This window comes from Proteus sp. fly-1013 (assembly GCF_040140245.1).
Taxonomy (GTDB): domain Bacteria; phylum Pseudomonadota; class Gammaproteobacteria; order Enterobacterales; family Enterobacteriaceae; genus Proteus; species Proteus mirabilis_B.
This window is the reverse complement of sequence record NZ_JBEEWD010000001.1, coordinates 372520-578232: the sequence shown is the minus strand read 5'-3', so window position 1 is coordinate 578232 and position 205713 is coordinate 372520. Positions and strand designations below refer to the sequence as shown.

Genomic DNA, 205713 nt, shown 5'->3' with positions numbered 1-205713 from the left:
CAGCCTGATACTTCTAAACAGCCTGATACCTCTAAACAGCCTGATACCTCTAAACAGCCTGATACCTCTAAACAGCCAAGTGTGAGTCAGCCTATATTAAGTAATAGTGCTCAAGCCGTTATTAATATGGCTTCAGCACCACAGCATATATTGAGTATTGAAACGAGTACTTTGCGCCAAAGAATGGGGTTATTACGTGAAAATACGAATGTTCTAGGTGTATGGGTTCGATACTTAAATGATAATTCTCATTTGAACGATAAAGGCTATAGTCAATTCCATTCTAATTTAAATGGAATGCAAATTGGTATAGATAAGAAAATAGCCATAAATAATGATCAATTGCTATTTGGTTTAATGACTTCTTATACTAAGAGTAAGATCAAATCCGAAAATATTAATAATGGTGATATTAATAGCTATGGCGGTGGTATCTATTTAACTTGGCTTAATTACTCAGGTTTTTATGTGGATTCTTTATTTAAGATGAATCACCTTAATAATGAAATCAACACTAATATGAATGAAGGAAATAGAGTTAAAGGAAGTTACAATCAAAATACGGTTACAGCATCGACAGAAATAGGCTACCCTATTGAAATTTCAAATGAATTGCTACTTACACCATATAATCAGATCCTTTATTCTCATATTGGTAAGTCACATTATGTATTAGACAATGGTATGAAAGCAAATATCCACGATGCTGATAGCTTAAAAGGTGAATTTGGAGCCACATTAGAGAGTAATTTACTGATTGCAAACCACAATGTTAAGCCTTACATAAAAGCAGCAATATCTCGTGAATTTATTAAAAATAATACAGTAGAGATTAATAACATATCATTTGATAGTCATTATGCTGGGAATGTGGGTAAGTACGGCGTTGGTTTGACAACAAATATAGGTAATGATGCTCTTTTTTATACTGAAATAAACTATCAAAACGGTAATAAAATAGAAACTCCAATATATGCAACAGTAGGATTTAGAATGAACTTTTAATAATTTTATTTTCTATTTTATAAAATAAACAAATAGAAACCGCATTCTTTAATGCGGTTTCTATTTCGGATTTATATTAGTATGTTTTTGCTGATATTAACTCAAAACCTAAAGCATTTGTTTTCTTCAAAATTATGGCATTTCCAGTTTCATAAATATTACCGTGAACAATTTTAGCACAAACCTTCATTTTCATCATTTACTTTTATACCAGAACATGACCTGCTTCCTTCTACGTATAAGTAACTGGATTTGTAACTACTCATCTCTCCATCAGTAAAATAAACGATACTAGAAAGTATGAAGTATTCACTAATAAATATAATAATAAATAATGCTAAAGGAAACATTAATAAATTCTTTACTGTCTTATTAAAAGTTGCTTTCTTATATATGAAAAAAAAGCAGACTAGCAAGCCAATAGCAGAAATTCCCAATGCTATTTTAATCGATATATTTGAAATTATAACGTACTCTTTAATCTCAAATTTCCAATAGAAGAATACAGTTATAATAAATAAAATTGCAAATGTGTAACTGAATAACTGAAAATAAGAATATTTTTTCATGCCAGTCCCAATCTATTTATTTTGAAGAAACAACAATTATATTATATAATAGTCATATCACCCTAAAATATTCAATTTAAAAACCATCAACAACACACTATTAATAACACCAAAAGTTAATTTTACACGATTTTATTCTACTGAGTTAGTGGTAACACTATATAACATAGCTTTATTAGTATCATTTTTTAATTATACTGCTACTATTACAATAATTTTTTACTTGGAGATACAAAATCAATAAGGATCTTACTATGTATAATCCCCCCTCTCCACGTTATGAAACGGCTGTTGCAATCGAACAATTAGCCACAGATTTGAATTTACCCAATGAACGTTGGATGCAAGATTGGGCTTATATTGTCTCGATCCCTCAGCATATAGATAAATATATTTCACATTATAAGAAACTATCTGATGATGACCAAAAATTTGCATTGATGATGCTCATATTACAGGCACTAGAAGAACAAGATAATCAAATTGATAAATATAAGTCAGAAGTTAGTGCATTATTACAGCAAGAATACCCTCTACATGCGTATACTATTTTTCATTGGTGTAGCTTTGATAATGAAGATCTAAGTGATTGCTGGGAAATTGCACCAATGATGCGGGAAATATTTTTATCAAATAATGTACTTAAAGAGCCAGGTGAGGATCAATTATCAATAGAGTACAGAGATAATTATGAAGATAACTACTGAATTTGTTGAAAGAGATAAACATACTCGTTTTCCTTTTTTACCTACTATTGAAATCGATCAGCTATCTAATAGTGTTTATTTAAGTTGTAGTGTGCTAGTTTCTTTGGATAATAAGCCATCACTTATCCTTAACATATATTCGGTATGTGACGATGATGGATGCATTCTTGAGCAGTGCTTCAAAGAAATTAAAACAAATAAGAATGTAGTGGCTATCCTCCATGGTCAACATATCCATCTCTATGATGTGAATACAGATCGTGTATCAAGTATTGCTTTGAATGACTATGTTGGCCACTTATATTCAATACCAAATATCCATTCAGATAAGCTTACTTCTGATTTTATCGTAACCACCTTTGCGTACACTTTTTTAGTAAACATTTACCAAGGAATTAAGTGGCGCTCAGAGCGATGTGCAATTGATGGTGTTATTATTGATAGCATAGAAAATGGTATTATTAATGGCATTGGTGAATGGGATCCTCCGGGGGGATGGGAGCCTTTCCAATTAGACTTTGATACAGGTAAGTTTTTACATCCATCAAATAGTTCATAATACTTGAAACATCTCTCCTTATTTAAATTACGAAGATTCGTTTTAACATCTACATCGTAACCGAAAGATATTTTCTTGGTATAAACCTGAATGCCACACGCATGTTTAAGGCGCTGACACGACTTAAACTGACTAAAACATCGATTTGTTATTGTGTTTAAAATCATTTTATAATAATGTCTTTGCCTGTATGTTCGTAACAATCTATTAAAATCCCCGAGTTATCATCATAGTATTTTTATATTATTCTTTCTAAATAACTAATATAAGTTAAGGGATGATTACGATACTGGAGCTACTTAGTAAAAAGTATTTTTTACTTTAATTTAACTCAAGATGATTTTTCATTAAAAAATATAATTTCATAAATATAATTAATCATTATAATTCAGCTTGATGTTTAAATGTGTTATCATTTAAAAAAAGATAATCTAAGATAGAGATAAAAAATAATGAAAAAGTTCGATATAGATAAAATAATGAGAAATTTATCGGACAAAGATGTAAGAAAAATAAATCAAACTTATAATAACCAAACTAATAAAGAAGAAAGTTTTAAGAAATGGTTTTTTGATACATTTATTTTTGATCGAATATTATTTGAAGGGTTATTTATTTCACTTACTATAGTTTTAATTTGTATAATCACATCTGAATCCACACCTCATCTATTCTATGCTTTCTTAATTTTAGTTTTTATTTACTTCGCTATGAGTTTTGTAATTACCACCTATAATTGTATTAATAATAAAATATCATTAATATTGTTTTTTAGAGTGAAAATAATTTTCTTAATAACTTATTTGATTAAGAGATAATTACTAGATAGTGATTATTTATTGATTAGAGATCATCTAAATCAGATTAAGTATTATTATATAATGCAATTCTGCTACCATTTAATTATTTGCTTTAACTCTGTAATTCGCTCTCGAAGTAACCAATAATTTCTGTATAGGTGTTAGTAGGTCGGGCGGTGGTTGCATAAGCCAATCTGGTGGAGGGAGTGGTTTTGCTTTTTGGGCACTCGGCTTTGATATACACCCGCTTAGGATGACGCTCACTAATATCACGCAAGCGATTAATTTCATTCTTAGCATTCGCTAACTCCTGCGTATATTGAATATCTAGTTGATTTAACCGCATTATGCGTGCTTGATAGTCAGTATTAATAGACTTCTGTTCTTCGAGAGCAATCGTTAGTTCTTTGTTTGTTTCTACTAATAGATTAATTCTGTTAGTTTGCCAATTAATCATCCAATAGCCACCCACTATGATACCTACCATCGCAATGACGGCATAGAGTTTCCCGTATTTCATGATTAGTACCGATGATGTGAGAGTGCAATCTGACAGCGTTTTTCTAAACTCACTTGGTCTTTAGTACATGAGTTATCAATTGAGAGATAAATGCCACCAGCGACTGTGATGAGTAATGCGAGGATAAAGCTGATAATGATGATTAAAGATTTCCATGACATAGTGCTGACTCCGCATCTCTACGACTGACTAGCCCTCGCCATACCTTTCCACCTGCATAAACCCATCGTTTCATTTCTTCACAAGCGCCATACTGATCGCCTGCGTTTAATTTCTTTAGCAACGTAGAACGTGCAAAAGCTGTGGTACCCACATTAAAGGCAAAAGAATATAGAGACGCTTTTGTTTTATCATCCAGCGGTACTTTAATCAGGGTATCAACTTGCTGCTGCGTTCTAATAAAGTCTTTCTGCAGTAATTCGTCACACTCTTGCTGTGTATATGTCTTACCTTGAATGATGTCATTTCCAGTGTGGCCATAACAAACCGTCAGAATTCCAGCAACATCATGGTATGGCTCATAACGCACTCCCTCAAAATAACCAATCACGGTTAGCGCGATGCTTACCGCACCAGCACTCGTGACTACTGTCACTTTCTGTTTTAGGTTCATTAAATATCCTTTTTAGCTTTAGTCAGCATCTCGCCAACTATCTTTTCTATGCTTTGCGGATCACTAGAACAATTACGGTGAACTAATTCAGCAAATAACGCTGTTCGTTTTCGTTGTTCTCGCTGTGTCATAAAATAAGTTGCTAATCCAAGGAGCATGCTGAATCCCATCCCTATTACAAATCCCCATTCATAAAGTGAGAGACTTGCAAAAAAGGCAGTTAAGCCAGCTGTTCCGTAGGTAGCATTGGTCAATTTTTCCATGCGCATAGTCACCCCCTACGGAGTGTCCGAGTTTAGTTAAAGAGATACAGATACACAGTTTTTATGTGAAGTAATCAGTATGTGATTGATACTATGATCTATGTATATAAAAAAGGCCGCACATGGCGACCTTTTAAATGAGATACTTTAGCTTATTCTGGCTTCAATCTTTCTGCATTAGCAATATACAATGCAATAACTAGAATAAGGATTGTTCCTGAATATACGATAAGTAATTGCGGATTTTTATGTTCAACAACAATAAGTCTAATTACAGCTGTGATAGCGATGTAAATAAAATATTGTAATGGAAAGTGATAATTTGATTGAAAGTATTTAATAATTAAGGCAATAAACTCAAAATACAGAAAGTAAATGATAAGTCCATCAACTAATAAATAAATTGAAACTGGATCACTAACTGTAAACAACAAATTAGCAAGAATAATAGTTTCTTTAACTAAAAAAATTATTAAAATAATTGCAAGCAATATCAGGCCAACACTACTAATCCATTGTAAAACTCGACTAATTACTTTTGTTTGATTTAGTCCTGTCATAATAACTCCTAAGAGTTTATGCCCCTAATATCAAGTTTTCTATAGATTAAAATAAAAAATAGATGAGAAGCTTTATATTTAATTGGGCCGCCATCAAGGTATCGAACCTCGACTTTTAGTTTAAATAAAACTAAATACTCTCCCAGTTAAGCTAATGGCGGAATGAATTTACCTGAACCAACGAACTATCATAAATGCAACTAAGAGCAATAAAGCAATGATAATTACATTCCGTAAAAAAGCGGGGATTAGATGTAATAGCGCAGACCAATTCATAGGCATCTCCTTAGGAAATCATTCCTTTAGATACCACATCTATTTTCGATAAAAACTTGCAAATGCAAGGTTTGCTGTTGATAGCAATGAGGTATGTTTACTCTTCTAAGTTTACCACACACTAATGAATATGTACGTTTTAAAATATAAAGGGATCATCTTTAAATTTAAGCAACAAAAAAACCCCGCCAAAACGAGGTTTTATATATTCAACTATTAACGCTTAACTCATTTGAGCAGCCATCACAGTCTTACAAAAAATACATTTTGCGCCGTGTGGATTGTTCACTGTAACATCAAATTGTGATGTTCTATATTGTGAACCGCTACAACAAGGACATTTAAAATAGAGGCGAATAGTAATAGCGCCTTTAGAGAGCCACCACGTTGCCTGCTGCTGGACCTTTCATACCATTTTCAATGGTAAATGAAACTTCTTGGCCTTCCATCAGAGATTTGAAGTCATCACTCTGAATTGCAGAGTAATGTACAAATACATCTTTACTTCCATCTTTAGGAGTGATGAAACCAAAACCTTTATCATCGTTAAACCATTTTACTGAACCAGTCATTGTATTAGACATAGAATTTCCTTTAATTTCTTTAATTTGCCATAAGGCATATGAGGGTTTGTTTTTTATTTTTACTTATGGGAATTAATTAGAAGGAATTCGCAATGAAGTGGTATCGAGGATAACGCTAAACGGTGAACAACTTTAAACTGACTAACATAAATAGGCCTGTACTTCCAAACCAGTGATGTCATTAAGCCATAGATAAACTCAGATAGCAAACTTTATTTTATATATAAAAACCCCGCAAAAGCGGGTTTATAAGTTGGCTGACCTTGATGTCACTCTTATCACAATATCATCATTTTTACGATCGTAAAGCGCGTTATGTGACTTTTTCTATGTATCGATCCATTTCTAAGGAGACATCTAACATCATTAACATACCTTCTATTATCCCTTCTGCTTTTTGCAGTTTTTTTCCTATGTGAGTATCAGAACAATTGTGCTTGTTAGCCAGTTGCATAAATGTCATTCCGAATAAATAGTAATCAAGCAATAGGTCATGCATCTCACTATTCTTTTTATTCAGTTGCGCCATACAACTAGAAATAATTATTGCATCGTCTTCACAACATTGAGGGCGTGCCTTAACCTTACTTGGTATTAATCCACTAAACCCCGCAGCAACCGAATACCATTGAACCGACTCTGTATTATCTGCCGACCATGCTCCCCAACGTGATAAAAATTCCTGTATATCTCTCATGCCTATACTCCTCGTGCCGTACACACGTTAAATAAATGCACCGATACCTAATGAACGGTTTAAAAAATGAAATAACAATTCGAGTTGATTGCCGTGAGTAACTTCCCATTGTTTTGGGTCTCGATGTAACTCGTCATGATGAATGCGACATAATGGAATAGTGAATAAGTCATGAACCTTAGTACCCATCCCTCCCATGCCATGACCAATGATGTGATGCGGATCATCAGCCTGTTTCCCACACACGCAACACGGTTGAGTCTTCACCCATTGGAGCCATTGGGTATTTTCCCAACGTTGCATTTTAGGTTTAAGAAGAAATGACGCTGGTGGCTCCGGATCAACAGCAACTTTAATAACCGGCTTTATGGTATCTAACCGCTCATTCATTGCAGATAATGCGGTTACGTTACTTGGGATAATGTCAGCTTCAGGAAAACCACCGTGAACTCTGCGTTCTTCTTGTTTATCTGACCAATTTAAAATCTGGCGCAATATCGCTTCGGGTAATTCATCAACCAAGCTATGCATTACTGCAAATGAGAAAAAATCAGGTATCGTTAGCTGGTGGCCACTATCTAATCTCAACCGAAAACGAATAGTGTCTAACATCCAATTGATTCGATTTTTATGAGCTAATTCAGCAATCCACCCTGCTGATGAATGACGAATATGATTATCGTGATACCAGCAAGTGCGGATCACGCCAGCCTCATTAAATGTCGTTACTAACTCATGGTGATGATAATTATCTTCATCGTTATCAATCTGACAGTATTTGATATTACTAATAACCCAAGAGTCCATCGGTGATACTTTATCGATGGTGTGGATTACTTTTTTGTTATTGAGAAATTGAATGATGTGCTTATTGTTTAAAATTGGCTGTTCATCACCCGTTAATGCGCCTGAGGGCAACACATCTAAACTTTTTGGAACATCGCTAATAATCACGCGGTGATGCTTTTTAAATTGCTCGAGTAATTCAGCACCCGGTTTAAGTAATACAACGCCCAGTTCAGGTTGAATGTAGGGAGTTAATAATAATTTCATGCGCTCACCTGCTTATTCAACATCACCATGCGGATCAATTCATCCGTTTTACTCTCAAAGAAATGCGGTTGGGTTTCGCGCGGATTATTAGGACTCGTCATATTCTTCCCAAACTGACAACCTCTAGCCGTAACAGACCAAAACTCTTTCGTTTTGCTAGCAGTTTTCGTGCTTGGGCGTGATAGACGTTCAACAATGCCTAGTTCGGCTAATCGCTTATAGGCTTGCTGTGCTGAAATAGGTAAATTGTGTTTTTTAATCAGTGTTGATAATGCAACTGTTGGACGACTGGAGCTATCCATAGATCCACTTGGTGCATCAATCGCATAAACAGGGGCTAATTCAGGTAATCCCGCCATGGCCTGTAATTTTTGATAAGCGCCTAACTTTGATGAATTCGAAAAGTTTAAACTTTTAGACATTGACTCAAGCAGTATTACACCCGCTTGAACCTTATCACTGAGTTTCTCTTGGTGCTGTTGTGACATTAAAGCATCGAAGGTACGGATCACTTTTAAATGAAAAGAAGCACTGATCCACATTGCGTAGGCATACACTAATTCTTTGCAAACATAGGTGCCTTGGTTATATCCACCAGCCACAGTAACAATGGGCGCTCCTGTGATCTCAGGAGCGGTCGAAATTTCATCAATTAACTCTTTAGTTTGAGCTAATGAACTCCAATTCGATGGTTGATGCCGTTTTTCACCACCCGATACTCGATGTAAATCATTTAAACAATAACGACCGGCTACATCTCTACGAACCTGAAAGCCATCAATAACAATTAATCCATTCATGCTATTTCTCTCCACGTTTTACTCGTGACCGTACATCACGCTTTTACTATGCTGACGAATGATTATTTCAAGCTTCCCGCCTTTAATAACGTCCATCCATTCAACATCCATTTTTTTAATCTGCTTATCATCCACCCATACACCGGCATGAGTAAGGGCATCAAAAGGTGCTTTTAAGAAATTATCAATATCTCTAGCCTGCTTAGTTGGGGGATATAATTTCACAGAAACAAACACATCACTCTCAATAGCCTTAGGTCTACGCTTTAATTGTTCATAGACTGCTGCAATCGCATTTGCTCTAAATACTCGCCCTTTTACACTGACTAGGGTTCCTCTTTGGGTATTTCTCCAATAAGTATTTACACTAGGTGGAAATGGTAGTGTTAGGGTTAATTCAGGCATAAGTACCCCACAACCCAATCAGTAATGTCACAACGAACCAAAAACCAACGAACAACATGTATTTAGTTAGCATCGTTTACACTCCTTTTATCCCAAGCCTTCAAAGCACCTTCGAAGTCATTAGCGATAGGCCCTCGTGCCCCACATTTTCTGCAACGAGTAAATGTATTGATCATCACTTGCATGACTTCTAGTTTTTTAGAGTTACAGAATGGACAGCTTTTATTGTTCATTAGTGATTACCTCTTACAGCTCTCACTAATGAGTCATACGGCTCGGTTGGCAATTTACCCATGAGAGCAAAATTAGAGGTGGCGTGTTTTACCCATTTGATTGTGGGTAATGCGCATTTTTTAGCTTTCTGAGTATTCAGCTTTTCAATGTAGACTGACTCACCTGATTTACGTGATTCTGTTATTACTGAATGAACTCTTTCTGCCTCTTTAGTTACTCTGTAGCGTAATGGACGTTCTTCGCTAATTCTGACTAATGCACCTAAAGTCCAAAGGTGTGCCAACGCTCTTGATGCGCCAGCTAAATTAGTGTCTAAATCACGAATAACAATGTCGCGATTAACTTCTTCACCCACTTTGTACAACGCTAAGATTTGCTCTGTGATTTTCATGCAACACCTCTCGATACAAGCCATTTAGCCTGTTCAACAAATGTTTTACCGATTTGCTCCAACTCACTACGTTGAATGTAATCAATAGCTTTACCATTCCACGTTTTATCAAACACCACGATAGCACCCGCAAAAAACGCACCCGTTGGCACTTGGGTTTCATCTGCAGGAACAAACCATTCAGGAACATCAAAACCAACACGACCGCGAATAAAACAAATATGATCCGCTTCTTCACACCACCATGTTTCGCTTGTCGCCACTTTCAACAGGAAGACATATCGACCACCTTTTTCACGCATCGCTAACGCATGATTCATAATGTGGCGAACACCAGTAACAGCTTGTTTTTCATGATATGAACTACGTGAATAGGGTGGATTAGCGAAAGCTGCACCGCCAATTTCTTTGAGTTTTTCTGACCAATCTTGGGTAAGCGCATTATCCTCAACGGTGTAGAAATGAGGGCATTTGCTGTTTTGCGCATCAGTAAATAGATCTAGCGTGAACGGCCCATAGAGTGAATTGATACCCCAATACAGATTTTCAGGTGTTCGCCATTGATCACCAATTTCTTTTAATTTGTGAGCAGATTGGCTTTTTAATGCCTGTAATTTCAGTGCGTAATCAATCATTGCTGAACCTCCTGTGACATTTCAGTCGCTTGTTTCCAAATGCTGTTCCATGCTTGACGACCAGAAAACTCACTCATACGACGAATACCTGTCTTACCTGCTAATTCAAGTGCGATCTCTTCAATACGGTTTTGAGGTTTAGAACGAGAACCAATCAAGCGAGAGAAGGCGCTGTCACGTTCAACGGTATCAACTTGAACCTTCGGCTCATCCTTTGGCTTTTGGCTACGAACGATCAGCTCATCAAAGTGTTTACGTAATTTACGAGGGCTTAAAATGTTTTGGTGCCAGAATGAATCTTTGTTGGCCCAATCGAACAAGGCACAAATTTGTTCATGGGTACGTCCATCGATTTGGCGCATCAAACGAATATCGTTCGCCCAGTCATACCAAGTAGGCTCTAGTGCAGATGAATTCAGTTTTTTAACACGACCAAACATCCATTTTGCCGTTTTCAAATCACCTTCATCACCCCATTTCTGGAAATTAGTGCTGTAAATCACGGCTTCTGGATAGCAAGTTAAAAAATCATTTTTCGGCTGGTCGCTGGATTCGCCAGAATTCTGCGACGAATGATCTGTTTCTGTTGTACTCTCTGAAGTAATCTCTGTTGTATTCTCTGTAAGAACAGGCCATTTTGACCCGTTCAGAACAGCGCATTTTGAACTGTTTGAAGGTTTCAATTTGCGCTTATCGATAAGGTCATTTTGAACTGTTCGATGAGATGAGTTATCGCTATTCGATTGGGTCATATTGACCTCATCGGTCAGCAGATGATGACCGTAGTTAATCGCATAATAATTAGTACGGTCATGGTTCGATTTATTGATTTGCTCGATGCGTAAAACGCCCTGCTTTTTTAAATTAGTAAAAGCACGTTTAATCGTTGATTCAGAGAAAAAAGGAAATTGATTCTTCCACTCTTCGACGGTGTTATAAATCCAGCGCGAGCCGTCATATTCAACACCTGAAGTAGTTTCAGTTAGCCAATATTGAATTTGCTGTAACAGCATCGCCTCATTTAAACCAAGACGTACCGCTAATTCAGGAATAACGACTAAAGGGCGACTTTTTAGTAATAATAAACTCATCTTGCCACCTCATTACTTAATACGAGTGTACTTCTCTTTAAATCGCTGTACCGGTTCACATTGTGGATCGTCACAACCATCCAGCATAAAAATGACTCGCTGTTTTTCTCTGTCATAACGAACAACATGAACAACGATACCTCTGTGATTTTTGTAGTAGCGATCAAGTTGGTTTGGGTTCTCATTGTTCATTGCCCGCCCTTAAACCATGTTTTGAATTGAAATCATCTACAAGCCAACGCATAAATTGGTAGTTTGTTTCTTCATAGCCTTCTGGTACTTTAATTTCATAGACAAAACGACCATCACGCATTGAAGCCCGTACTTGCGTACAGCATGCTAAGTTTGATAATCTACTCATGCTAATTTCTCTTCACACAATTGAAATTTGCAAACCGAAGCCAGAGGCCGTACACCTTTGGCTTCACCCTTTCTGGATATAGCCATCTTTAATTTCTCTTTTGATGTAACGAAACAAACGCATTCATAAAGGTGCGGATTTGCGAAATTAATCCATCCAACATCATTTTTATCTTTTGCTCTTCTTCGTTATCAATAACGCCATCAGCCAAGCTATCTTTCATGAATAAAGCTAAACGCCCCTGCATTTCGTCAACACCACTACGCAGTACAAACAATTCCGTTTCATCCAGTTCCGCAGGACTGATCCGGTCCACAAGTAAGCGATTTGATTCCCGAGCGACAAATTCAGCAAATAAAACGGTCTTAGAAATATCTTGCATAGCTAACAGCTCGTTTAAATCAAACGAACGACAACCGTTTTTCTCATAAAGCTTGTTGTTGAATGATGTTAAAGACAGACCTAGTGCTCCAGCCATTGCCTCTCGCCCACCAGCTGTCGCTTCACACATTTCTTTCACTACCTGTTTTATTGATTGGTTACTCATTTCCTACCACCATTGATAAATTCTTGTAGTTAACTGCTTTAAACGGTTTTGTTATTGTTTTGGTAGACCATCGGTTTTATTTGGGTAGAGATCAGGTCGTAGTTGATGCGGTGATACAACCCAACCACCTAACTCACATAGTTGGATCACTCGCTCTGCTGGTACTTTGTTATTTTTAATCCAGTTAAAAACTGACTGAGGGGAATTAAAGCCAAACATTCGAGATACAGCAGATGGCACCCCGACTGTTCTAATTGCTTTTTCTGTATAATTTTCTTGGTGCATAGATGCCTCTCCTTAAGTAATACATCAATACTACTTAAAGTAGACAAATAAAACAACTTAAAATAGAAATGACAAGGGTGAGATTGGTGGATAGAATTCTACTTATGGTAGAAAATAACAAATACGATAGTTTCGCTAAACGACTAACCCAGCGAATGAAAGAGGTTAATGTAGATATTCGGCAATTGTCCGAACAAGTTGGTGTGTCTTATGAAATGGCACGTCGATATACATTAGGCACAGCCAAACCTAGAGATGATAAGATGGAATTAGTTGCTAAAACCGTTTTTTCAACCCCCGCATATCTTGACTATGGTGTAGGTCTACAAGCTGATCCGCAAAACGAATTTAATAAAAATACAGCCACAGTTAGACAAATCGAGGCTTTTGCGTCAGCAGGAAATGGCTATATTAATAATCCATTCCCAGAAGTAGTTAGATCAATAGAAATACCACAAGAACGTATTTATGAGTTATTTGGCCGTAGTAATCTAGATGGCGTAATGATCATCAATGTGGATGGTGATAGCATGACTCCCACACTGAACCCTAAAGACTTACTTTTTATAGATACCAAAATAAATCAGTTCAATGGTGATGGTATTTATATCTTTAACTTTGAAGATTCTACCTTTATTAAACGATTGCAACGCGTTAAAGGTAGAAAGTTAGCTGTAATATCAGATAATGATTTTTACCCTCCATTTTTTATTGATGATCATGAAATACATGAAGTTTATTTTCATGGAAAGCTTATAAGAAGCCTACCAATGTCATTTAAACAATTCGCATAAACATTAAAACCAACTAAAAGTTGGTTTTTTTACGCCCTTACTTTCTACTTTTAGTTGTTGACAATATCTACTTTTAGTTGCATTCTATTTCTAAAGCGAAATAAACTGTGTGAAGAGGAACAATGGCTGGCTGAGTCTTAAACCATTAACGGGGGTGTGGTGATAATGTTCTGCTCAGTCAGCCATTTTATCAAATCTAACAATAAGTAAGGGTGCTGGCATTCATCCATGACAGTCCATATCAGGTATCTACTGTAGCTAGTGCCCTTTCTTATTGTGTGAAGTGTAAATCCATTTTTATTTTTTATTAGCAACACCAGGGAAATGTAATCTCGATTAATTCGAGAGGGATTTTTATTACCTAAAAATTGTGTGGAGAGAATAATGTCTTATATTGCAACAGCAACAAATAAACATTTCTATTATCTCGATGTACGGATCGAAGATATAGATATTCAAGATATTGCTAGTGGCCTTGCTAATGAATGTCGCTTTAATGGACAGATTGATAATTTCTATTCTGTTGCTCAGCATTCTGTATATGCAAGTTATTTAGTTGCACCTGAATTTGCTTTAGAGGCCCTACTTCATGATGCCAGTGAAGCTTATGTCAAAGACCTACCATCACCACTTAAAAAGCTATTGCCTGAATATAAATTAATTGAATTACGTGTAGAAAAGATGATCCGCAAAAAGTTTGGGCTACCTGAATCTAAATCTGATGCAGTTCATTTTGCTGACTTAATGATGTTAGCCACAGAAAAGCGTGATTTAGAAATTGATGTAGGTAGTAATTGGTTAATGCTTGAAGGTATTCCAGCAAGTGATTTTGTTGTTAACCCACTAACACCACCACAAGCAAAAGCTTTATTCCTCCGCCGTTTTAATGAACTTTATAAAGAGAAAAAGGGCTAATAACCACCAGCATCAACTAATATCTATTTAAACTGTGTACGGACAGTGTGGAGAGAAAAATATGCAAATGTTGACTTTAGAGGAGTGGGCGCAAGAAAGATATAAAAGTCGTCCACCAAAGTTAGGAACGCTACAACGATATGCTCGTGGTGGCCTGTTCTACCCACCAGCAAGGAAAGAAGGTGGCATTTGGCGCGTGAGAGAAGATGCCGACCTTGTCGGTAATTTGACATCACTGGTTATCAATAACAACGATAACCCTATTTTACAAAGGATCCTCAAAGATGGCTGCCAGACCTCGTAAAAATAACGTCAATATCCCTAATCTTTACCCATTATTTAGTCGTAAAGCTAACAAGGTTTATTGGCGTTACCGCCATCCTGTAACAGGTAAATATCATGCCCTCGGTGATAATGAAGCCGAGGCGAAAGCAATAGCCATTGAAGCTAACACAAGGTTAGCGGAACAACGTAGCCGACAAGTTATGGCTATTGGTGATCGGGTGGCAAAAATAAAAGGTAAAGAAATCACGGTTAATACTTGGTTGGATAAATACTGGATTATTCAAGAAGAGCGTTTAAAAGAAGGTGATATAAAGCCGAATACTTATAAACAAAAAAGGAAGCCGGTAGATTTAATGAGGCAAGCCTTATCCATGAAACCATTACCCGCTGTTGATGCCAGAGATATTGCTGAAATTCTGGATGAATATAAATCTAATGGTCAGCACAGAATGGCACAAGTTATTCGCTCTGTTTTAATTGATGTATTTAAAGAAGCGCAACATGCAGGTGAAGTTCCTCCTGGTTATAACCCTGCCCTCGCCACTAAACAACCGAAACGAAAAGTAACTCGCCAACGTCTTAATTTTGATGAATGGAAAAAGATATTTGAGATTGCTGATAAACAACATCGTTATGTTGGGAATGCCATGTTGCTTGCACTTATTACAGGCCAACGATTAGGTGATATTTCCGCAATGAAGTTTAATGATATTTGGGATGATCATTTACATATTACTCAAGAAAAAACGGGTACTAAATTAGCTATTCCATTATCACTACGTTCTGAACAATTAAATATGTCATTACGTGATGTCGTTGCTCGTTGTCGTGATCGCGTTATTAGCCCTTATCTTATTCATTATTTTCATACCACTTCACAATCTAAACGTGGTGATCAAGTTACTGCAAATACACTAACGACTAACTTTAAAAAGGCGAGAAATAAAACAGATATTGATTGGGGAGAAGGAACACCTGCAACATTTCATGAACAGCGTTCTTTATCTGAAAGGTTATATAGAGCACAAGGTATAAATACTAAAGATTTACTCGGTCATAAGAACCAAATTCAAACAGATAAATACCATGATGATCGAGGGAAAGATTGGATAAAAATCGTGATTTAATAATAATATTAATCAAAAATCAGACTACTAAGGTAATAATATAAAAAGATTACCTTATTATTACCTCATCCAAACTCCACATAAAAATACAATATAATTATTTGTATATAAAACGTTCATCAATAGTTTTATATTAATATAAATTGAGTTCAGTACAAACTTTTCGAATTAATATCTCACCAAGAGTTGGTGGAACAGCATTACCGATTTGTCTTGCTTGTTCTGATGCATTCCCACAAAATATAAAATCATCATTAAATGATTGTAATCTAGCAGCATGACGTAATGTAATTCCATGATTATTCCATGGGTGTACAAAACGCCCTTTAGATGGATTATTACATCCCGCGGTTATAGTATTGCTTGGCTGATGTATAAATATTCTTCCATATACATCTTTATGTCCTTTATAACCATCGGAATGGCATTTTAGTTGCCCATCCACACCAAGATCTTCTCTGCTTCCATTTAGTCCTATTTTTATGAACCTATTTATCATCATTTCACTCGGATTCATATGTATATTTGATGTGTCATTCCGAAGAATGGGTGAACCCGATTCTAAACTAGATAAAAGTGAAAAAGCTTCAACTTTTGTTAATGATGTTTTTCGTGAGAAATAATCTTTCCAATATTTTTCATACAACTCCCTGGGAATTTTTTCAAAAACGGATGAAGCTGGTCGCCAAATTGGGTATTTACCAGAAGATGGTGAAAAATGAGTCTGTTTGGGAGGAAATTCCACCGTTTTAATATTTAAATCAGCTCTTATACCTAAAATAAATACTCTTTTTCGATTTTGGGGTACACCATAATCTTTAGCATTAATCGTTCCCTGAAAATGGATGTTATACCCTTCTTTTTTGGCTAATTCTAAAAATTTATCAAGATATGATTTATGTCGTTCCCACAAAAGCCCGGACACATTTTCCACAAGAAATACTTTTGGTTGAAACTCATGGACAAATTCAAAGTAACGCAATAAAAGCTTATTACGAGGATCATTAACTCCTGAATTTTTAATTCTATGAGACGAAAATCCTTGGCATGGAGGTCCCCCTAAAATTAAGTCCAACTCACCTCTAGATAAAGCCAATTCATTTCGTAATTTTTTTGTATTAATTTTATTAATATCTTCATTTAAAATGCGTATACCAATCCCTTTGATATCATTAAAGTTTTTATTATAGGTTTCTGCAGCCACTTTATCTAATTCAATAGCAGCAAGGACACGTACTCCTGCATTTATAGCAGATAAAGAAAAACCACCAGCGCCAGAGAATAGATCAATTGCTTTAATTGACATTAAAAACACCTATTAAACTACGATAAAATCATTTTAAATAAGATCCCTTAATATGACATAAAAACAAATCAAAGTCAAAAAAAACAAAAGGTTAGATATGAAAATATGATATCATAAATTTGAATAAAGCCTATTTTATTATTCTTTTTTGTATTTATTTATGAGAAAGTTCAAATAAATATATTCTTAATACTGTTGTAGTGTAATTATTTGCTATCATAAGAATTTTTACAGATAGAAGAATATAATATGGAACCTAGTAAACTAAACTCACTACATAAAATTTTCAATTCACCAAAGATCGAGCCTTTTATTAGAAAATTAGTTTTTACTAACTTTAAAAACATAAAGTCAGGACAACAACTTAGTTTTGATTACCCTATAACTGTATTAGTTGGACAAAATGGTACAAATAAAACTTCGGCTTTGGTAGCATTATTAGGTTCTGTTGCTGGCGTTTCACCTGCTGGATATTGGTTTACAACTCCTATTGATAGCGTTAAAAAAAATAAAGAAACTGGGGATTTATACCAGTCATACTTTTATACATATAATGAAGGTAAACATACTGCAGAGGTATTTTTAGTTAACAATCAGAGAACTGATAAAAATAGAACTGTTGACTATTGGGAAACTGCTCGTCCTCAAAAACAATATGGTATGAATACTAATCTTGAAAATATAGAATCTGCATCTCTATCCAAAACAAGATGGAGTAAAATAAGAAAAAATGCCATTTACATAAACTTTAGATCTGAGTTAAGTGCTTTTGATAGATGTTTATATCATGCCAATAAACCATCTAAACATTATAAAACAAAGCAAGAATTTATAAGAAGTAGAAGCGAAAATTTAAAAAAAGCCATAAATGAACATCTAAAATCATTTAATTATTATCAAAAAGATAGGATTACAAAAAATATAACCTTATCTCAAATTGAGGTTGATTCAATATCACAAATATTAAATAAAAGATATACTAATATTCAATATATTGAACACACTTTCTTTAATGTACGAGGTGGCACCGCATATATTACAACAGAACATTATAATTATTCTGAAGCTTATGCTGGTAGTGGTGAATTTGCGGTTATTTCTTTAGTCTCTAAAATTCATTCTGCCCCCCAAAATTCCCTAATCTTATTAGATGAACCTGAAGTTTCTTTACATCCATATGCACAGAAAGAATTAATTAACTATCTTATAGAACAAGCTAAAATAAAAAAGCATCAAATAGTTATCTCATCTCACTCACCTGAAATTATAGAAAACCTTCCTGATGAAGCTATCAAATTATTCCATGAAGATCCTAATACTGGATATGTACATGTACACAATGATGTAGGTAAATTAAGCGTATTTCATGTTATAGGAAAAAAATTTAATAAAATTCCTATTTTTTGTGAGGATATTTTAGCAAAAAAAGTAATAATGAAAGCTATAGAGAATGATGAGAATTTAAAACATAGTTTTCAAGTAGAATTTTACCCAGGTGGTTCTAGCTCTATCGTTTCTCGATTTAACACTCTAATTGAAACTAACCACAGTTTATTAGTTTTATTAGATGGCGACCAACAAAGCACATTATATTCCGAACATAATTCATTTCCTGATGATACCGATATCCCAGATAAAAATCTGCACAATATTATCGAACAATTAGGTTTCGATGTCTCTTTTTCAAAAAATAGCAATTCTAGTTCTGTTCCTCAAATGAGAAATTTTTTACAAGGCGCTAAGAAATATATCACTTACTTACCTTTTGATTCTCCTGAGTATTTTATACTACAAAAAAATTCATTATGTAACGAATTTCTTTCTAATAACGAGGCAAAAGAATGTTTTAAGCAGTTATCAATTAGCTTATATGGAGAGGATGATTCGGATGCTAAAGCAATATTGTTAACTCAGTTAAAATATCTTAATAGAATTGATTATAATTGCCAAGAATTCATGGAAATAAGAAAACTATTAAAATTTTACTTAGCTCACTCAACTATAAATAATTGGAATAAATAATATAAACCTAAATATAGGTGAATAAAGAATACAATAGATTTGATAGCAAATTTCAGGTGGTTTTGATAACTCGTTTTGATAACTTTTTGATAACCATTTCAAAATTGGCAATAAAAAACGGGAACTAATAAGCTCCCGTTAACTATTTATCAAATCAACAATTACATATGTTTGATAATCGCGTCACCAAACTCGCTACATTTCAGCAGTTTAGCGCCTTCTAACTGACGTTCGAAATCATAAGTTACGGTCTTAGCGGCAATCGCACCTTCCATACCTTTAATGATTAAGTCAGCAGCTTCTGTCCAACCCATGTGGCGTAACATTATACCCATAATAATTTGGTAACTTATTAAATAAGCTATAATTATTAGGATGATAATTTGTTTTTTATGTGATCTTGTTTTGTATGTAACTGGTTGATTTTTAGTTTGGGTTGGGGTGGTTTTGGGGAAGATATTTTAAATGATTGAGAACTTATGAAACTTGCCGCCAAACACTCAAACCTATTATTTATATTAAATAATAGGTTTAGTTATAATAATTAAAGCTAGTAATAAATTAGAGTACTTATTTAAACTGAAAATAAAAAATAACAATTTATTATGTAACCATTCGAACTTGATTATCAGCTTTGAGCAAGAAAGAGACATCTAATCTTCTTAACGAATGATTCGTGGTAGCACTACGAAAGTGCCTAGATGAGCCGCAGTAATCCAAGAAGAATAAATCTCACTCCCATTTTTTATCAAAAAAATCCATGATGCAAAACAGCGCTTGTATCTTTTTTAATAGATGGTAGCATTATTTTTTCCCTAAAAATCATCAATCTAAAATGAATATTAGAAAAATAAAGCAGTCCAGATTTGATTCTCTAGCGGCGTATGCAAGGAACCCTCAGGTAAAATACCTTGGCAGGGAGATCGCTTGGTATGAAACTGAAGACAAAAGTATTGTTTCATGCATCATACAAGATTACACAGATAAAGATTTTTTTGGGATATTAATGGCTCGTGATGAATCTGAACGATACCGTTTTATTGATAATTCCGAATGGAATGAAAATTTTGCTCTTTCTGAATCCGCCTTGTTGACCAAAATACTAGAAATACATGAAAATATTGATAAGGCAAGATTACAAGGGGATACTCATAAGGCCCCGGTTGATTTTTTTATCCCACTAATAAAAACAAAAAACAAACTATCCCCTCTTTTCAATGAGTTGATATCTAATCCATTATTTGCTTCTGCAAAGAATATTATTGAACCCATGATGCGTTGGTATGAAGATGCCGATGGTAATTTTGTAGAGCAATTTCAGACAACAGGTTTTAATCAACGAATATGGGAGCTGTATCTATTCGCTCTGTTGACTGAAAATGATATAACATTCAATCAGAAAGAAGCTATTCCTGACTTTATTTGTGACAGCTTCCAAGGTGAATTTTGCATAGAAGCTACAACTATCAACCCTTCTATAATAGAGGGTAAAGTTGAAGAATTGCCACAATATCACAACTTAAAAGATTTGGAAGATATAAAGAATAACTATTATCCTATAAAATATGGAAGTGCTCTTTTTTCAAAACTTAAAAAAAAATATTGGGAAAAGCCAGTTTGCAAAGATAAGCCTTTAGTTTTTGCTATCACAGATTGTCTCAGTCCTGCTTCCGGTAAAGATTCTAGGGAGTCATTACCATATTATCTTTATGGATACAGACATGAGGTCAAAGTAGATGATAATGGGAGTTTGACAATAGTTCCTGTTAAGATAGAAGAGCATACTTGGGGGAAAAAAGTAATACCTTCAGGTTTTTTTAATCTTCCAGAAGCGAAAAATATTAGCGCGGTGATTTTCTCTAATGATGCATCATTTGGAAAGTTTAATCGTATGGGACTTCTAAATGAATTTGCACCTGAAGGTTCAGAGATGATTAGGACGGGACTTAGAATTAATCATGATGTCAATGCAATAAGGGGTCAATCATTTAGCCTAGAAGTCGGTTCTCCTTCCTACCATGAACGGTGGAGTGAAGGTCTTGAGGTTTACCATAACCCTAACGCTTTACATCCTCTATCTAGGAATGTATTTCAAGAGGCCGCGAATCATTATTTATCCGCTGATGGGCAAATTAAAACATATTTACCAGACTTTCATCCGATTAGCTCAATTACTAAAGTAAAACATTTAGAGTAAGCGTTAGTATTTATTTTAAAAAAGCTAAAATATACTATTTGGTTACAGAAGGTGGGGCACCCCACCTTCGATATATGTCAGCAACGTCCGCTTCTGGCACAAAGCAGACCACAAACAAATATATTCTTTTATTTAATGGCCTTTCGTACTCATCAACTAAACCAACTATCTAAACTCTTTTATCACCCACCATATTCCCTTACATCAATATAAAAATACTGCTTTCCTAGTGAGGTTGTTGACATTTGTCCGGCCACTATCATGGAATGAGGAATAATACGGTTACCTCGGCCACAAAGAGTTACTCTAATCGTTTTTCCTCCCATTGAATCCATCATACCAATCTGCCCTATTGTTGTGATTAATACCGCACAAGGGAAACCAACATCCACGCCACTCCAATTATTTCCTGTGAGTACAAAGTTATTTCCCTCTAATAAATTAAGCGGTCTTTGGCTTGAAGCGTGTGTAATAACACCTTTATGATAAATTTGAATTCCCCATTTTTGAGGATGAAGTGAAATATGATAAGAAGACTTCACAAATACATAGAGCTCATATTCTGCTGAATTACCTTGAATCGTATCAATTAAATTCACACACCACGCATTGTTCTCATAAATTACTTCAGATAATCCACTTAATGATGGATTCGAGGAATTAAGAACTCGAATAAAAATAAGTGGCACTGCGTTATTATTACCTTCGATAACTTTAATTAGTCCCGGCTTAGTTTTTATCTTTTTTAAAAATACAGCTGATTCATAAGGTGTTAATTCTTCGGTAATACCCTGATTAAAAAATAATGCACCATATTTACTCATTTAATTAGTACCATAATAATTCCATTAATCGATTGGCTACCGCGTAGAGAATTCCACGAGATTTTATTATTCTCGACTCTAACAGTGAAATAAGATCCTCGATTTCTAGCGACAATATAGGCGGCCAATGACCGCCCTTTAGGAATATTATTATAAGTTTTACTGCCATTTTGAGTGACCGCTATTTGGTCAAAAATAAACGAACGCCCTGTGATTTTTATTGGCTTTCCTTTTTCATATATCTCTATTCCCCACGACATGAGAAATCCTCTACGGCATCAGGAGATACCCATCCTCCTAAGAATTTAAATCCTAATTGAGGTACAGCATGATAAAGAGGCCCTTTAATGGTTTCTCGTTTTTTATCAAACTTCACCAATACAGGTTGTTGATAGTGAAAAGTTTTTATTTGGTAAACACCTTGGCAATCGACTTTTTTATATCCAGAGGTACACCCTGACAATAATAATGCTGTAATTAAAACAATAAACTTCATACGCTACCCTAAATAACCTATTTTTGCCGCTAACTGATTGTTTTCATCGTAAACATAAATAGTATTATTCGTTATCACTAACCGCCCTTTTGTTCCTCCTGAGTTAATATCTAACCGTCCACGAAATACTGCATCATTTAATTCCACATTCCCTGTTGTGGCATCAATATTAAATCCTTTCTTGCCCGCTGAATAATTAGTGGATGTGATTTTTTTACCTACCGATAATTTATCAATAGTTGCCTTGCTAAATAACGCATCATTGAAAAAAGCTTGTCCATTTTGGATCACAAAAGGCGTCACCACTTTACCGTTTAATGACGATATCACTGCAAAGTTTTGGGCATTAACCAGAAATTGGCTATTTCCTTGTGCATTAAATCCTAAGCCAATGCCAGTAATGACTTTATTCCCTTTGCTATCTTGCTGAACTTTCATTGTCCATGATGCGGAAATTTTGCCATTTATGTCTGTGACCACTTTCGAAGTTTGTTCGATTTTGGCTGAACTTGTACCCACTTGGCTTTCTAAACGAGTGACTTGCTGAGAGGTCGAGGTCACTTTACCTGAAACCTCAGTCACTTTGGTTTCAAGTTGGCTTACCGCATTCGCCGTTGCGTTGGCTTTCTGTTCACTCGATTTAGGCACATCATTCGCCAAAAACCCCTTTGGGGCCACCGATTGCTTGTTGTTGGTATAAGTGCTGGTGATAATTTGATGGTTAACACTTTTATGCTTAGTGAGTTGGTATTTAGCCCCTCCTCGTAAATAGATATATTCCACAGAGCCATTCGTTAATTGAGTTGGCCCCATCACAGGGGATTGATTTGTCCATTTCCAATCAAAGTTATCAATGATGCGGTTTTCAGACTGAGTTCCCCATCCAGAACCACTCACTTGCCATTCCACAATCATGGCAAAACCTTTGGTGCGGTGAGTTGCATAGCTGGGTTTATTGTCTGAATATTGCCCTAAGGTTCTAAAAACCTTAAAGGCATAACGTCGAGAGGTTACTAAAGGCAAAATAACCGGATAATAGGTGTTTTCATTGAGTTTAGATAAATCTAAATCCACCACCACAGATTCCGTTAAATCGGCTTTCACTTTATCTAATTTGCTGGATAACGTTTGTACCTGAGAGGTTGCGGATGTCACTTTGCCATCAAGATTAGATACTCGAGTATTTAACGCATTAACCACACTGCTATCGGCTTTCCCTTTCAGATTTGAATTGAGCGTTGAAATCTCTTGTGTTTGCGCTTGCTGTTTCGAGGTGAGTGTTTCTAGTGATTTATTAATCGCGGAAACATTCCCATTCATCCGTGTTTCCAGTGATTGTCGGGCTTTCGCTTCTGCTTGGTCGCCTGTGACTCGCGCTTGTTTCTCTGTGGAGATGAGTCCTGCGGTGACTTTCGATAAATCATTGCCGGTATAATCACCACGAAGTTGAGTGGCTAAGGATTGTCGTTGTTGTGCTTCAGTTTTATCAGCCTCAATACGTGCTTGTTGCTCTTGTTTAATTGCGGCGGCCTGTGCTTCTGTTGCCGTTGCAACTTGGTTCATTCGCTCAGCTAATAATTTTCCTGCCTCCTCCAGTTTTTTTTCACTTTCTTCAATCGTTGCTCCATGCCTCACCAACTCAGATAAAATCTTGTCGTGATTTATCCTCATCAACTCATGTAATTCAGTAATATCGAGTTGGTTAGCCTTGCTGTTGATCTCACCTAATAGGTCTTGCGCTAATTGGTCTCGGCTAATTTGCCCCGCTAATTCCTCAAGAATTAAATCGGTTTGAGAAGAGCAAGTCCCCGAAGCTTCCACAAACGGTGATTTGCCATAGCTGTTGATTGTTCGAACATAAAAATAATAGGTATGCCCTGCTTTTAAATTCTCTTGCGTCCAGAAATTCCCTTGGCCAACTTTATTTGTTTTGGTGATCACTTCATTTTCAGAAAGATCAACGAGCTTTTCCTCACTAAACCAAAATTCAAAGGTATAACCAAAGACAGTGCTATCGCCTTGTTTCGGTGCAACGGTCAGATTAAATAAGCCAGAGGTAACATCAATATGCTCAGGAGGTGGTGGTGCTTGAATGGCAAAGTCACTGATAGCGGGTGCCGACATTGCACCGGCCACATTTGTTGCTCTAACTTCAACACGATAAGTCCCTCGCGCTAATCCGTTAATATCAACACGTTCAGCCGGTACCTGAATAGATTGAATAACGTTGCCTTCTTGAAGAATAGTGACAGTGTTATAACGCACATCAGAAGCGATATTCTGCCAAGAAAGCGTACCTTGTACTATGTCACTGACTGCAAGTGGAACAAAGGTAAGATTAATCGGTGAAGCAACACCACCAGTGGGCAAACTCACAAACGGCGGACGCTCAAAAGGCTTGCCAATCACATCTTCATATAAATAAGCACCATCTTCTTCTAATGTCAGAGAGACACCTTCTAAAGCATGGAAGGTCCATTCAGCAATACGGAATTCCAGTCCACTAATCCCCAAAGCCGGTAATTCTAAAAGCACAACTTCCCCCGGACGATAAGCATAGCCGTCTAAGTTCATGGTCAATTGAACTCGTCTTCCCGCTTTCTTTTTGCGGAGATATTGGCGGGCTAATCGTTGTGCTTGATAAGGGCTGGTGACAAAACGATAGTCAATATTCTCTCGAATTTCTAAGCCATCCTCTTTCACCCATTCGTCCACAATCACAGGCGTGAAGTCGGTTTTTGTGTACAACTGTTCGGCATCAATAAACGTGCCATACACCGCATTGGTCGCATCTTTTAAGCCTGTTTCAGGGGTACAAGTGACGGTGCCAATCAATTGTGATTCAGAGATGGTTTTTATTGCAGGCCCATAATAAGCGCCGATTTGAATACCGTGTTTTCCTGCGGTGAATGTCGGTTCCGCATTAATGCATTTGTGCATCGCTTCCAAGACACTCGATGGACTTTCATTTAAGTCATAGGCGCCATTAAGGGTATATCGCGACTCAAATCCGCCTTCTGGTAGACTCACTTTTTCATCACATAAATCGGCAGCCTGTTTAAAGCTGTCGAAATCAATATCCGTATCAGGCACTTTTAAATAATGGCGGTAATAATCCAAAATCACTAAGGCCCCATTGTTACTCCATGCAGTTTGCCCAGTGCGAGGATCAAACAGATGTTTTCCCCAGACTTCACATTTCACATTGGGTAATCCATAAGGGAATTTTTCTTGGTCAAACGTGAGTGTCACACGTAACCACGCCAGACCTCGACCAATCATATCCTCTTTCCATGATGGGCAATTTTTAAGCATAAAGGGATCGGCATTTTCTCTATCGTTATGTAATTCCCATGAAGCTTTATCACCAAACGTCTCAATGAGATCATCCCCCAACCAAATCTTCCCGATTTTCTCTATGGAGTGCCCTGCTAACGCTAATGCCAGTGTGATTTTTTCATTTTCATCTTGTTCGCCAGTTTCTTCCTCTGCGAAGAAAAGCAAACCCGATATCACCGTTTTTCCGATGATTACGGTTTCAGGGGCAGACGATGAACGTAACATCTGTTTGCGTTCACCAGTATCTCGATAATTCATGGAAGGCAGTTTTGGCTTAAAGATAAGCGAACTCGCGACTTGAACCGCAACGCCAGCCGCCATCAGCGCCATGCCCATCGCCGATGTCACGCCTCCAGTAAATAGCCCCGCAATCATTAAGCCAGCACCCACGACTTTTGAAATTAATCCACCACTCCCACCCATTATTCCACTCTCCACGCTTTGATTGGGTTAATCTGCACCGGCTTCACACCTTGTGAGGTTACGCCCCAATAATGCCCCGCCCAGACCACGGCTAAACTGTCACCGTCCTCACCTTTAAACAGTACGAGATCGCCACGCTGAACGCGCTCAATCTCAATGGATTTGAAATAGCGTGAAACGGCTTTCTCTAAGGAGCCAAATTTAGATTTGATCAGGTTGAAGGCTTCAGCTTTGGTTTTATAGTGATTGAGATAAGGCTTTATTGGCGAGAAACCACATTGTGCGTCAATACATTCCGAGGCAAAAATACAACAATCAAATTCACCCCATGAAAAAGGGCGACTCATCGCCGCCCTTATGGTTTCAGGTAATTTAAGTGTCCAGTTGGGTTGTTTCATGTACTGACCTTAAATAGCAAAAAACCCACAAAAGTGGGTTAAAATAACGAACGTATTATATAGTTATATACCTAAGATATCCTTGTTAAGGATATCTAGTGCTGCTTGTTCTGCATTAAATGCTCTTGTTCTCAACTCATTGGCAGATAAAGCTAACTCATTGATTTTCATCATTACATTTTCATCTACTAACGGAACTTCTACCTGTGAAAGTTGGTGCTGGTCTATTTCAAAAACAACAGCACCGTAAGTATGCCTTCTTATTAGAGGTAATGCCCATTCTGAACTTAACCAAGTATACAAATACCCAGCCCATTTAGAACTTGCAGGAATTACTCTTAATAAGTGCTGACTAGCTGCCCACCCTTCCCAATGTTCTGGTACTAAAGTTACTTTACCGATTGTTCCGCTACAAGTAATTAGTATATAATTATTTTTCAAAGCTAACTGAGTGCTTATCAAATCATTGTGTTGTTTAAAAGATAAATATTTCTCACCTCTAGGATCTAATTCTAAAATTTCTTTACCACCGATAAAAGGCACTCCAAATTCAGGCTCAACATAATAACGTTTAAACCTACTAGGGAGAATGATACTGTTAACTATATTTTTATCTGCTAATTTTGTCATATGCATAGCATGAATGTTTAAGTGCTGGATTATTTTTTGTGCCGTTGGATGGTGATAATTTGCCTCTAATCGGCCATTTAAATCAGACGAATTAACACTAAATGCATATGCTTCGCTACTGTTTTCTTTACCTGAAAAATCATCAAAATCAGGTAGATTTAGCGATTTTCTTAACAATGCTTGTGCATCTTTAAGCAATTCATTTGATCTATCTCGTAAACCAAATGAATCTATTATTAAATCATTTATTTTCTGCTTCAATATCAAAGGGGCATTAGGAATTGGAACTCGATACAAGTGCTCAGGCTCAATATGCTTGATTACGGCTCCGTAATTATTCGCTTGAATAATCAATCTTCCTATCTCACTTAAGAAATAAGTGTATAAATAGCCCAAATCAGACTCATTTTTGACATTAATACGTAATAAATCATGGCTAAATATGTAATTTTCCATTGTATTAGATACAATTATAACCTTACCTACAGTGCCTGAGCAGGTCATAAGTATTTGTCCCTTTTTCACTCTTAACTTATTTATATCCGTATTAGTTTTTTCTGAGATATACGCAGCAGGTGTAGGATTTAGCTCTTTGATTTGAGATGGTTGATAGATTGGTAAGTTTGATTTATGAACAAAAATACGTTTAAATCTAGGACAATGATTAGTTTGAACAAACTCAGATAACAGTGCAAATCCGAATTGACCATCCAAGACTAATAATCTAGCTTTTTCAGCCTTTGTAGCGTAAACCTCTGCCTCTAAACGCAGATCATTCTCAAATATTTCCTGTAATGGTACACTAATCCATTCAAAGTCTTGATTTAAAGTTTGAGATTTATCATTTGAATGTTCTATTTTATAGGCTGAAGAACTTACCATGACATCCCCTCATCTCTTTTCCACTTTTCAAATACTGAAGGTACATAAAGAGTTTGGTCATCAGGCACTTTTTCTAATCTCTTACTAGATTTAATCGTTTTTATATCATCTGCAACAACAGAGATTTCTGTGACGTTATCATCCACCTCAACTAAAATTTCATCTCCATTTTCATCACGCTGATATGTATTAACGCCCCTCTTATCATGTCCAACTTTATCAATTACGGCCATAAATATGTTATATGGCTGCATTTTTCCTATTAAGTCAGCCCTCTTTTCTTCCTCAGTTTTTTTCTGAAGAATTAATATTGATGTCTGTACACCTGTATGTGGCTGGAAAGCATCACCATCTAGATCTAAGCTTGCTATAACTTTGGCTTCACATAATAGCCATTGTCTGATGTATCCTAGTCCAGGAGAACCTAAAATAGAATCTGGTAAAACAATTGCCATTCGACCACCAGGTTTTAAAAATTGTAAACAGCGTTCAATAAATAATTGTTCCGGTGGTGTCGGTGAAACTACTTTTTTCTTTTCCCAAGTTTCACTTTCTGTCTTTTTAGGATTCTCCCAACCATGACCAATGTCAAACTGTTCAAGCATATATTCTTGTTGAATTGTAATTTTACTACCAAAAGGTGGATTGGTTATGATTACATCAAAAAATTCAATATCTTCATGGTGTTTTATTTCTTCAGGTTGAATCTTTAAAGCTTTCGCCAGTGAAACTTTAAATTCACTTTCCCATAAATGAGGTGGCAACAAAGAATCAGTTCTTAAAATATTTCCACTACCATCATTATTCATGACCATATTCATTTTGGTCGCTTTTACTAACTCTGGAGCAATATCAAAGCCAAAAAATGATGTTGCGGCTATTTCTGAAATCCTTTGTTGTAATGCTTTTTTCTCATCGTCCCCCCACTGATTTTCTGGAATATCTAAATCTTTGGCAAAGTCAATTTTCAATTGTTCGATCACCATATTCATAGCAGTAACCAAAAAGCCACCTGTGCCACATGATGGGTCCAAAACCTTTTCTCCTAATTTTGGATTAATCATTTTCACTGCCATATGCATAATATTTCGTGGTGTAAAAAACTGTCCTCGATCTCCTTTTAAGTTAGAGCCAACGATTTCCTCATATGCTCTTCCTTTTAAATCAATATCTGTTGCTAAAAAACTATACCCCTGAAGCTCAGAAACAATTTGAGCTAAACTCCTAGGTGTTAACTTTATTTCGTCATTTGAATCAAATATCTGTGAAAACTTTATTTTTACGTTGTCAAATATAGTTTCTATTCTCTTTTTACAAACACTTTGTCCATCTAAATTCCCTCTTTCCTTAGATGCAACATAAAAATTTAAAGGTTTGGGGATATTCCTTTCATCTTCAATTTTACAAAATATAATTTTTAAAAATTCAAAAAAAGCATTTTCTTTATTAAAACCATCGTAAGTGTGAATAGCTTCATGACAACGTCTAAAAGCTAGAAATAAATTATCTCCATCAGCCTTAATCAGTTTATTTCGCTTAGGCCTATCTATATCATCAGTATTACCAGTTACATCAGGGATGTCATTAAACTCAATAAACTCACCAGTAGATACAATCTTCCTAATGACAACTCTTTCCTTTTTATTTGTCCAAAGCCCCCATTCACAATTAATACCGCAGGCGTGCATATAGCTTTTTAATTGTTCGATACCATCATTCTTATCTTTAGAAGATACACTCTCTTTTTTACATTCCACAATTATATATGCGTACTCTGGCAGATGTGGCATACCATCTTGGTATACTACGATATCAGCTCGTGGCTTTCTGCTCCCCATAGGAATAGTAACTTCAACACCAATTCTATTTTTAGGATATTTAAGTTCGTTAACAAGACGTTTTTCAATGTTCTGTCTTACATATTCTTCTGGAGTATCCGCTCTAAATGTACCAGTGATAAAATCAGCAATCTTACCTTCGGGAATCGTTAGGTACGTTTTGGATATCATAATTATACCTTAAAAACAAATAATTAGTGGAATTAACATTAGTTTGAATCTACCATTATTGCAGAAGCTTATCCAATGAAAAAATCTAATTTGCTCTCATAAAATACTATTTAAAAGAGGTAATTATTAAATTAAAGGTATGAATGCTCTTATTTATGCAATAAAAACCCACAAAAGTGGGTTTAACAAAGCAATAAGATTATTTATAAATAAATGCAGGTGCATCTTTCTTACTGCCCCAATAAATAGCTCGTTCAGCCATTTGAGCAACATAACGAAAGATGCGATCACCTTGTCTTCGAGATGACCACGACTCATCGGTAAATCTATCGGGTAACCCGATTGACCATCGCTCGAATCGATTAGAAACATTAACACATACGGCATTTTCTTCGCCAGACACCACATTAATCGAGGTAATTTGTCCGACAAATAAGACTTCGGCAAGAAGCGGTTTCCCCTCTTCGCCGATGGCGACCATCATCAACCTCACTTCTCGCCCTCGACTTTGCTCATTCATCACCATTCCCACCAGCGATTTATCAAAACCGGCTAATTTAAGCTGTAATTGTGGGGGACTGGTTGTCTTATTTTCTTTTAGCTGAGTGATTTCGCCTAAACTTCCCACGCCCAAATAGGTTTCCCCCGCAATAATCAGTTGCCCAACACCGGTATGCGCACAGGTGACGCCTGATTTCAAATCGAGTCTGGCGGCTAAAACGATATAAGCCCCTTCATTAATCGCGTTGACCATAGCATCAGAAAATGGATGATATTGCATTAGTACAACACCTCCTCAAAAGATAACGTGATATGGGTATACCCCAAACGACGATGCTGAAATTTACCCTGTTCATTATCAACGAGCCGAAATACTCCAAAAGGACGCTCAACCTCGAGCATTTCATTGACGGTAGGTGACGTTCTTAACATCGGTGAAATAGGAATATTTGCACGCCCTTGATGATCACTGACCACATCCGCCACCACCATTTTGAGTTCATTGCCCACAGTTAAGCGATCCCCTTGTTGTAACACGCGCATATTGCGCTTCCAGTCCTTTGTTTCTAGCTGATTACCTAATTGGCTCGGTATTGCAATACGAGGCGAACCATACCCATAACGCCCTTTTCTTATCCAACTGGCTATTTTGACTCGCCCCGACATCCCATCCAATGAAGCCACCAGCGCTTCTAACTGGCGCGATTTCTCTTCATTTAAATTATTAAATGTCAGTTCACAACGCCAACGGCTTCCCGGAAAGCGTACCGTCTGGCTACTTCCATTAAATGGCGAGGTAAAGGTTTTGCTGTTACTCAATAATTGCCAGTTTTCCTGTGTGGGGATCACCTCTTTTGGCCATTCAAGAATAGACATTTAAACTCCTAATGTTCTACGTGCTGCACCATTACTTTGAAAGTCTTGTAACATCATCGCGTGAGCTTTCTGTGCGCCTGCTTCTGTCCCTTGTTGTGCGGCTTCCTTCATTGCCTGCGCAAGTACAGCGTCACCATTTCCTGTCACCGTAATATGATTGACGATGGTCATTTGCACACCGCCTGCACGAGCTAACGTCGGTTGTGGTGTAATCGGTATTCGTCCTGCGACCGCGCCCACAAAGCCCCCTGAAGCATAACCTTGCGCCGCATGCATTAAGCGATAGAGATTGCCGACACCCAATTTAGCCGTCGCTTCTTTGGTAAAAACAAACTCACCACCATGTACAATCCCTTTAGGCTCAAATTTGCCGCCATGCCCCGTATAACCACCGTAAGCATGCCCTTTGCTCATCCATCCCATATCAAAGCCCATCGCCTGCCCGCCTGCTTCAATGGCTTTGAAAACCAGCATTTTCATCACCATTCGAGTGATATCGGAGATCACCGCATTGGCAAAATCTTTAAAGCTTCCTTTGCCCGTTAAAGCAAAATCGGCTAATGCATCAGACATATTATTAAGCGCATTGGTGGTGACATTTCTGACGTTCTCCATCACATCCATGGCCGACTCACTGAAATCTGATAAGCCTTGTTTTAATCCCGCCATCGGATCACCTTTCATGGCCTCTCGCTTCCTCAGCTCTTCCTCAATCTGCTGCTTAGTGAGTTCGACATTGCGTTGTAAATTCGCTAACTCTTTTTCGCCTAAATCCACACTGGCTTGCTGATACAGCACATCAATCTGACGAAGGGCATTGAGTTTTTCTTGCTCTGCGCGCGACTTTCCTATCAAGGTGGTTTCAAATTGCATCTGCTCAATTTCTTTACCGCGATCATAAGCAAATTGCGCAACCGAGTTGGCACGCGCTAAGTCATCAATGGCTTTCGCTTTTTCTTTTATCGTCTCAATCGCTTTGGGATCGATTTTTAAGATGGTATCAAACTTGTCTTTATTCTGTTTGATATCAGCTAAGGTGGATGTGTATTCATTAAAGGAAGAGGTAGTGCCATACAGCTGAATACTTTGTCCATCCGCAATCAGTGAGGCTTGTTTTTCCTCTAATTCCGTCAAGATTTTGGTGTACTGTTTAGCGTAATCAATGGTTGATTTATGGCTAGGCTTATACGTCCGTTTGGCTTGCAGTGCCAGTTGTGCCTCAATTTCAGCTTGTAAGGCCTTATCGTAGCCTTGCATATCTGGCGTAATTTTGCGTGAAGCCAATACATCTTCTGCATTTAATTTCGCTAATGCCTTCCCTGTGGCTTGCGCTTTTGCCACTGAACGTTGCGATTTTTCAATCGATTCATCAATCTGTTTAGCAATCGCCGTGGCGGCATTCACTTGGCTCTTTGTCGCCTGAAGCGTGATATCAATGAGTGATTCATATTCAATGCCTAAACTCTTTAAACTCGCCTTAAGTGAATTGATAACGGCATCAACATTTTGTAACTCAGTGGCATAGCGTTTATATTCAGGGGCTTGATCGCCCACTTTGTCTTTGAGTGTCGCCAACATATTTTGCATATTGGCTCGCTGGCGCTCTAAGTTATTAACTTGCTCTGCATATGTCCCCATCGCAGCATCAAGCTCTTTTTGCTTTTCAGCCACTCGTTTAAGGTATAAATCCCCCACTCCTTGTTCAGTAAACGCCTTTTCACTCTCAACGCTGTATTTCGATAGATCTTGTAAGGAAATAACCTGTTGTTTAAGTTCCTCGATTTTCTCCAATTGCGCGTTAATGCCCGATGAAACTTTGCTTAAATTCGCCACTAACGTGGCATTGCTCATTTTGTTTAACGCTTCTGTTGATGTATCAAGGGAATGAGCAAATTCAATCGATTCTAACTTGGCTTGTTTGACATTTTCGCTGTATTCATACAATCCCATGCCCAATGCCGCAACACCCGTCAACACTAATCCAATAGGGCCACCCGCTAATCCCATAACACTGTTGAGTGCTCGCCCCGCCACTGTTGATTGACGCCGAGCGGTCGTTAATGCACGTTGAGCAACATTTTCGGCGGTTAATGCCTGTGTATAATTTAGAGAGGCTGTTCTTGCGAGTGACTTTGTAGCGATAAGGTTATCGAGTGCGATTTTTTCCGCGTTAGTGCCTCTAGCAACTTGATATTCCATTTTGGCTCTATTGAGCGCCGATGTGGCGGCTTCTTTATCCGCCCATGCCTTCCTCACGGCACTGGTTGCTGCCACACTGTTTGCCTGCGCACTCTGTAATGTGGCTTTGGCTTCATTCAACGTTGCCTGATTTTTCAGATAAGTGGCTTTCGTCCATTGAGAGAGTTTTGCTACCAATGCCGTGACGGCGATCCCTTCAACTACTTTAGCGACTAACGATAGATTATCGGCAAGAGTGGTCATCCCTGTGGTAAAAAGCTGAGTCGCACCTGTACCTTGATTCGCTTCACCGATAAATTTTGTCATCGCCGATTGAAGATTAGTGAAACCTTGGCTAACCGTTGTCATGCTGGTAGCAAATTTTTTATCCACACTGTCGGCTGCACGTTCTAAAGCTTGAATGACTTTCTCAATCGTCATTTCACCGTCTTGGGCTTTCTTCCTTAATTCGCCCACACTGACACCCATTCCGTCAGCGATAGCTTTTGCTAACGCAGGGGTTTGCTCCATCACTGAATTTAGCTCTTCGCCACGTAACTGACCCGAGGCTAATGCTTGACCAAATTGAGTTAATGCCGCTTGGGCTGCGGTTGCACTCGCTCCTGAAATCGCCACGGCTTTTGAGACGGTTTCAGTGAGTTCGGCCACTTTTTGCTGACTTAAGCCTAAGCGGTCGGCATTATCCGCAAAACGTTGGTAAACTTGTGCCGTGGCATCCAATGATTGATAGTTTTTTTGGGCAATATCATAGACGGCTTGTGTGGCTTTATTTAACTCGACAGAACTTTCCGTCACCAGTTTTAAGCGGTTCTGTAATTCCGTCCAACTATCGGCATAATTAATGACTTGATGAATGGATAATGCGCTTGCGGTGACACTCGCAAAACGGGCAAAAAGCGCCGAGGATTTTGCGGTTTGCGATACCATTCGCTCTTGTTGTACGGTGATAGCTTGAAGGCTGACGCGAATACTTTGCCCAAATTGTTCTGTTTGGCGCTGACTACGGTTGATCGCATTTGTGAAATTTGCCGTATTCAGCGTCAAATCAATATTTAATCTACCTAATGCTCCCGCCATAAATTCAATCCTTGGTATGAACACTACAAAAGCAAACTTTCACCCTGAATAAATGCAATATTCCTTGTTATTTGCTATTGATTTAATTATTGATAAACTGAAATTTCGAATAATAGAGGGGGTTTTATGAGACTTATTCTGGCGTTATTACTACCTTGGTTACAATTTTTCACGATTGGTCGCCCATTTGCTGGCATCTTCTGCCTTATCCTACAAATCACCTTAATCGGATGGATCCCTGCGGCTATCTGGTCGGTTTATGCCCTTTCTCAATACAATACGGATAAAAAAATTGAGAAAATGTCTCGCGGTGGTTAACGATTAAGCCCCACAGATGTGGGGCTATCGATTAGCTAATACACTCTCAGTGACGTTGTCCCACAGCTCTTCTTCCGTGATTTTCTTCTTCCACATCGGCATAAAATCCATCAATTCAGGCGGAGATGTTTTCGGATCACGATTTATCATCGCAAGAAGATGCGCCACTTGTGCCATCCGATAATCCTCTCGCCATAAACCAAAGGGTTGTTTGCGATAAAAGGCTTCATATTCACACAAGTGGCTTTCGGGCATTTGCTCGATTTCCGCGAGCGTTTTTCCCAGTGCCAACGACAATATCAATTGGAATTGTCGTCGGTCTCCGAGTTTTTTTCACTGTTCCCCGCTTCGGCTGTAAACACTGCATTAGAGAACCCTTGCCCTAGACGATTAAGACCTTTTAAATCTACTTCATTTTCAGCATCAAAAAGCAGTTCCCCTTTTTCATCACACAACTTAAAGGCCAGCATTCTGGCGACATCATATTCATCGTAGACACGATTTATCGCCTCATTAAATTGTTCGGGATCGTCTTCATCTAAATAAATATCCTGCGCCTCAGCGAGCTTGATTTTAATTTGGCGAAGTTTGCGCTGAATGTAATTCATGGTGCCAACATCCAACTCTTTGACATAAAAGGTGTTGTCTAAATAAGTAAAAGGCGTCACTTTCAGTGCTTGGTTTAACACTAATTCACGCAATAAAGCGTTAGACATAATCACTCCTAAGATTTTTTATCGTGAAGGGAGAAGAGAAATAATGAAAGAGGTGAATTAAGGGTTATTTCTTCGCATTCAAATAATCACGGCCAGACAATTTAATCGAAATCCCCGAATCCATCATTTGCCCTACACTGCCATCAATGTTCATGCCCGTTTCGACGGAGCCGTAATAAAACATGGAGCCTTCATCTCGTGTTAAGACCATTTTCACCGCAAATTTTTCTTTGCTGTTTTCATATTTACGTAAGAGTCGCTGCACATCACTGGAGCTATAACGTAAGAAAAAGGTCAATTTAATTGAGCCGTATTCCGTATCACCGGATTCATATTCCTTGCCATCACTGCAAATGGTGGTGACATCAATTTGTTCGGTTGTCGAACCGTCTTTGCTGAAACTTTTTACCGCACAGAAATTATTAGACCATTGAATACGTTGTGCTTTGGCGTTTGCAAAATCCGTGGGTAACGTTTTATCACTCCAATCCACTTCCTCACACAAGGTCACTTTATTGCCATCAACCTGTGCAATGGGGAAACGCCCATCTAACTCCCCTAAACCCGATAACATAATCATGTCATCGGCTTTCAGTTTATTATTGGCGATGGTAATGGTTGCGGGTGATAACGCCGCTTCCGTCACGGTCATCGCCTCTCCTAAACCTGTTTGCACAAAGATCTTCGTGCCGAGGAAAGGCGTCGCTTTATGATTTTTTGACTTTGCCATATCCATTCCTTATTTATCTGATGAAATCATTAATTCAAGAACAAGCCGATGCAATTTGACATCCGCTTCATACCCAAAGACCGCATTCACTCGTTGTGCAAATGGGATCGCCTCGATAATCTGAGCCTCGATTTTTTTACGCAAGACCATAAGGGGTTGTGGTTGTGGCGCATACACATCAAGTTGCACGCGATAGTTGTCTAAATCCGTATCCTCCAGCGCACTGTTAGGCGTGATGCTGGCAAACTGGATCACAATGGCGGGATAATGCCCTTTTCCTTCGGGTAATACCTGAAAAAAAACCCTTCCATCGACAAGCGGTGAAAGGGTCTCTTTTAATTGCTGTATCATGATCTCTACCTTGCTTTTTCAATATCCTCTTTGAGTGTTTGAACAATCACTTTAGCCGTCGCTTCCTTTTTCGCTTCAAAGCTGGGGCGCATAAACGGTTGTGCAGGCATCTTGGCGGTGCCAAACTCAACAAACCACCAATAAAACGGATCATTTGGGTTCAATGCCGCACTTTTTCCCGTTGCCTGTTTAAAGGCAGACACCTTTTTACCCGATAATGATTTCACCCAAATGCGCGTTTTGACTTGCCCATTGCGTTGTACTTTCGTTTTAGAACGAATATTGCGCTTGATAGTGCCTTTACGTCGATGAGGCACCGTTTCCTTAAGAATAGGCACTCGATGTTTGATTTCCTGCTTTAACGCCGAAGCGCCTGCATTCATCGCCTTACGCGCACTTTGATTTCTGGTTTTACGGGCAATGTCTTGCATTCGTTGAGCGAGTTCAGACAATCCACTGATTTTAATCTCACCCATCATTCACGCCCTCTTTGCACATCAATTGAAGCTCACGATGGCGCTCATCAGGGTCAATAATCGAAATAATATTAAATATTCGCTTACCCCATACAATACGCATCGAAGTATCAATATCAGCAATATAGCGAATAAGAATTCGCGTTGTGGCCTCACTTTGTACTTGCTGAGCTTGAAAATATTCTCGCCCTTGATAAGGCATGATCGCTGCACGTACTTTTGTCGCATGATCCGTCCAAATCACATCACTGCCACTAATGGCATCGGGCGCTAATACTGATTTTTGAATATGAATAGTGTGGCGTAATCGTCCCGGATCCATTAACTACCTCGCCAATTTCGACAAAGCAGTAACAATCGTTCTACTGCTTTATTTTCATATAACAGAATTTCACTTTGGCTGGTTCGATGTTCAAACATATCCCCCAGCACCAAAAGCATGGCCGATTTCACTTCATAAGGGATATCATCAGGTGATTTCCATGCTGGTTCATCACACCATCTCAAACAATAATTTAATGCGCTTTGAGCATAAAATAGAATCTGCTCATCACGATCATCACCGCTGTATTCGAGATGCTGTTTTAATAAAGAAAGAGGAATGACATCTAAGATATTCATGATGTAATGCGGGATAGTTACCTACCCCGACCTATTACTTAAGCACTTCTTCCAGACGTTGGGAAAGTTCCTTTAATTAAGGCTTGAGGGCGATAATGGGCTAATGCTAAACGCTCTTCACACAAAATGGTCAGCATATTTTTCACAAAGTTATCACGATCTTCTCGACTCACTTCGATAACTGCATTCATTCGATCCCATACTTGAGACGCCAAATCAAATGCACCAACAGTAAACTCACCTTGTTTTTGTGCTTTTGTTGGAACAACAGGTAATCCCCACATTACATTTGAAGTAAAGGCTTGTGGGCCACCAAAAATATAACGCCCTTCTTTATCTTTCATTAACGCAATGGCATGCCAATCACGAGGATTTAAAATAATACCAGAGGCACTAAATTCAGATTCTGTTACCTGATAAATGGCATGAGCAATCAGGTCAGCATGCGTGTCGCCCGTAGCACTCAACGTGGTATCATAGGCAGTGGCAACATGATTAATTCCCGTCAAATTATCCGCTGTACCGTCACCATTGAGTAATTGCTCCTCTTCCACTAACGCTAAGCCATACAATAAGCGATTATTAACGTAAGACTGTAACTGCACAGCATCATCCATCACTTGGCGAGACGCTTGGATCCAATGAGCAATAGTGATCACATTTGCCGTTTGTTTTTCAAACGTCAGATTAGATTCTGGTTTTTGTGCCTTTTCTTTCACGGGTGCCGCGCTATTGGTAAACAATTTTTCACGTACATATTCCAGTGAGTTACTGGAAATACGACCTTGTGCTAATAAATCGCGGATAACTAAACGACGCATACCCGGCATAATAATACCCGGTACTTGCATCGGCTGAATTAGAACTCCGGCTGAGCTCGCATCACTGCCTAATGATTTATTAAAGGTTTTCACTTCATAAGAAGCCTGACTCCCATTCCATGATTTTGTCAGCGCTTCTGCTGCTCGCTCAGAAAAATCTTTTTTCGTATTAGGATCATCAGCACTCGTTGCCCCTTTCTGCTCTAAATCAAACAGACGTTCACCGGCTTTTTTTAATTCCTCTTGGACTAAGGCTAAATCTGTTTGTAATTGCTTTGAAACTACGCCAGTAGCTTCAATTTCTTTCTTCTGTGCATCGAAAAGCTCTTGCACCTTTTTTTGTGATCCTTCGATGGCTTCTTGGATAATAGCTAAGTCAGACATATTCTATCCTTTCAGATTAAATGCATTAATTTGGTTAACAATGGATGCGACTAGGGATTGTTGAGTGTCATCGGACTCACTCCGAATAGCGGATTTGAAGCGGGAAATAAAACCGACGGCTTCTGATTTTGATAAACCGGCTGACTCTCTCAGCCAATCCTCAATATCTCGGATCGTTAATAACCCATCGATGCTCTTGAGTGATGAAACCTGTGCTTGGTCATTAGCGGGAAATGTACAAATACTGATTTCACGTAACAGGGAGATGTTTTTAAAAATACGACCTGAAGGTGTTCGCTCAAAGTCATTACGCAGACAACCGAATCCGATAGAAAGCCCGTCAACCGTGCCATGCTTCATTGCCGCTTTTAGATCTTGAGCCGCACTATGACCGGGTGTCAGTTGTCCTCTCACACGTAATCCTTTTTGATCTTCCTCCATGTACTCCCATTTCCCGACAGGAAGCTCCCAGACTCGATGGTTATAAAACATAGCGACTTTTTGTTTTTGCTTATCTAAAACATGCTTAAACGCACCGGGTAAAATAATGTCACCGTCGAGATCTTGATGACTAAATACGGAGGCATAACCTTCGAAAATGCCTTGTGTGTCATCTCCCGTAAATTTGATTTCCGCTTCATCAAAATTCAGTGTTTTTCTAATATCAGGCATTGAACCCCCATAAATAATTAAGCCCCACTTTCGTGAGGCTCTTTATTGAGTTGGTTAATCGGTAAATATTGTGCTTGCCGGTAAGCGACATCCCCACCTTCAAGAGGAGGATAATTATCGAGCCGTCGCATTTCATTAATGGTTCTTAACCCCGATTCTCCCATCGCTTTCATAAATGCGGCGCGTGAAGTAGAATCGCCTCGCAATAATCCATCAAGGTTATGTTCAGCATGGTATTTTCCCACTTCGGGGGGTTTTAGAAGCCAACGCGCAATGCAGTTTTCCCATCGGGAGATATAGGGTTGTAAGGTATATTGAAGAAAACCTAAGTTTTGTTGCTCAATACCTGTTCCCCAACTTGTTGATTTTTCAACATCGCCGACTAAATGCGGGGGAACACCAAAGAAACGGGCTAATTCACTGACTTGAAATTTGCGGGAAGACATTGTTTCTGCATCTTGAGGACTAACACCAATATCTTGTGCTTGAAATCCCCCTTCTAAGATCCACAATCGTTTTTTAACGGGACCACCCGCAATTTCTTTGAAATTCTCTTCAAGTTGGCTACGTTGCTCTTTATTCAATACCTTATCGCCCGTTGTCAGAATTTTAGGAGACTTAGCCCCATTAGCGTAAAACTCACGTTGTTGATCTTCCATCGCAACGGCCGTGCTTGCTGTCTTACACGCATAAGCAATCGGCGACAATCCGACTAATCCATTAAAACCAAACCCTTTTAAATGAAAAATTTCATGTTGTTTAAATTTCGCAAACTCATGATCACGCTGATATTTATAGATAATATTCTTCCCCTCCATGCGTACATCCATATTGGCAGACAACAGAGGAAGCAAGCTAATCACATCACCCACTTTATTTCGCTCAATCAACGCGAAAGCATTACCATAAAAGCAAAGCTGCATAGTCATTGCCTCTCGGAATTCTTGAGCGGTCATATATTGATTGGGCGAATATCGCAGTAATCGAGCCAATGGGTTACTTAAATCAACTTTGGTTCTATTTCCCTGTTTATCCGTTTCGAACACATCCAGTGGCAAACAAGCCGTTAACGTCGAAATTAAGCTAACACAACGCCAAACCGTGGATATTTGGAGTATTCGCTCATCATTTACAGAAGAATCACCAAGCGAGCCTTGCGCTGAGATAGCGCCTGATTGTGAACCTTGTTCAGGTGTCACAAGTCTTCCCCCAACAAAGAAGGAAGCCAGACGCGCAAACCAACCATGATTAGTGCGCAAATCGATTGAATATTGTTTATCTGTCATCACATACTCAATGGGTTAGAGAAAAAATCATCAAGGTTGCCATCATCAACCTCACCTTCCGCAGCCCCAATCGCCATTGCTGATGCCACCACACCATCAATTCGACCCGTGCTTTTTTTCTTGGCAAAGACGCGGTTATCTTTTTGGTCAGCCTCAAGCACAGCAGATGCGGCATTCCATCTCAAACAAGGATTGGTGTGGATCTCAATCTTCTTGTCATCAATTAGCTGTTCAAACAGTTCGATAGAGTGTGGCATCCATAGCCCTGAATCTTTGGCTTTGTAATATCCTTGTCCATGCGGAGTTAAAGGAACCGTCACACCCGCTTCATCGAGTTTGGGTTCAAGGTATTTAATGCGATAAGGGTCAAAGGCAATGGCTCTCATGCTGACGTGCATCGCCATTTCAGCAATGCGTTCTGCCACAAATTCATACCTCACCGCATTCCCTGGAGTGGTATGCATAAAACCTTGCCTTACCCATAAGTCGTAAGGCACTCGGTCGGTTTTCGCTCTATCCAATAAGGTGTCTTTGGGTGTCCAAAATTCAACATAAAGACGTTTGAGGCGAGGAAAATACAGGGCTAATGCGGTTAAATCTTTGGTTCCTGATAAGTCCAATCCGCCATAACACTCTTCACCTTGAAGATCATCGAAGGTGAACGTGTTTTCACACTGCATCCATGTTTCACTGTTAATCCACGGATTATCGGCATCCACCCACTGGCAAAAATTAAGCCGACGCACAATACTTTCTTTTGCGGGCATACCTCGAGCTTGTGTCACTTGTTCACGTAAGTAGCGATCAGAAAAGGTGTAGCCCAATGACGGATTGGCTTTCCCCCAGCAAGACTCATCCTTAAAGGGATCATCGCCCTCATCCAGTGAGCATATATAGGAAAAGAAGCTGTCGTCTTCGATAGTGCCTTCGGCAACTTTTCGTCCGTATTCATGATAGTCATAACACACACTGGTTTTATCATGCCCACTATTGGTGATCATAAATATCAAGGCTTGTCGCCGACCTTTTGTGCCTGCTCGCATCATCTCAACGGCGGTATTATTTTTATGCTCATGAATTTCATCTATCAGCGCACAATGGGGACGAGGCCCTGATTGCCCATCATCTGAGCTAATCGGGCGAAAGAATGAACTCGTTTTCAAATAAGCCAAGTTCCACTCTTTGCCTGTTCCGCCTGATTTGGTGATCCGCTGACTTAATGCGGGAGATTGATCAACCATCGCCACCGCATCACGAAACAAAATCATGGCTTGGTCTTTTTTCGTGGCTGCCGCATACACTTCGGCACGCGGTTCACTGTCGGCGACTAAACAATACAACCCAACGCCACCTGCCATCGGGGATTTTCCTGAACCTTTACCTGATTCAACGTACACCATGCGAAATCGGCGTGTGCCGTCTGTCATTTTCCAGCCAAAAATAGAGCCAATCACAAAGCATTGCCAAGGCAATAAAATAAACGGTTTCCCTTCATGCTCCCCGCCATTGAGCTTTAAGACTTTCGCGAAAAAGTCGATCACCCTTTTGACGGCCTCAACATCCCAGATTAATCCTCGTTGCTCGGCTTCATTTAAGTCTTTGAGATGACGTACACATGCATGACGAATATCAGGCCCCGCTAAGATTTTGCCTTGATGCACGTCTTGCGCGTATTGCGTTGCGGGATCAACCGAAATATTGGTTGAGCGGATCTTCCTCTTCTTCTCCACCATCCATCTTCACCTTCGAACGAGCGGCGGGGGTTAAACCAAACTCGACTAAATAACTTTTAAAACGGCGATCTGCATCAGCCAACATGGCAACGGCAGGATTCGCTTTAATTAAAAAATCCCCTAATTGTGTTTTTGTGGTGTATGTCCGACCTTCAATGGCAATGGTGTCTCGCAATTGAAGAATATCAGCGTAGATATCACACAGCCTTTCTAATGCCAGCGTGTCAGCCACGGTTAAAACGCCCATTCCATCGAGTAATAAGGTTAATTTTGCCCACGCCATTTTCCCCCAATCCGTTAAATGTTCGGGTGGGCTTGGTATTTCACGTTTAGGTTGGGGTTCTTTATCGTTGAGTTTTCGTTTTCCCGGATTACCGGTGACCACCTTCAAGTGGGTCGGTTTCGGGCGTCTTCCTGCCATCGGAACCTCCCAGAAAAAAACTTTTCATTTCGCGGTTGTGCACACAAATGAGGGCGCTAGGTAATCAGGGCGAAAGTGTTTGAACTTTTACCCCGCCCCCACCCTGTATTCCATGATGTTATTGATGCCAATGAGAATTGGGATCGAGTGGAATGCCATCCGCATTACAGCCAATGACTTTGCCACTCTTTTCGATACGTTGTTTGGTTGAATTATGATGCAGTTCGCATAAGCTTTGGAAGTTCTTTGTGTCCCAGAATAAGGCTTGGGCTTTTGCGATACGTTCTTTATTGCCTGATTCAAGTGCTTCTTTAAGACGATGCGGAGTAATGTGGTCAACTACTGTGGCAGCAGTAATACGTCCTTGATCTTGGCACATGACGCAAAGTGGATGTTCATTAAGAAACGCTAATCGCACTTTAGCCCAGCGACCACCATAGACATTGCGTTTTTTCATGGTTTATTTCTGACAACATCAGTTTCTATTGATGATTGCTTATTGCAGGTAATAATTCCTTTGAATATAGCGTCACTAGACGTACTAAAACCTAAAGAATTATCACTACTAATAACATAATGTTCATAATCAGCCTTATCCGCCCATTGATTATGAGTGGTTGCTAGTGTGATGATAGTTTGATTTATCTCATGTATTTTTTTTAGCAATTTAGCTGGCTTATCAATACTATTTAAATCGATGATTTTTATGTTTCTTGGATCTGTATAAGGAAATTGCCCTGAATGACAAATTGCTATGAATTCTTTATATAGGTTGCTTCTCTCTTCAATTAGCTGCGATATTTCTTTTTGCAAGTAAACACAATGACCTATTGCCTCATAATTAATCTGTTTGTTTGACATAATAAACTCCAATAAAAAGCCATTAGGGCCTATTCATCGTTAGATATTAATTAAATCAGCATCCTCAATTTTAAGGATCGCTATTCAATACCAGGAATATAGATTTGAGCTTCTTTAAGAATTCGTTCCCTCGCTGTTAGTAGTAACTGCTTTCTACCACCAACTCCCCAGTTAGCCATCGTTCTTGCACAGTTACTTATATTTTTAGTTTCGGTATTAATGACATGATCTAGCTTGTTCAACTTAGACATGACATCTAATCCCTTCCTCGTAGCCTCTTTAAACGTGTTGTAGACAAGGATTTCAAATTCTGGCTTTAACCAAGCTGCATATCTAATAACGACTAACTCTAAAGCCCAAGTTCCCTGGTTGAGTCCACCTTTAATCACTTTGACCGATGCACTTTTTGTTGCATCGCTTAAAGCTTGAACAAATCGCCTTACTTGACGACTTTTCAAAAATGCACCAGGCCTTTGTGATTCCGTTGCTTTACCATCCGCAACAACGGCCGCATGAAGATCATTTAAATTATATCTACCTTCACTATCAACACGGACAGATACACCATTAATACTTACTCTTGGATATTGCATAACGTATTACCTTCATTTGAAATGAACCCTCGTTCACATAGAAAATCAGCCCGTCGAAGCTCGCCAGCTATAACTGACTTTCTCGAAGGCTCATATCAAAGTGATTGGATTCGACGTTTTTGAAGTGCTCTGTGAATGAGCGATGAAATGCGTATAAAAAAAGCCACCAGCGATTAACTGATGGCTATCTGTATATACCACTCAATGAATGACGTTTGTTGAATTAAATATATTGATGTCTCTCCATCGTCACGCCCCTTCTTCTACCTACAGCTGACGTTGCTGATAATGACCAAAAAATAACAAAACGGTGGTATTCGTTGTTTTTGATTTCTCTTACACACTCAATGTGAGGAGAACATGTCATCGTTAATGTATGAGAACAGCGACAACGCAACGCATTAAAACATCATTACAAGAGGATTATTTTCTAAAAAATAGCGTTGATTATTAACAGATTGGTTTAGTCGATATTGGTAATCTATTGTTTTCACTCATACTAGTGAAAGCCCTGTGGGAGCCCAAACTCACAGGGTTATTTTTATCTTGCGTTTTTTATTTAGGTAAGAAATAGGTTAATCAGAATTATCAATCTGGTATATATACTTACTTAAGCTATACTAATTAAAATCAACCTCGCTATACTCTTACTGATTGGTGTTTAGTTAGTTTGCCCATGCACCCATGCTGGGCTTTTTTTAGTTCACACACTCCACTCTAATATAATCCTGCAACCCTTTAATCACCTGCTCTGACTCTGCAATTCGCTCTCTGAGTAACCAATAATTTCGGATAGCGGTGTCAGTAGGTCTGGCGGTGGTTGCATAAGCCAAGCTGGTGGCGGGAGTGGTTTTGCTTTTTGGGCACTCTGCTTTGATATACACCCGCTCAGGATGACGCTCACTAATATCACGCAAGCGACTAATTTCATTCTTAGCATTCGCTAGCTCCTGCGTATATTGAATATCCAGTTGGTTTAATCGCATTATGCGAGCTTGATAATCAGTGTTAATAGACTTCTGTTCTTCGAGAGCAATCGTTAGTTCTTTGTTTGTTTCTACTAACAGATTAATTCTGTTAGCTTGCCAGTTAATCACCCAATAACTACCCACAATGATGCCTACCATCGCAAGGACGGCATAGAGTTTCCCGAATTTCATGATTAGTACCGATGATGTGAGAGTGCAATCTGACAACGTTTTTCTAAACTCACTGGGTCTTTAGTACATGAGTTATCAATCAAGAGATAAATGCCACCAGCGACTGTAATGAGTAATGCAAGGATAAAGCTGATAATGATGATTAAAGGTTTCCATGACATAGTGCTGACTCCGCCTCTCGACGACTGACAAGCCCTCGCCAAACCTTTCCGCCTGCATAAACCCAACGTTTCATTTCTTCACAGGCACCCGCACTATCACCCGCGTTTAGCTTCTTAAGTAATGTTGAGCGAGCAAATGCGGTTGTACCCACATTAAAAGCAAAGGAATATAAAGCGGCTTTGGTGTAGTCATCGAGTGGTACTTTGATTAATGCATCGACTTGCTGTTGTGTCTTAATAAAATCGTGTTGTAATAACGCATCACATTCTTGTTGTGTGTATCTCTTACCATGAATAATGTCTTTGCCTGTGTGCCCATAACAAACCGTCAAAACACCTGCCACATCACGATAAGGTTCATAACGCACACCTTCAAAATGGGCTATCACTACTAGCGCAATTGCTGTTGCTCCCGCAGTTGTTAGCGCCGCTATTTTCTGTTTGAGAGTCATTAAATATCCTTTGGTGCTTTCACCATTAATTCAGCAAGCCTTTTTAAGGTTTCGGTCGGGTTTTGCGGGTCAACATGACGAACAAGCTCTTCAAATAATTGAGTGCGTTTTCGCTGTTCTCGACGAGTCATAAAATAAGTGGCTAAACCTAGAACCATGCTGAACGCCATACCGATAACAAATCCCCATTCATATAATGAGAGGCTGGCAAAAAATGCCGTTAAGCCTGCGGTTCCATAAGTAACATTGGTTAATTTATCCATACGCATAGTCACCCCCAGAGGAGTGTCCGAGTTTAGTTACAGGAATGCAGACACACAGCTCTTGTGTAAAGTAATTAGGGTGTGATTAGTACTGTGGTCTGCGTATTGAGAAAGGATAATTCTTGCAAAGCCCAAATAGCCCTTGCAGGTCAATTGGCTAAAGTGGCGATGTCCGACAAACAGTAGAGCCATTAGCTTTTTTTATTTCAATGAGATTATTAGAAATAGCCATTAGTGCGGTATTCCTAATAACATTTAATTCACAGCTCGTTAATTGCATGTCAGCGAGCTGTTTTTGTAACTCTGCAATTTGTTGCCCTTGTCGTTCTACTCGTGCCGATAGTGTACAAATTTTTATTTCTTGCTGAATGTCCATGTTTACCTCTTTTATACGAAAAAAGGTCACCGAAGTGACCTCTATAAGAACAATAAATAATTTTCAATAGAAGGCAACAATTAACCAGCTTTGCAACCACTCAATACTGGTTTATCTTTTCCTTCAACTAAGTCGGCATTGTCACCTTTAGTATAAAGTTTATAGGTGTAATTTTTATTCATTGCCTCATAGTTTGCACCAGAAGCCATTTTCATAATCTTCATTGGTATCATTTCATCCATTTGATTAATGATTGCATAGCTATCTTTTGCTGTATTTATATAAATAACTTCCATTATTTGATTGTTTTCACATGCATAAGATACTTTCGTTATCTCATCGCCATTATCCGCCATAACAAAACTCGCAGATAAAAGACTAACAGTAAAAGCAATACTTTTTAATAATAGCTTCATATAATCTCCTAATGCTATTTGATACACATTTCTAATACATCACTAACCAATTTTCCATGATTAATCGAACCCTATATTGGCTTCCATGAGATTTATCCAATTGTAAAAAGACATCATTGGTTTATTGAGCAATAAGGAGATTGTTTTAAGCTTTTCTTAATTTATTTTTAGTTCATTCATTGTTGTAATAAAGCCTTAGGTAAATGTTCTTCCAGTGACGCATTAGAAACAATCACAAGACCATACATAGATATCCATGTATTCGTTTGTTGTAAGTGTCCTTGAATAAACTGTTTTGCTTTCTCTAACAAATAAACACAACTCTCTTGTGTGTTTTTACGCCAATAAGATTCAATTGCCACCAGCAATGGATCACCTGCATCATTAATCTTTTGTGTGCCGATTCGATATTGTTTTTTACCTGCGGGAGATGTTGTACAAATTAATTGTGTCAGTTGTTGAGTTTCACCATCAGCCGTATGGATATTCGCCGTTAAAATGACGGAGGTATTCTTTTCACTGTCTGTTTCTGATGCATAGTGAAGACTAAACTGTAATTCGCTTATCTCTTTTGACATAAATATTTACCGATTTATTTAGTTAATAAGGTGCCGACTCACAGCTCTTGTGTGAACGGTATAAGTGGGTATTGATTCTGTGGTCGGCGTAGACGGAAAGGCTACAAAGTAACCTTATTTAATTTAGGGTTGAATATATTAATGAGAATAATTATCATTACATGTGTATCGAATTGACAGGTTTGATACGAATTAGTACGACATGACTTACATTGCTTCTTGCGTTTATTTTATATGCCGATATGACTCCTAGCGTATCGGCATTTTTTTATTTTGTGTTGGGTAATTCTTTCATACCTACAATTTAGATGTATATGATCAGATTCGATCTAATATTACTATGATTTAAGGCTAAATCTAATCAGATAGTCCGCACAGTGCCAAAAGCGGACGGTGAACGCCACGCTCTGCGTCAATTTTGGAGCACAGAGGAAAAATTGCCCAACAGCAACACTTTGTTATAAAAACCCTGATCAGAAGCAAAATGGTCACTCAAATCTTTGTTCCCGCTGGTTGTACTCCTCGGTCTCACGCTCTCTATTCTCTCTAATAGACCTATTTAGAAGAGAAAGCTTGGCCTTAGCCATCTCTCGCACCTCCGGAGAGACATGATTTAATAGGACTGCGAATGCATCCAAATGAACTTCAAGAATATCAGCAAGTGAACCTGACCACCCACTAGGAAAAGAGCTAGAGAAAATAGTTTCAACTATCGCGACTTTGTTCTCTGCGGCATCTAAAAGTGATGTAATGTGATGACTGAGAGTTACTTTCTTTGGGTTGTATAGTGGCTGTGATTCCTTGTCTAAGGATGAGTATGCCGAAACGGCACCTGCTACTTTATGAATCCTATCTTGATTTCCATTACACCAATTCAGCACGCGCTCTATCGGCGCTAAGTTTAATGGCGAGCTACTACGATTGACCCTGTGTTTGAAAAGCCAATAAATAAGTTGTTCGCTATTCTCACTATCTATTAACACTCTATCTAATACAAATTCTGGATAACTTTTCACTAGATAGGCTATGATATTCTCTAATTCGAAGCCATATAAGCGATACGTCTCTACGCCATTGCAAAGCAAGTTAATAATATCGCGAACTTCATTCTCAGTTGCTGGCTCTGATAAACACTCTGCAATAACACGGTCCATTCCATGGGCCTGTCGCCAGCTAATCTCATTCCTGTGCATTGATAACAGTTTCAAAATGGCCTGCCTTCCAACAGATCGTAGGTCATTGCTAGGACTGTAGTTGCTACCCTTTTCAGTAAAGAATCGCATTCTCAAAATTTCAATAGTTGAAAATATCCCATCGGCCAAATCATTAAGTGCGGCAAGTAATTCTGATAAATCATCATCAGAAATGGATTCATGAACTCGACCGTAACTTATCTGTTGAAACCTACATGCTTCTAGTTCACCAGCCTTCGCCAGCTCAATAAGCTTTTTTGTACCCCAAGGGGCTATCGGTGTTGCAGACATAATATTAACAAAATACGGTTTAAGCTCCGGCACATCTAATACAGACTCTTGGAGCTTTCGAGACAAGTTAGGATCGCCGGCATGAACCCCTGCAATAAAACCGCAAAAGAGGATAGGTTGTACTACTTCTAACTCTTGCTTTTGCATCAGACGGACAAGCGTATCAAAGGTTAAACCTTGATCTGATGAACCTTTGGCCAACCCTTTGCCGAATGGCCAAAGCGCATCAATATATTTTTCCCATAACCTTGGCGCCAATCTTTCGAGGTAATTAGGTTCAGATGATGCAAGCTCACCTAGTTCTTCTATCTTCTGATAAATTTTTTCAGAATTATCTGTATAACTCCCATCTCTAACTTCTAAGTGACCCCATGTGTTAGTCAGAGCATATGCCTCGATTTCGAAATAGGGATCAGCTGGTGCGGCTAAGTATTCAAGTGCTTCCATCTTTTTTAATAACTCGGGTGTGTGTTTCTTCCCGTTGTAATGGATTGTCCGCTTAATGGCCATCCACATATCTGGCCATTTACCACCAACGCCATATTTTCGCACTATGTTTTCGAGAATATCAAAGCAACCTGCATAGCTCCATAATCCTACAAAGTGGTTTGCTAGTATCGTCTTTGCCCAATTGCAAAGGGGGTCATTGTCCGAATCTAAAAACGGCACTAACAGCTCAATATAACCTACGTACCAATCTAATTTCTCTTTATTCGTTGTCGGTTCCCACCCAAAGTCCCTGCTACGAGCGCCAAAATCAAATCCTCCAAATGAGCTCCAATGAGAAGCCTCAAATGCAGAGTGAAGAATATCCTGTACAATCTCAAGCTGTCTCAAGTTGCCAGAGTTTAACATTCTTTTCACAAAACAATGTCTTCGTGTTGGTGTAGCCTGTGTCCCAGAGAGGTATAATGAAAAAAGGCTCGCCAATTGACTAGTGATACTATTGTTATTCTCGCCAGATTTTTCTGTTTCCGCAAAGCGAAGAATTAGCCCGGCAGAACGGTCGAAGTACCGATCATCATATGCTATTTTTCTGAGCAATCGAACGAACGTATAAAAATTTTGATTATCTCGTGAGCAGAAATCTCGAGCTTCCGAAGCATTCTCTATAGCGATTAACACTACTTCTGGAAACACTGGTGCGATGTGAGTTAGTGCCGTAAGCTGCTCAGTATTGCACTGTGCAATGTTATGAAATGGCCCATCAATCTTCATCCACGTATGGGCGAGATATCTTGCAGGTTCAAAGTCATGCAGATATCCTAGCCGATGAGCACATGACGTGAATAAACGAAAATTATTAGCCTTTAACAACTCTGCATTAATTTTATCAGGATCGATATTCTGAAGGGCTCGCCGTGCGAGACGGTTAGCTATTGCATGCGGGAGCATTGCTCGCCAGTTTCCCCGTTTTTGCGATAACTGCCTCCGCAATAGCTCTGCATGATTGCGATTCAACCTATCACGTTCAAATCCGCCAATTCTAGAAAGAGCGCTCAATTCATCATTAAACTCTTTGGGGGAAATATTGAACGAATAAACCAAGGATAGGATCTCTGCGCTTTCAAGCAAGCTTTCGGTTGTGCCTTTTCTTTGATTGAAGAGCCTATGGAACAAGTCCTCATCAGAAAAATTTGCCAAGGTCTCATCTGCATCCACTCGACTCGCCAATGCGATCGCAACACGCGCATTCCCTCCGGAAAACTCTGCAACTTTATCGGAATTAACGCACCCTAGAGACGGAAACCTCTTTTGGATAAGTTTAGATACGGTCTGTTCGCTTGATGGTTCGATGTGTATTACTTCTGTTTCTTCTGGGCGATCATCCGAAATATCATATTCGATAGTAAGAAGACTCAACTTTGCTTGGTTTGATGAAACCTGCTTTTGCAGTTTTCTATGAACATCTGGTGGGCAGTTATCCAATACCAAATAGCTTGAGAAATCATTAGCTATCAAGTATGAGACAAGCTCAGATGCTGTTGGGGTTAATTCATCACCAAGATCCGCATATATTACATTCGCTTTCGGCAGAGAGTTATCGCATACATCACTTTCAAAAAGAGCCTGAGCAAAGCGTGTTTTTCCAACTCCTGATAGACCCGTTATTCGTACTACCGATCCAGATCTTTGTAATTTTTCACGCACAAGCCTGATTCCATCCGAAATCGCTGATGGCTCTTTGCGATGTGAATTCATATCGATGACGCAAGGGTGTTCGTCAAGTAAAAACTCATCATCTTTATCGACTGGAGTGGAAGTCCATCTCCCAAACGGTAGCCATCCGGATAATGGCTTGCCTAGTCTAGAGCGTACCCACAAGGCAACCTCAGGAAATTGTCTTAACCATGCGCTAAGCCGATCCCTACCATAAAAGTCAAGAAGAAGCTCTTCGCTATCTGGTAAGCCTTCGAGTGCAGATTTCATTCCCAGAAGGCGTTCTGATAGCATTTTGTCAGAACAATCATCTTTGCCACTAACAATTATATAAGCGCCTTTTTTTTCTAAAAGCTCCGCTATAACAGTTTTTAGCATTCCTTTATCAAGCATTTCATTTTTGCAAGCCGCCTTACTCATACTATTTTTCTTTACTTGAAAGCCAGTATTTTCACGACTTACAAAGCCTGGCTTAAGTAAAGGGATAGCATCGACAACTCGAATATCGAGACCACCGTCAGCAGCTTCCTGCGCTCCACCCCACAGAACACAAGATGTCTGAATTTCTTGACGAATCAATTCCGCTTCACACAACCTAGCGACCAGTTCTCTTAGATCAGCATCATTGAGGTTTGAAATATCAGAAGGTTCAAGTTCAAAAAATATCATTAGGTTTCAAAAGTCCCTATATTGCAAATTGATATCGGTGACCTGCCCCCATGGATTCACACGGAATGCTGCTAGCAATGCCCGCTCTTCACTCGTAGCGGATCTTGTGACCTTGATTTTTGTCCTTTCCATACCAGTAGCGGACGTTGCTAAAAGCGTAGTGTAATAATCTGAAGGGCTCAGGTCACGCCAGAAACGCGAATCGACCCCAAGGCTGACTGTGCTCTCAACTGAATAGTATCAGGTTTATCAATATAAGCTCTATTTTCGGTAATACAAGGGATATGCCTGTTATCTGACACCGGAAGAAGACCGACTGTAGCAGAGCAGTATTTTCTGGGATCTCAAAAAGTGAATGATTCGTTTCGCAGGGATGCTTAAACTTGTAAGTATCCCTGCAAAATAATCTATTCCTTTTTAGAGAGCTTCAGACAAGTAGATCAGTATACCTTGATAGCAAACGCCTGTTGTTCGCTCAAACCAGACTGTAATTTCTAATAATATTCTACCTATGAGCCTCAAGTCTGAGCTAATACAATTTAGCCCCCCTCACAAAAACAATTAAGGCTACACATTATGCGTAGCCTTAATCTTATTCACATTATCTAACTCAATTAGCTTTTATCTTTATTTTCTATCGCTATTGTTTGTCGTTTCTCTTCTTCCGGTAATTCATACTCAATAGCAATAGTCAGAAGTCCACTTGATAAATCGGCTTTTTCTATTTTAACATTTTTACCGAGGTCAAATTGCAATGTAAATTGCCCTTGAGATATGCCTCGGTGGATCCATTTATCATTGTCTTCTTCTGATTTTTCTTCTTTTTTCCCTTCAATCAATAAACGACTTCCTTTCAATGAAACCGATAAGTCATTTTCTTGATATCCAGGCACACTCACCGTCAGTTCATAATGGTTATCATCAATCTGTTTCAGGTTATAAGTCTGTACAGGTGATGCAATGGGTTTACTGCCTGTTAACTGACTAAACAGGCGATCTATCTGATCAAAACGGTTTGAAAGTAAGTTGTCAGATAATGTTGGGAATAATGAAAAAGGTTTAATGTTAGGCATATAACTCCTCCTTCAGTATTTAGTGAATTATGGGCGGTATCTTATTTACCCAAAATATAAATATGAACGAGCAAAAATTTTTCAAGGCCCAAAATCTAAATTTTTTATCTTTAACCAACATGGGATTGTAGATAGCAAAAAACCCCGCCGAAGCGAGGTTTGGGATCTGGTTAACTTAACTCATTTGCATTAAATTTGAGTTTTATTAGACTTCATTTCAAGCATTTTATTGATCGTTTTTTCACTTGTAGCTATATTTGCCTTTGCATTAATCTTGTTCATTCCGTCACAAGTTAAATGATAATCAGCTATTACTCTCATTCCTTTCATATTTTTCAAAGCATAATGTAGAGCAAGCAAGTCTTTTTTATTATACTTTTCTCTTTCAGCACTGTCTGACCGAGCTAAGTAATCTATCAATCCTTGATGGCTATCTTGTGGGCCATGCATCATCATTGGATAAATACAATGATATGCTGCATAGTAGGATCTAGATATTGCATTTCGATATCCAACTTCATTTTCTATTTCTATGCAACCTTTCGAAAATTCAAGTATGTCTAGACATGTTATAGCCACTTTAGTCGTTCCTTTAACTTAGATACATCATCAACACCACCAATAAATACACTAAAATTCTTACCTATGAATTCATCGTACTCAGTCAATCTATACGCTAACTCGATATTCATATCAGATAATACTTCTACATCATCACATTCAGCCGTCATCATAAATAAATTAGATTGTTCATCATAAGCTGATGTATTGGTATAATTTATAGCTACTATTTGGATATTCCACTCATCCAGAATGGCAATAATCAAGTTTGCCAAAGTCATTAAGTTTTTTTCTTCTAGACCTGACAACTTGAGATATTTCATTAATGCATGCCTAGCATTCTTAAATTCATTTAAATATCCATTTCTTTTATCTTCATCTGATAGTTTAATAACTTTAGCCATAAATTTTTCGGCTTTACTCAGATCAGCAATATAAAGACATGATTGGTATGCTAAATAAGAGAATGTAGGTGACTCATACTCATCTGCAAAACGATGAAGTAAATGCATATATTTGATATTAGAAGCTCGTTGATTAATAACGGCCAAATAATTTCTAGCGTAATCTATATTGCTGACTTGTAAAGATAATTCGAAATAATGAGACGCTTTATCAATGTCGTTATTCAGACTATATGCCAACGCTTTTAAATGGTTTTTTTCTAACCCACTACTATATTTCTCTATTTCCTTAAGAATTTGCATTAATTCAAAGTCATTAGATACCTCTTCATTTGAAATTCTCTCTTGAAGTGATTTCATTAATTCTTCTGATTTATGAATTGGCTGCATATATTTATCTTTTAGCTAAAGTTCAAATTAGAAAATCTTTAGCCATATTATGATTTTTATGTTGAATTCTCAACTTAGAAATGAGCAATTTTGGCTTAGTAATAGATAGCAAAAAACCCCGCCGAAGCGAGGTTTTGTATATTCAACTATTTAATGCTTAACTCATTTGTGCTGTCATCACACTTTTACAAAAGATACATTTTGCGCCGTGTGGATTGTTCACTGTGACATCAAATTGTGATGTTCTATATTGTGAACCACTACAACAAGGGCATTTAAAATAGAGGCGAATAGTAATAGCGCCTTTAGAGAGCCACCACGTTGCCTGCTGCTGGGCCTTTCATACCATTTTCCATGGTGAATGAAACTTGTTGGCCTTCCGCTAATGTTTTGAAGCTATCACTTTGGATTGCAGAGAAATGTACGAAGACATCTTTGCTGCCATCAGCTGGAGTAATAAAACCAAAACCTTTACCTTCATCGAACCATTTTACTGTACCAGTCATTGTATTAGACATAGAATTTCCTTTAATTTATTTAATTTGCCATAAGGCATAGGCGGTTTGTTTTGTATTTTTACTTATGGGAATTAATTAGAAGGAATTCACAATGAAGAGGTATCGAGGATAACGCTAAACGGGAACAACTTTAAACTTACTAACATAAATAGGTCTGTACTTCCAAACCAGTGACGCTATTAAGCCATAGAAAAATTCAGATAGCAAACTTTATTTTTTAACTATAAATCAGCTTAAGTAGACCTATAAAAAACACAACCCCGCTATACTCACGAGGTTTTTAATAGATAAGGGCTGTAACATCAAAACCATTATTAACACAATATATTGTGTTTTGTAATTACGCAAGACTATAAATATGGTGTTTTCTAATTATTTTATCCATGTCTAATTTTACGTTATCAACCGATAGACATCCCTCAATAAATCCTTCCGCTGTCTGCAATCGCTTAGCCACTTCATTATGCGAAATACCAAGTTTTGAAGCCATTGAACGCAAAGGATAATTCTTCACATAGTACATAATAACTAACTGAAACAAGTAACTATTATTTACCTTTAAATGTAATACCGCTTTATTTATTTTTAAGCCATCATCATCAGAACATTGCTCTCGGCTTCGTCTTGAGCTTGGAATTAATCCTTTAAAGCCTGCTGCAATTGATGAGTAATCGATACTATTTCCCTCATTAGCTGACCACGCTCCCCAACGTGATAAAACTTCCTGCATATCTCTCATACTTAGACTCCCCGTGCCGTATACACGTTAAACCAATGCCCCCATTCCTAATGAACGATTTAAAAAAGAAAATAACAATTCGATTTGGTTGCCATAAGTGGCTTCCCACAATTTCGGATCACGATGCAACTCATCATGATGTTGCCGACATAATGGAATAGTGAATAAGTCATGAGCTTTCGTTCCCATGCCTCCCATACCATGGCCAATGATATGATGTGGATCATCAGCTTGTTGTCCGCAAACACAACAAGGCTGTGTTTTTACCCATTGAAGCCACTGGGAATTCTCCCAACGACGCATTTTAGGTTTAAGAAGAAATGAGGCTGGAGGTTCAGGATCGACAGTCACATTAATAACGGGGTTTATGGTATCTAAACGCGCATTCATTGCTGATAGTGCTGTCACTTCATTTGGAACAATATCAGCTTCAGGAAAACCGCCATGCACCCTGCGATCTTTAGGTTTATCAGGCCAATTTAGGATACGGCGCAATATGGCATCAGGTAATTCATTAACCAGTTTATGCATCACGGCAAAAGCAAAAAAATCAGGTGTCGTCAGCGAATGGCTATCATCTAATCTCAAATGACTGCGAACAGTATCTATCATCCAAGCAATACGATTTTTACGAGCCAACTCAGCAACCCACTCAGCTGATGAATTACGAATATGATTATCATGATACCAACAGGTTCGTATCACACCGTCTTTATGCCATGTGGTTGTTAATTCATGATGATGATAACTGTCATGCTCATCGTTAATTTGGCAGCAATGAATATTTCTACCTATCCACATATTCATCGATGCCAGCCCACCCATAGCTTGGCTCACCTTTTCATTATTCAAAAAGCCAATAATATCCTTGTTATTCAATAATGGCTGTTCGTTCCCTGTTAATGCTCCAGAAGGCCATTTATCTAAACTTTTTGGCACATCACTAATAATCACACGAGAATGTTGTTTAAGTTGCTGAAGCAACTCCGCTTCAGGCTTCAATAAAACAACACCAAGATCGGGCTGAATATAGGGGGTTAATAGTAATTTCATGCACTCACCTGCTTATTCAGCATCACCATACGGATCAATTCATCCGTTTTACTTTCAAAGAAATGGGGTTGGGTTTCACGAGGATTATTAGGACTGGTCATGTTCTTCCCAAACTGACAGCCCCGAGCAGTCACGGACCAGAACTCTTTCACTTTGTTGGCAGTTTTCGTACTTGGCCGAGATAAACGTTCAACAATGCCGAGATCGGCTAATCGTTTATAAGCTTGCTGGGCTGAAATAGGTAATTGATGTTTTCTAATCAGTGTTGATAAAGCTACTGTTGGACGACTTGAACCATCCATTGATCCGCTTGGTGCATCAATCGCATACACAGGGGCTAATTCGGGTAAGCCTGCCATGGCTTGTAATTTTTGATACGCCCCTAATTTTGAAGAGTTTGAGAAATTCAGGCTCTTTGCCATCGATTCAAGCAATATAACCCCAGCTTGAACTTTATCGGCTAACTTTTCGTCGTGTTGCTGTGTTATCAATGCATCAAAAGTACGGATCACTTTTAAATGAAATGATGGGCTTATCCACATTGCATAGGCATACACTAATTCTTTGCAAACATATGTTCCTTGGTTAAGCCCACCAACAATGGTCACTATGGGAACCGCTCCTGTGATCTCAGGAGCGGTTGAAATTTCATCAACCAACTCTTTAGTTTGAGTCAAGGCACTCCAATTCGATGGTTGATGCCGTTTTTCACCACCTGAGACTCGATGAAGATCATTTAAACAATAACGCCCTGCGGTATCTCGACGAATTTGAACACCATCAATAACAATTAGTCCATTCATGTTATTTTTCTCCACTCTCGTTTATAGCAAAACTTCCTGAGCAACTTGTTCTGCGACTTGTTGCCAAATACCTCGCCACGCAGCTAAACCTGCAACCTCATTCATTCGGCCTAGACCATTTTTCTTAGCCTGAATAGCGGCTAATTCTTGGATTTTATTTTTAGGTTTCCAACCTGTACCCCAGATAAGCCGGAATGTTTCATCACGCTCTACGGAGTCGATTGTGGTTTTTTTCTTACCCGCCAAACGTAAGGTTAAATCATCCCATTGAGCCCTGAGTGTACGAGGACACTGAACATTCTTTTTCCAAAAATCATCTTGCGTAATTCGTTTATAAAACTGGCAAATTTCTTTGTGAGTATGCCCATCAATCGTTGTCATTAAGCGAATATCATTAGCCCAATCAGTGAAATTAGGCTCTTTAGGCGTTTTTAATCCCATCTCTTGAAACACTTCGCATTTACGGCTGAATAGCCATTTAGCACATTTCAAATCGTCAGCAGAGCCCCATTTTTGAAAATTGGCGCTGTAAATCACAGCTTCAGGATAACGAGTTAAAAAATCCATTTTTGGCTGGTCGCTGGATGCGTCAGAATTCTGCGACGAAGAATGATTTATTGATGGATCATATTTTGAAGTTACTGATGGATCGCCATCAGGAGCTGGCGGTTCAAAATCCCTATTTTTGCTCGATTCTGAAGGAACAGAATTTGATGCAACAAATTTTGATGGGTCAGATCCTGATGCGTCAGGTTTTGACACGTCAGATTTTGTTGGTTGAGAAAGTGCTTTCTTGGCTGATTGGTATAGTTTCTCTACATTCAGCTGATAAATATTGCTTGCGTTGCGATTGCCTTTTCTACGCTTTTCGCTGGTTAACCACCCTTCTTTTTCTAACTGCTTTATTGCTGTGCGCACCGTGCTTTCACCCGCACCAATTTGACGAGCAATCGTCACAACAGAAGGCCAACAAATACCTTCATCATTAGAAAAATCAGCTAATCTTGCCATGATAGCGACTGATGTGAGTTTTAAACCTGCATGGGCGCAACCATCCCAAACATAACTAGATAATTTAACACTCATAAGAGGCCTCACTTAACTCGGGTATATCTCTCTTTAAATCTTTGAACCGGCTTGCATTGTTCGTATTCACAACCATCAATCATAAAAATAACGCGCTGTTTTTCTCGATCATAACGAATGACATGAACAAGGAGCCCTCGAGGGTTTCTGTAATAGCGATCAAGACGATTGGGATCTTCATTTCGCATTGCATTTTCCTCCACTCAAGAAATAGAAATCAGCCCATGACTTTTTCAGTGTCCTCTTATCTACCAAATCGATATTTTTTCGGTAGTTGTGTGATCGATTGTCACTCGGTATGCTTTCTACATAGCGAAATATTCCCTCTTTAGTTAAGGGTAAACAGCGCAATTGCTTTTTAGGTATTAGATGCGCTAATCTACTCATGCTTATTTCTCTTCACATCATTGAAATTGGCAACCGAAGCCAGAGGCCGTATACCTTTGGCTTCACCCTTTCTTAGTCGCTTCCTGTTTTTCACCGTATAACACTTTCAGTGAATCCAAGAACCCAATTGCATACGCAAAAACTTTCCCTGCTTTTCGATAAATACGCCCTATTTCTTCATCCGTTAAAACGCCATCAACAAGGCTTTCTTGAATTAAAACGGCGAGTGATCCTTGCATAGCAGCCAATGTCATTCGCATATCAAATAGCTCTACTTGATCTATCTTTTCCGCTTCTATTTTTGGCAATGCACTCATGCCATGACGTTCTAGGTGATATTCCACCAGCAACTTAGTGCCCGAAATATCTTCCATGGCTTCTTGTTCATCAATATCAAAGAAACGACAGCCATTTTTTTCGTATAACTTGTTATTAAACGTATCGAGTGACATACCTAAAGCCCCAGCCATAGCAGAACGTCCACCCGGCAGTGCTTTGCACATTTCTTTAATAACTTCTTTAATTGAATGTTTGCTCATATCTACCTGCTCTATCTTTTATTGGTAGTTAATTGCCTTATGCTGTTTTGGTATTTTTTCTATAAAGTTCAGGGTTATATTTAAGTTTTCCCTTGGTGATTTTTTCTATTTCATACGCCCTTACTTTAGGAATGATATATCCCCAACCACACACCGAAGGATGTTTAATACCGAGGGCTTTTGCTGTTTTACACGTACCACCAAAAAACGTGATTACATCTTTTTTCTTCATTTGTAATCCTTTGGTAAGTGAATAATTCACACGCATATAATGTAGGATATCTTACATTTAAATGTCAAGATTCTTACATTTGGAATGTGGTAGGCTTTCCTACATGAAAGAAATGAGCGAACGAATTAAACAAAGACGCCTTGAGCTGAAAATGACACAGCAGGCTCTAGCCAAAAAAGCTGGAGTCAATCGTGTGACTGTTACTGGTTGGGAAAAAGGTGACTATCAACCCAATGGCGCTAATCTTCAAGCATTAGCGAGTGCTCTTGAAACAAGCCCTATTTGGCTTGTTGATGGAAAAGAAGATCCTATTTCTAATGTTTCGTTTTTAAAATTTAATAGATCTAGTGGTGAATACCCTTTAATTAGCTGGGTAAGCGCTGGGAATTGGTCTGAGGCCGTAGAGCCATATCATAGAAAATCAATCGATACATGGTATGAGACAACTGTGCATTGTTCCGAAGAATCATTTTGGCTAGAAGTAAAAGGAGATTCTATGACCTCTCCTTCTGGACTAAGTATTCCTGAAGGGATGATTATATTAGTAGATCCCGCAGTAGAGGTTGTTAGTGGCAAGCTAGTTGTCGCTAAATTAGAATCTGAAAATGAAGTTACATTTAAGCAGTACATTGTGGATGCAGGCAACCATTACTTAAAACCATTAAACCCTCAATACCGCTTAATACCAATCAATGGAAATTGTAAAATTGTGGGTGTTGTTGTGGATGCCAAAATAGCTCATTTACCATAATTTCCTATCTCATTGATAAAAGGATCCTCTTCGGAGGATTTTTTATTACCATCACATACCGATGTAAGATTTCCTACAAAAACACTTGACACATCAATGTTGGTTATCCTACATTTTAAGTGTACGGTGTAGGATGAGTTACATTATGATTAATATCTAATTCAATTATGTGTGTAAAAACACCTTAATAAAAATTTTCATGTGAAGATAAATAGTTTCTGTCTGTTGGGAAACAGCAGAAACCGCTACAACTTGAGGTAAGCAATAATCAAGTTCAATAATTGAAACATAAAAAATAAGTTTTTATTTAAATTTACCATTAATCAATATCAGGGAAATTTAATCTCGATTAATTCGAGAGGGATCTTTATTACTTAAATTATGTGGAGAGAATAATGTCTTATATTGCAACTGCAACGAATAAGCACTTCTATTATCTCGATGTACGGATCGAAGATATAGATATTCAAGATATTGCCAGTGGCCTTGCTAATGAATGTCGCTTTAATGGTCAAATTGATAATTTCTATTCTGTTGCTCAACACTCGGTATATGTCAGCTATTTAGTTGCACCTGAATATGCTTTAGAAGCCTTACTTCATGATGCCAGTGAAGCTTATGTAAAAGATCTGCCATCACCGCTTAAAAAGCTATTACCTGAATATAAGGAGATAGAAAAAAGCATTGATGCTGTTATTCGTCAAAAATATAACTTGCCACCCGTTATATCAGACGCCGTGCATTTAGCCGACTTAATGATGTTAGCAACTGAAAAACGAGATTTAGAAATTGATGTGGGTAGTAATTGGCTAATGCTTGAAGGTATTCCTACTAGTGATTTTATTGTTAATCCATTAACCCCACTACAAGCCAAAGTTTTATTTTTACGTAGATTTAATGAATTAAGTAAAGGGAGCTAAATAAACAGTTCTAAAAAGTTTAAATAAATACCACCAGCATAATTAACGTCTATTTAAACTGTATACGGCAGTATGGAGAGAAAATATGTCAAGAATGGTAACTCTTGAAGCGTGGGCAAGGTTGGAATTTGGAGATGCCTCTCCTTGCATAACGGTATTACAAAAATACGCAAAGAATAACCTTATTGCACCACCTGCAATGAAAGTTGGACGCAAGTGGATGGTTGATAGAGAAGCTCGTTATGTGGGCTATCTGTCTCTCCCTCAAATTCCTACTAAATCAACGGAACGACTTAAGAGGATAATTACAGATGGCTGCCCGACCACGAACCCATAAAATTATTATCCCTAATTTATATCGAAAGCTAGATAAACGTAACGGCAAAATTTATTGGCAATATAAACATCCCATCACTGGTACATTTCATAGCTTAGGCACTGACGAACAAGAAGCGAGAGAAACTGCCATTCAAGCCAATACAATTATTGCTGAACAACATACTCGACAGTTATTAAGTATTAATGAACGGTTATCAAAAATTAAGACAAATAAGTCTGAAATATCTGTCGATATATGGATAGATAAATATTTAGATATTCAAAAAGAAAGATTAGATATCGGTGAATTAAAAATTAATTCTTATCGACAAAAAATGAAGCCTATTAATTTATTCCGTCAGTATTGTGGTACGAAAATATTAAAAGAGATAACCGCATTAGATATTGCTGAAATAATAGATTCCGTCAAAGTATTAGGACATTCAAGAATGGCTCAGGTCGTTCGCATGGTGCTTATTGATGTATTTAAGGAAGCTCAACATGCTGGCTATGTTCCGCCTGGCTACAATCCCGCAAAAGCAACGAAACAACCACGGAATAGAGTGAAAAGAGAACGCATGATATTGGAAGAATGGCGCACTATTTATCAGCAAGCCAAGAATCACCCTCCTTACCTGCAATGTGGCATGTTGCTGGCTTTAACCACAGGTCAGCGGATCGGTGATATCTGTAAAATGAAATTCTCTGATATTTGGGATGATATGTTACATATACAGCAAGAGAAAACGGGCAGTAAGTTAGCCATCCCTCTCTCGCTAAAATGTGAGGCTATCAATCTCTCCTTAAGGGATGTTGTTGCTCAATGTCGTGACGCGGTTGTGAGTAAATATCTCGTGCATTATCGGCATACCACCGCACAAGCAAAACGAGGCGAGCAAGTCACACCAAATACATTAACCACAACGTTTAAAAAAGCGCGAGATAAATGTGGGTTAACTTGGGAAAAAGGTACGGCACCTACTTTCCATGAACAACGATCTTTATCTGAGCGACTTTATCGAGAACAAGGAATTAATACACAAAAATTATTGGGGCATAAAACACAAAATATGACCGATAAATACCACGACGATAGAGGCAAAGAATGGCAAATTATTGCTGTTTAATTGAACAGTTTTGGGGAAGAGTTTTGGGGATATTTTGGGGAAGAATTTTATAGTACAAAAAATAAACGGGAACTAATAAGCTCCCGTTAACTATTTATCAAATCAACAATTACATGTGTTTGATAATCGCGTCACCAAACTCGCTACATTTCAGCAATTTAGCGCCTTCTAACTGACGCTCGAAATCATAAGTTACGGTCTTAGCGGCAATCGCGCCTTCCATACCTTTAATGATTAAGTCAGCCGCTTCTGTCCAACCCATGTGGCGTAACATCATCTCCGCGGAAAGAATGATAGAGCCTGGGTTAACTTTATCCTGACCTGCATATTTTGGTGCTGTACCGTGTGTTGCTTCAAATAAAGCGCACTCATCACCAATATTTGCACCCGGTGCAATACCGATACCACCAACTTGAGCCGCTAATGCATCAGAAATATAGTCACCATTTAGGTTCATACATGCGATTACATCATACTCTGCTGGGCGTAACAGGATTTGTTGCAAGAATGCATCTGCGATAACGTCTTTAACGATGATCTCTTTACCTGATTTTGGATTCTTGATTTTAACCCAAGGACCGCCATCTAATAATTCACCACCGAATTCTTCGCGTGCTAACTCATAACCCCAGTCTTTAAAGGCACCTTCGGTAAATTTCATAATATTACCTTTGTGTACCAATGTAACTGAATCACGATCGTTATCGATAGCGTATTCAATTGCAGCACGAACTAAACGCTTAGTTCCTTCTTCTGAGCAAGGTTTGATACCAATACCGCAATCTTGTGGGAAGCGAATTTTGGTTACACCCATTTCATTTTGTAGGAATTTAATAACTTTATCTGCCTCTGCAGAGCCCGCTTTCCACTCAATACCAGCATAGATATCTTCTGAGTTTTCACGGAAGATAACCATATCAGTTAGTTCAGGTTGTTTAACTGGGCTTGGAGTGCCTTTGTAATAACGTACTGGACGTAGGCAAATATAGAGGTCTAGTTGTTGGCGTAATGCAACGTTTAATGAACGGATACCACCACCAACTGGGGTAGTAAGAGGACCTTTAATAGAAACACGATATTCACGGATAAGATCTAAGGTTTCTTCTGGTAGCCAAACATCTTTACCATAAACCTGCGTTGATTTTTCGCCGGTGTAGACTTCCATCCACTCAATCTTACGTTCTTTGCCGTAAGCTTTCTCAACTGCTGCATCAACAACTTTTAACATTGCTGGCGTGACATCGATACCGATACCGTCCCCTTCGATATAAGGGATAACCGGATTATTTGGAACAACAAGCTTACCTTTAGCATCTAGTGTAATTTTAGCGCCATTAGCCGGAACAACTACTTTGCTTTCCATTTACCTCTCCTTTCATGTAAGCGCACGCTTTGTTAATTTTTTGTAAGAGACCTGTCAATACTACTTGATTATTCAGCTAACGCCAATCGCTTCTCTTTTAAGGTATAATCAATCTCCCATTTTTTACAAAAATTAACTATGGCAAATCAACTTAAAAATAGCGCTAAATCGAGAAAACACCACACTCCATCAGCACAAAGAAAACCAGTGCGCCCAAGAGGTGAGCGTAAAGTCGTTATCTTCAACAAGCCCTTCGATGTTCTTGTGCAATTTACGGATGAGAATGGCAGAAAAACACTAAAAGATTTTATTCCTATCCGTGATATTTATGCAGCAGGACGTTTAGATAGAGACAGTGAAGGACTTTTAGTCTTAACAAATGATGGGAAGCTACAAGCAAAATTAACACAGCCGGGTAAAAAAACAGGAAAAATCTACTATGCTCAGGTTGAAGGCGTTCCAAACACTGTCTCATTACAACAATTTAGAGATGGATTAGAGCTTAAAGATGGCAAAACTTTACCTGCACAAGTCGAAATAGTTGAACAGCCAGGATGGCTATGGGAGAGAAACCCTCCAATTAGAGAACGTCAAACTATCCCGACAACTTGGTTAAAAATAACGTTATTTGAAGGTAAAAACCGTCAAGTGAGACGAATGACCGCCCATATCGGTTATCCAACATTGCGTTTGATCCGCTTTAGTATGGGAAATATTACATTGGATAACTTATTACCCGGTGAATGGAAGGAGATTGATTTTGTTTAAACCTCATGTGACTGTCGCGTGTATCGTTCATGCAAAAAATAAATTTCTTGTTGTTGAAGAAACGGTCAATGGAAAAGCAACATGGAATCAACCTGCTGGGCACCTAGAAGCCAATGAAACACTTATTCAGGCTGTTCAGCGTGAATTATGGGAAGAAACAGGGTTAACACTCCCTGTTCAACACTTTCTTAAATTACATCAATGGATTGCGCCAGATAAAACCCCTTTCCTACGTTTCCTTTTTCTTATTGAGGCGCAAGAGCAATTTGAAACGCAGCCTCAAGATAGCGATATTAATTGTTGTCACTGGGTTAGTGCTGATGAAATTATTCATAGCCAGCAACTACGCTCCCCACTGGTGAGGGAAAGCCTGTTATGTTATCAACAAGGTGAACGCTATCCCCTCTCTATCTTGAGTAGCTTTGGAACCCCCTTTAACTAAATAATAAAAAAGGAAAAAACAAAGCATCAAAAACAGAGTAAGACTTGATGCACCTGTGTCAGTGATATGGTAAAGTATGGCGCTTATTTTTCCGCAGTGAGATCCAGTCATGTCAGATAACAGCCAAAAAAAAGTCATCGTAGGAATGTCCGGTGGCGTAGATTCATCCGTCTCAGCCTATCTTCTTAAGGAACAGGGATATCAGGTCGTTGGTCTGTTTATGAAGAACTGGGAAGAAGACGACGATACAGAATATTGCTCAGCCTCTACCGATCTTGCCGATGCGCAAGCGGTGTGCGATAAACTTGGTATTGAGCTTTATACCATCAATTTTGCTGCTGAATATTGGGATAATGTTTTTGAACACTTTTTATCCGAATATAAAGCTGGTCGCACCCCAAACCCAGATATTCTGTGCAATAAAGAAATAAAATTTAAAGCATTTTTAGAATATGCAGCTGAAGATTTAGGTGCTGATTACATTGCAACAGGTCACTACGTTCGTCGTCGTGATATTGATGGTAAAAGTCAATTACTTCGCGGTGTTGATAATAACAAAGACCAAAGCTATTTCTTATACACATTAAGTCATGAGCAAATTGCACAAAGCCTTTTCCCTGTTGGCGAAATGGAAAAACCTGAAGTCAGAAAAATTGCTGAAAAGCTTGATTTAGCAACAGCAAAGAAAAAAGATTCAACAGGTATTTGTTTTATCGGCGAACGTAAATTTACCGATTTTTTATCGCGCTATTTGCCTGCAAAACCCGGTGCTATCGTGACTGTTGATGGTGAAACTATTGGTGAACACCAAGGTTTGATGTATCACACATTAGGTCAGCGTAAAGGTTTAGGTATTGGTGGTACTAAAGATGGCGGAGAAGATCCTTGGTATGTGGTTGATAAAGATGTTGAAAACAACATTCTTGTTGTCGCTCAAGGTCATGAACATCCAAGATTAATGTCTATTGGTCTAATTGCTCAGCAGTTACACTGGGTATCAAGAGAACCTATAACTGAAGCTTTCCGCTGTACTGTTAAAACACGATATCGCCAACCTGATATTGCGTGTACAGTAACACCTCTAGGTGAAGATAAAATTGAAGTCCGCTTTGATTATCCTGTTGCTGCTGTAACCCCGGGACAATCAGCCGTCTTTTATCAAGACGAAGTCTGTTTAGGTGGCGGGATCATTGAAACACGTATTCAGGAGTAGATGTGGCTAAAGATTTTCGTGATATAACACTTGCATTGGCAGGTATCTGCCAAGCAAGTCGCCTCGTTCAGCAAATTGCTTACCAAGGTAGTGCAAACGAGAACGATGTTGAAGTAATGGTTAACAGTGTTTTTAATCTCAACCCAACTTCAACACTAGATGTTTATGGCAATCAAATCAGCCACTTAAAATTAGGCTTTCAAACACTGAAAGCCATTCATCAGGCGGTAAGAAGAGAAAAGCTAACGCTTGAATTGATGACTTATCAGCAAGGCTTAATCAATCTAGAGCGTCTTATCAATCGAAATGATGATTACAGCGCTCATTTATCGCAAAAAATTTCTCAATTAGAGCGCCAAAAAAGTTATTTCGAACCTATGTCTGAAGGTGTATTTAATGCACTTGCGGGCGTTTATGTTGATGCAGTTAGCCCTGTTGGCCCTCGCATTCAGGTTCACGGCGCAATAGATCTGTTAAAGAACCCTATTATTCAAGCTAAAGTTAGAGCGTTATTATTAACTGGTATTCGTAGTGCTGTGCTCTGGCGTCAAGTAGGTGGTCGTCGTTTTGATTTTTTACTGCATCAAAAGACTATTCTGCGACAAGCTGATGATTTTCTCGCTCAATGTTAATACTTTAAATTCAACCTGGGAGTTGCCAACAATGGAATTATCTTCGCTGACAGCGATTTCACCGATTGACGGTCGTTACGGTAGTAAAACTTCGTCGTTACGTTCTATTTTTAGTGAATTCGGTCTTCTGAAATTCCGTGTACAGGTAGAAGTTCGCTGGCTGCAAAAGCTGGCATCTTGCGCCGACATTAAAGAAGTTCCAGCCTTTGAAAAAAACGCAAACGATTACCTTGATGCGATTGTTGCTAACTTCAATGAAGAAGATGCAGCACGTATTAAAACTATCGAACGCACCACTAACCATGATGTAAAAGCCGTAGAATATTTCTTAAAAGAAAAAGTGGCGACCATCCCTGCTTTACATCAAGTTTCTGAATTTATCCATTTTGCTTGTACTTCTGAAGATATTAATAACCTGTCTCATGCCATTATGCTGGAAACAGCACGCCAAGAGATCTTATTACCTGCATGGCGTGAAATTATTGATACCATTAGTAAAATGGCTCAAGAATACCGTGATTTACCATTGCTTTCTCGTACTCATGGTCAACCAGCAACACCGTCTACAATTGGTAAAGAGTTTGCTAACGTTGCCTACCGTATGGAACGCCAATATCGTCAACTAACACAAGTTGAGATCTTAGGTAAAATCAACGGTGCAGTAGGTAACTACAATGCTCACTTAGCTGCGTATCCTGAAGTAAATTGGCATCAATTTAGTGAAGAATTTGTCACTTCACTGGGCATTACATGGAACCCGTACACAACTCAAATTGAACCACACGATTATATTGCGGAGCTTTTTGATTGTATTAGCCGTTTCAATACTATCTTGATCGATTTCGACCGTGATATTTGGGGTTACGTTGCACTGAATCACTTTAAACAAAAAACGATTGCGGGTGAAATTGGCTCATCAACCATGCCTCACAAAGTAAACCCAATTGATTTTGAAAACTCTGAAGGGAACTTAGGGTTAGCAAATGCCGTTATGGGACATCTTTCTAGCAAGTTGCCTGTTTCTCGCTGGCAACGTGATTTAACAGACTCAACAGTACTGCGTAATTTAGGTGTTGGTATCGGTTATGCACTGATTGCTTATCAATCAACCATGAAAGGCCTTAATAAGCTTGAAGTGAATGAAAATCATCTTCGTGAAGAATTAGACTGCAACTGGGAAGTGTTAGCAGAGCCGATTCAAACTGTAATGCGTCGTTATGGCATTGAAAAGCCTTACGAAAAGCTAAAAGAGCTTACTCGTGGTAAACGCATCACAGAACAAGATATGGCCGTTTTCATTGATGGTTTAGAACTACCAGAAGATGAAAAAATACGCTTAAAAGCAATGAAACCTGAAAGCTATATTGGTTTCGCAACTCAACTTGTTGATAAATTAAACTAATTTACCTCTCTAAAAAGGCAGATAATTTCTGCCTTTTTTTATAACCAAAACACAGAGAAAACTATCTATAACTTAAACACTTTGCTGGATACAGTGTTTTTTAAGCGATAGATTGTCTATGATAAGCCCATATTTTATATGATAGTTTGACTATCATTTCCTACATTTATTTTACAACAGTGAACTTTGCTGATTGTACTCAAGGTGGAATAATGCGGATCTTAATTATTGAAGATAATATCTTACTTCGCCATCACTTGTCTGTGCAATTTCGTGATGCTGGACATCAGGTTGATGCAGCAGAAGATGCCAAAGAAGCAGATAGTTTTATAGCAGAAGGTACACCTGATGTTGCCATTGTGGATTTAGGATTGCCAGATGAAGATGGCATTAGCCTTATTCGTAGATGGCGAGAAAATAATATTACCCTACCCATAATGGTCTTAACGGCGCGTGAAAGTTGGCAAGAAAAAGTCTCAGCATTAAATGCAGGTGCTGATGACTATGTGACAAAGCCCTTTCATTTTGAGGAAATTGTTGCACGCATTCAGGCATTAATGCGAAGAAACATGGGAATTGCATCGCAAACTCTTGCTATTGAACCTTTTGAATTGGATTTGTCACGTAAAGAGTTCATGATTTCAGGAGAACAGATTAAGTTAACCGCATTTGAATATACAATTTTAGAAACATTGATGCGCAATCAAAATAAAGTTGTTAGTAAAGATGCATTAATGCGTCAGTTATATCCAGATGCTGAATTAAAAGAGAGTCACACTATTGATGTACTGATGGGCAGACTACGTAAAAAAATCTTAGAAAAATACCCTGATGACGTAGTGGTTACAGTACGCGGACAAGGCTACCGTTTTGATATGAAACCTTAATATGCAAAAAAAACAGCGCTCTCCACTCTCATTACGAACTCGTTTTTTACTTGCAACGAGTGCCATTATTTTGGCACTTACACTCTCTTATGGGTTAGTTGCCATCGTTGGTTCGATTGTCAGTGTGGATAAAACCACTTTTATGTTGATGCGTAGTCAAAGTAATCTTTACTACAGCTTAGCGCAGTGGGATAAGAGCAAGCTGAATATTGAGTTTCCAACAAATCTTAATAATAACAATACCTCGCTGGTGGTTATTTTTGATGGTAAAGGCAGTGTATTATGGACGCCCCCCGACTTGCCGAAAGCTATTCCTGATAGCATTAAACATAAATGGCGCCATGAAGAAGGCTTATTTGAAATCGCTGTTGATGTCAAAACAACACGTTTAATGTTAAAGCAGTTACCGCAATATCGTGTTTATCTCAAACGCCTTGACGAATATTCTAGTAATGAGTTTTTAACTCACTCTGTTGTGATTAATCATTATCCTGCAGCTGATAATATGCCTTATATGGCAATCGCAGTTATCGATCCTATTCCTCAGCGTATGCAAAAAGTCAGTCAAGTTTGGGACTGGTTCTTATATATCATTCTTGCGAATCTATTTTTAGTTGTACCCTTAATTTGGTTGGCTGCACATTGGAGTTTAAGACCCATAAAACAAGTTATTGAACAAATCAGCGCATTAGAAAAAGGCACTCGCAATGATTTGGATGAAAACCCGCCAACAGAGTTAAAAGGTTTAGTCCGAAATTTAAATGTGTTATTGCGTAATGAACGCAGTCGTTACAGTAAATATCGCACCAGTTTATCTGATCTTACCCACAGCTTAAAAACGCCACTTGCCGTATTGCAATCAACATTGCGCTCTTTACGATCAGGTAAGCAGATGACGATAGAGCAAGCTGAACCTATTATGCTCGACCAAATTGAACGAATTTCACAACAAGTGGGTTATTACCTACACCGCGCATCCATTCATGGTGATCACGATATTACCACGCGAAAACTTCATTCACTGTCAGGATTACTTGATAATCTTTGTAGTGCATTAAGTAAAGTTTATCAGTCAAAAGGTGTTGATTTAACACTCAATGTTTCACCTGAAATCATGTGGTTAGGTGAGAAAAATGACTTTATGGAAGTGATGGGCAATATTCTGGATAACGCCTGTAAATACTGCTTAGAATTCGTTGAAATCAATGTTAGCAATAATGAAAACAGCGTAATAATTATTGTCGATGATGATGGTCCGGGTGTCAGCCCTGAAAAAAGAGAGGCTATTTTCCAGCGAGGAACTAGAGCAGACACGCTGCGTCCGGGGCAAGGTTTAGGCTTATCTATCGCGGTAGATATTATTGAACAATACAGTGGTGAAATTACTATTACCGATAGTCCTTTAGGTGGCGCTCGTATCACTGTCACCTTTGCTGAGCAGCAACTTACCAATGAGCGTGAATAATCATAATTGATAAGAAACTTCTTTCTTTTTTTTCATTACCGCCAAATATACGGCGTTATGTATGATATCTGTTCAGTTATTATCGTGTTACTCGCTATTACTCACATTGCTCAAAGGAATGTTTAGCAGGAAGTTAGAATTCATTATACTATGGCTTCAGGCTTCCCGAATTCAGGATATACACAATGGACTATAAACTTAATTTAGATTGGCAATCATTCCTTGAAAGCCATTGGCAAAAACGCCCTTTATTAATTAAAAACGGCTTCTCTCGTTTTGTTGATCCTTTATCTCCTGACGAACTTGCTGGTCTTGCAATGGAAGATGAAGTAGATAGCCGTCTTGTTAGCTGTCAAGACGGACAGTGGGGAGTCAAACACGGGCCTTTTGAGCACTTTGAAGGACTTGGTGACAAAGATTGGTCTTTACTTGTACAAGCCGTCGATCACTGGCATTTTCCTAGTGCGGCATTAATGAAGCCATTTCGTGTGTTACCCGATTGGCGTATTGATGATTTAATGATCTCTTATTCTGTTCCCGGTGGTGGTGTAGGCCCACATCTCGATCAATATGATGTCTTTATTATTCAGGGACAAGGTCGTCGTCGCTGGCGTGTGGGTGAAAAAATCCCAATGAAACAACACTGCCCTCACCCTGATCTGCTGCAAGTTGATCCTTTTGAAGCAATTATTGATGAAGAATTAGAACCGGGTGATATTCTTTATATCCCACCTGGATTCCCACATGAAGGCTATGCGATTGAAGAATCGCTAAACTACTCTGTCGGATTCAGAGCGCCTAATGCTCGTGAACTTTTCAGTGGTTTCGCTGACTATGTGTTAGCAAATGATTTAGGTAGTTATCGTTATAGCGACCCAGATCTAACACCGCGTGAAAACCCAGCATTAGTGCAACATCAAGAGTTAAATAAACTTCATGACATGATGGAAGATTTACTTGCTCAGCCAGAAGTATTTCGTCATTGGTTTGGTGAATTTATTTCTCAATCTCGCCATGAACTTGATCTCGCAGTTCCAGAGCCTTTATATGAAAATGCAGAAATTCACGATTTACTGCAACAAGGTGAGCAACTTCATCGTTTAAATGGCCTTCGTGCGTTACGTGTTGGCGATAACTGTTTTGTAAATGGCCAATTGATGGATACTGATCATATAGAAGCGGTGGATGCACTTTGCCAATATGATTACATTGATAAACAACACTTAGGCGATGCATTAGCTGATCCGAAATTTGTGCGTTTATTAACTCAGTTAGTTAATCAAGGTTATTGGTATTTTGAAGATTAATTATTGCTAATTTTCAATAATAAGTTATAAAGCCCTGAGATATTAATTACAGGGCTTTTTTATTATTAGATATTTTAAATATTTCTTATTTTAAAATTTAACGAATTAAATAATTTATTGCTTCTTTTAAAAGTACTCTTGTATTACGAAAGAGAAAAGGAATAGCAACAAAAAATGTACTCTGTAAGAAAAAAAGCAATAACGTATGCTTACTATTTGTTGCATAAAGAGAAAGTGAGATTAAATAAGTTATTAAAAAATAGCTCAAAATAATAATAAATGACTGTCGATCAGATTTTTTAATCACTTCCTTTTTATGAGAACTTAATTGCTCTTCTATTACAGGTTTTAATGCTTCTCCTGTTACAGGTTTTAATGCTTCTCCTGTTATGGTTTCCATTCAATATCCTTATATTATATTTATTCACCTCACTGTGATTATAAGACATATTCAACAAAATCAATTTATCAAAGAGTTATTAATATTAAGTCTATATTAAAAGTTTAATATTAAATAATATGTAAGCCCATCATTACAAAATCATTCTATTTTTAATTAAGTACGTTTACTCATTAATGCATTGTCTATTTTTCAGTCATTTCTCCTATTTTATTTTATCAATTCCCCCTAAGATAAAATTAGATTTTTACTGCTTTACTTCTTTTTTCGACAATGGAGTCGTCTATGAAAAAGTTTATTGTTTTAATTGCTGCTTTTATTTTACCGACCATGGTATTTGCAGAAACAGTAGAAATAGCAAGTATGAAAGCACCACCAGCACAAACGGATATCATTTTTGTGTTAGATAAAAGTGGTTCAATGCAAGGGTATGAAAAAGATACTATTGGCGGATTCAATACCATTTTAGCTGAAAACAAAAATCGCCCAGAAAAAGTCTATATCACCACTATCTTATTTGATAGTAAGGCTAAAAAATTACATAACCGCATTGATATTAATAAGATAGAAGATCTAACTGCTAACGATTATTTTGCATCAGGTAATACTGCATTATTAGATGCGGTGGGGAATGCGATCACTGAAGGGAATAAACCAAATTCACCTTATAAAAATGTCATGATGGTGATCATCACTGATGGCGAAGAAAATAGTAGCCGTGAATATTCGCTAGAAAAAGTAAAATCATTAATTACTTCAGCAGAAAAAGAAAAAGGTTGGGAGTTTATCTTTCTAGGTGCCAATTTTGATGCGATAAGTGCAGCGGAAAGTATTGGTATTAAATCATCTAACTCAACTCAATATATTCAAGATGCTAAAGGCTATGGAAATGCCTATGAATCGGTTAATAAAGCCGTTCAGTCTAAAATTGAGGGTAAAGAGTTAAGTGAAGATTGGAAATCTTCTGTTGAGCAAGATTATAAAGAGCGTAAATAAGTCATCTGAGCTAACAATGTAGCTAAAAAATATAACTAAAAAATAATAGCCGAAATATCGGCTATTATTTTTATCTTCGAAGCTCAATAAGCAATTAATTAATCACTTTAGCCTTTTCTCTTTCAGCTGTAATTTCAGCGATACGCATAATCACACTCACCGCTGCTTCCATACCTTCTAAAGAGATAAATTCATGCTTACCATGGAAATTATAACCGCCGGTAAAAATATTAGGGCAAGGTAATCCGCGATAAGAAAGTTGAGCACCGTCTGTACCACCACGAATAGGCTTGATATTTGGCTCAATATCACAATCAATCATTGCTTGTTTGGCTATTTCAATGATGTGTGGGAATTGAACAACTTTATCATGCATATTGTAATAGCTATCATCAATTGTTAGCTCAATATAGCAATCAGGATGTAAGCCTTTACCCACTCTCTCTGCAATCGCAATCATATTCTGTTTGCGTTTTTCAAATAAGTTACGGTTAAAATCACGGATAATATAATGCATTTCCGCTCTTTCTACCGAACCTTTGATACTTTGCAGATGGTAAAAACCTTCATAACCGTCGGTATTTTCTGGTGTTTCATCAACTGGTAATTCTTGATGAATGCGCGTTGCTAATCCTAATGCGTTAACCATCACCCCTTTTGCACTGCCTGGGTGAACATTGTTACCTACGATTTTGATATTTACGGATGCAGCGTTGAAGTTTTCATATTCCAGTTCGCCAACACCACCACCATCAACGGTATAAGCCCAGCTTGCGCCAAATGCTTTTAAATCGACATAATGCGCACCACGCCCAATTTCTTCATCAGGAGTGAAAGCAATTCGAATATCCCCGTGAGGTCGATTTGTTTCTTTTAAGCGCACCATCGCAGTAATAATTTCAGCAATACCCGCTTTATCGTCCGCACCCAGTAATGTTTTGCCATCCGTCGTAATTAATGTTTTACCAATCATTGAATGTAAGATTGGGAACATTACTGGTGATAACACTTCATCACCAATACCTAAAGCAATATCACCGCCACGATAATCTTCAAGCACTTGTGGTTTTACATGCTTACCAGAAAAATCCGGCGCTGTGTCAAGATGCGAAATAAAGCCAATAACTGGCACTGGCCAAGATACATTGGATGGTAAACTCGCCATTACACATCCTTTATCACTGAGCGTTACATCAGAAAAGCCCAGTTTTTTTAATTCTTGAGCCAATGCCTTGGCTAGTTTTAATTGTCCATCACTGCTTGGTGACATTTTTGAAGATGGTTTTGATTGTGTATCAAAATTAATATATTCAAAAAAACGTTCTAATAATTTATCCATTTTGCCCCCTAAGATCTCTCTAAGAACAATAATAGGGAACTCTATAAAATAATTATTGCGTCAAATCAGCTTTAGGATCATTAATTAATTCAAACAATTTATGAACATATTCATCAACTACCTGACTCGCAGGACCATAATGTTTCTCTTCAAACTGACTTTCAACCAAACTGGGTTCAAGATTTAACTCAACAGTATGAGCGCCTGTTAACCGAGCTTCATGGACAAAACCCGCTGCTGGATAAACATTTCCAGATGTACCGATAGAGATAAAAATATCAGCCTCAGCCAAAGCGCGATAAATCTCTTCCATGCCGATTGGCATTTCACCAAACCAGACAATATGAGGGCGTAATGGTGATGGGAATTGACAACAATGGCAACGATCTGTTGTTTCTAAGTCCCCTTCCCATTCAAATACTTGGCGAGATTGAGGGCAACGTACTTTTAGTAATTCGCCATGCATATGCAAAATATGTTTACTACCTGCCTTTTCATGCAGATTATCAATATTTTGAGTCACCAGTAAAAAATTCTCTTTGCCTAAGCGTTGCTCTAGTTTCGCTAATGCATAATGCGCTTCATTGGGTTGAATAGAGGGTTGTTGCAATTGGCGACGACGTTCATTGTAAAACTGCTGAACCAATTGGGGATTGCGTTGATAACCTTCAGGTGTTGCAACATCTTCAACGCGATGCTCTTCCCACAATCCATCTTCTGATCGGAATGTTTTAATTCCTGATTCAGCCGAAATGCCAGCCCCTGTTAATACGACAACTTTGGGTAAATTCATTTCATGTTCCGTTTTATGGGTTAGATGAAAATAGCGACAACGTGAATGTTGTCTGCGTAAATTCTTAATTTTACGAAACTTCCTAAGCCGACGATGACGAAGTTTAAGTTTCATTATTACAATCCTTGGTTTTCAAATTTAAATATCGCGTTTTTTATCTTCACTAGTTTAAGCGTTTTTTCTTCTTTGTATGTCAATAAACTTATTGCCCACTTAAAATTCTTGCAGGATCTAGTTTAGTGGCTCGACGAGCAGGATACCAACTTGCAATCAGGCTTAAGATCACAGTGGTAATAAATACAGAGAAAACGTCAATTAAATGAACTTCTGAAGGTAGAAAATCAACGAAATAAACATCACCAGACAACACACTATGTCCCGTTAATGATTCAATAACAGACACTAATGGCGTTAAATTATAAGCAACTAACACACCAAATATTACACCAGCGACACAGCCAATCATGCCTGATAATAAGCCGTACCATAAAAAGATATTACGAATATGGCTATCTCGTGCGCCTAATGTTCGTAAAATAGCAATATCACTACTTTTATCTCTTACTGCCATTATTAATGTTGAGACAATATTAAAACAAGCGACACCAATTACTAAGATCATCGATAAATACATAATGCTGCGGATCATCTGAATATCGCTATACATATAGCCATAATCACTTATCCAACTTTTGGCATAAACATATTCTTTACTGTTTAAACCTGCATTATGAATAATTTCATTGGCGAAAAAAGGATCTACCGTTTTCACTTCAATCCCAGTAATGCCTTGCCCATAATCCATATATTGCTGGGCATCCGCTAAAGGAATTAACGCTAATTGATGATCGAGCATACCACTAAGTTTAAATATACCACTGACTTGTAAGCGAATACGTTTAGGTTGTAAAAGCTTTGTGGGATCATCATTATTAGGAATTAATACGGTGAGCCAATCATCCTGTTTGATTTTTAGTGCATCAGCAACACCTTGACCAATAATAATTTGTTGCTTACCAGCCTTAAAATTTTGCCATGCATTGTTTTGGACATATCGAGGTAATAGGCTGATATCACCCTGCTTTTCAGGTGAAACGCCCATAACTTGCACAGCCTTTAACTCTGTTCCTTTTTCTAACAATCCAGTGAGTAAAATATAAGGAGCAGCCGCGACAACACCTTGAGTGTTTTCAATACGAGGTAATGCTGATTGCCATTGTACAAATGGCTGTTCTACTGAATAAATTTGCCCGTGAGGCACCACCGATAAAATACGATTTTTTAATTCACGTTCAAATCCATTCATGGCACTTAGGCCAATAATTAAGACAGCAACACCAAGCATAATGCCCAGTGTTGAAATAACTGAAATTAAAGAAACCATTCCCGCACGTTTTCGTCCTCTTGAAAAACGTAATGCGGTCACTAATGCAAGTGGCAATTGCGCCATTATTTCACTCCTGAAATTGCGTTTTGTGACTGTAGTTGACCATCTTTCATTTCAAGTTGGCGCTGAAAACGAGCCGCCAATGACAAATCATGCGTTACGACTAGAAAAGCAGTTTGTTTTTCTTTGTTTAACTTAATCAACAATTCGAAAATTCCTTCTGCATTTTTCTGATCAAGATTACCCGTCGGTTCATCAGCAAGAACTAATGCAGGATCGTTTACTAATGCTCTTGCAATCGCAACACGTTGTCTTTCACCACCAGAAAGCTCTGAAGGACGATGATGAGCGCGATCTTTTAGCCCAACGGCTTCAAGTAAAGACATCGCTTTTTCTTTTGCCATTGAAGCGCTTGTACCACCAATCATCAGCGGCATAGCAACATTTTCAAGCGCTGTAAAATCCGGTAATAGATGATGAAATTGATAGATAAAACCCAATTGGCTATTACGCAGATCCGCTTTTTCAGAAGAGGATAATTTATTAAGTGATTGCCCTTTAAAAAAGACTTCACCTGATGTTGGAGAATCCAGCCCACCCAATAAATGTAATAAGGTACTTTTTCCTGAGCCTGAGCTTCCCACGATGGCAAGAAAATCGCCCTTATCCATTTTAAAAGAGACTGATTTCAGCACTTGTGTGGAAATAGAACCATCTTGGTATTGTTTACATAGGGCGTGGCAATCCAATAAGCCATCTTTGTTAATTTGCATTTGTTTTTCTGATGCCATTGGCTGTTTATTCAAAGAAGAATTACTCATAACGTAGCGCCTCTGCTGGCTGAATAGCCGCGGCCCGCCAAGACGGGTATAAAGTGGATAAAAGGGAAATGATAATAGCGGAGAAACCAATCATAAAGACACGTCCCCAATCAAGTGTTGCGGGTAATTCCACACCTTGAGGGATGAGTCCTACTGCTGGCATAATAACGTTCAGTTGGCTTGAGAGTAATGCGCCTAACAAACCACCAGCTACCGCCCCTAAAATACCTGCACCTGCACCTTGTAGCATAAAGATGGACATAATCTGAGAACGTTTTAAGCCCATCGTTTGCAAAATAGCAACTTCACCTTGCTTTTCCATAACCAACAAAGAAAGTGAGGTAATAATATTAAAAGCTGCCACTGCGATAATTAAGCTTAATAATAATCCCATCATATTTTTTTCCATTTTAACGGCCTGGAAAAACTCACCTTTACGTTCGCGCCAATCTCTCCAACTTAGATTTTTATCTAAAGGCTGCGCACTGTATTTTTCAATATTAAGAGGATCAGAAAAGAAAAGACGCCATCCAGTAATATTACCCGGCTGATAACGCATTAAACGTGCTGCATCTTGCTGATTCACTAAAATTTGTGAGGCATCTGCATCACCACCACTTTGGAAAATACCTTTAACGGTAAATAACCGTTGGCTAGGTAATCTTCCCATTGGCGTTAATTGGCTTACACTTGGCACAATAAGGCGGATACTATCGCCCTCTTTTGCTTTTAACTGTTTAGCAATGCCACTTCCTAAAATCACACCATAATCGCCCGCTTTCAGCATAGAAACATCCCCATAACGAATATGTTGCGTTAAAGGTTCGTCTTGCTCTTTTTCTATACCTAGCATGACACCAACACTGATATTGTCTTTACTTTGCAAAACAACATCGCCTTCTACTAAAGGGGTAACGTTTATGATACTTTCACGCGTCAGTAAACTTTCAGCTATATTTGAATCTCGGGGTAATTGCCCGTTAGGTGATGTCACTATTGCTTGTGGAATGTAAGCAAGAATGCTTTCTTGCAATGAACGTTCAAAGCCATTCATGACAGAAGTCACTGTGATCAGTGCCGCTACACCTAACATAATCCCTAAAGCGGATAGCCATGAGACGAAGCGACCGAACTTATCGACCGCACGACCCCGCATATAACGGAGCCCTATATAAAATGAGACAGAATTGTACATGAAATCTGTGCTGTTCCTGTTGCTAATGCGAAGTGTTCAGGGATAATAAAGGGTAGTCTTACTGAATGGAACCACTCTATTCCCAAACTGTGGTTTTTTCTTTTATCTTAACCTGCCCGCCAGTTTAAGCTTTAGCCATTAAGCTAAAGATGTGTTGGGAGTTAACTACAACAAAGAGTTCACATTACACGCTTATGTCCTCAGAATATCGTTATCAACTTCCTATAAAACAAGGGGATACTCGTCAGCTAGGTCAACTGACTGGTGCCGCTTGTGCTCTAGAATGTGCAGAGATCATCAAACGTCACTCTGGATTAGTCGTTCTTGTTACTCGTGATATGCAAAATGCATTACGTTTACAAGATGAAATCCGTCAGTTTTGTGATTATCCAGTAGAGACATTATCGGATTGGGAAACACTGCCATACGACAGTTTTTCGCCTCATCAAGAAATTATCTCAAACCGCCTTTCTACGCTATACCGTATTCCATCACTTCTCAAGGGAATTTTAATCTTACCTGTCAATACGTTAATGCAGAAAGTCTGCCCTACAGATTATCTCGCAAGTCATGCGTTGGTAATGCAAAAAGGAGAGATACTTTCTCGTGATAATTTACGTAAAACATTAGATGGAGCGGGATATCGCCATGTCGAACAAGTTTTAGAGCATGGGGAATACGCAACGCGTGGTGCATTATTAGACTTATTTCCGATGGGAAGTGAATTTCCTTATCGTATTGATTTTTTCGATGATGAAATAGATAGCCTGCGTACTTTTGACGTCGATACACAGCGGACATTAGCAGAAGTTGATCAAATTAATTTACTGCCTGCCCATGAATTCCCAACAGATGCAAATGCGATAGAAATTTTCCGTAGCCAATGGCGTGAACGGTTTGATGTAAGACGTGATCCTGAACATATTTATCAGCAAGTTAGTAAACACATATTGCCAACGGGAATTGAATATTGGCAATCCCTATTTTTTGAACAGCCTTTATCTAACTTATTTGCTTACTTCCCTAAAAATACATTGATAGTGACGCAAGATCTGCAAGATTTTGCAGAAAAATTTTGGCAAGACATCAATCAACGTTTTGAAAGCCGCCGCGTTGATCCTATGCGACCGCTGTTACCACCGGATGATATTTGGCTGAATGTTGATAAATTTAATAAAGAGCTAAAACAGTGGCCTCGTATTCAACTTAAAACAGAAACGTTGCCAGAAAAAGCCGGACAGACCAATTTAGGCTATCAACCGCTTCCTGATTTATCGATTAACGCTCAAAGCAAATCACCTTTAGATAACTTACGCCGATTCCAAGAACAATTTACAGGTAGTGTGATTTTTTCTGTTGAAAGTGAAGGTCGACGCGAAACCGTACAAGAGCTTTTATCACGGATAAAAATAGCACCCAAGCAGATCATTGAATTATCTGACGCCCAAAAGAAAGGTTTTTACTTTATCATTGGTGCTGCAGAGCATGGCTTTATTGATAGCCATCGCCAGTTAGCCATGATCTGTGAAAGCGATATGTTGGGTGAACGTGTTAATCGTCGCCGTCAAGACAATCGCCGCGCCATCAATACAGATACCTTAATTCGCAACCTTGCTGAATTAAGCATAGGGCAACCTGTTGTTCATCTTCAGCATGGTGTTGGTCGCTATCAAGGTATGACAACCCTAGAAGCGGGTGGCGTTAAAGCTGAATACTTGATGTTAAGCTACGCAGGTAATGACAAGCTTTATGTTCCTGTTTCATCACTGCATTTGATCAGCCGTTATTCTGGTGGTGCAGATGAAAATGCCCCATTACATAAATTGGGTGGCGATGCATGGGTAAGAGCCCGTCAAAAAGCCGCTGAAAAAGTACGTGATGTCGCAGCCGAGTTATTAGATGTTTATGCTCAGCGTGAAGTAAAAACAGGCTTTGCCTTTAAAATGGACAAAGAGCAGTACCAATCTTTCCGCCAAAGTTTTCCTTTTGAAACAACACCTGATCAAGAAATGGCTATCAATGCGGTACTTAGCGATATGTGCCAAGCTATTTCAATGGATAGACTCGTCTGTGGCGATGTCGGATTTGGTAAAACAGAAGTTGCGATGCGTGCCGCATTTCTTGCAGTTAACAACAATAAACAAGTCGCCATTTTAGTACCAACCACCCTGTTAGCTCAGCAACATTTTGATAATTTCCGTGATCGTTTCGCTAATTGGCCCGTTAATATTGAGATGATCTCACGTTTTCGTAGTGCAAAAGAGCAGCAACAAATCACAGAAAAACTGGCTGAAGGAACAGTTGATATTGTGATTGGTACACACAAACTCCTTCAACCTAATATTCAATGGAAAGATTTGGGGTTATTAATTGTCGATGAAGAGCACCGCTTTGGTGTTCGTCACAAAGAGCGTATCAAAGCTATGCGTGCAAATGTCGATATTTTAACGCTAACCGCAACGCCTATTCCTCGTACACTGAATATGGCAATGAGTGGTATGCGTGATCTTTCTATTATTGCAACACCACCAGCACGCCGCTTATCCGTAAAAACATTCGTTCGTGAATATGATGATTTAGTGGTGCGTGAAGCTATCTTGCGTGAAACCTTGCGTGGCGGACAAGTTTATTACTTGTATAACGATGTTGAAAATATCGAAAAAGCCCGCGAAAGACTAGCTGCTCTCGTCCCTGAAGCTCGTATTGGTATTGGTCACGGGCAAATGCGTGAACGTGAGCTTGAGCGTGTGATGAATGACTTCCATCACCAGCGTTTTAATGTGTTACTTTGCACCACGATTATTGAAACAGGTATCGATATACCCACTGCAAATACCATTATTATTGAACGGGCAGATCATTTTGGTTTAGCGCAATTGCATCAATTACGTGGCCGTGTAGGTCGTTCTCATCATCAAGCTTATGCTTATTTGTTAACACCACATCCGAAAGCAATGACAAAAGATGCCCATAAACGTTTAGAAGCGATTGCTTCACTTGAAGATCTGGGTGCAGGTTTTGCATTAGCGACTCATGACTTAGAAATTCGAGGTGCCGGTGAATTATTAGGTGAAGAACAGAGCGGTCAAATGAATACTGTTGGTTTCTCACTTTATATGGAATTGCTAGAAAGCGCTGTAGAAGCACTTAAAGAAGGTAGAGAGCCATCTCTTGAAGATCTCACTAATCAACAAACTGAAATTGAATTAAGAATGCCAGTCTTGTTGCCTGATGATTACATTCCTGATGTAAATGTCAGACTTTCATTCTATAAGCGAATTGCCAGTGCTATCGACTTAACAGAGCTTAATGATCTAAGAGCAGAGTTAATTGATAGATTTGGTAAATTGCCTGATGCAGGACGTTACCTACTGCGTAATGCCGCTATTCGCTTAAGTGCGATGAACTTGGGGATCACCCGAATTGAAGCGCATGATAAAGGCGGCTTTATTGAGTTTGGTGAGAAAAACAAAGTCGATCCAAGCTATTTAATCAGCTTACTTCAGGAGCAACCAGCAATTTTCCGCTTAGATGGTCCATCAAAACTGAAATTTATTACAGATTTAACTGAGCGTGAAAAACGACTCACTTTTATTGATGACATGTTAAGTGCATTTGATGAGCATAAAATAAAATAACCACTTACTAATGGTTATTGAATCAACAAAAAGGCGTAACTGAAGTAACTTCATTACGCCTTTCTTTTTATATCATTAGGTTTATTCTTTACGGCAAGGCACTTTTTCATTCATAGAACAATAAGGTTCTTGTTCTAAAATCAGCCGACCATCAGAATCTAACGCAATAATTTCACCGGGTTTAAATGTAGTTCGTACTTTGCCCGGCGTTCCATCGATAGTATAAAGCACATCATAACCCACAACTCTGCGCTCTTGACGATAAATCGGAATGCACTCTTTAAATTGAGGATAAGGGAAATTAGCAATATTGCTGTTATTAAGTGCTTCAATCATATAAAACACTCGACACTCTTGCTCTGCTGGGTGAAATCGTGACAATTTTTCTGGTGTAAAAGGTGTAGGTAAGCCAATTCGATGACAATACTCTTCTGTCACAAAAACGGTCGATTTAATAGGTGTCGCCGAAACGACATGAGCGTATTGAGGCTGGGGAAATACCCACCTCCATGCAATAAATGAAAGAATAGCTAATACAATGATTAGTCCTAATAGTGTGTACTTTCTGACATTAACACCCACTTTTACCCCTTTTTATTTGTTTTATCCTTAATTGCTACAGATACGTAATAAAAGCCACTGTTTCACTCTAACTGGCTAATATATTTAGTATTCAATAAATGAATTCTCTAATCTGATAGCTTAATTCAACATCCATGCTGATTAACATAATAAGTAAACTACGTATTTATGACATGTTAAATACACCACTTATTTCTGTTTTAATTACTTAATTAAATAAATACTGACTACATTCTTAATGATTTGTACATTATATTAAGATTGATCTTAATTTATTTAGCTAAAAAAAAGAAACCGCTATGCTATTTATAATATAGCATTATGATAACACCAAGTTAACAAATGTCGCCTAAAAATAGGAGATATTCCATATTTAACTCATGTTATAAAATTTATTTTTAAGATCTGTAAAATTATTTTACTCACTTAAATTCAAGTAAAAATAACGAGTTAAGCTTATCTCTAATAATTTTCACTTATTATCTTTCTAATACAAATCTACGAAACACCATAACATTTTATTTGATGAATTAATGAATTAAACATCTTTTTTTATTTAAGAAAAGTCTTAAATAATTTAGCGTAATAAATAAAAACAAATGCTATCTTTAATATTACAAGTTTATCCTTAATAATAAAATTATATTTATCATTGTTCTATTGAGCTTTAGAGTTATTGGTTATTTTCGATATAAACAGATAAATCATCTAGTGCTTTATGCTAAGATTATTTATCTTATTTACATATTCTCATTTAATTATTTAATTTAAAAGAAAAAATAGATAAAAAACCCTCATATAATATGAGGGTTTAAAAAGGCAACTTTTGTCTTATCTATAAAGCAAAAGATAAATTAATGAAGTTTCAGCTTAGGTCTAATCACTCTGTTGATTGATCCTACTAGCATCATAAGCCCTGTTTTGATGTAACCATGCAAAGCAATCTGATGCATTCGATATAAAGAGATATAAACAATCCGCGCAATGCGCCCTTCGATCATCATGTCACCTTTCATCAAATTCCCCATCAAACTACCTACGGTACTAAACTTAGAAAGTGAAACGAGTGAACCATGGTCGGTAAATACATAATCTTTTAGCGGTTTATCTTTTAACATTGCTAAAATATTGCTGTAACAACGACTTGCCATTTGATGAGCAGATTGTGCTCTTGGAGGAACAAAACCTCCTTCTTTTCTCGGGCAAGAAGAACAGTCACCAATAGCAAAGATAGATTCATCTAAGGTTGTTTGTAAGGTAGGTTTAACAACTAACTGATTAATACGGTTAGTTTCTAGGCCGGCAATCTCTTTCATAAAATCAGGCGCTTTAATACCTGCCGCCCACACCATTAAGTCAGCATCAATATGCTCACCTTCTTTGGTATTTAATCCACCTTCATCTGCGCTTGTGACCATAGTTTTGGTCATCACTCGCACACCTAATTTTGTTAATTCTTGATGTGCAGCACTGGAAATACGCACTGGTAATGCAGGTAAAATACGTTCTCCTGCTTCAACCAACGTAATATTTAATGCTGAAGGCGCTAATTTTTTTAATCCATAGCTATTAAGTTGGCGTACTGCATTATGCAATTCAGCTGAAAGCTCAACCCCCGTAGCACCACCACCCACAATCGCAATATTTACCTTACGGTTTTCTTCTTGTGCATTGGTATCTGCTGAGTATTTTAAAAACAAATTCAACATTTCGTTATGGAAACGATGTGCTTGTTGCGGGCTATCCAAGAAAATACAGTTTTCTTTAATACCCGGAGTACCAAAATCGTTTGATTTACTGCCTAATGCCATCACTAAAATATCGTAGTCTAACGTGCGTTCAGGGACGAGTAGCTCTTGCTCTTCATTATAAATAGCAGCCAGTGTGATGTTTTTCTGTTCGCGATCAAGCCCCGTTAATGAGCCTAATTGGAAATTGAAATGATGGTTATAACCGTGTGCTAGGTAGCTTAAAGCATCAACACCATCATCTAAAGAGCCTGTTGCCACTTCATGTAAAAGGGGTTTCCATAAATGGCTGTTGTTGCGATCCACTAAGGTAATTTCTGCTTTTTTGCTGCGTCCTAATTTATTGCCTAATTTGGTCGCCAGTTCTAAACCACCCGCACCACCACCGACAATAACAATTTTTTTTAATGACATTTAACGTCACTCCATAAAGATATTTACTGTTGTTATTTAAATAGCCTTAGTGAAATCTACTTAAATAACGACAGTTAAATCGTTTCGGCTGTTATTTTTGTTCTTAAGCAAGTTAATTGGAAAGATGGTCATACCAAAGTTGATTTATATCAAAAATATTTGAATATTCATATCTATTTTTTGAAGAAAATAGTCGTTTTTTGCCTTTGAGTGATGAATAAACCACCATTAAAAACACAGAGGTATTCATTTTTATTAATAAATACAATGGATTAAAACAATAAGAAAAAAGAGGACTGTTAAAATCACTCGTGATAATTGAAATGATAAAAGTAAAGGATCAAAACAAGTGTTGAAAAGAGAGAGGTAGAAAGGAAAGTATGAGTATTTAAGACAAAAAAATGGATGGAACAAACGCCATCCATTTTAAACACATCACTTTAGTCTTAGTTTTTGCTATTAAACGCTTTAATTTTAAATAGATGCTCAGAGAGGCTCTTAAATTTATGCGTTTGCACTTCATCCCAAATTACAGAGTAATAAGGCGATAATTCATCAGCAGAACGCTGATTATCTAAAATCTCATCATTACGGGATAAAATCACTAAAGCGTTATCTTTGTTTTTAGAACGAAAATCTTTAATACATTTCGTTGCAATATCTAAATATTCTTCAGGTCTGTCGATTTTGTCTGTCATGTTTTCGTAAGGAAAAAGATTAGGATTAATCATTACCTGACGAATATTACATAAGAAACCAATACGCTCTGCCCAATATCCACCTAATCCTACGCCGCAAATTAATACGGGCTCTTTCGTGGATTTAATCACTTTATCCGTTTCTTTCAGTAAGTGTTGCATGTCATGACGAGGATGCAACGTACTGTAGCTTAAAAAACGGACATCAGGATCAATAAACTGTAGCTGTAAAACTTTCTCATGATTTCCAGGACTTGTGGAATCAAAACCATGTAAATATATAATCATGCTCGCTCCTGCCATTGCTCCTGTAATTGGGTCAGCAACTGATTCGCTTTTTTCCAACGATCAGAGGTTTGTAGCTCACTCAATGTGTAACGACCTCGGTGATGGTACAATGTGGAAATACGTTCTGCTTTGACAGAGGACAGGTTATCTAACACACTCACTGCCCCTTTTCGGTTATTGCACACTAAAAGCATATCACAACCAGCATCTAGTGAACGTTGTGCCCTTTCCGCGTAGCTTCCCATAATGGCAGCACCTTCCATCGATAAATCATCAGAGAAGATAACGCCTTGGAACCCTAATTGTTCACGTAAAATGGATTTCAGCCAGTACGATGAGCCACTTGCAGGGCGCTCATCAACCTGAGAATAAATAACGTGAGCCGGCATAATGGCATCTAATAACTGGCGTTGAATAAAATCTTTAAAAATAGACATATCACGTTGGCGAATATCATTTAAAGAGCGATCATCGCGAGGCGTTTCCTTATGAGAATCCGCTCTTACCGCACCATGACCAGGAAAATGTTTGCCTGTTGATTTCATGCCAGCAGAGCGCATACCTTTAATAAAACTCTCAGCCATTGTCATAGCAATTTCAGGTGAATCATGGAAAGAGCGCTCACCAATGGCAATACAGTTATGACCTAAGTCAAGTACAGGCGCAAAACTGATATCAATATCCATAGCTATCATTTCTGATGCCATTAACCATCCAGCTTCTTGTGCTAAATGGCTCGCTTGATAACTTTCATTTAATGCCGCATAAGATTGAGCTGCTGGTATGCGTGTAAAACCATCACGGAAACGCTGTACTCGTCCCCCTTCTTGGTCTACTGCTATCACAAGGCGCTCATGAGATGCATCACGAATTTGGCGAACTAATTCATTTAATTGTTCAGCATCGTGGAAGTTGCGGGTAAAAAGGATTAATCCACCGACAAGAGGATGCTTTAAAATTTCACGCTCTTCACTATCGAGTTCATATCCTTCAACATCAAGCATTACCGGACCCATAACATTCCTCTCTTTGTAATTGTGACAAGATAATGTCTTTAATTCGTCAGACTGAAATAGCGACGTAAAGGTTCAGACATTATTAAAAATGATCCATCTTTTGTTTGTTGCCAACGAACTTCATACCACATTAGCATCATATAAAAAATGAATGGCTCTCTTGAAAGAATACGCTTTCTCAACGCCTTCACAGAATAAACATCCGTCTCTTTGGGTTGAGCATAATGGCAATGATACGAACAATAATAATCTAAAAACATATTTTGCTGTGATTCATTGAGTTGATTTGTTGCAAAGAACGTCATCAACGAATCCGCTGTATCAATATCGGCGGCATATTCCCAATCGATAAATTTTATACCGGAATCACTAAGAAGAATATTCTCAACATGCAAATCCATGTGAGCAGGCGCGTATTTTATGAGATTGCATCGCGGTTGGCGTAAAAAATGTTGTTGTAAGTGTAGCCATTTAGCAGATAAACGTTTTCTATCAATATGCTGCCAATAAACTAATAGCTCATGATTTAAGTTGAGGGGGAAACCTAACGGCGAGTGTTGATGAAGTATAGCTATTTTTTCAGCCAGCGGTTTTAAATAAGTACTAAAAAGTGATTGATGAGTTAAATGTTCGCCCTGTAACCAATAAAGAAAAAACCACGCTTTATAACGGGTGGCAACTTTAGGTGATAAACCCGATCCTGAAAGCTGTTTTAAAATAGCGTATTCTTTTCTTCCATGTACATAAAGCGCTTTTTTTTCATCACCATAATAGCGAGCAACCCAATCTATATCTGCGCATTGCACGCGAAAAGCGCCACCACCTGATCCTTCTAATGCCGTAATTTTCCATTTGCTTAATGCCGTTGCAGGGAAAAGCGCTTGCAAGGCATTAAGCAAACTTGAGTAGTGCGGATCACTCAACCTTATGGCGTCCATTCCAAAGAATTTCACCAGAAGAAACTGACATTAACTGCATACTAATCACACGATTATCTTTTTTACCATCAACTGTTGAGAATAAAATATAATCAGCTTTCAAATAACGGGCTAAACCAATCGCTGCACTACGAAGACCTAAACTATCCTCACCGGATAAACCAAGGGCTTTTCGTGCTGACATCATTTGTGTATAAGGCACGGTTTGCAATGCACTAATACTATTAACTGATTCAATAATGGTATTGGTTGCATTTACCGCTTGGATATTCCCACCTGAATTATTTTTAACGTTATCAACAACGATAAGCTTACCCGCTTCTAAATCACCAGTAACCGCCATTTCTCTAATTAAAGGTGTGACGGCAGCATTCCAATTAATACTCGTGATTTTAGGTGGCGTTGGTACGATTTCAATTGGTGGCTCTATGGGTTTAGGCGGCTCGACTGGCTCGGTAGGCGTAACTGGACCAATAGGTTCAATTGGTACTGGCGGTTGTTGTGGCAACATGGATGGACAACCTGCTAATAAAAACACAGACATCGCCACAAATAGAACTCTTTTCATGCTCGCGTTACCTTATCCTAAGTAAAGAGATAAACTCTGACATAACTAATGGTTTTATCTGGTATATCACCACTAATTTCGATATCACCATCACCAAGAATAGTCACATCATTTACATTCCCAGCAGGGGAAACTTCAAGCCCTTGTTCGTTATACCAATAAAAACGATAGCGAATAGAGACAGGGTAAGATTGTGTATTCGATAACATGACTGTCGCTTTTGTGCCATTAGTATGGTGTTCAATGGTTGGCTGCCCCGCAACAACGCCCACAACTAACACCGAAGGCTCCATAATAATAGCCTGCTGACGATTGAAGTAGAGTTTATTATCCGAATGAGATGATAAACATCCAGAGAGCAATGTCGTCATAAAAACAGCGATAAGTAATGAGTAAACTGTCTTACCTTGTCTCATCATGTATTACTTCCTGTTATCCTGCCGTTAGCATTATATCCATTATTGGCTTAATAGTGGTCCTAATGGTTTTCCGCCAAGCAAATGCATATGAATATGGAAAACTTCTTGTCCACCATGTTTATTGCAGTTCATCACCAAGCGATAACCATCTTCAGCAATACCTTCTTGTTGTGCAATTTTTGCAGCAACAACAAAAAGGTGTCCTAATACTTGCTCATCTTCCACAGTAACATCATTGACAGTAGGAATAAGTTTATTAGGAATAATTAAAATATGAGTGGGTGCTTGAGGCGAGATATCACGAAATGCGGTCACGGTATCATCTTGAAAAACGATATTAGCTGGAATTTCACCACGAATAATTTTACTGAAAATTGTTTCTTCTGCCATTTCCATCACCTTATTATTTATTTTAATTCCTGATTAATTCTATTAAGCAGGTAAGTTTTGAATATGAAAGAGCTTAGCAAAGTTACGCGTTGTTTGTTGCGCTAACTCTTCAACACTCACCCCTTTTAAGACTGCCATATATTCTGCAACATCACGGACATAAGCCGGTTGATTTTCTTTTCCGCGATGAGGAACTGGCGCTAAATAAGGAGAGTCTGTTTCGACTAAAATTCTATCAAGAGGAACGATACGAGCTGCCTCTCTGATTTGTTCAGCATTTCTAAATGTCACAATGCCAGAAAAAGAGATATACATTCCAAGATCAAGTAATGCTGTTGCAGTCTCTTTATCTTCTGTAAAGCAATGCAGAACACCGCCACAATCTTGAACTTTTTCTTCTTTTAAAATAGATAATGTATCTTCGCAAGCACTGCGTGTATGCACAATAACGGGTTTATTAACTTGGCGTCCAATACGAATATGCTCACGGAAAATTTCACGTTGCAGTGCCGCATTTTCTTGTTGGTAATAGTAATCTAACCCTGTTTCGCCTAAAGCCACAACATCAGGTGCGGCAGCTAAACGTGCTAATTCCTCAACATCATGGCCTTCATCTAAATTTAAAGGATGTATCCCACAAGAAAAGGCAATATTGTCACGTTTGCCGATTAGCTCACGCATACTCTTAAAACCCGGTAATGTGGTTGCTACTGCTAACATATATTGAACATCACGCTGCTGTGCTTTTTCGACAACATCATCAATATTTTCATGTAATTTTTCATAATCTAAGCAGTCGAGATGGCAGTGTGAATCAACTAAAAACATAACTTACTCTCATTTATTTGGTACAACTTATAGGTGTTTTTTATTACAGCTAAATCATAATTAATATATAGCTAATTAATTTTTTGTGGCTAGCTGATTTTCCCAATCTAGCAGTTGTTCTACTAGTAATAATTCTCTATTTAATGCTGGAATGGTCATTAACTGATAACGACACTGTTTCCATCCATCAATAGTGGATAATAAAATATCCGAAGGCCATTGTGATAACGCCATAATCAATGCTTGCTGATCTTGGTTCACACAGTATGTCTGTGCATTAGTTTGGTATTTTAATGCATCAAGTAGCAGTGATAACAACCAATATAGGCGATGCTCGGCATTATCTTGATTTAATTGTGGCAGAAATGCATATAAATCACGTTGTTGTATGCTGGTGTATAACGCTTGGCAAAAAGTTTCTCTTTCTTTCCACTCATCTTTCAATAATGAAAGCGCTAAAATCGGAGCATTCTGCGATAAATTCAATGCTGTCACACTATTCGCATAAGGTACGTTTGGTAATTGTTGCTGTAACCAGTGCGTTGCATGTTGAAGATCCGGCGTTGCTAAATGGTAATAGAAACAACGGCTACGCAATGTCGCTAATAAAACCTCTGGTTGCTGACAGTTCAGTAAAAAATAGGTGTTTTTAGGTGGCTCTTCCAACGTTTTGAGTAATGCATTTGCAGCAGCTTCTGTTAACGCTTCAACGTCTTTTATCCAAACTACTCTAAAACCACTTTGCTGAGCATGATGCTCCAGCTTTTCCGTGACTTTTCTTACTGCTTCAATACCAATCGAGGTCTTACCCTTTTCACTCTGTAAAACATGCCAATCAGGGTGTGTTTCAGCAAGCATCAATCGACAGCTATGGCATTCATTACAACTTTTTAATCCCTGTTTATTCTGGCACATTAACCAACGACTTAGCCCATAAGAGAGTGCTTCGCCTCCCATACCTTCTATCGCATGTAAAAGCAAGGCATGATGACCACGCCCTTCTTGATACATACTAATAAGTTGTCGATATGCCTGATTTAGCCAAGGATACCAATTCATAGTGATTTATTTTCCTGCTGAACTAGCCATGTTGTTAATGTTTGACGAATATCTGCTTGTACTTTTTCAATCGCTTGAGAGGCATCTATCGTAATAATGGAATCATCATCTTTAGCCAATGCTTGATAACGTTCGCGAGTACGATAAAAGAAATCCATTGATTCTTTTTCAATTCGGTCTAGCTCTCCTCGAGCACGCGCTCTGGCAAGACCAATAGCAGGATCTAAATCAAGATATAAGGTTAAATCAGGGCGAAAATCACCAAGGACAGTATTACGAAGTGACAACATAAGATCTTTATCTAAGCCACGTCCGCCGCCTTGATAAGCTTGTGAAGAGAGATCATGTCTATCACCAATAACCCATTTACCATCTGCAAGTGCAGGTTTTATCACGTTTTCTATAAGCTGAACACGTGCTGCGTATAGCATCAACAATTCTGCTTTATCCGTGACTTTTTCACCTTCAATACCTTGTTTGATAAGTTCACGTAATTTTTCGGCAAGCGGTGTGCCACCCGGTTCACGCGTAAAGGCTAGATTAGTGATACCTTTATCTTTTAGGGTATCAATAACCGTTTGGATCGCACTGGTTTTTCCAGCGCCTTCAAGTCCTTCAATTACAATAAATTTACTGTTGTTCATAATTATCTTTGTTGTAAGCGTCGATATTGTGCGACGGCTTTATTATGTTCATTGAGTGTGGTTGAAAATTTATGACCACCTGTTCCATCTGCAACAAAATAGAGATAACGGGTATCCGCTGGATGTGCAGCAGCTCTAATTGAAGCCACACCCGGCATAGCTATTGGTGTTGGTGGTAAGCCATCAATTTGATACGTGTTATAAGGTGTGTAACCATTTAAATCACTACGATAAATCGTGCCTCTATATTTATCACCTAAACCATAGATGACCGTTGGGTCAGTCTGTAATCGCATATTAGTTTTTAATCGATTAACAAAAACAGACGCAACTTTTGTTCTTTCAGCATCAATACCCGTCTCTTTTTCAATAATTGATGCCATGATAAGCATTTCATAAGCCGATTTATACGGTAAATCACTATCGCGTTTAATCCACTCTTCTTCTAATGTTTTTTCCATTTGCTGGTAGGCACGTTTTAAAATTGCGACATCTGTCGTACCCGCTGTGTAATGGTATGTATCTGGTGCAAACCAACCTTCTAGATTAGAAATTTCAGGTTTTATGCCTATTTCTTGACGTAACTTATCGCTATCCATTGTGTGTGCAACAGCAGCAAGTTGAGGCGCTTGCTCAAAAATAGCTTGCCAATCCTTTAAGCGACTTCCTTCAATAAAACGGATAGAGAATTGAGCTTCTTTACCACTTTTGATAAGTAGTAAAACATCCTGCAATGTCATCCCTTTTGTTAAACGATAAGTACCTGCTTTAAATTGGCTTAATTCTGGTTTAGTTTTTAATAAAACCTGAAAATAATCCCCTTCATTAAGCAAATTATTTTTTATTAAGAGTTGCTCCATGGCAACACGCCCTGTTCCTGCTGGCACAGTCAGTAGCATTTCATCTTGTTTTACAACAATATTTTCTTCTAGACCTCGAATATGTTGCATCATATACAATGCAACTGCGCCAAGGCTAATCAGTAAGGCAAAAAAAACTATCCATACTATTTTTTTTATCTTCATTTATAACTCATTAAATTCTATTTAAGTGACAAACTGTGTTGTAAAACAACATGATAATAATCTCTACTAGGATATTGATAGCACTTATCATCTGAAAAAGTGATTTGTGAAACGGGGATCACTGGCATCAACGCATTTGTTAACCATATTTCATCAGCCTGATAAAGTGTTTCGGGCTTTTCTCTCACAATATCAATTTCCCAATGATTTTTTTGAGCTAATTGAACAATGGATTGACGCATAATGCCATTTACCCCTGAATTAGTCAGATTTGGCGTAAAAAACCTATTTCCTTTACGCCAAAAAAGATTCGCCGCATTAGCTTCAACTAAATATCCTTCATTATCACACACTAAAACATCATCAAATTCTGTTTTTTCTAAATGGTATTTGATAAGGACTTGTTCTAGACGATTAAGATGTTTGATGCCAGCCAACAGAGGGTTTTGTCCTAAGGTAACTGGACTGATACCAAGCGATACACCTTCGCTTTGCTGGTGAAGATAATGGGTAGGATAAGATGATAGTGACATTATTACCGTCGGCGTTAGAAATCCATTGGGGGAATATCCTCGTCCACCATAACCACGACTAATAATAATCTTAATAACACTTTTTGTTTGAGCCAGAGAAGCGACATCAATGATCTGCTTTTTAAGTTCAGACCAATTAGGATGCGGTAAAAAAAGCGCGTTACAACCTTGTTTTAAGCGATTTATGTGTGCAGATAATAAAATGGGATCACCCTGATCAACAGCAAGTGTTGTGAAACAGCCATCCCCAAACTGTACTGCTCGATCACTGGCATCTACATTTTGTTGCTGTTGTCCATTTACCCAATACATCTAACACACCTTACATCTATGTTATTGATATCAATCTGCACATGATAAAACAACTAGCAGTAAAAGGACAAAATAAAAGACCCAGAATAATCCTGGGCCTTTAGGTATTTTTCAACTTTCTACAAAAAACGGCTTATACGCGTTTAAAGAGAATTGAACCATTAGTACCACCAAAGCCGAATGAGTTACACAGAGCATATTCCATGTTCTCAACTTTACGTGCTTTATGTGGAACAAAATCAAGATGACAATTTTCGTCTTGATTATCTAGGTTAATTGTTGGAGGTACGATTTGATCACGCAGTGAAAGGATAGTAAAGATAGACTCAATTGCACCCGCAGCACCTAATAAGTGACCTGTCATAGATTTTGTTGAGCTAACTAATACATCAGTGCCTTTACCAAATACGTTTTCTACCGCTTGTGCTTCAGCAACGTCGCCTGCATTTGTTGATGTGCCGTGTGCGTTGATATAACCCACGTCTGATGAGGCAATACCTGCATCTTTCAGTGCATTTGTCATCGCCAGCGCACCGCCTTCGCCATTTTCTGCTGGTGAAGTCATGTGGTAAGCATCGCTGCTCATACCAAAACCAACCACTTCAGCATAAATTTTAGCGCCACGGTTTTTAGCGTGTTCGTATTCTTCAAGAACAAGAACACCTGCACCATCGCCTAATACAAAACCATCACGCTCTTTATCCCATGGACGGCTAGCCGCTTGAGGATTATCGTTACGTGTTGATAATGCACGAACAGCACCAAAGCCACCCAAACCTAATGGTGTGGTTGCTTTTTCGGCACCGCCTGCCAGCATTGCATCTGCATCACCATAAGCGATAATACGTGCAGCATGTCCAATATTATGAACACCTGAAGTACACGCTGTTGCGATAGAGATTGTAGGGCCACGAAGACCATACATAATGCTTAAATGCCCTGCAACCATGTTAATGATGGTTGAAGGTACAAAGAATGGGCTAATTTTACGAGGGCCACCATTCATCATAGATGTATGGTTTTCTTCGATAAGGCCTAAGCCACCAATACCAGAACCAATAGCAGCTCCGATACGACTTGCATTGGCTTCTGTTACTTCAAGACCTGAATCCGCAATGGCCTGCACACCTGCTGCAATACCATATTGAATGAAAAGATCCATCTTACGCGCGTCTTTACGCGAAAGATTATAATCTTCGTGATTGAAATCTTTTACCAATCCAGCGAATTTAGTCGCATGATGACTGGTGTCAAAATCTTCGATAAGGCCGATACCACTCTGTCCGGCACACACCGCTTCCCAAGAAGCTTCTGCGTTATTACCGACAGGAGATAACATGCCTAGTCCGGTCACAACTACACGACGCTTAGACACGCTTATCCTCCAAGGAGGGAAAAAGTTTAGGATTAAAAATATAGGCGGTCGAGTGACCGCCTAGATTAGCAAGCTTATTTGCCTGCGTTTTCAACGTAATCAATAGCAGCTTGAACTGTAGTAATTTTTTCTGCTTCTTCGTCTGGGATTTCGATATCGAATTCTTCTTCCAGAGCCATTACCAGCTCAACTGTGTCAAGAGAATCAGCGCCTAAGTCATCAACAAATGAAGCTGAATTTACAACTTCTTCCTCTTTAACACCCAGTTGTTCAACAATGATTTTCTTAACGCGTTCGTCGATAGTGCTCATACTATTAAATTTCCTATCAAAACTCGCTTGCGCGATGATTTTCTTAGTTTATAAATACAGGAAAAGATCTAACCAATCCCGACTGTGTGGACTACTTTATTCGCTATATTTTGCATTATATTGTACGCAAAAAGCAAATATAAAGACGTCCCCATAATTAGATCATGTACATGCCACCATTGACATGCAATGTTTCACCCGTGATATAGCTTGCTTCATCAGAAGCTAAGAAAGCTACAGCACTGGCAATCTCTTTGGCATCACCTAAACGGTTAGCAGGAACTTGAGATAAAATACCTGCTCTTTGGTCATCTGTTAATGCTCTAGTCATATCAGTTTCGATAAAGCCAGGAGCAACAACATTCACCGTAATGCCACGGGAAGCAACTTCGCGTGCTAATGATTTACTAAAACCAATCACACCCGCTTTTGCCGCCGCGTAGTTTGCCTGTCCTGCGTTACCCATGGTTCCAACAACAGAACCAATGGTAATTATACGACCATGACGTTTTTTCATCATAGCACGCATAACTGCTTTAGACAGACGGAAGACTGATGAAAGATTAGTGTCAATGATATCTTGCCACTCATCATCTTTCATGCGCATCAACAGGTTATCACGAGTAATACCTGCATTATTGACCAAAATATCAATTTCGCCAAATTCAGCACGCACATCTGCTAAAAATTTTTCGATAGAGTCGTTTTCTGTGACGTTTAACACAAAACCCTTACCCTTACCGTCTAAATATTCGCTGATAGCTTGCGCACCGTTTTCACTCGTTGCTGTACCAATTACTGTCGCACCGCGTGCAACTAAATCTTCTGCAATCGCACGGCCAATACCACGGCTTGCACCAGTAACTAGCGCTATTTTTCCGTCAAATCCCATGAGATCCCTCAGTCATTTCCTAATGCAACATCTAATGACGCAATATCATTAACTGCTGCAGCGTTCATTTCTTTAGAAATACGTTTTGTTAAGCCAGTTAATACTTTTCCTGGCCCGATTTCTAATAGTTGTGTGATGCCTTTTTCAGCAATAAGTTCAACCGTTTCAGTCCAGCGAACTGGATTATAAAGCTGGCGAACTAACGCATCACGGATTGCATTTGCATCAGTTTGCGCTATCACATCAACGTTATTAACGACCTGAATTTCAGGTTGTTTAAATTCAATTTCTTGTAATGCAACCGCAAGCTTATCAGCAGCCGGTTTCATTAAAGCACAGTGAGAAGGCACACTTACCGCTAATGGTAAAGCACGTTTAGCACCTGCTTCTTTACATAGCACACCAGCACGTTCTACGGCTTCTTTGTTACCCGCAATAACAACTTGGCCTGGTGAGTTAAAGTTCACAGGCGAGACAACTTGTCCTTGTGCTGCTTCTTCACAGGCTTTTGCAATAGCATCATTATCTAAACCGATAATCGCATACATTGCACCAGTACCCGCAGGTACGGCTTCTTGCATCAGTTTGCCGCGTAATTCTACTAGTTTAATTGCAGCAGCGAAATCAATAACACCTGCACACACTAAAGCAGAATACTCGCCAAGACTGTGACCTGCCATCATTTGTGGCATTTTGCCTTGTTTTTCTTGCCATACACGCCAGATAGCAACAGAAGCTGCTAATAATGCTGGCTGTGTTTTCCAGGTTTTGTTTAGCTCTTCTTCTGGGCCATTTTGAACTAAGTCCCAAAGAGAATAACCCAATACATCAGATGCTTGAGCAAATGTTTCAGTCACGATTGGATATTGCTCTGCAAGTTCTGCAAGCATTCCAACAGCTTGTGATCCCTGTCCGGGAAAAACCATTGCAAAATCAGTCATGTTTATTTTCCTGATAATATTAAAAACGGATAAGTGCAGAACCCCAAGTAAAACCGCCACCAAACGCTTCGAGTAAGATTAACTGACCACATTGAATGCGATTATCTCTTACAGCCTCATCTAATGCTGTTGGGACTGATGCTGCTGACGTATTGCCATGGCGATCTAATGTCACCACTACTTTATCCATTGTCATATCCAGCTTTTTCGCTGTCGCTGAAATAATTCTTAAATTTGCCTGATGAGGCACAAGCCAGTCCAGTTCAGATTTATCAATTTTGTTAGCTTCAAGTGTCTCATCCACAATGTGGGCAAGTTCACGAACTGCGACTTTAAATACTTCATTTCCTGCCATAGTAACGTAAGCAGGTAAATCGTCATTTTCTCTACTCTGATAAGGTAATGCTAATAGATCACCAAAACGTCCATCAGAATGTAAATGGGTAGAGATAATGCCTTCTTCTTCTGATGCACCAACAACCACAGCACCTGCTGCATCACCAAATAGAATAATCGTGCCACGATCTTCAGGATCTAAAGCGTGAGATAATCTGTCAGCACCAATAACCAGTGCTTTTTTAACAGAACCTGCTTTAATAAATTGATCCGCAATACTTAATGCATAAACAAAACCTGAACATGCAGCCGCAACATCAAAAGCAATACAATCATTAATACCTAATGCATTTTGAATTTGGCAAGCCGCGCTTGGAAATGCGTGTGAGCCAGATGTAGTTGCAACAATAATCAATCCAATGTCTTGCTTATCAATACCTGACATCTCTAATGCTTTTTCGCCAGCACCCGCACCCATCACGGCAACAGTTTCTTCTTCTGCTGCAATTCGACGTTCATGAATACCCGTTCTGGTAACAATCCACTCGTCAGATGTTTCAACCATTTCTTCTAAATCGGCATTAGTTCGCACTTGTACAGGCAAGTAACTACCAGTACCTAAGATTTTTGTATACATTCTATCAATCGCTCTTGGGTAATACTGTTGTCAGTCGTGAAGCAATTCGCTCTGGAATTTTTCGCTCAACGGCATGAACAGCCTGTTCTATTGCTGCTGTAAACGCGCTTTCATTTGCGCCACCATGGCTTTTAATGACGATACCGCGTAATCCTAACAGAGAAGCACCGTTATACTGGTCGGGGTTCATATGTCCAAAACGCTTAATTAGCCGTTTTTGTAACCACTTCTTCAATATTTTCATCCACCACGACGTTTTTTTATTTTCGGTAGTAGAAGATTTAATCAATGAAAGGAAAACTCTGATAACCCCTTCCATCGTTTTAAGGGAGACATTACCTGCGAAGCCGTCACACACCAAAACATCAGTTTTGCCTGTCAGTAATTCATTACCTTCAACATAACCAATATAATTAATATTCGGTGTCGATTTTAATACCGTAGCAGCTTCGCGGATATTATCTAATCCTTTACTCTCTTCTTCACCAATATTTAAAAGCGCCACTTTCGGTGAATCAATCTCTGCTATCTCTTCGGCCATAACTGCGCCCATTACCGCAAACTGTACCAGCATTTTGCTATCACAATTAACGTTAGCGCCTAAATCCAGAACAACCGTCTTACCTTTTTTCTGATTAGGTAATACTGAAACCAGTGCAGGACGTTCAATTCCATCAATAGCATTAAGTCGAAGTTTTGCTAATCCCATCAATACGCCAGTATTTCCTGCACTTACACAAGCCTGTGCTTCCCCTGTTTTCACGAGATCAAGTGCCACTCGCATTGATGTGCCTTTACTTGCTCTAATAGCTTGTGAAGGTTTGGCATCATTGGCGACAATATGTTCTGCGGGTATAACTTGTAAACGGGAGATTAGCTCAGCATTTTGATTTGCAAGCAGAGGAGAGATAGAGTCTGGTTGACCTACCAGCAATATTTTTAAATGAGGATTAGATGCCAGCGCCCGCAAACAAGCAGGCACTGTGATGCGAGGACCGAAGTCCCCGCCCATCGCATCTAACGCTATGGTTAGATTTGTCAAGGTATCAACGAGCTATAAAGCTAATTACTTGTTGATAACCTTGCGGCCACGGTAGTAACCGTCAGCAGTTACATGGTGACGCAGGTGAGTCTCACCAGAAGTTTTGTCAACAGAAACTTGTGTTACTGTCAGTGCGTCATGAGAGCGACGCATACCGCGTTTAGAACGAGTTGGTTTGTTTTGTTGTACGGCCATTGACCTTACTCCTTAGTACTTTTCTTTAAACTGGCTAATACGGCAAATGGGTTTGGTTTCTCTGATAATTCTTCAGGGAGTTCACCAAACACCATATCCGCGTCGGACACTTCACAGTGTTCAAAATCATGTACCGGAACTACCGGCAAGTTGAGGATTATTTCATCTTCAATCATTGCCAGCAAATCTATTTCACCAAATTCGTTTACATCGACTGGTTCATATTCTTCCGGTAATGCCTCGGCCCGTTCATCACTGACAACAGGGCTAAAACAATATGTTGCGTGAACATGATACGGAAAATGGCCACCACAACGCTGACATTCTAAAGTTACATCCACATCGGAATGTCCTTTAATCACGGCAAGACGTTGATGGTCAATATCAAATGATAAAGCCACATCAATATTACTGTCCACACTGACCACCGATTCAGCTAAGCGGCTTACTTGCTCTGGAGAATAATGACCGTCATAGTCTAAATTCTTTTGAGCTGCTCGCAGCGCATCAATGGTCAGGGGTAATTTTACCTTTTGCATAAGGCGCGCATATTATCTTTGTAATGGAATATAGTCAAAGAAAAAGGCGGGTTATCTACACCTTTCCACCAAAATTCGCTTTATCAGCGGCGCATAGTTTAGAATGTCAGGCATCATTTTGCTACGGATTTTAAAAAAAATATGTTGCCACTCGTTCTTGCGTCTACTTCACCCTTTCGAGCTCAGTTGCTGAAAAAGCTTGGAATGCCTTTTATACAGGCATCTCCAGAGATTGACGAAACCCCGATGCCCACAGAGTGTGCTCAAGATCTTGTCAGTCGCTTATCCTATGAAAAAGCCAGCGCTTTACAAGTAAAATTTCCACATCATCTTATAATTGGTTCTGATCAAGTTTGTGTGCTTAATAAAAAGATCACAGGGAAACCCCATAATTTTGATAATGCCTTCGCACAATTAAAACAAGCTTCAGGGCAATGTATCTCGTTCTACACCGGATTAACTGTATATAATAGCCTAACTTTAGAACATCAAACGCATTGTGAATTATTTCAAGTTTACTTTCGTCATTTAACTGATGAAGAAATTATCAGTTATTTAAATAAAGAAATGCCTTTCAATTGCGCCGGAAGTTTTAAATCTGAGGGACTAGGTATTACTCTATTTGATAAACTTGTTGGTGATGATCCAAATTCTTTAATTGGTTTACCACTTATCCGATTGAATAAAATGTTACTCTCGCAAAGAATAAACCCATTATTTTTCTCTGATGATCAAAAATAAATCTGATCATCTTATTTTTTAATCTTATGTAGCGATAAAGCGTATTATGAATAAATTAGCATCAGTCTTAACAGCTTTAGTGGTGGCAACAGCATTAGTGGGTTGTTCTGATGAAAAAGAGACTGAAATTTCAACAACGAAAACAACTACCACTGCAAATACTCTCCAAGACAGTGTAATTTCAGACAAAAAAGAGGACAACACATCCTTATTTAAAAAGAACTTTGTCAGTAGTTGCATATTAGGTTCTGGTATTACTGATGATGCGCTAATCCCTCAAATTGCTGAAGTGTGTGAATGCACTTACGACAATATTATTAAAAATTACGGAATAACAGAATTTATCCGTGTAGATATGGAAATGCGCAAAAACGGCTCAAAATCACTGCCTAAAGAGTGGGATATTGATAAAATTGTTGAGCAATGCATGACAAAAGTGGAAGGTTAATCCTATTTTCTATTCACTTTCTTTGTGATTTAAGAAAAACAATACGCCCAGCTAACTGGGCGCATTGGATATTCGGATTTTCTGTTGAAATAAAAATTTCAGACTTAAGATTTTTGACTACGTAATACTTGTAAACAATGGCGTAACTGATTATCCATTGGTGCTTCAATTCGCATTTGTTCACCCGTTGAAGGATGAGTAAATGTCAAAGAACTTGCATGTAAAAATAGGCGCTTAAGTTTTGTTCCTACCAATTGTGCATCAAAGTCACGATCACCATAGCGATCATCAAATGCAATAGGATGACCTGCATGTAATGTATGCACACGAATTTGGTGTGTTCTTCCTGTCACAGGGCTTGCTTTCACAAGTGTGGCAAATTCAAAACGCTCTTCAACCTTAAAACGAGTCTCTGAAGGTTTTCCCTCATTACTCACTTTAACCACACGTTCACCACTTTGAAGAATATTTTTCAATAACGGAGCCTGAACAACTTTAGTATGAGATTGCCACTGACCACGCACTAAGGCTAAATAATCTTTTTGCATCTGTTTTAAGCGCAATTGCTCATGCAACGCACGCAACGCTGAACGTTTCTTTGCAATTAATAAAACACCCGATGTATCTCTATCAAGACGATGTACAAGCTCTAAAAAACGTGCTTCTGGACGCAAAGCGCGTAAACCTTCAATTACACCAAAGCTTAACCCACTTCCCCCATGCACTGCGGTTCCTGAGGGTTTATTGATGAGCATTAAGTGGTCATCTTCATATAAAATACAATCTGCCAATACCGAGACTTTATCAAGTTTTGGTGATACAGCGATCTCTTCTTTTTCCGATACCCGCACAGGAGGAATACGAATGCTGTCGCCCGCATTGATTTTGTATTCAGGTTTAATTCGCCCTTTGTTAACTCGAACTTCTCCTTTTCGGATAATTCGGTAAATCATACTTTTTGGTACACCTTTCAAGCGTGCCAGTAAAAAATTATCGATACGCTGGCCTGCTTCATCGCCATCAATGGTGACGAACTGAACTTGATTAAATGATTTCATAGTGGCGATTCTTTGGCTCTCTTAAAATAAAAATTACAAACAACTTTATGGTGCACAAAATAACATCAATTCTGTCGTCTATTTTAACCTGAATAATGGGAAAAAGACGAAACATTAGCTAATCTCTCATATTTATACAGAAAAAGTCACCAAAGCAGAAAAGTCATCTTGCTATAACCCTAACACCAATGGAATAATGCAGACTCTCCTGATTATGTTTATCAGGTATATTTATGAAAATTTTGTTTGTTTGATTTTCAAAATGCAGCAATGGCGTAAGACATAGTCGAAAATCAAACAATTTAGTATGCCACAAATACATCGCTTATTGAGTTGAAACATTGTGTTCAATTAAAGAGTGCTGAATTTTTGAACTAAAAATCAGACTCACCGACATATTGCACCTCTATACAATCGACAACCGTGAGGTTGACGCATTTGTAAAAGACACGAGGTCATCGGTTATCAATAGTGTAATTACGTATGTTAGTGGCACATTATAAAACGTGAAAATAACGAGTAAGTCACAATATGAAAAGAATGTTAATTAACGCAACTCAGCAGGAAGAGTTGCGTGTTGCCCTTGTCGATGGGCAACGTTTGTACGATCTGGATATCGAAAGCCCCGGTCATGAACAGAAAAAAGCGAATATCTATAAAGGTAAAATCACTCGAATTGAACCCAGCTTAGAAGCCGCTTTTGTTGATTATGGTGCGGAACGCCACGGTTTCCTTCCTATCAAAGAAATAGCCCGCGAATACTTTCCTAGTAATTATCACTCCCATGGTCGTCCTAACATCAAAGATGTCTTAAAAGAAGGCCAGGAAGTTATTGTTCAAGTTGATAAAGAAGAGCGTGGTAATAAAGGTGCAGCGTTAACCACTTTTATCAGCCTTGCCGGAAGTTATTTGGTATTAATGCCAAATAATCCTCGTGCAGGTGGTATTTCTCGCCGTATTGAAGGTGAAGATCGTACTGAACTTAAAGAAGCTTTATCAAGCCTAGAAATCCCAGATGGCATGGGTCTGATTGTACGTACAGCCGGTGTTGGTAAATCTGCTGAAGCACTGCAACAAGACTTAAGTTATCGTCTAAGACACTGGGATGCTATTAAGAAAGCGGCAGAGAATCGCCCTGCACCCTTCTTAATCCATCAGGAAAGTAACGTAATCGTTCGCGCATTCCGCGACTACTTACGTCCTGATATTGGTGAAATCTTAATTGATAATGCAAAAGTCGTTGAAATGGCGCGTAGCCATATTGAAGCGATTGGCCGTGGTGATTTTGCTAGCAAAATTCGCCATTACACTGGCGCCGTTCCTCTATTTAGCCATTACCAGATTGAATCACAGATTGAATCTGCGTTTCAGCGTGAAGTTCGCCTTCCTTCTGGTGGCGCTTTAGTTATTGATACAACTGAAGCATTAACAGCGATTGATATCAACTCCTCACGCTCAACCCGCGGTGGTGATATCGAAGAAACTGCATTTAATACTAACTTAGAAGCGGCTGACGAAATTGCACGCCAATTACGTTTACGCGACTTGGGTGGTTTAATTGTTATCGACTTTATCGACATGACGCCTGTGCGCCATCAACGTGAAGTTGAAAACAGAATGCGTGAAGCTGTTCGTCAAGATCGTGCTCGCATTCAAATTGGACGCATCTCTCGCTTTGGTTTATTAGAGATGTCTCGCCAACGTTTAAGCCCTTCATTAGGTGAATCTAGCCATCACGTTTGCCCGCGTTGCTTAGGCACCGGTACTATTCGTGACAATGAATCACTGTCACTTTCAGTGTTACGTCTTATCGAAGAAGAAGCACTTAAAGAAAATACCCATGAAGTGCATGCGATTGTCCCTGTTCAAATCGCCTCTTATTTGCTTAACGAAAAACGTAAAGCGGTGACTGACATTGAATTACGTCAATCTAATGTCAAAGTGGTTATTGTTCCTAATGACCAAATGCAAACCCCTCATTTCTCTGTTATTCGTGTACGTAAAGGCGAAGAGATCACCTCTCTGAGCTACAACTTAGCGCAATTCCATGAAAACCAGTTAAATGAAGCTGAAGACGATGTTGTTACAGAGCGTAAAGCGCCTGAACAACCTGCTATTTCAGCCTTTGGGTTACAAGAAGAACCTGTTGCTGAAACAGTAAAAAACAAAAAGGCACCTCAACCTCAAGCTAAACCTGCTACAACAGAACAAGCTCAAGGTACCGGTTTCTTTGCTTCTATTGCAAAATTCTTCTCTAACTTATTTGGTAGTGAACCAGAGCCTGCGGTAGCACAAGAAAAACCACAGGAAAACAAGAAAGAGAATAACGACAACCGTCGTGATCGTCGCAATAACAATAATCGACGTAACAATAATAATCGTCGTGAGCGCGATAATGATCGTAATCGTGATAACGCGAATAGCGAAGACAATCGCAAGAATCGCAATCAAAAACCACAAACGACTCCAACAACTGAAGTTAGTAGTGAACAAGAGATTGCAGAACGCGAAGCCCGTCGCCAACAGCGTCGTGAACAACGTGCTGAACAACGTCGTCGTCAAGAAGAAAAACGTCAACAGCAACAAGAAGCGGCTAAAGCTCAAGCAGCTCTTTCTGAAAATGATGCTGTTGCAAAAGATAGTGCTGATGAGAAGAAAGAAGAACCTCGTCGCCCTGCTATGCAACGCCGTAATCGTCGTCAATTAACACAATCTGTACGTGTGACAGACAATGATAATGCATTAGCCGTTGTACCTGTTGCAGCCGAAAAAGCGGTTTCTGAACCACCTGTTGCAACTACACAAACTAAAGTTGCACCAACTGAAAAACCAGCACCTAAAGCAGTTGCTGTTGCGAAAGTTGAAGCAAATGAAGCACAAGTTGTAAAAGCATTACCTGATGCAACTAAATCACAAGATGACAATAAAAATGAAGATAATAACGGGCAAGATAATGTTATGCCTCGTCGTTCTCGTCGTTCACCTCGTCATTTACGTGTAAGTGGTCAACGTCGCCGTCGTTATCGTGATGAGCGCACATTAACAGTATCACCAATGCCTCTGGCAATGGCGGTTGCTTCTCCTGAGCTGGCTTCTGGTAAAGTCTTCATTCGCTACCCAATCACACCGGTAAGTGATGCACCATTTATTGAGAATAATGATGAAAACAACAATGATGTTTCTGTTGGAAACCACATTATTACTCATAAAGATCCGCAAATGGTAGCTATTGCACCGGCGGTTTCAGAAGCTATTGTTGCTGATATTGCACAGACAGAAACCACTGAATCAACTTATTCTGTCACAGTCAGTACTGAATCAACCACAGAAGCTGTCGCTGAAATTGTTGCAGTAGAGCCACAAACTGTGCCTGTTGAAGCTGACGTTATCAGTGATGTAATCAATGAAGTGAATACAGAAGAGCATGTTACTCGTAAAGAGAATATTTCAGCGGTATTGAATACCACTGAAGCTTACATGCATGAAACTTCACAACAAACTGAAACAAATATCGCGCCAGAAGAAGTTGCACAAGATACGGTTGTAGCAGTAGAAAGTGAAACGTCAACACTTGAACCTCAACCTGTTGAAGCAGTAGTTGCAACTGAAGAAACTGTTGAACAACACAAAGAAGTTGTTGTTGAAACTGTTGCAGCCCCTGTCGTTGAAGCTGTCGTTGAAAGTCAGCCAGCAGAAAGCGCAACCCCTGTTGTGGAAGTTGAAGCAGTAACAGAGAGCAAACCAACTGAAGTCGTTATTCGTCAAGAGCCTGTTGTAGTTGCACGCCAACTACATGCAAGTTCACCAATGACAAAAGCGCCAGCCGCTAATGAAGCGCCAGTGGCAATTGAAATCAAAGCATGGGAAGCACGCCCTGCTTTTGATAAGAAAGGCCGCTCAGGTGCCGGTGGACATTGTTCTACTAACCACGCTTCTTCAGAAATGACGAAAGCTGAAAGCCAAAACTGATAATCAGGTGTTATTAAGAATATCTTGATAATACTTCTAAATTGAGAACCCACTTTTTAGTGGGTTCTTTTTTTGGTAACTGCTAACAAATTAACTTCGTATTTATAAAGCCAAAAATAAGATAAAAAAAAGCCCCTGAATATTCAATTCAGAGGCATTTAATTTCTTAGCGAAACAATCAGTCTTTTAGATCAGGCAGGTTTTTAATTTCACCCATCGCTTTTAACTGCTTAGATAATTCACGGCGCTCTTTAGACAGATCGGCATTTTTAATAATGTAATCGTCAACACGATCGTCATAGTCACTACGCATATTAGCAATAATGCCCAGTACATCTTCAATCGACATACCTGGCTTAATATATTCACTTAAGTTGTCTAACAAAAGAACACGTTTTTGGTTATCACGGATCTTTTTCTCATTGTCAGTGATCTCACGACGGATTTTGTTCTTACGACGATACATACGCACAAACTCCAGTACGTTTTGGAAAGACGGCTTGTTTGCGTTATCCATTTCCTACACCTTTACAATTGATATTTAAGATAAATAGTTCTGTTTAAGATTATCGCTTAATCGTGTCAATAAACAAGCAAAGTTTACAAATTTAATTGATTTTGCTTAATTAACAATTAATTAGGATGATATGCATTAATAAATATAGTCAACATTCTTTACCCCGTAAATGTTCACTTAATTAATGATAAAAAAATGGCTACACATTTTCACTGGTAGCCAAAATCGACACTACAAAAGATAAATTAATGAGCGATTAAATAGGTTGTGCTTTGTTTTGATCTTCATGTTGTAGACCATCAAGTGGTAATAATGCTTTCGCATCTGAACGTAAAAATATAGCAGAAAGAAGTGTTGTTCCTATCACCATACATCCCATCACCATATAGGTTGGTGCAAAACCATAATGATCATAACCATAACCAGCTAATGGAGATAATAATGTTGCAACAATAGAACTCACACATTGGAAACCGACTAAATAAAGTGTTGAAGATAAACGTTTATCAAAGTGTTGACTGTTATATTTAAAAATTGAAATCAATAAAATCGGTAACTCAACAGCATGTAATAACTTCATACAAGAGATCAAAACAGGTCCTTCAACTAATCCTGAGCCAATAATACGTGCAGCCATAACACTGCTTGCTAGTAATAAACCATTTTTAGCACCTATTCTATTTACAAGGAAAGGTGCGATAAACATACCACCAGCTTCTAAGAATACCTGCAATGAATTCAGATATCCGTACATCTCATTCCCCTGCTGTAAGGTCGCAAATTGTGATGAGAAAAAGACTGGAAACTGTTGGTCATAAACGCCATAAATACAGGTGCCAATAACAAATAGAATAAGTGCCCAAAAACGAGGTAATGAAAGTAAATTCAGTGCGTCTTTGAGGGTAATCGCTGATGTTTTTCCATGCTCTAATTGATTAAATGCATCTGATTTATCGGTTTTTAATAGTGCTAAAAGAATTAAGAACACAACACCAGAAATAGAAGCCATCACAAAATTGTAATTAGGATCGATATTTATATTGTGTCCAGCAATAAATGTTGCTGATGCCCAACCTAACGATCCCCACATTCTCGCCCTACCGTATTCAAAGCCACGAATACGACTAACACGCTCTGTATATGACTCTAATACGCCAATACCCGCATTAAATGTCATACCAACATATAAGCCCCCTAAAATGGAGCCAACAAAAATATTCCAACGTAGTATTGATGCGAAACCTAGAAAAAATGGCCCAGAAAGAATAAGTAATACTGCGATCACTAATAACAAATTCTTTCTTAACCCTAATTTATCTTGAATAAAGCCATATAAAGGTTGAGCACATAACGCAATCAGAGAAATTGCAGAGAATATTAATCCAGTATCAGTCGCTTTTAATCCTACATACTGATTTAACCAAATAGAAACTAATGAAAATGATGAAGACCAGGTAAAAAAGAAGAAAAATAACAGCGCACTTAAGATCGCATAGTATTTTTTTGAGTCTTTATTCATTGGTTAAGCGCCTTATTAAAGTCATTCCACCCTTAAATGTTAACGTTAACTTTTAAGTTAACAAACAATTTTATCGCTTTAATGTGACATAAAGCACATAAGTTAACGTTAACAATTTGAGTTATGTGTTCTAGATCTACTTTTATCTTTTATTACCATGATTCACAGTAAAAAGCACAAATAGGTATCATATAATCCATTTCAGTTAGTTTCCTTTGCTAAAATAGCTGTATCTTTCATCATTCACTTAAAGCCATGCTAACTGATTTAAACCACCTAACACTCGCAGTCAATAATGTGAATAAAAGCTTTGCCTTTTATACTGAGATATTAGGTTTTAAGCCTTTTGCTTTATGGGATAACGGCGCTTATCTACAACTGGGCGGATTATGGTTATGTTTATCTCACGATAAACGCCATATTACTGAAGACAGTGATTACACCCATTATGCTTTCAGTTTATCTGCAAATAATTTTGAAACCTTTAAACAACATCTTCTGTCTTATGGCATTACTGCATGGAAAGAAAATAAAAGTGAAGGTGATTCATTCTATTTTTACGATCCTGACCATCATAAGCTTGAAGTCCATGTGGGTGATTTAAAAAGTCGCTTAAAAGCTTGTCGTCAACATCCCTACTCTGGTATGCAATTTTTCGACGAAGATTAAAAGAGTATAAGGACTAATAGCTAAGATAATACTATGGATATACTGGATTTTATTATTACCTTACTGCCTATCATTATCTCGCCGGGTGCAAGTTTTACAATTGCTTTAGATAACACCCTGACCTATGGTGTAAAAGGGTTATTAATCACGATTGTAGGCACCGCATTAGGCATTATTACTCACGGGATTTTGGTAGGATTGGGAATAACCAAACTCTTAGTTTCGTCCCCTTCTGCTTTTATGGTGTTAACCATCCTTGGTAACTTGTATCTAATTTATCTTGGAATTTCACTGATATACTCAGGATTAAAAGCGACTAAAAACACCTCTATTATTCATCAAAAAGCCTCTATTAAAACCGCTTATATTGCTAATGTGCTTAACCCTAAAGCAATTATGTTATATCTCGTGGTTGTTTCCAGCTATGCAGGAGCAACTCCGACATTAGGTAATTATCTAGCCTTATCTTCTATCCATATTTTAATGATGAGCATCTGGTTGATTGCTTGCTGTAGTTTTATTTTATTGTCATCACAAAAAATCAATATTGTTACCATGAAAAAAGTAATCAATATTAGTGGCGGTACACTCCTACTTATCCTTACTGCAACACCCTATATTTAAACACTACATAAGTGTGCTTTGATCTGACATTTCACGTTTACCGCGTTATGGTTTACCATAGTCTTAATTAAACCCAATACAACCCATTGAGTAATGATTTAAAAAATCATCAATAAATTTACGGTAGGAAACCTTGTCTAATTCAGCGAAAACGCCCACATTTTACATCCATGACTACGAAACCTTTGGCACTAACCCAGCCTTAGATCGCCCAGCTCAATTTGCAGGTATAAGAACCGACATGGATTTCAATATTATTGAAGATCCTCTCGTTATTTATTGCAAACCTAATGACGATTATCTACCTCATCCAGAAGCCGTGATGATCACCGGAATAACACCACAAATTGCGGCAAAAAATGGGGTAATTGAAGCTGAATTTACTCGTCAAATTCATCAAGCTTTTAGCCAGCCTAATAGCTGTATTATGGGTTATAACAACCTTCGTTTTGATGATGAAGTCACTCGCAATATCCTTTATCGTAATTTTTATGATCCTTATGCTTATAGCTGGCAAAAAGGAAATTCGCGTTGGGATTTACTTGATGTTTTACGTGCCTGTTATGCATTGCGTCCTGAAGGTATTGTTTGGCCTGAAAATGAAGACGGTTTTCCAAGTTTCCGTTTAGAGTTATTAACCAAAGCCAACGGTATTTCTCATGAAAATGCCCATGATGCGATGTCTGATGTTTATGCCACCATTGCGATGGCAAAAAAATTAAAACAAGCTCAACCACGTATGTTTGATTATTTCTTTAATTTACGTGATAAACGCAAAGTGCAGGCGCTAATTGATATTCCAGCAATGACACCGATTGTGCATGTTTCAGGTATGTTTGGTGCCTCGCGTTCTAATTTAAGCCTTGTTGCCCCATTAGCGTGGCATCCTGATAATCGTAATGCGGTTATTGTTTGTGACTTAGCCGCAGATATATCTCCCCTATTAACTCTCGATTCAGATCAATTACGTGAGCGTTTATATACACCACGTAGTGAATTGTCAGTTGATGAGCCACCAGTTCCAATTAAATTACTGCATATTAATAAATGCCCAATTGTGGCACCGCAAAATACATTAAGACAGCAAGATGCAGATAGAATTGGTTTAGATGTTGATATTTGTTTAAAAAATCAAGCGATCTTATTTTCTCATCCTGAAATACGTAATAAAGTCGTGGAAATATTTGCTCAGCAAACACCTTTTGCTGTATCCGATAATGTTGATTCACAAATTTATAATGGTTTCTTCAGTGAAAATGATCGTAGTGCGATGGAGATCATTCGCTCAACACAACCACAGAATTTACCCGCTTTAGATTTAACGTTTGAAGATGCGAGAATGGAACCTCTGTTTTTCCGTTATCGTGCAAGAAATTACCCTTCAACGCTTAATTATGATGAACAACAACGTTGGTTGGCGCATAGAAAAGAGATGTTAACGCCAGAAAAACTAACCGAATATATTAATACTATTCAGTTATTAGCTGAAGAACATGCTGATAACGAGGAAAAATTAAAACAGCTACAAGAGCTTTATTTATATGCTCAAGAGATTGCGAGTTAATTAATAAGATAAAAGGCAGGTTTTATCCTGCCTTTCTTTTTAATTTAATAAGCGTGATATAAAACTATTATTCTTTATTCTCTGCATTCACATCATTATGAGTACGTCCACAACCACACTCTTCACCCCAATATTTTAATTTTGAGGTTTTACCAATACCCGGGTTCATACTATTGGTTGGATCGTTATGTTTATAGAATGCTTTTAACTGAGGCTTAGCATAATACATATGACCCACGTTATGCTCTGCGGGATATTCTGCTCCACGTTGATCTAATAACGCCAGCATTTCTGCTTTTAGTGCCTTAGCATCAACACCTTTTTTAATAATGTAATCTTGGTGCATAACGTGACACATAAAATGCCCACAATAGAGTTTATAAAGTAATTTACTCTCTATTTCAGGTGGTAATTTTTCAAACCAATCTTTGTCATTACGACGCAATGCAATATCTAATGGCAACACATCTTCTACGTCATTAACATGAACAGCATGATAACGAACAGCAGCACCTGCGGCGGCAAAACGATGCAAGAAAGCTTTATTTCCTTCTTCTTCAGTACATTCAAAATAATCGCCTGATGCTGTTTTAAAGTATTCTTTTAAATAAGTGGCCGCTTCTTCAATGCCACCATCTGCCATTCTTAACATAAGATGATGTTCATATTTGTCACGAAAATCTGTCATACGCTCTGGTAAATGAGCAGGCCATAGTTTGCTCATAAATTGCATGGTTCTATCTACCATGTTTTTAGGTAAAAAAGGCACTTTATTTAATACCGCATCTACTCGCCCTTTTACGGCAAATAATATTGGCATTTTATCTGTGCCTAATTTATCAATCACCAAAAACGTATCTTTTCCATACACTTCAGCCATTTTATAGTAGCTTCTGTGCATATATTCCCCAGCAACAGGTAGCTTTTTAAAATGGCTTAAAATATGACGACGAATATCTTCGAGTTCGTCCGGATTATTAGTACCAATATAAAAAACCTGAGTGCGATGATCTGCTGGGAAAGTATCTAATCTCACGGCAAATACAGATAATTTTCCTGCGCTTCCAGCGGCTTCATATAAACGGCGTTCGTCATTATTAAAACGAGATGGTGTATTAGCATCAACATCACGTATACGCTCATGATATTCATGGTCAGAAGCTAATTTTTCTGTCGTTTGTATCTGTTTTTCATGATAATGACGATTATCTAAATTAGTTAATATTTCTTCTGGCGTTTCGCCTAAATCAATACCTAAATGGTTAACTAATTCAGCTTCACCCTTTTCATTAACACGAGCATAAAGTGATAATTCGGTATAAGCAGGTCCACGACGAACTAAAGCACCACCTGAGTTATTACAAATTCCCCCTATTACCGATGCACCAATACAAGATGATCCAATAACAGAATGAGGCTCACGACCTAATGGCTTTAATACTTTTTCTAAATGCCATAACGTACTGCCAGGAAAAGCGATAACTTGATTATGCTCTGAGAGAACCTGTATTTTATCTTGACGTAATGTACTAATAATCACGATATCTCTATCATAATCATCACCATTAGGTGTCGAGCCTTCTGTTAATCCAGTATTCGCCGCTTGCATAATAATAATTTTATCGGCTTCAACACAGGTTTTAAAAACTCGCCATTGTTCTAATAAATTAGCGGGAAAGACAACGGCTAATGCCTTACCTTGTCCTGAACGAAAACCTTTACGATAACGTTCTGTTTTATGTGCTTGTGTTAGTACCTGCTTTTTACCAACAATACCTTCAAGTTTACGAATAAAATGTTGATTTACAGAACTATTACTCTCATTCATTTTCCCTATCCTATTCCTGTCATGTCTGATTAATCTTTTATTTGCCCATTTTTATTATTACTCATAAGACTATGTGCAAAATATAAACTTATCATTTATGTAACTACTTTTATACAGCTATCCGCATTTCTTAAAAAATAACATTTATTTATTTTTAATCATTTTATTATTTAAAGATAATTTCGATATTTATTTCTCAAATAGAATATAAATAAGCCTCATTTTAATATTTTATTCTATTATTAGCTTTTCTCTTGCTAGTTGTTCCCACGCTTGGCAACTGCGACTTTTATAGCTATTTTTATTATTTGCTAGTGCTATTTGATATGACAACGTAGGCTCTACCACAGGAACAACAACTAAATCATCAATGGGATTTTTATTGCACATGCTGTTAGGTAGAAGCGTTACTCCTACACCTGCTTTTACCATTGCAATAATTAAATCTAAATGGTTACTACGCCCCGCAATAATAGGTGTTGTATTGTAAATACCACATGCACTATAAATTAAATCATTGATACGAAAATCTTCAGAAAAGAAAATAAAAGGCTCATTAATCAACTCGTTAAAATGAACTTCTTTTTTTATAGCCAAAGGATGGGATGGCGACATTAATAGCATTAAACTTTCTTCTGAAAAAGGTGTTAATTCAAAAGTATCTTCATTAAAAGGCAATACGACCGCGGCCGTTTCAACTCTTCCTTCTCTCATGGCATCTGCCATTTGCTTAGTGCCTAGTTCAAATATTTTTAGTTCAACTTGAGGATGAAGAGAGCTGAATGCCATAATAATATCAGCAAAATAAGTCGAGGCTATAACTGGAGGTAATCCAACATTTAATACCCCTGTTAATGGTCCAGACTTATCTTGTAATGCTTTATTCATATTATTAAATTGTGCAAGTATCTGTTTTGCATGTTCAAACAGTATTGCACCATCATCCGTTAGCCTGACACCATCAACTTCTCTCACTAATAAAATAACACCTAACTCATCTTCTAATTTTTTAATACTACGACTAATCGCAGGTTGAGTGATAAATAGCGCATCAGCAGCTCGACTAAAACCATTTAATTGAACAACCTCAACAAAATAGCGCAATGTGCGAATATCCATTAGTAACGCTTACCTTATTACATTTAGTTATACCCTCAATGATAATAAACCATTTTATATTAAATAATATTCGCGATAAAACATTAAGCATAATGTAAAAGCATTCCTCTACTTTTACAGACTATTATTCGGATTTTCTGGAGATAATATGAGTAAGACTGTCGTTGAATATATGTTAAACCGCTTATATGACTTAGGAATAAGTGATATTTTTGGTGTTGCAGGTGATTATGCTTTCCCCATAGAAGATACTATTTGTAATAGCAACCATATGCGTTGGATTGGTAACTGCAACGAATTAAATGCAGCTTACGCTGCTGATGGTTATGCCCGAATTAAAGGTATAGCTGCGTTATCGACAACATTTGGTGTTGGTGAATTAAGTGCGATTAATGCTATTGCCGGCTCTTATGCAGAAAACTTACCTATCTTTCATTTAGTTGGTATGCCAGCAAGTGGTGTGCAAAAAAGTAAGCGTCTAGTTCATCACACATTAGGTAATGGTGATTTTGATGTTTTTTATCAATTAGGCCAACGTCTCGCTTGTGCTCACACAATATTAACACCCGAAAATTGTATTCCAGAAATGGAACGCTTAATTGCGGCTGCATTAAAAGAGCGTCGTCCTGTTTATATTGGCTTACCTTCTGATTATGCCACTATGCAAGTGATAGAACATTCACCTGTTGCCACACCCAAAAAACCAATAAGCGATCAAGAAATACTAGAGAAAGTGGTGTCACTCATTATTGAGAAGCTTACGCGCAGCAATAATATCTGCGTATTACCCGGTATTTTGTCCTCACGTTTAGGGTTATCAGATAATGTCCAATCTTTTATTAAAAAGACCGGCTTACCTTATGCCACTATGTTTATGGATAAAAGTATTTTAAGTGAATCGCATCCCCAATATGTTGGTATGTATGATGGCAAATTAATGACACCTGAAGTCAGAGAATTTGTAGAGAATAGTGAGTACGTATTGGGAATTGGTGCAATGATGACTGATTTCAATACCGGAAGTTTCACTGCCAATATTAAACCAAAACAATTTATCAACATCATGCCTGAATATGTTGAGATTAATTCTGTTATCTATACATCCATTTATATGGAAGACGTGCTCTCAGCACTAACCCAAAGATTACCGAATAGAACTTATCATCAGATAAAAGCCAAAGGATTAGGCGAAGCTGTGTTATCTGATAACGGTAAAATTACTGCTCAGTATCTCTATCCTCATTTAGAAAAATTCTTTAAACCTAACGATATTATTATTGCTGAAACAGGTACATCTTCAATGGGGTTAGGTTTTGCCCTATTACCAGATGGCGCACAATTCCATAATCAAACATTATGGGGTTCTATTGGTTGGGCAACACCTGCATCATTTGGTGCTGCACTTGCAGCCCCTAACAAACGAGTTATTTTAATTACAGGTGAAGGCTCACATCAATTAACCGTACAAGAGATCAGCCAATTTGTTCGTTTTGGATTAAAACCAATCATCCTTGTTTTAAATAACGATGGTTACTTAATTGAACGATTATTGTGTGATTATCCTGAAGCTTATTATAACGATCTTGCTCAATGGAATTATCATCAATTACCTAAAGCTTTTGGCGCAAGAGATTGGCATTGTGAGAAAGTCACAACGATAGATGAATTAAATAAAGCGCTTGAAGTGGCTGGTTCGACAGAAAATGCCTCTTATATCGAAATAGTAACAGAACGATATGAAGCGTCTGAATTAGCACAAAAATTAAAAGAGTCTAAAGATTCACTTTATTCATTCTAAGATGATTAAATGTTTAAACAAAAAGTGGATCCTAAGATCCACTTTTATTTTTTTTTTTCTAAATTTGTGACTTTTATCCACGGACAAAAATATTCACATCCACTTTTCCGCGATATTCACCCGCTTTTGTTCCATCTGGTTTACATAATGCCCAACGTATGCCAAATGCCGTTGGTACATTATTACCCACACTCGTCCCTGTTAATTCTAAATCTGTATTATCGAATCTTAATAATTTAGCATTTTGATCATCATTACATGTGAAAGGCGGTGCGCTTTGTTGCAAATAAGGCAGTCCCATTACCCACGGTTTTTTATCCGAAATTGTACCATTGATGGGCGCTAGTATGAGTTTTCTAGGATTAGTAGCATCAGCCGTTCCTTCTTTCACCACCGCGGATAAATTGACAGGATTACCTAATCCCCCACAGGATAAGGTAAAGGTAGAGTCACGAATAACCTCTTTGGTGTGTGTCATATTTTCATTAAATTGTTGATTAGACACACCCGTAATTGCGCATGAGCGTTTAACTTTAATATTTGCCGTTACATTTACTTTTAAGTAATAGTCTCCCCTTGTGGAGCCACCAAAACTTCCAACATAAAAAGGTGTGCCTCGGTAAGTCAATGTCCCTGGTGTTAAATTGTTATCAATATAAATAGGTAGTGAACCTGGACTTTTTATACTAACAATTTTTGTTCCTCCCCCAGGTACAACAGCATTAACTGTTGGAACATAACACACTTTATAATCTGGGGTTATTTTATCAATTACACCTGGGTTAGTTTGGAAAAATTGACCCGCATAAATGCTTTGGTACTTATCACCAAAATTATATAATTCAACAGAATAATTAAGCTTAGGTGTAACATATACTGATGCCGCAGGATTACTTGAATGTGTGAGTTTTAAACCATAAGTATTTGCTTGAAATGGTACTACTGATACAAAGCTAGCGTTACATTGATAATTCTGCTCACTTAATGAAATAATCGCATATCTGCTATTCCATGTGCCCGTTTGACTTGAAGAGTAGATAGGTGTTGCTGAAAAATAAGTTTGCCCCGTTAATGTCCCGGTCACCAATTGGCTCTGTGACATATTAACATTCATATCAATAACACCCGTTAAATTTAATGTCATTGCTCCCATATCTGTTGCAGCAAAAGTAGCAAATATAGGCATTGCCAATACGCAAGCCAGTGGTGTCATTACCCATGTACGAATTTTCATGTTAATGCTTCCTATCAATTAAATAAGGATTGGCGTTTCTTATTCACAAGAAAGCGACATTGTTCTTATTGGCTGCTTACTGTTCACTTCAATATCACCCAATCCTTGATATGAAATATTGCAACTTTGTTGGTTTCTATTACCCCATTTAATCAACAGTTTCCCATCTGAAGGCAATCCACTCATATAAAGCTGTCCGTTCTCACCGACAATCCCCGTATTAATCTCATTAGGATTTTCCTTATCTATTAATGTGGCAATAGCGCCAAACGGCACAATACTTTGGCTATGATTGATATTGAGAATTGCCTGAAAACCAATTTTGGTTTTAAAGACAACTTTTACGATTGCTCCTTTTGTCGGCACAACATTTTGAGAGGTTGTTTTTAATGTAACGTTGTCAGGTAATGTATTTACGTTTAATCCAACAGTATTTTCTCGATATTCAGATAAGTATGGAGATAAAGCATATCCTTGACTATTAATTGCACCATTGCCTGAATTCAGTTCGGTTCCTTTGGCACCTTGAGCTTCAATAATCGCCATACTACTACCCATACTTCTGCCTAATAAAACACCGCCGGAATGGAGAAGTAATCCCCCATTCATACTACCGTTCACACTGTAATAATCGCTTGAATAGTTATAATTCAGTGAGCTAGTACCATAATTGCCAGAATAGTTGGCATATAAAGAACCATTATTAGGTTGATTTTGATTCGCCCAAGATTGTGCAACACCATAGGACAAGGCGTTATCAAAAGCGCTTCCTGATAATCCAACTTGTTGGTTTGTACGCCCATGATTGTCATGAGTTAACATATAAGTACTGTTAAAATTGCTCACCATCGGATTATTGCTAAAGAGACTAAATGGAATATTAACGTTAAAGTTAATTTGCCTATTTTCCGGCCAGCTATCTTTTGATTTTATGCGGTCAATACTGTAGTTAATCCCAAAACTAACGCCTTTTAGATAACCGTTGTAACCCGTTGTTAATTGAGTGACCTTTTCATCTTGTTCCCAATAATTGTAGTAACTACCTGACAGATAAATACTGCCGTAATTTCCTAAGGTTTGAGAAAGTGATGTGGTAAAACGGCTCTTTTCACGTTCACCTAGCCAAGGTGATGTTCCTTCTTTTAGCTGATAATCTGCCGTATTAAATTGGTTAAAATCATAATAGTGCTTGGTTGAAAAACGTAATGCAGTTAAGTCAACAGAGGTTCCTGTTGTTGTCATGTTTTTTGAGTAACGGAATCGATACGATTGCCCATCTTGAGAGCCAATTGAATCAAATTTTGCATGAGCATGGGTAATATCCGTTGAAACCGCACCAAAGTCACCGAGTGAAACCCCGATACCAGAAACAATAGAAAAATAATCTTTTGCGCCTAACACACCACCATAAAGAGTGACATCATAAGGAAAACCATATACTCCACTCGCTAAAACAAAATCTGCTTTTTTAGAATCAACCGTTGTACCACCATCAAATCGACCTGCACTTAATTCATATTTCCATCCTCCCGGTCTTAACATCACTGGTAATGATGAAAACGCGACAGTGAAGGTACGTTCAGATCCATTTTCTTCTGTAATAGTGACATCTAAATTACCGCCAGAGCCACTAGCATAAAGGTCGGTAAGTTTAAAAGGCCCCGGCGCAACATAGGTTTGGTAAATAACATTACCATTTTGTTTTACTGTTACTTTGGCATTCGATTGAGCGATACCGCTGATATCTGGGGCAAAACCTTGTTGGCTGGTTGGTAACATTTGCTCATTAGAAAGTAAGCGCATCCCTTTCATCGGGATCCCATCAAAGACATCATTACCCGATGTGGTTTCACCCACGATAAATTCTGAGCGAATTGAAGAAAGATTTCGCGAAAGATAAGTATTGGTAAATTTTGTACTGTTATCGCTAGTTGCTTCTTTATCATTAGAATTTCTAGCGTAAGTGTTTGTCATTGTTGAACGTAAACGCCATTCATCGTAATTAATACCAGCTCTAAATTGAGCAAAAAAGTTATCGTTCTTTAATTTTCCATTATTAATGTCATTGAAAGAGGAATTATCATTAGATGAATGACCTCCACTAAACATATAATTGACAAACATTGCAGTAACGCCACTATCGATAACCGCTGGATCAATATAACCCACCGCATCCGTGGACATCACTATTTGAGGAAAGCTAGTTATTAATTTTAACTCTGACAAATTCACTTTAACGGATGCGTCAGGAATATATTGAGTCAAATCAGTAATAACATCATCATTTCCCAATTTATTTAAATTAGGCACAGTTTCAACTTTTACACCTAATGATTTTAATAATGCCGGTGTAATTTCAGGAACAACTTTATTATCTGCCCCTTTTACAAGATGAATTGATGTTTCGCCACGGTTACTGTTATTAACATAAACCGTTAGAATAATTTTTCCTTCTGGTAACGCATCTTTGCTTGAGAATTGGCTTAAGTCGATATCACTAGGAATGCCTAATTGTCCATCTAGTAAAGCCGGATCAAAATAATCCTCAGCGAATGAGCCTAAAGAGAAAAAAATAAGTGATGTAAAAAGGCTATATCTGAATATTGTCATTGGTTTTTTCATTTTTACACTCTTAATCATTTAGCCGACAAGCTGTCAATATTCTTAGTAAATCATTTGAAGTTTTTTGTTTTTTCATCTAGAGGAAATAAATATTCATCTAATATTTGCCAACTAATTTTATTCACATACTCACCTGAAAAAACATATTCTTGCGTTCCAAAGGGTGGAACATTTTTCGAGAGTTCTTGAAGCTCTATTTCTTTTCCATTAATTTTTATTGTATTAAATGCGAGATATATTGGAGATTCATTTTTTGCTACTAATTTATTTCCTGAAATAGAAAATGATAATTTATCTTCAACACTTTCTATTTTTATGCCATTCAATGCTTTAGGGCGATAATAAATTTTAAAATTTAATGCACGAATAACATTAACCTGTATATCGACTTTTTCATCAGAGGTAGAAGGAATTAAGCGAAACTGTGCAATGTAAACAGATTCTCTATCTGTTGGAAGAGTATCAGATCCTGTAAACTTGATAAGCCAATCATAATATTGACCTGGTTCTATTTTTTCTAATAGCGGAGTAATAATAAAAGGTGTATTTACTTTTTTCTCAATAAGTTGAAGTCCAGATGTTTCATCTAGCCATTTCATTCCAGCTTGAACAAGATAGGGAGAGTTTTCATTATTTCTCAAGCCAATAGAAACACTATTGCTTCCTTCATTGTATGTCATTCTTTGCAATGAAAATTGAAAAGCGTTTTCTGCCGCCCATATCACTTTGCTATAAAATAAAGCCATTATTGATATAAATAAGTAAATAATTTTATTTTTAGTCATCATCTTGCTACATCCTTATAATGAAACTCTTTCGATAATTCCCCGTAGTCATTAATAAAAAACCAGCTTGCTTTATTCATATTATTAACATCTATTTTTGTTTGACTATGAGGTGCAACCATTATGCTTTTATTATATTTTTCTTTATCTAATGTGATTTTTGTTAACGTAAAATAATAAGGTGTTGGGTTATTAAAAAACCAATTTTTCCCTTGGCTTTGTAATTTCACTTTACTGAAATCAATATCAGTAGGTTTACTTATCGAATCAGGTCGATAAATGACTTTAATGACAAAACTTGTTATTAAGACTAATTTAGATACTTCATCATCTGCATTATTTTTTTCCGTTGAAGGAATAATCTTTGTATTCAAGTAAAAAAGTGATTCTTTATCATTCGGTAGAGAAACAGCGTCTTTTAATAAAATCCGCATTGATGATGTACTTTTATTTTCTAGCCTAAATATAGGAGGTGTAACAATAAAGTTAGGCGATAATTTGCCATCAAGATCTGTCGTGACACCCGACTGTATTAAATAAGGTTTGTTATCATCATTGGTGATACTCACACCTTCACTATAACTTTCGCTAAAAATAATCCGTGTTTTTCCTAAGCTAACACCTTGTGCATAAGCCCCGAAACTTATCATTATCAACGTAAAAATTAATGTTATATCTCTTATTAAATTTTTCATTTCACTTATTAATCAACGTAATATGAAAATGTTAATGTAGAGAAGAACTCGCCAGCTTCTGGTTCGCAAGCAGTTCCCGTTTTACATTTAACGTAAGTATAAAGTTTCTTTTCTAAACTTTTTTTATCAATGTTATTCCAAACAATGTCACCAGATTTAATAAAGTCAGTATCATTATTTGATTGAGTTGCCGTTCCACTTTCTGAAACCCGAATACCAAAGCTTTTCGTAATATCATCATTGAAAGTGACAGTATTTAGTGTGGTTTTTGCTGCCATTTTTACATAGGTATCTGAGAAATCGTCTGTTTTACAATCTGTCAGTAATAATTTAATCGGAATAGGCTCCACTAAGTTATTTTTTATTTTAGAGGCTTGAATGCTACCAAAATCAACTTCGTTATTACTGGTTCCAGTCACCGATAATTTGCAAGTTTGTTTATCAACCGTCACTTTGAATTCAAACTCTACGCTTTGCGCACCAAAGCTAATAAAAGACAGCATCAAGATAAATAAACTTAAACACTTCCTTTTTAATAGAACTATCTTCATTTTTATATTCTCAAGGTTGTACCAGTGTTAACGCTAATATTGCTTTTAAAGCACCCGGTTTGGCAGTTGAGGTGTCTTTTTTTACCACTTCGACCTGAAAATCTTTATTTTTTGTTCCATTTCCAGTTTGAATAAACACTGAGCTTACGCCTGCGTTAAAATTAACTAGCGAACAGTTACTATTTTTACAGTCATAAAGTGCAAAGCTTGAGTTGGTAATATTTGTGATAGGCGATATTTTATCATTCGTAATTTGGGTTCCCGCCCCAGCTTTAATTATCACTTCCATATCTGGCGTTTCATCTGAAAACTCTTGGCAGTTATACTCAACCGTAAATGGTAATTTGTTTTCATCTTTTTCACCTATTTCAACGACATTCTCCACTAAAATAGGCTTAGAAAATTTCACTGTTTGATCAGATAAAGTAAAAGCACAAGTTCCTCTAGTAACTTTACCTTTAACGATTAATACGGCTTCTGAATTTACAGCGCTATATCCAAAGCTCGTCATCGCAAGTAAGACTATCCCACATAAATAGTGATTAAAATTTAGCTGTAAATTCATTGTATCCACCCAAATCATCAATAGTACGCCAGTGAATGTTTCCTTGCGTTACACCTGCTGGTAGCAAATATTTGATTGAGCTATATGGCGCTATCATTGCGTTGTTGTTTGCTAAACTGACATCAAGTTTGATGTTATTAACTGAAAAACCAGCAAAGTTAATATAATAAGGAGAGTTATTGGTTACTTTTAATTGTTTGCCTTCCACGCTAAAACTCAGTTTTGCTTGGGCTTCATCAGAGGTCATAGGTAAGTTATCAGGACGATAAAATAACTTAATAACATTATCGAATCCGACACTCATCCCTAAATTATCGGTTTTACCATCTTGACCGGGGATCATCTTTGCGTGGAAATAAAATACGCTTTCTCTATCTTTAGCTAAGGCATTACTCTTTGCATAAATTTTTACTTCATGCCTAGATGCACTATTAAGTCTAAAAATAGGAGGTGTCACTTCAAACGTGATTGGATATTGATTTGATGTAATAAAAGCTTGAACTAAATAATTAATATTAGGTTCTTGGTTACGAACCACTATTCCCACACTTTTTTCACTTTCTGGATAAATAATCCGTGTTGCATCCAACCCCACTCCTTTGGAATAAACAAAAGGAGAGATTATCATTAGTAATACAACAAAAATTTTTGCTATTTTATCTGTAATATTAATCATCATATCTCTCTTTTAAATAGAGACCCTGTTATAAACAGAGTCTCTTAATTAGTTTAGGTAGAATTAGTTATAAGCAACAGTAAATGTTACTGGTACTTTTAATTCGTCTCGATCAACTTTACCAGTGGTTAAATAAAGTCCAGCGGTCATAGGAATTGTTGCATTACCGCCTTGAACAATCGCAGTACCTAATTTCAAACCTGTTTCTACGTTAGGAACAATTAATACATTCTTCGATGTAGCCAACAATTTAACCGCTAAAGAACGCGCTGTTGGGTTAGCAAACATCTCAGCATTAAAATTAGACTTATTACCACGAGCATACAAATTGATGGTGCCATCGGCAGCTAATGGGCCTGAACAGTTAGTGAGTTCTAAATTAAATGTTTTGTCTTCACCTAATTTGTCGCCCACGTTTTTACTAGCTACATCAGCACTCGTAAAGGTTCCCCAGTCGATTCTGGAGCCTTCAGTGGTCGAAGAAACATCACAACTTGCGGCACGAATTAATGCTTCAAATGTCACAGTTGTACCCTGAGTTTGAGCTACTGCATTGCCTGCAACCATAAGGCCAGACATTACAATAAATGGAGCAACTTTTTTAATTAAAGACATATTGTCACCTTTGGTTTTTAGATGAACTTCATTTTGATATTAGTTATATTTCCTTATTAAGGATAAGTAAGAAAATATATTGACTAATCCTATTTAAAGCGTAGCACAGCAATCAAATAATACTTATGGAATGAGTAAAGGAATAGAATCAAATAATGAGGAGAAGTGATGTTTTTATAGGCAAAAAACGAATAATTTAGTTATATACACTTAATCTATAAGTGAATAAAATAAAAATAAAGACTTCAGTATTAATAATAATAATAAAGATATGCTTTTGTTTCCCTTCAATTATATTTATTTTAATTTATATATTAACTTATTCTAAGCTATAGAAAATATACGTAACTATTATTAAGTAATAATTATTAAGTGATATCTCTTAGTTGTTTTTTATTTATTTTAATAACTATGATACAGATCAAACTTATTAAATCTCTTTTTTATACTTGCGGTTTAAAATAATTAATCAAATGATTAAATATAAAATCACAATAATTAATATATGTGATCATAGGTATTAAACAATAATAAAATTAACACTGTATTAATATTTTAAGTACAAAAATGTAAAAAATATATTTTGATATTTTATTTATCACTAAAAAATACATAAACCACTCTTCATCATTTATTATTCAATTTCTATTTGATGTGGCTAATTTGATGTAGATAATTAATATAGACAACTTAATATAGATAAAAAAATGGCTTCATTACTGAAGCCATTTCTACACTGATTTTTATCACAATGTTTATAGTATTACTTTTCTGGCATTTGTGGCATAGGACGACGGAATCGACGAGTGATCCACACCATATAAAGTATACCAATTGCACCCCAGACAAGACCTAACTCCATAGAGCCTGGTTCGAGGTTTATCCACAAGACACCCATTGTCGCAGCACCAATGATAGGTAATATCAGGTAATTAATGTGATCCATTAACCCTTTATTACGGCGCTCGCGAATATAGAACTGTGAAATAACAGATAGATTCACGAAAGTAAACGCAACTAACGCACCAAAGTTAATTAATGCAGTTGCAGTCACTAAGTCAAAGAACACGGCACCTAACGCTAAGAAACCCACCAATAGCACGTTAAATGCAGGTGTACGCCATTTAGGATGTACGTAACCGAATGTCTTCTCTGGGAATACACCATCGCGACCCATAACATAAAGTAAACGCGCAACACCTGCGTGAGCCGCCATACCAGATGCTAATACCGTCACACATGAGAACACTAAAATAATGGACTGGAATAAAGCACCAGCAACATACAGCATTATTTCAGGTTGTGACTCTTCTGGGTTTTTGAATCGTGAAATATCTGGGAAATACAATTGTAAAAAGTAAGAAACGGCAATAAAGATAATCCCACCAATCAGCGCAGTTAAGAAAATCGCTTTAGGGATAACTTTACCTGCATTTGGTGTTTCTTCTGATAATGTACTGATACCGTCAAAACCTAAGAATGAGAAACAGAGTATTGTCGCCCCGGTTATCATAGGTATAACTTCAGCATCAACAGACGCAAACGGTCTAAAGGTCCATAACTCCCCTGCACCTTCTCCGTTATACACACCGTGAATAAGTAATCCAACAAACACAACCATTACTGCAACTTGTACAATAACAATTGCTGTATTTAAGTTAGCAACAACGTTAATACCACGTAGGTTAAAGAACGTCATTAAAGCCACTAAACCAAATACAAAGATCCACGGTTCAACGCCCGGGAATATTGCTTGTAAATAGATTTTCGCCAATAAGATATTGATCATTGGCATAAACAAATAGTCTAGTAAAGATGACCAACCCACCATAAAGCCAACATAAGGGCTCATGGATTTTTGAGCATAGGTATACGCAGAGCCAGCTGATGGAAAACGCTTAACTAATTTTCCATAACTTACTGCGGTAAATAAAATTGCAACTAAAGCAATTGCATACGATGTTGCTACATGACCATTGGTAATGCCAGAAACGATACCAAATGTATCGAAAATAGTCATAGGCTGTAAAAAAGCAAGCCCCATCATGACTACCTGCATTAGTGTCAAGGTTTTACGTAGTTGAACTCGATTGTTAGCACCAGTTTGGTTAGTGCCGATAGAGGAGATGACGTTATCTGACATTCGCGAACCCTCCCATAACTTCGGTTTGAGTATTCAATAAACTCAACCGACAGTTACTGGGAAGACTTCGCATCTGCCTATAAACAGAATAGAATGAAGTTTTTAAGGATGTGTATGTGTTTAGGAGACGCCGTGCTCCGTAGTCATCATTGCCCGCAGTGCCGTTAGGCCCGACTGCGAAAGAGAATAAATGTACCATATTAGCATTCCTCTATCATGACAACCCTTTCTCTAAGGGGCTGGCTGCTAATCAAATTATGTTATCTATTCAGACTCAAATGAATCTGACCTCTTGGTGTAGTAATAAGTAAAAATGCAAAAAAAAACCGATGCACTTTAAACGCATCAGTCATATTTTTAGTGGGCGCATTTTGCACGTCTCAGACTTAAATAGCAATACATTTTCATCAAAAAGCCCCCTTTTTTTACGATCTTTTCAATTCGCAAACTAAGTCAACATGTAATGCCACATTTTATTAACAACAATTGTACTTTTATCACAATTCTTATGCTTTGAATATTTCGAAAGCCTTTACAACACCGAAAGGAATCAAATCATAATGCATTGATAAATAAACATTAAATTCCATATTAAAATTAATATTATCAACAAACCATCAAAATAAAGCATTTAAAATACATTAATAAGATTAATGCTAAGGAATTGTTAACTTACACTTCTTTTTACTCCAAAAAATAGACTTTTAATAAAAAATGTCTATTTTTTAACAGCCTGTTTTATATAAACAAAAAGTAAGAGAATAAATTAAGAAAAAAATGGCAAACAATAAGTAGAAATAACAAGCTGATAGTCAGAATAAAACGATGAATAAGATGAATTATTGAGCTAAATATAGACCTCAATATTTAAATTTTCCAGTACTAATTTTGAGCAAACAAGAAAAAATAAGAGATAAAAAAAGACTCCACAAGTGGAGTCTTAATGACACAAACTGAGGGTGAAAAATTAGAAGTTATAGTTCAAACCAATGTTGTAACGACGACCTTCTAATGTGGTATTAAAGTTTTCATAGTTGATGCGACGATCAAATACGTTATAAACACCACCAATCACATTAAGCTGTTTGGTTAAGCTGTAGCTGGTACCAATATCAACAAACGCATAAGAAGGTGTACCTGTTGCCATGCTGGTACGCGATAAATAATCCGATGTTTTACCACGGAAGTTAATGCGTGCCCATGTTTCCATTTCTGGCGTTGTTTCCCAGTTTAAGGTCGCATTAGCCATATGGCGAGGTTGTTTATTCAGTGGTTTACCACTAAATGCACCACTCTTCTGCTCTGAATCAGTAAAGGTATAGTTAGCGGCTAAATTCCATTCTGGTGAAATTGTCCAGTTACCTGTCACCTCGATACCGCGCATATTGGCTTTATCAACATTTTCGCGCGTACTGATAAAGTCATATTGGTGACCATATCCTTGCTCTTTGGTACATGTCGGTAACACGCCTTTATCATCACAAATGCGACGTTCAGTAATTTTATCTTTAAAGTCAGTATTATAAATAGTAACACTTGCCGTTAAGTTGTCACGGTTGTCCCAAATAATACCAATTTCTTCTGTTACTGATTTTTCAGGTTTCAGATCTGGATTACCGTAAATCACAGCATTACCACCTGAGCCACCCGTTGCTTGTCCCCAAGTCTTGGTTGCTTGGCGTAGATCTGGTGAACGATAGCCGGTAGACACACCACCTTTTAACGTCCATTCATCAGCCATATGCCAAACACCGTAAACACGAGGTGTCCAATGCGTACCGTAGTTTTCGTCTTTATCCATACGTAAACCGCCGGTTAAAGAGAAATCATTTGTAAGCGCCCATTCATCTTCAGCAAATAGTGCCCAACTATAACGATCGAGTTTGCTGCCTTTATCTAAATGATTGTTGCTATCTTTTAGCTCTTCAAAGCGATATTGAGCACCAACACTTAATGTATGCGCATCTAGCATAAATACCGTTTGATTACGTATAGTCGTATCATTGTATTCCATTTTACGACTTGGGTTATTATTCTCGTCACGTTGAATATATGTATTCATCGTACCAAAATCATAAACACCGTCATGAGTCAGTGCATATTGCGTTAACTCATATTTACTGAAATCACTACTCTTAGATTTACGAGAGCGCTCAGATGCTGAATATTCCCAACGTGCATCTCGATGTTGGCTGTCTTTTTTAAATTCAAATTCAACCGTGTTTTTGTCATCTGGTGTCCAGCTTAATGTCCCACCACCGCTTGCGGTAATTTGACGATTATAGCCATTCATAAATTTATCTTCACTACGATGTGAATATTGACCTTGGACTTTTAATCCTAGAAGGTTATCAATTAATGGACCTGCTGCATAAAAACTACCCTGTTCAGTATTTCCTGAGTTTTGACGCTCTGTCAGCGTGCTATCAGCACGTAAACTTACATTCCACTCTTTTTGCGCCTTACGGGTAATAATATTGATAACCCCACCCATTGCATCTGAACCATATAAAGAAGACATTGGGCCACGTACAACTTCAATACGTTCAATAGCAGGTAAAGGCGGTAACCAACCCTGTTCGATACCAGAGTTATCACTATTAGGGCGCGTTTCACGCGATGCAACACGCTTACCATCAACCAAGATCATGGTATATTTTGCATCCATACCACGAATACTAATATCAGAACTACTTCCACCGCCTGTCACTAATACGCCGGGTACATCTTTTAATGCATCAGTCACATCACGGTAAGATTTGGTTTCTAATTGTTCACGAGTGACAACAGAAACCGATGCAGGTGCATCTTCAACGGTTTGTTTAAACCCTGAAGCGGTTGTTACAAGCAGTTTTTCTACATTTTCTGCTGATGCAGTCATAACAAAACTTGATGCAATAGCAGCAACAACGCCAAGTGCGATTTTATTTTTATTTAACACTACCATTCCCGATTCTCCAAGAATATATATTCTTTAAGTTTTATATAGATGGACAGATCGACAGTTGCTCAGAAATTAGGGTAATAGATGAACTCAATTACCCTTAGTTATTTTAATATTATTTTTATATCCCTATTTACTGCATCCCTATATTTACTTCTTTTCTCTTTCTCTTTTACTTCTCTATATTTTATCCACTAAGCCATCAATAATAATTTGAGGTATTCCTTGTGAACAATATTCCAATCTACCTTGAACACCATAAACATCCGCAAGGCTTTGTGCCGTGATAACCTTATCTGGCGCACCCTGTGCAATTAATTGTCCTTGTTTCAACATTAATACATGTTCGCCATGTCGTAAGGCGATATTAATATCGTGAACAACGACAACAGTAATAATATTTCTACGGTGTGTTTCTTTAGCGACTAAATCCATTACATGATATTGGTAATTAAGATCCAGCGCACTTAATGGCTCGTCCAATAATAATAAAGAGGGTTGTCTAATTAATGATTGAGCAAGCCCAACTAATTGTTTTTGACCACCCGATAATTCATCTAAATATCGTAATGCTAAATGCTCAATACCTAATTGACGTAATAAGTGCATTACCTGAGCTTCACTATGTTCATTATGTAATCCACCTGAAGCACGCTGTGCCACAATAATGGATTCTAAAACATGTAAATGAACACCTGCTGGTAATGTTTGTGGCAAATAGACTACATTTTGGGCACGCTGTGCAAAATTCATCGAAGCTAGATCGTTACCATCTAAACTGACAACACCTGATGATTTATTTAATCCAGCTAGCGCTCTTAGTAATGTTGATTTTCCACTACCATTTGGCCCCAATAATACAGTGACCTTTCCTTTTGGTAATGGCTCTATATCCAGTGCCTTAATAATAAGATGTTTAGCATATCCAGCATTAAAACCTTGGATCTTTAACCCTTCCATCATTAGATATTCCCCCTATGACGTAAAATCATACTGAGGAAAAATGGCACGCCCACCAGCGATGTCACAATACCCACCGGAATAATGACACCCGGTATTAAATTTTTAGACGCAATTGATGCCAATGATAAAACTAAAGCCCCAATTAGTGCGCTTGCTGGCAGATAGAATCGATGATCTTCACCAAACATCATGCGAGCAATATGAGGTGCAACCAAACCAATAAAGGCAATAGGTCCAACAAAGGCAACTGCAAGCGCTGTTAAAATACTAATACGCAGTAATGAACCTAATCTTAAACGCTTTACATCAATACCAAAGCTAATCGCTCTATCTTCACCTAATCGCAATGCAGTTAATTTCCATGAACTCATCCATGAAATCGCCATAATGACCGCAAAAGCACCCGCCATAACACCGAGTTTTACCCATGTTGCACGCGCTAGACTTCCCATAGTCCAGAAAACCAGACCTTGGAGCGTGTCTTCTGTTGCAATAAATTGCATCATTGAGACTAATGCATTAAAGGTAAATACCATGGCTATACCAAACAGCACAACGCCAGATGTTGGAACACGCGTCCAACGAGTTATTCCGTCTAATAATAAGGCTGATAATAAGGCAAAGAGAAACGCATTCGCCGAAATAAACCATTGGTCAGGAATACCCGGAATACCAATACCTAAAACAATCGCCAATGCAGCACCAAATGAAGCTGCATTTGATAAACCCAGTGTGAATGGACTTGCTAATGGGTTATTTAGAATAGTTTGCATTTCTGCACCCGCTAACCCTAGTGACATCCCTACCACAACCGCCATTAAGGCATAAGGTAAGCGGATATCCCACACAATCACTCGTGAACCTGCATCAACAAGTTCAGGCTGAAAAAGGGTTGTTAATAATTTATCAAGTGATAAACCAGAAGGTCCCATAGTGAAATCTAACACCACTGAACCACAAATAATTAAAACGATAACTCCAAGCCATAACATGCGTTTATTCATCATTTTTCGATAATGGGCTTTCACATTATCTGATGCATTTTTTTCATGCTCTTGTGTGGCGAGTCTCTCTGACATAATGCTCATATCAATTGTTGTACCTAGTTTTTTTTTCTACGTTTTTCTGTTCTTACCAACACATTAAGTAAGCAAAAACATACCGTACAACTCATCAACTGTTTTTTATGTACAAAAAGCCAATTATTAATTTGAGACAATTTATTCAACAAAGAAGTGAGTCGCCAAATTATTATACGGTGAATCATATTCGCTGTGTAATTTATTATATGGCGATAAACTATTGGTTGGCTGTATTGAGCACTAGAAGGGCTAATTATTATCAGACTCATTACATTAAGCATATTATTTACAACCACTAGCGCTATCATTTTATTTTTCAGCAAATAAATTGTGCGCTAACAATAAAGCAAATAATAATAATTATCAATGCGATTGCCGATATAATTAGAGTTTTTGTATGTTTTCTATAATTGACGAGGCAAAAAATAAAAAAACGCCCGTTTTACAGTGATCGAGATCACAAAAACGGGCGTTTTAATAGTTTGATTTATAGGTTATTTTTTATTCTCAATATGTGTTGGAAATTCCATTTCGTTATAACGAATAAAACGGGTTTTCTTCACAATCTTATAAGTAAACCAAATTAATAAGAATAATGGGATACCAATATAGGTTGCAATTGCACCATACCAATCAATTGTGTCTTCTAAAAAGGCTTGGTAATTTTGACCTAATGTAATAATTAAGCACAATATAAAGGCGAAAATAGGACCAATTGGGAAGAAGCCAGAGCGATAAGGTAAGTCATTTAAATCGCGACCTTGTGCAACATAACCTTTACGGAAACGGTAGTGGCTAATCGCAATACCTAACCATGCAATAAAACCCGTCATTCCTGAGGTATTTAATAACCACAAGTAAACAGTTTGGTTTCCGTACATTGAACTTAGGAAGCATAGACCAGCAACAACAGTTGTTGCATAAAGTGCATTGCGTGGCACACCGTTTTTAGACAATTTACCAAAGCATTTTGGCGCTTTGCCTTCTCTTGCTAACGTAAACAGCATACGCGTTGATGCATACATGCCCGAGTTACCAGCAGAAAGTACCGCCGTTAAGATAACCGCATTCATGATAGCTGCCGCAGATAATAATCCCGCATTTTTAAAGACTAGTGTGAATGGACTAACGCTAATATCACCTACATCATTACGCAGTAAGCTAGGATCAGTGTAAGGGATTATTAAGCTAATAATTAAAATTGCAAAGATATAAAACAGTAAGATACGCCAGAAAACTTTACGCACAGCTTTTGGAATATTTTTAGCTGGATCTTTAGATTCACCCGCCGCAATACCAATTAATTCTGTACCTTGGAATGAGAAACCAACAATCATGGCAACACCAATCATGGCAGCAAATCCACCCGCAAAAGGTGCATCACCAATTTCCCAATTATGCCAACCTGCGTTTTCGGCACCTTTCATAATGCCAGTGATCATCGCGATGCCTACAATAATAAAAATAATTACTGTAGAAACTTTGATCAGTGAAAACCAGTATTCTGCCTCACCAAACCCTTTTACAGAGATATAGTTGAGCAAGAAAATAACGCCAAGGAATAAGGCACTCCAAATCCAACCATCAACATCAGGGAACCAATAGAGCATCACTAATTGTGCAGCAACAAGGTCAACAGCAATTGTAACTGCCCAGTTGTACCAATAGTTCCAGCCTAATGCGAAACCAAAGCCTTCTTCTACATATTTAGATCCGTATGTTGAGAATGAGCCGGACACAGGCATAAATGCGGCTAATTCCCCAAGGCTTGTCATTAGAAAATAGACCATTAGTCCAATTAATGCATAAGAGAGTAATGCCCCACCCGGCCCTGCTTGAGCAACAGTTGCACCAGATGCGACAAAAAGTCCTGTACCAATTGAACCACCAATAGCGATCATCGCTAAATGTCGCGCTTTTAACTCTCGGCGCAAAGTGCGTACTGCGCCCGAACCAGCAGTACTATTTTGTTGTTCTGACATAACATTCCACTTTTATATTCACTTTTCTAACGAGGATTGTAGCAAATCTGTCGTTCGTGAATAGCAAGGATCTAGGATTATAAGATACCTTCATGATCGGGCGTCAATTATTAGCAATTTATGAAAAATTGCCGATTAAGTGTTCAGCATTACAATATGTCAGGAGTTTTTTCAGTGCATCAGAGACATGTTTTTGGCGATGATAAACCAGATATAGGGTACGTTGTAATGCCAGCCCTTCTACTTTTATCTCTTTTAATGAGCCATTATTAATCTGTTCTTCAATCACTCGGCGAGATAAACAACTGATCCCCATTTCATACATAACGGCATGTTTTATTGCTTCTGAGTTACCTAATTCCATTTCAATGCGATAACCCGGCAAAGAAGCAAAGAGAAGATGGTTAAGCACATCTCGAGTTCCTGAACCATTTTCTCGTAAAATCCAAGGAGCTGACTGTAAATCAGCTAAAGTCACTTTCGGTGCTTTAGCTAGTGGATGATCCGGCGAGCAAAAAATAACCATTTCATCTAAAAGCCATTTCTGGCTAATCAGTTCAGAACTTTGACAAGCACCTTCAATTAACCCTAAATCAACACGGAACTCGCTCACTAACTTAACGACTTCTTCGGTATTTCCAATACTCATTTCTAGCGGAATATCAGGATAATTACGATGAAAATTCCCCAACATTTGAGGAAGAATATAATTGCCTATTGTTGTACTTGCAGCGATACGCAAAGCACCATTTCCAGCTTGGAATAATTGCTCAACTTCAGTTGCTCGTTCAAGTAAAGATAGCGCTCTAGGATAAAGTAATCGTCCATGTTCATTTGTGACAAGCCGTTTTCCCACTCTATCAAAAAGCTGTACACCTAGTTGGCTTTCGAGATCAGTTAAAGAAGCACTGACAGCAGATTGAGATAAAGCAAGCTGTTGTGATGCTTGCGTTGTAGAACCACTCTTGAGAACTTCAGTAAAGACTTCCAGTTGCCGCAACGTAATTCGCATATCCATTCCACCTTTGAACTGTCATTGTAATAACATACTATCCACAAACCAGTAACATACCAAGTACATTTAAGAAAATACACCTATATTAGTTTTACTGGTTATTATTATAAAAATAATGAGTTTAATAAATAAGATTGCTTGTTATATGCTTATGCAAAATTTATATAAGCAAGGTTTTTCTATGTCAGAGCAAAGTCAACCTATTACATTGGCGAAAAAATGTTTCACTCCAGTCTATCGCTGGCTTCCTGGTTTATTACTAACAGGCGTATTAACTGCGCTTGCTATTTATATTGGTGATATTCCTTGGTTTGCGAGCATGGGTTTAGGTGCATTAACGCTGGCGATCCTATTCGGTATTATTGTGGGTAATACCTTTTATCCTGTTGCAAAACCTTATAGTGATGAAGGTGTCAAATTCGCTAAACACTATTTATTACGTACAGGTATTATTTTGTACGGTTTTAGACTGACTTTTCAGCAAATTGCAGATGTAGGTGCAACAGGTTTAATTATAGATGCCATTATGCTGACATCGACTTTTCTTATCGCTATGTGGATTGGTCGCAAATATTTTGGTTTAGATGAACAAACTGTCATCTTGATTGGTGCTGGTAGTAGTATTTGTGGTGCAGCGGCGGTTATGGCGACAGAGCCTGTTGTTAAAGCACAAGCAAGCCAAGTTGCTGTTGCGGTTTCTACTGTCGTGATCTTCGGGACTATCGGTATTTTCCTTTACCCTTGGTTCTACCATTTAAATGCATTTGCAGGCTGGTTACCCTTTACCGAAGAAACCTTTGGTGTTTTCTCCGGCTCGACTATTCATGAAGTCGCTCAAGTTGTCGCCGTAGGACACTCAATTAGCCCTGATGCTGAAAATGCCGCGGTTATTAGTAAAATGATCCGCGTAATGATGATAGCGCCTTTCTTAATTATTCTTTCAACTTATTTAAGTAAAAAGAAAAGCAAAGCAAACAATGGCGCACAATCGACTGAGAAAAGCCCAATTACTATTCCTTGGTTTGCCGTTTTCTTTATTTTAATGGCGGGCTTTAACTCTTTAAATTTAATTCCAGCATCGATTGTTAGCTACATTGTGACTATTGATACCATTCTCTTAGCAATGGCAATGGTGGCATTAGGTTTAACAACACATATTAGCGCTATCCGACAAGCAGGTGTCAAACCATTATTATTAGCCTTATTCTTATTTTTCTGGTTAACCCTTGGTGGTGCGATGATTAATATCTTTATTCAAACTGTGTTGATGTCTTAATAGGAATATCGAGATTAATTAATCCCCCTTAAAATTTCGCCTTGAGAAGCACTTTTCATTATTGCGCAACTATTTTTAGTTGCGCTTTTTTGCTTTTATCACCTCGATATGATGTTATACGCTGTATGTTTGTTATCATGGTGTAAAATAAATCTAAGGAGAGAAATAATGAAATTTGTTGGCGCACATGTCAGTGCTGCTGGTGGCGTCGATCAGGCGGTATTACGCGCACATGAAATAAAAGCTACTGCGTTTGCCCTTTTTACTAAGAATCAGCGCCAGTGGAAAGCTGCACCATTATCCACAGATGTCATTGATAAATTTAAAAAGAACTGTGAGCTTTATGGTTATAGCCCTTCTCAAATTTTACCCCATGACAGTTATCTCATTAATTTAGGTCACCCTGAAGAAGATGCTCTTGAAAAATCAAGAGACGCATTTCTAGATGAAATGCAGCGTTGTGAACAACTGGGTATTGAGTTACTTAATTTCCATCCGGGAAGCCATTTAAATAAGATTGATGTTGATAAGTGCCTACAAAAAATTGCTCAATCAATTAACATCACTTTAGAAAAAACGAAAAATGTCACTGCTGTGATTGAAAATACCGCAGGGCAAGGTACAAATTTAGGTTATCGTTTTGAACATCTAGCCGCTATTATTGATGGGGTAGAAGATAAATCTCGTGTAGGCGTTTGTATTGATACTTGCCACACTTTCGCTGCCGGTTATGATCTAAGAACAATTGAAGATTGCGAGAAAACATTCGCTGAATTTGAAAAGATTGTCGGCTTTCAATATCTAAAAGCAATGCACCTTAATGATGCGAAAAGCGAATTAGCCAGTCGAGTAGACCGTCACCACAGTTTAGGTGAAGGAAATATTGGTAAAGTCCCTTTTAGCTATATTATGCAAGATAAGCGTTTTGATGGCATTCCGCTGATTTTAGAAACCATCAATCCTGATATTTGGCCTGACGAAATTGCTTGGTTAAAATCACAACAAGCCTAATTTTGATATTCTTTGCGGTTTATCTCAAATAAACCGCAAATTATCTTATTTAATCGGTGTTAGTTCTATCTTAGTCATCATTTCAGCAAGTTGACTTCTGTCTTTTATTCCTACATCAGGCTGACTGACTGATAACGCAGAAATCGCAGTTGCAAGACGCAAAGTATGTTCACTTGTTTGACTCATTAATAAACCATACACTAATCCAGCAACCATCGAATCCCCGGCACCAACGGTACTTATCACATCACAGTGTGGTGGCTTTGCAAGCCATGCACCAGATGCATTTACCCATAAAGCTCCTCTTTCACCCAGTGAAATAACCACATGTGCTATGCCTTTATCGCGTAGTTGATGAGCGGCTTTAATAATATCTGCCATTTCAGTTAATGAATGCCCTACCCACGCTTCTAATTCACGATGGTTAGGCTTTATCAGCCAAGGTGCTGCTTTTAGCCCTGCGACTAAAGCATCACGACTACTGTCAAAAATAATGCATGGACATAATCTTCTCAGCTTAATCATCCATTGAGTAAAGGCTTCAGGATCAACACCATTTGGTAAACTGCCACTGACAACGACCATATCGAAATGACCAAGCCAATTAAGTGAATCCGTTGCAAAGCGCTGCCAATCTTGCTCTGATACGGTAAATCCTGAAAAATTAAAGTCAGTGACTTGCCCTTTTCCTTCGGTTAACTTCACATTAATGCGTGTTCGACCTGACACAAGATAAAAACGGTTAGCCATCCCATTTTCACTAAAGAAGTGCTGAAATTCTTCTTGATTTTCACGTCCCATAAACCCGCTAACAGTAATATCAATGCCCAAATCACGTAAGACTTTCGCGACATTATTGCCTTTACCCGCAGGATTAAGCCCAGCTGTTCGGACTAAATTAACACCACCTACATCAATAGCTGGACAAGCACCAACAAGATCATAGGCAGGGTTTAAGGTGATCGTAGCGACACGGCGACTCATGCCTTCACTCCCCAATCATTTTTATTATGAATATTTAGGGTGCTATATATAGCATCAATTAACCTTTTATTCAGTGAAATTGATTTTTTTCTCCTTGCACTCGATCCCTCCACAAAGGAGAATATTGCCCGTAAAAACGACTTATTTTATACATTAACTATAACTATATAAAAAAGAAAAAAGGAGTCTCAAATGTCAGTCGTAGTCGGTGTTGGCGTAATTATCACTAATGAAAATGGTGAAGTATTATTAGGAAAACGTTGTGGCAAACATGCCCCTTATTGGTCAATTTTTGGTGGACATGTTGATGAAGGGGAAACTTTTGAGCAATGTGCTATTCGTGAAATAGAAGAAGAAATTGGTATTGCGATCACTGCGCCACAAGTGATCGGTATTAGCAATAATCTAGAAACTTACCAATTAGAAGGTAAACACACTGTCTCTATTTGTATGATCGCACAACACCAAGGTGACGAGCCGAAATTGATGGAACCAGATAAATGTTCTGAAATCCGTTGGTGTTCTCCAGATGATTTACCTGAACCGCACTTTGAAGCCAGCCGTAATTCCATTGCATTATGGAAAAGTAAGCAGTTTTATCAAGGTTAATTAAAAACACCTTATCACTTTCATTATTCTGGATATTTTTTGTTCAGAATAATGTTCGGATTATCTATTTCTGCGTGAATTTTCACTTATTTACTACTGTATTTCTTTATCATTTCTAATAATCATCATACTAATCTATTGATTTATATACCCCACTCTTTCTACTGTATTATTTTTACTCACTTTTTCCTTTTATAAAGCACAATAACCTCTATTTACACCTTTATAGCAAACGTGTATTCTTTACACCATCAAGCTAGTACATTGAGTCAATTTTATAAGGACATCTTATGTCAGAAGTCACATCAATAACAAAGCGCCCATCCATACTTGGTGGTGCAATGATCATTGCAGGTACCGCAGTCGGTGCTGGCATGTTTTCCATCCCTATTGTGACTTCCGGTGTCTGGTTTACCGGCTCTATTTTTCTTCTGATCTACACTTGGTTTTGTTTATTTATGTCTGGGTTAATGATCTTAGAAGTCAACCTTCATTATCCTTTAGGCTCAAGCTTTCATACCATTACCAAAGACTTATTAGGAAAAGGCTGGAGTACTATTAATGGACTATCGATTGCGTTTGTTCTTTATATTCTAACTTACGCTTATATTTCTGCGGGTAGCTCCATTATTGTGCAGAACTTTGCAGAGGTGGTCAGCGTACCACAAGCTATTGCAGGTTTAGTCTTTGCATTAATTGTTGCTTTCTTTGTTTGGTTATCAACACGTGCAGTGGATAGATTAAGCACCATTTTAATTGGCGGTATGGTAATTGCTTTTGTGTTAGCCATTGGTGGCTTATTTACAGAAGTAAAAATGCCTGTGTTATTTAACACCAATGAAAGTAATGCAAGTTATTTACCTTATGCTTTAGCCGCATTACCTTATTTACTGACCTCGTTTGGTTATCACGGCAATATTCCAGGTTTAGTAACGTATTATCGTAAAGATGGCAAAGCTGTTATGAAAAGCTTGCTTATTGGTACATTGATTTCACTGGCAATTTATATTTTATGGCAGTTTGTTGTACAAGGTAATATTCCTCGTGAAGGTTTCAAGCAAGTAATTGCTGATGGTGGGAATATTGGTAACTTATTAGCACAAATGCGTTCAACAACCGCCAATGCCACTGTATCAATGTTATTAGACTTATTCTCTTATATGGCATTAGCAAGTTCATTCTTAGGCGTGTCATTAGGATTATTCGATTACTTAGCGGACTTCTTTAAGTTTTCAAATACAGGAAGCGGTCGATTTAAATCTGCATTAGTCACATTTATACCACCGACTATTTTAGCAATTATTTTCCCTGATGGTTTCTTATATGCCATTGGTTTTGCAGGGCTTGCAGCAACAATTTGGGCTGCGATTATTCCCGCATTAATGGCTAAAGCAAGTCGTGAGCGTAATCAAAGCCAGAGCTTTAAAGCTCCCGGTGGTATGTTTATGATTGGTTTCGTGATTTTATTTGGTGTTATTAATGCCAGCGCACATATTTTAGCAAACTTTAATCTTCTTCCTATCTACCGTTAATTTCCTTTGTGACTGCTCCCCGCCCTGTCGGGCGAAGCTTCCCACTTCTCAGGCCGCAACCGTCTGTGTGACGGATTTACGCGGGCCTCCATGGGCAGAAACGACGAGTCCCGCCGCTTGTAATTCCAGTATGCCCTTGCGTTCGATGCTGATCGCCGCATTGATATCACGGTCATGCTCAACTCCGCATTCGGGACATTGCCAGATACGCTTATGTAATGGCATTTCTGGCATCCTGTGACCGCAGCAATGGCAGGTTTTCGAACTGGCGAACCATTGATCCAGTTTCACCACATGAACACCTTTCTCTGCTGCTTTGTATTCCAGTTTGGTGATAAATCCAGACCATCCCGCATCGCCTATCGCACGAGCCAGATGGGGGTTTTTCATCATATTTGCCGCTTTCAGCGTCTCGACAATTACCGCTTGGTTTTCGTCAACAATTGCGCGAGATAATTTGTGCTGGAAATCGGCACGGGCATTGGCTACACGTTCGTGAACGGTGGCTAGTTGTATTCTGGCTTTGCGTCTGTTTGCACTCCCTTTTTTCTTGCGGGAGAGGGTTTTCTGCTTCCGGCGCAGATTGTGGCTGGCGTTGATAAGATGGTGCGGATTAGCAATTTTATTGCCATCCGATTTGATGGCAAAATGCGTCAGCCCCATGTCGAGTCCCATCACGTTTGATATCAGTGCGGGCTTCGCTGGCGCTTCCATTCCGTCGTCACAGAGTAACGAGGCGTAATATTTCCCCGTTGCGGAACGGCTGATAGTAATGCTTTTTAACGTGCCCGTGATTTCACGATGCAATCGTGCTTCAATCGCTGGGATTTTCGGAATTTTGACTGCATCATCCAGCACTTTCATCCCAACACAGTGATAGCTCGATTGTTTGCCGTGTTTACGTTTGAATGCAGGGAAATGCGCTTTTAATTTCGGATTAAAGAAATTGGAAAAAGCCACATCGAGATTAATCACCGCCTGCTGCAACGCAATAGAATCATATTCTTTAAGCCATCCATATCTGCGGGATTTCTTTGCCACTGCAAGCAGTGGCTTGAGGTCTTTACGCGGGTTTAAATTTACGCCGTGTCGCTGGTAAGCGTGTTTCTTGATATGCAACGCTTTGTTGTACGCGAAACGAACCGCACCAAACTGAGCATTGAGATATTCAGCCTGTTTTGGTGTCGGATAAATGCGTACTTTTGTTGCTCTTAACATAATTAGCGCTCATCGATATAATGCTGTTATTTTAACAAATTAGGTGAGTATATCAATTGAGTAAACGATGTGCATCTGCTGGTTGCTTACCCCCAAAACTGGCGGTCAGTGTGATGGTAAACAACCTGAAATCGGTATCCTCACGCTTACTGCGCCAGCAGAATACACATTTACGAATGCAAGGCAAAACTGGGCTTCTTTAGTCAAGATCGTACTTCGTCTGTAGTGCCGGAGGTGCGACGATTGAAACACTCAGAGCCTATGTTCAGAGTCAGTCAACGCCTGATTGATCTTTAAAGCCCTGCAGGCTTTTCGCCTTATATCCCCGCCCGTATTGGGCGAGGGTTTATGGCAGATTTTGCTAATATCTAAAGCCAGCCCATACTTGAGCTGGCTTTGTTTTTTCATCAAATCTTATAAAAAAATGTGCGAATAACTTGCCAAGTTTCTGCACTGCGAGTAATTTTGTCGCCATTATCGTCAATGTTATTTAATGGAAGGTTTTATATGGCAAAAGCCAATGAAATTAAACGTGGTATGGCTGTTAGTTATAACAACAAATTATTACTGGTAAAAGATATCGACATCCAAGCACCAAGTGCTCGTGGTGCAAGTACGCTGTACAAAATGCGTTTTACTGATATCCGTACAGGCCAAAAAGTAGAAGAGCGTTTTAAAGGCGATGATATGATTGATACCATCAGCTTAACGCGTCGTGCTGTTAGCTTTTCTTACATTGATGGTGATGAATATATCTTTATGGATAATGAAGATTACACACCATATACCTTCAAAAAAGATCAAATTGAAGATGAATTGCTGTTTATTCCTGAGGAAGGCTTAGCGGGAATGCAAGTATTAACAATGGATGGTCAGGTGTTAGCATTAGAACTGCCACAAACTGTTGATATGGAAATTGTTGAAACTGTTCCAGGTATTAAAGGCGCATCTGCAAGTGCTCGTACTAAACCTGCGACATTACCAACAGGGTTAGTTATTCAGGTTCCTGAATACCTTTCTACTGGCGATAAAGTTCGTATTCATATTGCTGAACGTCGCTATATGGGTCGTGCTGACTAATCAACAGTCAAAAACCCTACTCATTAGCGTATAGCTAATGTTGCTTTAAATAGGTCAGATAATCGTAAGAAACCCAATGTGACAAACGATTATTTGACTTGTTTATCTTTGCTACCTACCTCTGTCTACTCACAGACGCCTTAAAAATATTGAACGTCAATAACACCATTTTTTTGGGTATTATCCATCCAACGGATCTCAGCCTTGCCCATATCTTGAGGCAAAATAATAGTTTGTTGGGATTTATCAAAAGACGCAGGAATGATGGGTTGAGTAGATGTAAACACTTTGTTGTGTTTGTAACATTGGTATTCAGCTTTATCAAGTGTGAAATTCATCTCACATGCAGGATCAACAATCGCACCCCGCAGATAAATCTGCCCTGTTGTTTGCATGGGATCAGACGCCCAAGCCAATGATATCGAACTGGAAACGAGAAGACTACATACTACGGTCAGATATTTTCTCATAACGACCTCACTTCTTGTTTGCGCTAGCAGGTATGGGGATCACACCTACCCGACATATTTTCATCATAGCAATAAAATATGACATTTATATAGACATAAGAAGAATATTTGATGTCTATCAAATATAAGTGTTCGATGTTTATAAATAAGAAATCAACGTTGATTAAACTTAAGTCAAATATTTTTAACTTTAATAACAGTTTTCTAAAAGTATTAAAATTTTATTTAATTAATACAATTATTGTTATTATTAGATCTATGGGAAATTAATTATAAACAATGTTCATTACAGCTAAATCGTCATTAATCCATTTAATATCCATAGAACCTTTGTTGTTAATCAATTTAGAGCTAAAGTGCTTATTTCTTTCTAACTGATATTGAGATTCCTGCATTTCACTTCCGTTCCAACAACTTGTTTTAAAAGTGTTTTTCTCTGTATCCATTAGACAATTGCCCTCAACAATTGCACCAACAAAAGTTATAGTTCCGGAACCGATGACTTTATTTTCCTTAGCAAAAGTAGGTGTACTTAATAACAAAGTCAGACACGTAGCTGCAACATAAAACTTATTCAAAACTAATCTCCTCTGATTATTGGGTGTGTGAATTCCACAAGCCAATATGTTATTAAAGTCCTAACTAATATCGGCTTGTTACTTTATTTATTTAACTTTTATCTTTAATTAAAGAATAGAAAAAAATTATATAATACTCAAATTACGAGTATCAATAAAAAATATTCTAAATTTAAGTTAAGTAGGAATGAAAAAATCCAACAGAAATGAAACTAATGTATAACATTTGCATAGGCAGCAAATTGCAAAGATCTATTTTTTTATTTTGGTTATAGTCCTATAATCAAACTTAAACTTATTGTGATCTAGATCACCAAATACACGCAAAATTTGTCATTTTATTACTATGAAACTTTCTAATTTTCACCAAAAAGCACTGGCTATTTTTCTATTTAATCTTGCAGGTCTGATTATTTTTTTCTCTTGGTATCTTCCAGCACAACATGGATTTTGGCTATCAATAGATACTCATATTTTTTATTTTTTTAATCAGTACATTTTACCTGACACTTTTTTTGCAACTTTTGTGGCTTATATTAATAATAGAAAGTTTGACTTGGTTATTTTGTTGGCAATGGGTGCGTTGTACTACAATACATTCCGTAAAAAAGATTATATGGGTAAACGCCATCTTATAATTGTGGGATTAGTGATGGTAATAAGTGCTGTGCTCATCAATCAAATTGGACAAAATATCCCAATTGAAAGACCAAGCCCGACACTTCATTTTCAAGATGTACATAGAGTGGGCATAGTGACAGGTATTCCTACAAAGGATGCCTCTGGCGATAGCTTCCCGGGTGATCATGGTTTAATGCTACTTATCTTCTGTAGCTTTATATTGCGGTATCTTTCGTTCCGTTCTTTCTTATGTGCTCTTCTTATTACAGTCGTATTTTCATTACCAAGAGTTATGGCTGGCGCGCACTGGGCATCAGATATCTTAGTGGGTTCTATTTCTTTAACTTTAATTACGACGAGTTGGTTATTAATTACACCATTATCAGATATAATTGTCAGACAATTAGAAAAATATCTTCCTTTTAAAAAATAAAAGAGAAAGCACATCTAATTAATTAAAAAAGAATGAGTGTAATATGCACTTATTCTTTTGGTCATTTTTTTGACAGTTAAATGATATTATTATGACAAAATGAGATCTATTTTAAGTATTAGCACTTTATTATCTAATGTTTTGTAAATTAAACTTCTTTTCTCTCGCCATTTAGTCCCTATTTCTGTACACTTTTCTGGTTTCCTCATTATTTATTGTTTAATGTGGATATTTACGTGCTTTAGAGCACGTTTTTCGCGAAATAAGGTTGCCAGAGTTAAATTACACTATATTCTCTGGTTATTTGGTGAATAATTCATGTGCGCTTCTGCACGTAAGGATGTAAGGGAAATCTGTCACAATGAGAACAAAACCGTATATGAGAATGCTTAAGCTCATACCGGCGTTCATTGTTGTAGCTACGCTATCGGCATGTAGCTCACAGAACGCAAATTCACGCTTAGCGAATTCAAGCACTACCCCACTTAATACATCATCAAGCACATCTATTTCCCAAGCATCACAAGATGAATTTGAATCATTGGTGAAGAATCTCGATATAAAATCTAAGATACTTGACCAATATGCAGACTGGAAAGGCGTCGCTTATCGTTTAGGCGGAGACACTAAAAAAGGCATCGATTGTTCTGCCTTTGTTCAAAGAACCTTCCTTGATCAATTCGGTGTAGAACTCCCTCGCTCAACCTCAGACCAACAGTTCTCCGGTACTCAGGTTAATAAATCAAAATTACAAGCAGGCGATCTCGTTCTATTCAAAACAGGCCGTACTATGCGCCATGTTGGAATTTACATCGGTAATGATAAATTTGTACATGCATCCACCAGCAATGGTGTAACTGTGTCAGAAATGTCTAATATCTACTGGAATAAACGTTTTTATGCAGCAAGACGTGTTATAGAGAATAATGATGCGGCACTTGTTGAAAACAACCTTTCTCAAAATGTATTAAGATAATTAATTCCCTTATATCTTATTGCAATAAAAAAGCCTCATTAAATAAACAGATAATGAGGCTTTTTTTATATTCTTTATCATGCTTAAAACACATAGTGGCTACGTTGGTTTTATAACATTAGATAGGTGTTATAAATAAGAATATGCCGTTGGAAATGGCTCAGCAATAGCGACACCCGCGTTTTTTAAGCAACATAATGCTGCACATTCATCGTCGCTATGAAGGAAAAGACAAGGAGCGCCATCCCATTCAATCACAACGCTATCAATATGGAGATTACTCAGATACTGACGCAAATTCTGTATTGCTTCATCCAGTGTCATACCATCATGACTTAGCAATTTTAAGCCAATCAGCGTATTTTGCTTTCCAGCATCATTCTCAGGCAGTATTTCTACTCTTGTGCCTGCAAAGCCTGCTAGCCACCGATAACTCAGCGGCAGCTTATGAACTACCGAAAGTTGTACATTATCCACAAATCAATCCTGTTTCATCAACACGTTAATTTAATACATCATCAATACGAGTTTGAACTGACTTGCTCACACGCATATTAGAACTTTGTTAACTATAGAACATGATTATTACAATTGTTTTACAAAAAAAGCAAAGAAACGTATCAAGCCATTCATTTGGCTTAGTGTTTGCAGGTATTCATGTCTGCAATGCTTAATCTCTTCAATTATTCTTTCATTTATTTAACATTTTATCAACCATATAAAATAATTGTATAAAATATTACGTATTCAAGTAAAACAATCCATCAATTTTTATCACGATACTTCATATCAACAAAACAATAATAGATGATTATTAAAATAAATTTTACTTAATTTAACAAAATAACAACATCAGGTATTGATTCAAATCAAAAAATCACGCTAATTTGAAACGATTCATGAAATATAGCAGAGGAAAATGTGGTGTTTTTAGAGGAAACAGAGGCAGAAAAAGAGGAGCACGCTATAAATTTCTGTTATTTATAGCGTGATATTCTTATTTATAACGACGTGCAAGCAAGATAAAACCCATGGCAAACAGTACACAAAATGCCATAGAGCTTACCATTGGCCATTCTGATTTTGCTGGTAACATAGCAATAGCTGTTCCAACTAAAGCACCAACACCAAAACGCACTGTTCCAGCAAGAGAAGAAACCGTCCCTGCCATATGTGGATAATCATCAAGAATAACAGCCATCGCATTCGATGTGATCATCGCAATACCGCCCACATACATTGCTACACCCACAACAAGGAAATAGAAATGTAAGTTAAGAGCGACCACCAGTAAGAGGAAGATCCCCATAACACATTGAATAGTTAAGCCTAGGCGCAACATCTTCAACGCACCAAATCGACGAACATAGCGCCCATTAATGCTTGTCATCACAATTAAGAAGATGATATTAAAGCCAAAATATAATCCAAATTGATCAAATGGAATACCATGTAATTCGATGTAAACAAAAGGACCAGCACTAAGGAATGAAAACATACCAGCAAAAGAAAAACCTGAAGCCAAAATATAACAAAGAACACGACGTGTTCTAAACAAACTAATAAATTGGCTAAATGTCACTCTTAAACTAAAACGTTGGCGACGCTCTTTTGGTAATGTTTCTGGAATATAAAAAGCAATTAAAGCAGATGCAATCACAGCAGCTATCGCAATACTCCAGAAAATTGCATGCCATGAAAACCAGTTCATCACCCAAGCACCTAATAATGGCGCTAATAAAGGTGCGATAGTCATAACAAGTGCAACAAAAGACATACTTCTAGAGAAATCATCTCTAGAGAACATATCTCTCATCAATGCATTAATCACAACACTTGCCGCAGCTGCCGCAAAGCCATGTAAAAAACGCATTCCAATTAGCATATCTATTGATTCAGATAATGCACATGCACTAGAGGCAAAAGCAAAAACAATTACGCCGCCCAAAATGACAGGCTTACGTCCCAAGCTATCAGCCATAGGACCATAGACTAATTGCCCAATAGCAAAGCCAAAAATATAGATACTTAATGTCATTTGCACTTTGCCACTAGGCACACCAAAATCTTGCGCGATAGTAGGTAAACTTGGCAAATACATATCTATAGCCAATGGCATAAGCATGGAAATAAGTCCCAGTATTAAAATGAGACTAAGGTACGACGAACGTTGCTGTTGCACGCAGATAAACTCCCAAAAACGACAGGATAAATAATAATTATTGAGGTAGGTGAATGCTGTTGATCTCTTCTTCTGTTAATGGACGATATTCGCCCTCAGCTAAAGTCTCATCTAATGTGATATCCCCAATACGCTCACGATGTAAAGCACTTACATGATTACCCACTGCTGCAAACATACGTTTTACTTGGTGGTATTTACCTTCACTAATAGTGAGCTTGACTTCTGTAGGTGTAATAATTTCTAACGTAGCAGGTTTGGTTAGATCTTTTTCACCGTTAAGTTGAACACCTTTTTGGAATTGTTCAGCGACACCTTCTACAATCGGCTCTTCGAGTGTGACCAGGTAGGTTTTCTCGCAGTGATGTTTTGGTGCCGTAATGCGGTGTGACCATTGACCATTATCCGTTAATAAAACAAGCCCTGTTGTATCAATATCTAAACGCCCTGCAGCATGTAATTTATGTGCCAAAGGTTCATCAATAAAATAGAGGATAGTTGGATTAACAGGATCGTCTGTTGAACATACATAGCCGATTGGCTTATTCAACATAAAGTAACGAGGTCCCAAAATTTGAGTTAAAACATTACCGTCATAAGCTACTTCTTGCTCTGGTGCAATTTTGGTTGAACCGCTTTTCACCATTTCGCCATCAATTGTTACAAGCCCTGCTCTTAATTCACGAAGGATCAAGCTACGGCTAATACCCAATTGCTGGGATAAAAATTTATCTAATCGCATGAATTTCTCTGAAAAATGGAAGAATACCATCTGATATGAGGTATCTATTAAAAATGAATATTAACAATAAAACAACTAATTAATTTATAAATAAACTATCACGCTCTTTACTCCTCCCGTATTCGCGCTACCTATAAAAAAATGTTACGCTGACGCCCCGTTTGATTTCTTATGTAGAGTTATGGCTTTTACACTCAGACCTTATCAACTTGACGCTGTTAACGCGACAATCTCTTATTTTCGCCAACACAATACACCTGCGGTGATTGTATTACCTACTGGCGCAGGAAAAAGTTTAGTGATTGCTGAACTGGCTAAAAGAGCGCGCGGACGTGTCTTGGTTTTAGCACACGTAAAAGAATTAGTAGAACAGAACCATAGCAAATATGAGGCTTATGGTCTATCTGCGGATATTTTTGCTGCGGGCTTACAACAAAAAGAGAGTAGCGGAAAAGTTGTTTTTGGTAGTGTGCAATCTGTTGCCCGTAATTTATCGCAATTTAGTGATACTTTTTCTCTGCTTATTATTGATGAATGCCATCGTATTAGTTTGTCTGAAGATAGCCAATATCAGCAAGTTATTAAACAATTACAATCCATTAATCCACAATTACGGATCTTAGGATTAACTGCAACACCTTATCGTTTACCTACGGGCTGGATTTATCAATATCATTATCACGGTATGATCAGAGGCGATGAAGATTGTTTTTTCCGTGATTGTATTTATGAATTGCCTTTGCGTTATATGATAAGTAATCATTTTTTAGTTCCGCCAACTCGCCTAGATATGCCTATTTTGCAATATGACTTTAGCCAAGTAAGAACAAGCCAAAATGGGATATTTAATGAAGAAGATCTAAATCGTGAAATAAAGAGACAAAAACGCATCACACCTCATATTGTTACTCAGATTATTGAATATGCACAAAATTGCCGAGGTGTAATGATATTTGCGGCAACGGTTGAACATGCAAAAGAGATCCTTTCTCTTTTACCACAGGATGAAGCAGCATTAGTCAGTGCTGATACCCCCTCTTCTGAACGTGACCATCTTATTTCTTGTTTTAAACAGCAACAATTACGTTATATGGTTAATGTTGCCGTACTAACAACAGGTTTTGATGCACCTCATGTTGATTTAATCGCTATCTTACGCCCCACTGAGTCTGTGAGTTTATACCAGCAAATTGTAGGACGAGGATTAAGATTATTTGCAGGAAAAACTGAATGCCTGATTTTAGATTATGCAGGTAATCCTCATGATCTCTATCTACCCGAAGTCGGTACTAAAAAACCCAATCCGAATAGTAAACCGGTACAAGTTTTCTGCCCTATTTGCCAATTTGCCAATACCTTTTGGGGCATTGTAGATGCTGATGGCGATATCATTGAACACTATGGTCGACGTTGCCAAGGTTGGGAGCTCAATGAACAAGGGCAAAAACAGCAGTGTAAATTTCGTTTCCGCTTTAAATTATGCCCACATTGTAATGAAGAAAATGATATTGCAGCACGTCGCTGTGTTCATTGTAATGAGATCTTGGTTGATCCTGATGATATGCTCAAAGCAGCATTAAAACTCAAAGGGGCATTAGTTTTGCGCTGTGGTGGAATGCAATTTAAATCAGGAAATGATGTTAAAGGTGAATGGTTAGAAATTAATTATTACGACGAAGAAGGCACTTCTGTCTCTGAACGTTTTCGACTAACAACACCTGCCCAACGAAAAGTATTTGAATTAAAATTTTTACGTGAACATCAACGCGCCCCGGGTGTTCCTTTTGTTTGGCATAATGCCAATGACATTATTAAGCAGTTTGATTTATTGCGCCATCCAGACTTTATTGTGGCTCATAAAGGTAAAAAAGAGAACTTCTGGAAGATAAGAAATAAGATTTTTGACTACGCTGGCCGATACCGAAAAGCAGATACCTTGTATTAATCTGGATTTATATTTGCTGTTAGAGGACTTTTTCGTTAAAATGCGCCCCGCTTTATCTATTTTTAGATAAACCAAATCTCGAGCTTGTTGCTGGGTCGCCTGTAACAAGTATGTATTTTCTTTCTTTTTTATAAGAGAAAAAAGATGTTAACTATTAATGCAACTGTACGTAAAGAGCAGGGTAAGGGTGCGAGCCGCCGCCTGCGTGTGGCTAACCGTTTTCCTGCTATCGTTTATGGCGGAAATGAAGAGCCAATCGCTATCGATTTAGATCACAACGAAGTTATCAACCAAGAACACAAATCAGAATTCTATTCAGATTTCGTAAACCTGGTTATCGATGGCAAAGAAACTAAAGTTAAAGTTAAAGCAGTGCAACGTCACGAGTATAAGCCAAAAATTACTCATATCGACTTCCTGCGCGCTTAATAAGCCACCCTTCGAGCTTTATTTTTCGGGACGCCGAGCATGTAACGCCACTTAATGTGGCGTTATTTGTTTCTACTACTTAATTATTTTTCAGATGCTCTACGTTGTAGCTGATCACGTAAATTAGGTGGTGTGCCTTTAATGGTGAGCGTATCTGTTGCTGGGTCCCAGAATATTCTCTCCCCTAATAATTTCGCATCAAAATTCACAGTTAATCCACCACCGCTTCCTGAATACTTCATCAGTTGACGTAATGTACTGCGATCTGCTGGAAATGTTTCAGCTAATTCATAGCCTTTTTCTTCAGTAAATTGAGCAAAGTTTTGATCGCCTAAAGATGGTAATTCTTCAGCAAGCTCTGTTAAGGCAATTTCTTCGCCAGATTGTAATTGCTCGTTACAGTAGCTATATACTTGCTCTCGACAAGTTTGACGCTCTTGTTTGCCCATTTCTGAAGCTTCACAGAAATCGTCAACTGCTTGTAATAAGCCTTTATTTTGAACTTTAGCGTTTAAACCTTCTTGTGCGCCTAAAAAGTCCATAAAGAAATCAGAGACTTTACGTCCAACTCGACCTTTTAAAAAGGTTAAATAACGTAAAGAGTCAGGTGCAGTTTCCCACTCCGTTAAATCGATACGAGCAATAATATCTGCATGAGGAATATCTAAATAGCGTGTTGATGACACATCAAGACTGTCGTTTACCCACATACTGTTACAACTGCTCAGTACAGCAATTAAAAGGTAATCCACCGCTAAATAGCGATAATGACAAAATAGAACGGTGCCACCTTCTGCAAAAGGGTATTTTGCTAATTCATCTTTTAGTCTCACCGTTGCTGCTCGTGAAAAACCTAAAAAGTTCTCTTCACCTTTACGTTGTAAACGCAGCGCTTCTGCTAATTCACTTTCTTCATTAAACAGACCATAAGCTTTACTTTTTGCACTGTATACACGATGCAACTCTTCAATCATCTCCTGAACAACAGGTTCAATTTCTAAGAGTGAATCACGTAGCACAACTTCTAATGTCTGCTCATCTCGCTTAATAAGTTGATGCAAAACTAATTGGTTAATATCTAGACTCATGGTCGTCCTCTTCTATTGCGTCTCTTTCTCGTGCGCGTATTCAAACACTCCCTACTTTCAGTATCAAGGGAAAATTAATTAATTTAATAGCGGAAAAAGCCCTAGTAATACGGTAATATATAGCGTTTTATTCATTTAGTAGGAATTCAGATTTTATGCCACAAAAATCCCGTTATAGTGATGAACAAGTTGAGCAATTACTTGCAGAACTTGTCAGCGTTCTTGAAAAACATCATACTCCTACAGATCTTTCTTTGATGGTGTTGGGAAACATGGTGACAAACTTAATTAATACAAGTATTGCCCCTGCTCAACGAATGCTGATTGCTGATTCTTTTGTTCACGCACTGCGTGCTTCGATTGATGAAGGCAAAATTCACTAATAAACATAGAAAAATTATTTATAGACATGGTAACGAGACCTCAGTCCTATCGTGAAAAAGTATCCCAAATGATCAGTTGGGGTCACTGGTTTGCGCTATTTAATATTATTCTAAGCTTACTGCTTGGAAGCCGTTACCTGTTTATTTCTGATTGGCCTGCAACCTTTGCTGGTCGTTTTTACGCTATTGTAAGTTGGATGGGACATTTTAGTTTTATTGTCTTTGCTATCTATATACTCATCCTTTTCCCCCTCACCTTTATCGCTGTTTCTCAACGGCTACTTAGGGTTATTTCCTGTGCCCTTGCCAGTGCAGGATTAACTATCCTTATTTTTGATATCGCCGTTTATCAGCAATTTCAACTCCATTTGACTCAACTTGTTTGGGATCTCGTAATTAACCCAGATGAAGGTGAAATGGCGCGTGAATGGCAACTTATTTTCATTGGCATCCCCATTATCTTTCTGATTGAAATGCTTTTTGCAACATGGAGTTGGCAAAAATTACGCAGTTTAAACCGCCAACGCTGGGGTAAACCATTAGCAGGTGTCTTTATTACTTGCTTTATACTATCTCACTCTATGTCAATTTGGGCTGACGCTAACTTTTATCGCCCAATCACCATGCAACGTGCTAATTTACCGTTATCCTACCCAATGACAGCGCGTAAATTCCTTGAGCGCCACGGTTTTATTAATCAATCAGAATATGAGCAACGTGTTATCAGTGAAGGTAATCCAGCTGCACAAGGTATCACTTATCCTCTTGCTCCATTAATCTATGCCAAGGATACCTATTCTTATAACTTGCTGGTGGTGGTCGTTGATGGTTTAGGTACTGAAGAAGTGCCTGAATTACCAAGCTTGCGACAATTTGCACAAAATAACCTTTATTTTTCGCGTCATTATTCATCAGGTATTAATAATGACACCGCATTATTTGGGCTATTTTATGGTATTTCACCTTCTTATTTAGACAGTGTATTAAGTAGCAGAAAGAACTCTGCTCTTTTCGATGCGTTAAGTTATCGAAACTATCAATTAGCCATGTTTTCAACGAATGGTTTCCAAACACCATTGTTTAAACAAGCGGTGCTATCAGATTTCACCCTCCCAACATCACGCAGTGGTGATAACAATGCCACTATTGATAGCTGGAGTAATTGGTTGGTTAAAAACAACCAAACAACCCCTTGGTTCTCTTTCTTACAAATTAATGGTCATACCAATAATGCGACTCAACGAGCCACATTAAATGATCAACTAGAGACAATATTTAAGACATTACAAGAAACTAAAGTACTAGATAATACTGTTGTGGTTGTCACTTCTAGCTATCATCAAGACAACAATAAGAAGCAAATTAATCAATGGCTTTCAGATAAGACCACCTTTAATTTAAGCCAGTCACAGGTGCCATTGATGATACATTGGCCAAATATGACGCCACAGGTTATTGATCGAATGACAAGCCATCAAGATGTTATGACAACCTTGATGCAGCATGTTTTACATGTCATTAGTCCTGCAGACAACTATTCACAAGGTGAAGATTTATTTGCAAGCACTCGTAATCATCCATGGATTTTCACAGGTGATGAAGAGGCATTTGTGGTCTTTTTACAAGATAATACCTTGTTGATAGATAAACATGGTCGATACGCTTTATTTGATAAATCAGGACAAGAGATCAGCTCTGCAAAACCTGATTTAAAATTATTACTGCAAGTACTAGCTGAACAGAAGCGTTTTATTGAACGCTAACGCTATTAAGTGACGCACAAAATTGCGTCACTTAATTAGCAAAGGGTTGCTTTAGCAGTCAAAAACAGTAATATACAGGGCACAAACGGCATGTAGCGCAGCCTGGTAGCGCACCGTCATGGGGTGTCGGGGGTCGTAGGTTCAAATCCTATCATGCCGACCAACAATATTTAAGAAAACCAACCACTTAGAGTTGGTTTTTTTATGCCTGAAATTTGATTGGGGTAAAATAGGGGTAAAACTGGGGTAAAACTACAATGGATTGTCACTAAAAATTCCTCTCTTATCTCCGTATTTCCACATGCATAAATTTGCAATTTTAAACTTGCTATCCTACCCATTACCTTATATAAATTACTGTATAAAAATACAGTTAAATAGGTGATACTATGATTAAACTTGAAATCAATAATGCTGAATATATTGCTCAGTTAGAAGAGGCTCGTTTATCTGCAGATAACCCTTATGGCTATCTGTTTATGGATATTATCTTTTCTGATCCAATGTTTGATGAGAGTACGTTTAAAATGAAAGATGTTAGACGGGAGCCAATGAGGACGTATATGACGGAGGACGTAGCAAGGGATTTGTTTGAGAAATTGAAAACACATTTCAATCATCAAAATATGGTACCGACATCAAAAAATATAAATAATCTTATGTAGAAAAAAACAATTCATCACCACAACCTTCGAATAATAGTGGCGGTGATGATCTATTATCTAAATTAGAAAAATTAGGTAAATTAAAAGAGAGTGGCGTACTAACAGAAGAAGAATTCCAAGATCAAAAAAGTAAATTACTTAATTTATAATTATCAATAACGGGCACTCTATTAGTGTCCGTATAACATAAAATCTACAACAAATTACAATTTCTAATTAAGTGGCTTTTAGTCTTGAATCCACACCTCCTTTATTCCCCATGAGGTATCATCACAACGCAAAGTTTTTCCATCTGAAGATGTCACAACAAAAAGATGGAACTCTTTATACCAATTTATGACAATACCGACATTAATTTGATTTGGCACCTGAATTCCCCCACCAAAATAACTTGTCCCCTTAATATAAATAGTTTTTCCTCGTACATCTTCCGAAACAGTGATTGTGCCACCTTTTGCCCAATTATCCCCAGACCATATTTTTCTTAAACTCTGCCCTACTCCTTTCTTTTGATAGCGTCCATCGCTCTCAGCTTTCGAGTAACTATACCCAGAAGCTTGATAGTTCCCTTTAGGCTGATACTTACCATCTGATTCTGATTTTGAATAGCTGTAACCAGAAACTTGATAACTGCCTTTCAGTTGGTATTTACCGTCAGACTCTGCCTTTGTATACGATGATCCTACTAGCGCATAATTACCCACTGGCTGGTAATTTCCTTTACTTTGATAACGTCCGTCACTTTCTGCTTTTGTATAGCTACTTCCAGCTGTTGCATAACTTCCTTTAGCTTGATATCGGCCATCCGATTCCGTCTTAGTATATGAAGCACCGGCTAATGCATAGTTTCCTGAAGGTTGATAACTTCCTTTAGGTTGAAAAGCATCCGTAGACGCTTTCTGGCTCATCACATGAACCGTTGATGTTCCCGTACCTTGAGTTACATTACTCTTATCAAACTTATTATTCAGTCCACTATTGAGTGCTGAATTTGTCGCGTAATCGCCTGACGGTTGATAGCTCCCTTTTGCTTGATATCGTCCATCGCTTTCCGTTTTGGTGTAACTATCCCCTTTATTAGCGTAGTTCCCTGCTGGCGCATAATTACCCTTTAGCTGATATTTGGTGTCGGTTTCTGCCTTTGAGTAGCTATAACCGGATGGTGTGTAATTACCTAATGGTTGAAAGCGTTTATCGGATTCCCCTTTTGAATATGCGCCCACATCACTTGCTGTGGCATCGGCTTTTAACTCTGCCCATGCATTACCAGCAACCGGCTCAATATTGTTATTCTCAACTTTAGACTGCCAGACTTTATTTTTATGGTACACAATGGCGCGTATCGCATATGGCTTACCGGCTTCATCCCATTTTGGAAAACCAAATAGCTGAATTTCGCCAATCGCTTCCGTAATATCGTGAAATATCCCATTCATTTTTTCACGTTCGATATCTTTTGCAGCAGGGTCTGTGACTTGGTCACGCTCATAATCGTAACCATAGCCTTGCGTATAAGACACCGAGCCGTCTGGTTGGATTTCTACAGGTATAGAAGCCTTATCCCCTTGTGTTGCAAAGGGAGTTTTAAAAATAGTTGTCATAGGAATTATGCTCCGAAGTTACTACCTAAGAAGTTTTTACGATGCTGACCAACGCCAAAGGCTTTTTTGGTCACAATGCGATATTTGACGCCAACGCCAGAAGGGCGTGGCATTAAGTCGAAGTTTTCGAGAAGAACACGTAGACGTTCATCAGGGTTGAAGTTAAAGACGTAATACATGTAAGTCATATCCAATGGGTCAAGGACAAAAACTTTGCTGTCATCACGCCAAAAGAAGCGTTTTAAAAACTCATTAATATTGGTGACCGTAGGACTTTGTGTCAGATTAAAATAACGCATCCGCACTAACATGCGTTTCTGTTCAACTGTCAGTGACAATGTGTAATCCGCATTGCGTCTGAAATTGGCTTTAAAATTGGCTTTCTTTTTACCAAAACCAAACCCGACTTTATTTTTGTCGCTCGGTGGAATATCAATACCTAATGGTACATCCAGAATGCGTGACCAAATCGACAAACCAAAATCATTCGCGGTATCGATATTAAACACATCTCGGTACCAGTTTTGCCAAAATGACACCATCGACTTTTCAAAATGAGAGGCTTTAAAACTAGCCAGTTTCTTGAGGTTTTCTGCATCTTCATACTGCCAGAGGATCGCTTTTAATAGGTCTGAATGAAACTCAAATTGTTGAACGTTCATACAATCACCACTTGCACCGCCCCTTTTGGTAATCGGGCAATTTGATTAATCGCAATCGGAATTAACGCAACATTCCACACGTTCCCGTCCAGTGACAATTCAACTTTAGTCACAAATAAACGAGGCTCTACAGTATTAACTGCGGAAGATATCTCAAAAGGTGATACTTCACGCCCAACAATCAAACCGTTATCGCCGTCCAGCTCTCCGCGCGTCCATTGTTCTATTGCACTGGGAATAATAGTTTGCGCATCAACGGCTGATTTTTTAACTGTCACTCGACAAAAAATGGTGATCTCTTTAGGGCGTGAAAATTGCACTTTATATTCCTGCCCACTCACCGGCTCTACAACACCAATTTCGATCTCACCATTAAAAGCCGATCCAATGGTTTTGGTTCTAAGTAATGATTTAGCAATTTCGTTACTATCGCCCCCTTCCACACAAACGTAAATGCTATGAGGTAACAGAGAAATTCCATCAATAGTGAGTACCGCATCAGAGTAGTTCTCTCGAAAAGAAAGTGAGTTAACGCCCTCTAGCTCATACAGTGAAGAGGTGATCGCTTCCGCAACACTGACGGTATTTTTAGCCAGTGTTTGTTTACGTCGTCGCCTTGCTTTGATATCAGATTCAGCATAACGGCCAACAACAGCATGAGTGGGGTTATTGACTTTTTCCCATCCTAATACAGAACTGGCAACCGAATTAAGTTGGCCAGCACCGCATTCAACAGGGCCATATTCAACTGCCCTCATATCCCCTGTTGCTTTGCCGGTATTATCAATAATCAAGGGTGAAACTGTTTCGAACATCGCACCTGCAACACTGGACGCTAATGAGCCTTTGGGAATAATCGTGCCGGGTACGCCACTAAATTCAACGCTGGAAAGATAAGAGTGAGTGGCATTAATGCGTTGGCCACCCATTAGCGCCCATATTGCATCAAGAAAAATACCACCAGCAATATCGGGATTAATTTGATTTGCTAACTCGGCATTATTCCTCACCATTGCATCACGGTTTTCAACTTCCATCGTCGCCAATGCCCCTTGCGGTGTTTCAGGGGCAAGGTTAATCGATTGACCAAATACCGCACGAAACTCACTTTCAACTTCATCACGTATTATGGCCGTGTCGGGAAGAATAACGCCTTTATTATTGATATAACGATAATCAGCCATTCAATGTAAATCCTCCGTATATCGTGCGAATTGTTGCTTGATACTTCAACGCCCCCTCTTCCACCGTAGCACTGAAATGAGTTACTTCTACAACTTCCTCAATTTCGCTCATACGTTGTCTGAATGCCGTTTCAAACATCGGGATATCAGTTTGACGACCAAATGTTGTTGGCCAGAAAGGAATGCCTTTATCTTTTTTATGTAACATTTCACCACGCACGGCCTTGGCAAAATGCTGACAAAGGTTTTTAACTGCATCGTCTTTTTCGCTGAATTGAAGGTTTCCATCAGGACCGATAAAGAGATCATTATTTTTATCAATTGAAAATGTTCTCACAGAGGCGCTCCTGTATTCCCACGGCCGGCTTCAACACCACTATGTTGATGAGTAGAACCGATATCTTTTCCATTATGTTTCATCGTGCCACCTTGTGAATTGCTGTTACCGTTTACGGCGTGATTACCATTTACTATTACATTGCCAATAAATATCGTTTCAGTTGCCCTGATTTCATATCGGGGAGCTTTTAATTCAACTTTATCGTTATGCAAAGAGAAACAAACCGAACCATCCATTGACTGAATAACCAAGGCATCAATGTTCTTCCCATCTATCGCCCATCCTTTGATGGTGTCAGGAAAAAACATCGCATCACTGAATGAATGCAAACGTGCTGTATTAGGTTGATCCTCCAATCCTTCACGCTGAAATATCAGGCTAATGTCTCTGTCATTGGCTTTTATCCAACCGAAATCACCCGGCTTAATCGGTGCGCGAATAAAGAAACCCCCTCCCCCAAATCTAAAAACGGGAATGTTGGCCAATGGCGCACGCTCAACCGTTCCCCCTTCCGTTGTTACCATCATCACCAATGGTTTGATAACCGCACGATTGGTTTTATCGTCATAACTGACCACTGTTGCAGGGAGCATGTCCTCTGTATTCATCATCAGATTACGAAATGCAGACGAGAGAGCACCTGCCAGCGAACCATCGCTAGCAATATCTGTATTGGGTTTATTCATGATTATGCTCGTTTACAGGTAGCCTGATAAAAGAAAGGATCATCATGTGAAGCAACATCAAATTTCAGTTGTTCAATGATATAGTCGCCATTAAGTGCAGAGTTGAATTTACTCTCGAGTCGAAGCATGCCCCCTAGTTCTGAGGCACCGTCAATCAAATAAGTGACAGATAGCCCTTTTTCAGTGGCTTTGGGTATACCGACCATGCCTGATTTCATGCTAAGAATGCGCAATCGCCCTTTTAAGGCTTGGTTATCATCTTTGACAAACAACGTATCATCATCAATAAAGGCTTTAACGTTTCCCGCTTCCTGCAGTCGTTGTACTTGCTGTAATGCTGAACCGCAAAAATACCAGTTGGCAATATTTTTATCGGTAGCTTGAAAGTCCAATCTAACCTTGCAATCCTTTGCCACCGATGACGCGATTTCGCTCATTTTCTGCATGGCGCCACCACTGGAAGAAACAATATCACCTGAGCTGGCGTTATTGGTTTTAGCCTTAATGGTTAGCGTGACATCAGGAGGCGAGGCAATTTCTGCACTGACAATATCACCGGTAAAAATACGAAATAATCCCGTATTGACGCGTCCTACTTCAAGGTAAAGACGGCGAGTTTGTTTGCTTTTATGATAAGGGCTAGTTTCAGTGAGAAGATAATCTCGAGTGTGGGCGTTTAATCCATCAATGCTAACTGTGCATTCATTTTGTAAAGGGTTTGCGTACTTGGTGCCGTTAGCTTTAATCCGCAATCCTTCATACCACTGCAGTCGTTCTGCGACTTCAATCCCCACCCGTATTCGTCGTAAGTCCATCTTCACTCCAAATAATTAATGATTGAGTTCTATCAAATAATTCATACCAGGGCAGAGCATCATTTTCTGTTATAAATGCTAAATTCGTGCCATCAGTCAGGTAGCGATAAGGAATGATAGGTGTGTTTGCCACCGCACGCATGCCCACGGCGATAACCTCACTTTCTCGTTCAATATCAAGATACATCGCATGTCGACCGGCTTTTATTGTTAGCGTCCAATTAACTCCCTCTAAATTGACGGATAAGCGTTGGTTTGGAATAGCTTTTAAAGGTATGACTTTCATGAGAAGCTCCAATCACCATCTGCGATACGTGTTGCCACCGAACCTTTCTTTTTAGTCTCCGTATCGGCTTCTTTTGTTTGCACATTTCCCCGATTTACGGTTGATGACTGAGCTGGTTTTTGTGTCGATCGAGGCGGTAAATCTCCGTATTCAGGCTCAACAGTGCGCCACTCAACAAACCGTAGTGACAGCTTTATCGCATCTATCATGTCAGGTATTTCATCATGATTAAAACCCGTCAATAACATCGGTTGATAGGTTTTTACTCGGGTTTGAATACCAACAAGTTTGTGTTCGTCAAAAGCTTGTTGCATCGATGAGAAGATGTTTTTCATCTCTCCCGTTAATAGCAAATCTATACCAATCTCAACGGGGTTAATGATCACATGATCACTGCGAGTTTCACCACTTTCAACTTGAAATTGTGTTGCCTTATGCTCATCTCTTACATTGATTTGAATCGGACTCACACTATCAAACAGTGTAGAAAACGACGCTAAATCAAATATTTTGACCTCTGTTATCATTTTGCTACTCCCGTTGAGTTTTGCTGATTAAAATCGGCGAGTTGATCTTGCAATGTGTCTTTTACACCCGACGCCATACCCTGCGCATCTGTGGCTTGAGTCTCAATCTTAATTTCTCCAATGCTTACGTTACTTTCATTCTTCACATTGGATTGATTACTAATAGCTTGGCTTGTAATCGGGTTCATCGCATTATTGGCTATCGCATCTAACTGTGCATTGGCTTGAGCAATAGAGTGTCTAACCGGTAGCTGTTGTGTCGTTTGGCTTTCTTCTTGAGGTATGGCATATTCAATCTCACCATTATCATTGACTTTTCGCTCTACGTTTTGATTGACAGTGATTTCTTCATCGTCACCGAACCCGAAAAACTCTTTAGCAGATTTCCAACCATTTTTAACTGCATCAAGCCCCGTATTTACCCAACCAATGATTTTTTTGACTTGCTCCCACATCCATTCAAACGCGCCCACAACGGCATCCGTCACTGTAGTAAAAACACCAGCAAAGGACTTACCCCACCCTGCAATGACAGAGATACAATTGATGAGAAACTTAACATAAGCTTTTAAACCTGTTGCCATTAAATCCCAACCAGCAACAACAATATCCGCGACAATCCCAACGATAACTTTTAGATATTCAAAGAGCTTTTTGAATGTTTCCCATAGTGCAAGAATGATGATTTTCAACTGAGGGTATTTTTCAAGAATACGCCCAATCATTGAATCGTTGCCGTCGATAAAGTTCATGATATCGTCATAAACAATTGCAAATGCCATCGCTAAAAGCGCAATAATGGCAATAATAGCGATAATAGGCCATGTTGCAGCAAGTGTTGCTGATGCAGCAGCTAACATAGGGGGAACGTAATACAGCGCTACAGCCAAACCAATGGCAGAGAAGAAGCCTATCAATAAGTTTTTATTTTCTTTGCAGAAAGAAATAAATTTAGTTAACCAATCTAGCCCCTTCGATAAAGCGGGGATCACCATTTCTAGAAAAGAATTTTTTAATACCCCCGATGTTTGCTGAAACTTAGACATTGCGGTATTGAATTTAATCGAACTTTCAATACTCTCTTTACTAATGCCTGAGTATTCTTTTTGAATACCCATTGTGCGCTCTAATTCTTTGCGCCCTTTCATCAATAACTCAATGGTTTTTTCGTCCGATACCCCCATGCCTTCCAGTGTTTTCTTCGCTTTATCAAAGCTCATGCCTTGAACTTTGTCCGCTGTCTGAAGTACTTTTTCCATTGAGTCTTTAGTGTTACCAAACGTATTGGCCATCGCTGATAAATCAGCCTGTGCGGATTCTCTAGAGCCTCCTAATTCAGCCATTGCACCAGAAAACGCATCAACATCTGCAGTTGCAACACCAATTTGTTTACCCAACTTATCCAGCGTTTCAATCTCTTGAGAACGAGAAACGGATTCGGCAAAAATACTGCCAATGCTCATCACAATACCAACAGCACCTAGTGCTTTTGTCGCAAACCCCGCAACCGAGCTTCCAGCTTCCTTGTATTTAGCCTCCGTTTCTGAAAGTTCTTTTTGTAAGTGATCCTGAGCCTTTGATTCCTCTTCAGTGGTTTTAATCCCTTTTGTACGCATAGTTTCAATAAATTGCGTATAGTCGGCATTTAATGCAGTAAGAATGACCTCAATGGCTTTCTTTCCCTCCCTGTTCTTTTTTTCTGCATTAGTGAGTGTGCTTAACTCATTATTCAAAGCCAGTAATTCATCTTGCATCTGTTGATATTGAGCATTTAACGCTTCGGATAAAACGCTGCTTTCATTTACGCCTTGTGATAATTCATCACGTTGGATATCAAGCAAGTTCATTGATGACTTTAGTTCATCAATTTTAGCGGTGACTGAGGCTATTTTTTCTTGTGTATCACCCGCCTCAACATCAATATTTATCGGCTCTCCTGCGGACAACTGTTCAATGCTGGCAATAATACTTTGAATAAAATCACTCACTGATTGCGAGTTGTCCGTCGCACTTTCTTTAATGCGATCTATCTCCGCAATCAGGCTGTCAGCAACTCCGGAAGTATCACTATTAACATGAATATCGACTGAGTTTGACGATAACTCTGTCAATTGTGCGGATAGATTTTGAATAAATTGAGTAAACCCATCCGCCCCCATACTTGCGGATTGTTGCGCCTTTTTCATCTCAGCGATAATGTCATCGGTCGATTTACTCACTCGATTAAACGCATCATCGGCTTGGCGGGTATCAAATTCAAATACCTGAACAAATGTATCTAGCAAGGCCATATGATTTATCCTTTCGATGAAGCCAGCGCTTCGTTATAACGATTAGTAATAGCAATTTCCCACAGGTCAAACGCCTCTTCTAAATCTATTGACGTTTTGAGTTCGGTGAGTGTGGCGAAACCGGCTGAGATGATGACGGCAAAGAAGCCATCAGCGTTTTTATAATCGACGGGAGTGAACCGGTGATTTTGTTGAGCAGGAATTGGAGGAAACCTTGGCTCCCGTCTTTGCCGAAAAAACTGGTGTTATACTTCAACATTTCCAGTTCTAGACGAATAAGGGCTTCACCATCGGGCACATGGTTATCAATTAATGTGCTGGTCTTCAGATAAATCTCTTGCCCCTCTTTTTCGACAGCAACATACGCCATCATCTTTAACATAGCTTCTTTGCTGACTTCATAGTCGCCAATTTTAGGCGCATTCGATAAAGGGTATTTTGCCAGAATTTCACGCCCAATCGTTGCCGGTAATCGGCTAATAATAAAGGTGTGCTCTTCACGATCAGCATCGGTGATCGTAATTTCTTTCGGTTTAATTAACATGATTAATATCCATAAAAAAGGCGGAATAACCGCCTAGAATTAACGTGCGCGAGTGCGGTCGAAGTCTTGAAATACGAAGGTATACGCTTTGGATTTGTGTCGTCCTGCACTGGCAACAGAGCTACCACGACTACCATTAGTGATTTTGCCGTTACGTGCCGTGGTTGTTGAACCATCACCATACGAGGCAACCATGGTGATAATATCCCCTGCATGTCGTTGTCCACGTCGTGCGGTATTCGATTCCAGTAAGATAGCGAGGTTTTCGTCTTCTTCACTGCCCGCTAACACGTTAATGGTGACCGTTTGAGGTGTTGGCGTTGACCATGTCACCAAATTACCGTTGATATCCATTCCTGTTTGCGCAATGTCCACGGCAGGCAAATCTAATGGATCGGCATCATCTGCGAAGACGGTAATTTGAATACCGGCAGGAAAAGTTTTATGAGCTTGAATAACAATACTCAAGCCAGTTGCTGATACATCATGCATATTGTGTTCCTTACACTAAGTTGTGAGAGCCTTCGACTTTACGAACCCAGTCGCCCTTACCGTAAATCAATACATATTTCATTACGTACTCAGGCAAATCAGAGGGGCCTGTGTTTTCGACAATTTGAGCGTTGTACCAATAACCTTTGTTTTGTACATCGTGCCACGCTAAATCATCACCAGAAGCGTCTGTCACCGCGATTTTTTGCACATCAGTTAAGGTTTTTCCCGCTAGGATCGTGCCGTTATTAATCGCCTTGGTCACCGCCCCTGCAATCACCATCATTGCACGTGCTTCACCGTCTTTATTGGCGGGTACTCCACGTGTGGCCATCAACAAACTAAACCACTGTTGCGCGATGTAGGCTTTTAACCATTGCTCATTAGCATGGACACTCATATCTAATGGGTTGGCAACACCACCACATAAGAAACCCCGTTGATAGAAACTAATATGTGAACCCGATACGGCCGTTTCTCCGTAATAGTTCACTCGTAGTTTATCTAAGCGATCCGCATCGATATCGGTCGTAATTTGCGATGGGAACGTGACACCAAATTGACGATACATATAGTTTGTTGTCGCATTGGTGCGGTCATAATCTGTGGCTGACATAATGGCCATCGGTAACGCTTGAACAAAGAAGTTATCCGCTGTTTTCAGATTTAAGCCCGTTGAAGCCGTACCCACCAGCGCCCCGCTAAAATCTTCTGCATTTTGATTGGTCACAGACAAGTGCAATTGATACTTCACGTTTTCACCTGCCACGTACTGCGCCAACTCTACGGCATGCTCTAATGAGAGTTCCGTTAAAAATGTTGCGCTACCAAATGAATCTGAAACTGTTTCAGAAGCGATAAAGGCTTGTAACGGGGTTTGCGCTGGATTACCGGCTGATGATGTGCCGTGGCTAATATTCATTGCATCAGCAAGCACCGACTGGCGTACACTAATATCAGCACGCTCTTGTACACCACCGCTAATGACAAAGGCACTATCCAGTGAATTAAACGTGACATAGGCGCTAGCAAATTGAGGCTCGCTTTCTGCATTTAATTTCGCTTGCACAGCTGTTGCAACATCCGCGTATGACGTACTTTCAGAGAGATCAATTCCAGTGATTGTTTTGGTCACCTTGCCAATAGAGATATTGAGTTCACCCTCATTAATCAGTTTTAAATCAGCTAAATCGCCTGTCTTTTCGCCAAACAAGGTAGGCGCTCGACCAACAGGCTCATAAGAGGCAATTTGCAGTTCTTTCGGCTTACTTGCCGGTGCTGGACTGACATAGCTGAAATACTGACGCGCAAAATGCGCCTCGGGGGAGTCAGTACCCAATAAGTCATCCACTTGGCCACTGGCAAACTCAAGTACTTTACCAGCAGGAATTTTAGGGTTTGTTGAAAAAATACGAGCCGTGAGCTTACGCATCGGTACAGCTGACGCGCCAATCACCGCACTCGCAATATCGACATAGCGAGTTTGTTTGATAGACATAACGTTCCTTAAATACGATAGATATCGGGATACAACGCACTCACGGCGTCTGTATCAGGATGAAGTGTGCGATTAAATGTCACATTGAAATCAAATGAGGGGTTTTGTTCGTAGTTGCCCTGGTCATTCAGAAAATAAGGTGTTCGAATACCGGTTGCCCGTTGAATGCCAATACCTTGTTTCCGGAGTGCTTCAACAAAGGGTAATGAATTGGCGATCATTCTAACAATCGCGGTAATATCACTCGCTGAATAATGGCCTAACTGGGTAACGAAAGCCTGAACTTGGTACGTTTTTTCAGATAACTGGTTTTCTTGGTGATTGGCTTTATTGCCTTGAACGTTATATTTACGCCCTTGCCAGCCGTAGCCGTTTTCATTAATGGGAAAAAACATCACCATATTATCTTCACGACCTTGCTTTGTAGATTGGAAACCTGCTTTAACAGGGATCTCAATACCGACTTCTTTTAACTGCAACAAGAGTTGTTTGCGAATAGCAACATCAACCTCATAATCCGTCATAAGTACCCGCCTCGATACAGATCACCGATTTCCAGCCATCTTGTTCGTACCAGTCTGCATCACCCACAACATCGTACTTCTTACCATTGAATACGAGAAAATCAGGGGATGTACCACGTTGCACAGCTTTAATATCATGAGAGGTATATAAGCGCCGGTACACTTGGCTCGTATCTAATCCCATTGATTGAACATCTTGGGTATCGACCGCCTGCCAACTGCCACGAACTTCTACTGGATCGTAATAGTAATTCTGGTCATTCCCTCTATCATCAGGCCCACGTTCTTTAAATCGAAACCAGAGCACCTTTTGCTGTGGAATATAACGTGAAGCAATACGATTTAAGTTACCAAACATTATTTATCCTCCACGACAAATGATACGGCTTGAAGCATTTGACCGGTATCGACTAACGGCTTATCGGTGGCCTTACCTTTACTATGGCGACGTGCTCTTGCTTTGACCGTTGACTCCTCCAGTGCCGGTGTTGTGACTGCTTTTATTGCCATTTTCACATCGCCCGCAACCGTCGCACCAATTTGTGTCAGCCCATTATCCAGCATGATCTTGCCTTTAACAGACGCTTTTACTGCTCGAAAAATTAACTGACTATAATCCTGCTTTTTGTCATTCATGGTCGGACGTAAAAATGGGCGAGGAGGAATGCCACCAGCCGGATAACCCAACTCTTGAATAGAGGCAACATAAGCAATCGGTGTTCCATCGGGATATTTTGCGTGTTCAAAGAAACCAACACTTAATCGCTTTTTAGCCAATTCATCGTAAACCGCTTTTAATTGCGCTAATTTAGTCATTAACGTAATCGCCCTCCTCGTGTGAATCGCCCACCTACACCACGAAAGGCAGAACGCTCACCGCCACCACCGAAGTATTGAGGTACACTACAACGCTTAATTAGCGCTAGAAACTGCTGGCCAAAAGTGGTCATTTTGAACCAGTGCGACCAGTCCGAACCGGCAGGCGGTGCCGTAAATGACACGCTTACCTTATCGATAGTCACACTCGTCACCACACCGGTAGGCGACTCATCATCAGCAATCATTTTTCTGAGTGTTAGCATGTGTGCAACAACTAGCATCCACAGCTCGTTAGTGCAAACACCCTTACAGGCAGAGAAATAGTTCAACGCAGATTGAGCAATGATATCTATTTCATCATCACCCACACCGTTAAACTGCGGATAGAGCACACGGAATGACGTTAAAGGAAATGTGCTCGTCTCCATGATCACTTACCTTTTTTGTTGGTTTTAGGGACGTCTAACTTTTCAGCCTCTAATGATTCAGGGGTGTCAGGGGCTGATTGGTCGCTGGCTTCCATATCTGTGGCGACTTTTTCAGGATCTTCTTTACGATGCTCAACGGTAATAAAGCCATTCTCACAATGAAGATTGAAAACGTGATTTTCTTTGAGCTGTTTATATTGCTCATCAGAAATTTCTGTCACACGGCCACGGGGTGTGTACATGTGTTTGGTCATCACGTTCGCTTGACCGGCAATAAACACTTTCCCGTCTCTCACGGTATAGTTCTGGTCATTTGATAAGGTGCAATATGCGTAAAGAGGCATGGAATGCTCTCCTGTTATTTGGATATAAAAAAGCCCTCAAATGAGGGCGCAAAAAGAGAAGTGGTAAGATTAAATGCCAGTTAAGCGTGTCACCGCCCACGGACGAGTCACAAACACACCCGCAGTCGCATTGGTTGCATCTTCCATATACCCTTTAATTTGGTTGAGTGAACCTAATAACTGGTATTTCACAGGCACGACTTGCAAGATCACCGCACTGGTTGCTGTTGAACCATCATCAATGCTATCTGCGAACATATAGGCCACATCAGCCCCACCATTTGCGCCAACAAATTCAGGAGAGAAAACCAGACGCATATTTGGATAGTTTTCATTTATCCATTGTTTGACTGTCTCACCGCGTGCCACCGGATTAGCCACATTCAGTGCAGAACGAAAGCCTAACGGCAATGTTAAGGTGATTGGCGTATCATCTTTGATAATACCGCCAGAGCTCGTTTCAATACGCGAGAACATATCGGTAATATCAGCAGTAATATCTGCAAATGTTCCGCTTTTCCATTTACCCTTTGCTGTTTCATAGGCAGGCAAGTTAGGCTCATTCATCAAACCAAAGACGCGCGTTTCAGGGCTATTAAACCCGTAGTAACCCACGCGCTCACGGCCTTGTTCTAATGATTCAGTCACTGAATTGCGCTTTTCTTCCATCGCAACAAAGCCTGCAGACGATTGGCGCGCTTCTTCTAATTTCCCCACTTGGAAACCTAATTCGAAACGGACAAGACCACGGCGTTCTTGGTCTTGCGCATAAGACGCTAATGGCACATTGGTATGATCACCATAAAGTTCGGCTTTACCGGTTGGTGTCGCCACATTCAGAATGATCTCTTCATCATGCCATTCACCTGCATTGACGATACCGGTGATTTCATCTAGCACACGAACGCGCGTTGCGGTACGAATGACTCCGGGTAAAACGTGTTGCAACATTTCGCGTTGAATTAAACCGCCTTGCATTGCACCACCGCTAATCGCGGAGTCCATCGCAGAAAAACCACCAAAGCCGATTTGCGCTAATTCCCCGTATGTCCATTTCTGAACAGGGTTAATATTCAGTTGGCCATGTTTTTTGACATCACGGCCAGACATGTGAAACTTAATTTTACTGACTGGCATTATTCACCTTCCTTTGGAGATGCTGGATATGGGATTTCTGTTAAACGAATAATGCCCAAGTGAGCACTTTCTGTTGACTCAAGGTGTCGGCTGATAAAACCAATGACACGATCACCTGCACTAATGGTAGCTTTAGAAGATAGCGAGCCGTCAACTTCATCAAAAACAACCGGTGCGTTGATTTTTCCTGCCACTTCTTTTAGTTCAACGAAAACTTCCCCCATTGTCAGGAATTCACCTTGCGTACCGTTACGAGCGAATGCTTCTTCGATACGATAGGCTTTAGGGTTAATCATGATCCCCGCAAATGCCCCTTTACCCCCAACTTGAACAGACTCCACCGAATCATCTTTGTAGGTATAAGCGCGACCGAAAATATTCAGCTTTTCATCTACTGAACTAAGAATTGCTGAAACAGCGCGAATAGGGCCTGCATGACTAATTTCACCGACAACACCAGAAATTAAGCCATTTGCTACTGAATTAGGAATTGCCATTATTTAGCTCCCCATTTATCCATAATTGATTTATTACTCACTGCAGAGTCCATTGTTGAACTTTGCTTTTGAGAATCAGGAACACGTCCTTGCATCCAAGCATCGAGAGCAATGGCTTCGGTACCTTTACTGCATTGAATACCCAGCTTCTCAACACCGTATTCTGCGACTTGTTGTTGAGTCATGGCGGAATGGTCAAACACACCAAGGAACGGCGTTAACTTATGCGCTAACGAATCACGCGCACCAATTTGTTTGAGTAACTCACCCGTATCCATTGCCGGTTTTGCTTTCTCTAATCGCTTAACTTTACGTTTTAGCGATGCCATTTCATCCATTGCGGTAATGCTACGGTTTAGGCGTTTTAAACGACGATGAAGGCCATCGGTAGTGGCTTGGTCAAGATGCTCTTTGGCTTCTTCAATCGCTTCGACTGCAGTTTCAATAGCGACCTCGGCTTTCTCAACTGCCTCGGGTTCACCTGATTCTGCTTCTTCTGTCGCGATTTCGGCCTTTTCCACAGCATCTTCAGCTTTCTTCTCTTCGTCAGGGTCTGAATCAGTTGAAGGCTTATCTTTATCTTCTAGATCATCATCTGTCGCAGGTTTAGCGCTGGTGATTGCTTCTTTGATAATGGCTTTTAACGCTTCCAATTGCTCGGGCGTAAAGGTACCTTCATCAGCTGTTTGTTTCTCTTTGTTATCTTCTTCGTTCATGCGAATAAGTTCCTTTGTGTCTATGGTAATAACGGAATGATCTTGCACAGCAACATCAGCGCCTGTGCGCCCTTCATCAACTAACGCAAGATGGTTGGCTCTAATATGCCGTTGTATGGCGTCATAACGTTCACCGTTAAATTCGCCCGGTGTGAAATCGTAAACACAGCGATAACCCGGAGATAATTCAATTTTCCCTCCATCAATTTGGTTAAGCGCTGAATTAGACAGGATTTTGATATTGCCTCTGAGGTAGGGATATTCAAAATAGACTCGCTCCCCGATTACCCCTTGTATCCCCTTTGTCTCTGCGGGTGTGCCGTCTTTCCCTAACATTTCATGCTCATCAACAAAGGGCATTAATTTGAAAGAATTAATTGTCTCTGTGCTGGCCAATTCTTCTTGTGGGCGATACACCTTGTAAATTTTTTCGGGTATCGGTGCGCCAATTTCAAACCCTAAATAATCAAAAACCCCAACTTTAGAGATGGGGTTATCTTTCACTTCTAGCCAGCCATTTAAATCATATTGTCGCTTTGTCATGTTTCCTCACCGAAATCTATTACTGGTGTCCAGAAGCACTTACAACCCGGCTCCTCACCCGGCAAACCTCTCCTTCCTGTTTTTTTGTTAATTATAGGAGGATTGTCTAAATCAAACTCCTTACCATCTAACTCAAGATGTAGCTCCCTAGGTTCTGCACTACCGTTTGAATGATGCCAAACTGCTTTACGAATACCCGCAGATTTCATACGAGCGTAATTACATGCAGTTGTAATCTTTCGTGTTTGGTCAACAGCAATAAAGTTTGCTCTACTTTCTGTAACGCTACCCGTATCCCTAATTTCCTCTAATAGCGTCTTTGCGCCCTCACCACCTTGGCTAATAGAACGTAATGCAACACTTTCAATACGTTGATGAAATTGCAGTGGAATAGATTTAATTAACGATACGTTTTCAGCTGTAGAGGCAATAATTTTATCTTTCAGGGCTTCGGGCATGGCTGGGGTTTTGATGGTGCTCCCCCCTGACAACTGTTTGAGAGAATCATCTAAATTACGCTTTGCGCCTATATCGACTTGGGAAACGAATTTATCTGCAATCTCTGTGGATTTTTGTTTAAAAATCTTATCCCATTTGCGTTTTAGCCGGTTAAGCCAGATGCGTGTTTGACTGGCAAAACTGGCATCCATCGTAAGACCTTCAAAGTCGTCATTTAATTCGCTAAACACTTTTTCATAGTCTTTAATCATTGCATTAATGAGTCGTGACATGTCACCTTGATAACGACTAGCTGGGGCGACTGAATACTGCAGAGGTTTCCCCTTCATTACTGCTTGGCGAGAGGTTGCCCATTGTGCTCGCTTCGTTCGTACTCGTATTCGCCTCGACATAATCTGCCTCGTTCACTTCAATGCCGTAATAGCTAGACGCTTTATTGCTGGCCAGTTTTTTACGGATATCTAACCCATCTATCGCACCAGTCGAAGCCAGTGCCACATCGGTCTGCGCTTCTTTCAGTTCAATATCCGCACTCTCAACAGCCGTTGGGCTATCAAGTGGCGCCCATGTGATAGAGATTTCTGTCACAGGTAAACCATCGCTACGCATTAACATGTCGTAATGGCGCTGTAATAGCTCTTCAAGGTCGTTTGATTGGATACTTTCAAGCTCTTCGCGGTAATTGGCTTCTTCGTATTCCCCCGTTGAGTTAAAGCCTTTCGGTGTAGTGCCTAATAGCTTTGTTGCCGGTACATTGGACGCCGATGCCACCAGCTGATATTGCGTCATAATCGTGGCGTCTAAATCCGCTAATGAGGTGTCGAACTGTTGAACTGTGTCACCACTGCCCGTCATTTGCACACCGTAGTTATCGCGCATCTCCATAAAATAGAGCATGTTTTCATTGATAATGCTCTTATCTGCCGACTCAAGGTCTGCGATCCCCATTGTGAGTAAACGCTTAGTCATTGCCAATTGTGGCGCTTCATTGGCAGTACGTTCTGAAGCATAGACACGCTCATAAATGCGCTCAGGAACAGAAACACCAAAGTAGTTGTACATTGGCTTAAGCACGTTAGGCACAGGAAACGGTACAAACTTAATAAAGTGAGACTTATGATACTTACGCCCACCAATCACATAATAGGTTGGCTCGTAGAAATCCATGCTAGCAGGATCTTGAACATTGGCATCCGTTAAATCAGCCGTTACCCATTGAGGATCAATCTGTTTAATCCCCTTGTACATGCCTTTGGTCACACCATCGATATTAAACGGGTTTTCATACCACTCTTTCGGGTTTGATGTCTCCACAACGAATAATGCTAAACGACCACCGTATACACGCCCAAAGTGAACAAGTTCTTTAAGCTGATGTGTAATGCGGTATTTTTTATCTCGTTTGCGAAGCTTTTTACTGATAGCACGATCATCGTCGTTATCACAATCAATATCGTAACCCTGACGTATCGCATCACGCGCGGGCATATTACAGGCTTTATCCACCAGCCAGTGTTTAGCGATAACCGCACACATATTGTTGCCGATAAACATTTGTGAGGCATACCATGAGGCCTGTGACTCTGGCACACCGTAAACCTGCTCACCTTTAAATGAGGGCACATAGCTATCAATGCTATCCATCGCAATACCTGCAATTGTGGGTTGCGGTAAATTAATCCCATCAAAGCCTCGCTCTCGCGCCAGCGCAGGATATAAGTCAGTTGTGAATGCTGACCGTTTAACCGGTGCGAGTGGTTCTGTTTTTCGCCTCTTAAACGGCCACCACATAGAATTACCTCTTAGTTGTGAAGAAACTACCGCTTCTTTTCTCAGGAGATTTAAGAATGACTAAGCCATCAGCGCAGTTGGGAGACTTAGCACCGTTAGGTTTTTTATCAACGACGATTTTACCTGCTGAGTTTTTTGTGTACGTTGGCTGGCAGAGTTCGGAAGTTAATCTCGATAAAGATGACATTTTTGAAGATAACGAAATAATCTCATCAGGATCATATTTCATACCATTAACCGCTCTATGGGTATTTAAAAACAATGTCCGCAAATGCCACCAAGATTGAGATTTAAAGTTTTGGAAAAAGTCCTTATTCGTAATATTTCTACCGCTGGCATCTTTCATTAAAACCTTATCCGGATTTAGTACACCAGAACTTCCTTTGTAAGCAGAAAAGGTAACAGGATTTAAACCAGCTAACTTCCGTTCTTCATTGACTTGTCTTGAATCACCACGACAACCGGCACCAATACCATCAGCATCATATAAAACCTCACTACAACCATAATCACTGGCTAAATTGATTGCCTTAACCACGGTTTGGTAGATATCAGCACCTTTCCCACTCCACTCTTCACAAGCATCTACCAATATTCCTTTACCTGATACAAAGGCATTTTTATCTATACCTTCGTCAGCTACGTCAAGAGCACCAAGACGCTTACCTGTTGGTTCAATTCCCAACTTGATATGTGCGTCTATTGCAGACTGTATCCATGCAGAAGGAATAATCACCCCTTCAACGGATGCGTTGTAATCTATATCTATTTCTTGAGCGACTGTAACGGGATCTAAAACTTCAACCTGCTTGTCGTACCATGCTTGGTCTTTCCTTGGATCTTCTCTCCAGTGGAATGTAAATACTGGTATTTTTCCGCTATGCCTACGGATAGCGAAGCTATTAGCATTTCCATTTGGCGTTGAAATATCTTGTCTGCAGTTAGTTGTGGCTGATAAAGAAGCGTCAATAAGAGATGGCCGTTCGAGGAAAGCGGACTCATCAACAATATAAAAACTTACGCGATCCCCTCGCCCAATACCATCACCACACTCACCCGATATGATTGAGTCAGTATGAGGAAATTTTATTCTCATGTGTGGTGCGTCTTTGTTTCTATTCCAACCAAAACGAAATTCAGCCGGCAGATAAGACATGAAGATACGGGCTTTCTCTAACAGTGATTTAGGTACCCCGATTTTATCGACATACTCTTCTTTACGACTACCTATGCCGACACTAATACCACGATTGAAATTACATACAGTGCAAGATAAGCCGACCGTTAGCCAACTCATACCCATATCACGCGTCTTTTCTGTAATACCAGGCTCTTGCCCTTTCCATCGTTCGATAAACCATTCAATCCATTCCTCTTGTCGAGGAAATAATAAAAATGGGATATATGACGGTAATCCTCTCTCAGGGTTTCGTGGGTCATACGTCATTCCCCAATCAATAATAAATTGAGCTGGATTATCTTTGTAATAAGCGTTGAGTGCTGGTATAGCTTCTGGATTTTGGCGAATTCGTGTTAATCGTTCCATTCGCCATTCAAATACCTGCGGGTAGTCAGGATTTTTAAAATCAAACGGGAATGGGATTGGCATAGTAAATTTCTTTAATGCAATATCTATTTAACATAATCGTGCTTACACGCCCTACCGAAAATCAACTGAGTGTATTTTCTATGTGTAAGCGCTATTTATCTAAGTTATCTATTGAAATGAGTGCAAATTAGAATGAATAAAACGTGCATAAAATAGGTGTGATTTTGCATAGCCTAATTTTTCAATGAAACCGCTATTTTTATCAATTTACCCCATGATTTGCTTATATGCGTCAGATGCTTCTTGAGGTGACAAGTTAGCTATCTCTGTTTTGATAGGTCCACCATCGGCACCCGTTAATTCCGTCTTGTTCTTCAGCATACCTAAATGCTGTGCAACCATCTTAAGCGCTTCATCTTGATTACGAATGATAACCTCAACACCGAACTTACCTTCTTTCACGCCAGCAAATACTCGACGAGCTGACCCTGTTAAATCACGCGTATCATGAAAGTACGCACGACCAATACCGGCACCATTACAACGAGGGCAATCAGGATTTGGATCTAATGTTTCATCGTAACCGTAGCCACCCACATCTTGTGGAGGAGGTTTATTGGCTGTGAGCGCTTTTTTAGTAGCATCTTCAAACTCTATTGAATCACGCCACTGGTAATTGAAACCAAAGCCCCAGCAATGACGACAACATAATCGTCGGTATTCGGTCAACTCGTTAATGTCTGCAGTTGCGATATCCCACCATATTTTTAATACAGCATCTTGAGTTATCTCTGTTCTGCGTTCCCGTTCTGCTAATGCGTCAGTGATTGCTCGTGAAACCTTAGCATTTCTTAGCATGCGAGTAGCATTTACATAAGCTGTATTTCCTTCGCCTTTATAACCGGCTCGCTTATATGCTCCTGTTCGATTTAAGTCGATAAGGTATTCACTAACAAATTTAATCTGTTGTTCAGTTAGCTCGTAATTGCGCAGACTAAACGTGTTTTCATCATCATGCGCATTACTTGATTCATTACTCTGCGCATCGGGTATATCACTCTTGCGCATTGGCTCTTTTGCGCATTCTTTTTTCTGCGCAGTGCGCAATTTCTTGTGCGCAGTTTTTTGCGCATTCTGCGCACTGGATATTTTGATATATCGTCGGGCTGTTGCGTAGTTTAGTTCCTTTAGTTCGCACCACTCTTTAGGGGATATTCCTGTTATAGCATGTTCGGCGAGGAACTGTTGTTGTAGCATCCCCCAATCCGGTTTTGCCATTGTGTTTATCTCCTTAGCCTATTAAAAAGCCCATTCGTTAAAATAAGCTTTGTAATGAGTTATATTGACTTGCTAAACGTTAATTTAAGGAATGTATTAATGAAGATTAGTAAAATAATTGAATCAATAAATAGATATGCTGAAAATTTAAATAAACTCTTTGATAAAGTACCATCAATTAGTAAAAGAATTAGTATCATAGTATCAAACTTAGCAGCTTATACAGTGGTAAATGGTTTAATTCTCCTTATAGCAATCAGGGCATCATGTAAATTTCCTAAGCCACTAGTTACCCCATATGATGTAAGTGCTATTTTTATCGCTATGCTGTTTTTTTTCTTTATAAATGATGTTTTTACTAATCACTTTCCGATAAAACCCAAAAAAGATGAAAAATTCACTTTAAAACTAGTTTTCATATATATATGTTTTGCTATAGGTTCAATACTTATCACATGGTTATATGGTGCTTCTATTTATCAACCATTAATCTCAATGCCTGATAGTATTTTTGAATGCACATCATAAATTAATAATCAACTTTACACTCCGTTCTCATGTAATCTTGTAGCCCTAATATCATCTGCTCTGACTGGGCAATTCGCTCTCTGAGTAACCAATAATTTCGGATAGCGGTGTCAGTAGGTCGGGCGGTGGTTGCATTATCCACGCCGGAGGTGGCAACGCCTTCGGATTTTGGACAGTTGGCTTTGATGTACACCCGTTCAGGATGACGCTCACTAAGATCACGTAACCGACTAATTTCAGTTCTAGCATTATCGAGTTCCTGCGTATGTTTTACATCGAGATCATGAAGGGATTTTATGCGTGCTTGGTAATCTTGATTGATATTGACTTGCTCATTGAACGAACTAGTAAGTAATTTGTGATTAGCTTTTAACGTTCCATAGTCATCTATTACCCACCAGAGCCAGAACGCCAATACTACACAACCACCAGCGAGTAATTTGGTGATATTCATAGACGTTACGCCGGATATGATTTCCACGTTAATTGAAAATGAGGGCCATCTTTGAATGAATCCCAATTACCACCCCACTCAACATCAATGCCAAACTCTTTACCAGCTTGGATCATCGCATCAGCCACTTTTTTAAAGTATGACCATTCTTGCCAAGGTATTGAGCCATTCACAATAGGTGCACAATCCACGGCATGGCCAGTAAGATGCCGACTATTCATTGTTCGACTTTTACCATTAATGACCAACTGACGTTGACGAGCTTCATTACGCTTGCCTTCAATAACCATAAAATCGACATCGGTTAATTCAAGTGCTCGTCGAGTTACTTTGACTAAATCAGGATGAACACCCTGCATATTCTTTTCACTACGTGTACTAAATACAAATTTACTCACCGCTAACCTTCCTTAAAAACCGTTTTTCTAGTGTTTTAATTAACTCAGCTCCAGACCAACCGGCTAAACCAGCAATACCACCAGCGAGTTCTGGAACCCACTCATAATAGCTAGACGCTAAGTACACCATTGCGCCAGCAAAAATAGAGACGATAACTTGAAGGAAAAATACACCCCAACTTATATGCTCCCCATTCAACGCTTTATATGCACAACTAGCTGCAGTGCCTAACAAAGTCATGACGCTGATAAGTATGCCCACAAGCCAGTTATAGTTATTGGGGTCTTTATATGGCATTTTCTTCATACCTCCCCCTTAGCTTGGGGCTTATTAGTTAATAAAAGTCGGAATTAGTCATAATTACTTTCGTAATCTAAACCGTTCTATTTCCAGTGTAGTTTGTTCAAATCGCTCTTTCTCAAGTTCAACCCCAAGAACTCGACGATTTAGTTTTAATGCAGATTTTAGTGTTGCACCCGACCCCATAAAGAAATCAGCAACTAGATCACCTTCGCGACTACTTGAACGAATAATGTGTTCCATCATTTCTGCTGGCTTTTCACAAGGGTGCTTACCTGCGTAATATTGCACAGGTGGATACGTCCACACATCGGTATAAGGAACATCAACGGTGACAGAAAAAGGACGACGTAATAATTGATATTGTTCAGCAAGCTCCTGGTATTCTCGACTAAGAGAAGCCTGAACCTCTATCAAATCAGCATGATCACGATTTAAAGGATTACTACTAAACTTTTCACTTGCTACACGCTGAAACAGCTCCTGCAGTTTTTTGTAATCAGACTCACTAGGTAGTTGCCATTGGCTATAACTAAACCAGTGTGAAGCCATATGCTTACCTGTTGTCTGTTTTATTTCTTTTGCTGTTATTCCTAATGATTCACGTGCAGATTTAAAATACTCAATTAAAGGCTTAAATACGTTTTCTTTAAGCGCCTTGCATTGCTGAAGATAAGCACTACTTTTGCCCTTGTATGGGCTTTGATAATGTTCAGCAAATAAAATTCTTTCAGTGCTTGGAAAGAAACTGCGTAAATCGGCTTTACATGCCCTGCGCCAAGGCCCTGATGGTTTAGCCCATACAATGTGACTTAAAATATTAAATCTTTCACGGACGAGTAATTCAGTATCTGACGCTAGTTTCGAACCGCAAAATATATAAAGACTACCGTTAGGCTTTAATACCCGCCAAAATTCTGCAAGCATTTCATCAAGCCAAGATAAATATGATGTTACGTTTTCCCACTGATTATCCCAACTACAAGACTTCACCTGAAAGTAAGGCGGGTCAGTTGCGATTAAATCAATACAATTATCGGGAAGTGTTTTTATATAGCTGAGTGAGTCATCATTGACTAAACTTACACTGTTTAAATTAACAGTATTTTTCATAGATCAGGAGAACCTTTTTTGATAAGCTCACCATGCTTTGTGCACATAAGCAGTGGGCTTTAGTTTGTCCGTGATCTACCAGAACGGGCAAATGACAGTGAGGATGTTAGTAGCATCCCCGCTGTCGCCCATTTTCACAGTATTAGATATTTTGAAATGTATTTTCTTTGATGTTTTCTTTGATTAGCTCCGCCATCGCCAACTGCGTTAATATCAATTGACAACGTGGCTCAGTTAAATAAGTAAATTGTGCAACTTCGCCAGCTGTAACTTCCATCGTGTGCGGAACAACTTCAAAAACAAGTCTTGCCTCTTCTGTCATATCACTATGTTTTAACATGATATTTTAATACCTTTGGTCAGTTATTGGTCGTGAATACACATGTAACTCTGAACAAAGGAAACAGCAAGCCTTATCTGTTTTAGATACAAAAAAACCCAGCGCTTAGGCTGGGTTAGTTGGTCACTGTATAAAAACGGCAACTTATACTTAAATAGTGGATCATTGGCTCAAAGAAGTCAACACGTTCTTGCTATTATTTTTACTTTTCCACTCTTTTTCACGTTTTTTAAATGCATCTTTTAAATGTGGGTAAATTAAATATTCGGCTGAACTAATGATGTCCTCAATTTCTCTTCTGCATGTAGACATAGAAGGTTTTCTATATTCTACCGTTCTATTGCGTCTAATCATTTGGCGCGGTTTCACGATATGGTGATAATAACGAGCAATAGCGCGATCTGAGCTACCAAAGGCATAACGCAGTAATAAGAGCGTAAACGCTATTCTGTCTATGTGATAAATTTTATCGACCACTTTAGCGATCAACATACCATCGTCGTCATTACACATTTCTCGCTCAGGGTAATCACGCTTTTCTACTGTCGCCATAAATTCAGCAATAATGCTACTTTGCCTTTTTTCTATTCTCCCTGAATATACCCATACTCCAAATTTTGATAACCAAGGCTGGAGCCATGCAACCTGATCATCATCAAGCTTTAACCCATCAGATATACTCTTTATACTCGACATGCTCGTAACTCCATTACTTCTTGCTTAGTCTGTTCTAATAACTCAATTTCAGTACCATGAATTTCTTGCCATGTTTTAGGCGAGGCGTGAAAGCCGGTTTCATAACTTGCTCTATGATGAGGTGGGCATAGTGGTAAAACATCTGTATGACTAGCTCGTTGCGCCATTCCCTGCCCTGTTCTAACATGATGTATTTCCGCTAAACTGGCTCCAAACCCCATATTGCGACAACAAATACAACCCAGTTCCGCTACATCTGATAGCCACTGTCTTTCTTCTTTGGTCTTTGATTTGATCATTGGTCTTGCCTCTATGTGAAACTTAATAATTGAGATACTGCATTTTCTACAGTTTTTTGAGTAGGGAATTGCTTACGAAGGATAAAATTCCAAAGCACATCGAGTGTGGCTTTGTAGAGTTCGCTAAATGCTAGGTCATCCATATTTGCAAAGCTGATTGATTTAGCGACACGACGTAAACTGCCGTCAGGCATTTCAAACGTATCGTAATAACCGGCTTGCTCTACAACCCAATAGCGAAAAGCATCAAATGATTTTGTTGCTGAGATATTTTGTGCACGATTTTGTGCAACTTCTTCTAGATAGATATCGGATGCTGATAACAGCGCGTCAGCATTATCCGTGTAATATGAAAGGAATTTGATGTAGCCACGCACAAGCTCTTTTTCTTCTGGTGAAATGGTACCGCCAACTGGCTCCCAATATTCATAGCCTAAGTTGAGTAATGCGAAGTATTTACGATGGAATCGAGGGTTACGAGCTTTCTTAAAATTCGCTGAAAGCACATCACCACACTTGATTTTTGAATGCAGAAAATCTCTCGTAACAGGGTTAGCTGGTACAAGAGTATCGTTAGACATTTTGATAAAGCTATGCTGTGCCATACTTGACTCTCAGTTGACACAGCAAATGTTTAGGATTGGGTGTTCAGACCAATGAAAGGATTTTATTTTTTTTCATATAAATAAGCAACGAATATTATCGTATTGTTTAAAACATAAAAACAACATAATATATTCAAAAATATAATTACTTAAATTTAAATTATGCGCAATATGATAAAAAACTTATTTCAAAAAAAGAATCAAAATACTAGTTGTGAACTTGAGGATAGTGGTAGAACCAAAATAAGTGACAAAAAATTCTCTGTAAAAACAATAAGTAACAAAACCTATACAAATATCACTTTTGAAAGGTTAGTTGCTAAAGAAATACATTTCAAGAATGTTGATTTTAGTTATTCAACTTTCGATATTGCTTATCTAAGAAAATGTAGTTTTGATGATTGTAAATTTATAGGTTGCCGATTTATAAATTGCAATTTATCTGGTTCTAGTTTTTCTACCTGTGATTTTAAATATAGCGTATTTGAAAAAACAAATGTGGACAATGATATTTTTACCAGAAACTGCCCCAGTGAACTAAATCTGCTATTAGCCTTCGCAAGAACCTTAAGACTCAATTATCAACAACTTGGTGATACAGAATCAGCTAACAAAGCTATTAATATCGAGCTCGAAGCTACTGAACAACATTTAAAAAATTCTTGGAAATCAAAAGATAAATACTATCGAACAAAGTATAATGGCATTGAACGATTAAAAATGTTTTTTAAATGGTTTAACTTTAAGTTATTAGATTTCATCTGGGGAAATGGTGAATCTATTATAAAATTAATTCGAACAGTATCATTATTTGTTTTTCTCGTAGGTTTTTATCACTCATCTATCTATATTACATCCAATTCATGTATTTACTCTTATTTTGAAGCCATTCAAACAATTCCTAAACTATTATTTGGCATAACCGGTAGAATAGAATACTCAGATAGCTACTTAACATTTCTTTCTGTTTTTAGATTTATTATGTTTGGGTTATTCATGTCAATACTCATAAAAAGATTAGGTAGAAGATAATATGTTTATTTATATTTTTGGTTCAGTTTGTAGAGGTGAAATAGATTGTCATTCTGATATAGATCTTTTACTTATTACGGATAAATCGTCTGATGAATTAGATAGTAAAAAATACTCAATCTACTCTCCCGATAGAATAAAGCAGCTTTGGAATATCGGTAATCCATTTGCTTGGCACCTATTTTTAGAATCAAAGTTAGTATATTCATATGATAATAGTAACTTTATTAAAAATCTTGGTTGTCCCAATCAATATAACAATGTCTTAACAGATTGTTTGAAATTTTATGCAATCTTTCATGAAGCTGTAAATACGATAAAACGTACAAATAAATCTGAAATATTTGAGCTATCTAATATATTTCTTGCTATTAGAAATTTTGCAATATGCTACTCTCTATCTTCACAGAGCATCCCTAATTTCTCTCGAGATTCAGCATTAAAATTAACGAAAAATAAATTAACAATAGAACTAGAGTCGTATAGAGTTCTGGAAAGATCTAGAATATTATGTACTAGAGGTGAAGGATGTATACCCAATAAAAACGAAATAGAACTTGCCATATCTAGCATAGAATCTATTGATATATGGATGAAAAAAATTCTAAACCTTTTAGAGGATAGTAATAATGTACGAATTTAAAAATAGAATTAATATGCAAAGAGATATAATCTTATCTATAAACTCTTTCTTTACTAATAAAGAACCACTATTGGGTCTAACTAATGAAGCAATCAAAAGATGGTTTTTAAAAAATGATATAAATGAAAATGAAAAAATAATTAAGCTATTATTATCAATTTCTGATGAACTAGGTTTTTTAGCAAATAAAAGCCAAGAACAAATATCTGAAAAATATATGAATTTATCAATATCAATAAATGATAAAAAAGAAGATTTAAAAAAAGAGCTTCTTAATTTCCAAAAGAAATAAATTACAGCTTGATAATGATTTAATTATACATTATCAAGCTGTTTTTATAAAAAATTATTAATCAAAATTTTTGCAAATCCTGTATTATACTTTTTTTTATATATCTTTTATTTTCTATCTTCTTAAACTCCAACCTATCAATTTCCTCTTTACTAATATTTTTAATATAAGAATTCACCAACTGAGCATAAGCGGTACCAGTATTTCCATCACGGTTCAATCTAAGAAGAATTTCCATTAGCGATTTATCAGCATTATCGTTGTAAACAGCATCACGATATAAACCAATCCATACATCACAATCTTGCTCAATTTGCCCTGTATCACGGCTATCAGCGGGTGTTGGTCGTTTATCTGCTCTATCTTCCAATTTACGGTTAAGTTGGGTTAATAACAGGACAACGCAATCCATTTCTTTTGCTAGATTTTTTAACCCCGTAGTAATATCACCATATGCAATATCACGACGTTCAGCCTGCCCAGCTTTGATAAGAGTCAGATAGTCAATCGCTATTAAGCCTATTTGCCCTTTAGCTCGTTTAACCTTGCGACATTCAGCAATGATATGGTTAAGGTCAATACCAGGAGTGCTATCGATATACATATTCGATTCTGCAATCTCTTTTGCTCTAGCTAATGCCCTAGCCATTTCCATATCATCATGTGTACCTGTATAAAAAATATCTGCAGATACATCGCCTTCTTGAGAGATCATTCGCTCAATGATCCCACGGTCTGTCATTTCAAGGCTAAAAAGCAAAGTAGGTAACTTGTGGTTTAATGCAAAGTGAGTTGCAACACGATTATAGAATGCGGTTTTACCCATTTTGGGTCTTGCACCAACAACAATTAATGATCCTCTCAATGCCTGCTTAGGAGCCATTAACTCATCCAGAGACTCTATACCCAAAGTAAAACCCACCGCATTTTTAGGATCACTAAAGCGCCTATCAACATCATCAAGCCAATCACCAACAACATCTAGAGCAGGTCTTAATCCTTTACTCTTTCCTGTTTTAGCATGTTCGATAATGCTTGATACAACCTGCTGAACATTTGATAGTTTATTGTTGATATCAAGACCATCATTCGCCATTAGCATCTCTACACAAGTATTCAGATTATTGATAGCGTAACGCTGTATTGCATTGTCTCGTACAATCCGAGCGTAATTCACAATGTTAGCAACTGAAGGTAATCTACAAAGCTCCGCTATGTAGGCAAATCCCCCAACTTTTTCTAAATCACCGCTACGTGTTAAAGAGTCACTAACTGTAATGATATCTGTTGGATAATCAGATTTTATTAACTTCACTATCTCTGTAAAAATTCGACTGTGAGATCTTGAATAAAATGATCCTGATTTAACGAGTGATATTACATGCTGACGCTTATCTTCGTCAGTGCTGATCATCAAGCCACCTAGTACAGCCTGCTCTGCTTCAAGATTGTATGGAGATGTGAAATAATCATTTGTCATTAGCACGCTCCTCTTTGACAGCAACATAACAACGTTCCGTAATTAAATAATCTAAATTTTTACGTCGCCATGTACCCCCTCGCCCATTATCTCGATCCTCCATCATCCATCGACAATTACTGGCAATATACGATAAATAATTCTCCCAGCGCTCTTGATTGAATTTAAATTTTATCCAGAAATTTCTTAGCTTCCGTTTACGCTCATCAGTCATCACTTTGATAGCAGGCATATCAGACAAAATATCGTGATATGAATTAATAATATTTTCATAATTCAATTTAATTTTTGATGACGATTTTTTGTCGTCAGGTTCTCCTGACGTACCATCAGTAATATCTGTAGTAATATATGTAGTAATCTCTGTAGGATCGAACTGCGGATTTGTTTCATCGCCACCGTCAGTTTTGTCTTGTCGCGGTCGTTCGTTTTGTTGTTCCGCGAAATCACTATTGTGACTTTCCCCAGTTGCGCTTTGCGCATTTGGTGCATTTTCAATAGGTTGTGACATGACATAATCTAATTTTTCGCAGTCAATTAGATAATAAATTTTATGCTCTAAGCGTTTATTAGTCTCAACCAGAATACCTCTGCTAACTAAATGCTTTCTAGCCGTCAGTTGTTCTCGGTAGCTTAAACCCGTCTCAGATTCAATTTCTTCTGATGTTTTATAAACACCTAATTTAGAATCGGCTTTATCTTGCCAATAAAATATTTGGCTAAAAAATATTACTGCATTTACACTGCCAAAACGTTTTACTAGCCCAGGGAAATAAGCAACTGGACGTCCAAAGTCTAATAACAAATCAGATGCTCTCACGTTACACCCCCAGTGCTTTAGCTATATTACGGCAAGCATTTTGGTACTGCTCAGGGGTTAAATTTTTTGACAGTAATTTTTGTTTTTCTCGCTCATACTGCTCCCAAATTAACAACGCAATAACACGCCTACTCTCAAAAATATCTTCAATTTCTGAAATATGGGCAGGTTTATCATTCAGCATAAACCCATTACGGTATGTGATTTTTTCAGTTGATCTAATCATTGGTCTTGCCTCTTGAATTAATGCACGCTGGTCGGGCGTGATATCTCATTTAATGCACGTACTACATTGTTTATTTGGTGTGACATGTCACGACCTTCTAATAAGATTTCAGTCATAGCATCAGCAAAACGCTGAATGGCCACGGTTGCTAAATAGTTTTTTGTATCTCCACGTACTCGAGCTAACCTTGAAGCCGGTAGTGCCATTTCTATCGCTGGCATTAACTCAGCAATCTTTCTTTGAGATGCACGGGAATCACCTCTTAACCAGCGGAATATCTGTTGCCGGTTATTGTTGATTGCTTTCCAATCTGCCTTACCCGTTTGATCCTCAATGGCATATAATCGACCATTTTCTTGATTAATCACTAATCGTAAGTAAGCTCGACTAATCTCGATGGCAACATGTTCTTGCCCTTGTTCTACCGCCCAATCTTCAATTTCAGCTCTGATAATGTTGATATCAAAATTCATTTTTGCGTCTCCTGTCGCTAGAAAAATTGATTATGCATAATCAGTTTTTTAATTTGATACCTGTAATACTGATGATGATTTAGGGAGCCCATCAAACTGATTAGGATAAATTTCTGGCGCAACCTCATGAGGTGTCACTTGCCAATTTAAGCATTCACACAGGCTTAAAACCTTTGGAGCAGGAACGCCATTTTTGAACCATAAATGCACTGTTTGAGGCTTCGTATTTAATCGACGAGCAATCTCTGATTGGCTCGCTAAATTAATAATTTTGTTTTTTATACAAGGTGTCATTGTTTTCTCCTTTTTGGATTACAAGTTAATCTTACAATCAAACACGCAATAATATCAAGTTTTTCTTGAAGTGATCCCTACAAGGAAAGCTTGTAATATAATTTTATGAAAAAGAATCCGAATGAAGTATCAGCTACACGTATTAGCCAAATACTAACCGAGCGAAACTGGTCTCAATCAGAATTAGCTCGTAGGCTCGGTGTTAGCCCTCAATCAGTGCAATTTTGGGTGAGCGGTAAAACAGCACCCAGGGGTAATAATTTAACAGCATTGTCTAGTATCTCAGGATATCCAGAACATTGGTTTTTTATGAGTGATGTTTCAACTGAAGTAATGAATAAGCCAGTTGTCCGTAAGAGTGATTCTTATCTTGTTGAACTACTTGATATAGAAGCAAGCGCAGGCCCTGGCATTATTAATAAAAGTGAATTTATTGAAACAATTAGAGCTATTGAATATACATCTGATGAAGCACTCCGTTTATTTGGCAACAGACCTAGTGCTAATATAAAAATGATCACTGTGGTTGGTGATAGTATGCAAAATACTATTGAACCAGGAGACCAAGTTTTCATAGATGTTCACATAGATTATTTTGATGGTGATGGCATTTACGTTTTCATTTTTGGTCAAACATTGCACATTAAAAGACTTCAAATGATAAAGAATAAATTAACCGTTATCTCTGATAATCCCAATTACCGAGATTGGGATATTGGTAAAGAAGATGAAGACCAATTCTTCATTTTTGGTAAAGTCCTCCTCAGTCAATCTAGAACATACAAGCGTTACGCTTAAAATCCTTTCATAAAATTCAAATTAAATTACAGGAGCTTAATAGCTCTTGTAATTTTTCACACACATAATTACAAGAATTATTTGTAAAATATACTTACAATATTCAATTTTAACTTGTAGATTTACTAACAACAAAAACAACACAGCAAGTGTTTAGGTAAGTGTTCAGACCTTCTTATTCAGCACTAGGGAATATTTCAGACCAAAGCTATAAGGCAAGACCTGACGGCTCGGAAAGACGAGCAATAAGTTACAGACGTAAAAAAACCCACCGAAGTGGGTTCCTTTACCTCGGGTCGCCGACCAAAGCTAACCGAGAATTCTACTAGCGCGACCAAACGCTAGAAGAGGCAAGACCAATGATAAATCACTGATCACCGTTATTTTAAAGGAGTTGCTATGAAAGCACAACCTGAAAGCCTAACCGTCACACTCTATATTCACGCTCAAAAACAGTTCGATGGTTCTTATCAATATAACGCCTACGCATTTAAAGCCGATCCCAATGCGGGGCTAGGTTTCGTTATTGCAGAACACACTGTTGATGTTCCTTTTAAAGAGCCAACTCAAACTGATCTCGTTCACGCTGAAATTGATTTTCTACGCAATGAGCAAGAAAAAATTCTTGCTGATGCCCAAGTGAAATCAAGCTTGTTAGAAGATCAAATCCAAATGCTTCTCTGCTTGGAAGGCAAACCTATTTCAAAAACTGACGAAGAAATCCCTTATTAAGAGGCAAGACCAATGAAAACTTTTATCTGTGTATTTGAGCCTACGACCGAGGCTCGTACAAATAACGGTGCTGTTCCGCTAGCCATAGCGTTAAGCACTGCTAATGCAAAACTGGCAACAGCGACTGCAGTAGTGAAATTGTCTGAAGCATATCCAGAAGCTATGGATAACTTTAATACTGATGAGCCATTAATTAGTGAACATCTTGACGGTTCTGCATGCCCTACTTTAGATGCTTTCGATGAAAAATTTGCTGTTGAAAATGAGTATGATGGTACTCAATGGAAACCTATCGAATATAGAGAGTTTAAAAAGCTAGCCATAAGACCCCGCATTGCCAGCCTGCTGTTGTTTGGAAAGACTCAAATAACTAACAATGAATTCTCAATTGCTCTGAAATACCTTGCAGGCAAAGAAGATCCCAAAATTCGTAATATCGCCACAGGCCTTGCTGAAATAACAAAATTATCTTTGATGGATGCTGAGCAAACGATGGAAATAGCACAGGCTATCTATGAGTTTGCTAATGAAGATGTCACCATTGAAGAAGCTAAGTCATTAGGTGAAAGTTGGCTAACAGAAGAACCAGAACAACCACAAGAAGAAATATCTTCTATCAAGCGTAACTATTCAACCATAGATACTGAAATCGCTTTAGCACTCTTAGATGATTTTGATTCTGATAATGTTCTGCCCTCTCAAGTAAAGAAAGCCAAAGAACTGATAGATGACGATAATAAAGCATGGAAGCGCTGGTCAATGGGTTTACGTGCAACTGATGGCATATTGGATATACCTCGTGAAAAGATTTTTGCGTTGATAACTGAAAGTAAAAAACAGCCTGAGCTATTAGATAACCACAATGCGAGAAAAGAATTTATTGATCTTCATTTAGGTATTAATAAGCCTACTGGCAACTCTGAAAAAGAAGAAAGTATCACCTCTAACCAATTGGATAATACCCCTTCGGTATCTAGCAAAAGTACCGTTGAAAAGGAAACTAAGCCTAAACGTTCACGCAAAAAGCAAGAAATAGAACCTAAGACAGAAAGAGCTCAAGTGGTTGAGCAAACTAAAGAACCTAAAGAGCCTGAAATACCATCAGTACAACACGATAATTTTGAGCAACGCGCGAGTGTGCTTGAGGAAGTTCTTAATTTAGGTGATGCAAATAATCTTAATATTTGGAAGCGTGTGCAACGTACTGACCCTCGCTTTACTAAACCATTAGAAGGCGTGGGATTTATAGGCACCAGTATAAACAGCACCTACATGTTTATGCGCGCAACTGAAATATTCGGCCCTATTGGTGAAGGCTGGGGTTATGAAGTCCTTGAAGAAAAATTCATTGATGGAAAGCCTCTTGTAGAACCTGTTCTTGATGAGCGTAATAAACAAGTTGCAACCCGTTTTTTGCGGGATGGTGACGGCTCGTTATTCTGCGAACAAAACCACTCAATTAAGATCCGTTTTTGGTACATCATCGAATGTGAAACCCGCGGTGAGTTTGAAAGTTATGGAGCGACTCCTTACCGTTATCAGACTAACTATGGCATTAAAGTTGATGGCGAAGTTATTAAAAAATCGCTGACTGATGCAATCAAAAAGGCACTGTCAATGCTTGGCTTTAGCTCTGATGTCTTTATGGGTATGCATGATAACCCTGAATACTTAGCAAGTAATAAACTTGAATTTGAAATTAAAAACGCGAGTGAAAAAGCTGAAGATATCACGCGTATTCGCAAAGAATTAGACGAGAAATTTACTAAACATACGGAAGTGATGCGTAGTGCTGTTACTGAGAATGAATTGCGAGGTATTGCATCCACATTAACGCGCGAAATTTCTGCACATATCAAATCAGCACAAGAACGTCGTGACAACGATTACGAGAAATATTTATCCGGCCGTTTACGTCGATTAAACCAAATCGAAAAAGAGTGTTTAGACCAACTGAAACAGAAAGAAGAGGCAATCTAATGACCAAAACTACGGCTATCGCACTGGCGACCAATTACGAAAAATTACAACAACTCGTTGAAACAGGAGAATTCTCTCCTGAAGATATCGCAGATACGCTGGAAGGTATCGAGGGCGAGTTAGGTGACAAATTAGATGCGATTATGCACCACGTTCGTAATATCGAAGGTCAAGCTAGAACACTTGATGAGGAATCTAAACGTTTATCTGATCGTAAAAAATCATTCGAAAACCAAGCTAAAAACCTAAAGAAATATGCTCTTAACTGCTTATTAGCTTCAGGATTAGATAAATTAAAAACAACAAAAAACACATTCACTGCTAGAGCTGGTGTTGTTCGAGTCATTATCGACAATGAAGCTTTGTTGCCAGATGAGTTGGTTGATGTTCAAACCATCACCGCGCCTGATAAAAAAGGTATCAAAGAAGCGATTGAAAACGGAATTGAAATACCTGGTGCTCACTTAGAAGTTGGTGACCGATCATTAATGGTTCGTTAATTCATAATAGCGCCCTTTAGTGGGCGCATTATCAGGAGATAAACGTTATGGCCATGAAGTTAGAAGTTGTTATTACCCATGATGAAGCAACCAATAAATGCAGTATCGAATGGTCTACGGCATCAACAAAAAATGTCACAGAGCAAGAACAGCAAGCTCTTTCATCGATGCAAAAAGCGTTATTGCTACAACTGGGGCACCCTATAAATACAGCTATTATTCATTAAGTGACATGTCACAAAAAGGCAAGACCAATGCTTAGACACTCTCAACAAAAAGACCAAGCCGTAAAGATCACATTACCTGATGGTACACATGGCTTTGTTTCAACAGATAGACGTTGCCATGTTTCATACGATTTTCCAGCACACGTCAAAATTGAACTTCAGCCTACTCCCGCTGAGCAACAAAGGAGTGAACAATAATGTTTGGTTTATTTCTTTTGATATGCAGCTCAGTGAATTGTCAGTTCGAGCCCTACGGTTATATTTATCCCAATGAACAAAATTGTTTAATTGATAAGGAATTACTCGCGACCAAAGGGAAAATTGCAGAGTGCTATCCAGTAGAAGGAATTATTCGGGGAAAAAGTTGATTAAGCATAATCAGTTTTTACTTTTCGTTGTTATTAGCATGGTGGTTTATTCAAGACCAATGGGTAACCACCATGAAATTATTAACACCTTGGAAACCAGGGAACCAATTATTAACAAGTTTTGATATTAAATTAGGTCGGTTAGCGTTCAGTGTAAGAAATAGACCATGCACTGACGCAGAAGTCAAACACTCCTGTGATACAGCAGACCGACTTATTTTATTGATGATGAGGCAAGACCAAAATGAGCGGAAAACTGATGAAAGCTAGTGCGTGGGCTAAACGAGAATTTGAAATGGGTTCTATTCCAGATAATAGAACCATAAAAAAATGGGTAGAAACTGGCTTATTAAAAGGCAAAATTGTTGATTGTTCTGTTTGGGTGCATTCATCCGAACGTTGGGGCATCGAGTCTGTTATTTCTTCATGTGTCGATGAGTTAATAAGGGCTTCTTGATATGGCCAGTAGACCTAGAAGAAAGGAATTTAGGCATTTACCTGACTTTCTGTATTACGATTCATCAAAAAAACAGTACCGCTTAACGCTAACTAACGGTATTCGCAAATGTATTGGTGCTGATAAAGCAAAAGCTATCGCAATAGCCAGAGAATACAATAATATTATGCGACCAGAAAAATCCGTTTCTGTAAATTCATTAATTATTGATTCAGGAGGGCAATATGGTGAAGCCCTTCCCTTCTCTGAGCATTTAGATAAATTGTTTTCTCGGATCATCAATAATGAACAACCATCTAAAAGCACGTTGAATGACTGGACTAATGACCTAGAAAGAGTGAAATCCTTTTTTAAGGATATTCCATCAAATGAAATATCTTTGGAACACGTTAATGGATTTATTAATGAATACCATGCTGAAGCTTCCGCCAATGTACAAAATCGAAAAGTAGGTTTTTTAAAGAAGATTTTCAGTTATGCGGTAGATGAATCTCTTATGTTCGATAACCCAGCAGAACGTAAGAAAATGAAAAGAGTCGATGGTAAAAAACGGAGAAGATTATCTTATGATGACTTTCTTAAAATTCGAGCATCCGCAGAGCCTTGGTTAAGAACAGCAATGGATCTCGCATTACAGACAACACAGGCTAGGCTTGAAGTCTCACGAGTAAAATACAATATCAAAGCCCCTAAAGAAGGAATATGCGGATGTGTTTGGTATGAAGAGCCTAAAAATGGAATATATGGAATGATCTATATCCATAGGCAAAAAGTACAATACAAAGAAGCTTCTCACGTTGCTATTCCCATCGGAAAGGCATTAAAAGAAATCATTGATAATAGCCGTGACAATGTGGCAAGCCCCTATATTGTGCATAGGCTACCTACTCGAATTCCAAATAAGGTAAGTAAAGAAGTTAATCATCCAACACAAGTTGCACCTGATTATCTTAGCCGAGCATTTTCAACGTTACGTGATCGAGTGGGCGTTGCCAGTCATTTGTCTTTAGATGAAAGGCCTACCTTTCATGAAATAAGAGCATTGGCGGCCTTTATGTTTAAACAACGTGGTTTTGATCCACAAGCTCGAATGGCTCACAGTGATGCAGAGTCGACAAAAATTTATACTGAAAATCATGTACAATGGGTTGAAGTGCCACATTGTGAATTACTTTAAGCATACTGTATGAATAACAGGAATGTAAATTTTATCTTTAGCTGTAATATTACATAAATTTGATATTATGGAGAAAGATAGTGACGGCACCTGTAATTAGTTTTATAAATATGAAAGGTGGTGTTGGTAAAACGACGCTATGTATTGGTATTGCTGAGTATTTATCAAACTACCTAGGTAAAAAAATTTTACTAGTTGATATTGACCCTCAATTTAATGCTACTCAATCTATTATGGGTAAATATAATAGGGTTGAGGAATATATAAATACATTACAACCAAACAACAAGACAATTAGAAAAATTTTAGAAACAAAAAATTCAATATCTACAACTAAAGAAATAATAAATATTGACGATGTTATAACAGAAATAACTAATAATTTAGATATAATCCTTGGTAACATGGATATTATTTTTGATACTGATCAGGTTTCAATCAGAGTAAAAAAACTTAATAAATTTATTATTGATAATGATTTAAAAAGTAAATACGATTACATATTAATTGATAGCCCTCCTACTATTTCAATTTTTACTGATGCTGCATTGATAGCTTCTGACTATTATGTTGCCCCAATAAAAATCGATTACTACTCTATTCTTGGTGCATCCAACCTAATCAATGTCATTGATTATCTGAAAGAAAATCATAACCCATCTATACAACATTTAGGTTTTGTGTATAGTAATACAGAAAATAGACTTACAGATAAAACCAAAAAAATAAAAAGAGATTTTGAACAAAATCCTAAATTTACAGATAAATATTTTTTTAATAGTAAATTATCATATCTGAGAGATTTAATGGTTGGCGGTGGTGGTAACATAGCATCTGCTTATACAAAATCAAGGCAAGATATACACAATATTTGTCAAGAACTTATGAATAGAGTTTCAGCGCTCGAGGAGGCACGAAATGGAGAATGATTTAAAATATGAAATAAAAATAATTCATCAGCTGAGATTTAATGCTACGGCAAAGGAGTCATTTATAGGTTATATAGTTCTGCTGATGTTATCAAAAAAATTATTTAGTTTTAATACTGATGTTTCTGACCTCGTTTTTAACTCTCTTGGAGTGAAGTTTTTACCTTATGCAGTTAGATCTAGAACATTAATGGTAGCCAAAGTTTGCAAATTTTGTTCAGAGTTAAATGCTCAAGAAATAAACCATATTTCAATAAAGGTGTATGATTACCTTATGTCAGAAGTACTACCTAAAAAAACCAATATAGGTAGCGATATTGTTGTAAACGTAAAAAATGAAAACTATAAAATAAAACAAAAGAAGAATAATGCCTTAGAAAATATGAACCTTTGGATAAAAAATAAAAACAAATAATGAATATATATACAATATCAGATCCATATAAATTCAAAGTTGAATTACAGGCTCTTAACAGCTTTATCGAGGCATATCCTCTTGAACATCATGAGAGAAACCTCATAACAAATTGTTTTAAAAATATTATTTTTTACAACCATATCTCCGGTGAAGATGTTTTTTATCAATATTTACAAGGTATTATTTATGACTCACTTAACTCAATAATATCAATCATTACAAATAAAGAAAGATATTTGCAATTAAACCTAAGATCAATCGTAGAAAATATAGCAAGAATTACGCTTAAGAATAATATTGATAATACTGAATATAGTGATTTCATAAAAACAGAGGATTTCTCAGTTCTTAAAAGAAATAATGATATGAGAACTTGGAATTATCTTCACCAAATTTACTCACGAGCATGCTTATACATCCACTCATCCCCAGAGGCAAAACTAAACATAACACACACATTTGAGCAGTTAATGAACAATGATACTTGTACAAACAGAACCAAACAAATTGAGACTCTTCAAAGAACATTACATCATATAACGAAAGTACTATTAGTTAATTTTCATACTGAAATATCAGATATATTCATCAGGACAAAAAAGGAATTAAAATTCTTAATCAGCCCATCATTATTTACTATGTATAATGAGCTATAACAAATTAGTGGTAAAATAAGATGTAAGTACTTGATTCGTATAGTGCAAATAATGATAAAAAAGCACTGTTTGTTTACACAGCCAAAGTGAATAAATGTAATTATAATCAATATGTTATAACGATTACAGTCGTTATCATGGGGTGTCGGGGGTCGTAGGTTCAAATCCTATCATGCCGACCAAAATTCTTTAGAAAAACCAACCACTTATGGTTGGTTTTTTTATGCCTGAAATTTGCTACTGGTAAAACTTTGGTAAAACTCTGGTAAAACTCCCATCAGATTTACCCGAGTTACAGCTCAATTCTCGCCCTGTTTCTATACTATAATTTTTGCTTAAGTTATTAACTAATTATGTAAAAAAGATCTTGTAGGCTAACTAAAAAAGATAAATTAAACGATAGATATGATTACTTAAGAAAGAAACAAGAAATGCTTGATGCATGATATGAGAAGCCTTCCTTGATTAAAGAAGAGTAAAATCTTTTTATTATGTTAATCAGCCTCGTAAGTTCCATAAAATGGAATGGCTGTATATTCTTCTCGTTGGATGAATCAGATACTCTTTCATATTAAACAAATGAGTTAGTTAACAAAAACTGCTCCACAGTCGCGGAGCTCTGATAAAATTAAGTATGGTAAGGAATAAATCGCCCACTATTTAAAAATAGAGATCCAATTATATTCAAAAATCAGCGCTTACACTGTTTATAAAAGAGTCTTTCCCATATTGTGGTCGATAGTAAATAATTAATTTGTTTTCAAACACGACACAACTTTTATGGTTATCTATTTTAATGAGATGGAATTCCTTATGAGCGTACCACAAACAAAAGCTGAGTTACTTTTAGCTATTGATAAAAATTTTAATAAATTAATTAGTTATTTAAATGCAATCCCGGCAGAAATGACATCTGAACACTCAATGGATGGGCACGCCAAAGGAACAGAGATGAGTGTTCATAATCTTGTTTCTTATTTGCTCGGGTGGAATGCGCTTGTTGTAAAATGGATCACTTCTGATGCCAAAGGTCTACCTGTCGATTTTCCAGATACGGGTTATAAATGGAACCAACTTGGTCTTCTTGCTCAAAAATTTTACTCGGATTACAGAGAGCTAAATTATGACTCGCTAATAGCTGAACTTCAGACTGTAAAAAATGAAATTGTGAAACTTATTAATGAACGAACGGATGATATTTTGTATGGCAAACCATGGTACACAAAATGGACAATGGGTCGGATGATATCATTTAACACATCTTCGCCTTATGCTAACGCTAATGGAAGATTAAGAAAGTGGGCTAAAAATAATAATATCAATTTAAAGTAAGTATCAGCCTCAAAGTACACTCAGTATTTGAAAACAGAGTAGTGTCGATATCCGATAGAGCCGAGTGCATTGTACAATCACTCGGTTATCAAACTCTAATGTCTAATTGATATCTTGTTGTTTTTATAATGGATAGGAATATGAACGACAAACAAGAAAACAAAAAGTTGTTAACATTTATATCTCCTTTATTATCTTTGGTAGCCTCGCTCTATCTCAGCATATCTACATTTGGTTATGATAATATTATCTGGTTAGCGACTTCTTCCGCTATTTTTTTTATCAGCATTGTCGTATTGGTATCTTCTTTAGAAATTTCTATAAGAGTTATTTGTTTTAAACAACTGTCATTTTTATATACTGATAAGTTTGTTATTTTAATCTTTACTTTAATGAGTTTTATAGCAACCGCTATCGTGCTGATAATGATATCCCACGAAAATGAAATACCTGCTAATTTTTTTAACAGCCTGGAGTTTGTTGCTTTACTTATCGCTTATTTCAGTTTTCTCTTAATATCTATTTTCGTTTCTTACGTATATTGCATGGTTAAGAGTGATAAAAAATTCTTTTTATTTTTTCTATTTATTTCATTAATAATGATGATCTTTAAAGAGAGTGATGCTAATTTTTTAATATTTTATTTACTTATTTCCTTCATTATATTTCTTGGAGGAATAACTATTATTACGATAAGAAAAGCTTTTTCTAATTATGATTAAGTTGTGGTTATTCAACAACCTATCATTCGATTAAAGTTATGTTTTTCATGTTATATAAAAATACGCTAACATTATCTTGAAAAGGTATTAATCCTATATCATAAATATATAAATTATCAGAAACTGTTAGAGGATTGAACATTAAACGAATAAATATCATTTAAATGGAGCATATGGTGAAAATAGCGAAAATTTTCTTTATCATTGCTATGGTTAGTTTACTGCTTATGCTTGTTACTTTTTACCTAAATCCTATTTTTATATCTGAAATAGATTGGATACCTGGAGTACATGTTCTTATCTTTTTCGCCTTATTTATTTTTTCACTACTAATAAGTATATTAGCTATCACAATAGCTCTTATAAAGAACAAATCTAAAAATAAATTAAAATAATTATTTTAAATTTGAAGATCCCTTACATTAACAAAAGCTAACCTCGCTAATGCGAGGTTTTGAATTTATAAACTCTATCTATTCAAGCATATTTTTAAATACATCGAGCATTATTGGTAATTCAGTATATCCTTCTCTATCAAGAAAGTGCCCTGCATTATCTTCAATGATAATTTCAGTTTGTAGGCTATTAGCCAAATCTTTAGAAGCTTGGGGATCTACAACCCAGTCATTAGATGAAATTATCGATACTCTTTTATCTGATACCTTAATCAACTTGTTATAATCTAATTGCTCATAAATATGAGAGTTTAATTCGGGCAAGGTATCCTGCTTACGGTCAAAACCAGAAACTAAAATATATCCACCGATTCTTACATTCTCAGAGGCTTGCTCAGAAAGAAAACGTAAAAGCGTGATACAACCAAGGCTATGCCCAATAAGAATGGTATCTTTATCGAGCTTGATATTTTCATCAGTAAGCTGCTGTTGCCACCTTTTAGGTTCTGGTGAATTAGATTCGGGCATAGCTGGAACAGCAACATCACATCCTAAAGCTTCAAGCTTTTCTTTTAACCATGGAAACCAGTTATCTTCCGGAGATGCCGTATATCCATGAATAATAAAAACTCTTTTACCTTTCACCAATCACCTCTAAATGCAAATAGGTTATCAATATAAAAATTATAATGAACACAAGTATCAAAAAAATCTGCTAAAGCGAGGTTTGTTTAAATTCAGTGTACTTATATCCCCGCCCATATTGGGCGAGAGTTTACGGCGTTTTTCGTTAAATGGACAGTTCATTTAGGTGAGATAACTGTTAATGGTGAAAAAATAGTGATCACACCATTAGAATAATGTGGGAGGCTATCATCCATCAAATCTAGCTGAACTACATGAGTTTGATTTATTTGTTGCTAAATCAGCGAATGAAGCTAAAGGGAGAGCTATTGCAACACTTTTAGTAAATAGTCAGCAACAACATAAAGACAATCTGAAAGATGTTGATGATTGCGTTTTATTGAGCAAAATCGGTGATTTTTACATTCATCTAATACCAAATAATTCAGGTGAACATTTCAAACCGTTATGGCAAGGTTATCAACCTATTAGTATTGAAAAAATTTAATAATAAATTTTGCTGCGCTGTTATTTTTCAGCGCGGTAAATTGTATTAGTTACGCAATCATCAATTTATTTCTAAATATATATCAGTTTAAACCACATTGATATTTTTGTTTAAAATGACTTTATCGTATTTGCTTGTTATTTTTATTACTTAAAATTCATTAATTTTTTAAAATAAAAACCTTTCTTAGTTTTTGGGAATTTATTCCCATAATATATTTTGCGCTCGTAATCTCGACCAGCATAGTGATTATCACCATAAAATTGACCATATAATGCAGTTTTAGGGCACACTTCATCAGAAAAAAATCTATGATTATTATCCACTTCAATTTTCCTTATTTAAATTAAAATTTTAACCTCTTTCAATTAATTACAAATATTTAAATTTATAATTTTAAGTAATTATTTAACACCATACCATTCTTATAAAATAGATCCAGCATTAAGCGCTTTTATTATTTATAACGAATTAAAAGCATAATTAGACAAAATAAAAATCGAGTGTATGCTATATATACCAAACACTCGATTTATTCAAAATATCTTACTTATTATCAATATTCTTATTAGCTATTCCAAAAGGAATATGTACCGAAGGTAATTCAGATGATGATTTTAAATGCAGCTTTTGATCATCAAAGAATATATGCGGTTTTAAAATTCTCAGAACATTGGCTTTCTCCACTCCCCCCATAAAAAAAGCTTCATTGACAGAAATTCCCCATGCTCTCATCGTGTTAATAACACGTTTATGAGATGGTGCATTGCGCGCAGTAACAATAGCGATCTTAAGTAATGGGATATAAGTAGGATCTTGTTTTACTTTCTCTAATTCCAATTTTTGAATGTCAGAGATACGCAGTAGGAATTTTTTTAATGGTCCAGGGTTATGAGGTACATCAACCATTTTGGCTTCATGATTATGAAATTGAGATAACTCGCCTGAAGTTTTATAAATGACTTCAGCTTCATCATCAGCAATCACACCATCAAAGTCAAAAGCAATTCTTAATTCATCAGCATCATCATCATTAACATGACCGGCTAATATCTGCCCTGCTGGGTAATTTGCATTAATCGCTTGTAAAACATCATCGTGATCAGCAGATAAAAATAACTCAATATCAAATGCTGGAATATAAATATGAGGCGATTTTCCTTGAAGAAATACAGCTCGGGTGATCCCCAAGTTATAATGTTCAATAGAATTCATCACTCTTAATCCAGTGTCGGGATCATTTCTGGATAACAAAATAACTTCAACTAGTGGATCGTCAGGTCTAATGTTATTTAATTTCAAAAGGCGGCTAATAAAAGGAAATGCAACACCTTTATCCAAAGGCATATCCTGCATTTTATGTTGATATTTTCGATAAGCTTCCTCCCCTTCTGTACGAAAAATATTATCGGATTCTTGCAGATCAAATAATGCACTAGAAGAAAGCCCTATGACTAATCTCTTCGTCAAATCATATGCCATCGCAAAATTCCCTATTAGTTCCTTTTATTCTTCATAATATCACTCTATCAAGAGACTGAAGATAAGAAAACTTGTACACAAAAATGCAGACAAAATAATGCTGTTTACTTACTTATGAGCATTTATCATCAAATTATACATCACCACACATGGTATTGATTATCATTTGCATTTAAAGGGTATCCTTATTATTGTTATAGCTATCATCAATAAGGAGAAAAATCATGGTTAAGAAAACGATACGTTTACGCTCTAAATACTTTAAAGATTTAGTCAACAAAATGAAAAAAATGAATGCTGTTAAAAATACAATAAGCCCTCAATCAGAAAATAGTGATCTCATTGTTATTAATAATAAAATTCCCACTTTGGTTTCTGTAAAGTAAGAGAACCTATTGGCTTTTAGTGTGAATAAATAATGACCGCAATCTTCATAGGGTTGACATATCAAATGATAATGATTATCTTTTAACTTGTGAATAGTTGAGTATTTTACTTGGTTTTTCACAACGACATTGCTCACATTGCTTCTAGTATTTATTGACCAACTCTCCTAGCGTTGGTCTTTTTTTTATCTGCATAAAACCATACACCACTTAACACTAAATGAAGGATAAGCTTTCATACAAAATACTATTATCTTATTGAAGCTAAAATAGTTTATAGTGAAATTTAAGTAAGATAATAATATTGTATTTGGTTTCACTATCTAAAAAGGATTATGAAATAACCACTTTATAATTAAACCATATCATCAATAGGGACTTTAAATTATGGGTTTTATTTCCACGATCATTGGAAAAAATGAAGAGCTAACACCAGAGCAGCAATGGGAACAACTTAATAAAAAATATGCAGATAATCGTATTGAACGTATCCGTGAGAAATTAGCACTCGTTGCTAATATTGATCATGAATATAAAGAATTTGGTGCTGATAATCATAAATATCAGCTAAATTCTCCGCTATCAAAAGAGAAAGTTAATCAGTTACAAGCAAAAATAGGATGTGAATTTCCTGAAGATTATATCGCCTTTGTGACTGAAATTGGTAATGGCGGTACAGGCTCTTATGGTGGCGCTGGTCCTTACTATGGTCTATATGCTTTTGATGATGCAATCGATAGAAATAGCATACAAAATTGTGCCCTGCCTTGCTTACTTAGCCCTAAAATGGATATCGATGAATGGAAAGCATTATGTCATGTACCCGAAGACTGTAGTGATGAAGACTTTGATACTATTTGCGATAGAGTTCATCAAGGTACACTTTATTTAGGTACTTGTGGTTGCGAATACGATCTTTTATTAGTCGTTAATGGTGATTATAAAGGCCATATTTTATATACCTCCGATTGGGTTAATTCAGATACTCCTTACACATTTTCCTATGAAACTTCATTTACACAATGGTATGAACGTTGGTTAGATGAAGTAATTTTAGGCTATGACACAAGCTGGTTTGGTCATCGTATGGGCGGTAATGAAGAAACGTTACTTCAATTTGTCCAAAATAATGAAGATATCACGAAAAAAATTAGTGCGATCAATTCACTAACTAAACTACCTGAATTATCCAACAACAGTTTGGATTTTTTAAAGCAACAACTACAAACTGAAGATATTGAGTTATATAAAGTTTCATTAAATGTTTTAGCCACCTATTTTAAAGAACAAGCACTGCCTTATATTCAGCAAGCTTTAGTTGCTCCATTTGATGAAAAAACAGATGTGGTTATTCCTATTATTTACTTTAAATATAAAGATCAATGTGCTCTTTTCAAAGAGAGTCTCCTCCCAATACTTAAAGTAACTAATAACGAAGATACATTGCGTTTTATCGGTTATTCTTTCACCGAATTAAACGCTGTTTTAGTTGAGGATTTCCAACCATTCTTTACTCACCAAAATGTAGAAATAATAAGAAGTGCAATTTATGCTGCTTCTCATGATGTTAATCTGAAAGATAAAATATCAGCGTTTTATGAACTCGCAATCTCTGAGAATGAAGAGATCAGCTTAGGTGCAATTCAGGCATTATCGAGATCAAATTACATTGACAGTGCATTGTTACCTTATCTACAGCAAGCTTGGAAAATGTACCCTAAAGAAAAGAATCCTTATATACGCAATAACATTTCTTCTTATATTGCAAAGGTATACCAGAACAATGAAATTGATGTTACTCAATGGTAACTAGTCGATAAATATACATTTCCCTTTGTTTAGTTGTTCCAAATAGACAATAACTACATTTTATTATTGTCTATTTTTAATTCTATTCTCATTAAAATAAACATCTTGTTACTCTAACAAATGAAGCTATTTATCAAGATTTTCAACTAAATGTATGCAAACTTTATAGTTAAACCAAGATAATTTTTGTTTACATCATTTTGCCTCACTGTTAGATGAAATTTAAAAGCAAATAAAATCAATTAGTTAAATAACAACAAACTTACACAGCCATTTATCTTTGTAGAAAATCATTTTAATTCTGCACTTATTCTTATTATTTCTTTTTAAAGTTTGTTACAGATTGATATCTTTTTTTCCCTTACTATTGGTTTCAGTATTTCATCACTGATAGATATTTAATTTTCCCCCGCCTTGTGCGGGGATTTTTTTATCTGAATTCTCTTCTTAAGATGCTCAATCACTAAATCCCCACTATTTTCAAACTAAACGTGCTTTTATATTCTTTTCCCATAGCGCAAACATATTAGGGCTGTTATATCTTTTGCAATGTATGGGAGGGTATATGGCAATAAAACTCAGATTAGTTACAAAGCAAGATATACAACACCTTCAAAAGTCAGCTTGAGCTTGCTTATATGAAAAGTATTTACGATCACTATGTTGATTTTACTTCTGGAAAATTATCTAGAGACGGTGAGATATTTGATAACTTTGAGAAAATAACAGGGAAATCTGCAACGACACTAAAACAATTTATTCTCAATAATAAAAAGCATTTCAATTAGTCATATAAACTTAGGTCAGCTCAACTACTATGACCTTTTTATTATTCTGCGCCCCCAGTTTCTATATCGAATGCTTGCAAATTATCTTTAATATTCCTATTTGCAGGCATCTATTATTTTTAAGATTTTATACACCAGTATAAAGCATTTTATCTGTAATTGAGTTTCCTTCAATAATAGGCTCTATCTTATCCAGTTAAAACTCATCTAATTAAGATTATTTTTTATTCTTAATAACCGTTTCTTTGTAATACTTTGACAAATTTTTTTGAACTCTGAAATTACTCATTTTATAAATTTTCTATTTTAACGACAAAATGTATCACTAGAAAATTAAGCAATTTAACTAATATCAAAAAAAGTTAACTTATTAACAAAAATAATCAAAAACAATATTATTGATTATTTTTCAGTTAGTTATGTAAATTTAAATCAATTCACGCTAATAATAAAGCACTGAAAAAATCATAAAATCATTCATAAATCTTTATCTAGCTGTCATTAACCATCAAGATTTTTTACAGATTGATATATTTTTTTCCTCTAATATTCCTTCCATCAACCCAGCACGAAAAGATAATTTTTCATCGTGCACAAAGAAATTAGTCAAATAAATAATATTGAGGAATATAGAATGAAAAAGAATTTTGTTATTGGAACTTGTCTAGCACTCTTATTATCTGCTCCAGTTATGGCAAATAACAATAAAACTATCGGCTCAGGAACAATTACTTTTACAGGCTCTATTGTAGAAGGAAATTGTATGACTCATTCAGTAGGAAATACTTTCAAAGCAAATTGCTGGAATGGTACTGAAATGGAAGAAACTCTACATAAAATCGAACCTAATAAAGTATTTAACGCTCAATTGAGTGAAAATAAAGGTTCAATGAGCATCAATTGGATCAAAGAAAATGTAGGTATAATGGATATCGTATATAACTAATATAGAAACTTTAAAACCCTATATTTTTAATAAACATTAATCTCTATTAAATAGAAATAATATTTATTATTAAATAACGAGTATATATTTTCCAAGAATTAGAATTCATTACTATATAAATGGTATTTTCTATTATGGTTATAATATATTAGGCAGATATAGTTTATTTCTATATCTGCTAACTCTGTTTTAACTCATTTATAAAAATTCTTATCTTCCTATCCTCTGGTCTTCTTATCTTTACTTTGTCACCTCTATTCTTATCTTCTAAATCCATACAAATTCTAGGGTTGACAAGTTAAGTGATAATGATTATCTTTTACCTTGTGAATAGTTGAGTATTTTACTTGGTTTTTCACAACGACATTGCTCACATTGCTTCCAGTATTTACTGTGACCAACACATTATGTGTTGGTCTTTTTTTATATATTAAGAGTTAATTATAAAAACTGGCTTCACCTGCTGGTCGAGTTTTAAAACGACGGTGTGCCCATAAATATTGATCTGGGGCTCGCATAATTTCTGTTTCAATCAACTTATTCATTCTATCTGTGTCCTTCTGAATATCTTCAGAAGGATAATTAATCAGCTCTTTACCAATGATTAAACTGTATTTTTTACCTTTCTGATTTTCATTTCTGACCAAAGTAACAGTTAAAGAAGGTGCCCCTGATAATTTTGCTAATATAGCAACCCCTTTTGAGGTTGATGTTTTTTCAACAGAAAAGAATGGAGAAAATGTTGTACCTTTTAAACCAAAGTCTTGGTCAGGAGCAAACCAAATTGCTTTCCCTTTTTTTAGTTCCATAACCATAAACTTTAAGTTACGTCTATCTATCATGCCTTTATCTGAACGGCACCTTGCTTTGGTTTGGATAAATTCCATTGCTTTATTATTATGTGGTCGATACATCGCATTTACAGGGAAACAAAGCCCCATAATGCGACCACCTAACTCTAGTGACATAGAATGTATACCAATGAGTAAAATTCCAGCTTTTTTATCATTTGCATCAGTGAAATTGGAGATCCCTTGTACTTCAAATAGATTCTTTAGTCGACGATCACTCCAAAACCACGCCATACCTGTTTCAAATAATGCCACACCTAGTGACGATAAATTATCCATAACAAGCGTGTTAATTTCATTTTTATCTTTATTAGGGAAACATAATTCTAAATTTTTCTTTATGATAGAAACTCTTCTTTTGACAAAGAAACGAGATAACAACCCAAGATGTTTACCTAAAAAAAGTAGCCAAGAATAAGGAAGCTGTACTAATAAAAAAAGAATAAAGACACCAAACCAAGTTAAGAAATATTTTGGATGTAATAGATGCAATGAAAAAATATTTTTTGCGTACACAAGTTTGTCCTTTAGGAACTAAAAAGCATTTAAGCCACATTAAATTAGACGTCAATTATTTAAAATAAGTCATTAAATATTAATTTTATTTTTTATCTTAAATTACTTTTTTATGATTTATCTGATATCTTTTATTCTAATAAAATTTTTTTCTTTCTTTTGATTGAGAAGACAATATCTTAATGCCTTTATTTTGCCATTATAAGAATTTATTTATCCATTAATTTATTTTTCTGTAAAAATTATTAGGTATTAAAGTAAATATATTTTTAAAATTTAAAACAATTTACATTAAATACTTACATAACTTTAATAATCCTATTTTTTATATGTTTTAATAAATTTATCTCAACTTTAAATAATGCTAGAAATTGATATAAAAAAACCCCACCGAAGTGAGGTTTTTTAGGTCTTACTTGTATCGATATCGCATTAAGCAATATATACAGTAATAACGACTCAATAGATTACAGAGCGATTACGTTCGCTGCTGCTGGGCCTTTAGCGCCATTTTCGATAGAAAATGAAACTTCTTGACCTTCTTTCAGAGATTTGAAGCTGTCGCTTTGGATCGCTGAAAAGTGTACGAATACGTCTTTGCTACCGTCTTTAGGAGTGATAAAGCCAAAACCTTTATCATCGTTAAACCATTTTACTGTACCAGTCATTGTATTAGACATAAGATTTCCTTTAATTAATTATTTTGCCATAAGGCATTGTTTGCGGTTTGATTTCGAATTTTTACTTATGGTCACTATTT

Annotated in this window: 225 protein-coding genes, 2 tRNA genes and 5 pseudogenes; 67 read left to right on the top strand and 165 right to left on the bottom strand. The window is 37.9% G+C overall.

Going from position 1 to position 205713, the window contains the following annotated elements; translation table 11 throughout:
* The 3 genes from ABN236_RS02815 to ABN236_RS02805 form a co-directional block, all read left to right on the top strand.
* A partial coding sequence (locus tag ABN236_RS02815) for an autotransporter outer membrane beta-barrel domain-containing protein (RefSeq protein WP_349473332.1) occupies nucleotides 1–1005 on the top strand: 1005 nt, incomplete at its 5' end.
* 823 nt (nucleotides 1006–1828) lie between these two features.
* Nucleotides 1829–2281 carry a hypothetical protein gene (locus ABN236_RS02810; protein WP_349473331.1) on the top strand — a complete coding sequence of 151 codons (453 nt, stop codon included), beginning with the start codon at nucleotides 1829–1831 and terminating at the stop codon, nucleotides 2279–2281.
* Nucleotides 2265–2840, top strand: a complete 576-nt coding sequence (locus ABN236_RS02805) for a hypothetical protein (RefSeq protein WP_349473329.1) — start codon at nucleotides 2265–2267, stop codon at nucleotides 2838–2840. The genes ABN236_RS02810 and ABN236_RS02805 overlap by 17 nt, the downstream gene beginning before the upstream one ends.
* An 899-nt stretch (nucleotides 2841–3739) precedes the next feature.
* Here ABN236_RS02805 and ABN236_RS19315 read toward each other — a convergent pair.
* The 20 genes and pseudogenes from ABN236_RS19315 to ABN236_RS02710 form a co-directional block, all read right to left on the bottom strand.
* Entirely contained in the window at nucleotides 3740–3931 is a 192-nt protein-coding gene (locus ABN236_RS19315) for an Rz1 family lipoprotein (RefSeq protein ID WP_502929607.1), read from the bottom strand.
* A pseudogene (locus ABN236_RS19310) lies at nucleotides 3858–4097 on the bottom strand (lysis system i-spanin subunit Rz); the annotation flags it as partial. The gene ABN236_RS19315 and the pseudogene ABN236_RS19310, both read right to left, overlap by 74 nt.
* Before the next feature lie 65 nt (nucleotides 4098–4162).
* Nucleotides 4163–4321, bottom strand: a complete 159-nt coding sequence (locus tag ABN236_RS02795) for a hypothetical protein (RefSeq protein ID WP_349473328.1) — start codon at nucleotides 4319–4321, stop codon at nucleotides 4163–4165.
* Entirely contained in the window at nucleotides 4303–4773 is a 471-nt protein-coding gene (locus ABN236_RS02790) for a lysozyme (protein WP_191901986.1), read from the bottom strand. The genes ABN236_RS02795 and ABN236_RS02790 overlap by 19 nt, the downstream gene beginning before the upstream one ends.
* Nucleotides 4773–5042 carry a hypothetical protein gene (locus ABN236_RS02785; protein WP_191901985.1) on the bottom strand — a complete coding sequence of 90 codons (270 nt, stop codon included), beginning with the start codon at nucleotides 5040–5042 and terminating at the stop codon, nucleotides 4773–4775. Before ABN236_RS02785 ends, ABN236_RS02790 begins: the two co-directional genes overlap by 1 nt.
* Before the next feature lie 146 nt (nucleotides 5043–5188).
* On the bottom strand, nucleotides 5189–5596 hold the full coding sequence (psiE, locus tag ABN236_RS02780) for a phosphate-starvation-inducible protein PsiE (RefSeq protein ID WP_063109078.1): 408 nt from the start codon (nucleotides 5594–5596) through the stop codon (nucleotides 5189–5191).
* 83 nt (nucleotides 5597–5679) lie between these two features.
* Nucleotides 5680–5757 (bottom strand) — tRNA-OTHER (locus ABN236_RS02775).
* Between the two features lie 338 nt (nucleotides 5758–6095).
* Nucleotides 6096–6236: a cold shock small protein YmcF gene (ymcF, locus tag ABN236_RS02770; RefSeq protein ID WP_419775829.1), complete on the bottom strand. Its 141-nt coding sequence runs from the start codon at nucleotides 6234–6236 to the stop codon at nucleotides 6096–6098.
* Nucleotides 6237–6243: 7 nt separating this feature from the next.
* Nucleotides 6244–6456 carry a transcription antiterminator/RNA stability regulator CspE gene (gene cspE, locus ABN236_RS02765; RefSeq protein ID WP_041701226.1) on the bottom strand — a complete coding sequence of 71 codons (213 nt, stop codon included), beginning with the start codon at nucleotides 6454–6456 and terminating at the stop codon, nucleotides 6244–6246.
* Between the two features lie 313 nt (nucleotides 6457–6769).
* Complete coding sequence (locus ABN236_RS02760) at nucleotides 6770–7153, bottom strand: antiterminator Q family protein (RefSeq protein ID WP_191901984.1); 384 nt, start codon at nucleotides 7151–7153, stop codon at nucleotides 6770–6772.
* Between the two features lie 27 nt (nucleotides 7154–7180).
* Nucleotides 7181–8206, bottom strand: coding sequence for a DUF968 domain-containing protein (locus tag ABN236_RS02755; protein ID WP_191901983.1), 1026 nt, complete (start codon nucleotides 8204–8206; stop codon nucleotides 7181–7183).
* The gene (locus ABN236_RS02750) at nucleotides 8203–9006 is read right to left on the bottom strand and encodes a KilA-N domain-containing protein (protein WP_191901982.1); all 804 of its coding nucleotides are present in this window, start codon (nucleotides 9004–9006) and stop codon (nucleotides 8203–8205) included. Before ABN236_RS02750 ends, ABN236_RS02755 begins: the two co-directional genes overlap by 4 nt.
* Nucleotides 9007–9024: 18 nt before the next feature.
* Nucleotides 9025–9411 carry a RusA family crossover junction endodeoxyribonuclease gene (locus ABN236_RS02745; protein ID WP_099660106.1) on the bottom strand — a complete coding sequence of 129 codons (387 nt, stop codon included), beginning with the start codon at nucleotides 9409–9411 and terminating at the stop codon, nucleotides 9025–9027.
* A gap of 232 nt (nucleotides 9412–9643) precedes the next feature.
* Nucleotides 9644–10036: a hypothetical protein gene (locus ABN236_RS02740; RefSeq protein WP_072069180.1), complete on the bottom strand. Its 393-nt coding sequence runs from the start codon at nucleotides 10034–10036 to the stop codon at nucleotides 9644–9646.
* Nucleotides 10033–10671, bottom strand: a complete 639-nt coding sequence (locus tag ABN236_RS02735) for a phage N-6-adenine-methyltransferase (protein WP_191901980.1) — start codon at nucleotides 10669–10671, stop codon at nucleotides 10033–10035. Before ABN236_RS02735 ends, ABN236_RS02740 begins: the two co-directional genes overlap by 4 nt.
* Nucleotides 10668–11762 (bottom strand): phage replication protein O, encoded by a 1095-nt coding sequence (locus ABN236_RS02730; protein WP_191901979.1) that lies wholly within the window; start codon nucleotides 11760–11762, stop codon nucleotides 10668–10670. Before ABN236_RS02730 ends, ABN236_RS02735 begins: the two co-directional genes overlap by 4 nt.
* 12 nt (nucleotides 11763–11774) lie before the next feature.
* Nucleotides 11775–11954: a DUF4222 domain-containing protein gene (locus ABN236_RS02725; protein ID WP_004251656.1), complete on the bottom strand. Its 180-nt coding sequence runs from the start codon at nucleotides 11952–11954 to the stop codon at nucleotides 11775–11777.
* Nucleotides 11944–12123 carry a hypothetical protein gene (locus ABN236_RS02720; RefSeq protein WP_191901978.1) on the bottom strand — a complete coding sequence of 60 codons (180 nt, stop codon included), beginning with the start codon at nucleotides 12121–12123 and terminating at the stop codon, nucleotides 11944–11946. The genes ABN236_RS02725 and ABN236_RS02720 overlap by 11 nt, the downstream gene beginning before the upstream one ends.
* An 88-nt stretch (nucleotides 12124–12211) precedes the next feature.
* Entirely contained in the window at nucleotides 12212–12670 is a 459-nt protein-coding gene (locus ABN236_RS02715) for a YmfL family putative regulatory protein (protein ID WP_099659595.1), read from the bottom strand.
* Between the two features lie 51 nt (nucleotides 12671–12721).
* A complete protein-coding gene (locus ABN236_RS02710) occupies nucleotides 12722–12955 on the bottom strand; it encodes a transcriptional regulator (protein WP_191901976.1) in 234 nt (77 codons plus the stop codon).
* An 86-nt stretch (nucleotides 12956–13041) separates the two neighbouring features.
* Here ABN236_RS02710 and ABN236_RS02705 point away from each other — a divergent pair, with 86 nt between their 5' ends.
* The 4 genes from ABN236_RS02705 (at nucleotide 13042) to ABN236_RS02690 (ending at nucleotide 16076) form a co-directional block, all read left to right on the top strand.
* Nucleotides 13042–13749, top strand: a complete 708-nt coding sequence (locus tag ABN236_RS02705; protein WP_349459587.1) for a LexA family transcriptional regulator — start codon at nucleotides 13042–13044, stop codon at nucleotides 13747–13749.
* 384 nt (nucleotides 13750–14133) lie between these two features.
* Nucleotides 14134–14664 carry an HD family hydrolase gene (locus ABN236_RS02700; RefSeq protein ID WP_161681277.1) on the top strand — a complete coding sequence of 177 codons (531 nt, stop codon included), beginning with the start codon at nucleotides 14134–14136 and terminating at the stop codon, nucleotides 14662–14664.
* Between the two features lie 61 nt (nucleotides 14665–14725).
* The gene (locus tag ABN236_RS02695; protein ID WP_349473327.1) at nucleotides 14726–14968 is read left to right on the top strand and encodes an excisionase; all 243 of its coding nucleotides are present in this window, start codon (nucleotides 14726–14728) and stop codon (nucleotides 14966–14968) included.
* On the top strand, nucleotides 14949–16076 hold the full coding sequence (locus tag ABN236_RS02690) for a site-specific integrase (protein WP_311750885.1): 1128 nt from the start codon (nucleotides 14949–14951) through the stop codon (nucleotides 16074–16076). The genes ABN236_RS02695 and ABN236_RS02690 overlap by 20 nt, the downstream gene beginning before the upstream one ends.
* Nucleotides 16077–16209: 133 nt before the next feature.
* Here the strand turns inward: ABN236_RS02690 and ABN236_RS02685 are convergent, their stop codons facing one another.
* Entirely contained in the window at nucleotides 16210–17382 is a 1173-nt protein-coding gene (locus ABN236_RS02685; RefSeq protein WP_349468559.1) for a DNA cytosine methyltransferase, read from the bottom strand.
* 249 nt (nucleotides 17383–17631) lie between these two features.
* Here ABN236_RS02685 and ABN236_RS02680 point away from each other — a divergent pair, with 249 nt between their 5' ends.
* Entirely contained in the window at nucleotides 17632–19404 is a 1773-nt protein-coding gene (locus ABN236_RS02680; RefSeq protein WP_349468560.1) for an ATP-dependent nuclease, read from the top strand.
* Between the two features lie 161 nt (nucleotides 19405–19565).
* Here the strand turns inward: ABN236_RS02680 and ABN236_RS02675 are convergent.
* Nucleotides 19566–19733, bottom strand: a pseudogene (locus ABN236_RS02675) (isocitrate/isopropylmalate family dehydrogenase); the annotation flags it as partial.
* 506 nt (nucleotides 19734–20239) lie between these two features.
* Between ABN236_RS02675 and ABN236_RS02670 the strand changes: the two are divergent.
* A complete protein-coding gene (locus ABN236_RS02670; RefSeq protein WP_285219011.1) occupies nucleotides 20240–21601 on the top strand; it encodes a hypothetical protein in 1362 nt (453 codons plus the stop codon).
* Nucleotides 21602–21783: 182 nt separating this feature from the next.
* Here ABN236_RS02670 and ABN236_RS02665 read toward each other — a convergent pair whose 3' ends face one another.
* The 10 genes from ABN236_RS02665 to ABN236_RS02620 form a co-directional block, all read right to left on the bottom strand.
* Nucleotides 21784–22425 carry a hypothetical protein gene (locus tag ABN236_RS02665; RefSeq protein ID WP_349473326.1) on the bottom strand — a complete coding sequence of 214 codons (642 nt, stop codon included), beginning with the start codon at nucleotides 22423–22425 and terminating at the stop codon, nucleotides 21784–21786.
* On the bottom strand, nucleotides 22422–22685 hold the full coding sequence (locus ABN236_RS02660) for a hypothetical protein (protein WP_004242500.1): 264 nt from the start codon (nucleotides 22683–22685) through the stop codon (nucleotides 22422–22424). The genes ABN236_RS02665 and ABN236_RS02660 overlap by 4 nt, the downstream gene beginning before the upstream one ends.
* Complete coding sequence (locus ABN236_RS02655) at nucleotides 22670–22921, bottom strand: hypothetical protein (RefSeq protein WP_004242498.1); 252 nt, start codon at nucleotides 22919–22921, stop codon at nucleotides 22670–22672. The genes ABN236_RS02660 and ABN236_RS02655 overlap by 16 nt, the downstream gene beginning before the upstream one ends.
* A 3-nt stretch (nucleotides 22922–22924) precedes the next feature.
* Nucleotides 22925–26683: a phage tail protein gene (locus tag ABN236_RS02650; protein WP_349473325.1), complete on the bottom strand. Its 3759-nt coding sequence runs from the start codon at nucleotides 26681–26683 to the stop codon at nucleotides 22925–22927.
* On the bottom strand, nucleotides 26683–27081 hold the full coding sequence (locus ABN236_RS02645; RefSeq protein ID WP_196556829.1) for a DUF6950 family protein: 399 nt from the start codon (nucleotides 27079–27081) through the stop codon (nucleotides 26683–26685). The genes ABN236_RS02650 and ABN236_RS02645 overlap by 1 nt, the downstream gene beginning before the upstream one ends.
* 63 nt (nucleotides 27082–27144) lie before the next feature.
* The gene (locus tag ABN236_RS02640; protein WP_349473324.1) at nucleotides 27145–28593 is read right to left on the bottom strand and encodes a restriction endonuclease subunit S; all 1449 of its coding nucleotides are present in this window, start codon (nucleotides 28591–28593) and stop codon (nucleotides 27145–27147) included.
* Nucleotides 28587–30602, bottom strand: a complete 2016-nt coding sequence (locus ABN236_RS02635) for a type I restriction-modification system subunit M (protein WP_349473323.1) — start codon at nucleotides 30600–30602, stop codon at nucleotides 28587–28589. Before ABN236_RS02635 ends, ABN236_RS02640 begins: the two co-directional genes overlap by 7 nt.
* Before the next feature lie 199 nt (nucleotides 30603–30801).
* Nucleotides 30802–31383: a hypothetical protein gene (locus tag ABN236_RS02630; protein WP_349473322.1), complete on the bottom strand. Its 582-nt coding sequence runs from the start codon at nucleotides 31381–31383 to the stop codon at nucleotides 30802–30804.
* A complete protein-coding gene (locus ABN236_RS02625) occupies nucleotides 31383–31979 on the bottom strand; it encodes a hypothetical protein (protein ID WP_349473321.1) in 597 nt (198 codons plus the stop codon). Before ABN236_RS02625 ends, ABN236_RS02630 begins: the two co-directional genes overlap by 1 nt.
* Nucleotides 31980–35255, bottom strand: a complete 3276-nt coding sequence (locus tag ABN236_RS02620) for a phage tail tape measure protein (RefSeq protein ID WP_349473320.1) — start codon at nucleotides 35253–35255, stop codon at nucleotides 31980–31982. It lies immediately after the preceding gene.
* Nucleotides 35256–35381: 126 nt separating this feature from the next.
* Between ABN236_RS02620 and ABN236_RS02615 the strand changes: the two genes are divergently transcribed.
* Nucleotides 35382–35573: a YqaE/Pmp3 family membrane protein gene (locus ABN236_RS02615; RefSeq protein ID WP_004242485.1), complete on the top strand. Its 192-nt coding sequence runs from the start codon at nucleotides 35382–35384 to the stop codon at nucleotides 35571–35573.
* 24 nt (nucleotides 35574–35597) lie between these two features.
* On the opposite strand, the gene ABN236_RS02610 is transcribed toward ABN236_RS02615, so the two are convergent.
* The 35 genes from ABN236_RS02610 to ABN236_RS02440 form a co-directional block, all read right to left on the bottom strand.
* Nucleotides 35598–35828 (bottom strand): phage tail assembly protein T, encoded by a 231-nt coding sequence (locus tag ABN236_RS02610; protein ID WP_223231949.1) that lies wholly within the window; start codon nucleotides 35826–35828, stop codon nucleotides 35598–35600.
* A gap of 44 nt (nucleotides 35829–35872) precedes the next feature.
* Nucleotides 35873–36289, bottom strand: coding sequence for a hypothetical protein (locus ABN236_RS02605; protein WP_261260369.1), 417 nt, complete (start codon nucleotides 36287–36289; stop codon nucleotides 35873–35875).
* Between the two features lie 64 nt (nucleotides 36290–36353).
* The gene (locus tag ABN236_RS02600) at nucleotides 36354–36941 is read right to left on the bottom strand and encodes a hypothetical protein (RefSeq protein ID WP_349473319.1); all 588 of its coding nucleotides are present in this window, start codon (nucleotides 36939–36941) and stop codon (nucleotides 36354–36356) included.
* A gap of 87 nt (nucleotides 36942–37028) precedes the next feature.
* Nucleotides 37029–37370, bottom strand: coding sequence for a tail completion protein gp17 (gene gp17 / locus ABN236_RS02595; protein WP_036976750.1), 342 nt, complete (start codon nucleotides 37368–37370; stop codon nucleotides 37029–37031).
* 5 nt (nucleotides 37371–37375) lie between these two features.
* Nucleotides 37376–37849 (bottom strand): HK97-gp10 family putative phage morphogenesis protein, encoded by a 474-nt coding sequence (locus ABN236_RS02590; protein ID WP_036976749.1) that lies wholly within the window; start codon nucleotides 37847–37849, stop codon nucleotides 37376–37378.
* Complete coding sequence (locus ABN236_RS02585) at nucleotides 37839–38168, bottom strand: phage head closure protein (RefSeq protein WP_020946080.1); 330 nt, start codon at nucleotides 38166–38168, stop codon at nucleotides 37839–37841. Before ABN236_RS02585 ends, ABN236_RS02590 begins: the two co-directional genes overlap by 11 nt.
* Nucleotides 38168–38467 carry a head-tail connector protein gene (locus ABN236_RS02580; protein WP_036937611.1) on the bottom strand — a complete coding sequence of 100 codons (300 nt, stop codon included), beginning with the start codon at nucleotides 38465–38467 and terminating at the stop codon, nucleotides 38168–38170. Before ABN236_RS02580 ends, ABN236_RS02585 begins: the two co-directional genes overlap by 1 nt.
* 38 nt (nucleotides 38468–38505) lie before the next feature.
* A complete protein-coding gene (locus ABN236_RS02575) occupies nucleotides 38506–39672 on the bottom strand; it encodes a phage major capsid protein (protein WP_161738352.1) in 1167 nt (388 codons plus the stop codon).
* Nucleotides 39673–39675: 3 nt separating this feature from the next.
* Nucleotides 39676–40344, bottom strand: coding sequence for an HK97 family phage prohead protease (locus ABN236_RS02570; RefSeq protein WP_193014421.1), 669 nt, complete (start codon nucleotides 40342–40344; stop codon nucleotides 39676–39678).
* Nucleotides 40345–40361: 17 nt separating this feature from the next.
* Nucleotides 40362–41630, bottom strand: coding sequence for a phage portal protein (locus tag ABN236_RS02565; protein ID WP_004242475.1), 1269 nt, complete (start codon nucleotides 41628–41630; stop codon nucleotides 40362–40364).
* Entirely contained in the window at nucleotides 41630–43363 is a 1734-nt protein-coding gene (locus tag ABN236_RS02560; protein WP_349473318.1) for a terminase large subunit, read from the bottom strand. Before ABN236_RS02560 ends, ABN236_RS02565 begins: the two co-directional genes overlap by 1 nt.
* Nucleotides 43317–43784, bottom strand: coding sequence for a phage terminase small subunit P27 family (locus tag ABN236_RS02555; protein ID WP_006537822.1), 468 nt, complete (start codon nucleotides 43782–43784; stop codon nucleotides 43317–43319). The genes ABN236_RS02560 and ABN236_RS02555 overlap by 47 nt, the downstream gene beginning before the upstream one ends.
* Before the next feature lie 118 nt (nucleotides 43785–43902).
* On the bottom strand, nucleotides 43903–44241 hold the full coding sequence (locus ABN236_RS02550; protein ID WP_349473317.1) for an HNH endonuclease: 339 nt from the start codon (nucleotides 44239–44241) through the stop codon (nucleotides 43903–43905).
* A complete protein-coding gene (locus ABN236_RS02545; RefSeq protein ID WP_349473316.1) occupies nucleotides 44238–44645 on the bottom strand; it encodes a hypothetical protein in 408 nt (135 codons plus the stop codon). Before ABN236_RS02545 ends, ABN236_RS02550 begins: the two co-directional genes overlap by 4 nt.
* A gap of 80 nt (nucleotides 44646–44725) precedes the next feature.
* Nucleotides 44726–45238, bottom strand: coding sequence for a KilA-N domain-containing protein (locus ABN236_RS02540; RefSeq protein WP_349473315.1), 513 nt, complete (start codon nucleotides 45236–45238; stop codon nucleotides 44726–44728).
* A gap of 698 nt (nucleotides 45239–45936) precedes the next feature.
* Nucleotides 45937–46398, bottom strand: a complete 462-nt coding sequence (locus tag ABN236_RS02535) for a lysis protein (protein WP_349473314.1) — start codon at nucleotides 46396–46398, stop codon at nucleotides 45937–45939.
* A 2-nt stretch (nucleotides 46399–46400) separates the two neighbouring features.
* Nucleotides 46401–46559, bottom strand: a complete 159-nt coding sequence (locus ABN236_RS02530) for a hypothetical protein (protein ID WP_349473313.1) — start codon at nucleotides 46557–46559, stop codon at nucleotides 46401–46403.
* Nucleotides 46541–47011 carry a lysozyme gene (locus ABN236_RS02525; protein ID WP_349473312.1) on the bottom strand — a complete coding sequence of 157 codons (471 nt, stop codon included), beginning with the start codon at nucleotides 47009–47011 and terminating at the stop codon, nucleotides 46541–46543. The genes ABN236_RS02530 and ABN236_RS02525 overlap by 19 nt, the downstream gene beginning before the upstream one ends.
* Nucleotides 47011–47280 carry a phage holin family protein gene (locus ABN236_RS02520; protein ID WP_020946092.1) on the bottom strand — a complete coding sequence of 90 codons (270 nt, stop codon included), beginning with the start codon at nucleotides 47278–47280 and terminating at the stop codon, nucleotides 47011–47013. The genes ABN236_RS02525 and ABN236_RS02520 overlap by 1 nt, the downstream gene beginning before the upstream one ends.
* A gap of 151 nt (nucleotides 47281–47431) precedes the next feature.
* A complete protein-coding gene (locus tag ABN236_RS02515; RefSeq protein ID WP_349473311.1) occupies nucleotides 47432–47650 on the bottom strand; it encodes a hypothetical protein in 219 nt (72 codons plus the stop codon).
* A gap of 80 nt (nucleotides 47651–47730) precedes the next feature.
* Nucleotides 47731–48066: a c-type lysozyme inhibitor gene (locus tag ABN236_RS02510; RefSeq protein WP_196568820.1), complete on the bottom strand. Its 336-nt coding sequence runs from the start codon at nucleotides 48064–48066 to the stop codon at nucleotides 47731–47733.
* 176 nt (nucleotides 48067–48242) lie between these two features.
* Nucleotides 48243–48644, bottom strand: coding sequence for a hypothetical protein (locus ABN236_RS02505; protein WP_349473310.1), 402 nt, complete (start codon nucleotides 48642–48644; stop codon nucleotides 48243–48245).
* A 488-nt stretch (nucleotides 48645–49132) separates the two neighbouring features.
* The gene (locus ABN236_RS02500) at nucleotides 49133–52957 is read right to left on the bottom strand and encodes a hypothetical protein (protein WP_349473309.1); all 3825 of its coding nucleotides are present in this window, start codon (nucleotides 52955–52957) and stop codon (nucleotides 49133–49135) included.
* 614 nt (nucleotides 52958–53571) lie between these two features.
* Nucleotides 53572–54030 carry an Hsp20 family protein gene (locus ABN236_RS02495; RefSeq protein ID WP_072070436.1) on the bottom strand — a complete coding sequence of 153 codons (459 nt, stop codon included), beginning with the start codon at nucleotides 54028–54030 and terminating at the stop codon, nucleotides 53572–53574.
* Between the two features lie 189 nt (nucleotides 54031–54219).
* Nucleotides 54220–54609 carry a hypothetical protein gene (locus tag ABN236_RS02490; RefSeq protein ID WP_099659640.1) on the bottom strand — a complete coding sequence of 130 codons (390 nt, stop codon included), beginning with the start codon at nucleotides 54607–54609 and terminating at the stop codon, nucleotides 54220–54222.
* On the bottom strand, nucleotides 54600–55385 hold the full coding sequence (locus tag ABN236_RS02485; RefSeq protein WP_115370360.1) for a hypothetical protein: 786 nt from the start codon (nucleotides 55383–55385) through the stop codon (nucleotides 54600–54602). Before ABN236_RS02485 ends, ABN236_RS02490 begins: the two co-directional genes overlap by 10 nt.
* Nucleotides 55386–55542: 157 nt before the next feature.
* Nucleotides 55543–55683 (bottom strand): cold shock small protein YmcF, encoded by a 141-nt coding sequence (gene ymcF / locus ABN236_RS02480; protein ID WP_418312483.1) that lies wholly within the window; start codon nucleotides 55681–55683, stop codon nucleotides 55543–55545.
* A 7-nt stretch (nucleotides 55684–55690) separates the two neighbouring features.
* Complete coding sequence (gene cspE / locus ABN236_RS02475; protein WP_004244726.1) at nucleotides 55691–55903, bottom strand: transcription antiterminator/RNA stability regulator CspE; 213 nt, start codon at nucleotides 55901–55903, stop codon at nucleotides 55691–55693.
* 340 nt (nucleotides 55904–56243) lie between these two features.
* Nucleotides 56244–56642 carry an antiterminator Q family protein gene (locus tag ABN236_RS02470; RefSeq protein ID WP_049219743.1) on the bottom strand — a complete coding sequence of 133 codons (399 nt, stop codon included), beginning with the start codon at nucleotides 56640–56642 and terminating at the stop codon, nucleotides 56244–56246.
* Nucleotides 56643–56669: 27 nt separating this feature from the next.
* A complete protein-coding gene (locus tag ABN236_RS02465) occupies nucleotides 56670–57695 on the bottom strand; it encodes a DUF968 domain-containing protein (protein WP_349473308.1) in 1026 nt (341 codons plus the stop codon).
* Nucleotides 57692–58498: a KilA-N domain-containing protein gene (locus ABN236_RS02460; protein WP_349473307.1), complete on the bottom strand. Its 807-nt coding sequence runs from the start codon at nucleotides 58496–58498 to the stop codon at nucleotides 57692–57694. Before ABN236_RS02460 ends, ABN236_RS02465 begins: the two co-directional genes overlap by 4 nt.
* A gap of 21 nt (nucleotides 58499–58519) precedes the next feature.
* The gene (locus ABN236_RS02455) at nucleotides 58520–59584 is read right to left on the bottom strand and encodes a phage replication protein O (RefSeq protein ID WP_349473306.1); all 1065 of its coding nucleotides are present in this window, start codon (nucleotides 59582–59584) and stop codon (nucleotides 58520–58522) included.
* Between the two features lie 8 nt (nucleotides 59585–59592).
* Nucleotides 59593–59772, bottom strand: a complete 180-nt coding sequence (locus ABN236_RS02450; protein ID WP_349473305.1) for a DUF4222 domain-containing protein — start codon at nucleotides 59770–59772, stop codon at nucleotides 59593–59595.
* 261 nt (nucleotides 59773–60033) lie between these two features.
* The gene (locus ABN236_RS02445; RefSeq protein WP_036976726.1) at nucleotides 60034–60510 is read right to left on the bottom strand and encodes a YmfL family putative regulatory protein; all 477 of its coding nucleotides are present in this window, start codon (nucleotides 60508–60510) and stop codon (nucleotides 60034–60036) included.
* Between the two features lie 37 nt (nucleotides 60511–60547).
* On the bottom strand, nucleotides 60548–60742 hold the full coding sequence (locus ABN236_RS02440) for a Cro/CI family transcriptional regulator (RefSeq protein WP_049217157.1): 195 nt from the start codon (nucleotides 60740–60742) through the stop codon (nucleotides 60548–60550).
* Between the two features lie 112 nt (nucleotides 60743–60854).
* On the opposite strand from ABN236_RS02440, the gene ABN236_RS02435 reads away from it, so the two are divergent.
* The 4 genes from ABN236_RS02435 (at nucleotide 60855) to ABN236_RS02420 (ending at nucleotide 63858) form a co-directional block, all read left to right on the top strand.
* Complete coding sequence (locus tag ABN236_RS02435) at nucleotides 60855–61493, top strand: LexA family protein (RefSeq protein ID WP_373274641.1); 639 nt, start codon at nucleotides 60855–60857, stop codon at nucleotides 61491–61493.
* A gap of 395 nt (nucleotides 61494–61888) precedes the next feature.
* Entirely contained in the window at nucleotides 61889–62413 is a 525-nt protein-coding gene (locus ABN236_RS02430) for an HD family hydrolase (RefSeq protein WP_349473304.1), read from the top strand.
* A gap of 85 nt (nucleotides 62414–62498) precedes the next feature.
* A complete protein-coding gene (locus tag ABN236_RS02425; protein ID WP_109850540.1) occupies nucleotides 62499–62750 on the top strand; it encodes an excisionase in 252 nt (83 codons plus the stop codon).
* Entirely contained in the window at nucleotides 62725–63858 is a 1134-nt protein-coding gene (locus ABN236_RS02420; RefSeq protein WP_349473303.1) for a site-specific integrase, read from the top strand. Before ABN236_RS02425 ends, ABN236_RS02420 begins: the two co-directional genes overlap by 26 nt.
* A 109-nt stretch (nucleotides 63859–63967) precedes the next feature.
* On the opposite strand, the gene icd is transcribed toward ABN236_RS02420, so the two are convergent.
* Nucleotides 63968–65221, bottom strand: coding sequence for an NADP-dependent isocitrate dehydrogenase (gene icd, locus ABN236_RS02415; protein ID WP_006537208.1), 1254 nt, complete (start codon nucleotides 65219–65221; stop codon nucleotides 63968–63970).
* A 138-nt stretch (nucleotides 65222–65359) separates the two neighbouring features.
* On the opposite strand from icd, the gene rluE reads away from it, so the two are divergent.
* From rluE to ABN236_RS02375, 8 genes are all read left to right on the top strand, one after another.
* Entirely contained in the window at nucleotides 65360–65989 is a 630-nt protein-coding gene (gene rluE / locus ABN236_RS02410) for a 23S rRNA pseudouridine(2457) synthase RluE (protein ID WP_349473302.1), read from the top strand.
* Entirely contained in the window at nucleotides 65982–66431 is a 450-nt protein-coding gene (locus tag ABN236_RS02405) for an NUDIX hydrolase (protein ID WP_311755215.1), read from the top strand. Before rluE ends, ABN236_RS02405 begins: the two co-directional genes overlap by 8 nt.
* A gap of 109 nt (nucleotides 66432–66540) precedes the next feature.
* Complete coding sequence (mnmA, locus tag ABN236_RS02400) at nucleotides 66541–67644, top strand: tRNA 2-thiouridine(34) synthase MnmA (RefSeq protein ID WP_349473301.1); 1104 nt, start codon at nucleotides 66541–66543, stop codon at nucleotides 67642–67644.
* A 2-nt stretch (nucleotides 67645–67646) separates the two neighbouring features.
* Complete coding sequence (hflD, locus tag ABN236_RS02395) at nucleotides 67647–68276, top strand: high frequency lysogenization protein HflD (RefSeq protein ID WP_194952256.1); 630 nt, start codon at nucleotides 67647–67649, stop codon at nucleotides 68274–68276.
* A 31-nt stretch (nucleotides 68277–68307) separates the two neighbouring features.
* The gene (gene purB / locus ABN236_RS02390; protein WP_349473300.1) at nucleotides 68308–69678 is read left to right on the top strand and encodes an adenylosuccinate lyase; all 1371 of its coding nucleotides are present in this window, start codon (nucleotides 68308–68310) and stop codon (nucleotides 69676–69678) included.
* A gap of 212 nt (nucleotides 69679–69890) precedes the next feature.
* Entirely contained in the window at nucleotides 69891–70565 is a 675-nt protein-coding gene (gene phoP, locus ABN236_RS02385; RefSeq protein ID WP_075672656.1) for a two-component system response regulator PhoP, read from the top strand.
* 1 nt (nucleotide 70566) lies between these two features.
* The gene (gene phoQ, locus ABN236_RS02380) at nucleotides 70567–72030 is read left to right on the top strand and encodes a two-component system sensor histidine kinase PhoQ (RefSeq protein ID WP_349473299.1); all 1464 of its coding nucleotides are present in this window, start codon (nucleotides 70567–70569) and stop codon (nucleotides 72028–72030) included.
* Between the two features lie 185 nt (nucleotides 72031–72215).
* A complete protein-coding gene (locus ABN236_RS02375; RefSeq protein WP_088493168.1) occupies nucleotides 72216–73337 on the top strand; it encodes a ribosomal protein uL16 3-hydroxylase in 1122 nt (373 codons plus the stop codon).
* 97 nt (nucleotides 73338–73434) lie between these two features.
* Here ABN236_RS02375 and ABN236_RS02370 read toward each other — a convergent pair whose 3' ends face one another.
* Nucleotides 73435–73737 carry a hypothetical protein gene (locus tag ABN236_RS02370; protein WP_349473298.1) on the bottom strand — a complete coding sequence of 101 codons (303 nt, stop codon included), beginning with the start codon at nucleotides 73735–73737 and terminating at the stop codon, nucleotides 73435–73437.
* Nucleotides 73738–74010: 273 nt separating this feature from the next.
* Between ABN236_RS02370 and ABN236_RS02365 the strand changes: the two genes are divergently transcribed.
* Entirely contained in the window at nucleotides 74011–74733 is a 723-nt protein-coding gene (locus ABN236_RS02365; protein WP_265331820.1) for a vWA domain-containing protein, read from the top strand.
* A 94-nt stretch (nucleotides 74734–74827) separates the two neighbouring features.
* Here ABN236_RS02365 and pepT read toward each other — a convergent pair whose 3' ends face one another.
* The 5 genes from pepT to lolC all read right to left on the bottom strand — a co-directional run bounded on the left by pepT (nucleotide 74828) and on the right by lolC (nucleotide 80268).
* On the bottom strand, nucleotides 74828–76072 hold the full coding sequence (gene pepT / locus ABN236_RS02360; RefSeq protein WP_088493174.1) for a peptidase T: 1245 nt from the start codon (nucleotides 76070–76072) through the stop codon (nucleotides 74828–74830).
* Nucleotides 76073–76124: 52 nt separating this feature from the next.
* Nucleotides 76125–76979 carry a Sir2 family NAD+-dependent deacetylase gene (cobB, locus tag ABN236_RS02355; RefSeq protein WP_349473297.1) on the bottom strand — a complete coding sequence of 285 codons (855 nt, stop codon included), beginning with the start codon at nucleotides 76977–76979 and terminating at the stop codon, nucleotides 76125–76127.
* A gap of 88 nt (nucleotides 76980–77067) precedes the next feature.
* Nucleotides 77068–78315, bottom strand: a complete 1248-nt coding sequence (gene lolE, locus ABN236_RS02350; RefSeq protein ID WP_349473296.1) for a lipoprotein-releasing ABC transporter permease subunit LolE — start codon at nucleotides 78313–78315, stop codon at nucleotides 77068–77070.
* The gene (gene lolD / locus ABN236_RS02345; RefSeq protein WP_202611132.1) at nucleotides 78315–79025 is read right to left on the bottom strand and encodes a lipoprotein-releasing ABC transporter ATP-binding protein LolD; all 711 of its coding nucleotides are present in this window, start codon (nucleotides 79023–79025) and stop codon (nucleotides 78315–78317) included. Before lolD ends, lolE begins: the two co-directional genes overlap by 1 nt.
* 40 nt (nucleotides 79026–79065) lie before the next feature.
* Nucleotides 79066–80268 carry a lipoprotein-releasing ABC transporter permease subunit LolC gene (gene lolC / locus ABN236_RS02340; RefSeq protein WP_349473295.1) on the bottom strand — a complete coding sequence of 401 codons (1203 nt, stop codon included), beginning with the start codon at nucleotides 80266–80268 and terminating at the stop codon, nucleotides 79066–79068.
* A gap of 194 nt (nucleotides 80269–80462) precedes the next feature.
* On the opposite strand from lolC, the gene mfd reads away from it, so the two are divergent.
* On the top strand, nucleotides 80463–83906 hold the full coding sequence (gene mfd, locus ABN236_RS02335) for a transcription-repair coupling factor (protein WP_349473294.1): 3444 nt from the start codon (nucleotides 80463–80465) through the stop codon (nucleotides 83904–83906).
* An 81-nt stretch (nucleotides 83907–83987) separates the two neighbouring features.
* On the opposite strand, the gene umoD is transcribed toward mfd, so the two are convergent.
* The 21 genes from umoD to yceD all read right to left on the bottom strand — a co-directional run bounded on the left by umoD (nucleotide 83988) and on the right by yceD (nucleotide 101636).
* Nucleotides 83988–84488 (bottom strand): flagellar biogenesis regulator UmoD, encoded by a 501-nt coding sequence (umoD, locus tag ABN236_RS02330; RefSeq protein WP_088493179.1) that lies wholly within the window; start codon nucleotides 84486–84488, stop codon nucleotides 83988–83990.
* Between the two features lie 854 nt (nucleotides 84489–85342).
* Nucleotides 85343–86650 (bottom strand): NAD(P)/FAD-dependent oxidoreductase, encoded by a 1308-nt coding sequence (locus ABN236_RS02325; RefSeq protein ID WP_102949378.1) that lies wholly within the window; start codon nucleotides 86648–86650, stop codon nucleotides 85343–85345.
* Between the two features lie 446 nt (nucleotides 86651–87096).
* Complete coding sequence (ycfP, locus tag ABN236_RS02320) at nucleotides 87097–87636, bottom strand: alpha/beta hydrolase YcfP (RefSeq protein ID WP_075673192.1); 540 nt, start codon at nucleotides 87634–87636, stop codon at nucleotides 87097–87099.
* Nucleotides 87633–88652: a beta-N-acetylhexosaminidase gene (nagZ, locus tag ABN236_RS02315; RefSeq protein ID WP_036937719.1), complete on the bottom strand. Its 1020-nt coding sequence runs from the start codon at nucleotides 88650–88652 to the stop codon at nucleotides 87633–87635. Before nagZ ends, ycfP begins: the two co-directional genes overlap by 4 nt.
* 38 nt (nucleotides 88653–88690) lie before the next feature.
* Nucleotides 88691–89590: a phosphotransferase gene (locus ABN236_RS02310; RefSeq protein WP_349473293.1), complete on the bottom strand. Its 900-nt coding sequence runs from the start codon at nucleotides 89588–89590 to the stop codon at nucleotides 88691–88693.
* Nucleotides 89568–90158, bottom strand: coding sequence for a penicillin-binding protein activator LpoB (locus tag ABN236_RS02305; RefSeq protein ID WP_088493182.1), 591 nt, complete (start codon nucleotides 90156–90158; stop codon nucleotides 89568–89570). Before ABN236_RS02305 ends, ABN236_RS02310 begins: the two co-directional genes overlap by 23 nt.
* Before the next feature lie 17 nt (nucleotides 90159–90175).
* The gene (locus tag ABN236_RS02300) at nucleotides 90176–90577 is read right to left on the bottom strand and encodes a YcfL family putative periplasmic lipoprotein (protein WP_349473292.1); all 402 of its coding nucleotides are present in this window, start codon (nucleotides 90575–90577) and stop codon (nucleotides 90176–90178) included.
* A gap of 39 nt (nucleotides 90578–90616) precedes the next feature.
* Complete coding sequence (gene hinT, locus ABN236_RS02295) at nucleotides 90617–90967, bottom strand: purine nucleoside phosphoramidase (protein WP_098943364.1); 351 nt, start codon at nucleotides 90965–90967, stop codon at nucleotides 90617–90619.
* A gap of 42 nt (nucleotides 90968–91009) precedes the next feature.
* Nucleotides 91010–91795, bottom strand: a complete 786-nt coding sequence (locus tag ABN236_RS02290; RefSeq protein ID WP_349473291.1) for a metal-dependent hydrolase — start codon at nucleotides 91793–91795, stop codon at nucleotides 91010–91012.
* A 75-nt stretch (nucleotides 91796–91870) separates the two neighbouring features.
* Nucleotides 91871–92854 carry a DNA polymerase III subunit delta' gene (gene holB, locus ABN236_RS02285; RefSeq protein WP_349473290.1) on the bottom strand — a complete coding sequence of 328 codons (984 nt, stop codon included), beginning with the start codon at nucleotides 92852–92854 and terminating at the stop codon, nucleotides 91871–91873.
* Nucleotides 92851–93498 (bottom strand): dTMP kinase, encoded by a 648-nt coding sequence (gene tmk, locus ABN236_RS02280; RefSeq protein ID WP_088493186.1) that lies wholly within the window; start codon nucleotides 93496–93498, stop codon nucleotides 92851–92853. The genes holB and tmk overlap by 4 nt, the downstream gene beginning before the upstream one ends.
* 2 nt (nucleotides 93499–93500) lie before the next feature.
* The gene (mltG, locus tag ABN236_RS02275; protein ID WP_349473289.1) at nucleotides 93501–94523 is read right to left on the bottom strand and encodes an endolytic transglycosylase MltG; all 1023 of its coding nucleotides are present in this window, start codon (nucleotides 94521–94523) and stop codon (nucleotides 93501–93503) included.
* Between the two features lie 17 nt (nucleotides 94524–94540).
* Nucleotides 94541–95368 (bottom strand): aminodeoxychorismate lyase, encoded by an 828-nt coding sequence (gene pabC, locus ABN236_RS02270; RefSeq protein WP_349473288.1) that lies wholly within the window; start codon nucleotides 95366–95368, stop codon nucleotides 94541–94543.
* 133 nt (nucleotides 95369–95501) lie between these two features.
* Entirely contained in the window at nucleotides 95502–96743 is a 1242-nt protein-coding gene (gene fabF / locus ABN236_RS02265; protein ID WP_088493189.1) for a beta-ketoacyl-ACP synthase II, read from the bottom strand.
* 74 nt (nucleotides 96744–96817) lie between these two features.
* Nucleotides 96818–97054: an acyl carrier protein gene (gene acpP / locus ABN236_RS02260; protein ID WP_004247087.1), complete on the bottom strand. Its 237-nt coding sequence runs from the start codon at nucleotides 97052–97054 to the stop codon at nucleotides 96818–96820.
* 157 nt (nucleotides 97055–97211) lie between these two features.
* The gene (gene fabG, locus ABN236_RS02255) at nucleotides 97212–97946 is read right to left on the bottom strand and encodes a 3-oxoacyl-ACP reductase FabG (RefSeq protein ID WP_088493190.1); all 735 of its coding nucleotides are present in this window, start codon (nucleotides 97944–97946) and stop codon (nucleotides 97212–97214) included.
* Between the two features lie 8 nt (nucleotides 97947–97954).
* Nucleotides 97955–98887: an ACP S-malonyltransferase gene (gene fabD, locus ABN236_RS02250; RefSeq protein ID WP_088493191.1), complete on the bottom strand. Its 933-nt coding sequence runs from the start codon at nucleotides 98885–98887 to the stop codon at nucleotides 97955–97957.
* 19 nt (nucleotides 98888–98906) lie between these two features.
* Nucleotides 98907–99860, bottom strand: a complete 954-nt coding sequence (locus ABN236_RS02245) for a beta-ketoacyl-ACP synthase III (protein ID WP_349473287.1) — start codon at nucleotides 99858–99860, stop codon at nucleotides 98907–98909.
* Between the two features lie 4 nt (nucleotides 99861–99864).
* Nucleotides 99865–100902 carry a phosphate acyltransferase PlsX gene (gene plsX, locus ABN236_RS02240; protein ID WP_088493193.1) on the bottom strand — a complete coding sequence of 346 codons (1038 nt, stop codon included), beginning with the start codon at nucleotides 100900–100902 and terminating at the stop codon, nucleotides 99865–99867.
* Between the two features lie 24 nt (nucleotides 100903–100926).
* Complete coding sequence (gene rpmF / locus ABN236_RS02235; protein ID WP_006537252.1) at nucleotides 100927–101097, bottom strand: 50S ribosomal protein L32; 171 nt, start codon at nucleotides 101095–101097, stop codon at nucleotides 100927–100929.
* A gap of 5 nt (nucleotides 101098–101102) precedes the next feature.
* Complete coding sequence (gene yceD, locus ABN236_RS02230; protein WP_036937758.1) at nucleotides 101103–101636, bottom strand: 23S rRNA accumulation protein YceD; 534 nt, start codon at nucleotides 101634–101636, stop codon at nucleotides 101103–101105.
* A gap of 141 nt (nucleotides 101637–101777) precedes the next feature.
* On the opposite strand from yceD, the gene ABN236_RS02225 reads away from it, so the two are divergent.
* Nucleotides 101778–102377: a Maf family protein gene (locus tag ABN236_RS02225; RefSeq protein WP_088493194.1), complete on the top strand. Its 600-nt coding sequence runs from the start codon at nucleotides 101778–101780 to the stop codon at nucleotides 102375–102377.
* Between the two features lie 46 nt (nucleotides 102378–102423).
* Nucleotides 102424–102825, top strand: a complete 402-nt coding sequence (locus ABN236_RS02220; RefSeq protein WP_349473286.1) for a hypothetical protein — start codon at nucleotides 102424–102426, stop codon at nucleotides 102823–102825.
* A 104-nt stretch (nucleotides 102826–102929) separates the two neighbouring features.
* Here the strand turns inward: ABN236_RS02220 and rluC are convergent, their stop codons facing one another.
* On the bottom strand, nucleotides 102930–103883 hold the full coding sequence (gene rluC, locus ABN236_RS02215; RefSeq protein WP_349473285.1) for a 23S rRNA pseudouridine(955/2504/2580) synthase RluC: 954 nt from the start codon (nucleotides 103881–103883) through the stop codon (nucleotides 102930–102932).
* Between the two features lie 531 nt (nucleotides 103884–104414).
* On the opposite strand from rluC, the gene rne reads away from it, so the two are divergent.
* A complete protein-coding gene (rne, locus tag ABN236_RS02210) occupies nucleotides 104415–107852 on the top strand; it encodes a ribonuclease E (RefSeq protein WP_349473284.1) in 3438 nt (1145 codons plus the stop codon).
* Nucleotides 107853–108030: 178 nt separating this feature from the next.
* On the opposite strand, the gene tmaR is transcribed toward rne, so the two are convergent.
* Complete coding sequence (gene tmaR, locus ABN236_RS02205; RefSeq protein WP_036937771.1) at nucleotides 108031–108369, bottom strand: PTS system regulator TmaR; 339 nt, start codon at nucleotides 108367–108369, stop codon at nucleotides 108031–108033.
* Nucleotides 108370–108625: 256 nt separating this feature from the next.
* Nucleotides 108626–109888: an MFS transporter gene (locus tag ABN236_RS02200; RefSeq protein WP_349473283.1), complete on the bottom strand. Its 1263-nt coding sequence runs from the start codon at nucleotides 109886–109888 to the stop codon at nucleotides 108626–108628.
* Nucleotides 109889–110143: 255 nt separating this feature from the next.
* Here ABN236_RS02200 and fosA12 point away from each other — a divergent pair, with 255 nt between their 5' ends.
* From fosA12 to sbcB, 3 genes are all read left to right on the top strand, one after another.
* A complete protein-coding gene (gene fosA12, locus ABN236_RS02195; RefSeq protein WP_088493199.1) occupies nucleotides 110144–110557 on the top strand; it encodes a fosfomycin resistance glutathione transferase FosA12 in 414 nt (137 codons plus the stop codon).
* A gap of 33 nt (nucleotides 110558–110590) precedes the next feature.
* Nucleotides 110591–111181 (top strand): LysE family translocator, encoded by a 591-nt coding sequence (locus ABN236_RS02190; RefSeq protein WP_349473282.1) that lies wholly within the window; start codon nucleotides 110591–110593, stop codon nucleotides 111179–111181.
* A gap of 133 nt (nucleotides 111182–111314) precedes the next feature.
* Nucleotides 111315–112745, top strand: a complete 1431-nt coding sequence (gene sbcB, locus ABN236_RS02185; RefSeq protein WP_088493201.1) for an exodeoxyribonuclease I — start codon at nucleotides 111315–111317, stop codon at nucleotides 112743–112745.
* Between the two features lie 67 nt (nucleotides 112746–112812).
* Here the strand turns inward: sbcB and dld are convergent, their stop codons facing one another.
* Together dld and ABN236_RS02175 are read right to left on the bottom strand one after the other, a co-directional pair.
* Nucleotides 112813–114573, bottom strand: a complete 1761-nt coding sequence (dld, locus tag ABN236_RS02180) for a D-lactate dehydrogenase (protein WP_349473281.1) — start codon at nucleotides 114571–114573, stop codon at nucleotides 112813–112815.
* Between the two features lie 231 nt (nucleotides 114574–114804).
* Nucleotides 114805–115692 carry a LysR family transcriptional regulator gene (locus ABN236_RS02175; RefSeq protein ID WP_349473280.1) on the bottom strand — a complete coding sequence of 296 codons (888 nt, stop codon included), beginning with the start codon at nucleotides 115690–115692 and terminating at the stop codon, nucleotides 114805–114807.
* Between the two features lie 148 nt (nucleotides 115693–115840).
* Between ABN236_RS02175 and ABN236_RS02170 the strand changes: the two genes are divergently transcribed.
* Nucleotides 115841–117490 (top strand): alpha-keto acid decarboxylase family protein, encoded by a 1650-nt coding sequence (locus ABN236_RS02170; RefSeq protein ID WP_349473279.1) that lies wholly within the window; start codon nucleotides 115841–115843, stop codon nucleotides 117488–117490.
* Between the two features lie 73 nt (nucleotides 117491–117563).
* Here the strand turns inward: ABN236_RS02170 and ABN236_RS02165 are convergent, their stop codons facing one another.
* The 15 genes from ABN236_RS02165 to yieE form a co-directional block, all read right to left on the bottom strand.
* Nucleotides 117564–118724 carry a hypothetical protein gene (locus ABN236_RS02165; protein ID WP_349473278.1) on the bottom strand — a complete coding sequence of 387 codons (1161 nt, stop codon included), beginning with the start codon at nucleotides 118722–118724 and terminating at the stop codon, nucleotides 117564–117566.
* 39 nt (nucleotides 118725–118763) lie between these two features.
* Nucleotides 118764–121346, bottom strand: a complete 2583-nt coding sequence (locus tag ABN236_RS02160; protein WP_349473277.1) for a fimbria/pilus outer membrane usher protein — start codon at nucleotides 121344–121346, stop codon at nucleotides 118764–118766.
* Nucleotides 121347–121396: 50 nt separating this feature from the next.
* Nucleotides 121397–122134, bottom strand: a complete 738-nt coding sequence (locus ABN236_RS02155; RefSeq protein ID WP_349473276.1) for a fimbrial biogenesis chaperone — start codon at nucleotides 122132–122134, stop codon at nucleotides 121397–121399.
* Nucleotides 122131–122826: a fimbrial biogenesis chaperone gene (locus tag ABN236_RS02150; RefSeq protein ID WP_349473275.1), complete on the bottom strand. Its 696-nt coding sequence runs from the start codon at nucleotides 122824–122826 to the stop codon at nucleotides 122131–122133. Before ABN236_RS02150 ends, ABN236_RS02155 begins: the two co-directional genes overlap by 4 nt.
* An 8-nt stretch (nucleotides 122827–122834) precedes the next feature.
* Complete coding sequence (locus ABN236_RS02145) at nucleotides 122835–123377, bottom strand: fimbrial protein (protein ID WP_349473274.1); 543 nt, start codon at nucleotides 123375–123377, stop codon at nucleotides 122835–122837.
* A 10-nt stretch (nucleotides 123378–123387) separates the two neighbouring features.
* Nucleotides 123388–123942 carry a fimbrial protein gene (locus tag ABN236_RS02140; protein WP_349473273.1) on the bottom strand — a complete coding sequence of 185 codons (555 nt, stop codon included), beginning with the start codon at nucleotides 123940–123942 and terminating at the stop codon, nucleotides 123388–123390.
* The gene (locus tag ABN236_RS02135; protein ID WP_349473272.1) at nucleotides 123920–124621 is read right to left on the bottom strand and encodes a fimbrial biogenesis chaperone; all 702 of its coding nucleotides are present in this window, start codon (nucleotides 124619–124621) and stop codon (nucleotides 123920–123922) included. The genes ABN236_RS02140 and ABN236_RS02135 overlap by 23 nt, the downstream gene beginning before the upstream one ends.
* Before the next feature lie 60 nt (nucleotides 124622–124681).
* Nucleotides 124682–125233 (bottom strand): fimbrial protein, encoded by a 552-nt coding sequence (locus ABN236_RS02130; RefSeq protein WP_349473271.1) that lies wholly within the window; start codon nucleotides 125231–125233, stop codon nucleotides 124682–124684.
* Between the two features lie 763 nt (nucleotides 125234–125996).
* Nucleotides 125997–127376 (bottom strand): APC family permease, encoded by a 1380-nt coding sequence (locus tag ABN236_RS02125; RefSeq protein ID WP_088493212.1) that lies wholly within the window; start codon nucleotides 127374–127376, stop codon nucleotides 125997–125999.
* Nucleotides 127366–127575 (bottom strand): hypothetical protein, encoded by a 210-nt coding sequence (locus ABN236_RS19305; RefSeq protein WP_088493213.1) that lies wholly within the window; start codon nucleotides 127573–127575, stop codon nucleotides 127366–127368. Before ABN236_RS19305 ends, ABN236_RS02125 begins: the two co-directional genes overlap by 11 nt.
* 768 nt (nucleotides 127576–128343) lie before the next feature.
* A complete protein-coding gene (locus ABN236_RS02120; RefSeq protein WP_349473270.1) occupies nucleotides 128344–130323 on the bottom strand; it encodes a ligand-gated channel protein in 1980 nt (659 codons plus the stop codon).
* Nucleotides 130324–130500: 177 nt separating this feature from the next.
* Nucleotides 130501–131283, bottom strand: a complete 783-nt coding sequence (locus ABN236_RS02115) for an ABC transporter ATP-binding protein (protein WP_349473269.1) — start codon at nucleotides 131281–131283, stop codon at nucleotides 130501–130503.
* Nucleotides 131283–132371 carry a FecCD family ABC transporter permease gene (locus ABN236_RS02110; protein WP_270755846.1) on the bottom strand — a complete coding sequence of 363 codons (1089 nt, stop codon included), beginning with the start codon at nucleotides 132369–132371 and terminating at the stop codon, nucleotides 131283–131285. The genes ABN236_RS02115 and ABN236_RS02110 overlap by 1 nt, the downstream gene beginning before the upstream one ends.
* 488 nt (nucleotides 132372–132859) lie before the next feature.
* Nucleotides 132860–134347, bottom strand: a complete 1488-nt coding sequence (locus ABN236_RS02105) for an amino acid permease (protein ID WP_102949381.1) — start codon at nucleotides 134345–134347, stop codon at nucleotides 132860–132862.
* Nucleotides 134348–134465: 118 nt separating this feature from the next.
* The gene (yieE, locus tag ABN236_RS02100) at nucleotides 134466–135359 is read right to left on the bottom strand and encodes a DNA-binding transcriptional regulator YeiE (protein ID WP_088493217.1); all 894 of its coding nucleotides are present in this window, start codon (nucleotides 135357–135359) and stop codon (nucleotides 134466–134468) included.
* Between the two features lie 184 nt (nucleotides 135360–135543).
* Between yieE and ABN236_RS02095 the strand changes: the two genes are divergently transcribed.
* Nucleotides 135544–136638, top strand: a complete 1095-nt coding sequence (locus tag ABN236_RS02095; protein WP_311755199.1) for a YeiH family protein — start codon at nucleotides 135544–135546, stop codon at nucleotides 136636–136638.
* Between the two features lie 168 nt (nucleotides 136639–136806).
* Nucleotides 136807–137649, top strand: coding sequence for a deoxyribonuclease IV (nfo, locus tag ABN236_RS02090; protein WP_194952218.1), 843 nt, complete (start codon nucleotides 136807–136809; stop codon nucleotides 137647–137649).
* 45 nt (nucleotides 137650–137694) lie between these two features.
* Here the strand turns inward: nfo and fruK are convergent, their stop codons facing one another.
* A complete protein-coding gene (fruK, locus tag ABN236_RS02085) occupies nucleotides 137695–138633 on the bottom strand; it encodes a 1-phosphofructokinase (protein WP_088493220.1) in 939 nt (312 codons plus the stop codon).
* Nucleotides 138634–138825: 192 nt separating this feature from the next.
* Here fruK and ABN236_RS02080 point away from each other — a divergent pair, with 192 nt between their 5' ends.
* Entirely contained in the window at nucleotides 138826–139242 is a 417-nt protein-coding gene (locus ABN236_RS02080; RefSeq protein WP_165124611.1) for an NUDIX domain-containing protein, read from the top strand.
* 290 nt (nucleotides 139243–139532) lie between these two features.
* Nucleotides 139533–140774: a tryptophan permease gene (gene mtr / locus ABN236_RS02075; protein WP_194952217.1), complete on the top strand. Its 1242-nt coding sequence runs from the start codon at nucleotides 139533–139535 to the stop codon at nucleotides 140772–140774.
* Nucleotides 140775–140822: 48 nt separating this feature from the next.
* On the opposite strand, the gene ABN236_RS02070 is transcribed toward mtr, so the two are convergent.
* Nucleotides 140823–141992 carry an RNA-guided endonuclease InsQ/TnpB family protein gene (locus tag ABN236_RS02070; RefSeq protein ID WP_349473268.1) on the bottom strand — a complete coding sequence of 390 codons (1170 nt, stop codon included), beginning with the start codon at nucleotides 141990–141992 and terminating at the stop codon, nucleotides 140823–140825.
* A gap of 69 nt (nucleotides 141993–142061) precedes the next feature.
* Between ABN236_RS02070 and tnpA the strand changes: the two are divergent.
* Nucleotides 142062–142282 (top strand): annotated as a pseudogene (tnpA, locus tag ABN236_RS02065) (IS200/IS605 family transposase); the annotation flags it as partial.
* A 217-nt stretch (nucleotides 142283–142499) separates the two neighbouring features.
* Nucleotides 142500–143072: an elongation factor P-like protein YeiP gene (yeiP, locus tag ABN236_RS02060; protein ID WP_088493223.1), complete on the top strand. Its 573-nt coding sequence runs from the start codon at nucleotides 142500–142502 to the stop codon at nucleotides 143070–143072.
* A gap of 140 nt (nucleotides 143073–143212) precedes the next feature.
* On the opposite strand, the gene ABN236_RS02055 is transcribed toward yeiP, so the two are convergent.
* On the bottom strand, nucleotides 143213–143542 hold the full coding sequence (locus tag ABN236_RS02055) for a YmdA family protein (RefSeq protein ID WP_349473267.1): 330 nt from the start codon (nucleotides 143540–143542) through the stop codon (nucleotides 143213–143215).
* Nucleotides 143543–143808: 266 nt separating this feature from the next.
* Nucleotides 143809–144120 (bottom strand): YmdA family protein, encoded by a 312-nt coding sequence (locus tag ABN236_RS02050; protein WP_311755197.1) that lies wholly within the window; start codon nucleotides 144118–144120, stop codon nucleotides 143809–143811.
* A gap of 346 nt (nucleotides 144121–144466) precedes the next feature.
* Here ABN236_RS02050 and ABN236_RS02045 point away from each other — a divergent pair, with 346 nt between their 5' ends.
* Complete coding sequence (locus ABN236_RS02045) at nucleotides 144467–145174, top strand: phosphatase PAP2 family protein (protein WP_102949382.1); 708 nt, start codon at nucleotides 144467–144469, stop codon at nucleotides 145172–145174.
* A gap of 361 nt (nucleotides 145175–145535) precedes the next feature.
* Nucleotides 145536–146150, top strand: a complete 615-nt coding sequence (mepS, locus tag ABN236_RS02040; protein WP_088493226.1) for a bifunctional murein DD-endopeptidase/murein LD-carboxypeptidase — start codon at nucleotides 145536–145538, stop codon at nucleotides 146148–146150.
* Between the two features lie 129 nt (nucleotides 146151–146279).
* Here mepS and ABN236_RS02035 read toward each other — a convergent pair whose 3' ends face one another.
* The 3 genes from ABN236_RS02035 to rsuA all read right to left on the bottom strand — a co-directional run bounded on the left by ABN236_RS02035 (nucleotide 146280) and on the right by rsuA (nucleotide 149074).
* On the bottom strand, nucleotides 146280–146627 hold the full coding sequence (locus tag ABN236_RS02035) for a YejG family protein (protein ID WP_072062745.1): 348 nt from the start codon (nucleotides 146625–146627) through the stop codon (nucleotides 146280–146282).
* Between the two features lie 520 nt (nucleotides 146628–147147).
* On the bottom strand, nucleotides 147148–148332 hold the full coding sequence (locus ABN236_RS02030) for a Bcr/CflA family multidrug efflux MFS transporter (RefSeq protein WP_228766740.1): 1185 nt from the start codon (nucleotides 148330–148332) through the stop codon (nucleotides 147148–147150).
* A 37-nt stretch (nucleotides 148333–148369) separates the two neighbouring features.
* The gene (rsuA, locus tag ABN236_RS02025) at nucleotides 148370–149074 is read right to left on the bottom strand and encodes a 16S rRNA pseudouridine(516) synthase RsuA (RefSeq protein WP_088493228.1); all 705 of its coding nucleotides are present in this window, start codon (nucleotides 149072–149074) and stop codon (nucleotides 148370–148372) included.
* Nucleotides 149075–149255: 181 nt separating this feature from the next.
* On the opposite strand from rsuA, the gene radD reads away from it, so the two are divergent.
* The gene (gene radD / locus ABN236_RS02020; protein ID WP_349473266.1) at nucleotides 149256–151019 is read left to right on the top strand and encodes a DNA repair helicase RadD; all 1764 of its coding nucleotides are present in this window, start codon (nucleotides 149256–149258) and stop codon (nucleotides 151017–151019) included.
* A gap of 144 nt (nucleotides 151020–151163) precedes the next feature.
* Nucleotides 151164–151448: a 50S ribosomal protein L25 gene (rplY, locus tag ABN236_RS02015; RefSeq protein ID WP_006537318.1), complete on the top strand. Its 285-nt coding sequence runs from the start codon at nucleotides 151164–151166 to the stop codon at nucleotides 151446–151448.
* Between the two features lie 83 nt (nucleotides 151449–151531).
* On the opposite strand, the gene yejK is transcribed toward rplY, so the two are convergent.
* Entirely contained in the window at nucleotides 151532–152536 is a 1005-nt protein-coding gene (gene yejK / locus ABN236_RS02010) for a nucleoid-associated protein YejK (protein ID WP_099074944.1), read from the bottom strand.
* A gap of 155 nt (nucleotides 152537–152691) precedes the next feature.
* Here yejK and ABN236_RS02005 point away from each other — a divergent pair, with 155 nt between their 5' ends.
* From ABN236_RS02005 to ABN236_RS01985, 5 genes and pseudogenes are all read left to right on the top strand, one after another.
* Entirely contained in the window at nucleotides 152692–152919 is a 228-nt protein-coding gene (locus ABN236_RS02005) for a YejL family protein (protein ID WP_088493230.1), read from the top strand.
* 26 nt (nucleotides 152920–152945) lie between these two features.
* Nucleotides 152946–154682, top strand: a complete 1737-nt coding sequence (yejM, locus tag ABN236_RS02000; protein ID WP_349473265.1) for an LPS biosynthesis-modulating metalloenzyme YejM — start codon at nucleotides 152946–152948, stop codon at nucleotides 154680–154682.
* An 86-nt stretch (nucleotides 154683–154768) separates the two neighbouring features.
* Nucleotides 154769–154845: transfer RNA gene (locus tag ABN236_RS01995), tRNA-Pro, on the top strand.
* A gap of 226 nt (nucleotides 154846–155071) precedes the next feature.
* Nucleotides 155072–155347 (top strand): hypothetical protein, encoded by a 276-nt coding sequence (locus ABN236_RS01990; protein ID WP_349473264.1) that lies wholly within the window; start codon nucleotides 155072–155074, stop codon nucleotides 155345–155347.
* Between the two features lie 71 nt (nucleotides 155348–155418).
* Nucleotides 155419–155496: pseudogene (locus tag ABN236_RS01985) on the top strand (SHOCT domain-containing protein); the annotation flags it as partial.
* Nucleotides 155497–155574: 78 nt separating this feature from the next.
* Here the strand turns inward: ABN236_RS01985 and ABN236_RS01980 are convergent.
* The 24 genes from ABN236_RS01980 to ABN236_RS01865 all read right to left on the bottom strand — a co-directional run bounded on the left by ABN236_RS01980 (nucleotide 155575) and on the right by ABN236_RS01865 (nucleotide 176358).
* Nucleotides 155575–156948 carry a hypothetical protein gene (locus ABN236_RS01980; protein WP_349473263.1) on the bottom strand — a complete coding sequence of 458 codons (1374 nt, stop codon included), beginning with the start codon at nucleotides 156946–156948 and terminating at the stop codon, nucleotides 155575–155577.
* A 5-nt stretch (nucleotides 156949–156953) separates the two neighbouring features.
* On the bottom strand, nucleotides 156954–157610 hold the full coding sequence (locus tag ABN236_RS01975; protein WP_196721863.1) for a DUF2612 domain-containing protein: 657 nt from the start codon (nucleotides 157608–157610) through the stop codon (nucleotides 156954–156956).
* A complete protein-coding gene (locus ABN236_RS01970) occupies nucleotides 157607–158794 on the bottom strand; it encodes a baseplate J/gp47 family protein (protein WP_349473262.1) in 1188 nt (395 codons plus the stop codon). Before ABN236_RS01970 ends, ABN236_RS01975 begins: the two co-directional genes overlap by 4 nt.
* Entirely contained in the window at nucleotides 158787–159131 is a 345-nt protein-coding gene (locus ABN236_RS01965) for a contractile injection system sheath initiator (protein WP_166540646.1), read from the bottom strand. Before ABN236_RS01965 ends, ABN236_RS01970 begins: the two co-directional genes overlap by 8 nt.
* On the bottom strand, nucleotides 159128–159820 hold the full coding sequence (locus ABN236_RS01960) for a Gp138 family membrane-puncturing spike protein (protein WP_349473261.1): 693 nt from the start codon (nucleotides 159818–159820) through the stop codon (nucleotides 159128–159130). The genes ABN236_RS01965 and ABN236_RS01960 overlap by 4 nt, the downstream gene beginning before the upstream one ends.
* Before the next feature lie 2 nt (nucleotides 159821–159822).
* The gene (locus ABN236_RS01955; RefSeq protein WP_109399457.1) at nucleotides 159823–160635 is read right to left on the bottom strand and encodes a baseplate hub protein; all 813 of its coding nucleotides are present in this window, start codon (nucleotides 160633–160635) and stop codon (nucleotides 159823–159825) included.
* A complete protein-coding gene (locus ABN236_RS01950) occupies nucleotides 160604–160921 on the bottom strand; it encodes a phage baseplate plug family protein (protein ID WP_109399458.1) in 318 nt (105 codons plus the stop codon). The genes ABN236_RS01955 and ABN236_RS01950 overlap by 32 nt, the downstream gene beginning before the upstream one ends.
* A complete protein-coding gene (locus ABN236_RS01945; protein WP_349473260.1) occupies nucleotides 160918–161448 on the bottom strand; it encodes a phage baseplate protein in 531 nt (176 codons plus the stop codon). The genes ABN236_RS01950 and ABN236_RS01945 overlap by 4 nt, the downstream gene beginning before the upstream one ends.
* Nucleotides 161445–163739 (bottom strand): coiled-coil domain-containing protein, encoded by a 2295-nt coding sequence (locus ABN236_RS01940; RefSeq protein ID WP_349473259.1) that lies wholly within the window; start codon nucleotides 163737–163739, stop codon nucleotides 161445–161447. Before ABN236_RS01940 ends, ABN236_RS01945 begins: the two co-directional genes overlap by 4 nt.
* A gap of 85 nt (nucleotides 163740–163824) precedes the next feature.
* Nucleotides 163825–164283: a hypothetical protein gene (locus ABN236_RS01935; RefSeq protein ID WP_100157940.1), complete on the bottom strand. Its 459-nt coding sequence runs from the start codon at nucleotides 164281–164283 to the stop codon at nucleotides 163825–163827.
* A gap of 39 nt (nucleotides 164284–164322) precedes the next feature.
* Nucleotides 164323–164775: a phage tail fiber protein gene (locus tag ABN236_RS01930; RefSeq protein ID WP_349473258.1), complete on the bottom strand. Its 453-nt coding sequence runs from the start codon at nucleotides 164773–164775 to the stop codon at nucleotides 164323–164325.
* Between the two features lie 10 nt (nucleotides 164776–164785).
* On the bottom strand, nucleotides 164786–166273 hold the full coding sequence (locus tag ABN236_RS01925) for a DUF3383 domain-containing protein (protein WP_349473257.1): 1488 nt from the start codon (nucleotides 166271–166273) through the stop codon (nucleotides 164786–164788).
* Nucleotides 166274–166281: 8 nt separating this feature from the next.
* Nucleotides 166282–166797 (bottom strand): phage gateway protein, encoded by a 516-nt coding sequence (locus ABN236_RS01920; protein WP_349473256.1) that lies wholly within the window; start codon nucleotides 166795–166797, stop codon nucleotides 166282–166284.
* Nucleotides 166784–167155 carry a phage collar protein gene (locus ABN236_RS01915; RefSeq protein ID WP_161706919.1) on the bottom strand — a complete coding sequence of 124 codons (372 nt, stop codon included), beginning with the start codon at nucleotides 167153–167155 and terminating at the stop codon, nucleotides 166784–166786. Before ABN236_RS01915 ends, ABN236_RS01920 begins: the two co-directional genes overlap by 14 nt.
* Complete coding sequence (locus ABN236_RS01910; RefSeq protein WP_349473255.1) at nucleotides 167155–167613, bottom strand: hypothetical protein; 459 nt, start codon at nucleotides 167611–167613, stop codon at nucleotides 167155–167157. The genes ABN236_RS01915 and ABN236_RS01910 overlap by 1 nt, the downstream gene beginning before the upstream one ends.
* A complete protein-coding gene (locus ABN236_RS01905) occupies nucleotides 167613–168044 on the bottom strand; it encodes a DUF4054 domain-containing protein (protein ID WP_080726878.1) in 432 nt (143 codons plus the stop codon). Before ABN236_RS01905 ends, ABN236_RS01910 begins: the two co-directional genes overlap by 1 nt.
* A gap of 2 nt (nucleotides 168045–168046) precedes the next feature.
* A complete protein-coding gene (locus ABN236_RS01900) occupies nucleotides 168047–168388 on the bottom strand; it encodes a hypothetical protein (RefSeq protein WP_349473254.1) in 342 nt (113 codons plus the stop codon).
* Nucleotides 168389–168457: 69 nt separating this feature from the next.
* Nucleotides 168458–169525, bottom strand: a complete 1068-nt coding sequence (locus tag ABN236_RS01895) for a major capsid family protein (RefSeq protein WP_349473253.1) — start codon at nucleotides 169523–169525, stop codon at nucleotides 168458–168460.
* Nucleotides 169525–170022: a structural cement protein Gp24 gene (locus tag ABN236_RS01890; RefSeq protein ID WP_349473252.1), complete on the bottom strand. Its 498-nt coding sequence runs from the start codon at nucleotides 170020–170022 to the stop codon at nucleotides 169525–169527. Before ABN236_RS01890 ends, ABN236_RS01895 begins: the two co-directional genes overlap by 1 nt.
* Complete coding sequence (locus ABN236_RS01885) at nucleotides 170022–171281, bottom strand: DUF2213 domain-containing protein (RefSeq protein ID WP_349473251.1); 1260 nt, start codon at nucleotides 171279–171281, stop codon at nucleotides 170022–170024. The genes ABN236_RS01890 and ABN236_RS01885 overlap by 1 nt, the downstream gene beginning before the upstream one ends.
* On the bottom strand, nucleotides 171278–172012 hold the full coding sequence (locus tag ABN236_RS01880; protein ID WP_349473250.1) for a phage head morphogenesis protein: 735 nt from the start codon (nucleotides 172010–172012) through the stop codon (nucleotides 171278–171280). The genes ABN236_RS01885 and ABN236_RS01880 overlap by 4 nt, the downstream gene beginning before the upstream one ends.
* Nucleotides 172013–172028: 16 nt before the next feature.
* Nucleotides 172029–173531: a phage portal protein gene (locus ABN236_RS01875; protein ID WP_196722171.1), complete on the bottom strand. Its 1503-nt coding sequence runs from the start codon at nucleotides 173529–173531 to the stop codon at nucleotides 172029–172031.
* A gap of 4 nt (nucleotides 173532–173535) precedes the next feature.
* Entirely contained in the window at nucleotides 173536–175140 is a 1605-nt protein-coding gene (locus ABN236_RS01870; protein WP_074924317.1) for a terminase large subunit, read from the bottom strand.
* Nucleotides 175141–175347: 207 nt separating this feature from the next.
* A complete protein-coding gene (locus ABN236_RS01865; RefSeq protein WP_349473249.1) occupies nucleotides 175348–176358 on the bottom strand; it encodes a terminase small subunit in 1011 nt (336 codons plus the stop codon).
* 99 nt (nucleotides 176359–176457) lie between these two features.
* Between ABN236_RS01865 and ABN236_RS01860 the strand changes: the two genes are divergently transcribed.
* A complete protein-coding gene (locus tag ABN236_RS01860) occupies nucleotides 176458–176886 on the top strand; it encodes a hypothetical protein (protein ID WP_349473248.1) in 429 nt (142 codons plus the stop codon).
* Nucleotide 176887: 1 nt separating this feature from the next.
* Here ABN236_RS01860 and ABN236_RS01855 read toward each other — a convergent pair whose 3' ends face one another.
* The 8 genes from ABN236_RS01855 to ABN236_RS01820 all read right to left on the bottom strand — a co-directional run bounded on the left by ABN236_RS01855 (nucleotide 176888) and on the right by ABN236_RS01820 (nucleotide 181092).
* Complete coding sequence (locus tag ABN236_RS01855) at nucleotides 176888–177340, bottom strand: lysis protein (RefSeq protein ID WP_349473247.1); 453 nt, start codon at nucleotides 177338–177340, stop codon at nucleotides 176888–176890.
* 5 nt (nucleotides 177341–177345) lie between these two features.
* On the bottom strand, nucleotides 177346–177738 hold the full coding sequence (locus ABN236_RS01850) for a M15 family metallopeptidase (RefSeq protein WP_502929604.1): 393 nt from the start codon (nucleotides 177736–177738) through the stop codon (nucleotides 177346–177348).
* Entirely contained in the window at nucleotides 177731–178036 is a 306-nt protein-coding gene (locus tag ABN236_RS01845) for a phage holin family protein (protein WP_036908815.1), read from the bottom strand. The genes ABN236_RS01850 and ABN236_RS01845 overlap by 8 nt, the downstream gene beginning before the upstream one ends.
* 63 nt (nucleotides 178037–178099) lie before the next feature.
* Nucleotides 178100–179152, bottom strand: a complete 1053-nt coding sequence (locus tag ABN236_RS01840; protein WP_349473246.1) for a DNA-methyltransferase — start codon at nucleotides 179150–179152, stop codon at nucleotides 178100–178102.
* A gap of 142 nt (nucleotides 179153–179294) precedes the next feature.
* Complete coding sequence (locus ABN236_RS01835; RefSeq protein ID WP_349473245.1) at nucleotides 179295–179492, bottom strand: TrmB family transcriptional regulator; 198 nt, start codon at nucleotides 179490–179492, stop codon at nucleotides 179295–179297.
* A gap of 162 nt (nucleotides 179493–179654) precedes the next feature.
* A complete protein-coding gene (locus ABN236_RS01830) occupies nucleotides 179655–180188 on the bottom strand; it encodes an antiterminator Q family protein (RefSeq protein WP_349473244.1) in 534 nt (177 codons plus the stop codon).
* A complete protein-coding gene (locus ABN236_RS01825; protein WP_349473243.1) occupies nucleotides 180176–180487 on the bottom strand; it encodes a Ref family recombination enhancement nuclease in 312 nt (103 codons plus the stop codon). The genes ABN236_RS01830 and ABN236_RS01825 overlap by 13 nt, the downstream gene beginning before the upstream one ends.
* 11 nt (nucleotides 180488–180498) lie before the next feature.
* Nucleotides 180499–181092: a DUF1367 family protein gene (locus tag ABN236_RS01820; protein ID WP_247850948.1), complete on the bottom strand. Its 594-nt coding sequence runs from the start codon at nucleotides 181090–181092 to the stop codon at nucleotides 180499–180501.
* Between the two features lie 171 nt (nucleotides 181093–181263).
* On the opposite strand from ABN236_RS01820, the gene ABN236_RS01815 reads away from it, so the two are divergent.
* From ABN236_RS01815 to ABN236_RS01805, 3 genes are read left to right on the top strand one after another with little or no spacing between them, the layout of a single operon-like run.
* Nucleotides 181264–182124: a pentapeptide repeat-containing protein gene (locus ABN236_RS01815; RefSeq protein ID WP_349473242.1), complete on the top strand. Its 861-nt coding sequence runs from the start codon at nucleotides 181264–181266 to the stop codon at nucleotides 182122–182124.
* Nucleotide 182125: 1 nt separating this feature from the next.
* On the top strand, nucleotides 182126–182767 hold the full coding sequence (locus ABN236_RS01810; protein ID WP_311747056.1) for a nucleotidyltransferase domain-containing protein: 642 nt from the start codon (nucleotides 182126–182128) through the stop codon (nucleotides 182765–182767).
* Entirely contained in the window at nucleotides 182754–183059 is a 306-nt protein-coding gene (locus ABN236_RS01805) for a hypothetical protein (protein ID WP_311747055.1), read from the top strand. Before ABN236_RS01810 ends, ABN236_RS01805 begins: the two co-directional genes overlap by 14 nt.
* Before the next feature lie 61 nt (nucleotides 183060–183120).
* Here ABN236_RS01805 and ABN236_RS01800 read toward each other — a convergent pair whose 3' ends face one another.
* The 5 genes from ABN236_RS01800 to ABN236_RS01780 are packed head-to-tail and all read right to left on the bottom strand — an operon-like array spanning nucleotide 183121 to nucleotide 186352.
* Nucleotides 183121–184539: a replicative DNA helicase gene (locus ABN236_RS01800; protein WP_349473241.1), complete on the bottom strand. Its 1419-nt coding sequence runs from the start codon at nucleotides 184537–184539 to the stop codon at nucleotides 183121–183123.
* Nucleotides 184529–185359, bottom strand: coding sequence for a replication protein (locus ABN236_RS01795; RefSeq protein WP_337226082.1), 831 nt, complete (start codon nucleotides 185357–185359; stop codon nucleotides 184529–184531). The genes ABN236_RS01800 and ABN236_RS01795 overlap by 11 nt, the downstream gene beginning before the upstream one ends.
* Nucleotide 185360: 1 nt before the next feature.
* Nucleotides 185361–185585, bottom strand: a complete 225-nt coding sequence (locus tag ABN236_RS01790; protein ID WP_349473240.1) for a hypothetical protein — start codon at nucleotides 185583–185585, stop codon at nucleotides 185361–185363.
* A gap of 17 nt (nucleotides 185586–185602) precedes the next feature.
* Nucleotides 185603–186058, bottom strand: a complete 456-nt coding sequence (locus tag ABN236_RS01785) for a toxin YdaT family protein (protein ID WP_103004847.1) — start codon at nucleotides 186056–186058, stop codon at nucleotides 185603–185605.
* Between the two features lie 48 nt (nucleotides 186059–186106).
* Nucleotides 186107–186352, bottom strand: coding sequence for a transcriptional regulator (locus ABN236_RS01780; protein ID WP_196729259.1), 246 nt, complete (start codon nucleotides 186350–186352; stop codon nucleotides 186107–186109).
* Between the two features lie 105 nt (nucleotides 186353–186457).
* Between ABN236_RS01780 and ABN236_RS01775 the strand changes: the two genes are divergently transcribed.
* The 13 genes from ABN236_RS01775 (at nucleotide 186458) to ABN236_RS01715 (ending at nucleotide 196648) form a co-directional block, all read left to right on the top strand.
* Nucleotides 186458–187150, top strand: coding sequence for a S24 family peptidase (locus tag ABN236_RS01775; RefSeq protein WP_109372818.1), 693 nt, complete (start codon nucleotides 186458–186460; stop codon nucleotides 187148–187150).
* A gap of 399 nt (nucleotides 187151–187549) precedes the next feature.
* Complete coding sequence (locus ABN236_RS01770; RefSeq protein ID WP_094941250.1) at nucleotides 187550–187882, top strand: hypothetical protein; 333 nt, start codon at nucleotides 187550–187552, stop codon at nucleotides 187880–187882.
* A gap of 12 nt (nucleotides 187883–187894) precedes the next feature.
* On the top strand, nucleotides 187895–189862 hold the full coding sequence (locus tag ABN236_RS01765; protein ID WP_349473239.1) for a phage-associated endonuclease: 1968 nt from the start codon (nucleotides 187895–187897) through the stop codon (nucleotides 189860–189862).
* Nucleotides 189862–190362: a siphovirus Gp157 family protein gene (locus tag ABN236_RS01760; RefSeq protein WP_109420223.1), complete on the top strand. Its 501-nt coding sequence runs from the start codon at nucleotides 189862–189864 to the stop codon at nucleotides 190360–190362. The genes ABN236_RS01765 and ABN236_RS01760 overlap by 1 nt, the downstream gene beginning before the upstream one ends.
* Nucleotides 190363–190409: 47 nt before the next feature.
* A complete protein-coding gene (locus ABN236_RS01755; RefSeq protein WP_004250516.1) occupies nucleotides 190410–190589 on the top strand; it encodes a hypothetical protein in 180 nt (59 codons plus the stop codon).
* Nucleotides 190590–190616: 27 nt separating this feature from the next.
* Nucleotides 190617–190787, top strand: coding sequence for a hypothetical protein (locus ABN236_RS01750; protein WP_020945461.1), 171 nt, complete (start codon nucleotides 190617–190619; stop codon nucleotides 190785–190787).
* A gap of 414 nt (nucleotides 190788–191201) precedes the next feature.
* On the top strand, nucleotides 191202–191414 hold the full coding sequence (locus tag ABN236_RS01745) for a hypothetical protein (RefSeq protein WP_349473238.1): 213 nt from the start codon (nucleotides 191202–191204) through the stop codon (nucleotides 191412–191414).
* Nucleotide 191415: 1 nt separating this feature from the next.
* Nucleotides 191416–192591 carry a tyrosine-type recombinase/integrase gene (locus ABN236_RS01740; protein ID WP_349473237.1) on the top strand — a complete coding sequence of 392 codons (1176 nt, stop codon included), beginning with the start codon at nucleotides 191416–191418 and terminating at the stop codon, nucleotides 192589–192591.
* An 80-nt stretch (nucleotides 192592–192671) separates the two neighbouring features.
* Nucleotides 192672–193520 carry a ParA family protein gene (locus ABN236_RS01735; protein WP_349473236.1) on the top strand — a complete coding sequence of 283 codons (849 nt, stop codon included), beginning with the start codon at nucleotides 192672–192674 and terminating at the stop codon, nucleotides 193518–193520.
* Complete coding sequence (locus tag ABN236_RS01730) at nucleotides 193510–193935, top strand: hypothetical protein (protein WP_164526102.1); 426 nt, start codon at nucleotides 193510–193512, stop codon at nucleotides 193933–193935. Before ABN236_RS01735 ends, ABN236_RS01730 begins: the two co-directional genes overlap by 11 nt.
* Nucleotides 193935–194594, top strand: a complete 660-nt coding sequence (locus ABN236_RS01725; RefSeq protein ID WP_164526101.1) for a hypothetical protein — start codon at nucleotides 193935–193937, stop codon at nucleotides 194592–194594. The genes ABN236_RS01730 and ABN236_RS01725 overlap by 1 nt, the downstream gene beginning before the upstream one ends.
* Before the next feature lie 813 nt (nucleotides 194595–195407).
* Nucleotides 195408–195926: a ClbS/DfsB family four-helix bundle protein gene (locus tag ABN236_RS01720; RefSeq protein ID WP_349473235.1), complete on the top strand. Its 519-nt coding sequence runs from the start codon at nucleotides 195408–195410 to the stop codon at nucleotides 195924–195926.
* Nucleotides 195927–196066: 140 nt separating this feature from the next.
* The gene (locus tag ABN236_RS01715; RefSeq protein ID WP_349473234.1) at nucleotides 196067–196648 is read left to right on the top strand and encodes a hypothetical protein; all 582 of its coding nucleotides are present in this window, start codon (nucleotides 196067–196069) and stop codon (nucleotides 196646–196648) included.
* Nucleotides 196649–197121: 473 nt separating this feature from the next.
* Here ABN236_RS01715 and ABN236_RS01710 read toward each other — a convergent pair whose 3' ends face one another.
* Nucleotides 197122–197688, bottom strand: coding sequence for an RBBP9/YdeN family alpha/beta hydrolase (locus ABN236_RS01710; RefSeq protein ID WP_349473233.1), 567 nt, complete (start codon nucleotides 197686–197688; stop codon nucleotides 197122–197124).
* 214 nt (nucleotides 197689–197902) lie between these two features.
* Here ABN236_RS01710 and ABN236_RS01705 point away from each other — a divergent pair.
* Nucleotides 197903–198175 (top strand): annotated as a pseudogene (locus tag ABN236_RS01705) (DUF1543 domain-containing protein); the annotation flags it as partial.
* Nucleotides 198176–198321: 146 nt separating this feature from the next.
* Here ABN236_RS01705 and ABN236_RS01700 read toward each other — a convergent pair.
* On the bottom strand, nucleotides 198322–198501 hold the full coding sequence (locus ABN236_RS01700) for a hypothetical protein (RefSeq protein WP_088493237.1): 180 nt from the start codon (nucleotides 198499–198501) through the stop codon (nucleotides 198322–198324).
* Between the two features lie 220 nt (nucleotides 198502–198721).
* Nucleotides 198722–199657 (bottom strand): 5'-nucleotidase, encoded by a 936-nt coding sequence (locus ABN236_RS01695; protein ID WP_349473232.1) that lies wholly within the window; start codon nucleotides 199655–199657, stop codon nucleotides 198722–198724.
* A gap of 224 nt (nucleotides 199658–199881) precedes the next feature.
* Between ABN236_RS01695 and ABN236_RS01690 the strand changes: the two genes are divergently transcribed.
* The 3 genes from ABN236_RS01690 to ABN236_RS01680 all read left to right on the top strand — a co-directional run bounded on the left by ABN236_RS01690 (nucleotide 199882) and on the right by ABN236_RS01680 (nucleotide 203586).
* Nucleotides 199882–200043: a hypothetical protein gene (locus ABN236_RS01690; RefSeq protein ID WP_194952204.1), complete on the top strand. Its 162-nt coding sequence runs from the start codon at nucleotides 199882–199884 to the stop codon at nucleotides 200041–200043.
* A gap of 387 nt (nucleotides 200044–200430) precedes the next feature.
* Complete coding sequence (locus ABN236_RS01685; RefSeq protein ID WP_349473231.1) at nucleotides 200431–201852, top strand: SMI1/KNR4 family protein; 1422 nt, start codon at nucleotides 200431–200433, stop codon at nucleotides 201850–201852.
* A gap of 1422 nt (nucleotides 201853–203274) precedes the next feature.
* On the top strand, nucleotides 203275–203586 hold the full coding sequence (locus ABN236_RS01680) for a YmdA family protein (protein WP_088493240.1): 312 nt from the start codon (nucleotides 203275–203277) through the stop codon (nucleotides 203584–203586).
* A gap of 437 nt (nucleotides 203587–204023) precedes the next feature.
* Here ABN236_RS01680 and lpxL read toward each other — a convergent pair whose 3' ends face one another.
* Complete coding sequence (gene lpxL, locus ABN236_RS01675; RefSeq protein WP_349473230.1) at nucleotides 204024–204953, bottom strand: LpxL/LpxP family Kdo(2)-lipid IV(A) lauroyl/palmitoleoyl acyltransferase; 930 nt, start codon at nucleotides 204951–204953, stop codon at nucleotides 204024–204026.
* A gap of 467 nt (nucleotides 204954–205420) precedes the next feature.
* A complete protein-coding gene (cspE, locus tag ABN236_RS01670) occupies nucleotides 205421–205633 on the bottom strand; it encodes a transcription antiterminator/RNA stability regulator CspE (protein WP_006537332.1) in 213 nt (70 codons plus the stop codon).
* Nucleotides 205634–205713: the final 80 nt, after the last annotated feature.

Coding starts and splice junctions, on each gene's coding strand:
- ABN236_RS02160 (WP_349473277.1), bottom strand. CDS start 121,346: ATGAAAAAACCAATGACAATATTCAGATATAGCCTTTTTACATCACTT.
- ABN236_RS02590 (WP_036976749.1), bottom strand. CDS start 37,849: ATGATGGGTGAGATTAAAATCAGTGGATTGTCTGAACTCGCTCAACGA.
- ABN236_RS02505 (WP_349473310.1), bottom strand. CDS start 48,644: ATGTCAAAAGAGATAAGCGAATTACAGTTTAGTCTTCACTATGCATCA.
- hinT (WP_098943364.1), bottom strand. CDS start 90,967: ATGGCAGAAGAAACAATTTTCAGTAAAATTATTCGTGGTGAAATTCCA.
- ABN236_RS01820 (WP_247850948.1), bottom strand. CDS start 181,092: ATGGCACAGCATAGCTTTATCAAAATGTCTAACGATACTCTTGTACCA.
- ABN236_RS02665 (WP_349473326.1), bottom strand. CDS start 22,425: ATGAGTAAATATGGTGCATTATTTTTTAATCAGGGTATTACCGAAGAA.
- ABN236_RS02225 (WP_088493194.1), top strand. CDS start 101,778: ATGTTGCCACTCGTTCTTGCGTCTACTTCACCCTTTCGAGCTCAGTTG.
- cspE (WP_004244726.1), bottom strand. CDS start 55,903: ATGTCTAATACAATGACTGGTACAGTAAAATGGTTCGATGAAGGTAAA.
- lolE (WP_349473296.1), bottom strand. CDS start 78,315: ATGGCGCAATTGCCACTTGCATTAGTGACCGCATTACGTTTTTCAAGA.
- rne (WP_349473284.1), top strand. CDS start 104,415: ATGAAAAGAATGTTAATTAACGCAACTCAGCAGGAAGAGTTGCGTGTT.
- ABN236_RS01785 (WP_103004847.1), bottom strand. CDS start 186,058: ATGAATTTTGATATCAACATTATCAGAGCTGAAATTGAAGATTGGGCG.
- rsuA (WP_088493228.1), bottom strand. CDS start 149,074: ATGCGATTAGATAAATTTTTATCCCAGCAATTGGGTATTAGCCGTAGC.
- cspE (WP_041701226.1), bottom strand. CDS start 6,456: ATGTCTAATACAATGACTGGTTCAGTAAAATGGTTTAACGATGATAAA.
- ABN236_RS02545 (WP_349473316.1), bottom strand. CDS start 44,645: ATGTCAAACAAACAGATTAATTATGAGGCAATAGGTCATTGTGTTTAC.
- ABN236_RS01875 (WP_196722171.1), bottom strand. CDS start 173,531: ATGTGGTGGCCGTTTAAGAGGCGAAAAACAGAACCACTCGCACCGGTT.
- ABN236_RS02435 (WP_373274641.1), top strand. CDS start 60,855: ATGAGCGAACGAATTAAACAAAGACGCCTTGAGCTGAAAATGACACAG.
- ABN236_RS02565 (WP_004242475.1), bottom strand. CDS start 41,630: ATGACAGATAAACAATATTCAATCGATTTGCGCACTAATCATGGTTGG.
- ABN236_RS02460 (WP_349473307.1), bottom strand. CDS start 58,498: ATGAATGGACTAATTGTTATTGATGGTGTTCAAATTCGTCGAGATACC.
- nagZ (WP_036937719.1), bottom strand. CDS start 88,652: ATGGGTCCGGTAATGCTTGATGTTGAAGGATATGAACTCGATAGTGAA.
- ABN236_RS02110 (WP_270755846.1), bottom strand. CDS start 132,371: ATGAGCATTATGTCAGAGAGACTCGCCACACAAGAGCATGAAAAAAAT.
- ABN236_RS02760 (WP_191901984.1), bottom strand. CDS start 7,153: ATGAGAGATATACAGGAATTTTTATCACGTTGGGGAGCATGGTCGGCA.
- mepS (WP_088493226.1), top strand. CDS start 145,536: ATGAGAACAAAACCGTATATGAGAATGCTTAAGCTCATACCGGCGTTC.
- mltG (WP_349473289.1), bottom strand. CDS start 94,523: ATGAAGATAAAAAAAATAGTATGGATAGTTTTTTTTGCCTTACTGATT.
- ABN236_RS01775 (WP_109372818.1), top strand. CDS start 186,458: ATGAAAAAGAATCCGAATGAAGTATCAGCTACACGTATTAGCCAAATA.
- fruK (WP_088493220.1), bottom strand. CDS start 138,633: ATGAGTCGCCGTGTCGCTACGATCACCTTAAACCCTGCCTATGATCTT.
- ABN236_RS02145 (WP_349473274.1), bottom strand. CDS start 123,377: ATGAAGATAGTTCTATTAAAAAGGAAGTGTTTAAGTTTATTTATCTTG.
- ABN236_RS01920 (WP_349473256.1), bottom strand. CDS start 166,797: ATGACGGATTATGAGGTTGATGTTGCTATTCGCAAACAACTCTTGTTG.
- acpP (WP_004247087.1), bottom strand. CDS start 97,054: ATGAGCACTATCGACGAACGCGTTAAGAAAATCATTGTTGAACAACTG.
- ABN236_RS02580 (WP_036937611.1), bottom strand. CDS start 38,467: ATGAATATCTTAGATGTCATTCCTCTTTCTTTATTAAAACAGCATCTC.
- ABN236_RS02795 (WP_349473328.1), bottom strand. CDS start 4,321: ATGTCATGGAAATCTTTAATCATCATTATCAGCTTTATCCTCGCATTA.
- ABN236_RS01930 (WP_349473258.1), bottom strand. CDS start 164,775: ATGCATGATGTATCAGCAACTGGCTTGAGTATTGTTATTCAAGCTCAT.
- ABN236_RS01910 (WP_349473255.1), bottom strand. CDS start 167,613: ATGACTAAATTAGCGCAATTAAAAGCGGTTTACGATGAATTGGCTAAA.
- ABN236_RS01815 (WP_349473242.1), top strand. CDS start 181,264: ATGATAAAAAACTTATTTCAAAAAAAGAATCAAAATACTAGTTGTGAA.
- ABN236_RS02700 (WP_161681277.1), top strand. CDS start 14,134: ATGTCTTATATTGCAACAGCAACAAATAAACATTTCTATTATCTCGAT.
- ABN236_RS01840 (WP_349473246.1), bottom strand. CDS start 179,152: ATGAAAAATACTGTTAATTTAAACAGTGTAAGTTTAGTCAATGATGAC.
- ABN236_RS02620 (WP_349473320.1), bottom strand. CDS start 35,255: ATGGCGGGAGCATTAGGTAGATTAAATATTGATTTGACGCTGAATACG.
- yejK (WP_099074944.1), bottom strand. CDS start 152,536: ATGAGTCTAGATATTAACCAATTAGTTTTGCATCAACTTATTAAGCGA.
- fabD (WP_088493191.1), bottom strand. CDS start 98,887: ATGACTGATTTTGCAATGGTTTTTCCCGGACAGGGATCACAAGCTGTT.
- yieE (WP_088493217.1), bottom strand. CDS start 135,359: ATGCGAATTACGTTGCGGCAACTGGAAGTCTTTACTGAAGTTCTCAAG.
- ABN236_RS02290 (WP_349473291.1), bottom strand. CDS start 91,795: ATGTTTTTAGTTGATTCACACTGCCATCTCGACTGCTTAGATTATGAA.
- rpmF (WP_006537252.1), bottom strand. CDS start 101,097: ATGGCCGTACAACAAAACAAACCAACTCGTTCTAAACGCGGTATGCGT.
- ABN236_RS02585 (WP_020946080.1), bottom strand. CDS start 38,168: ATGGATCCGGGACGATTACGCCACACTATTCATATTCAAAAATCAGTA.
- yeiP (WP_088493223.1), top strand. CDS start 142,500: ATGGCAAAAGCCAATGAAATTAAACGTGGTATGGCTGTTAGTTATAAC.
- ABN236_RS02610 (WP_223231949.1), bottom strand. CDS start 35,828: ATGCCCGAAAGCCACTTGTGTGAATATGAAGCCTTTTATCGCAAACAA.
- ABN236_RS02045 (WP_102949382.1), top strand. CDS start 144,467: ATGAAACTTTCTAATTTTCACCAAAAAGCACTGGCTATTTTTCTATTT.
- ABN236_RS02710 (WP_191901976.1), bottom strand. CDS start 12,955: ATGCACCAAGAAAATTATACAGAAAAAGCAATTAGAACAGTCGGGGTG.
- cobB (WP_349473297.1), bottom strand. CDS start 76,979: ATGAAACTTAAACTTCGTCATCGTCGGCTTAGGAAGTTTCGTAAAATT.
- mnmA (WP_349473301.1), top strand. CDS start 66,541: ATGTCAGATAACAGCCAAAAAAAAGTCATCGTAGGAATGTCCGGTGGC.
- ABN236_RS02685 (WP_349468559.1), bottom strand. CDS start 17,382: ATGTCAATTAAAGCAATTGATCTATTCTCTGGCGCTGGTGGTTTTTCT.
- ABN236_RS02500 (WP_349473309.1), bottom strand. CDS start 52,957: ATGATATTTTTTGAACTTGAACCTTCTGATATTTCAAACCTCAATGAT.
- ABN236_RS02570 (WP_193014421.1), bottom strand. CDS start 40,344: ATGCCTGATATTAGAAAAACACTGAATTTTGATGAAGCGGAAATCAAA.
- ABN236_RS02450 (WP_349473305.1), bottom strand. CDS start 59,772: ATGCGAAATGAAGATCCCAATCGTCTTGATCGCTATTACAGAAACCCT.
- ABN236_RS02140 (WP_349473273.1), bottom strand. CDS start 123,942: ATGAATTTACAGCTAAATTTTAATCACTATTTATGTGGGATAGTCTTA.
- ABN236_RS01890 (WP_349473252.1), bottom strand. CDS start 170,022: ATGGCAATTCCTAATTCAGTAGCAAATGGCTTAATTTCTGGTGTTGTC.
- ABN236_RS02540 (WP_349473315.1), bottom strand. CDS start 45,238: ATGCAATATCCAAGAGTAAGTATTAATGGTGTATCTGTCCGTGTTGAT.
- ABN236_RS19315 (WP_502929607.1), bottom strand. CDS start 3,931: ATGAAATTAATCGCTTGCGTGATATTAGTGAGCGTCATCCTAAGCGGG.
- ABN236_RS01750 (WP_020945461.1), top strand. CDS start 190,617: ATGCTTAGACACTCTCAACAAAAAGACCAAGCCGTAAAGATCACATTA.
- dld (WP_349473281.1), bottom strand. CDS start 114,573: ATGAATGAGAGTAATAGTTCTGTAAATCAACATTTTATTCGTAAACTT.
- ABN236_RS02515 (WP_349473311.1), bottom strand. CDS start 47,650: ATGGACATTCAGCAAGAAATAAAAATTTGTACACTATCGGCACGAGTA.
- ABN236_RS02455 (WP_349473306.1), bottom strand. CDS start 59,584: ATGAGTGTTAAATTATCTAGTTATGTTTGGGATGGTTGCGCCCATGCA.
- ABN236_RS01825 (WP_349473243.1), bottom strand. CDS start 180,487: ATGATCAAATCAAAGACCAAAGAAGAAAGACAGTGGCTATCAGATGTA.
- ABN236_RS01950 (WP_109399458.1), bottom strand. CDS start 160,921: ATGAAAGTCATACCTTTAAAAGCTATTCCAAACCAACGCTTATCCGTC.
- ABN236_RS02130 (WP_349473271.1), bottom strand. CDS start 125,233: ATGTCTTTAATTAAAAAAGTTGCTCCATTTATTGTAATGTCTGGCCTT.
- ABN236_RS02200 (WP_349473283.1), bottom strand. CDS start 109,888: ATGAATAAAGACTCAAAAAAATACTATGCGATCTTAAGTGCGCTGTTA.
- ABN236_RS02055 (WP_349473267.1), bottom strand. CDS start 143,542: ATGAGAAAATATCTGACCGTAGTATGTAGTCTTCTCGTTTCCAGTTCG.
- ABN236_RS02635 (WP_349473323.1), bottom strand. CDS start 30,602: ATGATATCCAAAACGTACCTAACGATTCCCGAAGGTAAGATTGCTGAT.
- ABN236_RS02485 (WP_115370360.1), bottom strand. CDS start 55,385: ATGCAGCCAATTCATAAATCAGAAGAATTAATGAAATCACTTCAAGAG.
- cspE (WP_006537332.1), bottom strand. CDS start 205,633: ATGTCTAATACAATGACTGGTACAGTAAAATGGTTTAACGATGATAAA.
- ABN236_RS02655 (WP_004242498.1), bottom strand. CDS start 22,921: ATGAAGTTTATTGTTTTAATTACAGCATTATTATTGTCAGGGTGTACC.
- rluC (WP_349473285.1), bottom strand. CDS start 103,883: ATGAAATCATTTAATCAAGTTCAGTTCGTCACCATTGATGGCGATGAA.
- ABN236_RS02155 (WP_349473276.1), bottom strand. CDS start 122,134: ATGATGACTAAAAATAAAATTATTTACTTATTTATATCAATAATGGCT.
- yejM (WP_349473265.1), top strand. CDS start 152,946: ATGGTAACGAGACCTCAGTCCTATCGTGAAAAAGTATCCCAAATGATC.
- ABN236_RS02625 (WP_349473321.1), bottom strand. CDS start 31,979: ATGTCTATTCTTGAATGGCCAAAAGAGGTGATCCCCACACAGGAAAAC.
- ABN236_RS02120 (WP_349473270.1), bottom strand. CDS start 130,323: ATGGTAGTGTTAAATAAAAATAAAATCGCACTTGGCGTTGTTGCTGCT.
- ABN236_RS01990 (WP_349473264.1), top strand. CDS start 155,072: ATGATTAAACTTGAAATCAATAATGCTGAATATATTGCTCAGTTAGAA.
- ABN236_RS01915 (WP_161706919.1), bottom strand. CDS start 167,155: ATGTTTGGTAACTTAAATCGTATTGCTTCACGTTATATTCCACAGCAA.
- ABN236_RS02525 (WP_349473312.1), bottom strand. CDS start 47,011: ATGACTCTCAAACAGAAAATAGCGGCGCTAACAACTGCGGGAGCAACA.
- ABN236_RS02695 (WP_349473327.1), top strand. CDS start 14,726: ATGCAAATGTTGACTTTAGAGGAGTGGGCGCAAGAAAGATATAAAAGT.
- ABN236_RS02640 (WP_349473324.1), bottom strand. CDS start 28,593: ATGGTAAGTTCTTCAGCCTATAAAATAGAACATTCAAATGATAAATCT.
- ABN236_RS02720 (WP_191901978.1), bottom strand. CDS start 12,123: ATGAGTAGATTATCAAACTTAGCATGCTGTACGCAAGTACGGGCTTCA.
- ABN236_RS02755 (WP_191901983.1), bottom strand. CDS start 8,206: ATGAAATTATTATTAACTCCCTACATTCAACCTGAACTGGGCGTTGTA.
- fosA12 (WP_088493199.1), top strand. CDS start 110,144: ATGCTAACTGATTTAAACCACCTAACACTCGCAGTCAATAATGTGAAT.
- ABN236_RS02600 (WP_349473319.1), bottom strand. CDS start 36,941: ATGACCGTGACGGAAGCGGCGTTATCACCCGCAACCATTACCATCGCC.
- ABN236_RS02425 (WP_109850540.1), top strand. CDS start 62,499: ATGTCAAGAATGGTAACTCTTGAAGCGTGGGCAAGGTTGGAATTTGGA.
- ABN236_RS02510 (WP_196568820.1), bottom strand. CDS start 48,066: ATGAAGCTATTATTAAAAAGTATTGCTTTTACTGTTAGTCTTTTATCT.
- icd (WP_006537208.1), bottom strand. CDS start 65,221: ATGGAAAGCAAAGTAGTTGTTCCGGCTAATGGCGCTAAAATTACACTA.
- rluE (WP_349473302.1), top strand. CDS start 65,360: ATGGCAAATCAACTTAAAAATAGCGCTAAATCGAGAAAACACCACACT.
- ABN236_RS02495 (WP_072070436.1), bottom strand. CDS start 54,030: ATGCCTAACATTAAACCTTTTTCATTATTCCCAACATTATCTGACAAC.
- ABN236_RS01790 (WP_349473240.1), bottom strand. CDS start 185,585: ATGATTAGATCAACTGAAAAAATCACATACCGTAATGGGTTTATGCTG.
- gp17 (WP_036976750.1), bottom strand. CDS start 37,370: ATGATACAGCAATTAAAAGAGACCCTTTCACCGCTTGTCGATGGAAGG.
- ABN236_RS01845 (WP_036908815.1), bottom strand. CDS start 178,036: ATGCCATATAAAGACCCCAATAACTATAACTGGCTTGTGGGCATACTT.
- ABN236_RS01690 (WP_194952204.1), top strand. CDS start 199,882: ATGGTTAAGAAAACGATACGTTTACGCTCTAAATACTTTAAAGATTTA.
- ABN236_RS02605 (WP_261260369.1), bottom strand. CDS start 36,289: ATGTCTAACGCTTTATTGCGTGAATTAGTGTTAAACCAAGCACTGAAA.
- ABN236_RS01945 (WP_349473260.1), bottom strand. CDS start 161,448: ATGATAACAGAGGTCAAAATATTTGATTTAGCGTCGTTTTCTACACTG.
- ABN236_RS01835 (WP_349473245.1), bottom strand. CDS start 179,492: ATGTTAAAACATAGTGATATGACAGAAGAGGCAAGACTTGTTTTTGAA.
- ABN236_RS01745 (WP_349473238.1), top strand. CDS start 191,202: ATGAGCGGAAAACTGATGAAAGCTAGTGCGTGGGCTAAACGAGAATTT.
- ABN236_RS02245 (WP_349473287.1), bottom strand. CDS start 99,860: ATGTATACAAAAATCTTAGGTACTGGTAGTTACTTGCCTGTACAAGTG.
- ABN236_RS02125 (WP_088493212.1), bottom strand. CDS start 127,376: ATGTCAGATAACGTCATCTCCTCTATCGGCACTAACCAAACTGGTGCT.
- ABN236_RS01720 (WP_349473235.1), top strand. CDS start 195,408: ATGAGCGTACCACAAACAAAAGCTGAGTTACTTTTAGCTATTGATAAA.
- ABN236_RS02420 (WP_349473303.1), top strand. CDS start 62,725: ATGGCTGCCCGACCACGAACCCATAAAATTATTATCCCTAATTTATAT.
- ABN236_RS02560 (WP_349473318.1), bottom strand. CDS start 43,363: ATGGTGGAGAAGAAGAGGAAGATCCGCTCAACCAATATTTCGGTTGAT.
- ABN236_RS01865 (WP_349473249.1), bottom strand. CDS start 176,358: ATGGCAAAACCGGATTGGGGGATGCTACAACAACAGTTCCTCGCCGAA.
- ABN236_RS01680 (WP_088493240.1), top strand. CDS start 203,275: ATGAAAAAGAATTTTGTTATTGGAACTTGTCTAGCACTCTTATTATCT.
- ABN236_RS02370 (WP_349473298.1), bottom strand. CDS start 73,737: ATGGAAACCATAACAGGAGAAGCATTAAAACCTGTAACAGGAGAAGCA.
- fabG (WP_088493190.1), bottom strand. CDS start 97,946: ATGGGATTTGACGGAAAAATAGCGCTAGTTACTGGTGCAAGCCGTGGT.
- ABN236_RS01830 (WP_349473244.1), bottom strand. CDS start 180,188: ATGTCGAGTATAAAGAGTATATCTGATGGGTTAAAGCTTGATGATGAT.
- ABN236_RS02150 (WP_349473275.1), bottom strand. CDS start 122,826: ATGAAAAATTTAATAAGAGATATAACATTAATTTTTACGTTGATAATG.
- ABN236_RS02310 (WP_349473293.1), bottom strand. CDS start 89,590: ATGGACGCCATAAGGTTGAGTGATCCGCACTACTCAAGTTTGCTTAAT.
- ABN236_RS01880 (WP_349473250.1), bottom strand. CDS start 172,012: ATGTCACGACTCATTAATGCAATGATTAAAGACTATGAAAAAGTGTTT.
- ABN236_RS02810 (WP_349473331.1), top strand. CDS start 1,829: ATGTATAATCCCCCCTCTCCACGTTATGAAACGGCTGTTGCAATCGAA.
- ABN236_RS02325 (WP_102949378.1), bottom strand. CDS start 86,650: ATGTCATTAAAAAAAATTGTTATTGTCGGTGGTGGTGCGGGTGGTTTA.
- ABN236_RS01685 (WP_349473231.1), top strand. CDS start 200,431: ATGGGTTTTATTTCCACGATCATTGGAAAAAATGAAGAGCTAACACCA.
- radD (WP_349473266.1), top strand. CDS start 149,256: ATGGCTTTTACACTCAGACCTTATCAACTTGACGCTGTTAACGCGACA.
- ABN236_RS02535 (WP_349473314.1), bottom strand. CDS start 46,398: ATGAAATTCGGGAAACTCTATGCCGTCCTTGCGATGGTAGGCATCATT.
- ABN236_RS02190 (WP_349473282.1), top strand. CDS start 110,591: ATGGATATACTGGATTTTATTATTACCTTACTGCCTATCATTATCTCG.
- ABN236_RS02170 (WP_349473279.1), top strand. CDS start 115,841: ATGAGTAAGACTGTCGTTGAATATATGTTAAACCGCTTATATGACTTA.
- ABN236_RS02670 (WP_285219011.1), top strand. CDS start 20,240: ATGAATATTAGAAAAATAAAGCAGTCCAGATTTGATTCTCTAGCGGCG.
- mtr (WP_194952217.1), top strand. CDS start 139,533: ATGTCAGAAGTCACATCAATAACAAAGCGCCCATCCATACTTGGTGGT.
- lolC (WP_349473295.1), bottom strand. CDS start 80,268: ATGTACAATTCTGTCTCATTTTATATAGGGCTCCGTTATATGCGGGGT.
- ABN236_RS02440 (WP_049217157.1), bottom strand. CDS start 60,742: ATGAAGAAAAAAGATGTAATCACGTTTTTTGGTGGTACGTGTAAAACA.
- ABN236_RS01855 (WP_349473247.1), bottom strand. CDS start 177,340: ATGAATATCACCAAATTACTCGCTGGTGGTTGTGTAGTATTGGCGTTC.
- ABN236_RS02005 (WP_088493230.1), top strand. CDS start 152,692: ATGCCACAAAAATCCCGTTATAGTGATGAACAAGTTGAGCAATTACTT.
- ABN236_RS02550 (WP_349473317.1), bottom strand. CDS start 44,241: ATGAAAAAACGCAATGTCTATGGTGGTCGCTGGGCTAAAGTGCGATTA.
- ABN236_RS01970 (WP_349473262.1), bottom strand. CDS start 158,794: ATGGCTGATTATCGTTATATCAATAATAAAGGCGTTATTCTTCCCGAC.
- ABN236_RS02750 (WP_191901982.1), bottom strand. CDS start 9,006: ATGAATGGATTAATTGTTATTGATGGCTTTCAGGTTCGTAGAGATGTA.
- ABN236_RS02690 (WP_311750885.1), top strand. CDS start 14,949: ATGGCTGCCAGACCTCGTAAAAATAACGTCAATATCCCTAATCTTTAC.
- ABN236_RS02220 (WP_349473286.1), top strand. CDS start 102,424: ATGAATAAATTAGCATCAGTCTTAACAGCTTTAGTGGTGGCAACAGCA.
- ABN236_RS02735 (WP_191901980.1), bottom strand. CDS start 10,671: ATGATTGATTACGCACTGAAATTACAGGCATTAAAAAGCCAATCTGCT.
- ABN236_RS02375 (WP_088493168.1), top strand. CDS start 72,216: ATGGACTATAAACTTAATTTAGATTGGCAATCATTCCTTGAAAGCCAT.
- ycfP (WP_075673192.1), bottom strand. CDS start 87,636: ATGATTATATATTTACATGGTTTTGATTCCACAAGTCCTGGAAATCAT.
- ABN236_RS02630 (WP_349473322.1), bottom strand. CDS start 31,383: ATGCAATATCATCCATTTTCTGATGCTATGGTCAACGCGATTAATGAA.
- ABN236_RS02165 (WP_349473278.1), bottom strand. CDS start 118,724: ATGAAAATTCGTACATGGGTAATGACACCACTGGCTTGCGTATTGGCA.
- ABN236_RS02715 (WP_099659595.1), bottom strand. CDS start 12,670: ATGAGTAACCAATCAATAAAACAGGTAGTGAAAGAAATGTGTGAAGCG.
- ABN236_RS01895 (WP_349473253.1), bottom strand. CDS start 169,525: ATGCCAGTCAGTAAAATTAAGTTTCACATGTCTGGCCGTGATGTCAAA.
- ABN236_RS02105 (WP_102949381.1), bottom strand. CDS start 134,347: ATGTCAGAACAACAAAATAGTACTGCTGGTTCGGGCGCAGTACGCACT.
- ABN236_RS02070 (WP_349473268.1), bottom strand. CDS start 141,992: ATGTTAAGAGCAACAAAAGTACGCATTTATCCGACACCAAAACAGGCT.
- ABN236_RS01780 (WP_196729259.1), bottom strand. CDS start 186,352: ATGACACCTTGTATAAAAAACAAAATTATTAATTTAGCGAGCCAATCA.
- ABN236_RS02575 (WP_161738352.1), bottom strand. CDS start 39,672: ATGTCTGACTTAGCTATTATCCAAGAAGCCATCGAAGGATCACAAAAA.
- ABN236_RS02680 (WP_349468560.1), top strand. CDS start 17,632: ATGGAACCTAGTAAACTAAACTCACTACATAAAATTTTCAATTCACCA.
- tmaR (WP_036937771.1), bottom strand. CDS start 108,369: ATGGATAACGCAAACAAGCCGTCTTTCCAAAACGTACTGGAGTTTGTG.
- ABN236_RS01755 (WP_004250516.1), top strand. CDS start 190,410: ATGGCCATGAAGTTAGAAGTTGTTATTACCCATGATGAAGCAACCAAT.
- ABN236_RS02645 (WP_196556829.1), bottom strand. CDS start 27,081: ATGAAACAACCCAACTGGACACTTAAATTACCTGAAACCATAAGGGCG.
- lolD (WP_202611132.1), bottom strand. CDS start 79,025: ATGCAAATTAACAAAGATGGCTTATTGGATTGCCACGCCCTATGTAAA.
- ABN236_RS02305 (WP_088493182.1), bottom strand. CDS start 90,158: ATGAAAAGAGTTCTATTTGTGGCGATGTCTGTGTTTTTATTAGCAGGT.
- ABN236_RS02175 (WP_349473280.1), bottom strand. CDS start 115,692: ATGGATATTCGCACATTGCGCTATTTTGTTGAGGTTGTTCAATTAAAT.
- ABN236_RS02530 (WP_349473313.1), bottom strand. CDS start 46,559: ATGTCATGGAAACCTTTAATCATCATTATCAGCTTTATCCTTGCATTA.
- yceD (WP_036937758.1), bottom strand. CDS start 101,636: ATGCAAAAGGTAAAATTACCCCTGACCATTGATGCGCTGCGAGCAGCT.
- rplY (WP_006537318.1), top strand. CDS start 151,164: ATGTTAACTATTAATGCAACTGTACGTAAAGAGCAGGGTAAGGGTGCG.
- ABN236_RS02465 (WP_349473308.1), bottom strand. CDS start 57,695: ATGAAATTACTATTAACCCCCTATATTCAGCCCGATCTTGGTGTTGTT.
- ABN236_RS01740 (WP_349473237.1), top strand. CDS start 191,416: ATGGCCAGTAGACCTAGAAGAAAGGAATTTAGGCATTTACCTGACTTT.
- ABN236_RS02790 (WP_191901986.1), bottom strand. CDS start 4,773: ATGAACCTAAAACAGAAAGTGACAGTAGTCACGAGTGCTGGTGCGGTA.
- ABN236_RS01975 (WP_196721863.1), bottom strand. CDS start 157,610: ATGAACGTTCAACAATTTGAGTTTCATTCAGACCTATTAAAAGCGATC.
- ABN236_RS02805 (WP_349473329.1), top strand. CDS start 2,265: ATGAAGATAACTACTGAATTTGTTGAAAGAGATAAACATACTCGTTTT.
- ABN236_RS02660 (WP_004242500.1), bottom strand. CDS start 22,685: ATGTCGTGGGGAATAGAGATATATGAAAAAGGAAAGCCAATAAAAATC.
- ABN236_RS02365 (WP_265331820.1), top strand. CDS start 74,011: ATGGAGTCGTCTATGAAAAAGTTTATTGTTTTAATTGCTGCTTTTATT.
- ABN236_RS01765 (WP_349473239.1), top strand. CDS start 187,895: ATGAAAACTTTTATCTGTGTATTTGAGCCTACGACCGAGGCTCGTACA.
- ABN236_RS02745 (WP_099660106.1), bottom strand. CDS start 9,411: ATGCCTGAATTAACCCTAACACTACCATTTCCACCTAGTGTAAATACT.
- purB (WP_349473300.1), top strand. CDS start 68,308: ATGGAATTATCTTCGCTGACAGCGATTTCACCGATTGACGGTCGTTAC.
- ABN236_RS01900 (WP_349473254.1), bottom strand. CDS start 168,388: ATGCCTCTTTACGCATATTGCACCTTATCAAATGACCAGAACTATACC.
- phoP (WP_075672656.1), top strand. CDS start 69,891: ATGCGGATCTTAATTATTGAAGATAATATCTTACTTCGCCATCACTTG.
- ABN236_RS02730 (WP_191901979.1), bottom strand. CDS start 11,762: ATGAGTTTATTATTACTAAAAAGTCGCCCTTTAGTCGTTATTCCTGAA.
- ABN236_RS02740 (WP_072069180.1), bottom strand. CDS start 10,036: ATGAAAATCACAGAGCAAATCTTAGCGTTGTACAAAGTGGGTGAAGAA.
- ABN236_RS01940 (WP_349473259.1), bottom strand. CDS start 163,739: ATGGCCTTGCTAGATACATTTGTTCAGGTATTTGAATTTGATACCCGC.
- ABN236_RS02555 (WP_006537822.1), bottom strand. CDS start 43,784: ATGGCAGGAAGACGCCCGAAACCGACCCACTTGAAGGTGGTCACCGGT.
- ABN236_RS02445 (WP_036976726.1), bottom strand. CDS start 60,510: ATGAGCAAACATTCAATTAAAGAAGTTATTAAAGAAATGTGCAAAGCA.
- ABN236_RS02520 (WP_020946092.1), bottom strand. CDS start 47,280: ATGCGTATGGATAAATTAACCAATGTTACTTATGGAACCGCAGGCTTA.
- ABN236_RS01960 (WP_349473261.1), bottom strand. CDS start 159,820: ATGAATAAACCCAATACAGATATTGCTAGCGATGGTTCGCTGGCAGGT.
- pabC (WP_349473288.1), bottom strand. CDS start 95,368: ATGTATTGGGTAAATGGACAACAGCAACAAAATGTAGATGCCAGTGAT.
- ABN236_RS02725 (WP_004251656.1), bottom strand. CDS start 11,954: ATGAACAATGAGAACCCAAACCAACTTGATCGCTACTACAAAAATCAC.
- ABN236_RS01905 (WP_080726878.1), bottom strand. CDS start 168,044: ATGGAGACGAGCACATTTCCTTTAACGTCATTCCGTGTGCTCTATCCG.
- holB (WP_349473290.1), bottom strand. CDS start 92,854: ATGAATTGGTATCCTTGGCTAAATCAGGCATATCGACAACTTATTAGT.
- ABN236_RS01760 (WP_109420223.1), top strand. CDS start 189,862: ATGACCAAAACTACGGCTATCGCACTGGCGACCAATTACGAAAAATTA.
- ABN236_RS01980 (WP_349473263.1), bottom strand. CDS start 156,948: ATGACAACTATTTTTAAAACTCCCTTTGCAACACAAGGGGATAAGGCT.
- phoQ (WP_349473299.1), top strand. CDS start 70,567: ATGCAAAAAAAACAGCGCTCTCCACTCTCATTACGAACTCGTTTTTTA.
- ABN236_RS01730 (WP_164526102.1), top strand. CDS start 193,510: ATGGAGAATGATTTAAAATATGAAATAAAAATAATTCATCAGCTGAGA.
- nfo (WP_194952218.1), top strand. CDS start 136,807: ATGAAATTTGTTGGCGCACATGTCAGTGCTGCTGGTGGCGTCGATCAG.
- ABN236_RS02080 (WP_165124611.1), top strand. CDS start 138,826: ATGTCAGTCGTAGTCGGTGTTGGCGTAATTATCACTAATGAAAATGGT.
- ABN236_RS02135 (WP_349473272.1), bottom strand. CDS start 124,621: ATGATGATTAATATTACAGATAAAATAGCAAAAATTTTTGTTGTATTA.
- ABN236_RS01925 (WP_349473257.1), bottom strand. CDS start 166,273: ATGTCTATCAAACAAACTCGCTATGTCGATATTGCGAGTGCGGTGATT.
- ABN236_RS02470 (WP_049219743.1), bottom strand. CDS start 56,642: ATGAGAGATATGCAGGAAGTTTTATCACGTTGGGGAGCGTGGTCAGCT.
- ABN236_RS02785 (WP_191901985.1), bottom strand. CDS start 5,042: ATGCGCATGGAAAAATTGACCAATGCTACCTACGGAACAGCTGGCTTA.
- ABN236_RS01725 (WP_164526101.1), top strand. CDS start 193,935: ATGAATATATATACAATATCAGATCCATATAAATTCAAAGTTGAATTA.
- ABN236_RS02115 (WP_349473269.1), bottom strand. CDS start 131,283: ATGATGGAAGGGTTAAAGATCCAAGGTTTTAATGCTGGATATGCTAAA.
- ABN236_RS02615 (WP_004242485.1), top strand. CDS start 35,382: ATGAGACTTATTCTGGCGTTATTACTACCTTGGTTACAATTTTTCACG.
- ABN236_RS01715 (WP_349473234.1), top strand. CDS start 196,067: ATGAACGACAAACAAGAAAACAAAAAGTTGTTAACATTTATATCTCCT.
- ABN236_RS01770 (WP_094941250.1), top strand. CDS start 187,550: ATGAAAGCACAACCTGAAAGCCTAACCGTCACACTCTATATTCACGCT.
- psiE (WP_063109078.1), bottom strand. CDS start 5,596: ATGACAGGACTAAATCAAACAAAAGTAATTAGTCGAGTTTTACAATGG.
- ABN236_RS01810 (WP_311747056.1), top strand. CDS start 182,126: ATGTTTATTTATATTTTTGGTTCAGTTTGTAGAGGTGAAATAGATTGT.
- ABN236_RS01935 (WP_100157940.1), bottom strand. CDS start 164,283: ATGTTAATTAAACCGAAAGAAATTACGATCACCGATGCTGATCGTGAA.
- ABN236_RS01955 (WP_109399457.1), bottom strand. CDS start 160,635: ATGGACTTACGACGAATACGGGTGGGGATTGAAGTCGCAGAACGACTG.
- ABN236_RS02650 (WP_349473325.1), bottom strand. CDS start 26,683: ATGGGTGGGAGTGGTGGATTAATTTCAAAAGTCGTGGGTGCTGGCTTA.
- tmk (WP_088493186.1), bottom strand. CDS start 93,498: ATGAACAACAGTAAATTTATTGTAATTGAAGGACTTGAAGGCGCTGGA.
- ABN236_RS19305 (WP_088493213.1), bottom strand. CDS start 127,575: ATGGTACATTTATTCTCTTTCGCAGTCGGGCCTAACGGCACTGCGGGC.
- ABN236_RS01870 (WP_074924317.1), bottom strand. CDS start 175,140: ATGCCAATCCCATTCCCGTTTGATTTTAAAAATCCTGACTACCCGCAG.
- ABN236_RS02430 (WP_349473304.1), top strand. CDS start 61,889: ATGTCTTATATTGCAACTGCAACGAATAAGCACTTCTATTATCTCGAT.
- ABN236_RS01800 (WP_349473241.1), bottom strand. CDS start 184,539: ATGACAAATGATTATTTCACATCTCCATACAATCTTGAAGCAGAGCAG.
- pepT (WP_088493174.1), bottom strand. CDS start 76,072: ATGGATAAATTATTAGAACGTTTTTTTGAATATATTAATTTTGATACA.
- mfd (WP_349473294.1), top strand. CDS start 80,463: ATGTCCTCAGAATATCGTTATCAACTTCCTATAAAACAAGGGGATACT.
- ABN236_RS01860 (WP_349473248.1), top strand. CDS start 176,458: ATGAAGATTAGTAAAATAATTGAATCAATAAATAGATATGCTGAAAAT.
- ABN236_RS01695 (WP_349473232.1), bottom strand. CDS start 199,657: ATGGCATATGATTTGACGAAGAGATTAGTCATAGGGCTTTCTTCTAGT.
- ABN236_RS02095 (WP_311755199.1), top strand. CDS start 135,544: ATGTCAGAGCAAAGTCAACCTATTACATTGGCGAAAAAATGTTTCACT.
- ABN236_RS01805 (WP_311747055.1), top strand. CDS start 182,754: ATGTACGAATTTAAAAATAGAATTAATATGCAAAGAGATATAATCTTA.
- ABN236_RS02300 (WP_349473292.1), bottom strand. CDS start 90,577: ATGATGAGACAAGGTAAGACAGTTTACTCATTACTTATCGCTGTTTTT.
- ABN236_RS01885 (WP_349473251.1), bottom strand. CDS start 171,281: ATGACAAAGCGACAATATGATTTAAATGGCTGGCTAGAAGTGAAAGAT.